The sequence below is a fragment of the Streptomyces sp. NBC_01275 genome, assembly GCF_026340655.1.
GTDB lineage: Bacteria > Actinomycetota > Actinomycetes > Streptomycetales > Streptomycetaceae > Streptomyces.
This window is the reverse complement of record NZ_JAPEOZ010000001.1, coordinates 8243245-8470474: the sequence shown is the minus strand read 5'-3', so window position 1 is coordinate 8470474 and position 227230 is coordinate 8243245. Positions and strand designations below refer to the sequence as shown.

Here is a 227230-nt window from a genome sequence, read left to right as displayed (position 1 = left end):
ACGTGCTCGTTGCCGCCGATCGCGAAGGCGTCGCGGCCGAACACCGTGAACCGCATGGCCAGGCCCGTCGCCGCCAGCACCAGGACGGCGACGATCAGCAGATACGGCACGCCGAGGACCTTGTCGTTGCCGAGGGCGAACATCCGGGTGCCGATGGAGATCGTGGAGCCGTCGTGCACCAGGAGCGCGACGCCGTCGAGCAGGGTGGCCGAGGCCAGCGTCACCACGAAGGGGGCCACGTGGGTGAAGGTCACCACCAGGCCGTTGACCAGGCCGATGGCCGTGCCGAGCAGCAGCGCGACAGCGACGGCGTACAGCGTGGGCCGGCCGTCGGCCAGGAGTTTCGCCGAGACGGCGGCGGTGACGGCGACGTTGCTGCCCATGGAGAAGTCCATGCCGCCCGCGGTCATCAACAGCGTGAGCCCCGCGGCGAGTACGGCGTTGACGCTCACCTGGCTCAGGATGTTGACGATGTTGCGGTCGGTGGCGAACGTCTCGCTCTGCGCGGCGGTGAAGACGGTCACGAGGACGAGCACGGCGATCAGGCCGGCGTGCGGGACGTCGCGCAACCTGCCCAGGGAATACCGGGACGTGGGCCGCTCGGGCGGGTCGTCGCAGACGCCGGGGGCATCGGTAAGTGTCTTGACGCTCACTGCGGTTGTCCTCCGAGGGCCGTGGCGACGAGTTCGTCGCGGGTGATGGCGGTGACGTCGTGCTCGGCGACCGTGCGGCCGGCGCTCACCACGACGACCCGGTCGGCCAGGCGCATGACCTCCTCGGCGGAGGAGGAGGCGAGCAGGACGGCCACGCCCCGGGAGGCGAGGTCGTCGAGCAGGGTGTGGATGTCGGCCATGGCCGCGATGTCCACGCCGTTGGTGGGGTCTTCCAGGAAGCAGGCGGCCGGCGAGGTCTCCAGCCACTTGCCGAGCAGCACCTTCTGCTGGTTGCCGCCTGAGAGCGCGCTCACCGGCGGGTTCCCGGCCAGCGCCTTCACGCCGTAGCTGTGGCGCAAGGGGGCGGCCCGGCGGGCGAGTCGACCGCGTCGGTGCAGTCGGCGGCGGGCGAAGCGGTCGCCGGCGAGCATCAGGTTCTCGTCCAGGGAGAGTTCGGGGACGAGGCCGAGGGCGCGGCGGTCGCCGGTGACGCAGCGCAGACCGCTGGCGAGCGAGGCGTGGACCCGGCCGAGGGGCACCGCCCGTCCCTCGACGTGGAGTTGGCCGGCGTCCGGGCGCTGCCGTCCCGACAGCAGGTCGAACAGGCGGGACTGGGCGTCGCCGGCGGGCCCGAGGACGGCGACGATCTCGCCCTTGCGCACCTCGACGGTGAAGTCCCGGATGGCCCGGCCGTGGCTCAACCCCTGGACGGAGAGGCCGACTTCCGGCTTGGGCGCGAGGCGTTCGGGGCGGGTGGAGACGACGTCCCGGCCGACCATGGCGCGCACGAGTCCGGCGTGGTCCAGGGCGGCGGCGGGCGCGCTCGTCACGACCGCACCGTCGCGCAGCACGGTGAGCCGGTCGGCGACGGCCATGACCTCGTCGATGTAGTGCGAGATGTAGACGACGGCGACGCCCTCGTCCCGCAGGGTGCGCACCAGGGCGCGGATCTGGTGGGCGGACTCCGCGCTGAGACAGGCGGTCGGCTCGTCCAGGATCAGGATCCGGCCGCCGCGACGGACCTCGCGGGCCACCTCGACCATGGTCTGCTCGGCGACGGTGAGCGAACCGGCGGTGCGCTCCACGTCGACGGCGATGCCGAGGGCGGCGAGCGCCTGGCGGGCCTCCTGTCTGACGGCCTTCCACCGCACGGCCCCGCCCCGTGTGGGCAGATCGCCGAGCAGGATGTTCTCGGCCACGGTGAGGCCCTGCGCCAGCTCCCGGCGCTGGGGCACCGACGAGACGCCGAGCCTGCGGGCCGCTCGCACGGTCAGCCCGTGCCGCTCCTGTCCGTCGACCTCGATCGTGCCGCCGTCGGCCTGGTGGACCCCGGACAGCACCTGCACGAGGGTCGACTTGCCGGCGCCGTTCATGCCCATCAGGGCGTGGATCTCCCCGGGGTACAGATCGAGGTCGACGCCTTTGAGCGCGGCCGCCCCGCCGAAGCTCTTGGTGACGCCCCGGACGCGCATGACCGGGATCGGGGCCGGGGTCGGGGCCGGGCCCGGTGCCGGAGCCGGGACCGGAGTCGGGGTCGCGGGCATGGCCGGGCTCACGGCCGGTCGCCGTCGGGGGCCACGCGTCCGTAGCCGCGGACGTCCGGGAACGGGGGCTCCCTGTCGGCCTGGAGGTCCACCTGGAAGGTGTTCAGGCACATGCCGAGCATCGTGAAGTTGCCGAGCGCGCCGATGGTGTCCACCAGGCCCCTGGAGCCGAAGTGGTCCAGGGCGGCGGCGAAGGTGGCGTCGGTGACGAAGTGCTCGTCGAGGATCTCCCGGCAGAACTGGTAGAACGCCTGGTCCGCCGCGTTGTCGAAGACCGCCTCGCGCTTCTCGGCGATGGCCTTCACGGCGGCCTCGGGGACGCCGGCCTCGACGGCCTGGCGCACATGGGCGTTCCACGAGTACTGCGCGTCCCAGTTGCGGGCGGCCATGAGCAGGGTCAGCTCGCGCAGATGCTCGGGCAGACTGCAGTCGAACCGGGCGAAGGCGCCGAGGGACTCGGCCCGCTCGCACATCTCCGGGCTGTGCAGCCAGACCCGGAAGGGACCGCGCACCGCGCCTCGGCGGCCGGCGATCCGGGCGGCCAGCTCCTGCTGCCGCGCATCCATTTCCTCTTCGCTGAGAACGGGGAGCCTCATCTGGCCGATACCTGCCTTTTCTTTCCGGCTTCTTTCCGGCGCACTACGAACACGGATCGTCAAGCCGTGCGGTGCAGGTGAAGGTACAGCCGGGTCCGAGAAGCTCACCCACCTCGGAGCGCAACGTAAAACTGCATGCCGGAGGCCCCCCATTCGCCGGGCGGCGGCCTAACGTCGTCCGACATGACCACCATCATCAAAGTCGCGTCGGTGCCGCTGCTGGACCGCGGCGGGGCCGTCGTGACGACGCCGTTGATCACCACGCCCTCGGCGCACGGGGAGAACCGCATCACCAGCGGCATGAGCGTCTACCCCGTCGGCTCCGGAGCCCCGCTGCACTCGCACAACTGCGACGAGCACGTGACGGTCCTCGACGGCGAGGCGGAGGTCTGGGTCGACGGCGAGGTGACGAAGCTGGAGCAGTTCGACACCACGTACATCCCCTCCCCGATCCCCCACCTGTTCCGCAACATCGGCGACCGCCCGCTGCGGATCCTGTGGGTGTACTCCTCGGGCCATGTCACCCGCACGTTCACCGAGACCGGCAAAACGGTGGAACACCTGTCGGCGGAGGACCAGATGGGCTCGGACGACTGAGCACGGCACAAGTGAGCACGGCACGACTGAGCACGGCAGGACTGCGCGCGGCGCGACCGAGTAGGGCGTCCAGCGGACTGCGTACGACCCTCAGCGCACCGCCGCCGTGACCGCCTCCGCCACCACGTCGGCGACCCGCGCGGGCTGCTCCACCAGGGCGAGGTGCCCCGCGTCGGGGACCGCGACCATCCGGACGTGCGGGCAGGCTTCCAGCCCGCGCCGCTCCTCGTCGGTCAGGCCGATGTCGTCGCGGTCGCCGCGCACCACCCAGGCCGGGACCCCGGCCTCGCACAGCCTCGGGACCAGGGACGGATACCGGTCCAGGTAGGCGTAGTAGCGCCGTACGATGCGGCGGCAGGTCGCCGGGTCGTTGTCGCCCAGCACCGCGGCCAGCGCCTCGGCGTGCTCCGGCGGCAGGTCGTCCTTCATCGCCCGGGGCAGCAGTCTCAGCATGCCGGCCCAGGCCGCCGTCCCGAGCCCGGGGACCCGTCCCACGGTGTTCATCACGGACAGGGGCCTCGACTCGTCCCCGCGCGAGAAGGCCGGCGACAGCAGCACCACGGGGCCCGCGAACAGGCCCGCCGCCGCCATCTCGATCGCCACGTTCGCGCCCAGGCTGTGCCCGACGACCGTGTCGCAGCCGGCGTCGGCGGCGAAGTCCGCCATCAGCCGGGCGTAGTGCTCCATGGACACGTCCTCGGGCGCCTCGGTGCGGCCGAACCCCGGCAGGGCCGCCGCGACCATCCCCAGGCCCGCCACCGCCGGCTCGGCCATGACGTCCGCGTAGAACACGGTCGTGCACAGCGCCCCCGGAATCATCAGCACCCGGTGCGAGGCGTCCACCGCGCCCGCCCGCCGCACCTCCCACCGCTCGCTCATACGTCGAGCGTGACGCCGTATCCGCTCGGGCGCACCCCGAACGGACCGCCGTGGCACGCCGGACGCCGGCCCCGCACAGGGTGTGCGGTGGCCGGCGTCCGTCCTTGCCCCCGGTGGCGGCGCGCCTGGTCAGTGCGCGCCGACGAGCTCCTGGTCGGCGCTGTCGCGAGGCGTCTGCTTGGCGCTACGCAGCGCGGCGATGCCGATGAAGACCATGGACGACAGACCGGCCAGCGCGAACGCGGTGAAGCCCCAGTCGCCGTTGCCCGCGGCGAGCAGCTGGCCGCCGAGCCACGGGCCGAAGACGGCGCCGAAGCGGCCCATGCCGGAGGTCCAGCCGACGGCGGTGGCCCGGTTGTCGGGGTCGGAGCGGATGGAGACGGTCGCGTAGATCATCGTCTGGGCGCTGTTGAGGAACACGCCGGTGAGGAAGACGACGATCATCGTCACGGTCGTCGCCATGTGGACGCTGAGCAGGAAGACGCCGACGGCGGTCAGCGCGAACCAGATCGCCGAGATGCGCGGGGCGCCGAAGCGGTCGGCGGCGCGGCCGGCCACCAGCATGCCCACGATGCCGCCGAGGTTGAAGACGACGACGAAGGTGAGGGCGGAGCCCAGTGCGTAGCCCTCGGCGCGCATCAGGGTGGGCAGCCAGGTGGCGACGCCGTAGACGAGGAGGAGACCGCCGAAGGAGGCCAGCCAGTACAGGACGGTCTGGGTCCACTCACCGCCGCGGAAGAGGTTCTGGAGCGCGTTCCAGCGGTCGGCCGCGCCCTGCTTGCCGGACTTGGCGGCGGGCAGCTCGACGTCGTAGCGGGCGGCGAGTTCGCGGGCCTCGTCGGCGCGGCCCTTGGCGACGAGGAAGCTCAGCGACTCGGGCAGGAACCTGGCCAGCACCGGGGCGAAGAGCAGCGGGAGCACGCACACCCAGAACGCGGCGCGCCAGCCGACCGGGTCGATGAGCCACTTGGCGACGTAGGCGGAGAGGATGCCGCCGGCGTGGTGGGCGGTCATCAGCAGGCCGATGACGAGGGCGCCGCGGCCGCGCGGGGCGTAGTCGGAGACCATGCTGATCGCGGTGGGCAGCAGGCCGCCGAGGCCGACGCCCGCCAGGGTCCGGCCGAGGCCGAAGACCTCGACGCTGCCGGCCACGGCGCACACGGCGGAGGCCAGCGAGAAGAGGATCACGCACGCCACCATCAGCTTCTTGCGCCCGATGCGGTCGGCGACGGTGCCCGCGGTGAGGGCGCCGACCAGCATGCCGAAGGTGGCGTAGCTGCCGAGGTCGCCGGCCGTGTCCGGGGTGAGGCCGAAGGTCCTGGTCTCCAGCAGGTGCGGCAGCACCGAGCCGTAGATGAACATGTCGAGGCCGTCGAAGAGCACGGCCAGCCAGCACAGACCGACGACCAGCAGGGCCAGTCTGCTGCCGCGAGCGGACAGCGCGGGGGCGGGGGAGGAGGACATCTTTGTTTTCCTCTCGTCCAGGAGGCGTTCCCTGGAGGGGACGATGGTGCGCAAACGCTAGGGATCCGGAACCTGGAGTGTCAACGTTTTTGTCAACAATCTCATCGACAATCGATCCCACCGGGAGTTCTGTGCACCCGGGAGGGGTCAGCCCACAGGCGGCGTGCCGTGCGTGTGGAAGGACTCGATGGTCTTCAGGCCCCAGGCCTGCCCCTTCTTGCGCTCCTCCTCGGTCCAGGTGACGAGCGGCCAGTCAGGGGCCAGGACGAGGCGTGTGAGGGGGTTGCACAGCTCGATGCGGTTGCCGCCGGGCTCGTAGACGTACAGGAAGAACGTCTGCTGGATGGCGTGCTTGTGCGGGCCCGTCTCGATGAACACCCCGCTGTCGATCGCCAGGTCGGCCGCCCGCAGGACGTCCTCCCGCGTGTCGGTCGCGAAGGCGATGTGGTGCAGCCGCCCGGCGCTGCCGGTCCAGTCCGACGTGTAGACGACGTCGTACGACTTGTTCGTGTACGTCAGCCAGCGCGCCGCGATCTTCCCCGTGTCGAGGCGGATCTGCTCGGTGGGCCGGGCCCCGAGGACGTCCTGCTGGAACTCGGCGTTGGCGAGGACGTCGGCGGCGAGGAAGTTGACGTGGTCCAGGCGCCGTACGCCCACGCCCCGGTTGGGCTTGGCCTGCGGCTGGTTCTTCAGCGCCGGCTTCAGCTCCTCGGGGGCCCGGTAGTACTCGCTCTCCCAGTACAGGGCGTGCTCGTGTCCGTCCGGGTCGGCGGTGACGTAGAGCTTGCCGAGCCCGGGTTCGTCCTCGACCCAGCGCCCGGCCCCGCCCGCCGCCTCCACCGCTTCGACACGGCGGTGCAGGGCCTCCTCGCTGGAGGTGCGCAGGGCGAGCCGGCCGAGGCCGGGCTGTGCGCGGGCGGTGAGCACCAGGCTGTGGTGCTCGTAGTCGTCGAAGGTCCGCAGACAGACCGTGTCGCCGTCCTGCCCGTTGACGGTCAGCCCGAGATAGTCGGTGAAGAAGGCGACGCTGGCGTCCAGGTCCGGGGTGAAGAGCTGGGCGTGGCCGATGTGGGCGATGTCGCCGAGCGGCGGAGTCATCGTTGACCTCCTTGGAAGGGTGCGGGGATCGGCGCCGTCCCGGCGGAGCCGGGGGAACCGGCGGAACCGGGGGAACCGGCGGAACCGGGGGAACCGGCGGAACCGGGGGAACCGGCGGAACCGGGGGAACGGAGAGAGCGGGCGGAAGGGAGAGAAGGGGCGGAACGGGGAGAACGGGGGAACACCGTGCCGTCGAAGAGCTTGCGGGCCGTGCGGACCACGGCGGTGCGGCGGGCGGCGGGCAGTCCGTCGGGGGCGGTTCCGAGGCTACTTTCGATGTCCAGGAATCCCGTGGGATGTTCTATGCGCATTCGGTCACTGTCGGGCGTGAGCCGTGCGAGCCGTGCGCCCACGCCGCCTTCGATGCGCAGGCCGGCGGCGACGCTGGCCGCACCGAGCACGCCGATGGAGGTGTGGCAGCGCACCGGGATGAAGGTGCGGGTGGTGATCGCGCCGCCTGCGCGGGGCGCGGCGAGCAGGGTGAGCTTGGGCACGGTGGCGTCCGAGACGTCGCCGAGGCCCATGAGACGGCCCGCCGCCAGCCGGATCGCGCGCAGCCGGTCGGCGAGGGCCACGTCCTCCTCCAGGTCCCGCGGCGACTCGTAGCCGGTGACCTTGAGCGAGGTCGCCTCGATGAGCACCGTCGGCATCCCGTTGTCCACGCAGGTCACCGCGATGCCGTCGATCTCGTCGCGGACATTGCCGGTGGGCAGCAGCGGGTGGGCGCTCGGCGGGAACTCGATCACCACGGGCGCCGCCGTCCCGGGCACGCCCGAGATCTCGGCGTCCCCGGTGTAGCGCACCCGGCCGCCGGGGGTCGGGAAGGTCGCCGTCGCGTGGTCGCCGGTGTTGACCATGCGGATGCGGACGGCGGTCTCCTGCTCCCCCGCCGCCACGAGTCCGCGCTCGACGGCGAACGGGCCGACGCCGGCGAGGATGTTCCCGCAGTTCTGACGGTCGCTCACCTCCGGCCTGTCGACGGCGACTTGGAGGAAGAGGTAGTCGACGTCGGCGTGCGGATCGGCGGAGGGCGACACCACGGCCACCTTGCTGGTGAGCGGGTGCGCCCCGCCGACGCCGTCGATCTGCCGCTCGTCGGGGCTGCCCATGACGCGCAGCAACAGCTCGTCGCGCAGGGCCGGTTCGGCCGGGAGGTCCTCGGCGAGGAAGTAGGCGCCCTTGGAGGTGCCGCCCCGCATCAGCAGACAGGGCACCTCCTCGGGCACGAACGTCACGACCGCTCCCCCGCACGACCCTCGGACCCTTCGCGCCCCGCGCGCCCCTCGGACCCTTCGCGCCCCGCGCGCCCCTCGTCTCCTTGGTGCTCCTCGTACGTCCGGTACTCCACGCCCAGTCGCTTGAGGGTGTCGCGCAACCCGTAGCGGTCCAGGCCGAGTTCGCCGTCGAGGAAGGCGGCGCGGGTCCTCGCCTCCTTGGCCTCGCGGGCCTCGGACGCCAGGGCGGCGGCGCGGGCGCGCTCGCGCGGGACGACCACGACGCCGTCGTCGTCGGCGAGGATCACGTCGCCGGGGCGGATCACCTGGCCGTCGATCGCGACCGGCACGTTGACCGAGCCGCCGGTCGCCTTCACCGTGCCCTGCGCGGAGACGGCCCGCGCCCAGGCGGGAAAGTCCATGTCCCGCAGTTCCTGGGTGTCGCGGACGCCGGCGTTGGTGATCAGGCCGCGCACCCCGCGCTGTTGCAGCGCTGTGGCGAACAGCTCGCCGAACATGCCGTCGGTGGACGGGGAGGTGGTGGTGACGACCAGGACGTCGCCCTCGCCGCACTGCTCCACGGCCGCGTGGATCATGAGGTTGTCGCCGGGCCAGCTGAGCACGGTGACGGCGGTGCCGACCATCCGCACGCCCTGCTGGACGGGCCGGATCTGCGGGCTCAGCAGCCCGGTTCGGCCCATCGCCTCGCTGACGGTGGCCACGCCGAAGCCGCCCAGGGCCTCGACGTCGGCCGCGTCCGCCTTCGGCGGGTTGGTGACGATCACTCCGCCCATGGCTATGCCAGCTCCTTCGCGATCTGCGGGTAGGGGCGCATGTACGCCTCGGCCATGGTCTTGTGCGCCAGGCCCAGGTTGGGGCCGGCGTTGCGCTTGAGCTGGACGCCCCGGCGGACGGCGAGGTCGGTGTAGTAGTCCCACAGGTGCTGCTGGGCGCCGAGGCACTCCATGGCCGTGCGCTTGGCGGCCCACACCTCGGTGATGTCGAGCAGGACCTCGGGCTTGAAGCCGCTCATCTCGGGCTGGTGCGGCTCGAAGTAGAAGACGGGCGGCGCGCCGATGATCTCGCCCTCGCCCGGGTAGCCGATGGCCTGGGCGAGGACACGGGCCTCCAGGGCCATCCGGCTCGCGGCCGGGTGGTCGCCGTTGTACGGGTCCTCGGCGGGGTGGGTGAGGACGACGTCCGGCTGCGTGTCGCGGTAGACGGCGACGAGCCGGTCGGTCAGCTCGGCGGTGGCCACCAGCGGGTAGTCGCCGGCGTCGAAGAAGCGGACCTCGGCGCCCAGGGTCGCGGCGGCGCGCTCGGCCTCGTCCCGGCGGATCGCCTTGATCTCCTCGAGCTTCCTGCCCTCACGCCACGCCTTGGCGGACTCGCCGCGCTCGCCGAAGGTCAGACAGGCGATGGTGACCTTCTCCCCGCGCGAGGCGGCCAGGGCGATGGCGCCGCCCGCCCGCCACACGAAGTCCCCGGCGTGCGCGGTGACGACGAGGGTCGATCGGGGTGGGACGGCGGGCGCGTTGGCCTGGGTCATGCTGAATCTCCTTGGTGACAGATGGGCGCCCGCCCGCACCGCCGCGATCGGTCGCGATCAGTCGCGCAGCGCCTCGATCACACTGGTGAGGTGGGCGCGGACGGCCGTCTCGGCCGCCTGCGGGTCCCTGGCCCTGATCGCTTCGATCATGGTCAGGTGCTCGTTCAGGGATTGCTGCGGCCGCCCCGGCCGCAGCGCCAACTGGAAGCGGTGGCGCACCAGTTGGGCGTTGAGCCGCTCCAACAGCTCCTGCGCGGTCCGCTGGTCGGAGAACTCCCGGATGCGGACGTGCAGTTCGTGGTTGAGGTCGGAGTAGGTGACCGGCTCGCCGTCGGCGACGGCCTTGCTCATCGCCGTGCCGAGGTCGGTCAGCTGGAGCAGCTGCTCGTCGCTTGCGGCGACGGCCGCCTTCGCCGCGCACAGCCCTTCGAGGACCATGCGGCACTCGGTGATGGCCACCGCTTCGTCCACGGTCACCACCCGCACCCGCGAGCCGCGGTTGCGGATCCGCTCCACGAGTCCCTGGGACTCCAGATCGATGAGCGCCGCACGGATGCTGGCCCGTGTCACACCGAACTGCTCGGCGAGCTCGTTCTCCACCAGCCGCTGCGCCGGGGCCATCTCGCCGTGCAGGATCGCCTGCCGCAGCTGCGCGAGCGCATGCTGCTTGGCCTGCTCTCCGGTGCTCGGACGGGCTTCTTTCGGCATCGTTTGCCCTCCCTGAGTGAGTGCCTGTCGAACCTAAATCTAGCCAAACAAGATTGTCAACAATTTTGTCCGCCGTATTGCCTGCGAACGTCGGCGGCGCTGCGTTCCCGTGGCGGCGCCGCTCGGTCCCTCCCCCACCTCGGCCGGCCGCGACCTCCCCGTCACCGCCCCCACCCTGCCCTGCGCCCAGCTCGCCGCCCAGGACTTCGGCCGCCTCGACGACGCAGCGACCAGCATCACCGCCACGGCCGTCGTGGCCAAGAGCGCGAGCAACGCGTAGAAGCACTGCAAGGTATCCGGCGTCATCGCCCCGCAGATCCGCTTCGAGCCGCGGCTGCCCACGCCGACGTACCGGCAGCGCTGTCTCCGGCTCGGCTGAAGATCGTGAAGGCGGCACGGGCGACCGGGACGACGCCGCGAACCACGTCGCGTACACCCCGAAGGGCAAGACCGCCGACGACGCCTGCGACTGGGCGGGCGCCCCCATCCCGTCCGGCCACCGGACCGCCGGGCCTAGCTCCGGGACGCTCTAGACCGGCTGCAGGACCAGGTCGAAGCGGGCGTGCCGAAACGGGTTCGGCACCCCGAACTGCCGGGCCAGGGCCGGGTCGTCGACCGGGGTGAAGTCCTGGACGAGGCTCTGCTTCACGGCGAACACGGCGTCGGAGTCGAGGAAGTCGCCGCCCGCCACGAAGATGTGCGTGGTCACCGGGGCGTGGCCGGCGGCGGAGGCGATGAAGTGGATATGGGCGGGACGGTACGGGTGCCGTCCCGTCGCCGTCAGCAGCGCGCCGACCGGACCGGGGGTCGTTCCACCCGCCACGGGGAGCCTCGCGCGGCGCCACGATCGCACCCGTGTCCGCCCGCCTCGTCACCCGGCGTCCGTCGTCTGTTCGACGAGCGCGTCTGTTCGACGAGCGCGTCTGTTCGACGAGCGCGTCTGTTCGACGAGCGCGTCTGACTTGATGGACGCGTCTATTTGATGAGCGCGTTCGCCACGACCACGATCACGCCGAGCAGTGCGTCCACCGCGCCGATCAGCACCGCGACCGGCCACGCGCGATGCGACCAGCGGGCCGTGACCAGGCCCAGGGTGAACAGCAGGGCGATGTTGAGGGCGAACGCCGGGTACTCCACCCCGTTCGCCGGCCACCAGCCCCAGCCCGCGCCCGCGAGGATCGCGACGGTGGGCAGGACGGCCGCGACCAGCGGCCACTCCAGGGCGAGGGTGCGCAGCGCGTCCCCGCGGCGGTGCGGGGCGCGCTCGGCGATGTAGTGGGCGTAGCCGTGCGCGAGCGCGGAGGCGAGGGCGGTCACCACCAGCCAGACGGCGTCGTAGCGGCGGCTGTCTCGGGAAGTGTGCCCGTACTGGGTGAGCGCGGCGACCATCGAGCTCGCCAGGACCGCGCCGTAGACGCCGCCGAAGAGGAGCGCCTCGCGGGTGTCGTGCGGACGCTGCGGGTGGGCCGCCGCCGTGGACTGCGCCATGCCCTCCACGATCACCCGGCCCCGCCCCGCCCGCCAGTCGCGACGAAGTGTCCTCCCGCCTGGGCCGATCCGCCACACTCTGTCGGCGGCCGGGCGGCGGACGCTGTCGCTAGGGTCGGTCCATGACCCACAGCTTCGTTCTCCACATCCCCGACGCCGACCTCGAGCCCGATCCGCTCGACCCGGGGCAGATCGTCTCCGGGACGCCCGAGGTGACCGGGAAGGTGGTGTGGGAGTCGGCGGACGGCACGCAGATCCGCGGGATCTGGCAGATCACGCCGGGCGTCGTCACCGACACCGAGGCGGACGAGCTGTTCGTGGTGATCAGCGGGTCGGCCACGATCGAGGTCGAGGGCGGCGAGACCCTACGGGTCGGCCCCGGCGACCTGGCCGTGCTGCGCGCGGGCGACCGTACGACGTGGACGGTGCACGAGACGCTGCGCAAGGCGTACGCGATCAGTCTGTGACGGCGGCCGTGGTGCCCCGGATCTCCAGCGCGGGCGCGGCGAGGTGGACGCGGCCCGGCAGGCCGGGCGTGTCGAAGCGGTCGAGGAGGCAGCGGGCCGCGCGCCGGCCGACCTCGTGACCGGCGTTGTCGACGGTGGTGAGCCAGACATGGCGCAGCCGGGAGATGCTCGTGTTGTCGTAGCCGGTGACGGACAGGTCCCGGGGGACGCGCAGCCCCAGTTCCTCGGCCGCCGAGAGCGCGCCGACCGAGGCGATGTCGTTGACGGCGAACACGGCGGTGGGGCGCGCCGGGCGGCTGAGCAGCCGGACGGTGGTGCGGTAGCCGCCCTCCTCGGTCATGTCACTGGGCTCCACCAGGGCGCCGTCGGCGAGCCCGTGCGCCCGCATCGTCGCCTCGAAGCTGCGTCGGCGCAGTTCGCCGACCGCGCCGTAGCCCGCGATGTGCGCGATCCTGCGGTGGCCGAGGCCGATGAGGTGCTCGGTGATCAGCCGCGCGCCCCGCTCGTCGTCGCCCGCGACCACGTCGACGCCGGCCGGGACCGGCTCGCGGGCGCCCGCGACGACGACCGGGATGCGGGCGGCGACCGCGCCCAGCGCGGCCGGGTCGGGCAGGGTGCCGACCACGACCAGGCCGTCGACCCGGAGGTCCAGGAGGGGGCCGGCCGGGTCCTGGCCGGTGCGGCGGTTGAGGCGGGCGTCGGCCAGCAGCATGTGCAGGCCGTGGTCGTGCAGCAGCGGGTTCAGGCCGTCGAGGAGGTCCACGAACCAGGGGTTGCGCAGGTCGTTGAGGAGGACGCCGACCGTGCGGGTGCGCTGCTCGCTGAGGCTGCGCGCGGCTGCGTTCGTCCGGTAGCCGAGTTCGCGCACGGCCCGCAGCACGGCCTCCCGCTTCTCGGCGCGCACCTGCTCGGAGCCGCGCAGCACCAGGGAGACCAGCGACTTGGACACTCCGGCGCGGTCGGCGACGTCACGGATGGTCGGCGGTCTCATGCCATGGACCGTTCCATGCGGCCCTCCGGCTTGTCAAAGGGTTGACACCAGTGGAAACCCCGCTCAGGGTGGCCTGGACAGATTATGGACCGGTCCAAAGAGGGGCTGTCATGGTGGATGTGGATGCGCATGCCGAGGGGGACGCGTTCGGTGTCGCCGTCGTCGGATTCGGCTGGATGGGCCGGGTGCACACCCAGGCGTACGCCCGCGTCCGGCACCACTATCCGCAGCTGGCCCTGCGCCCGGAGCTGGTGACGGTCGCCGAGGACGTGCCCGGCCGGGCCGAGGAGGCCGCGGCGCAGTTCGGGTTCGCGGCCACCGCCCGGGACTGGCGCGAGGTGGCCGCCGATCCGCGCGTGCGGGCCGTCAGCATCACCGCGCCGAACTTCCTGCACCGCGAGATCGGCGTCGCGATGGCCGAGGCCGGAAAGCACATCTGGATCGAGAAGCCGGTGGGCCTGACGGCGGCGGACGCGCGCGCGGTGGCCGACGCGGTCGCGCAGGCCGGCGTCCAGGGCGCGGTCGGTTTCAACTACCGCAACGCGCCCGCCGTGGAAGCCGCCCGCGCCCTGATCGCCTCCGGTGAGCTGGGCACGGTCACCCACGTGCGCGTCCGCCTGTTCAGCGACTACGCGGCCCATCCGGACGGCGCCCTGACCTGGCGCTACGAGCGGGAGCGCGGCGGCAGCGGGGTACTGGGCGACCTGGCCTCGCACGGCGTGGACCTGGCCCGTTTCCTGCTCGGCGACATCGCCTCCCTGACGGCCGACACGGCGATCTTCCTGCCCGAGCGGGCCCGGCCCACCGGCGCCACCGCGGGCCACACCCTGGCCACCGGCGGCGAGCTCGGCCCGGTCGAGAACGAGGACTACGTCAACTGTCTGCTGCGCTTCGCCTCCGGCGCGCGGGGCGTCCTGGAGGCGTGCCGGGTCTCGGTCGGCGAGCAGAACAACTACGGCTTCGAGGTGCACGGCACCCGGGGCGCGGTGTTCTGGGACTTCCGCCGGATGAACGAGCTGGGCGTCAGCCGCGGCACGACGTACCAGGACCAGCCCGTCAGCACGGTGTACGTCGGCCCGGGCGACGGCGAGTTCGCCGCCTTCCAGCCCGGCGCCGCGAACGCCATGGGCTACGACGACCTCAAGGTCGTGGAGGCGTACCGCTTTCTGCGGTCGATCGCCGAGGGCACGCCGTACGGGGCGACGCTCGCGGACGCGGTGCACAGCGCGACCGTGCTGGAGGCGATGGCGCGCTCCGCGCAGAGCGGTTCCTGGGTGGACGTGAACCCGTAGGGGCAGGGGGCTGGGACCACCCCGGTTCCGGTCCTCAGGCCCAGGGACTTCGAGCCCCCGGAACGGCAGGCTTCAGGGGTCGGCGCGAGTGCGCCGGCGCGGTATCCGCCGCACCGAGAACCCGGGGGACTCCATGTCCGAAATCCTCGCCCGCCGTCTGACCGGCCTCGCGGGCATCGCCGCCGCGGCCGCCCTCATCGTCGAAGTGCCGCTGTACTTCGTCTACTCGGGCCCGCCGCCGGACGTGAACGTGCTGTCCCGGCTGCTGGTCGGGATCGTCGCGCTGGCGTTCCTGGTGGTGTTCGTGACGGCCTTCCGGGAACTGGTCAAGCGCGTCGACCCCGCCCATGAGTGGGTCGGCTCGCTGGCCTTCGCGACGGGGCTCGTCTACGCGACGGTCACCCTGGTCTCCAGCGGTCTGGAGGCCGGCGCGGTCATCGCCGTGGACCGTCCGATCGACCCGACGATCGACGTCAGCGGCACCTACGTCCTCTACGGGTCGATCTCCCGTCTGATGCTGGCGCTCTTCCTGACCTCGTTCGGGTACGCCGTCGCCCGCACCCGCCTGCTGCCGCGCTGGACCGGCCGGTCGGCGTACGTCCTGGCGGCGGTCAACCTGGCCTTCGTGCCGTCGCTGTTCTTCGGCAACGACCCCGCGTTCTTCTACGCGGCGAACGGCTGGGGCACGACCGCGCTGATGGGGGCGATCCTCAGCTACTGGCTGCTGGCCCTGGGCGTCAGCGTCCACCGCAGCGCCGCCCGGACGGCCGCTTCGGTGTGAGGCCGGATCAGCCGGCCGTCGCCCGCGGCGGCAGGTTGTACGGGGTGACCACCTGGGTCGCCGACGGCAGGGTGGGCCCGGCGGGCGGCAGCGCGCCGTGCGCCCGCATCACCGTGTGGCAGGCCTCGCGCATGTCGTGCCGCAGGTCGTGGTGGAGGACGGCGGACAGCCGGTGCTCGCGCAGCAGCCGGGTGTTGTCGTGGTCGAGGTCGTGCGCGACGAACACCGCGCACTCGCGGCCCAGGTCGGCGAAGGCGCGCAGGGTGGCGATGTTGCCGCCGCCGATGGAGTAGACGGCGCGGATGCGCGGGTCGCGGGCGAGCGCGGCCCGCACGGCGTCGTACTGGGTGGCGTCCAGGCCCTGGCCCTCGGCGATCTCGACGAGCGTGCGCTGCGGATGCTGGGCCCGCATCACGCTGCGGAAGCCCATCTCGCGCTCCTCCTCGTTGCGGAAGAAGCCGCTGCTGAGGCTGGTGAGCACATTGCCGGGACGGTCCCCGAGCCACTGCCCCATGAGGTACGCGGCCGTGGCGCCGGCGGCCCGGTTGTCGGTGCCGACATAGGCGAGGCGGGCGCTGGCGGGCAGGTCGGTGACGAGGGTGACGACCGGGATGCCGGCGGCCACCAGGCGGCCCACGGCGGCGGTGATCTCGGGGACGTCGGGCGCCTTCAGGATCACCCCCTGCGAGCCGCGCCGCGCTATCAGGTCCAGCGTCCTGACCTGCTCCTGGACCGGCCCGGTCTCCCGGAAGTGGAAGCGGGAGCGCAGCACGGCCGGATGCAGGGCGGGCAGCTCGGCCTCCAGGGCGGCGCGGACGGCGGTGGTGAAGCGCTCCGGCGCCTGCATCACGATGTCGACCATGAAGGTGCGGCCGACGAGCCGGACCTGGGTGCGCTGCCGGTCCAGGTCGGCGATGGCCCGCTGCACCTCCTGCGCGGTGGACTCGCGCACCCCTCCCCTGCCGTTGAGGACCCGGTCCACGGTGGCCTCGCTGAGACCCGCCTGACGTGCGATCTCACGGATCGGGAAGGGGTGGCCCACGGACGGCTCCTTGAGGGGTTTTTGACGGCTGCCTGCTGGTTGTTCGAGGGGTTTGTACTGACAACAATGGCAGCACTGAGCCGCCGCTGTCACCGAAGGGACGACGATGTCCTTCACCCCCGTCCAGAGCCATGCCGCATGGCTGAGCGAACAGGACTGCGACCTCGACGCCTTCCGCCCCCTCGTCGAGCGCACCACGCACCTCGCCGACTACCCGCACGCCGCGTCGGTCGAGGGCAACGTCCTCGTCTACGACAGCGAGCGACTGCGCGCCGTCGAAGCCGCCGGAGCCGGCCGCGCGGTACGGGCCGAACTGGTGCGCGCCTTCGCCGACGGGCCCGGGATCGTGGTCCTGCGCGGCGCGTTCCCCGACCCGGCGGTCGTCGACCGGGCCACCGCCGTCTTCGACGCGCTGATCGCCGAGCAGCACGCCTCGGGCCACAGCGCCGGCGACCACTTCGCCCGCCCGGGCGCCAACGACCGCGTCTGGAACGCCCTGGAGAAGGCGGCCCTGTACGACCCGGAGGCGTTCGCCGACTACTACGCCAACGACATGCTGGCCCTGGTCTCCCGCGCCTGGCTGGGCCCCGGCTACCAGATCACCTCGCAGGTCAACGTGGTCAACCCGGGCGGTACGGCGCAGAGCGTGCACCGTGACTACCACCTCGGCTTCCTCTCCAACGAGACGGCCGCCGCCTACCCGGCGCACGTGCACCGGCTCTCCCCCGTGCTCACTCTCCAGGGCGCGGTCGCGCACTGCGACATGCCGGTGGAGTCCGGCCCCACGCTGTATCTGCCGTACTCGCAGACGTACGAGCCCGGGTATCTGGCGTGGCGGCTCCCCGAGTTCCAGGCGTACTTCGAGAAGCACCACGTCCAGCTGCCGCTGCGCAAGGGCGACGCCGCCTTCTTCAACCCGGCCGTCTTCCACGCCGCGGGCTCCAACCGCACCGCCGACGTGCGCCGTACGGCCAATCTGCTCCAGGTGTCCTCGGCGTTCGGGCGGGCCATGGAGAGCGTGGACCGGGAGGCGGTGGCGAACGCCGTCTTCCCCGTGCTGCTGGCCCGCCGGGCGCAGGGCGTGGGCGAGGAGTGGCTGGAGCACGTCGTCGCCGCGAGCGCCGAGGGCTATCCGTTCCCCACCAACCTCGACCGGGATCCGCCGGTCGAGGGTCTGGCTCCGCCCTCCCAGGCGGACGTCGTACGACAGGCGCTGCGCGAGGGCTGGACCCCGCAGGCGCTCCGCGAAGAGCTGCGGGCCGGCGCCGAACGCCGCGCCACCTGAAAGGGCAGGAACATCATGGGACTCGACGACAAGGTCGTCCTCGTCAACGGCGGCAGCCAGGGCGTCGGCGCCGCGATCGCCCGGGCCGCGGTCCGTGAGGGCGCGGTCGTCGCCGTCACCGGGCGCCGGGCGGAACCGGGCGACGCGCTGGTGGCGGAGCTGACGGCGGCGGGCGGCAAGGCGACGTTCGTCCGCGCCGACCTCGCGGACGCCGAGCAGACGAAGGCGGCGGTCGCCGAGGTCGTGGCCGCGTACGGCCGGGTCGACTGCCTGGTGAACTCGGCGGGGCTGACCTCGCGCGGCACCCTGCTGGACACCACGCCCGAGCTGTTCGACGAGCACATCGCGATCAACCTCAAGGCGCCGTTCTTCGCGATGCAGGCGGTGGTCGCGGACATGGTGGCCCGGGAGGAGCCCGGGACGGTCGTCAACATCATCACCTCCTCGGCGCACGGCGGGCAGCCCTTCCTCGCCCCTTACGTGGCCGCCAAGGCCGGGCTGATCGGGCTGACCCGCAACGCGGCGCACGCCCACCGCTTCGACCGGGTCCGGATCAACGGCCTCAACATCGGCTGGACGGCGACCGAGGGCGAGGACGCCACGCAGAAGGCGTTCCACGGCGCCGGGGACGACTGGCGGGAGCAGGCGGCCGCACGGCTGCCGATGGGCAAGCTCGGCCAGCCGGACGAGATCGCCGACTTCGTGGTCTTCCTGCTGTCCGACCGGTCGGGCGTGGTCACCGGTTCGGTGATCGACTGGGACCAGAACGTCCTCGGCGGCCTCGACTGACCTCTCTGCCCGACCTCGCAAGCCACCCGTACCCCCAAGGAGCACCTTCCCCATGCGCATCGGAATCCTCGGCCTCGGCCGCATCGGCGCCTTCCACGCCGAGACCCTCTCCGGACTCGACGTCGTCGAGTCGCTCGTCGTGGCCGACCCGTTCGCGGAGGCCGCCAAGAACGCCGCCGAGCGGTTCGGCGCCGAGGTCGCCGACTCCCCCGAGGCCGTGCTGGCGGCCGGCGTGGACGGCATCGTCGTGGCGGCCGCGACCGACGCCCACCCCGCGCTGATCCTGGCCGCGGTCGAGGCGGGCGTGCCCGTCTTCTGCGAGAAGCCCGTCGCCAAGACCATGAGCGAGGGCGTCGAGGTCCTCAAGGCCGTCCAGGGCAGCGCCGTCCCCATCCAGATCGGCTACAACCGCCGCTTCGACGCCGGCTTCGTCGCCGCGCGCGCCGCCGTGCACTCCGGCGAGCTGGGCAAGCTGCACACCGTACGGTCGACCACCCTGGACCCGGCGCCGCCGCCGGCCGCGTACATCGCCGCCTCCGGGGGCATCTTCCGGGACTGCTCCGTGCACGACTTCGACATCATCCGCTGGGTGACGGGCCGCGAGGTCACCGAGGTGTACGCGGTCGGCGGCAACCGGGGCGCGGACTTCATCAAGGAGGCGGGCGACGCCGACACCACCGGCGCGATCCTCACCCTCGACGACGGCACCATCGCGGTGGTCTCCAACTCCCGCCACAACGCCCGTGGTTACGACGTCCGCATGGAGATCCACGGCTTCACCGACTCCATCGCCGTGGGCCTGGAGGACAAGCTGCCGCTGCGCTCGGTGGAGCCCGGCGTCACCTTCCCCGCCGGCGTCCCGCACGACTTCTTCATGGACCGGTTCACGGCCGCCTACCGCGCCGAGCTCACCGCGTTCACCGAGGTCGTGTCCGGCGCCCGCCCGTCGCCCTGCACGATCGAGGACGCCCTGGAGGCGGGCTGGATCGCGGAGGCGTGCACGCTGTCGCTGCACGAGCACCGGCCGGTGACGATCGCGGAGGTGCGGGCGTCTTCCTGAGGCCCAGAAGGCCCAAGAGGCCTGGCAGGAGGGGGCGGTGGCGATGCGCCACCGCCCCTTCTCGCGTTCTGCCCTGCTGTTCTGCCCTGTCGTTCTGCCTTGCCGTTCTGCGGCTCAGAGGGCGTTGCGGACCGACACCTCGTCGGGGTCGAAGGCGTCCCGCGAGGGGTCCCTCGGCTGGGGAGGCTGCTCCTCCACCATGTCCTCCAGAAGAATCCGCTCCGGCAGCGCACCGAACCGGGCCTTGCGCAGCGCCTCGGAGCCGTCCGACGTCGCGTCCGGCTGCTTCTCGTCCTGCATCGAGCCTCCCGTCCACCCCTGCACACCTTGCAGTCCCTGCAGTCCCTGCACCTGTCTGAACGTTCTCACCGCGCCGTCGGTTCCGCCGGCAGGTTGAAGACGTGGTCCGGGGAGATGATCTTCGTGATCGCGTCGCCGAACACGGTGCTCGGTTCCTGGTTCTTGTAGTCGATGTCGGTGTTCAGCACGACGACGAGGGTCGCCCGCGCCGACGGCAGATAGATCGTCAGGGACTCGTAGCCCGGCAGGGAGCCGTTGTGGCCGATCCAGCCCTGCACGTTGAAGATGCCCAGACCGTATCCGGCGCCCGGGATCGTGGTCGGCGGTGTGATCAGCCGCTGCTTCTGGGTGTCGGGGCTGATCAGGGTGTCACCGTCGGGCAGGACGCCCGTGGCCACCGTGCGCGCCCAGATCCGCAGGTCCTGCAGCCGCGAGATCATCGCGCCGGCCGCCCAGCCCCAGGAGGGGTTCCAGTCGGCCGAGTCCTCGACCTTCCCGGTGGCGGTCTGGTTCGTGTAGCCCTGGGAGTGCGGCTCGGGGAACTCCGCGCCGGTCGGGAAGAGGGTGTGCTCCATGCCGGCCCGGTCGAGGATGTGCTGCTGGATGTACTTCCCGAGCGGCTGACCGCTGATCTTCTCGACGACCAGGCCGAGCAGGATCAGGTTGGTGTTGCAGTAGTAGAACTCCTTGCCGGGCGGGAACAGCACCGGGTGCTTGAAGGAGTAGTCGAGCAGCTGCTGCGGGGTGAAGGGCCGCGTCGGGTCGGAGGTCAGCGCCTTGAAGAAGTCCTCGTCCGCCGAGTAGTTGAACAGCCCGCTGCGCATGCCGGCCAGCTGACGCAGGGTGATCTCGTCGCCGTTCGGCACGCCGTCGATGTACGTGCCTATGGTGTCGTCGAGGCCGATCTTCCCCTGGTCGACGAGTTCCAGCAGCGCCGTGACGGTGAACGTCTTGGTCTCGCTGCCGATCCGCATGTACAGGTCCGGCGTCATCTCCCTGCCGGTCTCCTTGTCGGCGACGCCGAAGGCCTTCACGTACTGACCCTTGTCCGGCGTCCAGATGCCGACGGCGACGCCCGGGACGTTCGCCTGCTCCATGACCCGTTGCACGGCGTCGTCGACCTGCTGCTGCACGGCGGGGGTGAGTTCACGGACGCCGTCGCCCGAGGAGGACGCGGAGGGCGAGGGCGGATCGGTGGCGGCGACGGCCGAGACCGTCGCGGCGGACGAGGACGGCAGCGCCAGAGCGGCCCCGCCCGTGGCCGGCACCACCAGCGCGCCGACCGCGGCGGCGGCGACGGCCCCTCTGCTCAGTCGGATGTACGGGTGTGTCATGGGCTTGCTCCCGCATGAGGAGGTTGCGCCGCAGGCCACAGCCGCACCAGGGGCACGGGCCGCGTGCGGCCCATCAGTCTCCAGCTTAGGAGCGCCCGCACACGCCCGCCTGTCGACGCCGACACGCCCGGCCGGCGGACCTCCGGGCCTCTGTGCCTCTGTGCCTCATCGCCTCTGAGCCACCGGGCCACCGGGCCTTCTGCCTACAAAGACGCCCCGGTCCCAGGGACCGGGGCGTCCGACGCACTCGCGTACCGCTCGCACTCCACGTACGGCTCACGTCTCCGTGTACTTCCGTGTACCGCTCGCGTCCCGCTCTCGCCGTCCCTCTGCCCCTCTGTCCCTCTCGTCCCTCAAGCCCCGCAGGACCGCAGGAACTTGCGGGTCCGCACCGCGATGGGCAGCGGCGCGTCGGGCTCGCACGGGTACATGTCCTGCTCGACGATCGCGAACAACTCGACGCCGAGCCGCTGCGCCGCGACCAGGACCGGCTCCAACTCCGGTACGCCGGACGGCGGTTCGCACATCACCCCGCGCTGGACCGCCGGCCCGAACGGCACCTCGTCGGCGACCACGGCGGCGAGGATCTCCGGATCGACCTGCTTGAGGTGAAGATAGCCGATGCGTTCGCCGTAGGTCTCGATCAGCTGGACGCTGTCGCCGCCGCAGTAGGCGTAATGCCCCGTGTCCAGGCAGAGGTTGACCAGTTCGGCGTCGGTGGAGTCCAGGAACCGTTCGACATGGGCCTCGGTGTCGATGTGGGTGTCGGCGTGCGGATGGACCACGAGATCCAGGCCGTACGTCTCCTTCACCTCGTGCCCGAGCCGCTCCATGCCCTTGGTGAGATGCGCCCACTGCTCGCCGGTCAGCTCCGGCGGCTCCAGGATCTCCGCGGTCTTGTCGTCGCGCCAGAAGGACGGGATCACCACCAGGTGCCGGGCGCCCATCGCCTGGGTGAGCGCGGCCACTTGGCTCACGTGCGCCCAGGTGGACTCCCAGACCGAGGGGCCGTGGTGCAGGCCGGTGAAGACCGTGCCCGCGGACACCTTCAGACCGCGCCGGTCCACCTCGTCGGTGAGCCGGACCGGGTCGGTCGGCAGGTAGCCGTACGGTCCCAGCTCGATCCAGGAGTAGCCCGCCTCGGCGACCTCGTCCAGGAAGCGTTCCCAGGGCACCTGTCGGGGATCGTCGGCGAACCACACGCCCCAGGAGTCGGGAGCGGAGCCGACGCGGATGCGGTCGAGCAGGGGAGAGCCGGGGGCGGGAGAGCCGAGTGCGCCGGACATGTCAGGCCGTCCCCTCCCCCGAGCTCGCCACGGGAGCGGTGAGGTCCTTCTCCTCGGGGAGCTCTTCGACGTCGACGCCCCGTACCTGTGCCAGTTCGTGCTTGAGGGCGGCGAGTTCGGCTCCGCCGGCCATGTGGTTGGTGAGCTCTTCGAGGCTGACCTGGTCGCGGGAGGCGGTGAGTTCGAGGGTTCCCAGGCGCAGGACGCTGAAGTGGTCGCCGACCATGTAGGCGTGGTGGGGGTTGTGGGTGATGAAGATGACGCCGAGGCCGCGGTCGCGGGCGGCGGCGATGTACTTCAGGACCACGCCGGACTGCTTGACGCCGAGGGCGGCGGTGGGCTCGTCGAGGATGAGGACGCGGGCGCCGAAGTAGACGGCGCGGGCGATGGCCACGCACTGGCGCTGGCCGCCGGAGAGGGTGCCGATGGGCTGTTCGAGGTCGTCGAGGACGATGCCCATGTTGCGCAGTTCCTGGTCGGCGGTCTTCTTCATCTTCTCGATGTCGAGACGGCGCAGGGGCCAGGGGCCCTTGGTCATCTCGGAGCCGAGGAAGAAGTTCCGCCACACCGGCATCAGGGGGACGGTCGCCAGGTCCTGGTAGACGGTGGCGATGCCCTTGTCGAGGGCCTGACGGGGGGTGGTCAGGCGGACGGGTTCGCCGTCGACGAGGAACTCGCCCTCGGTGTGCTGGTGGAGTCCGGAGACGATCTTGATGAGGGTGGACTTGCCGGCGCCGTTGTCGCCCAGGACGCAGGTGACCTTGCCGGGGTGGACCTCGAGGTCGACGCCGTGCAGGGCACGGATGTTGCCGTAGGACTTGCCCGCGTTGCGCAGTGCGACGAGGGGACGGTCGCCGTCCTCGGCGACGGTGTCCGTCAGGATCGCGCCGTGCGTGCCGGCCGTGTTGTCGGTGTGGTCAGTGGTCATGCGGGTCTCACCTCCGGGTCGCCGTGCGCTGGACCCACAGATTGATCATGACGGCGCCCAGCAGCATGACGCCGAGGAAGGCCTTGAACCAGTCGGGGTTCCAGCCGGCGTAGACGATGCCCTGCTGGACCATGCCGAACATGAACGCGCCGAAGACCGGGCCGATCGCGGAGCCGGCGCCGCCGGTCAGCAGACAGCCGCCGATCACCGCGGCCGAGATGTAGATCAGCTCCTGGCCGACGCCCTCGCCGGACTGCACGGTGTTGAACGTGAACAGCTGGTGCATCCCGACGAACCAGGCGCCGAAGCCGACCAGCATGAACAGGGTGATCTTCGTGAACGCCACCGGCACGCCGACGGCCCGCGCCGACTCCTTGTTGCCGCCCACCGCGAAGATCCAGTTGCCGTACTTCGTGCGCAGCAGCACCCAGGTGGCGATGGCCGCGAAGACCAGCCAGTACACGATGGTGATCTTCACCTGGACGCCGCCGACGTCGAAGGACGACGCGAAGACCTTCTTGGCCTGGTCGAAGCCGTCCATGGTGCTGATGTCGTCGGTGGCCACGTTCTCGGTGACCAGCTTGGTCACCGCCAGGTTCACGCCCTGCAGGATCAGGAAGCTGCCCAGGGTGATCAGGAAGCTGGGCAGTCCGGTCCTGACCACCAGCCAGCCGTTGAGGAAGCCGATCCCCAGCGACACCAGCAGCGCGACGATCACGCCGACCCAGACGTTCATGGTCAGTTGGTAGCTGAGCATGCTCGCGGTGAGCGCCGAGGTGATGACGGCGACGCCGGCCGACAGGTCGAACTCGCCGCCGATCATCAGCAGGGCCACGGGCAGCGCCATGATCCCGATGGTCGACGACTGGTACAGGATGTTGGCCATCGAGCTGCCGTCGCGCACCGGCGGCGCCGTGATCAGGAAGAACACGTACACCGCGGCCGCGCCGAGGAAGACGCCCACCTCGGGACGGCCCAGCAACCGCAGGGCCAGGGAACGTCGAGCGGTCCGGCCGTCGGACTCCTTCGGGCCGGGGGCCGGCGGTGAGGTCACCGCCGGCTCGGCATGATGGGTCATGCTCATCACCTGGTGCCCTTCGCGGCGAAGGCGGCCACCGCGGCGACGTTGGACTTGTCGACGAAGGCGGGCCCGGTCAGCACCGGCTGCTCACCGCCGCCCATGTAGTTGCCGTTGGTCTTGTAGAGCCACAGGGAGTCGATCGCCAGGTAGCCCTGGAGCCAGGGCTGCTGGTCCACGGCGAACTCGATGGTGCCCTTGCTGATGGCGCCGGTCAGGTCCTTGTTGAGGTCGAAGGTGGCGATCTTGGCCTTGCTGCCCGCGTCGGTCACGGACTGCGTGGCGGTGAGCGCGAACGGGGCGCCCAGGGTGACGACGTAGTCGATCGCCTTGTCCTGAGTGAGCTTGGCGGTGATCGTCGACTTCACGGACGGCATGTCGGTGCCGTTGACGTTCAGGACCTCGGTGGTGCCCGTGAACGTCTTCTTCACCCCGTCACAGCGCTGGGTGAGGCCGATGTTGCCCTGCTCCTGGATGACACAGACGGCCTTCTTGGCGCCGGCTTCGTTGAGCCGCTTGCCGAGCGCCTCGCCGGCCACGGTCTCGTCCTGGCCGAAGAACTCCATCAGGCCGAGCTTCTGCCATTCGCTCACACCGGAGTTGAGGCCGACCACGGGGATCTTCGCGGTCGACGCCTTGCTGATGACGTCCTTCAGCGCGTCCGGCTTGGCGAGGGTGACGGCGATGCCGTCGACCTTCTGGTCGATCGCGTTCTGCACCAGGTTGGCCTGGTTGCCGGCGTTCGGGTCGGCGGAGTAGATCAGCTTGACGTTGTCCTTGGCGGCGGCCGCCTCGGCGCCCTTGCGGACGATGTCCCAGAAGGTGTCGCCGGGCGACTGGTGGGTCACGAGGGCCACCGTCATCTGCGGTGTGCTCGCCTTGCCCGCGGAGGCGCCGTCCGCGCTCTCCTCGGACTTCTTGCCGCCCGAGCTGCTGGAGCAGCCCGCGAGGGTCAGGGCCACCGCAGCGGCCATGGCCACTGCGGGGACGATTCTGCGGGAGCGGGCGGGAGAAGAGCTGTCCATCTTTCCTGCACCTCACTGTGCGAATGGGGAAACGACGGGGAAGGGGGAGGGCGATCGCGAGGATCCGGGACCCGGCACTGCTCGGTTCCGGGCCATACGCCGAGTCCGCGGCTGATTCAGTTTCCCGCGGACTCGGCTTCTGCGCTGCTGGGACGGGATCCAACTCCCCTGGCGCATCCGCTGTCAATACTTTGTTAAGACATCATTTCACGAGCAGGTCAGAATGTAAGAACAAAGCATTGACAGTGTCGGCCTTCAGGGCCTACACCTGGGAGACGCCAGACCCCGACCATCGTGAGGAGCGTCGCGTAGGGCCAAGTCAGCCGGGTCCGCGCATCCGATCATGATGGTGCGTTCCGGGGCCGATCGCCACCCCCCACCGACCCCAGGAGGCGCCCCGATGGCGAAGACCGGTTCCCGTGCCGTGTCCGGCTCCGCGCTCGACGCGCTGCACTTCGCGCTGGACCGCACCAGCCCGGTGCCGCTGTACTACCAGCTCGCCCAGCAGCTCGAGGCCGCGATCGAGCACGGAGCGCTGGCCCCCGGCAACCTCCTGGGCAACGAGATCGACCTGTCGACCCGCCTCGGCCTGTCCCGCCCCACGGTCCGCCAGGCGATCCAGTCCCTGGTCGACAAGGGCCTGCTGGTGCGCCGCCGCGGCGTCGGCACGCAGGTCGTGCACAGCCAGGTCAAGCGCCCCCTGGAGCTCAGCAGCCTCTACGACGACCTGGAGGCCGCCGGACAGGGGCCCACCACGCACGTCGTACGCAACGAGCGCGTCCCCGCGACCGCGGACGTCGCCGCCGCCCTGGGCATCGCGGAGGGCACCGAGGTCACGCTCCTGGAGCGGCTGCGCTCCACCCACGGGCAGCCGGTGGCGTACCTGTGCAACTATCTGCCGCCGGCCCTGCTGGACCTCGACACCGACCGGCTGGAGGCGACCGGCCTGTACCGGATGATGCGCGCGACCGGCATCACCCTGCACAGCGCGCGCCAGACCATCGGCGCCCGTTCCGCCACCGCCGAGGAGGCCGCCGTCCTCGCGGAGAAGGAGGGCGCGGCCCTGCTGACCATGCAGCGCACGGCGTACGACGACACCGGGCGGCCGGTCGAGTACGGGACGCACATCTACCGGGCGTCCCGGTACGCGTTCGACTTCCAGCTGCTGGTCAGGACCTGAACCGGGGGCGGCTCAGGTCCCGACCGTGGGGCGGCTCAGCGCGGGGCCATCCGCAGCGCGCCGTCCATCCGGATGGTCTCGCCGTTGAGGTAGTCGTGGTCGACGATCGCCAGGGCGAGCTTGGCGTACTCCTCGGGCTGGGCCAGGCGGTGCGGGAAGGGCACCCCGGCCGCGAGCGAGGCGCGGAACTCCTCGGAGACCGTGGCCAGCATCGGCGTCTCGACGATGCCCGGGGCGATGGTGCACACCCGGATGCCGTACTGCGCCAGGTCGCGGGCGGCGGGCAGGGTCAGGCCGACGACGCCGCCCTTGGAGGACGCGTAGGCGGCCTGGCCGACCTGGCCGTCGTACGCGGCGATGGAGGCGGTGTTGACGATGACGCCCCGCTGGCCGTTGCCGTCGGGCTCGGTCTCGGCGATGGCCTCCGAGGCGAGCGCGAGGACGTTGAAGGTGCCGATCAGGTTGATCTGGATCACCTTGGCGTACAGGGCCAGGTCGTGGACGCCCTTCTTGCCGAGGATCCGCATGGACGGGCCGATGCCGGCGCAGTTGACGACCGTGCGCAGCGGCACGCCCGCGCCGGCCGCGACGGCGACGGCGGCGCCCACCTGCTCGGGGTCGGTGACGTCGGCGGGCACATAGGTCACGCCCGGCGCCTCGGGCGCCCGGTCGATGCCGTCCTTGAGGTCGACGGCGAAGACCTGGGCGCCCTGCTGCGCGAGGGCCTTCGCGGTGGCCGCGCCGAGGCCGGACGCACCGCCGGTGACGAGGGCGGCGGTGTTGGCGAGCTGCATCATCACTCCTTGCCGAGGACGGTGAGCACACCGCCCTCGTCACGGTCCAGCGCACGGGAGATGATCATGCGCTGGATCTGGTTGGTTCCTTCGAAGATCTGCATGACCTTGGCCTCGCGCATATAGCGCTCGACGGGGAAGTCACGCGTGTACCCGTACCCGCCGAGGACCTGCACCGCGTCCGTGGTCACCTTCATGGCATTGTCCGTGGCCACGAGTTTGGCGATCGACGCCTCCCGTGTGAAGGGCAGCCCGAGGTCCTTCAGCCGCGCGGCGGACAGCGTGGTGGCACGGGCCGACTCGATCGCGGCGCCCATGTCGGCGAGCACGAACGCCAGACCCTGGTGCTCGATGATCGGCTTGCCGAAGGTCTCGCGCTCACGGGCGTAGCGCACCGCGTGGTCCAGGGCGCCCTGGGCGAGGCCGGTGGCGACGGCGGCGATGCCGAGGCGGCCGCAGTCGAGGGAGGCGAGCGCGATCTGCAGGCCCTGGCCCTCCGCCCCGATCCGCCGCTCGACCGGCACCCGGACGTCGTCCAGCCGCATGGTGGCGGTCGCCGACCCGGTCAGGCCCATCTTCCGCTCCGGCGGGTCGGCGCTGAGGCCCGGGGCGTCGGCCGGGACCAGGAAGCAGGAGATGCCGTGGGCGCGGTCGTCGGAGGTGCGGGCCATCACCGTGTAGAAGTCGGCGTACCCGCCGTGGGTCGTCCAGGCCTTGGCGCCGTTGAGCACGTACTGGTCGCCGTCCCGGACCGCGCGGGTGAGCATGGCCGCCGGGTCGGAGCCGGCGTGCGGCTCGGACAGGCAGTACGCGCCGAGGAGCTCGCCGCCGACCATCTCCGGCAGCCAGCGTCGCCGCTGCTCCTCGGTGCCGAAGCGGGCCAGCGGGAAGCAGGACAGGGCGTGCACGGAGATGCCCACCGCGACGCTCGACCAGATCGCGGCGACCTCCTCGATCACCTGGAGATACACCTCGTACGGCTGTCCCGCGCCGCCGTCCTCCTCGGCGAAGGGCAGCCCCAGCAGGCCGCTGCGCCCGAGGGTGCGGAAGACGTCACGGGGGAAGGCGGCTTCCGCCTCCGCGTCGGCGACCCTGGGCGCGAGTTCCTTCGTGGCCAGGGTGCGGGTGAGCTGGATGAGCTCGACGGCTTCCTCGGTCGGCAGAGCGCGGGTGGCAGGCATGGCAACCTCACGAGGTGATACTGAAAGGAGTACGACAGTATCATTCAGAGTACGCCACCAGGCGCGCGAAGGCACCCGCGAGACGCCTGCGAGGAGCCCATGAGGGCATCCGCAAGGGCGCCTACGCGGGTGCGGGGTGAAGCGCGGGGGGTGTCAGGACGAGACGGCGTGCACGATCAGCGAGGCGAGCTGCTCGTACGCCTCCGCGTCGGTCAGCCCGGTGCGCGCCTTGAGCTCGCCCTGCTGGATCTGCCGCATGGTCGCGGCGGCGACCTCGCCGACGAACGCGGTGTGCACCTCACGGAAGGCGCCGCCGGAGACGCCCTCGGCGATCAGCTGCCGGACCCGCTCCGCGGCCGCCCGCGTGTTGGCCTCGTACACCTCGCGGGCGGGCGGGAAGTCCGCGACGTCGTCGAGGAACCGGCGCGAGAGCGGGCGCAGTTGCTCCGCGACGGCGGTCAGATAGACGCGTACGCGGTCGGACGGTTCGACGGTCTGCGCCACCCGCTTCTCCACGGCCTCGGTCGCCCCGCGGAAGTAGTGCTTGAGCGCCTCCACGACCAGCCCCTGTTTGCTGCGGGCCAGTTGGTACAGCGTCGTCTTGGAGCAGCGCAGCCGCTCCGCGAGGTCGTCCAGGGTGAGGTCCGAGAACCCCTCCGCCGTGAGCAGTACGACGAGTCGCTCCAACAGGTCGGCCTGTCGGGCGGTACGGCGGGTGGGCGACATGATCCCAGCCTACCTAGGAGACGCCGTCCCGCTGGGGAATCCGGATCCGTTCCGGGCCGGTCTCCTCGCGCAACGCCTCGTGAACGGGGTCGGGGTCGTCGCTGAGGTAGAAGTGCCCGCCCGGGAAGACCTTCAGCCGGAACGCTCCGGTGGTGTGGCCGGCCCAGTCGGCGACCTCCTCCACGGGCGCCTTGGGGTCCGCGTCGCCCGTGAAGGCGACCACGGGGCAGCGCAGGAGTTCGCCCGGCTGGTGGGCGTAGAGCTCGACCGCGCGGTAGTCGGCGCGGATGGCGGGCAGGGCCATGCTGAGGATGTCGGGGTCGTCGAGGACCGCGGACACCGTGCCGCCGACCGCCTTCAGTTCGGCGACGACGCCCTGTTCGTCCAGCAGGTGGACGCGTTCGCCGCGGGCGGGTCCGGGAGCGCGCCGGCCCGAGACGATCAGCTTGTGCGGCCTGGCTCCGGGCGCGCCGGCTTCGAGACGGCGGGCCACCTCGAAGGCGACGCAGGCGCCCATGCTGTGGCCGAAGAGGACGAGCGGCAGGTCGGCGTCGGCGTCGGCGGTCTCGAGGAACGGCGAGACACGGTCGGCGAGTTCGGCGATGCTCGTCGCACACGGCTCGGACCTGCGGTCCTGCCGGCCCGGGTACTGCACCGCCACCACCTCGACGGACGGTGCGAGGGCGCGCGACAGGTGCACGTAGGCGCTGGCCGCCCCGCCCGCGTGGGGGAAGCACACCAGGCGGGCGGTGGCCTCGGGAGCGGGGGTGAACCGGCGCAGCCACAGGTCGCGGTCGGCGGCCAGAGAAGTCATGGTGCGGGCCTCCAGGTCGGATCAGTCAGGTTGGATCGGATTGGATTGGATCAGGCCGGATCGGATCGGGTCGGATCTTGGCGATGACAGGGATCACCGCCTTGCGCACACTGCCCCGCAGGCCGAGCCCACACCCCTGGAGTGATCCGGCTCACATGCTGTCACAGCGCTTCCTCACCCGGTGTCTTGAGGCCGAAGCCCTGGAAAAGAGCGGGAACCGAAGGAGACACCATGACCGGGAGCACACAGGTGGTCGTGATCGGCGGCGGATACGCCGGCGTCATGGCGGCCAATCGCCTGACGCAGCGCGACGACGTGACAGTGACCCTGATCAACCCGCGGCCGACCTTCGTCGAGCGGATCCGCCTGCACCAACTGGTGGGCGGATCCGACAAGGTCAAGGAACTCGTGTGCCGGGGCACCGTCAAGCAGCTGGCCGACGAGGCACGCAAGCCCGGTTCGCACAGCTGGACCTGGGCCCAGGACGACAAGCGCCGGCAGCTGCTGGGGGCCGGGCGCGGCGGGACGCCGGCCACCGCCGAACAGACGGCCTAGCCAGTCGCCCGAGAACCCGAAGTCACCCGCACAAGGCGGAGTCACCCGCACAAGGCAAGGAGAAGGAGAGCCTCCATGAACCTCACTCTGTGGATCGCCACCGCACTGTTGGCCGCGGTCGCCCTGGCCGGCGGCGTCAGCAAGGCGTTCGTCCCCAAGGAGCGACTGGCCGGGCAGCACGGCGGGGAGTGGACCCGAGACGTCGGCGTCGACTTCGTCAGGACCCTCGGGGTCGTCGAACTCCTGGCCGCGGTGGGCCTGATCCTGCCCGCCGTGCTCGACATCGCACCGGTCATGGTGCCGGTGACCGCCGTCTGCTGGGTCCTGCTCATGGTCGGTGCGATGATCACCCACGGTCGGCTTGGTCAGTTCGGCTTCGTGATGCTGAACCTGGTCTACTTCGCGCTTGCGGTCTTCGTCGCGTGGGGCCGTTTCGGCCCTGAGGCGTTCACCGGCTGACCAAGATGTGTGTGTCCTACGGCCGACCGGGTTCGGCCGCGAAGGAGAGGGGCCGAACCATGAGCGATCACGCCAGTGACACGGCGACCGAGATCTTCGTCGCCCACCGAAACCTGCTCTTCACCGTCGCGTACGAGATGCTCGGATCGGCGGCCGACGCCGAGGACGTCCTCCAGGAGACCTGGCTGCGGTGGGTCAAGGTCGACGTGGAGCAGGTGCGCGACCAGCGCGCCTACCTGGTCCGGATCACGACCCGGCAGTCGCTCAACCGGCTGCGCACGATGAAACGCCGCAAGGAGGCGTACGTCGGTCCCTGGCTGCCCGAGCCGCTGCTCACCGCGCCGGACGTGGCCGAGGACCTCGAACTCGCCGAGAGCGTGTCGATGGCGATCATGCTGGTCCTCGAGACGCTGTCGCCGACCGAGCGCGCCGTCTTCGTGCTGCGCGAGGCCTTCGACGTCAGCTACGACGACATCGCGGCCGCCGTCGACAAGAGCCCCGCGGCCGTCCGCCAGATCGCGCACCGCGCGCGCCGGCACGTCGACGCCCGCCGCCCTCGCACCGTGGTCTCCGCGAGCAGGACCCGGGCGGCTCTGGAGTCGTTCCAGCGCGCGCTCGAGACCAGCGACCTGCAGGGCCTCCTCGACGTCCTCGCCCCCGAGGTCGTCCTGATGAGCGACGGCGGCGGCCTCAAGCAGGCCGCGCGCCGGCCGATCATCGGCGCCGACAAGGTGATCCGCTTCATCGTCGGCGGCGCCGGCAAGGTCGAAGGCGCACTCACCAGCGACCCCACGATGGTCAACGGCAACCCCGCGCTCGTCCTGCGTCTGGACGGCGAGATCGACGGCGTCATGGCGGTCCGCGTCGAGGACGGCCGCATCACCGGCCTCTACTACGTCCGCAACCCGGAGAAGCTGACCCGCGTGGCATCCGAGACCCCGCTCACCCTGCGCTGACCTCTGACCTGCGTCATCCCCCGAAGCACCGGTCTCAGGGAACCCGGAACCTCGCGCACGTCGGCCCGCGCTGGGTGAGCGAGCCGCACTCGTCCTGGGTTCCGTCGCCCGCGTTGAGGGCCATGATGCTGATGCCCGCGGCCTGTGGTGGGAGGGACATCGGCATACTGACCCGCTGCTCGACCACGCCCTTGTCGTTGGGCCTGAGCTCACTCGAGTAGGCGTCCGGCCCGACGGCAGGCTCGGACAAGTCGGCCTTGACGGCGTTGACGAACACCTCGATGCTGGCCCCCGTCTCGACGCCGTCAGCGTGAACGTCGAAACTCAGTTTCAGACGGGACCGAGGGCCGTCGACTTTGATGTTGGTGATGGTCGGCCGCCCGTTTCCCCCGGCAGCCTTGGCCGCGCCGATAACCGCCACGCTCAGAGCCGCCATATAGAGGATCACGCCGAGAATGAGCACGACGGTCTCCCACAGGTTGCCCCGCCGCGTGGGGTGGACGAGCAGGGCCACAATGCTGCAGACGATGGCGAGGATGGCGCAGAGCGAGGCCACATAGATGGGCCACGAGTCGTTGTTGAGGGCAACGAACACGACGTCGCTGCTGAGGCCGAGCAGGGTCATGACGCCGGCGACGGCGACGAGGGCGCCGGCCAGGATCTTGGCAACGTCGTCCAGGCGCTTTCCGATCCTGGCCTGGATCTGTTCGTGCGTCAGGGCAGGTTCTTGTTCGCCGGTCCTCTTGGGGACCCCGCTCATCGCGCTCCTCCTGACCGCAGGCTCTGGGCGGTCAGCCGGTCGTCCGGCTGGCGTCCGGCCCTAGTGGAAGACCCTAGGTTCGCGCGCGAATCTCAGCGACCCGGGGTTGGGCCGGACAGAGGTATCTCAGTGGTCACTGAGCTTGAACTCGTGATGTCGTGCGAGATCAGCCCGATGTGGTTGTCCCCATGAGCGGCCACGACCGTCGTTGTAGATCCATCCCGCGCCACCGACAGCCACGGATCGTCGTGTGCCGGCCGTCCGCGCGCGGCGGCCTGCAGATCACGGCGAGCCGCCACGGCTGCGAGGAGGCACTCCGCGTGCGCCCTCAAGGATCGCGCCCGCCAGCTTCGCACCCGACAGCTTTGCCCCGGTCAAGTCTGCGTTGCTCAGGTCTGCACGGGTCAGGTCTGCGCCGCGCAGGTCGGCGCCGGCCAGGTCCGCGTCAGTCAAGTCCGCCTCGACCAGGACCACGCCGCGCAGGTCTGCGGCGCTCAGGTTCGCGCCGATCAGGGACGCGCGGGTCAAATCGGCGCTCGAGTCGGCCTCGCTGGTTTCGTTGGTCTCTTCGGCCCTGCTCAGGTGCGCGCTGTGAAGGTTCGCTCCGCCGAGATCCGCGCCGGTCATGACGGCCGCGCCCAAGAGTGCGTCGGTCAAAACGGCGCCTCCAAGAAATGCTTGCCGGAGGTCCGTGTCCTGAAGGTTCACGTCGGACATGTCCGCGTTGTCGAGGGACGCGCCGAAGAGGTCGAAATTCTCGAGGCCTGCGTGTCGGAGGTCCGCGCCGGTGAGGAACGCGAAGCGGAAGTTGCTGCGTCTGCGCATGCCGCCTTCCGTGAGCCCCACTTCGCGCTCCAGGCCGCGCAGATCGACGCTGCTCAGATCAACTCGGTACAGGGGCTTCCCGTCCTGGGTCACCTCCCGGTCGGCGGACCGGTTGCCCAGCACGGCAACCACAGCCGCCACGTCGGTAGGTGGCCTGTACTCCTCTGCCGGCTTGAAGCCGCTGTCCGGAACGGGAGCGTGCTGGCGTACGAACGCGGACAGCACCGAGACGACAGTGCGCTGATCCCGAGAGGAGTCCTGCATGATGCGTTGCAGGGCGTAGATTCCCCCCAGGCCCACATCCAACGACGCTGATCCCAGGTTGGTGATCGCTGCGTTGAACCGGGTGGTGATCTGCCCCTGCTCGGAGATCTGCAGATCTTTGTTGGTCTGCCCGACCGACAGCCATGTGAACAGCAGGGCGACGAGTGCGGCCAGTCCCGGCAGCGTGGACGCCGCGAGCGCCACCCACGTCAGTCGGCTGATACCGGTGTCGCGGCCCGGCCCGATCGGGCGGCTCCGTTGCCGTCGATGATCCCTGGCGGCCCGTCGACGTGCGGTCCGGCGGAGTTGTGCGGCGGCAGACGGCTCGATCATCCACTCATGACATCCCAGGAAACAGTGCCCGATTCTCCGCCACGCTGGCGTAGCACTCGATCAGGACTGTCCGTCGGTGAGCTGTTCGCCGCCTGGGGAGATCCCTCAGGGTGGTGACTAAATGTGACATGGCAGTCCAGAAAACGATCAAGAGCCCTGCCTCACCGAAGTGAGCCAGGGCTCTGACCTGCGACTACGAGTGCGTCTCTAGTCGGGACGACAGGATTTGAACCTGCGACCCCTTGACCCCCAGTCAAGTGCGCTACCAAGCTGCGCCACGTCCCGTCGCGCTTCTCGCGGTGTTGTGCCACGTGATCGCGCGAACAGAACATTACCCCACGCCGGACTCCACGCCGAAGGAGGTCTCGGCGCGGGACAATCGCCGTATGGAGCACAGCCGTATCGAGCGCAGCCGTAGGCAGCCCAGCCGTGGGGACGGCGTCCGGGATCGGGACGGCGACGGGCGGGCGCGCAGCGCGCGGCCGCGCGACGGGCTGGGGCGGCCCCTGCCGTACGGCGCGGTGGGGGTGGAGCGGCAGCCCGAGGGGGTGGTGCGGTCCCCGGAGGAGACCGTGGCCGAGGCGCAGGCGCTGCTGTCGGCGGGGAAGCCGTTCCATGCGCACGAGGTCTTCGAGGACGCCTGGAAGTCGGGCCCGGACGCGGAACGTCCGCTGTGGCGGGGGCTCGCCCAGCTCGCGGTGGGGCTCACCCACGAGGCCCGGGGGAACGTCACGGGCGGAGCGCGGCTGCTGCGGCGCGGGGCCGGGGCCGTGGAGCAGTGGGCGGCGGACACCGGGCGGACCCGTCCCCACGGGCTGGATCTCGCCGGGCTGGCCGGCTGGGCGCGGGAGCTCGCGGAGACGGTGGAGCGGACCGGCACGGCGGTGGACGCGCGGACACGGGCGCCGCGGCTGCGGTGACAGCGCGCCTTCCGCCCCGGGTCGGCGCCGATTCCACTCTGGGCCCGCACCCCGCACCCCGCACCGTCACTGTCAGTGGCGTACGGCAGACTCGTGGCGTGCGAAAGATTCATGTCATCGGTATCGGCGCGGGCGACCCCGACCAGCTCACCCTGCAGGCGGTCAGGGCGCTGCGGGGCACGGACGTGTTCTTCGTCCTCGACAAGGGCGAGGTGAAGGGCGATCTGACACAGCTGCGCCGGGACATGCTGGACGCGCACCTACCGCAGGGCGGGTACCGCGTGGTCGAGGCGCGGGACCCGGAGCGGGACCGTCGGGCGGGCGGCGCGGCCTACTCCCCGGCCGTCGGCGACTGGCGCAGCGCCCGCGCCGGGATCTACGAGCGGCTGATCGCCGAGGAGCTCGGCGAGGACGAGAGCGGCGCGTTCCTGGTGTGGGGCGACCCCGCGCTGTACGACAGCACGCTGGGCATCCTGGAGGAGGTGCTGGCGCGGGGCGCGGTGGCCTTCGAGTACGACGTGGTCCCGGGGATCAGCAGCGTCTCCGCGCTCGTCGCCCGGCATCGCACGGGCCTCAACCGGGTGGCGCGGCCGGTGCAGATCACCACCGGGAGACGGCTGGCCGAGGGGTTCCCGGAGGGGGTGGACGACGTGGTGGTGATGCTGGACGCCCACCAGGCCTTCCGGCAGTACGCCGAGGAGGACATCGACATCTACTGGGGCGCCTACATCGGCACCCCGGACGAGATCCTCGTCTCCGGTCCGATCGCCGAGGCCGGCCCACGGATCGAGCGGCTGCGCGCCGAGGCGCGCGAGCGCAAGGGCTGGATCATGGACACGTATCTGCTGCGCCGCAACCCCGGGGACGCGTAGGGGCCGGCGGACGCGTCCCGGCCGTAGAGCCCCTGCCGGCCGTAGGGCGCGTGACGGCCGTCGCGGGGGGCACCCGTGCGGACCGTTCCCGCATGCGGGGCCGGTCCCCCGGTGTGATCGTGACCTCGTGACAGTCACCGAGGAGTCCGCGGGAGCCGACGGACCGCCGGGCCCCGTCCCGGGATCCGCGCAGGCCGGTGCCCAGCCGCCCGTCCTGGACCCACGACGCCGCAACATCGTCTTCGCGACGATCGTGCTGGGCATGCTGCTGGCCGCCCTGGACCAGACGATCGTGGGCACCGCGCTGCCGACGATCGTGTCGGACCTCGGCGGCGCCGAGCACATGTCGTGGGTGGTCACCTCCTACCTCCTCGCGGAGACCGTCGCGACCGTGCTGGTCGGCAAGTTCGGCGACCTGTTCGGGCGCAAGGTGGTCTTCCAGGTCTCGGCGATCGTCTTCATCACGGGCTCGTTCCTGTGCGGTCTGGCGACGAACATGTCGCTGCTGATCGCCTGGCGGGCCATGCAGGGCGTCGGTGCGGGCGGGCTGATGGTGACGGCGATGGCGCTGATCGCCGATGTCATCCCGCTGCGGGAGCGCGGCAAGTACCAGGGCGCGATCGGCGCGGTGTTCGGCGTGGCCACCGTCATCGGGCCGCTGCTGGGCGGGCTGTTCACCGACCATCTGACCTGGCGGTGGGCGTTCTACGTCAACGTCCCGCTCGCGATCCTCGTCGTCGTCGCGGCCGCCCGCACCATCCCGGTGGTGAAGTCGGCGGTCCGGCCGGTCATCGACTATCTGGGCATCGCGCTGGTCGCGGTCGGCGCGAGCGCGCTGATCCTGGCGACCAGTTGGGGCGGCAACGAGTACGCGTGGGGCTCGGGCGTCGTCATCGGCCTGTTCGCGGGCGGCGCGATCGCGCTCGCCCTGTTCTGCTGGATCGAGACCCGGGCCGAGCAGCCCATGCTTCCCATGCGGCTGTTCGCCAACCCGGTCTTCACGGTCTGCTCGATCCTCAGCTTCATCGTCGGTTTCGCGATGCTGGGCGCGATGACGTATCTGCCGACCTATCTGCAGTACGTCGACGGCGACTCGGCGACCGTCTCCGGGGTGCGCACCCTGCCGATGGTGCTCGGCCTGCTCATCGCGTCGATCTTCAGCGGCAACGTGGTCAGCAAGACCGGGCAGTACCGTTTCTTCCCCATCGTCGGCTCGCTGGTGATGGGGGTCGGCCTGTATCTGATGTCCCTCATGGGGCCGTCCACGGGCGCCTGGCTGGAGTCGCTGTACATGTTCGTGCTCGGCACCGGCATCGGCCTGTGCATGCAGGTGCTGACGATCGCCGTGCAGAACACCGTCGAGTACGCCGACCTCGGCACCGCCACCTCCGGCGTCACCTTCTTCCGCACGCTCGGCAGCTCCTTCGGCACGGCCGTCTTCGGCACCATCTACACCAACTCCCTCACGCCGAACCTCAAGGACGGGATCGCGTCGGCGACCTCGGCGGGCGACGTCGACCCGGCCGTCGTCACCAAGGCGGCGACCAGCCCGGAGGGCCTGCACCAGCTGCCCTCCCCCGTCGCCGCCCCGATCATCCAGGCGTACGCGGACACCATCCAGACGGTCTTCCTGTGGACCGTGCCGGTGGCGGCCCTGGGCTTCGTCGTCTCCCTGTTCCTCAAGCAGGTCCAGCTGAGGGACAGCGCGCGGATGGGCTCCACCGACATGGGCGAGGGGTTCGCCCAGCCGTCCGGCGCGGACTCGCGGCGGGTGCTGGAGGCGTCCGTCGCCAAGATCATCGGCGGTACGGACATGGACACCGCGCGCCGGATCGTGGAGGAGTCCGACACCCGCCTCGACGCGGCGGGCGCGTGGGCGGTGATGCAGGTCGAGCTGTACACCCGGATGGTCGGACACGCCAGCCTCGGGCTGGTCTCCGGCCGCCGTCATCTGCCGCCGGAGGTGCTGCTCCCGGTGTTCGACCGCATGGTCGACGAGGGGTATCTGACCCGCCACGGCTCACTGCTGTCGCACACCCCGGCGGGCGCCCGCGAGGCCCGGGTCATCACCGAGGCCTGGGGCTCCTGGCTGGAGGACCGAGTGGCCCAGGACATCGGCCGCCCGTCGGGCGACGACCTGCGGGCCGCGGTGGACACCATCTCCAAACGGCTCCTGGTCGAGGACCTCGACGACGGTCTGCCCCGGCACCGGCCGGAACGGGAACCAGCGGTCGTCGCCCCCTGAAAACCGGATGCCCGGCGCCACGGGCCGCCCGCATACTCGACGCCATGTCCCCCGCGCCCGTCCGTTTCCGCGACCCCCGTGTCACGCAGTACGACTACGTCTCCTCGATGCTGGTCCGCTGCCCGCGCTGCGAGCGCGTCGCCCACTACGAGTGCCGCCCGGGCCGCGCGCCCGACGCGCACGGCGTGATCCGCTCCGAGCGGCGGCTGGTCTGCCGTTCCTGCGGACTGTCCCGGATCTCCTCGGGACCGTCCAAGGCGCACTCGGGCGGACAGCCCTGCCGGCCGTCGCTGTGGCTGCGGGCCGAGACCCGGCACGGCGTGGTGTGGGCGTACAACCTCGAACACCTCGACCTGCTCAGGCGGTTCGTGGCGGCCTCGCTGCGGGAGCGGGCGCCCTGGTACGACACGGGTCGGAAGATGACGCTGATCGCCCGCCTCCCCGCCTGGATCAAGAGCGCCAAGAACCGCACCGAGGTGCTCCGCGCCCTCGACCGCCTCCGCGCCTCCGTCACGGCCGTCTGAACCCCACCAGCCCTAACGCCCCGCCCCGAACGGACCCACCCGCCCCAACCACCCCAGGACGCCGGCCACATCCGCCACCGTCGTGACGTCTTCCGGCAGCGGCGGCCGTCGTACGACCACGACGGGGAGCCCGAGCTCCCGGGCGGCCGTCAGTTTCGCGGCCGTGGCGCTCGCCCCGCTGTCCTTCGTCACCAGCACGTCGATCCGGTGCTCCCGCAGCAGCGCCAGCTCGTCGGCGACGGTGAACGGGCCGCGCGCCAGGAGCAGTTCGACGTCCGTCGGCATCGGCGGCGCGGGCGGCTCCACCGACCGTACGACGAAGTGCAGCGCGTCGAGGTGGGCGAAGGCGGCGAGGCCCAGGCGGCCCGTGGTCAGCAGGACCCGTCGGCCCACGCCGGGCAGCAGGGCCGCCGCCTCGTCCAGTGACGCGACCTCGTGCCACCGGTCCCCCGGTCCCGGCCGCCAGCCCGGCCGGCGCAGCACCGCCAGCGGCAGTCCGGTGGCCGCCGCCGCGCTCGCCGCGTTCGCGGTGATGCCGACGGCGAAGGGGTGGGTGGCGTCGACCACGGCGTCCGCCCGCTCCGCGCGCAGCCAGTCGGCGAGCCCCCGCGCCCCGCCGAACCCGCCGATCCGCACGTCCCCTTCGAGCGCGCCCGGCCGGGACACCCGCCCCGCCAGTGACGAGGTCACCCGGACGCCGGGGCGGGCCGCCAGGGTCGCGGCCAGCTCGCGCGCCTCGGTGGTGCCGCCCAGCACCAGGACATGGAGGCGTCCGGGCGGTCCGGCCCCCGTCATGTCGAGTCACGCACGATGACCCGGCCGAGCGTCATGGTCAGGTCGGCGGCGTCGAGGCCGAGGGCGGTGCGGGCGGCGAGGCGGCCGCGGGACTCGGCGTCGATGTGGACGGTGGTGAGCGCGGGGGTGACCAGCTCGCCGTACTCGGTGTCGTCGTAGCCGATGACGGCGAGGTCGGCGGGGGCGGTCAGGCCCAGGTCGTGCACGGCGGTGAGGGTGCGCAGGCCCACCGGGTCGTCGAAGGCGGCGACCGCCGTGACCTCGGGATGCGCGGCGCGGAAGTCCCGTACGGCGTCCGTGCCGGCCTGTCTCGGCCGGGGGACGACGAAGGAGGTCAGCGGGGCGAGGTCCAGTCGGCGGGCGGTCTCGTGGGCGAACCGCAGCCGGGCCTGCGTCAGCGGGAACTCGTGGTCGGGCAGCGCCATCGCGAGGTGGGTGTGGCCCCGGTCGGCGAGGTGGCGGATCTGCAGTGCGGCGTGCGCGGCGAAGCCGTTCTCCCAGTCGCCCTCGTCGGGCTCCCGGCCGCCCAGGTAGGCCTCGCCGAACCGCAGCTCGGCGCGGGGCGCGATCGCGTCGAGGACCTGGCGGTTCGAGCGGGGGCCGAGGTGGCCGTGTCGGACCAGCAGGACGTGGTCGTGGGCGGCGAGTTCGTCGTCGAGACCGCGGATGTAGCTGCGGGAGAAGTTGCCCTCCAGGCCCCGGTCGACGTTGAGGACGACGATCCGCGAGGAGCCCTCGCGCAGGGCGCGGGCGATGCCGTGCGGGACGTAGCCGAGTTCGCGGGCGGCCGCCAGGACGCGCTCGCGGGTGGGCGTGGAGATCGTCTGCCGGGGGTCGTCGTTGAGGACGAAGCTCACCGTGGCGCGGGAGACCCCGCTCGCCGCGGCGACGTCGTTCAGCGTCACCCGCCGTCCAGCAGCCACTGCACGCCCCGATCGGTCCGTCACGGCGGATCGACGGCCGCCCACCCGGTTCAGTCTAGGCAGCCTCGCCTACCGCAGCAGGAGCTGCAGGCCGCCCACCACCGTCGCCGCGATCACCAGCTGTTCGAACAGCCGCTGGTTGATGCGGTGCACGGCCCACTTGCCGAGCAGCGCGCCCGGGACGACGAACGCCACGAGGGCGGCGTCCAGGAGGAGCGAGTGGCCGTCGATCAGGCCGAGGCCCGCGCTGAAGGGCACCTTCGAGACGTTGACGATCAGGAAGAAGAACGCGGAGGTGCCCAGGAAGCCGAGCTTGCGGAAGCCGGCCGAGAGCAGGTACATCGACATCACGGGGCCGCCGGCGTTGGCGACCATGGTGGTGAAGCCGCCGAGGACGCCGTAGGAGCGGGCCTTGATCCGGCCGGCCCGGGTGACCACGGCGTCGGGGTCGTCCACCGCTTCGGCCGTGCGGCGCCGCCACACCGTGACGCCCGCCATCAGCAGCAGGATCGCGCCGATCGACGTACGCACGACGTCGTCGTCGGCCCACACCAGGAACAGCGTGCCGATCACCACGCCGGCCGCGACCGCCGGGAACAGCCGCCACAGCGTGGGCCAGTGGGCGTGCCGCCGGTAGGTGATCACGGCCAGGACGTCCCCGGCGATCAGCAGCGGCAGCAGCACGCCCGTGGAGGCGCGGGCGGGCAGGACCGCGGCGAAGACCGCGAGGCTGACCGTGTTGGCCCCGCTGACGGCCGTCTTGGAGAAGCCGACCAGGAGGGCCGCGAAGCCGAGGGCGGCGAACTCCCAGCCGGTGATGTGCCACAACGTCATCGTGTTCATGCGGGGACCGATGCTACGCACAGTTAACGGGCGGCTGTAAGGACCGTCTCGCCAGGTGACCACTGGGGCCGGTGTGACCTCCGCCGAGCCCCCTGGGAAGATCCCCGAGGACCGTCGCCGACACAGCAGACACAGCCGGGGCGGACACAGCCGGGCAGGCACAGCGGCACAGCCTGCGCAGACATGGAGGAGACATGGCCGAGCACGTCCTCGCGGGCGACCGGGGCACGATCACCGCACACGAGTGGCCGCACCCACGCCCGCGCTACGTCGCTCTCGTCGTCCACGGCTACGGCGAGCACGTCGGCCGCTACCAGGAACTGGCCGACGTCCTCACCGCGCACGGCGCGGCCGTCTTCGGCCCCGACCACGTCGGCCACGGGAAGTCCGCGGGCGAGCGCGTGCTGATCGAGGACTTCGAGGACGTGGTCGCCGACGTGCACACCGTGGCGGACCTCGCCCGCACCGCGCACCCGGACGTCCCGCTGGTCGTCGTGGGGCACTCCATGGGCGGGCTCGTCGCGGCCCGCTACGCGCAGCGGTACGGCGACGAACTCGCCGCGCTCGTGCTGTCCGGTCCGGTGATCGGCGCCTGGCGGACGCCGGGACGGCTGCTCGCCCACGACGAGATCCCCGATGTCCCGATCAACCCGGCCGCGCTCTCCCGCGACCCGGCGGTCGGCGCGGCCTACGCGGCCGATCCACTGGTCTGGCACGGGCCGATGAAGCGGCCGACGCTGGAGGCCTTCGTACGGACCCTGGGGACGGTCACCGAGAGCGGCGACGTCGGTCCGCTCCCGCTGCTGTGGCTGCACGGCGACGACGACCGGCTGGTCCCGCTGCCGGACAGCCGGATCGGCGTGCAGCGGCTGAGCGGGGGCGCGCTGACCGAGCGGATCTACGCCGGCGCCCGGCACGAGGTCTTCTGCGAGACGAACCGGGCCGAGGTGTTCGCGGACCTGATCCGCTTCCTCGACGGCGTCCTCGCCGACGGGCCCACCGGTGGGCCCGCCCGGTGAGTCACCGCGGGGCGGATCATCCGCCGAGCCGGGACAGCGCCGCCGACACCAGGGTGTGCACCCCGGGCACGAGCACCGACGGGTCCGGCGCGAACAGCGGGCTGTGGTTGCCCGGCACGGCGTCGAGCTTCTCCGCCAGTTGCTCCCCCGGCGCCGCGTCCCACACTCCGGCCGGGGTCGAGGTCACGTACCAGTAGTCGTACGGCACGCCCGCGGGGGCCAGGAGGGAGAAGTCCTCGCTGCCCATGGCCCGACCGAAGTCGAACACCGTGTGCGCGCCGAACAGTTCGCGGTGCACGGCGGCGATCTCCCCGTCCAGGGCGGCGTCGTTGACGGTGTTCGGATAGCCGGGGACGACCGTGATCCCGGGCGGGACCGGGCAGCCCGCGGCGGCGCACTCCCCTTCGACGATGCGCCGGATCGCGGTCAGGACCCGCTCGCGCACCCGGGTGTCCTGGGTGCGCAGGTTCAGCGCGAACCGAGCCTCGGCGGGGATGATGTTGGGCTTGGCGCCGGCGTGGAACGTGCCCACCGTCAGCACCGCCGACTCGCTCGCCGCGACCTCGCGCGAGACGACCGTCTGCAGCCGGGTGACGATGTACGCGGCCGTCACCACCGGGTCGACGGTCGACTCGGGCCGCGAGCCGTGGCCGCCCACCCCGTGCACGACGACCTCGACGTCGTCGGCGGCCGACAGGGTCAGACCGGGGGTGTGCGGAAAGAACCCGGCGAGCCCGGGCGCGACGTGCTGGCCGAACAGGACGTCGGGGCGCGGGAAGCGGACGTGGATCCCGTCGGCGACCATCGCCGCCGCACCGCCCTCGGCCTCCTCCGCCGGCTGCCCCACCACGACGAGCGTCCCGGACCAGGTCTCACGGGCGGCGGCGAGCACCTCGGCGGCGGCCGCGAGCCAGGTGACGTGCAGATCATGGCCGCAGGCGTGCATCACCCCGTCGACCGTGGAGGCGTACGCCAGACCGGTCGCCTCCGGCACCGGCAGCGCGTCCATGTCCCCGCGCAGCCACACCACCGGCCCGTCGCCGTTGGCCAGCACCCCGACCACCCCGGTACGGGCGACGCCCTCGGTCACCTCGTACCCGGCGGCCCGCAGCCGTCCGGCGAGGCGCGCGGCGGTGCGGTGCTCCTGGAAGGCCAGTTCGGGGTGGCGGTGCAGGTCCCGGTAGAAGTCCTCGAGGTCCCCCGTCTTCAGCTCCGAGGCGATCTCCCGGGTCAGACGGGCGACGACGGCCGGCTCGCTCATACCGCTCCCTCTCCGTGGCACTGTCCGTGGCACTTCCGTGCCGATTCCGCCTCGCAGCCTAGGCCGAACAGCCGAGTAGCCCACCGGCCGAATAGCCGAACGGCCGAGGAACGCGGTCCCGGACCCCGCCTGTTCCGGCCGTTCGGCCGAGGCGGGCGCGGGGCCCGGCGGACGAGAGTGGACCCACACAGTCAGAAGGGATACGTGATGCAGTCCAGCAGGTTCGTCGTCGGCGCGATCGGGGGCGCGGCGGCCGTGGTGGCCCTCGGCGGTCTCGGCACCCATCTGCTCTCGGGCACCGAGTCCACCACCGAACTCGACGCGCGGAGCACGGTCCTGGTCGATGGCCACAAGGCGCTGGCCGGCTCCATCGTCGCGGGCCGCACCCAGAGCAGGTTCCACCCGCTGCCGTGGGTCGGCACGAAGGTCACCGTGACCTGCCCGACCGGTCTGAAGGCCGTCGTCGGCGCGACCGTCGTCTGCACCGGCAAGGAGAGCGGCGGCACAAGCGTCGACATCCCGGTCCGCGTGCTGAAGGCCACCGCCGACTCGGTCACCTGGACGTTCGAGCGCTGAGAAAGCGCCGAGAAAGCGCCGAGACAGACGAGACAGCTGAGACAGCTGAGACAGCACTGCGAAAGGCGACGCCCCGTCATGAGCACGGTTCTGGCCGGCTACGGCCTAGTGAAGAAGTACGGCGCCACCACCGCCCTGGCCGGGGTCGACGTCGAGGTCGGCGAGCGGGACTCCCTCGCCGTGATGGGCCCCTCGGGCTCCGGCAAGTCCACCCTCCTGCACACCCTCGCCGGGATCGTCCGCCCCGACGGCGGCCAGGTCCTGCTGCGCGGCGTCCGCATGGACGACCTGGGCGAGAACAAGCTCAGCGCGCTGCGCCGGAAACGGTTCGGGTTCGTCTTCCAGTCCGGCCAGCTGCTGCCCGAGCTGCCCGCCGAGGAGAACGTGGCCCTGCCGCTGATGCTGGAGGGCGCCTCGCGCAAGGCGGCCGTGCAGCGCGCCCGCCGCTGGTTCGCCCCGCTCGGTCTCGACGGCCTCGAACAGCGCCGTCCGGGACAGCTGTCGGGCGGTCAGGCGCAGCGTGTCGCCATCGCCCGTGCGCTGGTCGTCGAGCCGGACGTGGTCTTCGCCGACGAGCCGACCGGCGCCCTGGACCAGCGCACCAGCGCGGAGGTCGTCCGCCTGCTCACCTCCGTCACCCGCGCGCAGGGCGCCGCCCTGGTGATGGTCACGCACGACGCCGACGTCGCCGCCCACTGCGACCGGATCCTCCAGGTCCGCGACGGCCTGATCAGCGGCCACAGCCAGTACACGGTCGCCTGACCGCACGCCTCCAGGAGAACCCGTATGCGCTCCCCCGTCCTGCCCCTGACCTGGCATCTGGCCAGATCCTCCGGCCGCCGTGGGCTGCAGAGCCTGCTGCTCGCGGCCGCGGTCGCCGCCACCGGCGCCTTCGTGATGCTGGTGGTGCTCGCCGCCTGCCTCGGCTCCGGCGCCCGCGCCGACCGCACCGCCTGGCGCACTCCCGAGCCGGCCCGGCACGCCACCGCCGTCCAGGCCCTCGCCACGACGTACGTCCGCCACGAACCCCTCACAATCGTCTCCCTGGCGCAGCTCCCCGGGCGGGCCCGGACCCCGGCCCCGCCGGGCCTGAGCCGCTTTCCCCGGCAGGGGGAGGTGTACGTCTCCCCCGCCCTGGCCGAGCTGCTGCGCGAGCTGCCCGCCGCCCGACTGGCCGACCGGTTCCCGAAGCCGGCGTCGCCGGGGTCGTACGGCACGATCGGCGCGGCCGGTCTCGCCTCGCCGGACGAGCTGGTCGCCGTGGTGGGCCGGGCGCCGGGCGATCCGGCGCTCTCCGCGGCGGCCGCGGGCGGACAGACCTGGTTCGACCAGGGCCAGACGGCGCGGGCGGACGTCGCCGGGTTCTCCGGGACGAAGGCGAGCATGTTCACCGCCGCGGACCGGGGGACGACCCTGTTGGGCCTCGTCCTGCTCGCGATGCCGGTGATCGTCCTGTCGGCGGCCGCCGGACGGCTCGGCGCCGCCCGGCGCGAACAGCGGCTCGCCGCCCTGCGGCTGGCCGGCGCGACCCCGCGGCAGATCATCGCGATGACCGCCGCAGAGGCGGCCGCGGTCGGCGCGGCCGGCGCCCTCTGCGGCGCGCTGGCCTACGCGGCGCTGCTGCCCGCCCTCGCCGAGATCCCCTACGGGGTCGGGTCCTGGTACCGGGGCGACCTGTGGGTGGGGCTCGGTCTGATCCCCGCGGTGGGGGCGGCGGTCACCGCCCTGATCACGGTCAGCGCCGTGACGATGCTGCGTCAGGTGGCGACCGCTCCCCTGGGCGTCGCCCAGCAGGCGAACCCGCGCCGCACCCGGCTGATCCGGCTGGTGCTGTTCGTGGCGGTCCTGGGTTACGTCCTGCGGTCGACCGGCGGCGGCAGCGATCTCAAGCCCCGACAGGCGCTCGCCCTGCTGCTGCTCTTCTACGGCGCGTTCTGGCTGTTCGGCCCGTGGGTCGTGGACCGGCTGGGCCGGATCGTGAGCCGTTTCGCCCGCCGCCCGGCGACCCTGCTGGCCGGCCGCCGGCTCAGCGACGATCCGCGCGGCGCCTGGCGCACCGTCAGCGGCCTGGTGCTGGCCGGGTTCGCGGCCGGATTCTTCTCCGTCGGCCTCCTCGGCCCGGACGACTCGCAGTACCGGGACCAGATCGCGGTGCTCACCCCCGACGCCCGGCACGCGGCCGTCGAGGCCCGCGCCCTGCTGCACCGCTCCGGTGTGAACGCGACGGTGAGGGTCGGCGGCGAGGACGACTTCGACAGCCTGCTGGGCGGCGCGCCGGGCCTCCTCGTCCACGTCGGAGGCGGCAGCGGCAACGGCAGCGGCAGCGGCAGCGGCAGCGGCAGCGGCAGCGGGAATCGGCTCGACGCCGCCGTCACCGCCCTCACCCCCGTCGCGCCGGACCACCTGCCCTACACCCAGGACTACGCCGTCGCGAGCGACCGGGTGATCAGCGACCGCATCGCCGACGTCAGCACCGCCACCCTGGCCCTGAGCTTCCTGGTCGCGACCGCCTCCGCGGGCCTGACCGCCGCAGCCGACGTCCTCGACCGGCGCCGGGTGTACGGCCTGCTGCGGCTGGCGGGCACCCCGTTGAAGGTGCTGGACCGGGCCCGCACCCGGGAGACGGTCCTCCCGCTGGTGGTTCTGGCGGGCGGCACCACCGCGATGGGCGTGTACGGCTCCTACCAGGTCCACCAGTTGGCCGGCGCCTCCCTGGACGCCGACGGCGCCCTGCGGCTCGCCGCCTGTGTGGTGCTCGGGGTGCTCGCGATGTTCGCCGCGATCACCGTCAGCCGTCCGCTGCTGCGCCGGGTGACGGCGGACCCCGCGCACGCGGCCGACTGAGGCCCGGGTCCCGCCGTGCCCGCCTCTCGCCTGAGGCATGATCGAGCCATGACCATCCCGGCCCCCGACGCCCCCGCCCCCAGCGCCTCCGCCCCCATCCGGGTCCTCATCGCCGACGACCAGGACATGGTGCGCACGGGCTTCCGCTTCTTCCTGGACGCGCAGCCGGACATCACGGTGGTCGCCGAGGCCGCCGACGGGGAGGAGGCGGTGGCGCTGGCCCGGGCGGTGCGGCCGGACGTGTGCCTCCTGGACATCCGGATGCCGAAGCTGGACGGTCTGGCCGCCACCCGCATGCTGGCCGGGCCGGACGTCCCGGATCCGCTGCGGGTGGTCGTGGTCACCACCTTCGACCTGGACGAGTACGTGTACGGGGCGCTGCGCGGCGGCGCGTGCGGCTTCCTGCTGAAGGACTCCGGGCCGACGCTCCTGGCGGAGGCGGTCCGGGCGGCCGCCGCGGGCGACTCCCTGGTCTCCCCGTCGGTCACCGTCCGTCTGCTCCAGCACCTCACGGCCCCGCAGACGCCGGCCGCCGGCCCGCGCCCGGCCGCCCTCCCCGAACCTCTCACCGACCGCGAGCTGGACGTCGTACGCCTGGTCGCCCTCGGGCGGACGAACGCCGAGCTCGCCGCCGAGCTGTACGTCTCGCTGTCGACGGTGAAGACGCACCTGTCGAGCGTTCAGTCGAAGCTGGGCGCCCGCAATCGTGTGGAGATCGCGGCCTGGGCCTGGCAGCACGGGTACGCGCAGCCCAGGCCGTGAGCCTCAGAGGTCCAGCAGCCTGGTGATGGTGCGCAGCACGCCGTCGTCGTTGTTGGACGGGGCGAGGTGGCGGGCCCGGCGCACGACCTCCGGGTGGGCGTTGGCCATGGCGAACGACCAGTCGGCGGCGTCCAGCATCTCCAGGTCGTTGAGGTAGTCGCCGAACACCAGCGTCTGCGCGGGCGTGACGCCCAGCTCGGCCTGGAGCCGCCGCAGGGCGGCGCCCTTGTTGGCGGTGCGGTTCATGACGTCGACCCAGTGCTCGCCGGAGACGACGACCTTGTGGGTGTCGGCGAAGGGCGCGAGGGCGGGCGCGGTGGTCTCCTCGGCGGACCCGAAGGCGAACAGGGCGACCTTGATGACGTCGTCGTCGACGGCGGTGAGGTCCTCGACGGTCTCGCAGCGCAGGTAGTAGCTGCGCACCTCGGCGAGGAAGGCCTCGTCGGTCCGCTCGACGTAGGCGGAGCGCTTCCCGCAGACGACGGCGCCCAGGTCGACGCCGTCGCCGGCGAGTCGCCGTACGGCCTCGACGACGCGGGTCACCACCGTCGGGTCCAGCGGGTCGGAGCTCAGCTCCTGGCCGTCGCGCACCACATAGGTGCCGTTCTCCGCGATGAACACCATCCCGTCGGCGACCTCGGCGAACTCCGCCGCCAGCGTGGCGTACTGACGTCCGCTGGCCGGGCTGAACAGCACCCCGCGCTCGCGCAGCCGGGCCAGGGTGTCCCACAGGCCGTCGGGTACGCGCTTGTCGTCGTCGAGCAGGGTGCCGTCCATGTCGGTGACGATCAGCCGGATGTCGAGGGCGCCCGCCGACGGCCCGGAGACGGTCGGCCCGGAGACGGCGAGCTCGGAGACGGCGAGCTCGGAGACGGTCGAGTCGGGGGCGGTCTGCTCGGAGTCGGTCAGTTGGGGGACGTGGGAGTAGGGCATGTCCTGCTTCTTGTCCGGGGATGATCGGAATTTCACCCTACCGGGGGACCGGTGAATCCCGGGACAGCGGTGATCATCCGGCGGCAGAATGGCAGCCGGACGGTCACCGGACGGTCGGGTGCGAGAAGGAGCGAGGGACGTGGGCGGGACACGGCTGGACACGAGCGTGGCGCACAACGCGCGGGTGTGGAACTACTGGATCGGCGGCAAGGACAACTACGAGGTCGACCAGCGGGTCGGCGAGCACGTCGCCGGGATGTTCCCGCTCATCCGGGACATCGCCCGCGCGGACCGCTGGTTCCTGGGCCGGGCGACGCGGTTCCTGGCCGAGGAGCGCGGCATGCGGCAGTTCCTGGACATCGGCACCGGGCTGCCCACGGCCGACAACACCCACGAGATCGCCCAGCGCATCGCGCCCGAGTCGCGGATCGTGTACGTCGACAACGACCCCATCGTGCTGGCGCACGCCCGCACCCTGCTGACCGGCACCGACGAGGGCCGCACCGACTACATCGACGCCGACGTCCACGACCCGGCGGCGATCCTCGAACGCGCCGCGGGCACACTGGACTTCACGCGCCCGGTCGCGGTGATGATGCTGGGCATCCTGAACTTCGTCCTGGACGTCGAGGCGGCCCGGGACATCGTCCGCAGGATCATGGCCGAGGTCCCCTCCGGCAGCTGTCTGGTCCTGACCCACCCGACCCACGACGGCGAGGTGGGCGGCGAGGGCCAGATCCCGGCGATGAAGTTCTGGAACGAGAACGCGACCCCGCCGATCACCGCCCGCAGCGGCGCGGACATCGCCGCGTTCTTCGACGGCCTGGACCTGCTGGAGCCGGGTCTGGTGTCCTGCTCGCGCTGGCGCGCCGGGGCCGACTCCCCCGCGGTGGTTCCGCAGTACGGCGCGGTGGCCGTGAAACCCTGACGGGCGTACCGGGGCGTACCGAACGTACCGGCGGCAGCGCTCGTGGAGGACGTATGACGACCCTTGCCGATCCCGTCCCCGGCGGGCGCCCCGGAGACGTCGAACGGGCGGGTGCGCTGAGCGGCGAGCTCTCCGGCCGGGGCGTGCACGGGATCGTCCTGGCCTACGTCGACACCGCGGGCGTCGGCCGGGTGAAGACGATCCCGGCGGCGGGTCTGGCGTCGGCGGCGGCCTGGGGCGTGGGGATGTCCCCGGTGTTCGACACGTTCCTGGCCGACGACCGCATCGTCGCCACCGACGTCCTGGGCTCCCCGGACGGCGACCTGCGTCTGTACCCCGACCTGGACGGGCTGGTGGTGCTGGCCGGACAGCCGGGCTGGGCGTGGGCGCCGGTCGACCGGGTCACCCAGGACGGCGCACGCCACCCGGGCTGCTCCCGCACCTTCCTGCGCCGGGTCGTCGCCGACGCGGCCCGCGACCACGGTCTCGCCTTCAAGGCGGCCATCGAGATCGAGTGGGCCTTCGGCCTGGACTCCGCGCCCGCCGGGGAGTTCGTCCCGGCGACCACGGGACCGGCGTACGGCGCGACCCGTCAGGTCGAGCTGGGCGAGTGCACCGCCGATCTGCTGGCGGCGTGCGCGGCACAGGGGGTGGAGGTCGACCAGGTCCATCCCGAGTACGCGCCCGGCCAGTTCGAGATCTCGGTGGGCGCCCTCGACCCGGTGGCGGCGGCCGACCGCAGCGTCCTGGTCCGCCAGACGATCCGCGCGGTGGCCCGGCGGCACGGACTGCGGGTCTCCTTCTCGCCGGCCGTCGTCGCCGAGGGCGTCGGCAACGGCGGGCACGTCCACCTCTCCGCCTGGCGCGACGGCGTGAACCTGCACTCCGGCGGCGAGCGGCGGCACGGCCTGACGGCCGACGCGGAGGCGTTCGCGGCCGGTGTCCTCGCCCGGCTGCCCGCCCTGACGGCGGTGACCGCGCCGAGCCCCGCCAGCTATCTGCGGCTCAAGCCCTCCCAGTGGGCGGGGGTGTTCACCGCCTGGGGACTGGAGACCCGCGAGTGCGCGCTGCGGCTGGTGCGGGGCACGGCGGGCCGGCGCGCCGAGCAGGCGAACCTCGAGGTCAAGCCCGTGGACCTGGCCGCCAACCCGTATCTCGCCCTCGGCTGTCTGATCGCCGCCGGTCTCGACGGGCTCGCCTCGGCCGCCGCGCTCCCCGAGGAGACGACCGGCGACCCGGCGCGGCTCGGCCCCGAGAAGGCCGCGGCCCGGGGCGTGCGCCGGCTGCCGACCTCGCTGCCCGAGGCGGTGGCGCGGTTCCGCGCGGACGAGGTGCTGCGCACCGCGCTCGGCCCGGTCCTCGCCGACGCGGTGACCGCCGTACGGCAGGGTGAGAGCGTCGGCGTCGAGGGGCTCGACGACGAGCGGGTGGCCGCCGCGTACCGCTGGAGGTACTGACATGGGCGACAGGAACGGGACAGTTCGCGGACCGGTCCATGAGGCGCTCGCCGAGCTGGAGTTGGTGGACCACCACTGCCACGGGGTGGCCGTCGACGCCCTGGACCGGGCGGCCTTCGAGTCACTGCTCACCGAGGGCGACCGCTGGCCCGGCGTCTCCCCCTTCGACACGCCCGCGGGGGTCGCCGTACGCCGTCACTGCGCGCCCCTGCTCGACCTGGAGCGGCACGCGCCCGCCGACGTCTATCTGGCCCGGCGCGCGGAGTTGGGCCCGCGGGAGGTCGACCGGCGGTTCCTCGCGGCGGCCCGGACGGGCGTGTTCTGCGTGGACACCGGGTTCGCCCCGCACCGGATCACCACGCCCGCCGAACTGGCCGAGGCGGCCGGCGGTGTCGCGTGCGAGGTGGTACGGCTGGAGGGCGTCGCCGAGGCCGTCGCCGCGCGGGGCGTCGAGGCGGACGGGTACGCCGACGCGTTCCGGGCGGCCGCGCTGGAGGCGGTGCGGCGGCCGGGGGTGGTCGGGGTGAAGTCGGTGGCCGCCTACCGCACCGGCTTCGACCTGGACCCGGCCCGCCCCTCGGACGCCGACGTCACCCGGGCCGCCCGGCGCTGGCTGGCGGACGGCGGACGGCTGGCGGACCCGGTGCTGGTGCGGGAGCTGCTGTGGACCGCCGTCGACCTGGGGCTCCCGCTCCAGCTCCACACCGGCTTCGGCGACAGCGACCTCCGGCTGCACCGGGTGGATCCCGCCCTGCTGACGGACTGGCTGCACCTGATCTCGGGCACCATCCCGGTGATGCTTCTGCACTGCTGGCCCTATCAGCGCCACGCCGGCTACCTGGCCGCCGTGTTCGAGCATGTGTACCTGGACGTGGGGCTCACCCTGCACCACGTCGGCCCGGCGCGGGCGCGGGCGGTCCTGGAGGAGGCGCTCGAGATCACACCGTTCCGCAAACTGCTGTACAGCTCCGACGCCTACGGTGTCGCGGAGTTCTACGGGCTCGGCGCGCTGGCGTTCCGCCGGGGTCTGGGGGATCTGCTCCAGGACCGGGTGGACGCCGACGAACTGGGCCTGCCCGACGCCCTGCGCCTGGCACGCTGGGCGGGAGCGGACAACGCCCGCCGGGTCTACCGGCTTCCCGACGGACACTGAAAGTATGATCAAACAATGTCTGACTTGACCGATACCACGCCCGGCTGGCTGAGCTCCGACGAGCTCGAGATGGCGCGCGCCCGCATGCCGATCCTGTACGTCGAGGCGGTGCCCGTGCGCGTCGACGACAGCGGCGAAGTCACCAGCATCGGCCTGCTGCTGCGGATCGGACCGGACGGCAACGTCAACCGGACCCTGGTCTCCGGCCGTGTGCTGCACCACGAGCGGGTCCGCGACGCCCTGCTGCGCCACCTGGAGAAGGACCTCGGCCCGGTGGCCCTGCCCCGCGTCCCGACCTCGCTCCAGCCGTTCACGGTGGCCGAGTACTTCCCGACGCACGGCGTCACCCCGTACCACGACCCCCGCCAGCACGCGGTGTCGCTGGCCTACATCGTGCCGGTGACCGGTGACTGCCGGCCCCGGCAGGACGCGCTGGACCTGGTGTGGTTCAGCCCGCAGGAGGCCGCGTCGCCTGCGGTGCAGAGCGAGATGCCGGGCGGGCACGGGTTCCTGCTGCGGCAGGCGCTGGCCCATGTCGGCCTGTCGGCGTCCTGACCGTGACGGTTCCTCGGCAGCGTGCGCTGATCGGCGCCGCGGGCAGCCGCCCCTGCACCCTCGTGGTGTGCAGGGGCTGCTGCTGCGGAGACGCCCGCAAGCACCCCGGCTACGACCACGACTGGCAGCTGACCCGCCTGCGGACGGCCGCCGCCGATTCGGCCGGCGCCTTCCAGGTCCGTACGACGGACTGTCTCGGCCCCTGCGACCAGGCGAACGTGATCGTCGTCCAGCCCTCCGCCACCGGCCGTCGGGCGGGCGGTCGGGCCACCTGGGTCGGCTTCGCCATGGACGACGACTGCACGGACGAGATCCTGTCCTGGGCGATGGCGGGCGGCCCCGGTGTGGCCGCACCTCCGGCGACCCTGGAGCTGCAGTTCATCAAGGCGCCAACTGCCGCCCGCAAGGGCAGGATTGGGTCGCGCCGATCTTGATGCCGTAGGTTGGCCCGATGGGGGCGACGGCAGAAGAGACGCCGCGGAAGCGGGCGGGGAAACGTTCCGGCGGGGCGGCGCGGTCGTCGCTGCTGATGGCGCTGGGCACGGTGGTCTCCCGGGCCACGGGACTGATCCGTCAGGTGCTCCAGGCGGCCGCCCTCGGCACGGGCCTGCTGGCGACCACGTACAACACGGCGAACACCGTGCCGACGAGCCTGTACACGCTGCTGATCGGCGGCGCGCTCAACGCGGTGCTGGTGCCGCAGCTGGTACGGGCCCGGGCGACCCACGCGGACGGCGGCCGGGCGTACGAGCAGCGACTGTTCACACTGGTCGTGTCCGTGCTGGCCGTGGGCACCGCGCTGGCGGTGTGGGCGGCCCCGGGGATCGTCAGCGTGTACATGCGCGACACGCCGGACAACCACCAGGCCTACCGACTCACCGTGGTCTTCGCCCGGTTCCTGCTCCCGCAGATCTTCTTCTACGGCCTGTTCAACATCTACGGCCAAGTCCTCAACGCCCGTGAGCGGTTCGGCGCGATGATGTGGACCCCGGTCCTCAACAACGTCGTCCTGCTGGGCATGTTCGGGGCCTACCTCGGTCTGATGGCCGTGCCCGAGCGGGTGCAGGACATCACCGACGCCCAGGTGCGGCTGCTGGGCGTCGGCACGACGGCCGGCATCGCGGTGCAGGCCCTCGCGCTGGTCCCGTTCGCACGGGCCGCCGGGTTCCGCTTCCGGCCGCGGTTCGACTGGCGCGGCTCGGGCCTGGGCTCCGGCGTCCGCGCCGCCCAGTGGACGCTGCTGCTGGTGCTGACCAACCTGGTCGCGCTGACCGTGGTCACCAACTACGCCAACGCCGTCGACCAACGGCTGCCGGACGCCGGCGCGGGCTACACCGCGTACACGTACGCGCAGACGATCTGGATGCTGCCCCAGTCGGTGGTCACCGTGTCCCTGGTGACCGCGCTGCTGCCCCGGATGAGCCGGGCCGTGGCGGAAGGCCGGATCGCGGACGTGCGCGCGGACCTGTCGCGCGGACTGCGGGCGAGCGGGGTGATCATCGTCCCGGCCGCCTTCCTGTTCCTGGCCCTGGGCCCGCGGATCGCCACGCTGCTGTTCGCCCACGGCGCGGCCGACGCGGCCTCCGCGCAGCCGCTGGGCCAGATGCTCCAGGCGTTCGGCCTCGGCCTGATCCCGTTCTCCGCGCAGTACCTGCTGCTGCGCGGCTTCTACGCGTTCGAGGACACCCGCACCCCCTTCTTCCTGGCGGTCTGGATCGCGGCGGTGAACATCGCCCTGGCCACCGCCTGCCATCTGCTGCTGCCCGACCGCTGGTCGGTCACCGGCATGGCCGGCGCGTACACCCTGTCCTACCTGGCCGGACTCGCCGTGACCGCCCGGCTGGTGCGCAGACGGGTCGGCGGCCGCCTCGACGACGGCGCGCTGCGCCGGACCTACGGCAAGGCGATCGCCGCCGCGGGCCTGGCCGCCGCCCTGGGCTGGACGGCCGACCGGGCCTGCGCGGCCGCGCTGGGCGACGGGACCGTCCCGACGGCGATCGCCCTCGCCGCCGGGACCCTCACCCTGGCCCTGGTGTACCTCTGTCTGGCCCGGCTTATGAAGGTGTCGGAGCTGCGGCGGCCGTCGCTGCGGTGACCAGGTCCGTGAGCGTGGCGCGGGCCCGGGCGACGCGGGAGCGGACCGTGCCGACCGGACACGCGGTCAGCTCCGCCGCCTCCGCGTAGGGCAGCCCGAGCAGCTGCGTCAGCACGAACGCCTCCCGCCGGTCCCTCGGCAGCGCGGCCAGCAGGTCGAGCAACGCCACGCCGTCGTCGAACCCGGGCAGCCCGCGCGGCTGCGCGAGCTCCACGGCCAGCTGCCAGTCCGCCACGTCGCTGAGGCGGGGGCGGCCCGCGGCGTACCGGTAGCTGTCGATCACCGCCCGGCGCGCGATCGACAGCAGCCACACCCGCGCCGAGCACCGCCCCTCGAACCGGTGCAGACTGCCCAGCGCCCGCAGGAACGTGTCCTGCGCCAGATCGTCCACCGCCTGCGGATCGGCGCACAGATGGGCGACGTAGCGCAGCACGTCCCGGTGCAGGGCCCGCACGAACTGCTCGACGGCGTCGGCGTCACCGCTGCGGGCGGCCAGCGCGAGGGCGGTGGTGGTCTCGTCGGCAGCCGCGTAGGCGGAGGACCGCCGGTCCTTGGCGTGCTGGTCGACCTTCGAGCCGTGCCGGCTCTTGTGGTGCGTCTGGTGCTTCTGGCGTGCCTGGTGCTTCTCGTGCGTCTGGCGCTTCTGCTGGGTCTGCTGTATCTGCTGCATCTGCTCTGTCTGCTGTGTCTGCTGTGTCTGCTGGAGCGCAGGGGTCATCGTCAGGGGTCCTTCTCGGAGTGGGCGGGCACGTACGGTTCCGGCTGTCGTCAGGCGACAGCGGTCCGTGCGGGCGGCCCCCGGGAAGTGATCGCATGGGCGAGCAGAAGCATGTGCGGCGCCTGCTCCGAGCGCCCTCGGATCGCACCGGCACGAGGTCGAACGGGCGGCGCGGGCCGGTCGAACGGGCGGCGCAGCGGCGCGGCCAGCCACCCGGCCACGGCCCGCAACAGCCGGAACACGGCCCGTTCCCCGTACGCCAGCCAGAGCCCGCACAGCAGCGCGGCCAGCAGATGGGCGGCCAGCATGCCGGCCGACGCGGAGCCACCGCCCTCGGCGGGTCCCATGGCCTCCATGTCGTGGTCCGCGGCGGTCGGCACCAGCGAGAACACCGAGTGCAGGACCGCCTGGACGCCGACCGCGCCCCCCGTGACCAGCGGCACCCCGCGCTCACGCCCGGTCAGACACCAGCCCGCGCCCCCCGCGCCGACGGCTCCGCCGACCAGCACCTGCCAGGACGCCCCGTCGCCGGACATCATGACGTGCCCCAGGGCGGCGAGCACCACGCACACGGCCGCGAACATCGCGGCCCGCAGCATGCGTGAACAGCACCCCGGGATCATGCCGCCTCATCCTGGCAGCGGCATCGCCGACACCGGCGGGGCCTGGGCGAACCCACAGGGAGTACGGGAGGTTCACAGGTGGCGGCGGGCGGCGGGAGCCCTTCGAGGGCGTCGAGCACACGACCACACAAAAAGCCAGCGGGCCTGCCGTTTCCGGCAGACCCGCTGGTCGACATCACTGTCGGGACGACAGGATTTGAACCTGCGACCCCTTGACCCCCAGTCAAGTGCGCTACCAAGCTGCGCCACGTCCCGTTGCCCGTCTGACCTGGGCTTTCCCCTGGTTGAACGTGCAGGGAAACAATACCGCACTCGGGTCGGTGGTCGCGCACCCGTTTTCCCGCGCCGTCAGCCGGTCGACGGCGTCCCCAGGTCGGGGTACTCCTCCAGCAGGCGCGGCGGGGCCGCCTGGCGCCAGGAGTCGGCGAGGATGTCGCGCAGTTCGGCCTCGTCCTCGACGGCGGCCAGGCGGGCCCGCACCCAGGCGAACTGGGCCTCGTGGCCGGCGATCCAGAACTTGCCCGGCTCGGCGAGGACCAGTTCGTCGCGCTCCTCCTTGGGGCAGCGCACAGCGAGGGAGGTCTCGTCCTCGGGCAGGGTGGCGAACATCTTTCCGGCGACCCGGAACGTGGGCATGTTCCAGGCGATCTTCTCCGTCGTCTCCGGCAGGGAGAGAGCGATACGGCGTACGTCTTCGGCGTGCGGCATGTCTCGCACGGTAGCCGCAGCCACTGACAGTCACCCGGCATCGATCAGTCACCCGGCGCGATCCGCTTGTAGTACAGGGTGGTCGGGCGCAGCACGCCGAACGGGCTGGCCGCGTAGTCGGGGATCACCCCGGCCCGGGTCCACCCGGCGGTGCGGTAGAGGTGCTCGGCGGGGCTGTCGGTCTCGGTGTCGAGGTGGAGCAGGGTGACGCCGACTGCGACGGCGGCCTCCTCGGCGGTGGTGAGGAGGGTGCGGCCGAGCCCCTGACCTCGGGCGTCGCGGTGGACCATCAGCTTGACGAGTTCGGCGCGGTGGCGGCTGTTGGGCTTGTCGGGGAAGGCCAGGCTGACGGTGCCGACGACCCGGTCGCCGTCGTGGGCGGCCCAGACGGCGAGCTGTCCGGCGGCCACCGCCGCGGCCCGCTCCCGCCACCAGGCGAGGGCCTCGCCGCGGTCGAGGGGCGCGAGGAAGCCGACGGAGGCGCCGTCGTCCACGGTGTCGATCAGCAGGTCGGCCAACTCCTGCGCCCGGGCGAGCAGTCGGGGCGCGTCGAGGCGGGTCGCCGTCACGGCAGCACCACCGCCAGCGCATAGCGCACGCCCCGCTCGTCGGCGCACCGGAACCGGGTCGGCCCCCACACCCGCAGCCGCAGACAGTCCCCGGCGTCGAGGTGGTGCCCGACGTCTCCCGCCGTCACGTCGAGAGCGCCTTCCAGGACCCAGATGTGCTGTTCCAGACCGGGCACGGGCGGGCGGTCGTAGGAGATGTCGGAGCCCGCCGCGAGCCGTCCCTCGACCAGTTCGCCGCGCAGTCCGGGGTGCGGCGGGGACACCGAGCGCCGGACGAATCCGGAGGCGCGGTCCTCCCACACGGGCTGTTCGGCGGCCCGCAGCAGCGGCTCGGGGCCCGCCTCGCCCTCCACCTCTCCGAGCAGCCGGGACATGGTCCGGCCGTAGACATGGCACAGACGGTTGAGCTGCGCGGCGGTGGGACTGGTCTCGGCCCGCTCGGCTCGGGACAGGGTGGACCGGCTCAGCCCGCTGCGCTCCGCCAACTCCCCCAGGGACCAGCCGCGTTCGGCCCGCAGCTCGGCGAGGCGGGCACCGAGTCGGGCGTCAAGGCGAGCGTCGAGTCGGGCATCTAGCGGGGCGTCGACAGGGGCCGGGGCGCCCTCGACGTCTTCGAGTCTCATATTCGGGACAGTATCCCAGATATGAAACAGCCGCGTTACGTCCGGGCCGCCTCGCCGAGCGCGTCCAGCACCGGACGGATCAGCGGGTGCCCCTCCGCGCCCCGTCGTACGGCCGCGAAGACCCGGCGGGTCGGCGCCACCCCGTCGACGGGCCGGACCACCACGCCCGTCAGGTCCATGCCGCGCAGCGCCGAGCGCGGAACGAGGGCGACGCCCGCGTCGGCCGACGCGAGGGCCACGACCGCGCGGAAGTCGTCGGAGGAGTGCTCGAGGCGGGGCTGGAATCCGGCGTTCTCGCAGGCCAGGACGACCACTTCGTGGCAGGGGTTGCCGGGGTAGGGGCCGATCCACGGGTCCTTGGCCAGCTCCGCGAGGGGGACCTCGTCGGCGCCGGCCAGCCGGTGGGTCACCGGGACGACCGCGTCGAAGGGCTCGGCGTAGAGCGGGACATGGGTGAGTCGAGGGTCGTCGGCGGCCGGGGCCCCTCGGTACTCGACGGCGACCGCGACGTCCACCTGCCGGTCCAGCACCATCGGCAGGCTGGCGTCGCCCTCGGCGTCCTGGACGCGGATGCGGATTCCGGGCGCCAGCAGGGCGAGGCGGGCCAGGGCCGGCGCCACGACCTGCGCGATGCCGGTCGCGAAGGCGGCGACGGTGACCGTGCCGGCCGCGCCCGAACTGTACGCGGCGAGTTCCGCCTCGGCCCGCTCCAGCTGGGCCAGGACCACGTGGGTGTGGCTGAGCAGGATCTCGCCGGCCGGGGTCAGTCGTACGCCCTTGGCGCTGCGCTCGACCAGCCGGTGGCCCGTCTCCTGCTCCAGGGCGGCGAGCTGCTGGGAGACGGCGGACGGGGTGAGGTACAGCGCGGCGGCAGCCGCCGTCACCGTGCGATGGTCGGCCACCGCACGGAGGATGTGGAGCCGCCGCGCTTCGATCATGGTTCGATTATCGCAATATGTCCGAGCTGCTCAGGAACCCCGGCCGGCTCGGGCTTCCAGCCCTCTTCAGGCCTCCGGCCCCCGGGCCTCAGGCCTCCAGCCCCCGGGCCTCAGGCCTCCAGCTCCGCCCGCGCCGCGACGAACGCGTCCACCGCCCGGTTCACGTCCTCCGTCGAGTGCGCGGCGGACAGCTGGACGCGGATGCGGGCCTGGCCCTGCGGGACGACCGGGAAGGAGAAGCCGATCACGTACACCCCGCGCTCCAGCAGCAGCTCGGCCAGTCGGGCCGCCTTCGCCGCGTCGCCGATCATGACGGGCGCGATGGCGTGGTCGCCGGGCAGGACGTCGAAGCCCGCGTCCGTCATCCGGCGGCGGAACAGGGCGGTGTTCTCGCCGAGCCGTACGCGCAGGTCGTCGGCCGACTCCAGCAGGTCGAGGACCTTGAGGGAGGCGGCGGCGATGACCGGGGCGAGGGTGTTGGAGAAGAGGTACGGGCGGGAGCGCTGGCGCAGCAGGGCGACGATCTCGGCGCGGGCGGCGACGTAACCGCCGGAGGCCCCGCCGAGGGCCTTGCCGAGGGTGCCGGTGAGGATGTCGACGCGGTCCATGACACCGTGCAGCTCGGGGGTGCCGCGGCCGCCGGGGCCGACGAAGCCGACGGCGTGGGAGTCGTCGACCATGACCATGGCGTCGTAGCGGTCGGCGAGGTCGCAGATCTCGGCGAGGGGGGCCACATAGCCGTCCATGGAGAAGACGCCGTCGGTGACGATCAGCCGGCGGCGCGCGTCGGACGCGTCCTTCAACTGCCGTTCCAGGTCGGCCAGATCACGGTTGGCGTAGCGGAAGCGGCGGGCCTTGGAGAGCCGGATGCCGTCGATGATCGAGGCGTGGTTCAGGGCGTCGGAGATCACCGCGTCCTCGGGGCCCAGGAGGGTCTCGAAGACACCGCCGTTGGCGTCGAAGCAGGAGGAGTACAGGATCGTGTCCTCCTGCCCAAGGAAGGCGGACAGGCGCGCCTCGAGCTCCTTGTGCACCTCCTGCGTGCCGCAGATGAAGCGCACGGACGCCATGCCGTAGCCCCAGCGGTCCAGGGCCTCGTGGGCGGCGGCGACCACCTCGGGGTGGTCGGCGAGGCCGAGGTAGTTGTTGGCGCAGAAGTTGAGGACCTCGCCGGGCCGGCCGCCCGCGGTGACGGCGACGGCCCTGGACTGCGGGCTGCCGATGACCCGCTCGGGCTTGTGCAGACCGGCGGCGCGGATCTCGTCGAGGGTGGCGCGCAGATCGTCGCGCACGGAGTCGAACATCATCATTTCCTTTACAGAGTCCAGTCCAGGATGACCTTGCCGCCCTTGCCGCTCGCCGCGTCCGCGAAGGCCGCCTCGAAGTCGCGGTGGCCGTAGCGTCCGGTGATCACGGGGGCGAGGTCGAGGCCGCCCTCCAGCAGGACCGACATCGCGTACCAGGTCTCGAACATCTCACGGCCGTAGACGCCCTTGATGGTGATCATCGAGGTGACGACGCGGGACCAGTCGACCGGGAACTCCTCGGCGGGCAGTCCGAGCATCGCGATCCGGCCGCCGTGCGTCATGTTGGCGATCATGTCGCGCATCGCCTCGGGCCGGCCGGACATCTCCAGGCCGATGTCGAAGCCCTCGCGCAGGCCCAGCTCGCGCTGCCCGTCGGCGATGGACGTCCGCGACACGTTCAGGGCGAGGCTCGCGCCGATCTTGCGGGCCAGCTCCAGCCGCTCCTCGCTGACGTCGGTGATCACGACGTTGCGGGCGCCGGCGTGCCGGGCGACGGCGGCCGCCATGAGGCCGATCGGTCCCGCGCCGGTGATCAGGACGTCCTCGCCGACCAGCGGGAAGGACAGCGCGGTGTGCACGGCGTTGCCGAACGGGTCGAAGATCGCGGCGACGTCGAGGTCCACGGGGACCCGGTGCACCCACACGTTGGCGGCGGGCAGGGCGACGTACTCCGCGAACGCGCCGTCGCGGCCCACGCCCAACCCGACCGTGGCCCGGCACAGATGCCGGCGTCCGGCCAGACAGTTGCGGCACTTGCCGCAGACGAGGTGCCCCTCGCCGCTGACCCGGTCGCCGACGGCGATGTCGGCGACGTCCCGGCCCGTCCCGACGACCTCGCCGACGAACTCGTGCCCGAGCACGAGCGGCGTGCGGATCGCCTGCCGCGCCCAGCCGTCCCAGGCCCGGATGTGCAGATCGGTGCCGCAGATGCCGGTGCGCAGCACCTTGATCAGTACGTCGCCGGGTCCGACGGCGGGCTCCGGGACGTCCGTGAGCCACAGCCCGGGCTCCGCCTTCTCCTTGACCAGCGCCTTCAACGCAACGGCTCCTGTGGGTGCGACCCCGGGTCCGGGCACGCCGAAAGCGCCCGTATCCGGGGAGAGGGGTGGAATCGCTCAGCAATCTGCCGTACGACGCCACCCCTGGTCCATCGAGGATTTCTTAAGCCGCGCCGCAGCTCCGCTTCACGCCCGCCCCCGGCCCGGCCCCCGGCCCCCAGCCCCGGCTCTGGCTCTGGCTCTGGCTCTGGCTCTAGCCCAGGCGGGACACCTGGTAGTGGACGATGAGCCAGCCGTCCTGCGCACGCTTGGCCAGGACGGCGAGCTTGACGGCGAGCGTCGGCCGGTCGGTGAACGCGAAGTCGACGTCCAGGTAGCCGAGTACCAGGTCGTCCGCGAGCCGTCGGGTCTCCAGGATCCGGTACGCGGCTGTCATGCCCAGGGGCTGGGAGTCGTAGTACGCGGCGATGCCCGCCCGGCCGACGCTGTAGGGGTGCAGGCCCTGGAAGATCGCGTCCTCGGTGAAGCCGGACGCGACCCGCTGCGGGTCGTGCGCGTCGACGGCCGACTTCCATCGGTCGAGGACGCGGCGCAGGATCGCGTCGCCGTCCGTCGTGGCGGTGCCGTCTGTCGTGGTGTTCATCGCGGTCTCTCCCGTCGGGTGACTCAGTGTCCGGCGCTCATGCCGCCGTCGACGTGCAGGATCTCGCCGGTGACGAACGGGGCCGTCTCCAGGTAGAGCACGGCGTCGACGATGTCGCTCACTTCGCCCATCCGGCCCACCGGGTGCAGGGCGGCGAGGAACGCGTGGGTCTCCTCGGCGTGCATGGGGGTCCTGATGGTGCCGGGCGACACGGCGTTGACGCGGATGCCGCGGGTGGCGTACTCGATGGCGAGGGACTTGGTGGCGGACTGCAGACCGCCCTTGGTCAACGAGGCCAGGACGGACGGAACGTCGGCGTCCGCGTTGTCGACCAGGCTGGTGGTGACGTTGGCGATGTGACCGCCGCCCCTGGCGAGCAGATGCGGTACGACCGACTGCGTGAGGTGGAAGAAGCCGGCGACGTTGACGCCCGTCACGACGGCGTAGTCCTCGGCCGTGTACTCCGTGAACGGCTTGGCGACGAAGACGCCCGCGTTGTTGACCAGGGTGTCGATCCGGCCGAACCGCTCGACGGCGACGGCGACCACCCGCTCGGCGGTGGCCGGGTCGGCGATGTCGCCCTGGACGGTGAGGACGTCGGCGTCGTCGACCGGGGCGATGGTGCGCGAGGTGGCGACGACGGCGTAGCCGAGCTTGCGGTAGGCCTCGACGAGGGCGGCGCCGATGCCCTGCGAGGCGCCGGTGATGATCGCGACCTTCTGGTTCTGCGTGCTCATGATGACCTTCTCCGACCTTCTCCGAAAGGGTGACCGCTACTAGCCGACCGGTCGACTATTTGGAACGTAGGCCCGGTGACCGGGCAACGTCAAAGGTCGGAGGGGGTTCGCGCGGGACCTGTTTCCTCCCGGCTGGGAGGCGCGGGCTTCCAGTGGAGGTCAGCGCGGGAGTGCGTACGGATCGTCGGCGGGCAGCCAGGCGTCCGGGGCGGTGACGTGGAGGTCGCCTACGCCGTCGCACAGGGCGTCGACGACGGCGAGGACCCCGGCGCGGTCCTCGCTCTCGCGCCGGACCAGGGACCAGGTCCAGTACACCTTCGGCGCGACGATCTCGCGGCGGACCAGGTCGGGCGGGAGCGGAGTGGTCTGCCCCTTGGGCGAGTTGACGACCGGGCGACGGCTGCGGCGGACGTGGTCGAAGAAGGCGGGGCCGGTGACGCCGCCGTCGGAGATCCGTACGGCACGGGCCCCGGTGACCCGCGCCAGCTCTTCGCCGTAGACGTTCCAGGACGACCAGGAGGTGACGTCCTCGTCGATCAGGACGTCGGCGTCCCGGGCCGCCACGTCGGGTACGTCGCTGCTGTCGCCGCCCCGGGCGACGGCGTACAGCCGGTCGGCGCCGATCAGCCGGGCCCGCAGCCCGAGCCGCCCGAGGTCCTCGGCGCGTACCCAGCACACGGCCAGGTCCAGGCTGCCGTCGGCGACCCGCGCGGCCTGGGTGTGCGAGGGCGCGACCCACGCGTCCACATGCACCTGGGCCACCGCGGCCGTACGCGATGTCAGGTCCGGCGGCAGCCAGTTGACGTAGCCGAGCCGCACCGACTCCGAGCCCGACAGCCGGCCCGCCCGGCGCTTGAGGTCGTCGGCCCGTTCCAGCAGGGCGCGGGTGTGCGGGAGGAGGGCGGCGCCGGCCGGGGTGAGGGAGACCGAGCGGCGGTCCCGGTCGAACAGCCGCACGCCCAGGTCCCGTTCGAGTGCCTTGATCTGCTGGGAGAGCGAGGGGCCCGCGATGAGCAGCCGCTCGGCGGCCCGGCCGAAGTTCAGCTCCTCGGCGACCGCGACGAAATACCGCAGCTGGCGCAGTTCCACGCGCGCCATGCTACGCGGGCTGGGAGGCTGCGCCTATCAGCAGCGAGTAGGTCGGTCGTGGCATCGGCGCTGGTGACGGGCGCACGATGGGGGTCACGGCGGACTTCCCAACGCCACCGACCGACCAGCTCGGAGCAACGGAACAGCAGAGCGACGAAGCAGCAGAGCAGCGGAGCAACGGAGAGAGATCATGCGAGAGTTTCTGGTCGAGATCACCACCACCGTCCCCGAGGGCGCCGGTCAGGAGGAGGTCGACCGGCGGCGGGCCGCCGAGGCCGTCCGCGCCGCGGAGCTGGCCGCCACCGGCCGTCTGGCCCGACTGTGGCGTCCCGTGGGCGAGTTGCGCAGCATCGGCGTGTGGCGGGCCGCCGACGAGGAGGAACTGCACGAGAAGGTGCTCGGCACGCTGCCGCTGCGCCCGTGGATGACCCTCGCCGTCACCCCGCTCGAGTCCCACCCGAACGACCCGGGCCGGGCCGACGCGACGCGATGAGCGGACCCGGCAGCCGCCGTGCTGCGGGTCGCCTTTCCGCACGACATGGTCGTAGTACGACCCACAGCCCCGCGACGGCGGCGAGAATCGACGCGGGACGCCCGGCCGCGCAGGCCGGCCCCCGACGCTCTCGCCCCGCACTCGGCCAACTGACGTGGAGCCGCTCATGAACACCGCACGGGACCTTGCGATCGCCGCCCTGACCGTGCTGCCCGACCGTCTGGTGGAGCAGGGCAATCTGTCGCTCGCACTCGCGGGAGCCGAGGTGGTGGACCTCATCGAGGCCCGGGCGGTCGCCCTGGACGGCGACCGCATCGTGCCCGGCGCCCCCGCGCCCACGGGCGACCGCCTGTTGGACGAGGCCGCCGCTTCGCTCGTACGACAGGAGCCGTACGAGTCGGTCGAGTACTGGCTGTGGCGCCGGGGCCAGGGTCTGTCCGCGACCTACGTCGACGACCTGGAGCGGTCGGGGCTGACGACCCGGTCGCGGGGGCGCCGGATTCCGCTGCGCACGGGCCGGACCGAGCTGGTCGACTCGCCGGACCGACGCCGTGCCGAGGACCGCCGGGCGTCGGGCGAGCCGGTCTTCGCCGCCCTGGCCACCGCCGCCGGGCTCCGCGACGAGCCGACCGAGCAGCACGAGGACAACGACGGCCCTGGGAACGGTGTCGGCCTTGAGAACAGTGTCGGCCTTGAGAGCAGTGAGGGCCCTGAGAACAGCGAGGGCCGTGAGGACGGCGAGGACCTCGCCGGTGAGGCGGTCACGACCGTGCTGGCCGTCGTCGCGGGCGCGGTGCAGGAGCTGGAGGCCGTACGGCAGCGGAAGACCATCGAGGACGCCGCGTTCGACAACGTCTGGCGCGGTCTGTAGGGCCGCCTGCGGTCAGCGGGCGCCCAGCAGGGCCCGGCAACTGTCCCACAGGGGGCTCAGCCGCCGGGTGTCGTTGTAGAGCTTGGCGAACATCACCTGGCCCTCGAGCTGGGCCACCACCGCCCGCGCCGCCCCCCGCGGGTCGGTCACGTCGACGTCACCGCGCTCCCGGGCCTCGGCGATCACCGCTTCGACCAGGGCGACCTGCGCGTCGAAGATCTCCTGCAGTCGCCCGCGGACGGCCTCGGTCTGGTTGCTGAGCTCCAGGGCGAGATTCCCGAACAGACAGCCCGACACGGTGCCGCAGCCCTGCTGACCGGCACGCTGACCGGCCTCCTGCTCCTCCAGCAGCTGCCGCAGCCGCTGCAGGGGCTGCGCGTCGCCGCCCAGGACGCGCGCCCAGTCGCGCTGTTGGGCCGCCCAGTGCTCGTCGACGACGGTGAGCACGAGGGCCTCCTTCGACTCGAAGAAGTAGTAGAAACTGCCCTTCGGCACCCCGGCGGCCTTGCAGATCTCGGCCACGCCCAGAGCCGTGTAGCCGCGCCCCTCGACGAGCGAGCGCGCGGCGTCGAGGATCTTCTGCCTGGCGTCACTGGTGCGTCCCACGCGACCAGTGTACGTAAGTACTAGACCGGTCGGCTAGAAGACGGCCGTCCCCCGTCAGAGCAGCGGGAGCCCGTCGGCCTCCCGTCGCTCGATACGGGCCACGAGATCCGCCGCCGTCGCCTTGATGGTCTCCAGGCCCGCCTTCCCCCAGGGCCGGGGGGCGAGGTCGGCGACGCACACCGTGCCCAGGACCATGCCGGTGGTGTCGATGAGCGGGGCGCCCAGGTAGGAGCGGACGCCGTACTCGTCGACCATCGGGTTGCCCGCGAAGCGCGGGTAGTCGCCCACGTCCTCCAGGACCAGCGCCTTGCGCCGCACGACGACGTGCGGGCAGTAGCCGTAGTCCCGGGGCAGTCGGCGCCCCACCTCGGGCTTGCCGCCCCGGGCGGGTGGCCCGCCCCGCGGGGTGTGCAGTCCGGCGAAGAACTGCCGTTCCTCGTCGAGGAAGTTGACCATGGCGTACGGCGCCCCGGTCACCTCGGCGAGGCGGCCTGCGAAGGCGTCGAGGGCGGGCTCCTGCTGTTCCCCGAGGCCGAGTCGGCGCAGCCTCAGGGTGCGGGCGGGGGCTTCCCTGTCCTCCGGGGTGAGCAGCAGACGACCGGCCGGGCGCGGCGGGTCGTAGGTCATGGCCGGTCTCCGTCGCTGGGGACGTACGTCATACGCGGCTCCGGTGCGTGGTGTGCGGGAATCACATGTGGGCGCCGCGGCTCGGCTGGGGTGCTGCCGGTGCGTGGGCGATGAGATGCCGGACGAGGGTGAGCAGGGTCTGAACGCCGGACGCGGAGATCCGGGCGTCGCAGCGCACCACGGGGACGTCCGGGTCCAGGTCGATGGCGGCGCGGATCTCCTCGGGGTCGTAGCGGTGGGCTCCGTCGAACTCGTTGACGGCGACGATGAAGCCGAGGCCGCGTTCCTCGAAGAAGTCGACCGCCGCGAAGCACTCCTCCAGGCGGCGGGTGTCGGCGAGGATGACCGCGCCGAGGGCGCCCTCGGACAGCTCGTCCCACATGAACCAGAACCGCTCCTGCCCAGGCGTGCCGAACAGGTAGAGCACGTGATCCTGATCGAGGGTGATGCGGCCGAAGTCCATGGCGACGGTCGTCTCGACCTTGTTCTCGATGCCGTCGAGGTTGTCGGTGGCGGCGCCGACCGTGGTGAGCAGCTCCTCCGTGCTGAGCGGCGCGATCTCGCTGACGGCGCCGACGAAGGTGGTCTTGCCGACCCCGAAGCCGCCCGCGACCAGGATCTTCAGCGCGGTGGGGAAGGGGTCGGGTCCCTCGTCGTACTCCTCGCTCTCACCGCGGTCCTCGCTCTCGCCGTAGTCCGTGCGCTCGCCGTACTCGCTGTACTCGCTGTACTCGCCGTACTCAGAGCTGTCGTCGTAGTCCATCGAGCACTGCCTCCAGTAGGGCCCGGTCGGTGGGGTTGTGGTGGAACTCGGGGGGCTTGGTGGTCAGGGCCCCGCAGTCGACTAGGTCGGACAGCAGCACCTTGGTGACCGCCGCCGGCAGTTTCAGATGGGCGGCGACCTCGGCGACCGGGACGGGAGAGCGGCACAGGTCCAGGGCCTGCGCGTGCTCGGGACCGAGATAGCCGAGGGGGGTCGCCCCGGTGGCCATCACCTGTGACATCAGATCGAGGGCGACGCTGGGCCTGGTCCGGCCGTTGCTGACGGTGAACGGGCGCACCAGCCGTCCGGCCGCGTCGTCGAGCCAGGGCCCGTCGCCGGCCGCCGCCACGCTCAAGGCCCCATCACCGACGGTTCGACGGCGTGCTGCCGGGGCGCGGTCATCAGATACGGGCGGACGCTCTTGACGAGCATCGACATCTCGTAGCCGAGCACGGCGGCGTCGGCCTCCCGGCCGGCGAGCACCGCGAGACACGTGCCGGAGCCGGCGGTGGTGACGAACAGCAGGGTCGAGTCGAGTTCGACGACGACCTGCCGTACGTCCCCGCCGTCCCCGAAGCGGACGCCGGCGCTGCGGCCGAGGGAGTACAGGCCGGAGGCCAGGGCGGCCATGTGGTCGGCGCTGTCGGCGTCGAGGCCGTGGACGGACTTCACGAGTCCGTCGCAGGAGAGCAGCACCGCGCTCGTGGTGTGCGGTACGCGCTGCACGAGGCCGCTCATCAGCCAGTCGAGATCGGATACCTGGCCGGTCGGCGCATCGCTCGCCATGGTGGATCGACTCCTTGGGGTACGAAGGTCTGCGGGAGCGCTGTGGGTGGGGGCGCGGGTGGGGGCGGGGGCGGCGTTCCTCATGAGCGTGCTCATCCGGCTGACGCGCTCCCGTCGTCGCGGGCGGTGAGGGGGTCGGGGCCGAACGCGTGCGCCGGGGCGGACGCGTGCGCGGGCCACGCCTCGGATATGGGCGCCGCCTCCGAAGCTCCGGCCGGCGCGTCGCCGTGCGGGGGTTCGTCGGCGGCGGGAGCGGGGTGCGGGAGGAGGGGCAGGGGCTCCGGCGCCGGGTACGGGTGGGCGCTCCTGTCCGGGGAGGCGAACACCGGGTACGCGCCCGAGTCATGGAGGTCCGGCAGGGCGCGGGCGGTCGTCCCCGGGACGCCCGGCTCCCGGTACGACGTCTGGTCCAGCGAGGCGGGCAGGGGGTCGGACAAAGGGTCCGACAGGGGATCGGGTGCGGAACCGAGGGCGGGCTCCGCAGGGCCCGAGGAGTCCGGAAGACCCGAGTGGTCCGGCGTCGGGTACGACGTCTCGTTCAGGACGTCCGCCTCCAGGCTCTGCTGCGCCTCGGCGAGGCCGATGCCCCGCTGGAAGGCCGCCATCAGACCGGGGTCGTGGCCGGCGGTCTCCTCGCCGTCCTGGCGTGGGGCGGGGCCGCCGCGCAGCTGGGGTGCGATGTGCTCCTGGGCGCGCCGGCGGGGCAGTTGGGGCTTGCCCATGGTGCCGCGTACGGCTCCCGCGCGCGGGAGGGGCGCGCGGCCCGCGTGCTCCTCGACGAGGGGCCGGTCGGCCTGCCGGATGCCCGGCACGGCCTCGGCCGGGTTGGGCCGCTCCTCACGGGCCCCGCGAACGGGCAGCGGGGCCGGTCCCCGCTCGTCCGCCCCCGGTGCGTCCGGCCGCTGCCGGGCGTCGTACCGCCCCGGCTCGCGGGCGGCCTGGAGCTGCGGGGAACGGGCCGACGAATCGGCCTCGGGGGCGTTGCGCGTGTGCGAGGGGGCCTGCGGGATGCCTGCGGCGGGCGTGTCCTGCGCCGGGAACCGGCCCGTGGTGGTCTGCGCCTGCTGCGCCTGCGGAGGGAGCGGCGGTCGGCCTGCGCCGGCGGTGCGCTGCACAAATGTGGCTGCGGGCGCGGGCACAGACGCGGATGTGGGTGCGGGAACAGACGCGGATGTGGGTGCGGATGTGGGTGCGGGCGCCGGTGTCGGGCCGGGGGTCCTGCCGACGTCGGTCGTCGTCATCGGCTGTCGCCTGGGGCGGGTCGGCTCGGTCCGGGGACGGGGCGGCCGGGGCGACCGTTGCGCGCCGGTCGGGTTCTGCGGCGCGGGGGGCGGGGCCGTGGGGGGCGCGGGGGCGGGCAGGGGCGGCAGGGCCGTGCCCAGGGCGGCCTGGTTCTGCGGTACGGCCTCGGGGAGGGCCCGCGCCGATCCCAGGAGGGCCTGCGGGACGACGAGTACGGCCTGGACGCCGCCGTAGATGTTGCTCTGCAGACGGACCCGGATGCCGTGGCGGCGGGCCAGTTGGGAGACGACGAACAGGCCGATGCGGCCGTCGGCGAGGAGGCGGCCGACGTTGACCTGGTCGGGGTCGGCGAGCAGGGCGTTCATCCGGCTCTGCTCCTCGACGGGCATGCCGAGGCCGCGGTCCTCGACCTCGACGGCGAGCCCGGAGGTGACGAGGTTGGCGCGCAGCAGCACCTGGGTGTGCGGGGCGGAGAACACCGTGGCGTTCTCGACGAGTTCGGCGAGCAGATGGATGACGTCGGCGACGGCGTGCCCGCGCAGGTCGCCGTCGATCGGGGGCACCAGCTTGACCCGGGAGTACTGCTCGACCTCGGCGATGGCGGAGCGCAGCACCTCGGTCATGGAGACGGGGTTGCTCCACTGCCGACGGGACACGGCCCCGCCGAGGACGGCGAGGTTCTCGGCGTGCCGGCGGATGCGGGTGGCGAGGTGGTCGACGTGGAAGAGGCCCTTGAGCAGGTCGGGATCCTCGATCTCGTTCTCCAGCTCGTCGAGGATCGAGATCTCGCGGTGCACCAGGGACTGAAGCCGCCGCGCGAGGTTGACGAAGACCTCCAGCTTCTGTTCGCTGCCGGCCTGGCTGGACAGCTGCGCGGCCTGCACGACGACGGCGGCGGCCCCTTCATGGGCGCGGGCCAGATCGGCGGCGAGCAGCTCGAAGTCGTCGGCGTCGCCGGGCGGAGCGCCGCGCGACCTGCGCTGCTGCGGGACCTCGCCGCGGCGCAGCGCCTCGAGGAGGGTGCGCAGGTCGGCCTCGCCGCGGGCGCTTCCCCGACGCAGCGCGGCGAGCCGGTCGCTGACGGAGCGGGCGGCGCGGTCGGCGGCCACCGCGGCGACGACGATGCCCACGCCGGTCACCGCGACCGCGCCGGCCAGCACGGCCCACAGGGTCGGACCGGGACGCGCGCCGGTGGAGCGCACGGTGAACAGGACGGCCGCACAGGCGCTGAGGGCCACCGCGGTCGGCGGGAGCACGGCGAGCCGCAGCAGTTGAGACCGTATGTGCGTCTCGGCCTGCGCGGGGGCGGTGCGGGCGACAGGCCGTCCGTGCCGTCCGCCCTCACGGCGGTCTGCGCGTGCGGCCGGTGCGCGGAGGTGAGACATCGGTGTCCTCGTACTGGTCCGTCTGGTCCGTCGTACTGGTCCGTCGGGCCTGGTTGCTCGCGCGGGGTGCGCGACTCGGGCGTGCGACTGGCGGTGTCGGTCGAGGGAGCCGAAGAATTCGGCCCCACGTCGCCCGACGGACACTCACAGTAGTCGCCAACCCATCATGTGCGGTGGGCAGTTGACAAAGTCCCCCAGCGAGCGTCCCGCTCTGGTATGAGGCTTCGCACGACAGACCGATTAACCCGCGAGGTCGGGGACACAACGAGGAAAGAAGTCGATCAGGGCTGGTCAGAGCCGGTCGAAAACAAACGGCGAGGGTCGGGGAGCTCTCCGCTCCCCGACCCTCGCCGTCGCTCGTGTGAACGCCGTGGATCAGCCCGCCGGCACCGCCTCCGGCGCTTCGCCGCCCTCGGCGGCACCTTGCGGAATGTCACTCTCGGTATCAGCCTTGGCCTTGGCCGCCGTCTCGTCCAGGGGCCGCCAGCCGCCCGCCGGGGCGAGGGCGACGCCACGCCACCACGGCTCGGACGGGACGGTCTCGGCGACGGGCTCGAAGGGCTCGCCGGGACGGGGCAGGGCGACGCGCGCCCCGACCGCCTCCGCCGCGGCCAGCGTGCCCTCGCCCGGGTCGCTCCACGCGTGCGTGGCGAGGTTGAAGGTGCCCCAGTGGATCGGCAGCAGCACTCCGCCCGGACCGCTCTGGAGGTCGAGGTGGGCGCGCACGCCCTCCTCGGGCGTCATATGGATGTCGGGCCAGAAGTCGGAGTACGCGCCGATCTGGATCATCGTCGCGTCGAACGGGCCGTGCGCGGCGCCGATGTCCTGGAAGCCGTCGAAGTAGCCGGTGTCGCCGCTGTGGTAGATCCGGTGCTCCTCCCCGGCGACGACCCAGGAGGCCCACAGGGTGTGCTGTGTGTTGCGCAGGCCCCGGCCGCAGAAGTGGCGGGCCGGAGTGGCGGTCAGGGTGAGTCCGCCGACCTTCGTCGCCTCGTGCCAGTCCAGCTCGCGCAGCCGGTCGGCGGACACGCCCCAGTGCTCGAGGTGGGCGCCGACGCCGAGCGGCACCGCGAACAGGGTGTCCGTGCCGGCCAGCGCCTTGATGGTGGGGAGGTCCAGGTGGTCGTAGTGGTCGTGCGAGATGACCACGACGTCGACCGGACCCAGCGCGGTCAGCGGCAGCGGGGCCGGGTGCAGCCGCTTGGGGCCCGCGAAGGAGAACGGGGAGCAGCGCTCGCCCCAGACCGGGTCGAACAGCACCCGGTGTCCGTCGATCTCCGCCAGCACGCTGGAGTGGCCCATCCAGGTCAGGCGCAGCCCCGTGGCCGGCGGCTTGGCGAGGTCGGCGAGGGTGGTGGCGTGCACCGGGACCGTGCCCGTGGGGGCGCGGCGGGGCCGTTGGTCCTTGTCGAAGAAGACCTTGGCGAAGTCGAGCGTCGAACCCGAGGGGCGGGTCCGCGCCGTACCGCCGGGGTTCTGGAAGACGCCGTCCTTGAAGTGGGGCGATCTGCGGATGCGCGCCATGCGCTCACCGCTCGGGTCCGCGCCGAAGGCCTCGGGCTGCAAGGCGCGGAGCCCGGAGCGCAGGGAACGGAAACCGGCCACTGTACCTCCAGGTGGATTCGCTGAGGCATTCCATTATGGTCGCCCCCTCCGACAACACGGGGTCGCCCCTGTCCCCGGGGCCGCCGGCGTCGCGTTGACACGGCGGCTCACGGCTCCAGATACTGACCCACTGTTCAGTAATGGTTCCGGTCGAGGAGTCCGCATGACCACCCCCCTGGCCACCCCCATGGCCACCCCTCTGCTGTCCCTCACCTGGACCGACGACGTGACCGGCCGCCAGGGCTTCCTGGTCGTCGACCGGCTCGTGCGCGGCGTCTGCAGCGGCGGCCTGCGGATGCGGGAGGGATGCACCCTCGACGAGGTCACCGGACTCGCCCGCGGCATGAGCCTCAAGGAGGCGCTGCACTACGACCCCGAGGCGCGCTACGTCCCGCTGGGCGGCGCCAAGGGCGGCATCGACTGCGATCCCCGGGACCCGGAGGCGTACGGGCTGCTGGTGCGGTATCTGCGGGCGGTGCGGCCGTATCTGGAGAGCTGTTGGACCACCGGTGAGGACCTGGGCCTGACCCAGGACCTGGTGGACCGGGCGGCCGCCGAGGCGGGGCTGGTGTCGTCCGTCCAGGCCGTGTATCCGCTGCTCGACGACGAGACCCAGGCCCGTGGGCGGCTCGCGGACGCCTTCGCCGTCGAGGTGGACGGCATCGGCCTGGACGAGCTGGTCGGCGGCTGCGGGGTCGCCGAGTCGGTGCTGACGGCCCTGGACCGGGCCGGAGTGCCGCACGCCGGGACGCGGGTGGCCCTCCAGGGCCTGGGCACCATGGGCGGGGCCACGGCCCGCTTCCTCGCGCGCGCGGGCCTGACGGTCGTGGCCGTCGCCGACGTCAAGGGCACGATCGTCAACCCCGCGGGCCTCGACGTGGAGGCGCTGCTCGCCGCGCGGGACGCCCACGGCACCGTGGACCGGGCCGTCCTGCGCCCCGACGACCGGGAGCTGCCGGGCGACGCCTGGCTGTCCACTGAGGCGGAGGTGCTGATCCCGGCGGCCGTGTCCTACGCCATCGGGCCCGAGGAGCAGGAACGGATCGGCGCCCGGTGGATCGCCGAGGCGGCCAACATGCCCGTCCTGCCGGAGGCGGAGGCGTCGCTGCACGCGCGCGGGGTGAGCGTGCTGCCGGACGTGGTGGTCAACTCCGGGACGAACGCCTGGTGGTGGTGGACGCTCTTCGGCGACGTCGGCCCGGACGCGGACGAGGCCTTCGCGTACACCCGCCGGTCGATGCGCGCGCTGGTGGAGCTGGTGCTGGCCCGGGCGGAGGCGGACGGCACGACACCCCGGGCGGCCGCGCACGCGATCGGCGCGGGGCGGCTGCCGGTGATCGCGGAGCGGTTCGGCAGATACCGCCAGGACAGGCAGTCGGACAGGCAGTAGGACAGGCCGTCGGGCAGGCAGCAGGGCAGGTAGCAGGGCGGATGGGGCCAGGACCGACGGGACGGGCTGGTCCGACGGGGCGTTCGACCACCGACTAGGGTGACCTGGTGGCAAGGGTGCGGTTGAGTGTGGCCGAGCGGCGCGAGGAGCTGCTGCGGGCCGCCATCGGGCAGATCGAGGCGCGGGGCGTGGCGGCGGTAAGGATCGCCGACGTGGCCGCGGCCCTCGGCGTGAGCAACGCGCTGGTGCTCTACCACTTCTCGACGAAGGAGAAGCTGGTCGCCGCCGCCTTCGCGTTCGCGGCCGAGGACGACCTGGCCCATCTGCGCAAGCTGCTCGGCCGCCGCACGACGGCGCTGCGCCGGCTGCGGTCGGCGGTGCGCTGGTACGCGCCCACGGGCCAGGCCAAGGGCTGGCGCCTGTGGATCGAGGGCTGGGCGGTGTCACTGCGCGAGCCCGCGCTGCGGGACGTCGCCAGGGACCTCGACCGGGAGTGGAAGGCGGCGCTCGCCGAGGTGATCGCCGAGGGCGTGGCCGCGGACGAGTTCCACTGCCCGGACCCGCCCGCCACGGCCCTGCGCCTGACGGCCCTCCTGGACGGACTCGCCGTACAACTGACGTCCTACGCGGGCACGGTGTCCAGGGCGAGGGCGCAGGAGTGGGTCGACGAGGCACTGGCCCGGGAGCTGGGACTTGGCGTTCCAGCCCGTGGGGGTCCCCCTCTGGGGGAGCTTGAGGACGAGGCCCTTGAGGGGCCGAAGCGGGGGTGTCGGTAGGCGGCAGCCCCCCGGAGGACGGGAAGGGGAAGGGGCGGCGGGGGCGAAAGACCCACCGCCCCACCCCGGTTCAGGCCACTGCCGCGATCCGCATCCGGATGTCGTCCGGCGACAACGCGCCCTTGGCCGTCACATGGTCCCCCGACGACTCGCCGCGCAGCCGGCGCCCGATCCACGGCACCAGATACTCCCGCGCCCAGTGGACGTCGTCCTTGCGCACCTCGAGCGTGCCGCGAGGCGGAAGCGCCGGCCAGGGCTGCTCGGGATCGGCCGGCACGTCGAGCCCCAGGCTCAGCCCGGCGCGCAGCGCCACGCGCGTGTGCCCTTCCGGGGAGAGATGGAGCCGGTCGTCGTCCCAGGCCCGACGGTCCTGCACGGACCGCAGCGACCACAGGTCGAGCACCGGACAGCCGTACTTGTCGGCGACGGCGCGGACATGCCCGTTGTAGGTGGCGATCTTGCCGCGCAGGTGCTTGAGGAGGGGAACGCCGCGGAGGTCGAAGCCGGTGGTCACCATGACCGTGCCGGCGACGGCGGTCAGGGACGAGATCGCGCGCTCGAAGCGCTCCGCGACCTCGTCCGGATCGGTTCCGGGTCGGATGATGTCGTTGCCGCCCGCGCAGAAGGAGACCAGGTCGGGGGCGAGCTCCACGGCCTTGGGGAGCTGGTCCTCCATGATCTGGTCGAGGAGCTTTCCGCGCACCGCGAGGTTGGTGTACTCGAAGTCGCCTTCGGGCCGCCGGTCCGCGAGCAGTACCGCGAACCGGTCGGCCCAGCCGACGAACGCCCCGTCGGGGCCGGGGTCGCCGACGCCCTCGGTGAAGCTGTCCCCCACCGCCACGTACGACCCGATCACTGATCTGTTGTCATTCTTCGAATCGTCTGCCACAGCAGTTCATGATTCACCTTCGAATGTGACTTACGCGACCGTAGGAAGGGGTTGACGGACGGTGAGATAAGACACTCTTAAAGAATTTGCCAACGCGGGAATAAGGCTCCCCGTCAGGCGTGTCGATGCAGTGACCACACCCGGAAGTCGTTGATCCGGAAATGGCTCCAGGTGGTCCGGAAGGCGAAGTGCCCGCCCGTGTACGGCTCCGGGTCGGTGTAGTCGAAGACGAGCCGTCCGTTGTTCCACCAGCGCACGGTCGAGCCGTCGGAGACGATCCGGACGCGGTTCGGCGCGTTCGCCACGAGCAGCGGCTCGGTGTAGTCGTAGATCAGCGGGCGCACCCCCGCCTCGCCGACGTAGCGGCGCAGCCGGGTGGTGGTGTTGGTGTTGGCGCCGTAGCCGACGTAGTACGTCTTCAGGTAGTCGTACTCCGCGAGGGCGCCGCCGCGCTGCGTGGCGAAGAGGTCGTCCGGGGAGCGGACGTCGACGGCGTTCCAGAAGTTGTTGAGGTCGGACACCCGGTCGTTGACGCCGCCGGCGGAGACCGGGGTGGCGGTGTACTCGATGGCGTACGGCCCTTCGAGCCTTTGCCTGAACCAGAGCGTCGCGCCCGCGGGCACGTCGACCTCCAGAGTCCCGCGGGAGGCGGTGACGGCTCCCGGCCGCTCGAGTTCCACGGCCCACCGGCCGAGGCCGTGGCGGAAGTCGTCGTGGGCGATGAGGCGACGGCGGCGGGGCGCGGCGCCGGCGGACGCGGCGTTCGCCGACGCGGCGGGGGCGAGCGCGGCCAGGGCGGCGCCGGCGGCGAGGGCTCCGAACGCTCTGCGCGTGGTCGTCACGGGAGACGGCTCCTTCGGTGAGTCAAGGGTGCTCGGGAATAAGGGGTGTTCGGGAGTGAGAGGTGTTCGGGAAGTCGGAAGTGATCGGGACGTCACGCGTGTTCGGCGAGCCCGGGAACGGTGATCGAGGGCTTCGGGATGCGGCGGGTCTCGGCGCCGAGGTAGTAGTCGGTGTAGGTGGGATTGAGATAGCCCCGCACGGTCCAGCCGAGGCGGTACTCGGGGTTCTGGGCGAGCGTGTAGACGCGGGTGCCGGTCGGCTCGGTCGTGGTGTAGAGGCGCAGCGCGGTGTGGTCGGCGGTCTCGGCCAGGATCTCCTCGCGCCAGTCGCCCACCAGATCGCCGTAGAAGGGCGTGGCGTTGCGGGCGCCGGAGACCACGCCGGCCGGGACGAAGACCGTCGCGCTGGTCGCGGCGGCCGGGTCCCACTTCTCGACGCGGGTGAAGTCGAGCAGTTCTGACGCCTTGTCACCGTCCCACCAGATACGGAAGTTGACGCTGGGCGTGGTGGTGGAGACCTTGCCGTCCTGGACGTTGAAGACGCCGGCGCCGGGCCGGGTCACGTCGGCGGTGGACGTCCAGTACTCGTAGCCGCGGTGGTCCGGGTCGATGTCGGCGGCGGTGCCGCGGCCCACGTCGAGGTCGGCGTCGCTCACCGGGTCCGTCGGATGCGCGCCGGTCACGAGTCGCTCGCCGGTGTCGGCGTCGTAGTACTACCAGGGGAAGTTCGACACGATGCCCAGCTCGGACTGCTGGATGGCGAAGCCCTCCAGGCCGGGTCGGTCGGGGTCGAGGTCGGCGATGTCGAAGCGGTCTCCGTGGATGGCTCCGTCGACGACGTAGCGCAGGGTGCCGTCGCTGTTCACGACGTAGTTGCCGTCGGCGATCTCGTCGTGGCCGTCCCCGTCGACGTCGACGGTGCGGATCTGGTGGAAGCTGGTCGCGCCGCTCGCCGGGTCCACCACGTACCTCCAACGGCGGGTCAGGTCCGCGCCGTTGAAGTCCCAGGTCTGGAACAGGACCCGGAACGCGCCGCGCTTCGCGCCGACGCGGGTGACCGACTTCGTGACCAGGCTGGGGTGTTCGCCGTCCAGGTAGGCGATGCCGAAGTGGCCGCCGGAGGGGCCGTCGGCGACGAAGTCGTCGGGCACCGGCTGCCGGGTGCGCTCGACGCCGGTCGCGCCGTCGATCACCGAGACGAACTGGCGGGCGGGCGAGTCGGCGGCGACCTGCGCGCCGTCCGCGAAGGCGGTGCCGGCGGCGGTGTGCGCCAGCACCTCGGCACGGCCGTCGCCGTCGAGGTCGTAGACGGTGACGTTGTCGTCGTTGCGGTAGCCGCCGATCGCCGTGGAGCCGCTGATCGCGGCGGGCGCCGGGTCGTTGGCGCCGTTCCCGCCGACCTGGGTGTAGGAGCCGGGTCCGAAGTCGACCCGCCAGAGCCGCTCGCCGGTGAGCGTGTACGCCTCCAGCAGGTCGGGCCGGTCCCGGGTCCCCGACAGCCGGCTGACGACCAGTTCGTACCGTCCGTCGCCGTCGAGGTCGCCGGGCCAGGCGTGCTGGACGGTGTAGCCGTCGGCGGCGGCGAGGGGGATCTCGGCGTAACCGTCGGCGAAGTCGAGCGCGGCCGAACTCGGCTGCTGTCGATGCCCGTCGACGACCGCACGCACGGTGTACGTGCCCGCGCCCGGGGTGTCGTCCCGGTAGGTCGTCGACCTGCGGATCGGCTCGCGGTTCAGCCGTCGGCCGTTCTTGTAGACGTCGAAGGCGAGGGAGTCGCCGTATCGGGCGTACTCGGTGCCGAGGAGACGCCAGCTGAGGAAGGTCGCCGTGCCGGACGGCACGGCGACCAGGCCGCGGTCGAGGTTCTCCACGATCCGGCGCGGGGTGTCGACGGCGTGCCCGGCGGCGGGCGCGGAGCCGAGTCCCGCCAACAGGACGGCGGCGGTGACAGTGAAGGAAAGCGCTTGCCCTCTCATGGAGATCACTGTGCCGCCACTCTGTCCCGGCTGTCGACGGCCCGGACGGGCCTGCCACACGACCGCAATGAAACGATCATGAACGAGCAAAGTCGAACGGCCCCAGCGGACCCGACGGATCGAACGGACCTAACAGACTGACCGGACCGACCGGACCGACCGGACCGACCGGACCGAACGCCAAAGGCCGGACCCGGGGATCAGGGTCCGGCCTCGGCAGCGTGTCAGGCAGGCAGGCGGTCGGGGGAGGTCAGCCGACGCTGACGCCGTGCGAGCGGAGGTAGGCGACCGGGTCGACGTCCGAGCCGTAGTCCGGCGTGGTGCGGATCTCGAAGTGGAGGTGCGGTCCGGTCACGTTGCCGGTCGCGCCGGAGAGACCGATCTGCTGCCCCTCGGTCACGGTCTGCCCGGCCGAGACGGAGAGCTGCGAGAGATGGGCGTACTGGGCGTAGTAGCCGTCGCCGAGCTTGATGACGACCTGGTTGCCGTACGCGCCGCCCCAGCCGGCGGAGACGACCGTGCCCGCGGCGACGGCCTTGAGGGACGTACCGGTCGGGACGACGAAGTCGACGCCGGTGTGGTAGCCGCTGGACCACATGCTGCCGGCCGTGTGGTAGGCGGTGCCGATGGTGGCGCCCGCCACGGGGAGGGTGTAACCGCTGGAGGTGCTCGTGCTCGCGGCGGCCTCGGTGGTCGCCTTCGACGAGGACGAAGAAGACGAAGAGGACGAAGAGTCCGACGACGAAGACGACGAGGACGCCTTGGAGCCGGAGGACGTGGACGTCGACGACTTGGCGGACGAACCGGATATACCGGGCGACGACTTGGCGCCGGCCGCGGCCTTCCCGCCGATCGACAGCTTGAGGCCGGGGTGGATCAACGACGGGTTGTCGCCGACGGCCGCGCGGTTGTCCTGGTACAGCTTCTGCCAGCCGCCGCTGACGTCCTGCTCGTCCGCGATCTTCGAGAGATAGTCGCCGGACCGCACGGTGTAGGACTTCGTGCTCGTGGCGGCGGTCTTCGTCTCGGCGGCCGTCTGGCGCGCCGACTGAACGGACTGCGCGGCCTTTTCCGAGACCGTCTGCGAAATCGCCTGGGAAGCCGACGCGGAAGCCGACTGGGCGACGGACTGAGAGGGCGCCGCGTGGGCGCCGGCGGCTCCCATGAGCGGAAGAGCGAGAGCCGCGCCGCCGGTTCCGGCGACGGCTATGGAGCGGGTGAAGCGCTGGGTCTTCGGGCGGCGGTGCTTACCCTTCGCGGGCATGACGAAATCCTCTCCGGCGCCTGCGAGGTGAGCTGTCGGGTGCGGGCTGGAGATGCCCGGCCGCACCGAGGCGCGGCTTTACCCCTAGCCGTTCCGGAGACCGGAACAGGCGGTTCTACCTGTGGGTCCCCCGCTCCTGCCTGGTACGGGTGAGTGAGTGCGGGATCCGGGCGGCGGCAGGATTGGGCGTCCGTCCGGATTGGTCTGGAACGTAAGGGACCAAGACGCACAGGGACAAGCAGCGGTTGCCCTGCGCGAACGTTCCTCTTGATCCCCTGTGGGAATTCCCAGTCACCCTCTGTTAATTCAAGGGCGTTTTTTCATCGAACGCCCTTGAAAAGCCCGTAAATTACGTGAACATGACGGACGACTTACGGTCACGGATATGACGCTGCTCACGTGACGCGTTTCCAGGACCCTTTATTCCAGAGCGAGTTGGACTAAGGCTTCAATTCGGACAGAAACCTCAGATGCGACGCAGGCGGATAACCGTCGCATCAAGGTCGCCGCGCAGCCCGGTGGCCAGCCCGTGGTGCAACAGCACCGCCCCCCGGTGGACTTCGCCCGTTTCGCGGCATTCATACGACGCTGTCGGGTCGAGGCCGCGCAACCGGAGCGCGGGGGCGGGCTCGCCGTAGCGCTGCGCCTGGAGCCAGGCGAGGACGACGGTCTCGTCGCCGCGCACGTACTGCACGGCGCTGAGTCCGCCCGTCGGGGGCCGCAGCCGGTGGAGGTCGCCGTGCTGCACCAGGGGCCGGATCTCCTTGTAGAGGTCGACCCACCGCCGGGCCTCGGCGAGCTCCTCCTCGCTCCACTCGGAGAGGTCCCCGCCGACCCCGAGGACGCCGGCCATGGCGCTGACGAACCGGAAGCGCAGGGTGGAGGACCGGCCGTTGAGCTGGGCGTTGGGGCTGTCGGTGACCCAGGCGGCCATGACCCGGGCGGGGTGGATCTGGCTGAAGCCGTGCTGGATGTCGAGCCGGTCGAGGGGGTCAGTGTTGTCGGAGGTCCACACCTGGTCGGTGCGGCTCATGATCCCGAGGTCGATGCGCCCGCCGCCGCCCGAGCAGGACTCGAAGGCGACGCCCGGGTGGGCCGCCCGCAGCCGGTCCAGGAGGGCGTACAAGGCCCGTACATGGTCGACCCAGAGGCGCTGCGGATAGGGGTCGTCCGGCCAGCCGGCGTCGGTGAAGCAGCGGTTGAAGTCCCACTTCACGTAGTCGATGGGCGCGCTGGACAGGAGCCCGTCGAGCTGCTCCCAGAGGTACTCCTGGACGTCCTCGCGCGCGAGGTTCAGTACGAGTTGATTGCGGAACTCCGTCCGCTTTCGTCCCGGTTGGAACTGCACCCAGTCGGGGTGCGCCCGGTACAGCTCGCTGTCGGGGTTGACCATCTCGGGCTCGACCCAGATGCCGAACTGCATGCCGAGGGCGTGCACGTAGTCCGCGAGGGGCGTCAGGCCCTTGGGGAAGCGGTCCGGGTTGGGCCGCCAGTCGCCGAGCCCGGCGTGATCGCCGGTGCGCGCCCCGAACCAGCCGTCGTCGACGACGAACAGCTCGACGCCGATCGCCGCGGCGCGCCGGGCGAGGGTCGCCTGCTGCTCCTCGGAGATGTCGAAGTAGGTGGCCTCCCAGGAGTTGAACAGCACCGGCCGGTCCTGCTCCGCGTCCGGGATGACGTACGCCCGCTGGTAGGCGTGCCAGGCGCGGCTCGCGCCGCCGAAGCCGCCGTCGCTGTACAGCCCGGCGAAGACGGGCGTGGTGAAGGACTCCCCCGCGGCCAGCCGCAGCAGCCCCGAGTCGTCGTACCCGGCGCCGCCGGTGATCTGCACGCGCGCGTCGGGCAGTTGGGCGACGGCGATGCGCCAGGAGCCCGACCAGCCGAGGGCGCAGCCGTAGACCTCGCCGAGCTCCTCGGTCGCGTCCGTGTCCAGGGCGACCCAGGGCAGGTGCTGGTGGCCGGTGTGGCCGCGGCGGCTGCCGATGACCTTCTCACCGTAGGTGAGGGGGGCGCGCGTGAGCCGGGACTCGGCCGCCCAGCGCCCGTGCAGCTGGGACAGACGCCAGCCGTCGCGGTCGGGCAGGGTCCAGACGGCGGAGTCGGCACGCAGCAGCTCCAGCGGCTCCTCCCCCTCGTTGCCCACGGTCGTCCAGCGCTCTACGACGTCGCCGTGCATCCGGTAGTGCAGGGTCACGGCGAGGCCGGCGTCGCGGAAACGCAGCCGCAGCTCGTCGCCGCCGGTGCCTTCGTCGCGGTCGGCGGCGCCGGTCTCGTAGGCCTCGAAGGCCCATTCGGTGCCGCGCCGCTCGTCGGTGCGCACGGACAGGGCCGGTCGGACGAAGCGGGGGCCGCCCTCGACCGGGTACTCCTCCCGGCCGTCGAGCGGGGACTCGAACGAGGCCCCGCGGCTCGGCAGCGGGCGGGCGGCCAGGGCCTCGGCGTCCGCGAGCGCGATGCCCGGGCCCCAGTGCAGATGGATCAGCTCGTCGGCCTCGGTGAGATGGAGGGCGTAGCTGCTCGTGGGCCCCGAAAGGAGCCAGGTGCGGCCGTTGTCGGCGATTTCGGGCATCAAACCCCCACTGATTCGAACAGGTGCGATCAAGCCCCAACATCATCAGGTGCATATGCCTCGCTGAGCAAACGTCTGTGGACAACGCTGCACCCCGTGTCGGCGACCTCGCCGACGACCGAGCCGACGACCGCCGCGTGCGCCTGTGGACAACCCGTTGCCCCGGGAATCCATGTCGTATCGTCGAGACGTGTCCCGCCGGCCTCCGAGCCGCGTCGGCCGGGACCGACCGGGAGGGAGCCCCCGTTGACGCAGCAGATCCCGTCCACCGAGCCCGAGCTGGCCGGAGTGCGCAACTTCCGCGACGTGGGCGGCCTGCCGACCGTCGACGGACGACGGGTGCGTCACGGCGTGCTGTTCCGCAGCGGCCATCTCGCGCACGCCACCGACGAGGACGCCGCGTTCCTGGCGTCCCTGGGTCTGCACACGATCTTCGACTTCCGCAACGCGGCGGACCAGAAGCTGGAGGGCCCGGACGTCGAGCTGCCGGGCGTGCGCAATGTGAACCTGCCGCTGTCGGATCCGGCGGACGGCTCCGAGTTCTGGAAGATGGTCCGCGACGGCGACATCGAGGAGTTGCGCGAGATACTAGGCGACGGTCGGGCCGCGGGCCGGATGATCGCCTCCTACCGCTCGATGGTCAGGCAGCGCACGGCCGAGCACGCGCGGGTGCTGCACGCGCTCGCCGAGGACAGCGTGCCCGCCCTGATGCACTGCGCGGCCGGCAAGGACCGCGCGGGCCTGTCCGTGGCGGTGACCCTGCTCGCCGTGGGCGTGGAACGCGAGGCGATCCTGGCGGACTACCTGGAGTCCAACGCCAAGCACCGCCGCTACAAGGTGCGCCGGGGCGGCAGCGCCGCCTCGGCCTACACCCCCGAGGTCATGGAGTTGCTCAACCCCCTGTTCGACGCCCGCGCGGAGTATCTCGCCGCGGCGTTCGAGACCATGGAGAAGACCTGGGGCGGCGTCGACGTCTACCTGGAACAGGGCCTCGGGATCACCCCGCAGACCCGGGAGCTCCTGCGGGAGCGCCTGCTCGACTGAGGCCTGCTCGACTTGGGCCTGCTCGGCTCACCGGGACTCAGGACCAGGAGAGCTCTACTGCTTGGCGCCCACCTCGAACAGCAGCCAGAGGAACGCGGCGAAGAGATGTCCCACCGCGATGTAGATGATCAGTCGGATCCAGAGGCTCCGGGGGAACCTCTCCTCGATGTCGCTCATGGCGTCTCTCCGGGGGTGGGGCCCAGGCACAGGGTGGCCGTGGGGCTCTGCAGCAGGGTGTGGACGAAGAGGAGCTCGACCCCGTCGGGGTCCTGCGCGGCGAGGCGGTGCGGCGTCAGCGAGTCGAAGTGCGCGCTGTCGCCGGGACCGAGCAGATGGCCGGCGTCCCCGAGGCGCAGCCGCAGCCGTCCCCGCAGGACGTGCAGCCACTCCTCCCCGGGGTGCACGCGCACGATGTCGCCCTGCGAGCCGTGCGGGACGTGCACGCGCAGCGCCTGCATCCCGCGCCCGGACGCTCCGGCCTGCCAGTACGTCCAGCCGCCCGCCCGGGTCGGCTCCATGTCGGCGGCGCGCACGACGGCGTCCCGGTCGGCGACCGTCTCGCCGAGCAGCTCCGAGACCGTCGTGCCGTAGATCCGGGCGAGGGCGAGCAGCATCGGCAGCGAGGGCTGTCGCTGTCCGGTCTCCAGACGGGAGAGGTGGGCGGGCGACAGACCGGCGGTGCGGGCCGCGGCCTCGAGGGTGAGGGCGGACCGGCGACGCAGGGCGCGCAGCTGCGGTGCCACAATGGGGAGGGCCTCGGGCTGTTCCTCCGAGGGCTCCGGCGGCGGTGCCGCCGAGGGGTGGGACTCGGGCGAACTCATACGTCCATTCAGCCGCAGCCTTGCCTCTGAGACAAGTTTGTTGCCTCAGAGGCAAAATCCGCACGCGCCCGCCTGCTGGAGCTCGGCGGAACCGTCTACCGGTTGGCCACCGCCTGCTTGATCAGCGTCTTGCCGAAGTCCCACATCAGCCCGCCCCCGCTGTGGGCGTCGTCCATCACCTCCGTGAACGCGTCGACGAACCGGTCCACGTCCCGCTCGTCGACGACCAGCGGCGGGATCAGCTTGATCACCTCCAGATGGTCGCCGGAGACCTGGGTGAGGATCCGGTGGCGCTGGAGCAGCGGCACGACCACCATCTGCGCGAACAGGCCCTTGCGCGCGGCCTGCAGCATGGTCCACCGGCTGCGCAGCTTCAGCGACTTCGGCCTGCCGAACTCGATGCCGATCATCAGGCCCCGGCCGCGGACGTCGGCGAGCAGCTCGTACTTGTCGCTCAGTGCGGCCAGCCGTGACTTCAGCTGCTCCCCGGTGGCACGGGCGTTCGCCACGATCTGCTCGTTCTCCATGACCGACAGCACGGCGAGGCCGGCGGCCATGGCCTGGGCGTTGGCGCCGAAGCTCGCCGAGTGCACCAGCACGCGGTCGATCGACGAGTAGACCTTCTTGAAGATCCAGTCCTTGCCTAGGGTGGCGCCCACCGGGACGTATCCGCCGGACAGCGCCTTGGCCACGCACACCAGGTCCGGCTCCACACCGTCCTCGTGCTGGTAGGCGTAGAAGTCGCCGGTCCTGCCGAGGCCCGTCTGCACCTCGTCCGCGATGAGCAGCGCCTTGTGCCGGTGCAGCAGGTCCTGCGCGGCGCGCAGATAGCCGGGCGGGGCCTCGTGCACGCCCTTGCCCTGGATCGGCTCGACGATCAGGGCGGCGACGTCTCCCTTCATCAACTCCTTTGCCAGAGCGTCGAGATCGCCGAGCGGTACGGCCGTGTCGGGCAGCAGCGGGGCGAAGCCGTCGCGGAAGCCGTCCTCGCCGTTGACCGAGAGGGAGCCGGCGGTGAGCCCGTGGAAGGCGTGGTCGCAGTACAGGATCCGGGGCTTGCCGGTGGCCCGCCGGGCGAACTTCAGCGCGGTCTCGACCGCTTCGGTCCCGCTGTTGCCGAAGAACGCCCGGTCCAGGTGCGGGCTGTGGGCGAGCAGCCGCTCGGCCAGCAGTCCGGGCAGGGGCTGGCAGTCGAACCGGGTGAGGTCGGCCAGCTGGGCGTCGAGGACGTCGTGCAGCGCCTTGCGGACGACGGGGTGGTGGCGGCCCAGGCCCATCACCCCGAACCCGGCGAGCATGTCCAGGTAGTCGTGGCCGTCCGCGTCCCAGAAGTGCGCGCCCTCGGCCCGCTCGTAGACCTTGTCGAAGCCGATGGTGTGCAGCATCCGCGGAAGCTGGTGGTTCAGGTACTTGGTGTGCAGCTCGTAGCGCTCGGCGCCGCGTTCGGCCAGCAGCGCCGCGAGGTCGAACTCCTTGGTCATTCGGCTTTCTCCTTCGGGGGGCCGTCGGCTTCCTTGACGGCCAGGCTCGCGCTGATCCGTCCGGCGATCTCGACGGGCGTGAGGCCGATGTCGGCGAGCACCTCGCCGCGCTTGGCGTGCGCGAGGAACTGCTCCGGGATGCCGAACCGCCGTACGGGCACGTCGACTTCGGCGTCGCTCAGGGCCAGGGCCACGGCCGAGCCGACGCCGGCGGCGCGGCTGTTGTCCTCGACGACGGCCACCAGCCGGTGCTCGGCGGCGAGGCCGGGCAGGGCCGGGTCGACGGGCTTGACCCAACGAGGGTCCACCACCGTGCAGTGGATCCCGCGCGCCTGAAGCAGCTCGGCGGCCTGCAGACACACCGGCGCCATCACGCCGACGGCCACCAGCAGCACCTGCGCCCGCTCGGCCCGGTGCAGCACGTCCACGCCGCCCACCCGGTCGATCGCCGGGATCTCCGGCCCGACCGACTCCTTGGGGAAGCGCACCAGGGTCGGCGCGTCGTCCACCGCGACGGCCTCCCGCAGCTGGGCGCGCAGTTGCTCGGCGTCGCGCGGGGCCGCGATGCGCAGTCCGGGGACGACCTGGAGGACGGACAGGTCCCACATGCCGTTGTGGGACGCGCCGTCGACGCCGGTGACCCCGGCCCGGTCCAGTACGAAGGTCACCCCGCAGCGGTGCAGGGCGACGTCCATCAGCAGCTGGTCGAAGGCGCGGTTGAGGAAGGTGGCGTAGACGGCGACGACCGGGTGCAGGCCCCCGGTCGCCAGGCCGGCCGCGCTGACGGCCGCGTGCTGCTCGGCGATGCCGACGTCCCAGACCCGGTCGGGGAAGCGTTCGGCGAACTTGCCCAGGCCCACCGGATGCAGCATGGCGGCCGTGATCGCCACGACGTCGTCGCGCTCCTCGCCGATCCGGGTGATCTCGTCGCCGAACACCGACGTCCAGGACGGCCCGTCGGCCGGCACGAGCGGCGCGCAGGTCAGCGGGTCCATCACGCCGACGGTGTGGAAGTGGTCCTCCTCGTGCGCGAGGGCGGGCTCGTAGCCGCGCCCCTTCTCGGTGAGGCAGTGCACCAGCACCGGCCCGTGGAAGCGCTTGGCGCGCCGCAGCGCCGACTCGACGGCCTTGACGTCGTGCCCGTCGATCGGGCCGACGTACTTCAGGCCGAGGTCCTCGAACATGCCCTGCGGGGCGAAGGCGTCCTTGAAGCCCTTCTTCGCGCCGTGCAGGGACTCGTAGACGGTGGGCCCGACGACCGGGGTCCGCAGCAGTACGTCCTTCCCCCAGGCCAGGACCTTCTCGTAGCCGTCGGTCGTGCGCAGGGTCGCCAGATGGTTGGCGAGGCCCCCGATGGTGGGCGCGTAGGAGCGTTCGTTGTCGTTGACGACGATGATCAGCGGCCGGTCCTTGGCGGCCGCGATGTTGTTCAGCGCCTCCCAGGCCATGCCGCCGGTGAGCGCGCCGTCGCCGATGACCGCGACCACATGCCCCTTCCCGCCCTGCACCTGTCGGGCCTTGGCGAGGCCGTCGGCCCAGCCCAGCGCGGTGGAGGCGTGGCTGTTCTCGACGACGTCGTGCTCGGACTCCTCGCGGGAGGGATAGCCCGAGAGCCCGCCCTTGCCGCGCAGTTTGGAGAAGTCCTGACGCCCCGTCAGCAGCTTGTGCACATAGCTCTGGTGGCCGGTGTCCCACACGATGCGGTCCACCGGCGACTCGAAGACCCGGTGGAGCGCGACGGTCAGTTCCACCACCCCCAGATTGGGTCCGAGGTGTCCACCGGTCCTGGCGACCGCGTGGACGAGGAACTCCCTGATCTCTTCGGACAGTTGACCGAGATCCGCCTCGGACAGCGCCTTCAGGTCGCGTGGTTGCCGGATGCTCTCCAGGATCGTCACGTCGGGCCCCCTTCGGTCCGTGCCGTTCAGCTCACGGTGACGGCCGGCTCCCCCGCCGCGACACCGTCCTGCTCCATCTGCTCGGCGATCTTCATCGCCTCCTCGATGAGGGTCTCCACGATCTTCGACTCGGGGACGGTCTTGATGACCTCGCCCTTCACGAAGATCTGCCCCTTGCCGTTGCCGGAGGCGACGCCGAGGTCCGCCTCCCGGGCCTCGCCGGGACCGTTGACCACACACCCCATGACCGCGACGCGCAGCGGGACCTCCATGCCGGTCAGGCCCGCCGTCACCTCGTCGGCCAGCTTGTAGACGTCGACCTGGGCCCGCCCGCACGACGGGCAGGAGACGATCTCCAGCCGCCGTTGCTTGAGGTTCAGCGACTCCAGGATCTGCAGGCCGACCTTGACCTCCTCGACCGGCGGGGCGCTCAGCGAGACCCGGATCGTGTCGCCGATGCCCTGCGACAGCAGTGCCCCGAAGGCCACCGCCGACTTGATCGTGCCCTGGAAGGCCGGACCCGCCTCGGTCACGCCGAGGTGCAGCGGGTAGTCGCTCTGGGCGGCGAGCTGCCGGTACGCCTCGATCATGATGACCGGGTCGTTGTGCTTGACGGAGATCTTGATGTCCCGGAAGCCGTGCTCCTCGAAGAGGGACGCCTCCCAGAGGGCGGACTCGACCAGTGCCTCCGGGGTCGCCTTGCCGTACTTCTGCAGGAGCCGACGGTCCAGCGACCCCGCGTTCACCCCGATCCGGATCGGGGTGGCGTGGTCGTTCGCCGCCCGCGCGATCTCCCGCACCTTGTCGTCGAACTGCTTGATGTTGCCGGGATTGACGCGGACGGCGGCACAGCCCGCCTCGATCGCGGCGAAGACGTACTTCGGCTGGAAGTGGATGTCCGCGATCACCGGGATCTGCGACTTGCGGGCGATGGTCGCGAGGGCGTCCGCGTCGTCCTGCGTCGGACAGGCGACGCGGACGATCTGGCAGCCGGACGCGGTGAGCTCGGCGATCTGCTGGAGGGTGGCGCCGATGTCCGACGTACGGGTCGTCGTCATCGACTGCACCGACACCGGGGCCCCGCCCCCGACCGCCACCGGACCGACCTGGATCTGCCGCGACACGCGTCGCGACGCCACCGGCCGGACCGGCATCTCGGGGACGCCCAGGGAGACGGCGGTCATGCCCTACTCCCGGTTGCCGTTGACGGTCTCGCGCAGGGCCCGCAGGGACTCCTTCAGGGAGCCCATCGTGGCCAGGACGGCGGTGGGCTCGTAGCCGCAGTGCGCCATGCAGTTGGCGCAGCGCGGGTCCTTGCCGCGGCCGTACTTGTCCCAGTCGGTGTCCTCGATCAGCTCCCGGTACGTGGGCACGTACCCGTCGCTCATCAGATAGCAGGGGCGCTGCCAGCCGAAGAGCGAGTAGTTCGGGATCGCCCAGGCGGTGCACGGGAAGTCGACCTTGCCCTCCAGGAAGTCCAGGAAGAGCGGGGAGTGGTTGAGCCGCCACTTCCTGCGGTTGCCGCCCGCGAAGGCCTTCTTGAACAGCTCGCGGGTCTGCTCCACGCCCAGGAAGTGCTCCTGGTCGGGCGCCTTCTCGTAGGCGTAGGCGGGCGAGATCATCATCTCGTCGACCTTGAGGTCGTCGTTGAGGAAGTTGAGGACCTCGATGATGGTCTGCGGGGTGTCGGTGTTGAAGAAGGTCGAGTTGGTGGTGACCCGGAAGCCGCGCCGCTTGGCCTCCTTGATGGCCGCCACGGCCTCGTCGAACACGCCCTCCTTCGCCACCGACTCGTCGTGCCGCTCCCGCAGCCCGTCGATGTGCACGGCGAAGGCGAAGTAGGGGGAGGGCGTGAACTTGTCCATCTTCTTGCGCAGCAGCATGGCGTTGGTGCAGAGGAAGACGTACTTCTTCTTCGCCACCAACTGCCGGGCGATCTCGTCGATCTGAGGGTGCATCAGGGGTTCGCCGCCCGCGATGGACACCATCGGCGCACCGGACTCCAGCACCGCGCCCACGGCCTGGGCGACCGGCATGCGCTGCTTGAGCACGCCCGCCGGATGCTGGATCTTGCCGCAGCCCTCGCACTTCAGGTTGCAGGCGAAGAGGGGTTCCAGCTCCACGATCAGGGGGAACTTGTCCCGCTTGCGGAGCTTCTGTTCAGCCAAATATGTAGCGACCTTGATGGACTGGCGCAGCGGCATGGCCATCTGGCTCACCTCCGGGGGAGCAACACGTTGCGGTGCCATTCGAAGAAAGCAGGCAGGACGGAACGAAGGACGCGGAAAGCCGATATTCCACCGCGTACCGTGCCGATCCGGACGAGTTCATGTTCTGGAGCGTCCACGACCACCCGGACGGCCGCAACCGGGCGCATGGACACGCGCACGGCGCTCAGGAGCGTGGCCGCGGACTCCATGTCGACCGCGATCGCGCCGGTCGCGAGCAGGTCGGACCGCTCATGGCCGCGCACGACGTGGTCGGAGCCGGTGAGCGGGCCGGTGTGGACGGTGCGCCCGGGCAGGGTGCGCACGAGTTCCTTGACGAGCAGATCGATGCCGACGCACGGCACCGCGCCGCGCGGGTCGCGGGTCTCCTCGGCGACGACCAGGTCGCCGGGGTGCATGCCGGGGGCGAGCCCGGCGCAGAAGCCCGTGGCCAGCACGGCCGCGTCGGCGAGCACCGGGTCGGCCAGGACCCGGGTGACGGAGCGCTCGGCCGCCTTGGGGCCCATGCCCGTGCGCAGGACGGTGACGGGCCCGCCGGCCCCGCTGCGGTCGCCCATGCGCAGCGCGAGGTGCTCGATGCCGAGCGCGCAGGCGATCAGCAGCGGGGCCGGGGCGGGCTGCGTGCTCATCAGCCCCCCTTGACCTCTGCGGACGCCACCGCGCCGGAAGCCGTCGGGGACTTCTTGCTGAACGGCTCCCCGTGGACGTACCGGCCGAGGGCCGTCAGCGGGAAGACCTGCCGGTAGAGGTGGTAGTTGATCGAGAAGTCCCACGGGAAGCCGGTGCCGGTGAAGTGGGGCTCGTCCCAGGAGCCGTCCTCCCGCTGGGTCGCGGCCAGCCACGCGACCCCCCGCTCGACGGCCTTGGAGTCCTTCTCCCCCGCGGCCAGCAACGCCATCAGCGCCCACGCGGTCTGCGAGGCCGTCGAGGCGCCCCGGCCGCTCCAGCGGGCCGCGTCCTCGTAGGAGCGCAGGTCCTCGCCCCAGCCGCCGTCGTCGTTCTGCACGCGCTCCAGCCAGGCGACCGCCCGTCGGATCGCGGGGTGCTGGGCGGGCAGACCCGCCGCGGCGAGCGCGGGGACCACCGAGCCGGTGCCGTAGACGTAGTTGACGCCCCACCGTCCGAACCACGAGCCCTCCAACTCCTGTTCGGCCAGCAGCCACTCGATGCCGCGCCGGGTGCGCGGGTCGTGGGAGAGTCCCTCCACGGCGAGCATCTCGACCACGTGCGCGGTGACGTCCGCGGACGGCGGGTCGATCACCTCGCCGAAGTCGCAGAACGGCATCCGGTTGGGGAACCGGCTGGTGTTGTCGACGTCGAACGCCCCCCAGCCCCCGTTGCGCGACTGCATCCCGAGGTTCCAGCGCACGCCCCGCGCGACGGCCCTCTCGAGCCGCTCCGGGTCGTGGTGGGCGACCCGGCGCAGCGCCAGGACGACCTCGGCGGTGTCGTCGATGTCCGGGTAGTTGTCGTTGTGGAATTCGAACGCCCAGCCCCCGGGCGGGAGTTGGGGCCTGCGCACCGACCAGTCGCCGGGGCGCACGATCTGTTCGCCGAGCATCCAGTCGGCGGCCTTGACCAGTTGGGGGTGATCGGCGGGCAGCCCCGCGTCGGCGAGCGCGATGGTCGCCAGGCAGGTGTCCCACACCGGCGACTGACAGGCCTCGATCATCCGGGCCCCGTCCTCGCGCCACACGGCGTAACGATCCAGCGACTCAAGACCCGCGCGCATCACGGGGTGTTCGAGGTCGTAGCCGAGCAGGTGCAGGGCGATGACCGAGTACACGGCCGGGGGCTGGATGCCTCCCCAGCAGCCGTCGTTCTCCTGGCGTTGGATGATCCAGAGGGCGGCGGAGTTCAGGGCCGCCTTGCGCAGCCTGCGCACCGCGACCGAGCGGTAGCCGCGCACGACCTTGTCGAGCCGCTGGAAGAGTCCGTCCCAACTGGCGACCGGCGCAAGGGGCTTGCCGGGGTTGGGCCGGGCCGGGTCGGTGTGCAGCTCGTCGAGCGGGAACGGCGCCGGACGCACCGGACGCTTCGCCGACACGACGGTGAGGGGCACGATCGTCTGCCGGGCCCAGCAGCCGAAGTTGTAGATGCTCAGCGGAAACCATTTAGGGAAGTACAAGAGTTCCGGCGGGAGTTCGGGCAGGTCCTCCCACCTCCACCAGCCGAACAGGGCCAGCCAGATCCGGGTGAAGACCCGGGCGGCGGCGATGCCTCCCTGGTCGCGGACCCAGGCGGAGGCCCTCGCCATGTGGGGCGCCTCGGGAGCATCGCCGGCCAGCCGCAGGGCGACGTACGCCTCGATCGTCGCGGAGAGGTCGGACGGGCCGCCGTAGAAGGTCGCCCAGGTGCCGTCGTCGCGCTGTTCGCCGCGGATGAAGAGGGCGGAGGCGTGGGTCGTCGGTTCGTCGCGGATGCCCAGGAACTGACGGAGCAGCAGATCCTCGGCGTCCATCGTGACGTTGGTCTCGAGGTCGCCCTTCCACCAGCCCTCGGCGTCCTGCTGGGCGAGCAGGAGGTCGGTGGCGCGTTGCACCGCGCGTACGGCGGCTTCTTGTACCCCGGCCGCCACGGGGATGGTGATGTCGGTTTCGCTGGCCGCGGCAGCGCGGGGCGGCAGAGCCCCGGTGCTTCCGTCGGTCGTCGCTGTCATGGCTTCCCCTTCGTGCAGTGTGCATGTCGTTGCGTCTGCTGTGGGTCCGCCGTCGGCCGGTGCGCCTCTCGCCTCGCTGCACCGGCCGGCGACTACGCGAGGACTATTCGACCGATAGTGATCATCTCTTTCGTACGACGACGAAGTCCGCGAGCGCCGTGAACCGGGCCCGCACCTGCTCGGGCATGTCGACGGCGTCCAGGGCCTCGATGGCGATGGTGTGCTGACGGCGCGCCTCCTCGGCCGTCCACTCCCGGCCGCCCGCCTCCTCGATGAGGGCGGCGCGGGCCGCGAACTCCTCCTCGGAGAAGGTCGCGAAGTCGCTGCTCTTGGCGTCGGCGGCGAGGATCTCGCCGAGCCGCTCGGAGGCGGGGCCGCCGGCCGCGAGCGCGGCCACGACCGGTAGGGACTTCTTGCGCTGGCGCAGATCGCTCCAGGTCTGCTTGCCGGTGGAGACGGGGTCGCCCCAGATGCCGAGGAGGTCGTCGACGGCCTGGAAGGCGAGGCCGAGGTGGTAGCCGTACTTCTCCAGGGTGTCGGCCGTGCGCTCGTCCGCGCCGCCGAGCACGGCGCCGATGGAGCTGGCGCAGGCCAGCAGGGCGCCGGTCTTGTTGCCCTCCATCTCCAGACACTCCTCGACGCTGACGCGGTCGCGGTGCTCGTAGGAGATGTCCTGGGCCTGGCCGTCGATCAGGGCGCGGCTGGCGGTGGTCAGCCGGCGGGTGGCGCGGCCTGCCTCGACCGTGCCGAGTTCGAGGAGAATCTCGTTGGCGAGGGCGAACAGGGCGTCGCCGACCAGGATGGCCTGGGCGGGCCCGTGCACCTTCCAGACGGTGTCGCGGTGCCGGCGCTGTTCGTCGCCGTCCATCAGGTCGTCGTGCAGGAGCGAGAAGTTGTGGACCAGCTCGACGGCGACCGCGCCGGGCACGCCGGTCTCCGGCGCGGCCCCGGTGACCTCGGCGGAGAGCACCGCCAGGGCGGGGCGTACGGCCTTGCCCCCGTCGCCGTCGGTAGGGTTGCCCTGGGCGTCGATCCAGCCGAAGTGGTACGCGGCGACCGTGTCCATGGGCGGGGCCAGGCGGTCCACGGCCGCCCGCAGCACCGGTGTGGCCAGGGTGCGGCCGCGCTCCAGAAGCGCGGTCACGTCCACCGCGGTCCTCCGAGCGGCCGACGAGGCCGGGGGCACAGTGGGCACAGATTCTCCTCTTGTTGCAGTACCGGAGGGGGTGCGGGGGTGTGCCGAGCCGTGCTGATCGAGCTTCACCGGATCTCACCTCGCGGTGAAACGCCGGTTCCCTCCGGTGTTCGGCCGGGGGTCCGGGGGTTGGCCCCCGGGACGATGCAGTAGGCCGTCTCCTCGAAGGACGCGAGGAGACGGTGGGGTCGGGGTCGGCCGAGGGCGCCGAGGGCGGCGTCGGCCGCGCTCACACCGCTGCGGACCGCACTCTCCATGGTCGCGGGCCACCCTGTGGCGGTCCACGCTCCGGCCAGGTACAGGCCGGGGGCTTGGGTGCGGGCGCCGGGCCGCAGACGGTCGACGCCGGGGTCGGGGGCGAACGTCGCCGTGCGCTCCCGGGTGACGAAGAAGTCCCTCACCTCGGCGCCGCGCGTGCCCGGCAGCAGCCGCTCCAGCTCGGGCAGATAGCGCTCCCGCAGGGCGGCGACGGGCGCGTCGATCTCGTCCTGCGCGGCCGACTGCGACAGCGCCAGGTACTGACCGTCCTTCAGCCCGGAGGCGTCGGTGCGGTCGAAGACCCACTGCACGGGCGAGCCGAGCGCCGCGAGGAAGGGCACGTCGAGGACCTTGCGGTCGTAGACGACGTGCACGTTGAGGATGGGCGCGGTGCCGATCTGCAGCAGCCGCTCGGGCGCGTCGAGCGCCCCGTCGGGCAGCAGGTCGTGGGTCTCGCGCTGCGGTACGGCGAGCACGACGGCGTCCGCGCGCAGCGTCTCGCCGGGAACCTGAACGCTCCAGGTCCCGTTTTCGTCAAGGGAGAGGGAGGTGACGCGTGTACGGACCTCGGTACGCACGCCGGCGGAGTCGAGCGCCTTGCGGGCGAGCCGGTCGTGCAGTTCGCCCAGCGGGACGTGCGCCCAGCCGATGTCGGCCGCGCCGGGGTCGGAGAGCAGACCGGTCTTGAACACCATCGCGGCGAGCGCCAGCGAGCAGTCGCCCGCGACCGCGTTGAGGGTGGCGACGCCGACCAGGTCCCAGAGGGCCTCGACGGCGCGTGCCGACTGCCCGTGGGAGGTCAGCCAGCTGCCGAAGTCCTGCGCGTCCAGGGCCGGATCGGCGAGGTCGAGCCCCTTGAGCGCGAGCGCGGCCCGTCCCACGCGCGCGCGTTCGGCGAGCGAGAGATGCGGGTACGTGGCGAGGCTGCGCCCCAGGTGGAGAGGGACCGGCAGCGCGTCGCGCCGCAGCCTGCCCAGCCGTCGCCCCACGGGCTTGGCGACGTCGACGACGGGCACGTCGAGACGTTCCTGCAAGGGCGCCAGCGCGCTGCCCTCGATGCGGTCGAGGAACCACCGGTAGGCGGTGCAGCAGCGCAGATACACGTGCTGTCCGTTGTCGACGGTCAGTTCGCCGCGCTGGAAGGAGAAGGCCAGGCCGCCGAGCCGGGGCCGGCCTTCGAGCAACGTCACGCGCACGCCCGCGTCGGCGAGCGCGAGCGCGGCGGTGATGCCGGCGAGCCCGCCGCCCACGACGACGGCGGTGCGCCCCGAAGGACCGGCCGCCGGTGAGGCGTCCGCGGCCTGCTCGTCGTTCATCGTGCACCCTCCCCTGCGTACCCGCCGTGCTGCTTGAACTCTGCACGGCGGGCCGTCGCAGTCAGGGACGCCGCGCCGCACCGGAGGGTTGCGTGCCGCTTTTCGTCGGTGGAATCACCTTGGTCCAGTTTGTCGCCCGCGCTGTCCATCAGGGGTGCCTCCTGACGGTCTGCCGCGACACGTGCCGGGCGTCCAGGCCCGACAGTCCGCGCACGGCGACGTACGCCTTCTCCCGTCCGGGCAGGGAGACCCGGCCGCGCAGCACGGCCTCGGGGTCGCGCTCGATGCGGTCGAGGAGGCGCCGGTAGATGCCGGCCATGGCGGCGACACAGGCGCCGCTGCGCCGGTCGAGCATGGGCAGCAGCCGGTAGCCCTCGGCGAACAGGGCGCGGGCCCGGCGCACCTCGAAGTGCACGAGACCCGCGAAGTCGGAGCCCTCCGGCGGCTTCGGCCCGTCGAACCCGGCCGAGCAGCCGAACTTGGCGAGGTCGTCGGCGGGCAGATAGGTACGGCCGCCCGCCGCGTCCTCCCGGACGTCCCGGAGGATGTTCGTGAGCTGGAGCGCGAGCCCGAGCGTGTCGGCGTACTCCGCCGCGCGCTCAGCCCCGCGCGCCCCCGGTTCCGTGCCGAAGACGCCGAGCGAGAGCCGCCCGATGGCGCCCGCCACACAACGGCAGTACGTCTTCAGGTCGTCCCAGGTCTCGTACGTCTCGCCGCGTACGTCCATGAGCACGCCGTCGATCAGCTCGTCCAGGCCGCCCAGCGGGACCGGGAAGGCCCGGGCCGTGTGTGCGAGGGCGACCGCGACGGGGTCGGTGTCGTCCTCCTCGACCTCGCCCGCGCGGACCCGGCCGAGCAGCGCCCGGGTGTCCTCGAGCCGGGCGCTCTTGACGCCGACGTCCAGCTCGCCGTCGCCGATGTCGTCGACGCGGCGCGAGAACGCGTACAGCGCCGACATCGCGCGACGCTTGGCCGCGGGCAACAGCCGGATGCCGTACGCGAAGTTGCGCGCCTGCTGTCCGGTGACGGCCTCGCAGTAGCTGTAGGCGGCGAGTACCGGTGCGGACACGTGCGGTGACGACTCCACGGTCCGGATCACCCCTCTCCTCGCAGGGTCACGCCCACCTCGCGCAGCAAAAGGAGCTTGCCGGGCTTGGGCGGGCCGGGAAGTACGTCGTATTCGGCGGCGGCGATCGCACGGATCGCCGCCCTTCCCCCCGCCACGAACCCTGCGAGCAGCAGCCTCAGCCTGCCGTGGACGCTACCCACCAGGGGGGCTCCTTCATTCAGCAGATCGCGGGCGCGTTGCGCTTCGCATGCGACCAGCGCGCGCACCGATGCGCCGGCGCTGGGCACGGCGAGATCGGATTCCTGCACGTGGAAGCGTTTCATGTCCGCGGCCGGCAGGTAGATGCGGTCGCGGCCGAGGTCCTCGGCCACGTCCTGCAGATGTTCGACGATCTGCAGTGCGGTGCAGATCGCGTCGGAGCGGCGGATCCGCTCGGGGGTCGAGGCGCCGGTGACGGCGAGGACGAGCCGGCCGACGGGGTTGGCCGACAGCTCGCAGTAGGCGAGGAGATCGTCGTAGGTCTCGTAGCGGGTGACGAGCTGGTCCTGGCGGTTGGCGGCGATCAGGCCGAGGAAGGGCTCGGGGGTGAGGGCGCGACGGCGGACCGTGGGCCGCAGGCGGCGCAGCAGGGGGTGGCGCGGCTCGCCGTCGAAGACCCGCCGCAGGTCGGCCTCGAAGGCGTCCAGCAGGACCAGCCGGTCCTCGGCGTCGGTGGCCGACACCCCGAGGAGACGGGCGTCGGCGCCGCCCGGGGCGAGGTCGCCGTCGCCGATGTCGTCGACGAGGCGGGCGAATCCGTACACCGCCATGAGGTCGTCGCGCCAGGCCTTGGGCAGGAAGAACGGCGCCACCGGGAAGTTCTCGTCGGCGGCCTTGTCGAGGGTGCCGCGCTCCGGGTCGCCGGTGCGTGGCGCGGCCGGCGCGCTCACCGTCGACAGTCCTGGGCAGGGACGGCACACGCTCCGTTGAGCTGGGGAGTTTCCGTAGCCATCGCCGTCACATCTCCCGTTCTACACCGCTGACCCAAGACACACTATTTCGGACACGCCGCCCAGCCGCCCGCGCGGCGGCCCGGGCCATGGGTGTCGCGCAATATCGCCCCACTTGACGCGATTCGAGACCCGTACAGCTTACGTTGTACAACGCAGCGAGGTTCGCGGGGGTGTCCTGCACATCACAACAACACACCGATTGGTGTCAAGATTCCTGAACGCGCCCTGAGTTGGCGTTTCCTTTGCAGACGCGGGGCCCCGCCGGTCAGTTCCGGCGGGGCCCCGCGTCCGTCGGACTACTTGCCCGTGAACTTCTCGTACTCCTTGAGGACCTCGTCGGTCGGACCGTCCAGGCGGAGTTCGCCGCGCTCCAGCCAGAGCACCCGGTCGCAGGTGTCGCGGATCGACTTGTTGCTGTGGCTGACCAGGAACACCGTGCCGGCCTGCTTGCGCAACTCCCGGATGCGTTCCTCGGAGCGCTTCTGGAACTTGCGGTCGCCGGTGGCCAGGGCCTCGTCGATCATCAGGACGTCGTGGTCCTTGGCGGCGGCGATGGAGAACCGCAGCCGGGCCTGCATGCCGGAGGAGTAGGTGCGCATCGGCAGGGTGATGAAGTCGCCCTTCTCGTTGATGCCGGAGAACTCGACGATCTCCTGGTAGCGCTCCTTGACCTGCTCGCGGGACATGCCCATGGCGAGTCCGCCGAGGATGACGTTGCGCTCGCCGGTGAGGTCGTTCATCAGGGCCGCGTTGACGCCGAGCAGCGAGGGCTGGCCGTCGGTGTAGACCTTGCCGCTCTCCGGGGGCAGCAGGCCGGCGATGGCCCGCAGCAGGGTGGACTTGCCGGAGCCGTTGGAGCCGATCAGGCCGATGGCCTCGCCCCGGTAGGCGACGAAGGAGACCCCGCGCACCGCGTGCACCTTGCGCACGCCCCGCGCCGAGTCGTCGGAGCCGCGCCTGACGATGCGGCTGAGGGCGGCGGTGGCGCTGCCCTTGCCGGTCTTGGCGCCGTTGACGCGGTAGACGATGTGCACGTCGTCGGCGACGACGGTGGGGACGCGCTGCCCCGGTAGCTGATCAGCCACGGCCGTACCTCTCCTCCGCCTTCCAGAAGTACACGAACCCGCCGACGGCGAAGAGCAGGGCCCAGCCGCCCGCGACCGCCCAGACGTGGTCGGGCAGGTTCTCGGCGCCGTACTCCTCGATGAGCGCGAAGCGCATCAGGTCCATGTAGATGGCGGCCGGGTTCCACTGCAGGACGTTCGCCACCCACTGCGGCTTGTCCGCGAGGAAGACCGGGATGGAGAACATCACGCCGGACGCGTACATCCAGGTCCGCATCACGAACGGCATCAGCTGGGCCAGGTCCGGGGTCTTGGCGCCGGCCCGGGCGAAGATCAGCGCCAGGCCGGTGTTGAAGCAGAACTGCAGGACCAGCACGGGGACGATCAGCGCCCAGGACGCGTCCGGGTAGCTGCCGAAGCCGATCGCCACCACGAACAGCACCAGCATCGAGTACAGCAGCTGCTGGAGCTGCTGCAGGGCGAAGGAGATCGGCAGCGAGGCGCGCGGGAAGTGCAGGGCGCGGACCAGGCCGAGGTTGCCGGAGATCGCGCGGACGCCGCTCATCACCGAGCTCTGCGTGAAGGTGAACACGAAGACGCCCGTGACCAGGAAGGGGATGTACACCTCCTTGGGCATGCCCTTGCTGGCGTTGAGGAGCACGCCGAAGATCATGAAGTACACGGCCGCGTTCAGCAGCGGCGTGGCCACCTGCCACAGCTGGCCGAGTTTGGCCTGGCTGTACTGGGCGGTCAGCTTGGCCCGGGAGAAGGCCATGATGAAGTGCCGACGGCCCCAGAGCTGGCGTACGTACTCCCGCAGCGGGGGCCGTGCGCCGCTCACGGCCAGCCCGTACCGGACGGCCAACTGGGCGGCGCTCAGGCCCTCGTCGGGCGACGGAGGCGCGCTCACCACGACTCCGACGTCATGCGTTGTCTCACTCACAGGTAGGAAACTTTCGTCTTCGGGATGCGCAGCCTGGAGGGGGCTGGCATGAGCCGGGGGGCCCGCGGTAGTGCCCGGGGTGCCCTCAGGGACGAGCTTGTCAGACGACCGGGGGCCGGCCCAGTCTGGTCAGCCGCCACACCGTACGCCACTTCATGGGCCTGCGCGGTCCGCACGGTGTGCTCCAGCCTTCCCGGAATCCGCCCAGCCACGCCTTCAGCGCGGGCCGCGAGGGGCGGCGCGCCAGCGTGAGCAGCAGCCAGACCCCGAGGTAGACCGGGACCAGCGGGGCGGGCAGGTTGCGGCGGGCCAGCCAGACGCGGTTGCGGGCGACCATGCGGTGGTAGACCGCGTGCCGCGAGGGCGCGGTCGTGGGGTGGTACAGCACCATGTCGGACCGGTAGTCGATCATCCAGCCCGCGTCGAGGGCCCGCCAGGCCAGGTCGGTCTCCTCATGGGCGTAGAAGAACGCGTCCGGCAGTCCGCCGACCTCCGCGAACACCTTCGTACGGACGGCGTTGGCGCCGCCGAGGAAGGTGGTGACCCGGGAGGAGCGCATCGGGTCCGCGGCGCGCAGCCGGGGAACGTGGCGGCGCTGGGTGACGCCGGTGTCCGGGTCGGCGATGCGGAAACTGACGATGCCGAGCCTCGGGTCGGCCGTGAAGGCCTGCCGGCACAGCTCGGCGGTGTCGTGGCGGGCGAGCAGTCCGTCGTCGTCGAGGAACATCAACAGGTCGACGTCGCGGCCGCCCGGCCCGAAGGCCTCGATGCCCGTGTTGCGGCCGCCGGGGATGCCGAGGTTCTCGGGCAGCTCGATCGTCCGCACGCCCTCGGGGACGTCCGGGACGGGCGAGCCGTTGCCGACGACGACCACCTCGACCCGGTCGCCGTCCTGCTTGGCGATCGAGTCGATCAGGGCCCGCAGTTCGTCGGGGCGGTTGCCCATGGTGATGACGACCGCGCCGACCTTGGCGGCCGCGCTCACTTCAGCCTGCTGGACGCGAGGATGGACACCAGGTGCAGCAGGGTCTGCAGCAGGGCGATGCCGGCCAGTACCGCGACGCCGAGCCGTGTGTAGAACAGGTCGCCCCGCAGCTGGTCCAGCACGGCCAGGACCAGGATCAGCAGGGACGCCTCGATGCCGAGGACGAGCCGGTGGAACTTCAGCGCGGAGGCCGCCCGGCGGGCCAGCGCCATGCCGGACGAGCGCGGCTCCGAGGCCGACTCCTTGACCGGCGGCAGCCCGCCCTGGTGCCGGGCGACGCCGACCAGGTCGGTCTCGGCCTTGATCAGGATCGCGCCGAGCGCGGCCAGCGTGCCGAGGAACGCCCAGAGCCAGTCGATACGGCCGCTGCCCCACAGGTCGGCGGCGCGCAGACCGAAGCCGACCAGCACGGCCGCGTCGGTCAGATAGGCGCCGACCCGGTCGAGGTAGACCCCGCCGAGCGAGAACTGCTGCTTCCAGCGGGCGACTTCGCCGTCGACGCAGTCCAGCAGCAGATACATCTGGACGCACACCACGCCGAGCACCGCGCCCGCGATCCCCGGCACCAGCAGGGCCGGGGCCGCGAGCACGCCGAAGACGGTCATCAGGTACGTGAGCTGGTTGGGCGTGACCCTGGTGTTCACCAGGTAGCGGTCCACCCGCAGGGACACCTCACGCATGTAGAGGCGTCCCATCCAGTGCTCACCGCTGCGCCGGTCCTTCACCCCCGCGGGATGGACGACCGGTCTGAGTTCAGCTACCGATGGCCTTGACATAGTCGGCGTAGATGTCCTTGATCTGTTCGGTCTTGAGGTCGAGGTGTTCGAGGATCGTGTAGCGGCCGGGCCGGGTCTCGGGGGCGAACTCCACGGCCCGGACGAACTCGTCCACCGTGAAGCCGATCTCCTCCGGCAGGACCGGCAGTCCGTGGCGTCGCAGGACCTGCGCCATGTAGGCCGACTCCTCGTGGGCTCCGCGCAGGTACATCGCGAAGGCCGCGCCCAGGCCGCACTGTTCGCCGTGGGCGGCCGCCCGTTTGGGGAACAGCAGGTCGAAGGCGTGGTTGATCTCGTGGCAGGCGCCGGAGGACGGGCGGGAGTCGCCCGACACCGACATGGCGACGCCGCTGAGCACCAGCGCCTCGGCCAGCACCTGGAGGAAGTCGGTGTCCCCGATGCCGCCGGGGTGGCGCAGCACCGCCTCGCCGGCCTGGCGGGCGATCGCGGCGGCGAGGCCGTCGATCTTCTCGCCCTTGACGCGGTTGGCGAGTTCCCAGTCCGCGATGGCGGAGATGTTGGAGATCGCGTCGCCAATGCCGGCGCGCACGAAGCGGACCGGGGCCTCGCGGATGATGTCGAGGTCGATGACGACCGCGATCGGGTTCGGCACGCCGTAGGAGCCGCGGCCCGCGTCGTTGTCGAGGGTGGCGACCGGCGAGCACAGACCGTCGTGGGCGAGGTTCGTGGGGACGGCGACCAGGGACAGGCCGACGCGTGCCGCGGCGAACTTCGCACAGTCGATGATCTTGCCGCCGCCGAGGCCCACGACCGCGTCGTAGTGGCCGGCCCTTATGTCGCTCGCCAGCCGCACGGCGTCGTCGAGGGTGCCGCCGCCCACCTCGTACCAGGTGGCGCCGGGCAGGGCGGGGGTCAGGCGCTCGCGCAGCCGGGCGCCCGAGCCGCCGCTGACCGCGATCGCGAGCTTGCCGGAGTGCGAGATGCGCTCGTCGGCGAGGACTCCGACCAGGTCGTCGAGGGCGCCCGGGCGGATGTCGACGACGACCGGCGAGGGAATCAGCCGGGTCAGTACTGGCATGCGATCTCCCGTCCACGGGCGAGATCGTCGTGGTTGTCGATCTCGACCCACTTGACGTCGCCGATCGGCGCCACGTCGATGCGGAAGCCGCGGTTCACGAGCTCCTGGTAGCCGTGCTCGTAGAACTGCTGCGGGTCGGTCTCCCACACGGTCTTCAGCGCGTCGGCCAGCTCGGGGGCGGCGTCGCCCTCGATGAGGGTGACGCCGATGTACTCGCCGGTGGCCTCGGCGGGATCCATCAGCTTGGTGATCTTCGTCATGCCCTTCTCGGGGTCGACGACGACCTTCATCTCCTCGTCGGCGAGGGACTTCACCGTGTCGAGGGCCAGGATGATCTTCTTGCCCTCGCCGCGGGCGGCGAGCAGCGTCTTCTCCACGGAGACCGGGTGGACGGTGTCGCCGTTGGCGAGGATCACGCCGTCCTTGAGGGCGTCACGTCCGCACCACAGGGAGTAGGCGTTGTTCCACTCCTCGGCCTTGTCGTTGTCGATGAGGGTGATCTTGAGGCCGTACTTCTGCTCCAGGGCCGCCTTGCGCTCGTAGACGGCCTCCTTGCGGTAGCCGACGATGACCGCGACCTCGGTCAGACCGATCTCGGCGAAGTTGCCGAGCGTCAGGTCCAGGACCGTCGGTTCGCCCTCTATGCCCGCGGGCCCCACCGGCACCAGCGCCTTGGGCAGGCTGTCGGTGTAGGGGCGCAGACGCCGTCCGGCGCCGGCCGCCAGCACGAGGCCGATCATGCGGGTTCTCCTTCATCGTGTACGGCGGGCGCCCCTGCGGACACCCAGAAGCGGATGCTCTCGACGAGCACCAGCAGGGCCACGGCCACGGCGAGGGCCGTGAGCGCGACCGTGAACTGCGAAGCGGTGAGCAGCGCGGCCAGCAGCGTGACGAGCAGCGTCCGCCCTTCCTGCCCCCCGATGGCGCGCACCAGCCAGGCCGGCGGCGCTCCGGCGTTGCCGCGGATGCGGTACACCGTGTCGTAGTGATGGTAGGCGACGGCGGCCACCAGGCCGAAAGCCGCAGGAAGGGCTCCGTTTACCTCCGCTTTAGCGGCGAGGATGAGGACGGTGCAGTATTCGGCCGCCCGGAAGAACGGGGGGATCAGCCAGTCGAGGGCGCCCTTGAGGGGGCGCTCTACGGCTTCGGCCGACAGCCCGACGTAGACGGCGGCCATCAGCACGACCCACCAGCTCGGTCCCCACAGCCAGGCCGCGAGCATCATCAGGAACATCCCGAAGGCCGCGCTGAGAGGGGCCGTCGAACGGGGCGGCCCGGGCAGAACGCGGGCCAGCAGCTCGGCCAGCGGCCCGCTGTCGGTCAGGTCGGCCAGCGCCTGCGCCGCCCGGTCCGTGCGCTCGGCCTTGCGGGTCAGCGAGCGCAGCACCCGGCCCGCCGTCGTGTAGGTCGCCGCGAAGGCACAGCCGACGAGCAGGGCGTAGAAGGTGATGCGGGGGGTGGTCAGGGCCGTCAGGACGGCGATCATCGCCCATCGTTCGCCGATGGGCAGGACTATCATCCGCCGCACCCAGACCGTCCAGCCGACGCTGTCCAGCTTGTCGGAGAGGGCGGCGGTGGGGCTGGTGTTGGCGGTGGCGTCGTGGTTGGCCTCGTTGAAGGAGAAGTCCACGACGTGCCGGCAGGTCTGGAGCACCATCGCGCCGAGCGCCAGCGCCCATACGTCGTCGCCGCCGCGGGCCGCCCCCAGCGCGAGGCCGGCGTAGTAGGCGTACTCCTTGGCCCGGTCGAAGGTGGCGTCGAGCCAGGCGCCGAGCGTGGAGTACTGCAGGGAGTAGCGGGCGAGCTGGCCGTCGGTGCAGTCCAGGACGAAGGACGCGATCAGCAGGACGCCGGCCGCGACGAAGCCCGCGCGGGTGCCGGTGGCCGCGCAGCCGGCCGCGATCAGCGCGGTGAGCAGCGAGGCGGTGGTGACCTGGTTCGGGGTCAGGCCGCGGCGGGCGCACCAGCGGGCGATGTAGCGGGAGTACGGGCTGATGCAGTAGGTGGTGAAGAAGCCGTCGCGGGCCTTCACGGCCGACTTCAGACGTACGGCCTCGTCGTCGACGGCGGCGACGGCCTGCCGTGCCTCGTTGCGGGCCTGCGGGTCGGCGGGGACGACGGCGACCAGGCTGCCGAGCTCGGGGCGGTGCACGTCGGCGTCGTCGGCGTCGAGGGCGGTGACCACGTGGTCGGGAAGGCTGTCGACGTCCCCCACGCTCGACTTCGCTCGAGCGGGGGCGCCCCCATGGGCGGCGCCGCCGCTCCCGGAGGTCTCGCGGGCCAGCGCGCGGGTCAGGGCCTGGCGGCCGCCGGGCTGAGCGGTGAGCGCGCCCGGGATCGCGGCGAGCGGGAAGCGGGGGTCGGTGAGGCCCAGGCGCAGCGCGTGGGGGTGGCCCACGAAGCGGGCGTCGACGACGGCGACGCGCTGGTCGCCCGGTACGGCGGCGAGGAGCGTCTCGGCGTCGGCGGCGTCGGCGGCGGCCCGGACGTCGAAGCCGAGGGACCGCAGGTCGCCCTCGATCGACGAACCGGGGACCGGCGAGCCGGTGAGGATGGCGGTCGGCAAACCGAACTCACTCCCTGGGTACCGACGCGTCCGCGTCGGTCGTGTGCACGATGGGGGCGCCCTTTGGCTGCGCCGGGCGGGGCCGGGCGGGCGGCATGTCGGCAGAGGCTATCGGATGCCGGGAAGGCCGCGTTCACCGGCCGTTCAGCTCCGATCGACAAGGTCGGACGGCTCGGCTCACGCCTCACTCGCACGTCGCTTGCACCGGCGCTTGAACCGGCCTTTGCCGAGATCATCATCGGTGATCGACGGCCCCGCCCACAAACCGCGCCCCCCAGAGGGGACATCCGGGACATTGCACACCGGGCCGGGGTGTCGACATAGGGTGGACGGCCATGACCTGGCTGATCACCGGCGGAGCCGGATACATAGGGGCCCACGTGGCGCGGGCGATGACCGGGGCCGGGGAGCGCGTCGTCGTGCTGGACGACCTCTCGACCGGGGCCGCGGAGCGCCTCCCGGCGGACGTGCCGCTCGTGGCGGGCTCGTCCCTGGACGCGGCGCTGCTCGGGCGCGTCCTCGCCGAGCACGCGGTGACGGGCGTGGTGCACCTGGCCGCCCACAAGCAGGTCGCCCAGTCCGTGGCGCAGCCCACCCGTTACTACCGGGAGAACGTGGGCGGCCTGGCCACGCTCCTGGAGACGGTCGCCGAGGCAGGCGTCCGGCGGTTCCTGTTCTCCTCGTCCGCGGCCGTCTACGGCAACCCGGACGTGGACCTCATCACGGAGGACACCCCGTGCGCCCCGGTGAACCCGTACGGCGAGACCAAGCTGGCCGGAGAGTGGCTGGTGCGGGCGGCGGGACGGGCGCACGGCATCGCGACGACCTGTCTGCGCTACTTCAACGTGGCGGGGGCGGCCGCGCCCGAGCTGGCCGACACCGGCGTCTTCAACATCGTCCCGATGGTCTTCGACCGGCTCACCCGTGACGAGGCCCCGCGGATCTTCGGCGACGACTATCCGACGCCGGACGGCACCTGCGTGCGCGACTACATCCATGTGGCGGACCTGGCCGAGGCGCATCTCGCGGCGGCCCGGCGGCTGGGCGACCAGGACGCCTCGGGCGCCGGCGGCGACCTCACGGTGAACATCGGCCGGGGCGAGGGAGTCTCGGTGCGCGAGCTGGTCACGCTCATCGGCGAGGTCACCGGCGACGCCCGGCCGGCGCTCGTCGAGGGCCGCCGCCCCGGGGACGCCCCGCGCGCGGTGGCCTCGGCCGCGCTGGCCGCCCGGGAGCTGGGGTGGACCGCCCGGCGCGGGACGCGGGAGATGGTCGAGTCGGCGTGGCAGGGCTGGCTGCTCCACCACGGCACGTGACGTCTCGCCAGTGAAGTGAGGGGGCCCTGACCTGCGCTTCGTTTCCGCAGGTCAGGGCACATGACAACGGTGTTCAGTGCCGCGTTGCCGGATACCCCCCACCCGTAGTTCACTGTGGTTCCAGGGCAGAACGGTCCCCGGGCGGAAGCACCGCGGACACGGCGGACACGGAAGGGCTGTTTCCATGGGGGCTGGGCACGACCACGGCCACACGCACGCGCACGCGCCGACCACCGGCACGGCCGCGGCGGCGTACCGCGGCAGGCTGCGCGTCGCGCTGTCGATCACGCTCGCCGTCATGGTGGTCGAGATCGTCGGCGGGCTGCTCGCGGACTCCCTCGCGCTGATCGCCGACGCGGCCCACATGGCGACGGACGCGCTGGGCCTGGGCATGGCGCTGCTCGCCATCCACTTCGCCAACCGCCCGCCGAGCGCGAACCGCACCTTCGGGCTGGCCCGCGCCGAGATCCTGGCCGCCCTCGCCAACTGTCTGCTGCTGCTCGGGGTGGGCGGCTACGTCCTGTACGAGGCGGTCCAGCGGTTCTTCACGCCCGCCGCCACCGAGGGCGGGCTGATGATCGTGTTCGGCGCGATCGGTCTGGTCGCGAACATGATCTCGCTCACGCTGCTGATGCGCGGCCAGGCGGAGAGCCTGAACGTGCGCGGGGCGTTCCTGGAGGTGGCCGCGGACGCGCTGGGCTCGGTCGCGGTGATCCTCTCGGCGGTGGTGATCCTGACCACCGGCTGGCAGGCCGCGGACCCGGTCGCCTCGCTCGTCATCGGTCTGATGATCGTCCCGCGGACGGTGAAGCTGCTGCGCGAGACGCTCGACGTGCTGCTGGAGTCGGCCCCCAAGGACGTCGACATGGCGGAGGTGCGGGCGCACGTCCTCGCCCTGGACGGGGTGGAGGACATGCACGACCTGCACGCCTGGACCATCACCTCGGGGATGCCGGTGCTGTCGGCGCATGTGGTGGTGCGCTCGGACGTGCTGAACGCCATCGGCCACGAGAAGATGCTGCACGAGCTCCAGGGTTGTCTGGGCGACCACTTCGACGTGGAGCACTGCACCTTCCAGCTGGAGCCGGTCGGACACGCGCAGCACGAGGCACGGCTCTGCCACTGAGCGGCCCGCCGAGCCGGCACCGAGCGGCCCGCCGAGCGGCGCCGACCGGCCGCCGGGCGACCGCCGAGGGGGAATCCGCACAAGCGTTCCGTACGGTTCCCCGCCCATCGCCCGGGCAAGATCACATACCGGGCCCCGTTGCCGCGCGCAGGACATGCGCGCGTTTGCGCGAAGTGCCGGGAGTGCCGGGCGCGTGCGGCAGACTGGGGGGCGCGAGGACCGATGTTAAGGATGGGTATGCCGATCACACCTGCCGCCACGACACACAGCTCGTCGAACGGCACCGCGGACGCGATCTTGCTGGAACTGGTCGACGAGAACGGCGTCACGACCGGCACCGCGGAGAAGCTCGCCGCCCATCAGCCGCCGGGGCAGTTGCACCGCGCGTTCTCCGTGTTCCTCTTCGACGAGCGCGGCCGGCTGCTGCTGCAGCAGCGGGCGCTCGGCAAGTACCACTCCCCCGGTGTGTGGTCCAACACCTGCTGCGGCCACCCCTACCCCGGCGAGGCGCCGTTCGCGGCGGCCGCGCGGCGCACGTTCGAGGAGCTGGGCGTGTCCCCGTCGCTGCTGGCCGAGGCGGGCACGGTCCGCTACAACCACCCCGACCCAGCCTCGGGCCTGGTGGAGCAGGAGTACAACCACCTCTTCGTCGGACTGGTGCAGTCCGCGGTGCGGCCGGATCCCGAGGAGGTCGGCGACGCGGCCTTCGTGACGTCTGCCGAGCTGGCCGAGCGGCACGCGAAGGACACGTTCTCCTCCTGGTTCATGACCGTCCTGGACGCGGCCCGTCCGGCGGTCAGGGAGCTGACGGGGCCGTCGGCCGGCTGGTGACCTGACTGCAGGCGATCGAACGGCCGGTGATCGAACGGCCGACGATCGAACGGCCGACGATCGAAGGACCGGCGGTCAGACGACTTCCACGGGTTTGAGCGGCAGGGCGGCCCAGATCACCTTGCCGCCGCCCGCCGTGTGCTCGACGTCGCACACCCCGCCCGCCTCCCTGGCGATCTCCCGTACCAGGAGCAGTCCCCGGCCGCCCGTCCGGCCGTGGTCGGCCTCCAGGGCGGTCGGGCGGTAGGGGTGGTTGTCCTCCACGGACACCCGCACCCACTCGGCCCCGACGGCCACCTCCACCGCGAGCACGGGCGACAGCAGCGCCGCGTGCCGTACGGCGTTGGTCACCAGCTCGGAGACGATCAGCAGGAGTCCTTGGGCCAGGTCGTCCGAGACGGGCACTCCCTGGCGGTACAGCAGGTCCCGTACCGCGTGTCGCGCCTGCGGGACCGAGGCGTCCACGGCCGCCGCGGTGAACCTCCAGACGCCTTCGTAGGGTAGCGGTCGCGCCGCCGCGTCCTCGCCGGGTCCGAGAGGCGCGTCCGCGCCCCCTTCTCGGCCGCCTTCTGGGCGTGGGTCGGGCCCGCGCCCGTGGTTGTCCATCGTCCGGTCGCCACCCTTGCGCTCGATTGTCACCACACGTCGAGTGTTGGCAACGAAGCACGCCACTCCGGAAGGCTGAACAGAAGTCAGCAGTTATCGAGCGTTTCCGACCGCCTGCGCACGACCCCATCGACTACGAGACCGATCTCGTCGCGTTCATGCCGCCTTCGCGCACTTTTCGGGTTGTACGGGTTTGCCGGCGACCGACCGCCGTGATCATGCAGGCAGGCGGAGGCTAGGCTCCCTGGCATGGAGCCCGAACTGTTGCACGGCGTCACCGACGGGGTCGCCACCGTCGTCCTGCACCATCCGGCGAAGCGCAACGCCATGACCGCCGCGATGTGGCGGGCGCTGCCGCCGCTGCTGGACGCGCTGGCCGCCGATCCCGGCGTACGGACGCTGGTGCTGACCGGCGCCGGCGGCACCTTCTGCGCGGGGGCCGACATCTCCACGCTCCAGGATTCGCCGGACGAGGCGCAGACGCTGGCGGTACGGGCCGAGGAGGCGCTGGCCGCGTTCCCCAAGCCGACGCTGGCGGCGGTGAAGGGGCACTGCGTGGGCGGGGGCGCGCAGTTGGCGGCGGCCTGCGATCTGCGGTTCGCCGAGGAGGGCGCGCTGTTCGGGGTGACCCCGGCGAAGCTCGGGATCGTGTACCCGTCCTCCGCCACCCGGCGGTTGGTGGCGCTGGTGGGTCCGGCGACCGCCAAGTACCTGCTGTTCTCGGGCGAGTTGATCGACACGGAGCGGGCGCTGCGCACGGGACTGGTCGACGAGGTGCTGCCCGCGGACGAACTCGACAAGCGGGTCGCGGAGTTCACCCGCGTGCTGACCTCACGCTCGCAGCTGACGCAGGCCGCCGCGAAGGAGTTCGCCGACGGGCGCACGGACCGGGACGCCCACTGGGCCGCGCAGGCCCGCGGCAGCGGCGACACCGCGGCGGGCGTCACCGCGTTCCTGGAGCGCAGGGAGCCGCGTTTCACCTGGACTACGTCAGGCTGAAGCGGCTGTCCGTGCGGAACTCCTCGACGAGGTGCGCGGGCGCCTTCTGCGGGGACCCGGCGTCGTAGGGCGGCTGTGGGTCGTACTCGGTCAACAGCTGGACCGCCTGGGCGTGTTCGTCGCCCGCGATCCGGCCGACCAGGGTGAGCCCCATGTCGATGCCGGCGGAGACGCCGGCCGCGGTGACGTACTTGCCGTCGGTCACGACCCGCTCCCCCGTCGGCTCCACGCCGTAGCCCTCCAGCAGGTCCAGGGCGACCCAGTGGCTGGTGGCGCGCCGGCCCTTCAGCAGGCCCGCGGCGGCCAGCAGCAGGGAGCCCGAGCAGACCGAGGTCGTCCAGGCGCTGGTGGCGTCGGCGGTGCGCAGCCACTCCAGCAGGGCCGGGTTCTCCACCTGGTCGAAGGTGCCGGGGCCGCCGGACACCACGACGATGTCGGGGCTCGTCAGCTCGTGCAGGGCCCGGTCCGCGGTGAGGGCGAGGAACCCGGTGTCGCTGCGGACGGCGCCCGCCTGTTCGGCGACGAAGGTCACGCGCGCGTCGGGGAGGCGGCTGAGGATCTCGTAGGGGCCCACGACGTCCAGGGCGGTGAAGCGGTCGTAGACGACCATGGCGATCTGCATCGGTGTCCCTTTCTGGCGGTCTTCTGAAAGCGGTTGTCTGTTGTGAGAGCGGTTGTCTCTTGTGAAAGCAGTTGCCGTTCCTGAAAGCAGTTGCCGTTCCTGAAAGCAGTTGCCGTTCCTGAAAGCAGTTGCCGTTCCTGAAAGCAGTTGCCGTTCCTGAAGGCGGTTGCCCGATCCGAAAGCGGTTGCCGATCAGTGGGCGGCTGTCGGGCGGAACCGGCGGCGGTACTCCGCCGGCGGTGTCCCGAGCGACTTGACGAAGGCGCGCCGCATGGCCTCGGGGGTGCCGTAGCCGCTGGCGCGGGAGATCTCCTCGACGCCGTCGGAGGTGTCCTCCAGGAGGCGGCGGGCGTGTTCGAGGCGGACCCGGTCGACGTAGCGGCCGGGGGTCATGCCGGTCTCGTCGCGGAAGGCGCGGGCGAAGTGGCGGGGCGAGAGCCGGGCGTGTCCGGCGAGCGACTCGACGGACAGGTCGCCGTCCGGATGCTCGGCGATCCACCGCTGGACCTCCCGCAACGGTTCGCGCTGTGCGGTCTGGGCGGCGAGCTGGGCGCTGAACTGGGCCTGGTTGCCGGGCCGGCGCAGGAAGACGACCAGGTGACGGGCGATGGCCAGCGCCGCGTCCCGGCCGAGGTCCTCCTCGACCAGGGCGAGGGCCAGGTCGATGCCGCAGGTGACGCCGGCCGAGGTGTAGACGGTCCCGTCGCGGACGTAGATCGGGTCGGGGTCGACCTCGACGGCCGGGTGGTCGCGCGCCAGCGCGTCGCAGTACGCCCAGTGCGTGGTCGCCCGCCGGCCGTCCAGCAGGCCCGCGGCGGCCAGCAGGACCGCGCCCGTGCAGACCGAGACCAGCCGTCCCGCGCGCGGGCCGTGCGCCCGCAGCCACTCGGTGACCCGCGGATCGGGGCTGCTCGTGCCCTGCCCGCCCGGCACGAGCAGAATGTCCGGCCCGGCCGCCTCGGCCGCCTCGGCCCCCTCGGACATCTGCGCGAGGGACTCGTCCGGAACGAGGGTCAGCCCGCTGGAGGTCCGCACGGCAGCGCCGTCCACGGCGGCCGTACGGATGCGGTAGCTGCCCGGAGTGTGCTGCTCGGCTCCCGCGAACACCTCCACGGGGCCGGTCACGTCGAGGCTCTGGACCCCGTCGAAGAGGACCACGAGAACGGTGCGCTGCGCCATGGGGACGATTCTTCGCGAGCCCTGTCAGGGCGGCAATGACGAGTTCCCCACCTTTGCTGCCATTCCTGTGTCGTCCCTGATCCCCGGGTGTCGGCGCCACCTGCCACAATTGCCGCGCAACCTCAGGGAAGAAGGCGGTACGGGATCGTGACGACACCCGGGTCCATCGAAGCAAGGTCCATCGAAGGCAGGATCGCCGAGGAACTCGGCGTACGGGAGCGGCAGGTGAAGTCCGCCGTGGAGCTGCTCGACGGCGGCTCGACGGTGCCTTTCATCGCCCGCTACCGCAAGGAAGCGACCGAGATGCTCGACGACGCGCAGCTGCGCACGATCGAGGAGCGGCTGCGCTATCTGCGGGAGCTGGAGGAGCGCCGGACGGCGATCCTGGAGTCGGTTCGCGAGCAGGGCAAGCTCACCGACGCCCTGGAGGCGCAGATCCGGGGCGCGGAGACGAAGGCGCGGCTGGAGGACATCTACCTGCCGTTCAAGCCCAAGCGGCGGACGAAGGCGCAGATCGCGCGCGAGGCCGGTCTCGAGCCGCTCGCCGAGGGCCTCCTCGCCGACCCGACCGTCGCGCCGCTGGCCGCGGCCGGCGCGTTCGTCGACGCCGACAAGGGCGTCGCCGATCCGCAGGCCGCGCTGGACGGCGCCCGGGCGATCCTCACCGAGCGGTTCTCCGAGGACGCCGACCTGATCGGCGAGCTGCGCGAGCGCATGTGGGTGCGCGGGCGGCTCGCCGCCAAGGTCCGCGACGGCAAGGAGGAGACGGGCGCGAAGTTCGCCGACTACTTCGACTTCGCCGAGCCCTTCACCGACCTGCCCTCGCACCGGATCCTCGCGATGCTGCGCGGCGAGAAGGAGGACGTCCTCGACCTCGTCCTGGAGCCGGAGGAGCCCTCCGAGCAGCCCGGTCCCTCGTCGTACGAGGGGATCGTGGCGAACCGGTTCGAGATCGCCGACCGCGGGCGGCCGGGCGACAAGTGGCTGACGGACACGGTCCGCTGGGCCTGGCGGACCAGGATCCTCGTGCACCTCGGCATCGACCTGCGGCTGCGGCTGCGCACGGCCGCCGAGGACGAGGCGGTGAACGTCTTCGCGGCGAACCTGCGCGACCTGCTGCTGGCCGCCCCGGCCGGCACGCGCGCGACCCTGGGCCTGGACCCCGGCTTCCGTACGGGCGTGAAGGTCGCCGTCGTCGACGCGACCGGCAAGGTCGTCGGCACCGACGTGATCTACCCGCACGTCCCGGCCAACAAGTGGGACGAGGCCATCGCCAAGCTGGCGCGGCTGGCGAAGGAGCACGCGGTCGAGCTGGTCGCCATCGGCAACGGCACGGCGTCCCGTGAGACCGACAAGCTCGCCGGCGAGCTGATCTCCAGGCACCCGGAGCTGTCGCTCACCAAGGTGATGGTGTCCGAGGCCGGCGCGTCCGTGTACTCGGCCTCCGCCTTCGCCTCGCAGGAGCTGCCCGACATGGACGTGTCGCTGCGCGGCGCCGTCTCCATCGCGCGCCGGCTCCAGGATCCGCTGGCCGAGCTGGTGAAGATCGACCCGAAGTCGATCGGCGTCGGCCAGTACCAGCACGACCTGTCCGAGGTGAAGCTGTCGCGTTCGCTCGACGCGGTGGTGGAGGACTGTGTGAACGGCGTCGGCGTGGACGTGAACACGGCCTCGGCGCCGCTGCTCGCCCGCGTCTCCGGCATCACCTCCGGCCTCGCCGAGAACATCGTGGCGCACCGCGACGCCAACGGCCCGTTCTCCTCCCGTACGGCGCTGAAGAAGGTGCCGCGGCTCGGCCCGAAGGCGTACGAGCAGTGCGCGGGCTTCCTGCGGATCCGCGGCGGCGACGACCCGCTGGACTCCTCCAGCGTGCACCCGGAGGCGTACCCGGTGGTGCGGCGCATGGTGAAGACCTCCGGCCAGGAGGTCGCCTCCCTGGTGGGCAACACGGCGGTGCTGCGCTCGCTGCGGCCGACCGACTTCGTGGACGAGACGTTCGGTCTGCCCACCGTCAGCGACATCCTGAAGGAGCTGGAGAAGCCGGGGCGCGACCCGCGGCCCGCCTTCAAGACGGCCACCTTCAAGGAGGGCGTGGAGAAGATCTCCGACCTGGCGTCCGGGATGGTCCTGGAGGGCGTCGTGACGAACGTGGCGGCCTTCGGGGCGTTCATCGACGTCGGCGTCCACCAGGACGGTCTGGCGCATGTCTCCGCGCTGTCGAAGACGTTCGTCAAGGACCCGCGGGACGTCGTGAAGCCCGGTGACATCGTCAAGGTGAAGGTCCTCGACGTCGACATCCCGCGCAAGCGGATCTCGCTGACGCTCCGGCTGGACGACGAGGCGGCCCCGCAGGAGCGCCAGCAGCGCGGCGGGGGCGAGCGAGGCGGGGGCCGCCCCCCGCAGCAGCGCCAGCAGCGTCAAGGCCAGGGGCAGGGTCAGGGGCAGGGCCAGCAGCGTCAAGGCCAGGGGCAGGGGCGCGGCGGTGACCGGGGCGGTCGCCAGGCGCCGGCTCCGGCCAACAGCGCGATGGCGGACGCGCTGCGGCGCGCGGGCTTGGCCGACCCCAAGAAGGGCCGGAGCTGAGACCCGGCGGGGGCCCGCCGCCCGGTGCGGGCCCCCGCCGGTCCTAGCGTTCCGACACCTTGCCGTCCGCGACCTCGAACCGCCGCGTGACATGGACCGCGTCCAGCATCCGCCGGTCATGGGTGACCAGCAGCAACGTGCCCTCGTAGGCGTCGAGGGCCGACTCCAGCTGCTCGATGGCGGGCAGGTCGAGATGGTTCGTCGGCTCGTCGAGGACGAGGAGGTTGACGCCGCGGCCCTGGAGCAGTGCCAGGCCCGCGCGGGTGCGCTCACCCGGTGACAGGGTGACCGCCGGGCGGTTGACGTGGTCCGACTTGAGGCCGAACTTGGCCAGCAGGGTGCGTACCTCGGCCGGCTCGGTGTCGGGGACGGCCGCGCGGAACGCCTCCAGCAGCGACTCGGAGCCGTGGAACAGCTTGCGGGCCTGGTCGACCTCGCCGACCAGGACGCCGGAGCCGAGGACGGCGTGCCCCTCGTCCAGCGGGATCCGGCCGAGGAGCGCGCCGAGCAGCGTCGACTTGCCCGCGCCGTTCGCGCCGGTCACCGCGACCCGGTCCGCCCAGTCGATCTGCAGGGTCACCGGTCCGAAGGCGAAGTCGCCGCGCCGTACCTCGGCGTCGCGCAGGGTGGCGACCACCGCGCCGGAGCGCGGGGCGGACGCGATCTCCATGCGCAGCTCCCACTCCTTGCGCGGCTCGTCGACCACCTCCAGGCGTTCGATCATGCGCTGGGTCTGCCGGGCCTTCGCGGCCTGCTTCTCGCTGGCCTCGCTGCGGAACTTGCGGCCGATCTTGTCGTTGTCGTTGTTCGCCTTGCGGCGCGCGTTCTTCACGCCCTTGTCCATCCAGGACCGCTGCATCTGCGCCCGGTCCTGGAGCGCGCCCTTCTTGTCGGCGTACTCCTCGTAGTCCTCGCGCGCGTGCCGGCGCGCCACGTCCCGCTCCTCCAGATAGGCGTCGTAGCCGCCGCCGTAGAGGTTGATCTGCTGCTGGGCGAGGTCGAGTTCGAGGACCTTGGTGACGGTGCGGGTGAGGAACTCGCGGTCGTGGCTGACGACGACGGTGCCGGCGCGCAGGCCGGTCACGAAGCGTTCGAGGCGCTCCAGGCCGTCGAGGTCGAGGTCGTTGGTGGGCTCGTCGAGGAGGAAGACGTCGTAGCGGGAGAGGAGGAGAGAGGCGAGGCCCGCGCGGGCGGCCTGGCCGCCGGACAGCGACGTCATCGGCTGGTCCAGGTCCACGGCGAGACCGAGGGAGTCGGCGACCTCCTCGGCGCGCTCGTCGAGGTCGGCGCCGCCGAGGTCGAGCCAGCGTTCCAGGCTCGTCGAATAGGCGTCGTCGGCGCCCGGCGCGCCGTCGACCAGCGCCTGGGTCGCCTCGTCCATCGTGCGCTGGGCCTCGGCGACGCCGGTGCGACGGGCGAGGAACTCCCGCACGGACTCGCCGGGGCGGCGCTCGGGTTCCTGGGGCAGATGGCCGACGGTCGCGGTCGGCGGGGAGAGCCTGAGCTCGCCCTGCTCGGGCGCGGTGAGCCCGGCGAGCAGCTTCAGCAGGGTGGACTTGCCCGCGCCGTTGGCTCCGACCAGCCCGATCACGTCTCCGGGGGCGACGACGAGGTCGAGCCCGGAGAAGAGGGAGCGGTCGCCGTGCCCGGCGGCGAGGTTCTTGGCGACGAGGGTGGCAGTCATCAGGTCGTAGATCCTAGTGGTCGTCGGGGGCGGGCGGCGCAGCGGTTCCCGGGGCCGTCGCCCGCCGTCGCTGTCGGCGTCGCCCTCGTCACAGTGCGGGGTGGTCGGGCAGTCGACTACCGTCCGGGCGTGAACACCTTTTCGAGCGACGAAGTGATCGTGGTCGGCGGCGGGGTCATCGGGCTGACGACGGCCGTCGTCCTGGCCGAGCGGGGTCTGCGGGTCCGGGTCTGGACGCGGGACCCGGCGGAGCGGACCACCTCCGCCGTCGCGGGCGCGCTGTGGTGGCCGTACCACATCGAGCCGATGGCGTCGGCGCGGGCGTGGGCGCTGCGCTCGCTGGAGGTCTACGAGAAGCTGGCCGAGCGGCCCGAGGCGACCGGGGTGCGTCTGGTCGAGGGGGTGCAGGGCGAGACGGACCTCGCCGAGATCGAGGGCTGGACGGGCGGCCGGCTCGCCGGGCTGCGCCGGGCCACGGCAGGGGAGTACGGCGCCGGGACCGGGATCTGGGCGCGGGTGCCGCTGATCGACATGGCGGTGCAGCTGCCGTGGCTGCGGGAGCGGCTGCTGCGGGCGGGCGGCTCGGTCGAGGAGCGCACGGTGACCGATCTGGCGGAGGCCGACGCGCCGGTCGTCGTCAACTGCACCGGGCTCGGCGCGCGGGAGCTGGTGCCGGACGCCTCGGTACGGCCCGTGCGCGGGCAGTTGGTGGTCGTCGAGAACCCGGGGATCGACACCTGGCTCGTCTCCACCGGCACGGGCGGCGAGCCGGCCTACCTCTTCCCGCAGCCGGGGCGGCTGCTGCTGGGCGGCACGGCGCAGGACGACGACTGGTCCCTGGAGCCGGACCCGGCGGTGGCCGAGGGGATCGTCCGGCGGTGCGCGGCGCTGCGGCCCGAGGTCGCCGGGGCGCGGATCCTGGAGCACCGGGTCGGTCTGCGGCCCGCACGGCCCGCGGTGCGCCTGGAGCGGGAGCGGCTGCCGGACGGACGGACGGTGGTGCACCACTACGGCCACGGCGGGGCGGGCGTGACGGTGGCGTGGGGGTGCGCGGAGGAGGCGGCCGGGCTGGTGATCCCGGCCGCCTCCTCCTGAGCCGACCGGTTCCCCTACGGGATCCGGTACGGGGTGTGCGCCGCCTGTACGCCGTCCAGGGGCGCGGCGTCGGAGCCGGAGGCGGAACCGGGCGTGGAGCCGGGAGTGGAGCTCACCGCGGAACCGGACGTGGCCGCGGTGAACGCCTTGGCGCCGCCGACGAGCGGGACGCGGGCCGAGGTGCGGGACAGGTCCAGGGTGAGGGTCGGGGTGTCGGCGGGCGGGTCGATGAGGTCCTTGTCGGTGCCCGCGACGATCAGGGCGAGCCGGTGGCCCTTCGGTACGACGTGGTCGGTGGCGGCCAGGTCGAGGGTGATCGTGTACGCCTTGCCCGGGGTCAGCGGAACGCCCTTGCCCGGGTCGGCGTACGTGCCGAGGTCGGCCCAGCCGCGGCTGACGACGGTGGCGGTGACGTCGGCGGTCCTGGCCTTCGTCTCCTTGAAGCAGGCGCTGTCGCCGGCCGTGCTCGCGCCCCAGCAGGTGCGGTCGGTGAGGGTGGCGATGCCCTCGCCGCTCGCGCCGTAGTCGCGGACGGTGTCGGGGCCGAGGTCGACGAGGACGGCGGTCAGGTGGGCGGTGGCGGTGGTGGGCGTCGCGGTGACGGTGACCTTGGAGGAGCCGGAGACGCGCAGGTCACGGGTGAGGGGCCCGGTGACGAAGCCGGCCTTGGCGGGGGTCGGCGTGTCGATCTGGGCGGCCCAGTCGGTCTCGTCGAGCCCCGGGTCGTCGGTGAAGGCCGCGGTGCCCTCGCCCTTGCGCAGACCGAGAGCGCCGACTCCGGGCTGGACGCCGGTCGACGGACGCAGGGTGGTGGTCTGTGTGCCGCGCGGCGGCCAGACGGTCGAGGTGACCCACTGGTCGGGGTGGCGTTCGACGTCGGCCATGGGTTCGCGGTCGATGCCGTTGTCGTAGCCGAGGAGTTCGTGGTCGAACCAGCGGTGCAGGGTGTCCACCCAGGCGGTGCGGCGGAAGTCGAAGGGGTCGACGTGGCCGGTCTGGGAGAGCCAGATCTTGCGCTCGACGCCGTTCTTCGCGAGGGCGTCCCACCACTGGCCGAGGTGCTTGGTGCGTACGTTGAGGTCCTGCATGCCGTGCACGAGGAAGACGCTGGCCTTCACCTTGGACGCGTCCTTGACGTAGTCCCGCTCGGTCCACAGGCCGGTCCGGTCGCCGGTGCGCGGGGCCTCGTCGACGAGCCTGCGCTGCACGGCGGCGCACTTGGCGCGGGCCGCGGGGCTGTCGACGTAGTCGGAGAGCCAGTCGGGGCCGGAGTCGTAGAGGGGTGCGCCCTGGGCGAAGTAGTAGTCGTACCAGGAGGAGATGGCGCTGATCGGGACGATGGTCTTCAGGCCCTTCACGCCGGTGGCGGCGACGCCGTTGGCTATGGTGCCGTCCCAGCTCTTGCCGATCATGCCGGTTCTGCCGTTGGTCCAGGTCGCCTTGGCGGTGGTGGCGCCGGTACGGGTGGTGTAGGCCTTGGCGCGGCCGTTGAGCCAGTCGACGACGGCCTTCGCGGACTGGACGTCGGAGCGGCCGCCGACGTCGACGCAGCCGTCGGAGCGGTTGGTTCCGGCGAGGTCGACGCCGACGAAGGCGTAGCCGCGGGGCACGAAGTAGTTGTCGTAGAACAGCGGCATCTGGACGACGTCGCCGTTCGCGTCGTACGTCTTGCGCTGGCTCTCGTTGCCGCGGCCGCAGCAGGAGTAGTAGGGGCTGGCGTCCATGATGACGGGCACCTTGCGGCCCTGTGCGGCGGGTTCGCCGGGGCGGACGATGTCGACGGCGACGCGGTCCGGCTTTCCGTCGTCGTCGCCGTCGAGTCCGGTGTCGACCCAGACGGCTTCGCGGACGGCGTTGTCGTAGGAGTAGACGGGTCGGCTCTCGCGAGGTGTGGCCTGGGCCGCTGCCGGGGTGAGGAGGGCGGCTGCCAGCAGTGTGACGACGGCGGTCGCGAGCGGTCTCCAGATCGTGAAGCGCATGCGTGTCGGCATGCGGCGGACGGTACCCCCGTCAACTCCCGTGCAGAAGAGGGCAGCTGCGCCCCGCAGGGGGACATCTGGACATCCGTGGCGGCTGTGGCCGGAACACGCCCATGAGGGTGGTTCGGTCATGGCGGCCGAATGGCGATCGTGTGACAGGTGGGGCGGTGGACAGGTTCCGGGGCACAGCGACTGAATAGGCTCCGAACAGACTTCGGGCCCCTACGACTTGGAGCTTTCGTGCACCGCAGAATCATCGCGCCGGGCGCACTCGCGGCCGCGTCCCTGCTGCTGGCGATCCCGGCATCGGCCGCGCCCCTCTCCCCCGGCGCGCCGGGCATCGGCGACCCCTACTACCCGGCCTACGGCAACGGCGGCTACGACGTCTCCCACTACGACCTGCGGCTGACCTACCAGCCGGCCACGGACGAGTTGGCGGGGACGGCGACGATCCTGGCGAAGACCACCCAGGACCTGTCGAGCTTCGACCTGGACTTCCTGCTGGACGTCAGCGAGGTGCGGGTCAACGGCGCCACGGCCTCGTTCACCACGTCCGGCGAGCACGAGCTGGTGGTCACTCCGAAGAACCCGCTGCCGAAGGGCACGTCCGTCACGGTCGTCGTCCGCTACAGCGGGGTGCCGTCGACGAAGAGCGCGTACGGCTTCTCCACCTGGCACCGCACGCCCGACGGCGCGGTCGCGGCGGACGAGCCCGAGGCGGCCTGGTGGTGGTTCCCGAGCAACGACCACCCGCTCGACAAGGCGACCTACGACGTGTCCGTGGCCGTGCCGGACGGCACCCAGGCCCTCTCCAACGGCACGCTCCAGTCGACGACTTCGCGCCTCGGCTGGACCCGCTACAACTGGCGGTCCGACAAGCCGCAGGCCACCTACCTGGCCACGCTGGCGATCGGGAAGTTCGACGTCACGACGGGCACGTCGGAGGGCGGTGTGCCCGTCGTCAACGCCTACAGCAAGGACCTCGGCGCGAACGACGGGGCCGCGCGGGCGAGCGTGGAGCGGACCGGGGAGATCGTCGACTGGCTGAGCGGCTACTTCGGGCCGTATCCGTTCAGCTCCGCCGGCGGATACGTGCCGAACACCACCACCGGGTTCGCCCTGGAGACGCAGACCCGCGTCTACTACAGCCCGCGCCAGTTCGCGAGCGGCTCCAACACCTCCGTGGTGGTGCACGAGTTGGCGCACCAGTGGTACGGCGACTCCGTGTCCCTCAAGGGCTGGAAGGACATCTGGCTCAACGAGGGCTTCGCCCGGTACGCGCAGTGGCTGTGGTCGGAGCACGAGGACGAGGGCACGGCGCAGGAGCTCGCGGACTACGTGTACGCCTCGCACCCGGCCGACGACGCCTTCTGGACGGTGAAGCCGGGCGACCCGGGCCCGGACAACCAGTTCGACCTCGCCGTCTACGACCGGGGCGCGCTCGCGGTGCAGGCGCTGCGGGGCGAGGTCGGCGACGACGCGTTCTTCGCCGTCCTGAAGGGCTGGCCGCAGAGTCACGCGTACGGCAACGCGTCCGTCGCCGACTTCCAGCGGTACGCCGAGCAGGTCTCCGGCAAGCAGTTGGGCGCACTGTTCGACACCTGGCTGTTCCAGCCGACGAAGCCGGCGGCGCCGGCCGCGCGGACCGCGTCGATCGCCCGGACGTCGGCCGCGCCCGCGCAGCCGAGGTCATGGAAGAAGATCGCGGCGACGAACGACGTCCACCACGGCGTCGATCACGGCGTCCCCGAGGAGTGAGCCCGGCCTCGCTGCGAAAACCTCCCGGAACATCCCGAACTCCTGTCTGATTCGCGGCGGTTCTGGGTAGCAAGGTGGCCAGGGATCGCGGAGACAGTGGGGAGAGGGCCATGGCCGGTGCGGGGAACAGCAACGAGGGTCTGGGACTGTGGAGAGTGCTCACGCTCGTCGGGGCGGTGGGGCTGGGCATCGGGCTGATCGGCCAGGTGCCCGTCCTGACCCTGCTGGGCTCGCTGGTCGCCCTCGTCGGCGTGATCGGACTGACGGCCGCAAGGCGCAGACAGAACTGACCCATGTCGACCCGGATGGGGATCGGCACCAAGTATCGCGGCTACAGCTACCCGAACCGCGACGGAAGCCACCATGCCACCCAGTGGGCCGTGGTGTTCGACCTGCCCGTGTTTCCGCTGCGCCGCCATCGCCTGACCGTCGACGGCACGACGCACACGGTGCACGAGGAGACCCCGCTCAAGGGCGGCGAGATACTGCGCACCTTTCTGAACTGGTGGCTGCTCGGTCCCCTGGCCGCCCTGGGACCACCGGCCCTCGTGCTGTGGTGGCTGAGCAACGACGAGGAGAACTCGGGCTTCATGCCGTGGTTCCTCGTCCTGGGCAGCTGCGCCGCCTGGGCCGGCTGGGCGGCGGCGGCCCTGGGCGACCGCAGAAGGCTCAGGCGCGGGCTGCCGAAGTGAGCACCGGCGACCAGCGGGTGACCAGCGGACCGACCGGGCGCGGCTATCGCCCGGGCGCCGCCTCCGAGTCGGCCGCTCGGGCCAGGAGGTCGGCTCGGGCCAGGAGGTCGGCTCGGGAGAGGGCCGCGCTCTCGGTGGACGGCACCGTGCACGCGTACGCCCCGGCCACCGCGCCGAGCAGTGCGCACCGGCGCGGCGGCTCGCCGTCGAGACGGCCGAAGAGGTAGGCGGCGGCGAAGGCGTCGCCCGCGCCGTTGGAGTCGACGACCGGACCGGGCGGCGGGACGGCCGGTATACGGGTCAGCTCGCCCCCGGCCAGCAGATACGCGCCCTCGGCGCCGGCCGTCGCGACGACCGCTTCGGCGCGGCCCTGCTCGGCGATCCGGCGCATCGTCGCCTCGGGGTCGGTCAGGGCGGCGGCGGAGACGAACACGACGTCCGCCTCCCGCGCGAAGGCCCGGTGGTAGGGGTTCTCGCCGTCCCAGTCGTGCAGGTCGGTGGAGAGGCTGACGCCGGTCTCCCGGAGCACGGGCAGGGCCTCGGCGCAGGGGTGGGTGATGGACACGTGCGCGTGACGGCTCGCCCCGGCCAGGGTGCGCAGGGTGTCCTCGGGGAACCGGTCGTCCGGGCGCCCGCGGCTCGTGTCGTACAGGGAGAGCCGGCGGCCGTCCGGGCCGACGAGGTTGACCGCCCGCTTGGTGCCGGCGGGCTGCGGGACGGCGGTGAGGCCGATGCCCCGGTCCCGGTGCAGGGCGCGGACCAGGTCGCCCTCGGGGTCGTCGCCGAGGAAGTCCAGATGGTGGGTGCGCAGGCCGAGGGCGGCGAGGCCCAGGGCGACGAAGTCGCCGGTCTGTCCGGCGCGGGTGCGGATCCCGCTGTCGATCAGATAGCTGTCGGCGTACGGAAGCGGCAGCTCCGGTACGTACACGATCGTGTCCACGCCTGCCCCGCCCAGGACCAGGACGTCGATGTCCCGCCGGTCGATGTCCCGCCGGTCGTTCTCCCCCTGCATGTGCGCTACCCCTCCCCGTGGTCGTACACCGTCACCGCCACGCCCCGCCTCACCAGCCGCTCGGTGACGAGCGGTTCGACGCGGGACCACTTGCCGCCGGCCAGTCCGCAGCCTATGCGGGGCATGTGCACCGACGCTCCGAGTTCGAGCACCCGGTCGGCCAGGCGGGCCAGGGCCGCGTCGATCGCCTCGTAGCGCACGGGGACGCCCTTGCTGCCCGTCCGGGTGCCGTGCTGGCCGATCATGTTGGCGACCCACACGTCGGGCTTCACCTGGACGAGCTGGAGCGCGCCCAGGCCGAAGTCGTTGGAGGCGCGCTCGCGGTGCCAGGCGCGGTAGGCCGCCTCCGGCTCCGGCCAGCGGCGCGACAGCGCCAGGACGAAGCCCTTTCCCCAACCCCCCAGGTCGTTGCAGACATGGGCGATCACCTTGACGCCCTTCACCGAGGGAACGGTGGCGTCACCCCGGACGTATGTGATCTCCGACATGACGCCACCGTAGGCGATGCCACTGACAGTGGCCCTGACCTGCTACTTCTGGCCTGGCACGGCTGGCCTGCCACCTCTGGCCTGCTACTTCGTCTTCTGAGTGAGCTGCGAGAGCTCCTGGTCCGCGGTCCTGGAGACCCGGCTGCGGACCGCGAACCAGCCGCCGACCAGGGCGGCCGCGATCACCGGGATGAGCAGGAGGGTCTTGCGGCCGACCTCGGGGTCGTTCCACATCAGGCCGAGGACGGCGATCAGGAAGACGATCGTGACGATCTCCGTGACCGGGCTGAAGGGCAGCCGGAAGTCGGGGCGGGCGAGCAGGCCCGCCTCGGCGCGGCGGACGAAGACCAGGTGACAGACCATGATGATCACCCAGGTGCTGATGATGCCGAGGGAGGCGATGTTCAGCACGATCTCGAAGGCCTGGTCGGGCATGAGGAAGTTCAGGCCGACGCCGAGGACGCAGACTCCGCAGGTCAGCAGGATGCCGCCGTAGGGGACCTGGCTGCGGTTCATGCGGGCGGTGAACTTCGGGGCCGAGCCCGCCATGGCCATGGAGCGCAGGATGCGGCCGGTGGAGTACAGGCCGGAGTTCAGCGAGGACATGGCGGCGGTCAGGACGACAAGGTTCATGACGTCGCCGGCGCCGGAGACGCCGATCTTCGACAGGACCGTGACGAAGGGGCTCTCGCCGGCCGAGTAGACCGAGCCGGGCAGCAGCAGGGCGAGCAGGACGACGGAGCCGACGTAGAACAGGCCCACGCGCCACATGATCGAGTTCACCGCGCGCGGGACGACCTTCTCCGGCTCGGCGGTCTCGCCCGCGGCGACGCCGACCAGCTCCAGGGCGGCGTACGCGAAGATCACGCCCTGCATGACGAGGACGACGGGCATCAGGCCGTGCGGGAGAACGCCGCCGTGGTCCGTGATCACGCCGAGCCCCGGCTTCTGGCCGCCCACCTCGTGCTGGGTGGCGAGCAGGAAGATGCCGACGCACATGAAGGCCACGAGGGTGGCGACCTTGACGATCGCGAACCAGAACTCCATCTCGCCGAAGATCTTCACCGAGATCAGGTTCACCGCCAGCACCACGGCGAGCGCGATCAGGGCGAGCACCCACTGGGGGATGCTCGTGAACATGCTCCAGTAGTGCGTGTAGAGGGCGATCGCGGTGATGTCGGCGATGCCGGTCGTCGACCAGTTCAGGAAGTACATCCAGCCGGCGACATAGGCGCCCTTCTCGCCGAGGAACTCGCGCGCGTAGGACACGAAGGAGCCGGAAGAGGGCCGGTAGAGCACCAGCTCACCGAGGGCGCGGACGACGAAGAACGCGAAGACGCCGCAGATCAGATAGGCGACGGCGAGCGCGGGGCCCGCGTTGTGGAGGCGTCCTCCGGCGCCCAGGAAGAGGCCGGTGCCGATGGCGCCGCCGATGGCGATCATGTTGACGTGGCGGTGCTTGAGGGCCTTGCTGTAGCCGGCGTCGCCCGCGTCCGCGGGGGTCGCGGTCGCCTGGGGGTGGGCGGCGACTTCGGCCGTGCGCACGGTGTCCTTGCTCACGGGTGGTACCACTCTCTGGTGCGCCCGGGCGTGGTGCGCCCGGGTGTCCGTACGGTCGTGGCCCGCGGCTCCCGGGTAGGGGCACAGACCAAGGCAGCAGCTTCCCAGAGCCGTCGGCGATCATGCGGTGGCCCATGTCACAGAGCGTCACTTCTCACAGGGTGGGGTGCTCTCTCCCACGGTCGGGTGCTCTGGGGGCGCAGTGGGTGTCACAGCACTGGTGCGACAGCGATACTGCTGCACATGACGATCGAGAGCGAGGAGCCGGCCCTCACGGTCGACGAGCTGGCCGCGCGGGCCGGGGTCACGGTGCGGACCGTGCGGTTCTACAGCACCCGGGGTCTGCTGCCGCCGCCGGTGATCGGTCCGCGCCGGGTGGGGCGCTATGGCCCGGAGCACCTCGCCCGGCTCGAGCTGATCGAGGAGCTGCAACGGCAGGGCATGACCCTGGCGGCGATCGAGCGCTATCTGGGGCAGCTGCCGCCGGGTCTCGACGCACAGGACCTCGCCATCCACCGGGCCGTGGTGGCCTCCTGGGCGCCGGACCCGCCGGAGGCCCTCTCCCAGGAGGAGCTGTACCGGCTGGCCGGCCGGGAGCTGACCGACGAGGACGTACGGCGGCTGACCGCCATGGGCGTGGTCGCGCCCGAGGACGACGCCTACCGGGTCGACGCGGGCCTCCTGCGGCTCGGCGTCGAGCTGCTCGACGTACCGCTGTCGCCGGAGGTGGTCCTCGCGGCGCGGGAGGTGCTGCTGGAGCACTCGCGCGCGGCGGCGCACGAGCTGTCGCGGCTGCTGCGGGAGGCGGTGGCGGAGCGCGCGGCTCAGGACGTGAAGTCACTGAGCGCGCACATGCGGCCGCTGGTGGTGCAGGCCCTGCTGACGACGTTCCAGCGGTCGCTGCGGGAGGAGCTGCGGCAGTGGCTCACGGAGTCGTAGGCGGAGTCGTAGGCGGAGTCGTAGGCGGAGTCGTAGGCGGACCGGCAGCGGAGTCGTGGTCGGAGCGGAGTCGGGGGCGGAGCGGGGCGCGGTCACAGTCCGGGGGTTCGACGGATCCGGCGGGTCCAACGGATCCGGCGGGTCCGGCGGGTCCGCCGGGTCCGCCGGGTCCGCCGGGTCCGCCGGGTCCGCCGGACGGTGACCGCGCGGGCCGTCAGCGACCGTCCGTGAAGGGCTCCCCCTTCTCCGCCTTCTCCACCAGCAGGGCGGGCGGGGTGAAGCGGTCGCCGTAACGGTCGGCGAGTTCACGCGCGCGTGCCACGAATCCGGGGAGGCCGCCGTCGTAGCCGTTGATGTACTGCAGGACGCCGCCGGTCCAGCCGGGGAAGCCGATGCCGAAGAGGGAGCCGATGTTGGCGTCGGCGACGGAGGTCAGCACGCCCTCTTCGAGGAGCTTGACGGTGTCGAGGGCCTCGGAGAAGAGCATGCGTTCCTGCATGTCCTCGAAGGGGATCTCCGCGCCCTGACGGGTGAAGTGCTCGCGCAGGCCCGGCCACAGGCCCGCACGCTTGCCGTCCACGTAGTCGTAGAAGCCGGCGCCGCCGCTGCGGCCGGTGCGGCCGAACTCGTCGACCATGCGGTCGACGACGGCCTCGGCGGGGTGCCCGGGCCAGACGCCGCCCGCCTCCTCCACGGCCCGCTTGGACTCGGCCCGGATCTTGCGCGGGAGGGTGAGCGTCAGCTCGTCCATCAGGGACAGCACCTTGGCCGGATAGCCCGCTTGGGCCGCCGCCTGCTCCACGGAGGCGGGCTCGACGCCCTCGCCGACCATGGCGACGCCCTCGTTGAGGAAGTGGCCGATCACCCGGGAGGTGAAGAAGCCGCGCGAGTCGTTGACTACGATCGGCGTCTTCTTGATCTGCCGGACCAGGTCGAAGGCGCGCGCGAGCGCCTCGTCGCCGGTCCGCTCGCCCTTGATGATCTCGACGAGGGGCATCTTGTCGACGGGCGAGAAGAAGTGCAGCCCGATGAAGTCGTCCTGGCGCTCCACGCCTTCGGCGAGGGCGGTGATGGGCAGGGTGGAGGTGTTGGAGCACAGCAGGGCGTCGGGGTCGACGACGTGCTCGATCTCCTGGAACACCTTGTGCTTGAGGGAGGTGTCCTCGAACACGGCCTCGATGACGGCGTCGCAGCCGGCCAGGTCCTGGGGGTCGGCGGTGGGCGTGATGCGGGCGAGCAGCGCGTCCGCCTTCTCCTGGGTCGTACGGCCCCGGGAGACGGCCTTGGCGCACAGCTGCTCGGAGTAGGCCTTGCCCTTGAGAGCGGCTTCCAGGGAGACGTCCTTCAGGACGACGTCGATGCCCGCGCGGGCGCACGAGTAGGCGATGCCGGCGCCCATCATCCCGGCGCCCAGGACAGCGGCCTTGCGCACCTGGCGGGGGGCGACGCCCTTGGGGCGGTTGACGCCGGAGTTGACGGCCTGGAGGTCGAAGAAGAACGCCTGGATCATGTTCTTCGAGGTCTGGCCCGCGGCCAGTTCGACGAAGTAGCGGCCCTCGATGACCTGCGCGGTCTCGAAGTCGACCTGGGCGCCCTCGACGGCCGCGGCGAGGACGGCCCGCGGGGCCGGGTAGGGGGCGCCGTTGGTCTGCTTGCGCAGGGTGGCGGGGAAGGCGGGCAGGTTGGCGGCGAACTTGGGGTTGGCGGGCGTGCCGCCGGGGATGCGGTAGCCCGGCCTGTCCCAGGGCTGCTGCGACTCGGGGTTGGCGTCGATGAACGCGCGGGCCTTGGCGAGGAGTTCGTCGGGCGTGGCGGCGACCTCGTGGATCAGGCCGTTCTCCAGGGCGCGCCGGGGGCTGTACTGGGTGCCCTGGAGGAGGACCTTGAGGAGGGCGTCGGCGATGCCCAGCAGGCGGACGGTGCGGGCGACGCCGCCGCCTCCGGGGAGCAGGCCGAGGGTGACCTCGGGGCAGCCGATCTTGGAGCCGGGGGTGTCGAGGGCGACGCGGTGGTGGCAGGCGAGGGCGAGTTCGTAGCCGCCGCCCAGGGCCGCGCCGTTGAGGGCGGCGACGACGGGCTTGCCGAGGGTCTCGATGCGGCGGAGATTGCGCTTGATCTCCAGGCCGCCGTCGAACAGCTCCTGGGCGGTCTCGGGGGTGACGCGGATGAGGTCGCGCAGGTCGCCGCCGGCGAAGAAGGTCTTCTTGGCGGAGGTGAGGATGACGCCCCGGACGGTGTCCTTCTCGGCCTCCAGACGGTCGGCGACCGCGGCGAGGGAGGCGCGGAACGCCGCGTTCATGGTGTTGGCGGACTGGTCGGGGTCGTCCAGGACGAGGGTGACGAGGCCGGTGCGGTCCTGTTCCCAGCGGATGGCAGTGCTCTGTGTCATGACAGGTTCTCCGAGAAGTCTCTTGGTGCCGCGAAGTCTCTTGGTTCCGCCGGGGTGTTCAGACGCGCTCGACGACGGTGGCGATGCCCATGCCGCCGCCCACGCAGAGGGTCGCGAGGCCGTAGCGCTTGTCCTGGCGCTCCAGTTCGTCGACGAGCGAGCCGAGGATCATCGCGCCGGTGGCGCCGAGCGGGTGGCCCAGCGCGATGGCGCCGCCGTTGACGTTGATCTTGTCCAGGGACAGGCCCATGTCCCGCGCGAAGCGCAGGACGACGGCCGCGAACGCCTCGTTGATCTCGACGAGGTCGATGTCGTCGATGGTCAGACCGGCCTTGGCGAGGGCCTTGCGGGTGGCGGGCGCGGGGCCGGTGAGCATGATGGTCGGCTCGGATCCGGAGACGGCGGCGGAGACGATCCGCGCGCGCGGGGTGAGCCCGTAGCGCTCGCCGACCTCCTTCGACCCGATCGCGACCAGGGAGGCCCCGTCGACGATGCCGGAGGAGTTGCCCGCGTGGTGGACGTGGTCGATCTTCTCCACCCAGTGGTACTTCTGCAGGGCCACGGCGTCGAAGCCGCCCAGCTCGCCGATGTCGGCGAAGGACGGCTTCAGCTTGCCGAGGGAGTCGGCGGTGGTGCCGGGGCGCGGGTGCTCGTCGTGGTCGAGGACGACGAGGCCGCTGCGGTCCCTGACCGGCACGACGGAGCGCGCGAAGCGGCCGTCCTTGAAGGCCGTGGCCGCCCGCTCCTGCGAGAGGGCCGCGTACTCGTCGACGTCGCGCCGCGAGAATCCCTCGATCGTGGCGATGAGGTCGGCGCCGATGCCCTGCGGCACGAAGTTGACGGCCAGGTTGGTCATCGGGTCGTTGAACCAGGCGCCGCCGTCCGAGGCCATGGGCACCCGGGACATCGACTCCACGCCGCCCGCGAGGACCAGGTCCTCCCAGCCCGCCCGGACCTTGGCGGCGGCCAGGTTGACGGCCTCCAGGCCCGAGGCGCAGAAGCGGTTCTCCTGCACGCCCGCCACGGTGTCCGGCAGGCCGGCCGCGATCGCGGCGATGCGCGCGATGTCGGAGCCCTGGTCGCCGACGGGGCCGACGACGCCGAGCACGATGTCGTCGATCGCGGCCGGGTCCAGGCCGGGGAAGCGGCTCTGGAGTTCGTGGATGAGGCCGACGACGAGGTCGATGGGCTTCGTTCCGTGCAGGGCGCCGTTCGCCTTGCCGCGGCCGCGCGGGGTGCGGATCGCGTCGTACACGTACGCTTCGGTGCTCACTGGTGAACCTTTCGGGGAGGGTGGGCCGGGCCGGCGCGGAGTCAGTCGCCGTGCTGCGGGGAGTCCTGCGCGAGCCGGGGTATGTCCCAGTCGCGCGCCACGTCCGCCGTGTCCGCGCCGGGCAGCGCGGGCCCGCTGCGGATCGCCGTGGGGGTCGCGGAGAAGCGGGGCGCGGGGGCGGGCTGGGTGATGCCGCCGTGGTCGGTGAAGGTGGCGCGGGCGGCGAGGTGGGGGTGGTGCGGGGCCTCGCGCAGCGACAGCACGGGCGCGACGCACGCGTCCGTGTCCTCGAAGAGGGCCGTCCACTCGTCCCTGGTACGGGACTTGAAGCGGGCGGCGACGGCCTCGCGCAGCTCTCCCCAGCGGGTCCAGTCCTTGCGGGCCTCACGGAAGTCCTCGAGGCCGAGGAGGCCCACGAACGCGTCGTAGAACTGCGGCTCCAGCGCGCCGACCGCCATGTACCTGCCGTCGGCGGTCTCGTAGGTGCCGTAGTAGGGGCAGCCGCCGTCGAGGAGGTTGGCGCCGCGCCGGTCCTGCCAGCCGCCCGCGGCGAGCATGCCGTGGATCATCGTGGAGAGGTGGGCGGCGCCGTCGACGATGGCCGCGTCGACGACCTGGCCGGCGCCGCTCACACGCGCGTGGTGCAGTGCCGCGAGGACGCCGACGACGAGGTAGAGGGAGCCGCCCGCGTAGTCGCCGAGCAGGTTGGCGGGGGCGGGCGGGGGCGTGTCCGGGGCGCCGATCATGCCGAGGGCGCCGGTGAGGGCGAGGTAGGCGACGTCGTGGCCGGCGCGGTGGGCGAGCGGGCCCTCCTGGCCCCAGCCGGTCATCCGGCCGTAGACGAGCCGCGGGTTGCGGGCGTGGCAGTCCTCGGGGCCCACGCCGAGGCGCTCGGCGACGCCGGGCCGGTTGCCCTCGATCAGCACGTCGGCGCGGGCGGCGAGGTCGAGGACGCGCGCGGGGCCGTCCGGCGCCTTGAGGTCGACGACCACCGAGCGCTTGTTGCGGTTGGTGACGTCGTGGGCGGGGTCGACCGCGAGGGAGGGGCCGCCGGGGCGGTCCACGCGGACGACGTCGGCGCCGAGGTCCGCGAGGAGCATCGCGGCGAAGGGGCCCGGCCCGATCCCGGCCAGCTCGACCACCCGCACCCCGGCGAGCGGGCCGTGCCCCGGCGTGGCGTGCGCCGGCGTGCCGCGTCCTGGCGTGCCTGTCGTCGTCATCCAGCCCCCTTGCTGTGACACAACTGATGTAACACCAATGATGCTAAGAACACGTCCCAGTGGGCACAAGACGTGGACCGACGTGAACCCGACCGGAGCGAGCAAGCGCTTGGCCACTCTAGGATGCGGGCATCCCGGCAGGCCCGGGGCCGACACGCGCACTCCTCACGCTAGCCTCAGCCACCGACGGCGGCGCGGGCTGTACCGGCCAAGGGGTGTCACGAGCAGAGGCGTGTCATGAGCAGAGGGGTGTCATGAGCAGGCTGAAGAGGACGGACCGTCCGTACGACATCGTGCTCTTCGGGGCCACGGGCTTCGTCGGGACGCTCACCGCGGAGTACCTCGCCGCCCATGCGCCCGAGGGACTGCGCTGGGCGATCGCCGGCCGCGACGAGGAGAAGCTGCGGCGGCTGCGCGAACGGCTCGGCGTCGCGGACCTGGGCCTGCTGCGGGCCGACGTCGCGGACCCGGCGTCGCTGCGCGCCCTCGCGGAGCACGCGCGCGTGGTGGCCACGACGGTCGGCCCGTATGTGCGCCACGGCGAGGAACTGGTGGCCGCCTGCGCGGACACCGGCGCCGACTACGTCGACCTCACCGGCGAGCCGGAGTTCGTGGACCTGATGTACGTGCGGCACGACGCACGCGCGCGGGAGACGGGCGCCCGCCTGGTGCACGCCTGCGGCTTCGACTCGGCCCCGCACGACCTGGGCGTGTACTTCACCGTCCGACAGCTTCCTCAGGGCGTACCGCTGACCGTGGACGGCTTCGTGACCGCCGACGCCGCCTTCTCGGGCGGCACGTTCGCCTCCGCGCTGGGCCAGTTCGCGCGCGGCCGGCAGATGGCGGCGGCCGCGCGGGAGCGGGGACGGCACGAACCGCGGCTGGTGGGCCGCCGCGCCACGGCGCCGGTGGGCGCGCCCCGGTTCGCCCCGGAGGTCGGCGCCTGGGCGCTGCCGCTGCCGACCATCGACCCGCAGATCGTGCGCCGTTCGGCGAAGGCGCTGGAGCGCTACGGCCCCGACTTCCGCTACCGCCACTACGCGGCCGTACGGCGGCTGCCGGTCGCCGTGGGCGGGGTCGCGGCCGTCGGGACGCTCGTCGCGGCCGCCCAGTTGCCGCCCGCCCGGCGCTGGCTGTCGGAGCGGCTCAAGCCCGGCGAGGGGCCGAGCGCGCAGAAGCGGGCGCGGAGCTGGTTCTCGCTGCGGTTCGTCGGCGAGGGCGGCGGCCGACGGGTGTACACGGAGGTCGCGGGCGGGGACCCGGGCTACGACGAGACGGCGAAGATGTTCGCCGAGGGGGCGCTGTCCCTCGCCTGCGACGACCTCCCGCCGACGGCGGGTCAGGTCACCACGGTCGAGGCGATGGGCGACGCGCTGACCGAGCGGCTGATCCGGGCCGGCATCCGCTTCCGGGTGGCGGCGATCCGCTGACGCCGGCCTGAAGGGCCACCGCGAAAAGCCACTGCACAGGCCACCGCAGAGGCGACCACCGCAGAAGCCACTCCATAGGCCACTACATAGGCCACTGCACCAGCGTGTAGACCATCCCGACGATCCAGCCCAGCCCCGCCAGGACGGCGAGGACGAGCGCGGCGTTCACGGCGCGCTCGACAGGGCGGTTCGGGTCGGCGAGGGGCTTCGGGGCGCGGTGCGTCGTCATGCGGCCCAGCCTGCCGGGGCGAGGGCCGGGCGCACATCCGTACGGATACTCAGACGACGTACTCAGTCGACGTACTCAGGACGTACGCCTGCGCCCCGCCCCCCATTTGAGACTTGACGCCCCACTCCCCCGGCTTCCCGCTTGTCCTTCGCCGCAAAGTGCCAACAAGGACTTCAATGAAACGATTGAAGCAATGGTCAGCGGCGTTGAAGCGCTGCAGCGAAGGGAGTTGAGCGGCATGAAGTTCGTTCTCGAGGTCACCGTGGACGACGGGGCGTCGGCCCAGGACACGGTGGGCGAACTGGGGCGGATCCTGCGGTACTGGGGCGGGAACCTCGGGCACTACGCCATGGAGCCCGGAGACGGTTCGCCCGTCTACGACTCGGAGTACCGCGAGGTGGGTCAGTGGCGGATCGTCGCCTCCTGAAGCGCCTGCCGGCACAGCGCGTCGGCCCTGCGGGTCGTCTCCGGGAGACGGAACCGCGGGGTCAGGGCGAGGGTGTGGGCGCAGGCGGCGTCCAGGGTCACGCGGTGGCCGACGGACACGAAGACCGGCTTGACGCCCTCCCGGGTGCGCAGGGCACGGCCGACCTCGTCGCCGCCGTCCAGCAGCGGTGAGGCGGATCCGCGGCGGGCGTCCGGGTCGTCGTAGGCGAAGGCGAAGGGGTTCTTGGCGACGCCGATCGTGGGCAGGCCGGTGAGGACGCCGAGGTGGCTGGCGAGGCCGAAGCGGCGGGGGTGGGCGAGGCCGTAGCCGTCGCACACGACCAGGCCGGGCGGGCAGGGCAGGGCCTCGAGGGCGGCGAGCACGGTGGGGATCTCGCGGAAGGCGAGCAGTCCGGGCACGTAGGGGAAGGAGATCCGCCCGACGGCGGTGGCCTCGGCGACGACGTCCAGGCTCGCGGCGTCCAGCACCACGGCCGCGGCCGCGACGACGTCCCGCTCGTCGTCGTAGGCGACGTCGACGCCGGTCACCCGTCCCGTCCCGGGCGGCGGCCCCGGCTCGTCGAGCACCACCCGGGCCCGCAGCTCGTCCTGGACGGCGCGGGCCTCCTCCTCGGTCGCGGGCCAGCCCGCGGGAACGCTTACGGTCGTCATAGTGGGGCTGAGCGTACGGCTCCCGGGGGCGGGCCCGCGATCTTGTTCTCGGGCCCCGCGCGTCAGCCCTCCGCGGTGTCGAGGACGCGCCGCAACCGGCTCTTGTCCATGCCCGAGCGCCCCCGGACGCCCCGTCGCCCGGCCTTCTCGCGGAGTCGGTCGCAGGTCGGCTCAGTTCTCCAGGCGGGCCACGCGGCCCTGTTCGCCGGCGGCCCAGCAGCCGAGGTCGGGCGTGCAGTCCACGGTGTCGTACGAGCCCGTGTCGAGCGTGCGCCAGGTGCGGCCCGCGTCGGTGGTGAGGTCCGTGCCGGTGGGGCCGACCGCGAGGGCGGCGGTACGGCTGTGCGGGAGCCAGGTCACCCCGGAGCGGTAGGCGGGCGGGGGCGTGGCGGCGGGCCGCCAGGTGCGGCCGGCGTCCCCGGTGGTCGCGGCGGCCTGCGGGGAGGGCTGGTCGGCGCGGTAGTCGCCGCCGACGGCGAGGCCGTGGGCGCGGTCGCGGAAGGCGAGGGCGAAGACCCCGCGCGCGGGGTCGCCCGCCGCGATCGGGGTGTCGGCGGCCGTCCAGGTCAGCCCGCGGTCGGCGGAGTGCAGCACACGCGCGCGTGCGGCTCCGCCGGTGGCCAGCCAGACGTCCCGGGACCCGGCGGAGACCAGACACTGGCCACTGGCCGCGAAGCCCGCCTCGCCGTCCAGGGCGGCCGGCATGCCGTCGTTCGGCAGCACCTTCCAGGAGCGGCCGCCGTCGCTGGTCGACAGGATGCGGAACTTCCCGTCCACCGGGTCGCTCATGGCGAGGCCGTGGCGACGGTCGAAGAAGGTCAGGCAGTCGTAGAAGGCCTTGGCGTCGGTGTTGCGGAAGGACTCCGTCCAGGTCGCCCCGCCGTCCTCGGTGCGATATACGCGCGACGCCTCGCCCTCGCCGATGGCCAGCACCACCGCGCGGCGCGCGTCGAACGCCTCGACGTCCCGGAACTGCAGGTCGGCGGCGCCCGGCGGCGAGACGTTTCGCCAGCTCGCGCCGCCGTCGACGGTGCGCAGCACGGTGCCCTGGGCGCCGGCCGCCCACGCGGTGTCCCGGTCCACCGCGGACAGGCCCCGGAACCGTACGGCGGGAGCGCCGGTGTCCTTGAGCGCCCAGTGCGGCGCCCCGTGGGAACCCTGCGCCTCGGCCGCTGTCTCCTGCGCCTCGGCCGGTGCGGCGGTCAGGAGAGCCAGCACCGCCGCGCAGGCGACCCCCGCGACCGCAGCCCTGCTGCTCGGCCGTACCGTCCGAATCGTGCGTCGCGTCTTCCCCAAGCGCCTCATGGCGGGGGAAGCTAGCCCACGGCCTCGGCGGCGTCCAGAGGCCCTCGGTCGTCTCAACCGCCTTACCGGGCACGGGAAGAGAGCTGTGTCACTCCCGCGCATGAAAGGCGGTGACGGAGGTCACTCGGAATTCGTGTGCACGTACCGGCCGGTTCCGACGTCTCATCCAGTGTCCGGCCCCACCCGCCCGGAAGTCCGTCCCGTCGTCAGCAAGGGAGCAAGGCGTTGTCCACCGTCATCGAGCAGCCCGTAGAGGCCCGCCTGGTCGCCGCCGCGCCCCGGATGCCGAGCATCCCCGCCATGCTGCACTACGACCGCAGTGATCCCTTCGCCGTCCGCATGACCTTCCCGGCCCCGGCCACCCTGGAAGGCGTGGACGTCTGCTGGACCTTCGCCCGTGAGCTGCTCGCCGCGGGCCTCGAGGACGCCGTGGGCCACGGCGACGTACGCGTGCGTCCGTACGGGTACGACCGCACGGTGCTGGAGTTCCACGCCCCCGAGGGCACCGCCGTCGTGCACATCCACTCGGCGGACGTCCGCCGCTTCCTGGCTGCCGCGAACGAGCTGGTGCCCGCCGGCCTGGAGCACCTCCAGCTCGACCTCGACCACGACCTGGCGGAGCTGATGCGGGACGCCTGTTAATCCGTTGACAGCCCTCACGGCCCTTCCTACCGTGTAGATCGGTTCTGTTGCCGCCGATAGGAGAAGGACGTTGCTCGTCTGAGGTTCTGAGACACCACGCCACACGTACGACGTGTGAGCGCTGCGTGCGACCTCGGCGTTCGAGCCGTCCCTGCGCGACAGGGCCTTCTGTGTGCCCTCGCGCTCCCCGCTTCCGCGGTGGTCGCCGCCTTCCGGTGTCTCGACACGCGTTGCCCTGACCGCACACGCAACCGTGAGGCCCGTTGTGACTCATTCCATCACCTGTTCCTCCCTCGCCTTCTCCTGGCCCGACGGCACCCCCGTCTTCGAAGGGCTCGACGTCGCCTTCGGCCCCGGCCGGACCGGGCTCGTCGGGGCCAACGGCTCCGGGAAGTCGACCCTGCTGAAACTGATCGCCGGGCGACTCGCCCCTGTCGACGGCGTGGTGCGCGTCGCCGGCGAGATCGGCCACCTCCCGCAGAACGTCACGCTGGACACGGGCCTGAGGGTCGACGAGGCCCTCGGCATCGCCGCCCCGCGGGCCGCCCTGCACGCCATCGAGGCCGGAGACGCGTCCGAGGCCCACTTCGAGGCCCTCGGCGACGACTGGGACGTCGAGGAGCGCGCCCTGGCCACCCTCGGCGAGCTCGGACTCGGCCACATCGGCCTCGACCGCACCATCGGCGAGGTGTCCGGCGGCGAGTCCGTCCTGCTGCGGCTGGCCGCGCTGCTGCTGCGCCGCCCCGACGTCCTCCTGCTCGACGAACCGACCAACAACCTCGACCTGTACGCCCGGCGGCGGCTGTACGCGGCCGTCGCCTCCTGGCCGGGCGTGCTGGTCGTGGTCAGCCACGACCGCGAGCTGCTGGACCTCGTCGACCAGATCGCCGACCTGCGCGCCGGGGAGATCACCTGGTACGGCGGCAACTTCTCGGCGTACGAGGCGGCTCTGGCCGGCGAACAGGAGGCCGCCGCCCGTATGGTGCGGGTGGCGGAGTCCGACCTGCGCAAGCAGAAGCGCGAACTGGCCGACGCGCAGGTCAAACTGGCCCGCCGCAAGCGGTACGGGCAGAAGATGCAGGACCAGAAGCGCGAGCCGAAGATCGTCATGGGGGCGCGCAAGCGGGCGGCCCAGGAGTCCGCGGGCAAGCACCGCATCCTGCACGAGGAGCGGCTCGCCGACGCCAAGGAACGACTCGACGAGGCGGTCGAAGCGGTCCGGGACGACGACGAGATCCGCGTCGACCTGCCGTACACCGCCGTCCCGCCGGGACGTGACGTCCTCACCCTGCGGGATCTGGAACTCGCGTACGGCGCGCGCGTGAAGGGCGGTTTCGAGCTGCGCGGGCCCGAGCGGGTGGCCCTGGTCGGGCGCAACGGCGCGGGCAAGACGACGCTGCTGCGGACGATCGCCGGGGAGCTGCCCGCGGTGGCGGGCGAGGCGCACGCGCACGTGCCGCTGCGTTTCCTGCCCCAGCGGCTCGACGTGCTCGACGCCGAGCTGACCGTCGCCGAGAACGTGGCCCGGTTCGCGCCGGGCGCCACCCGCAACCGGGTCCGGGCCCGGCTCGCCCGCTTCCTGTTCCGGGGCGCCCGCGCGGACCAGAAGGCGGGCACGCTCTCCGGAGGCGAACGGTTCCGGGCGGCCCTGGCGGCGCTGATGCTGGCCGAGCCGGCGCCGCAGCTGCTGATGCTGGACGAGCCGACGAACAACCTCGACATGGGAAGCGTCCGCCAGCTCGCCACGGCCCTGGAGTCCTACGAGGGCGCCCTGATCGTGGCCGGCCACGACCTGCCGTTCCTGGAGTCGATCGGCATCACACGCTGGCTGCTGCTGGACGGGGAGCTACGGGAGACGACGGCACGGGAGATGAGGGAGCTGGCGGGGGACTGATTGGCGGGAGCTCGGGGGCGGCGCGGGACAGAGAAGCCGGAGCCGGGGCCCGCGGGACCGGCGCGGGACAGAGAAGCCGGAGCCGGGGCCCGCGGGACCGGCGCGGGGATCAGAGGCCGGCGTGGGGGCCCGCGGCCGGGTTGGGAGATGAGGGACCTGGGGCCGGACTGAGAGGCCGGCTCGGGAGATGAGGTGCCGGCACAGGACCAAGAGGCCTGCACGGGGACCAAGGGGCCACTGCGGGACCCAGGGGGCCGGCGGAGGACCGAGGGGCCGCTGCGGGACCCACGGGCGGGGATCGAGGGTCTCAGGAGGGGCACAGCCCGGCGGCAGGGGTTTTGCCCCGGCCGCCGGGCGCTGCATGATGGCGGACCGGCGCCCGTCAGGGCGTCGCTCCGCCATCGCCGATTCGGAGACCTGGACGTGCCCAGCAAGAAGGCCCTCATCCGCCGCCCCGGCCCGCGCCTCGCCGAGGGGCTGGTGACGCACGTCGAGCGGGAGAAGGTCGACGTGGAGCTCGCCCTGGAGCAGTGGGAGGCGTACGCCGAGGCGCTGCGCGCGCACGGCTGGGAGACCGTCGAGGTCGACCCGGCCGACGACTGCCCGGACTCCGTGTTCGTGGAGGACACGGTGGTCATGTTCCGCAACGTCGCCCTGATCGCGCGCTCGGGCGCGCAGTCGCGGCGCGAGGAGACCGTCGGCGTCGAGGAGGCCGTGGCCCGCCTCGGCTGCTCGGTGAACTGGATCTGGGAGCCGGGCACGCTGGACGGCGGCGACGTGCTGAAGATCGGCGACACGATCTACGTCGGCCGGGGCGGGCGGACCAACGCAGCCGGCGTGCAGCAGCTGCGCGCCGCCTTCGAGCCGCTGGGCGCGCGGGTGGTGGCCGTGCCGGTGACCAAGGTGCTGCATCTGAAGTCGGCGGTCACGGCGTTGCCCGACGGCACGGTGATCGGCCACATCCCGAAGGTGGACAGGCCCTCGCTGTTCCCGCGCTTCCTGTCGGTGCCCGAGGAGGCCGGGTCCCATGTGGTGCTCCTAGGCGGCCCCGAGGTGCTGATCGCGGCGAGCGCGCCGAAGACCGCGGAGCTGCTCGCCGACCTCGGGCACGAGCCCGTCGTGGTGGACATCAGCGAGTTCGAGAAACTCGAAGGCTGTGTGACGTGCCTCTCGGTGCGGCTGCGGGAGCTGTACGCCTGACCGGGTGATCGAATCACCCCTTCGGCTCTGGGACCTGCACACCCCCGGATTGTTTGTCATGCCCCGAATCACCTGACACAACCCGGCTGATCAGCGATCTTTACGCCCTGCTTAACCTACGGCTTCGTAACCTACGGGTTCGTAGCCTACGATCCCGTAAGTTCCGGCTTCGCCCGCCGGACTGATCCGCTCCGCTTCACGTCCCCTCTGGAGTACCCGTGACGATCACTTCCCCTCACCTCGGCAGCCCCGCAGTCTGGACCGACGCCAAGCTGCTGTACGCGCTGGAGGAAGTCGTCGAGCAGGAACTCAACCGGCACCTCAAGGTCACCAAGGACTGGATGCCCCACGAGTACGTGCCGTGGAGCGACGGCCGTAACTTCCCCGGCTTCTTCGAGGACGGCGAGGCCTGGGAGAAGGGGCAGTCCAAGGTCACCGAGATCGGGCGGATCGCGCTGGTCGTGAACCTGCTCACCGAGGACAACCTGCCCAGCTACCACCACGAGATCGCCTCGCTCTTCGGCCGGGACGGCGCCTGGGGCACCTGGGTGCACCGCTGGACGGCGGAGGAGGGCCGGCACGGCATCGTGATGCGCGACTACCTGCTCGCCTCGCGCGCGGTGGACCCGGACAAGCTCGAAGCGTTCCGCATGCAGCACATGAGCGAGGGCTTCGAGTCGGACAACCGGCACTCGATGCTGCACTCGGTCGCGTACGTCGCCTTCCAGGAGCTGGCCACCCGCGTCTCGCACCGCAACACCGGCCACCAGTCGGGCGACCCGGTCTGCGACCGCATGCTGGCCCGCATCGCGACCGACGAGAACCTCCACATGGTCTTCTACCGCAACCTCCTGAAGGCCGCGTTCGAGCTGGCCCCCGACCTGACCATGCAGGCCGTGCGCGACGTCCTCGTCAACTTCCGGATGCCCGGTCACGGCATGCCCGGCTTCGAGCGGTTCGCCGCGCAGATGGCGATCGGCGAGGTCTACAACCTGCGCATCCACCACGACGACGTCATCCAGCCCGTGCTGCGCTTCCTGAAGGTCATGGACGTCGACGGTCTGGGCCCCGAGGGACAGAAGGCGCAGGAGGAGATCGGCCTGTACATGGGCGGTCTCGACTCGGAGGCCTCCAAGTTCGACGAGAAGCTGGCGACGCGCAAGGCGCGGATGGCGGCGCGCGCGGCCGGCTGACCGCCCCACCGATCACGTCCACGGCTCGCACAGGGAACCGATTTCCCGGTGCGAGCCGTTCGCGACCTGCGGCATCATGCCGCCATGCGCTACAGCGACACGGTCCGGCAGGCGGTCGACTTCCTGCTCGGGCTGACCGACGAGGACGCCGCCGCCCGGATCCGGACACGGATCGGCCTGCCCGCGCCCGACGGCCCCGAGGCGGCCCGCCGCAGAATCGACCGGGTGTGGAACTGGCCCCCCGTGCCGGCTTCCGTGGTCCTGTGGGTCCTGGAGCAGGACGATCCCGACCTGAACGCCGTCGTGTGGCGCTTCGTCGGCGCCGACATCGGCCTGCGACGCGCCATGGCCCGGGGCGTGCCCTTCGGCCCCGGCCGCACGAAGCCCCTGCGGGTGCCTTCCGCGCTGCGGGGCCAGGAACCCGAGATCCCCGAGAGCTACGTCCGTCACGGCCTCGTCGGCGCCCTGCGCGAGGCGGGCTCCATGCCCACGGCGCGGGCGGCTGGGTCGATGGTGCTGACCCGGGACGACTGGTCCGCGGTCAGCGAGGCGGACGGCGAGCGTCCACTGCCCGGATACACGCGCTGGGTGCTGTCCGTACGCCCGGACTGTCCGCCCGCGCTGCGCGCGCGGTTCGGCTCGCACCCCAAGTTCACGCACCGGGTGCGCCAGGCCGGCGTCCTCGACGGAGCGGCCGCGTACGCGACGGCCTACGGCCCGGCCGTCCGCGTCCTGGAGGTCCTTTCCATGGGCCACGCGATGTTCCCGGCCCGCGTCCGCGACGCCGAACACGCCCTGCGCCCGCTCGTCCGGGACCACTTGGGCGAGCGCGAGGAGGCCTGGGCGGTGCTGGCCCAGCTCATCGAGACGTTCCACGGGACGACGCCGGAGCTGGTGACGACCGCGGGCGCCATCGCCTGAACGAGCGCAGGGGCCGAGGGGCTGAGCGGGTCGAGGGGGCGGGGCTGAGGGGGGGGCGGGGCGGCTGGATTCGAACCAGCGTGATCCGGTTCTGGAGACCGATGCGGCTGCCTCTGCGCTACGGCCCCGCCCTTGCCGCAGAGCGTAATGCCTTGGCCCGTTGTCAGTGCGGCCTGCTACCAATGAGGCACTGGGGGAAGCACCGCACGGGGGACACACGGGGGCTGGACATGGCGTACGGGGAGCGGGAGCCGGGGCGGCGACGCCCTCTGGTGGTCGACCTCGCCGACCGCCGGGCGCTCGAGGCGTACCGGCCGGCGGACCCGGAGGTCGTCGAGGAGGCGCGGCGGCTGAAGGAGGCCGCCCTGCTGGACTTCGGGCTGACCGAGTCGGCGGTCGCGTCCTGGCTGTACGCCAAGTGCCGCCACCAGATCCCTACGACAGCCGTGGACACGGCCGCTGTGGTCGCCTCCGGCGACGGCGTCTGTCTGCTGCTCTACAACCCCGGCTTCTTCGTCGGACTGGGCCTGGAAGGCGTCAAGTTCGTCCTGTTCCACGAGGCCCGGCATCTGGTGCACCGGCATCTGCTCGCCGAGCCGGAGCTGCGCGAGGACCCGGTGTTCACCCTGGCCGCCGAGGTGTCCATCAACCATGTGGCCCTGGTCCGGCTCGACCGCGCGGACCTGCCGCTGCTGGACGGCCGCCCCACCGGCGTCGACCCGCGCCGGGTGTACGACGCCTACGTCGAGGACCTCACGGCGCACGGCCTGGAGCCGGTGGAGTACCCGACGTTCACCGAGACCGACATGAGGGTGTACGGCGAGCTGAAGCGCATGCACCGCCCTCCGGTTCCCGAACGGCGGCTGTGCGTGCACCTGGTGGACGGCCTGGTCCCCGCCGACCAGGAGACCGTCGACGCGGTGACGTCCTCGGCGCTGCTCAACTCCCTGCTGGCGGCCCGGCGCGGGCACGCGGGCGCGGAACGCGAGCTGCTGGACCTCATGGGCCGCACGGAGGGCGACTCGGCGCGGGCCGCCCGGCTCTGGGGCAGCCTGGGGGCCGGCGCGCTGCGCGGGGAGACGGCGCGGACGCGGACGGTCGACTGGTGGCAGCGCTGGCTGGTCGACGTGCTCGGTTCGCGCCTGCGCGAAGGCGAGCGGCTGGTGTACCCGAAGAAGCGCGGCGCGCTGCTGGCCGCCCTCGGCCAGGACCCGATGCTGGCGCGACGCGGCCCGGTCCGCGAGAAGGTGCTGGTCATCGCGTACGACACCTCGGGGTCGATGCCGGACCACGTGATCGGCTGGCTCACCGACCTGGTCGGCCGGATCGACGGCGTGCAGGCGCACTGGCTGTCCTTCGACGCCGTGGTGACGCCCTTCAAACCGGGCGAGCGGGTGTACGGCGGCGGCGGCACGAGCTTCCAGGCCGTCGCGGACTACGTCGAGGGGCGTACGGAGGTCGACGGCCGTCGATTCGACGTGACTCCGGACGCGGTGGTCGTCCTCACCGACGGCTACGCGCCGCCGATCACCCCGGCCGAGCCGGACAGCTGGATCTGGCTGATCACCGAGCACGGCGACGAGTGGCCCGAGACGCACACCCCGGCGATGGCCTGCCATCGCGTGACCACGGGATCCCGGTAGACGAGCACGGAGACATACGGAGACATGGGGACATGGGGACATGAGCACGCAGACACGGCACCCGAGCGACGCCGGGCAGCCGCCCGCGCCCGTCGAGGTCTCGCGCCTCGAGGCCTTCGTCGACGCGATGATCGACCTGGGCCAGACCGGCCAGGTCTTCGGCGAGCACGGCATCGGCAAGACGTCGACGTTCTTCTCGTACCTCGCCCGGACCCGTCCGGACACCGAGCTGGTGTACGTGCCGGCGGCGAACCTTACGCCGGACGACCTGCTCGTCAACGCGCCGGTGCGCGACCCGCGCACGGGTGAACTCGTGCTGCGGCAGCTGGTGATGAGCCAGTTGAAGCCGGGCCGGCCGTTCGTGCTGCTCATCGACGACTCGCTGCAGGCGGGCGACACCATCCAGTCGCAGCTGATGCAGATCGCCTGCGACTGGACGCTCGGCGAGCACGACCTGCGCGCCCTGGGCTGCGTCGGCGTCTTCCTCACGGACAACGAGTCGCTGGCGGAGACCTCGGCCCGGCGCAGCGACCTCGCGCTCCTGGACCGTATGGTCACGATGCGGATCACCGCCAACGACACCTCCTGGCGGCGGCATCTGACGGCCAAGTACCGCCCCTGGGACCTGCGTCCGGTGTTCGCCCTGTGGGCTTCGCTCTCCCCCGCCCTGCGCGAGCTGCTGTCCCCGCGCACCCTCGACCACGTCCTGGCCAACGCCCGGGAGGGCTTCCCGCTGCGCTGGGGTCTGCCCCTGGTGGACGGCGAGCGGCTGCGACTGGCCGAGCGCGGGCCCGACGGCCGGCCCGGCCAGAACCGCACGGCCGAGATCCTCGACCGCCTCGCCCAGGCGCTGGGCGTCCCGAACCCGGCCACGATCCCCGACCCGGTACGGCAGGTGGTGCGGGCGGCGCTGCGCAACCGCTGGACGGTGCTGTTGCAGGGGCCGCCCGGGTGCGGCAAGACGGAACTGGTGCGGGAGACGGTCCGCGACGGGCTGGGCCGGGACGCCCTGTACTTCTCGCTGCCGGTGACCAACGTCGAGGACCTGTGCGCGCCGGTGCCCTCCTCCGACGGCACGCTGGACAACCTCCTGGCGGCGAGGTTCACCGGGGCCGAGCCCAAGGCGATCGTGTGGGACGAGTACAACCGGCCCAAGGACAAGGCCGCGTTCGCCAAGCTCATGGAGATCACCCAGGAGTGGTCGCTGGCCGGGCGGCGGATCGAGAACCTGCGGGCGCAGATAGCCGTGCAGAACCCGCCGTACCACCTGGGCCGCAAGCTGCTGGTGTCACGGAACAACATCGCGCAGGCGACCCGGTTCACGGCCTCGCTGGAGGTGGCGCCGCAGGACATCCCGGCCAACGAGTGGCTGCTGGCGCGGTACGGCGCGGACGCGGAGACGGTCCTGGAGTGGTGGAAGCACGACATCGACGAGGAGGGTCGCGCCTGGATCACCAAACGCACCCTGGAGCGGCTGATCAAGCTGCACCGGCGCGGGCTGCCTTTGGAGATGGCGACGGTCTACCTCGGCGACGGGGAGTACGCGCCCGTGCCGCTGACCGCCCTGCTGGACCGCTTCCGGGGCCGCCCGGTCACGGGCCTGCGCGAGCTCGCCCGGGACGTGGACGCGTGGGAGTCCCGGCTGCGCCGCGCCGCCGCCCTCTCCGACGAGGGCGGCGACGACAGCGACGTCGTCCACCAGATCCTCGCCAACGCGGAGCTGTCCCAGCTGCGCAAGCACCGCTCGGCGGTGACCCGGCTGGTGGCCTGTCTGCCGCCGAAGCTGCGGGCGACCTACCTGGTGGGTGCGTCGGAGCAGCAACAGCGGTTCTGGATGGAGGTGTTCACGGGCATACGGCGCTGAGCACGGCGCCGGGGATACGGCTCGCGTCCCGTTTCCGGTGTCCGCGTCACCACTCGGCCTCCCGGTAGTCCTTCAGGAACACGCCCGACACCGGGTCCCCGGCCTCGCCGCGCACGATCGGGTCGTACACGCGGGCCGCGCCGTCCACGATGTCGAGCGGGGTGCGGAAGCCCGCGCCGGCCATCCGGGCCTTTTTCGGCGCCGGGTTCTCGTCGGTGATCCAGCCGGTGTCGACGGCGCACATGTGGACGCCCTGCTCGGCGAGTTCGGCGGCACTGGTGCGGGTGAGCATGTTGAGGGCGGCCTTGGCCATGTTGGTGTGCGGGTGCCCCGGCATCTTGTTGCGCACGGCGAACCGGCCCTCGACGGCGGTCACGTTGACGACGTACCGGCGCGGCCGCGGGGAGGCGAGCAGCAGCGGCAGCAGCCGGTCGCACAGCAGTGCGGGGGCGAGGGCGTTGACGAGCTGGGTCTCCAGGACCTCGGCCGGGTCGAGCGCGCCGAGCCGGGCCGACCAGGAGTTCTCCGGGGCGGGGTCGGGCAGCAGTCCGGCCTCGTCGGCCTCGCGGAGGGCGGCCGGCAGGGCGGAGACGGAGCCGCCCAGCCCCTCCAGCATCCGGATCGGCGTGAACCCGGGCGCCGGGCGGGCTCCCTCGGGCAGCGCGTCGTACTCTCCGGCGGCCAGCAGGGCGTACGACTGCGGAGGGCGGCGTACGGTCTGGGCCGCGTTGTTGACGAGGATGTCGAGCGGCTCGCCCTCGGCGCGCAGTTCCTCGCACAGGCCCAGCACCTGGCGCGGGTCGCGCAGGTCGACGGCGAGGACGGTGAGCCGCTCCAGCCATTTCGCGCTGCCCGGCTCGGCGTGGAAGCGGCGCACGGTGTCGTGCGGGAACCGGGAGGTGAGCAGCACCTCCGCGCCGTCCCGCAGCAGCATCAACGCCAGCTGGAAGCCGATCTTCACCCGTCCGCCGGTCAGCAGGGCCCGCCGCCCGCTCAGATCGGTGCTCAGGGCGCGGCGGGCGGTGTTGTCCGCGGCGCAGTCGGGACAGAGCCGGTGGTAGAAGGCGTCGACCTGCCGATAGGGCGACTTGCAGACGTAGCAGGTGCGGGGCCGTTGGAAGACGCCTCCCCCGTCCCCGCCGTCGGTGTCGGGGCCGGCCAGCGGCGCGTCCTCGCGCCGGTCCAGGGCGCCGGTCGCGGTCGCGGCCATCGTCGCGGCGTCGGCCGCCGACACCTCCGCGCCGCGCGCCTTGCGCCTCCGCAGCCGCCCGTCCCGCGCGAACGACGCGGCGACCTGCTCGGCCTCCAGCCGGACGGGGTCATGAGGGGCCAGGGCGCGCAGCTTGCCCACGGTCCGGTGGAAGGCGGCCAGCTCCGCGGGGTCGAGGGGTCCGGGAGCCGGGGCGGTCGGGGATCCGGGGGCCGCGTCGACCGCCGGTGCGGGGGTCGGCGCGGGGGCCACGTCGACGGCCGATGCCGGGGTCGGCGCGGGGGGCGCGCCGGGGGCCGAACCAGAAGCCGAACCGACGGCCGGTGCGGGGAGCGGCTCGCCGGCCGACCCGGTCGCCGAGCCGTCGGCCGTTTCGGCGCCGGACCCGTCGAACGGCTCGTCGCCGGGTCCGGGGACCGGCTGGATACCCGATCCGGACGTTGATCCGGGAACCGGCCCGGTGCCGGGTCCGGCGATCGGCTGGACGTCGGATCCGGGGACTGCCGTAGTGCCCGGTCGCGGGACTGGCGTCGTGCCCGGTCGCGGGACCGGCGTCGTGCCCGGTCGCGGGACCGGCGTCGTGCCCGGTCGCGGGACCGGCGTCGTGCCCGGTCGCGGGACCGGCGTCGTGCCCGGTCCGGTGATCGTGCCGGTGTTCTCCTCGCCCATCCGTCCCGCCCTGCCCCGCCCGTGCTCGCCGTGCCGCCCGTGCTCGCCGTGTCGTGGTCCCGGCCGGATTCGAACCGGCGTCTCCGCCCTGACAAGGCGGTGAGCCTGCCTCTGCTCTACGGGACCTCGCACGCGTCCGGGGACCGGATTCGAACCGGCGTGATCCGCCTTTGCAAGGCGTGCGGCTACCTCTGCGCTACACCCGGACGCGTCTGAGGATCCTAGCCGCCGCCGACCCCGCGATCGCGCGAATTATGGGCGAGAACGGGCGAGTACGAACGAGAGGGCGCGGGTCAGCGGGCCCGCCTGATCTGCAGCCGCTCCTTCTCGGACAGGCCGCCCCAGACGCCGAAGCGTTCGTCGTTGGCCAGGGCGTACTCGAGGCACGCGGGGCGCATCTCGCACATGCCGCAGATGCGCTTCGCCTCACGCACCGAGCTGCCGGGCTCGGGGAAGAAGAAGTCCGCCCCGGTCTGCGCGCACAGCGCCTCCCGCTGCCAGGCGAGGTCGGGTGTGCGGATCGTGTCGGTGTACATGGCGAGGATCGTGCCTCGCGGCGAAAAACGTTCGATCAACGTCCGATATACGCCGCGCACGAGGGCATTCAACCGCCCCGATGATGGCCCCGGAGCAGGCCCTGACACACGGCGGCGCGCGGAACACACGGGAAATCCGGGAGCCTCGCATCCGTCCGTCGTCCATCCCCTGTCCGTCCGTCGGCCGTCCGTCCGTCGCCGCACTCCGGCAGCGATTGTCAGTGGGCGGTGCAAGACTCGGCAGTGGCAGACAACGGGACCCCTGTGAGGAGGGCGAAGATGCTCACCACCCGTTTCGTCAACGGCGCTCCGAACTGGATCGACGTCGGCACGTCCGACATCGACGGCGCCACCACCTTCTACGGCGCCCTCTTCGGCTGGCGGTTCCAGTCGGCGGGGCCCGACGCCGGCGGCTACGGCTTCTTCCAGCTCGACGGGAAGACCGCGGCGGGCGGCATGCAGACCACGCCCGAGCAGGGCCCGCCGGCTTGGACGGTGTACTTCCGCACGACGGACGCGGAGGCCACGGCGAAGGCCGCCCAGGCTGCGCACGGCAGCGTGATGTTCGCGCCCATGGACGTCATGGGCAAGGGCACGATGGCGATCCTCGCCGACCAGGCGGGCGTGCCGTTCGGCCTCTGGCAGCCCGGACAGACCAAGGGGGTGGACGTGGCGGGTGAGCCCGGCTCGCTGTGCTGGGTCGAGCTGTACACGCCTGACATCGCCGCGGCCGCCGCTTTCTACCACGCGACGCTGGGCCTGGAGACGTCGGCGGTCCCCTTCCCCGGCGGCACGTACACCTGCGTCAACCCCGCCGAGGGCGGGCCGGAGACCATGTTCGGCGGTGTCGTTCCGCTGGCCGAGGATCCGACGGAGGCGGAGTCGGGACCGTACTGGCTGCCGTACTTCGAGGTCGTCGACGCGGACGCGGCCGTCGCCCTGACGAAGGAGCTCGGCGGCACGGTCCGGGCGCCCGCCACGGATGTCGAGGGCGTCGGCCGCATCGCCAGACTCGCCGATCCGTACGGGGCACGGTTCGCGGTGATCAAGAGCGTGCCGCAACCGATGTAGGCGCGCCTCGGTCCCCCGGCCAGTCCGGTCCCACCGGTCAGGCCGGTCCCACCGGTCCCACCGGTCGGCCAGGCCCCGCCGGTCAGGCGGAGTCGCGGCGCACCAGGGTGGTCGGCAGAACCACGCCGGCCTGGGCGTCGTCGGCGCTGCGTGGGTCGAGGCGGCGGAGCAGCAGGCGGGCCATGATCCGGCCCATCTCCTCGATGTCCTGACGGACCGTGGTCAGCGGCGGGTCGGTGCCTTCGGCGACGGGCAGCATGTCGTCGAATCCGACGACCGCGACGTCCTCGGGCACCCGCCTCCCCTGTTCGCGCAGCACGCGCAGGACTCCCGAGGCGGTGAGGTCGTTGGCGGCGAACACCGCGTCCACGTCAGGGCGCCGGTCGAGAAGTCGACGCATGGCCCGCTCACCGCCGCCGGGGGTGAAGTCGCTCTCCACGACGAGCAGCGGGTCGGCGTCGCCCATCACGTCCCGGTACCCGTCGAGCCGGTCCACCGCCGAGGTCTGGTCGAGGGCGCCGGTGATGTGCGCGATGCGGGTGCGGCCGAGGCCGACCAGATGGCGTACGGCCGTTCGGGCGCCGCCCCGGTTGTCGCTGTCGACGTACGCCACGCCGTCGTCGCCCTCGCCGTTGCCGGCGCCGTTGCTCCAGCCGGGGCGGCCGCCGAACACGGTCGGGATCCCGGCGCCCTGGATCAGGCCGGGCAGCGGGTCGTCGAGGTGGAGGGAGAAGACCAGGGCGCCGTCGACATGGCCGCCGGCGAGATAGCGGGCGACGCGGGCGTGGTCGTCGCGGCCTTCGGTGAGCAGCAGGACGAGCTGGTTGTCGTGGGCGGTCAGCTCCTTGCTGATGCCGCGGAGCTGGAGGGCGAAGAAGGGGTCGGCGAAGACCCGGGTCTCCGGTTCGGCGATGACGACGGCGACGGCGTCGTGCCGCTTCGTCACCAGACTGCGCGCGGCCTGGTTGGGCACGTACCCGAGTTCCTCCACGGCCCGTCGGACCCGTTCGACGAGCGGCTCCCTGACCCCGTCCCCGCCGTTGACCACTCGCGACACGGTGGCCCTGGAGACCCCGGCCCGCGCGGCCACGGCCTCCAGAGTGGGACGCGGCGCAGGCTCGGTCACGTAGGGGCTCCTCATCGGTGGTGCCGATCAGGATAGCTCCGAGGAGTCGGGGAGGTGAGAGCGCTCTCGTGGCCGGGAGGGCCACCGACAAGACCGGCGAGGCCGACCGCGGACCAGCCGACCTCGGACCGCGGACCACCGACCGCCGACCGCCGACCGCCGAGCTCAGTGCGCGTGCGACGAGGACGACTCATGCGACTCATGCCCCGGAATCGTCCCGTCCGGCTTCTTCACCAGGAACAGGCCGACCATCCCCATGTCGGAATGGCTCTGGACATGGCAGTGGTACATCCACGCGCCGGCGCCCACCCCCTCCCCCGCGATCACCTGGAAGCCGAAGGAGTCGGCGGGGCCCACGATCTTGTTGTCGACGACCCGGCTGGGGTCGTCGGGGCCGGTGAGGAGACCGGTGCGGTTGTCGGCCCAGCGATGACCGTGCAGATGGAAGGTGTGGTAGTACTCGCCGTGCGTGATCATCACGAACTCGACCCGGTCGCCCACGGTCGCCTCGAAGTCGGGGCCCTGGTGGCCCGCGTGGGCGGGTCTGTTGTTGATGGTCATGTCGTTGAAGACGATCGTGTGGGTCGCGTCGGGCAGGACGTCGCCCTTGCGGCGCACGATCACCGGTCCGTAGAGGCCCTTGCGGATGCCGCCGGTGCCGTGTTCCGTCCCGACCACGTGGTCGTGGTAGTGCCAGTAGCCGGCACTGCCCGCCCGCCAGGTGCCGTCGGCGCGTCGGCTGGGGAGATGGGTGCGCCAGGTGTAGGTGCGGGTGCCGCCGGATTCGACGTCGCTCCGGTTCAACTTCGTTCCGTCGCTGGAGACTTCGTAGTCCAGGCCGTGGACGTGCAGGCTCGCCGCGACGTCCAGGGTGTTCTCGAACTCGATGTGCAGCGTGTCGCCTTCGGTGAGCTCGATCAGTGGTCCGGGGACGGTCGCCCGCCCCTTCTCGAAGCCGTAGCCCAGCTGCCCGTCGGCGAGCCTCTCGGCGTACAGCTTGAGGTACCTGACCTCGCCTCCGGCGGGGGCCGTCCGGGCCGGCTCGGCGGCGCTCACGGCCTCGGGGGCCAGGGACAACGATGTCGCGACCGCCGCGCCCCCCAGCAGCACCCGTCGGTTGAACCCGCGTCGGTCCATGCGTAACTCCCCACCCTGATACGGAGTTTGCTCAGACGTTTCTGTGGTGAACCTGTGAGACGGTAGCGGCCGTTCCGCCGTTTATCCACACCCAGGACAAAGTTCGCGCCAGTGCGGTCATAGGTATTGGCGGACCGTGCAAAGACGTCTAGCTTCCTTGGCGCTGCTGCTGTGACCGAGGAGGCGCCCATGCACTTACGAGGGTCGAGCGCGAGAAGCACGCCAGACTCGAGAGATGCGAGAGCCGCGAGAGCCGCGACAAGTACGGCCGTCATCACAGGCACGAGAAGCAGAAGACGCGGGAGAAGGCGGGCCTGGCTGGCCACGGTGGCGGCCGGCGTCGTCGCCGCCGGGCTGCTGTCGGGACCGGCGGCGCGTGCGCGTCCGGCTCCCGAGCCGTCCCTGACAACGATGTCGATCACCTCCCCGCCGGGCGGGGCGAACGTACGGGTGCTGGTCTTCTACGGGTCGGCCGCCGCCGGGGAGGAGTCGCCGGTCGTCAACGCCGGCATCGAGGCGATCGAGCGGATCGGCCGGTCGGGTCCGACGGACCAGCGCTTCGCGGTCGAGGCCACCGACGACGCCTCGGTCTTCACCAGCGAGACACGGCTGGGCACTTACCACGCCGTGGTCTTCCTGACCGGCGGCGGCGATGTCCTGGATCCGGAGCAGGAGGCGGGTCTGGAGGCCTACATGGAGGCGGGCGGCGGATTCCTCGGCGTCCATGACGCGGCCCGCGCGGAGCCGTACTCGGACTGGTTCACCGGCCTGATCGGCGCCCGTCCGGCCGCGTCCAGCCCAACTGCCGTACAGAGGGCGACCGTCGAGGTCGGCGACCGGCTCCACCCGGCCACCAGGGATCTGCCGCTGGAGTGGAAGCGCCCGGACCTGTGGCCGAACTGGGTGAAGAACCCGTCCGGCGAGGTGCACACGGTCGCCCGGGTACGCGAGTCGACCTACCGGCCGGGGACCAGCGGCAACGGCTGGGATCATCCGGTGAGCTGGTGCCGCGACTACGACGGCGGACGCTCCTTCTACACCGGGATGGGCGGCACGGTGTCGTCGTACGACGAGACGGACTTCCGTGCGCATCTGCGCGGCGCCCTGCTGTGGACGACGCGGCTGACGCGGGCCGACTGCAAGGCCACGATCACGGCCAACTACAAGGCCGAGCGGCTGACCCAGCCCAACCAGCCAGGCCGCAACGATCAGATCGGCGAGCCGCACGGTCTGGTCACCGCGCCGGACGGACGCGTCCTGTACATCGGCCGGGGCGGCGCGGACGCCTCGCAACCGGTGATCACCGACTGGAGCAGTCCCGACGTCGGCAAGGGCAAGGGTCAGATCCACGTCTACGATCCGGCCACCAAGAAGGTGACTCTCGCGGGGGAGTTGACGGTCTTCGGCAACAAGGGCGGCGGCGACGAGCTCACCAAGGTCGAGGAGGGACTCCTCGGCATCGAGCTCGACCCGCGCTTCGAGCAGAACGGCTGGGTGTACCTGCACTACACGCCCCACTCGGGGGTCGACCGCGAGAAACGGATGGCCGAGCGGCGCGTGTCCCGCTTCACCCTCGACCTCGCGACCGACAAGCTGGACCTGGGCAGCGAGAAGGTGCTGCTCAAGTGGCCGGTGCAGGTGCACAGTTGCTGTCATGCGGGCGGCGGGATGGCCTGGGACTCCAAGGGCAACCTGTACATCGCGACGGGCGACAACAACTCCAGTGGATTCAGCGACGGTTACTCGGGCAACAACCCGCAGCCGAACTACCGGGGCGTCTCCTTCGCGGACGCGCGCCGTACCGCCGGGAACACCCACAACCTCAACGGCAAGATCCTGCGCATCCATCCGGAGCCCGACGGCACGTACACCCTGCCGACGGGAAACCTCTTCACCGGCCGGGAGAGTGACGAGGGCGGCGGGAAGACGCGCGGCGAGATCTATGTGATGGGCGTGCGCAACCCCGCCCGCATCTTCGTCGACCGTACGACCGACGTCCTGTACGCCGGCTGGGTGGGTCCGGACGCGAGCGAGCCGTCGCCGGTCTGGGGTCCTGCGAAGTACGACACGTTCGCCGTCATCACCGAGGCGGGGAACCGGGGTTGGCCGTACTGCATGGGCAATGAGCAGCCCTACCGGGACCGCAACCTGCCGGATCCCTCGCAGCCGCTCGGCTGGTACGACTGCGACCACCCGAGGAACGAGTCCCCGAACAACGACGGCCTGGTCGATCTGCCGCCGGTCACCGGGAACAACATCTGGTACTCGCCCCAGGGCGGCGGACCGGACTACCCGCGTGACGCGAACGGGATCCCTTCGTACCAGAAGGACCAGGCGACCTACCGGCTCCCGTGGCTCAAGGGCGGCGGGCAGGCCGCGATGAACGGGCCGGTGTACCGCTACGACGCCACGAGCGCGAGCGCCGCCAAGTGGCCCGCGTACTGGGACGGCAAGTGGTTCGTCGGCGACTTCTACGACGCCGACCAGCCGCGCAACGCGGTGGTCATGGACCCGAGGACGCAGGGCGCCGGCGGACTGCCGGTCCACTCGGAGTCCCTGAAGAAGATCGTGCCGGTGGGCGCCGACGGCATCAGGAACCTCATGGACTGGAAGTTCGGTCCTGACGGCGCCCTGTACGTCCTCGACTACGGCCGCGGCTTCTTCACCTCGGACGCCAAGTCGGCTCTGTGGAGGGTCACTTACACGGGCGGCGGTCCGACGCCGGCCGTCGGCCAACTGGCGGGGGGAGCCCGGTGACACGCCGACGAGGAACATGCGCGGTCCTGTTGGCCGCGGTGTCCGCGCTGCTTCTGCTGCTCGGCCCGCAGTCGGTTCCGGCCGCCGGGCAGACCGACGCGCCCGCGCGGGCCGCCGCCGCCCAGGTCCTCACCTGGACCGCGGGCGACGACATCACGAAGTACGTCTCGACGCCCACGACCGCCGTGGCGGGAACGGCCACGATCGTCTTCGAGAACAGCGCGGCGACCGGCAACACCACCGGAATGCCGCACACGTTGACGTTCGTGACCTCCGACCCCGAGTACAACAGCGACGTCACCCTCAACATCCTCGCCAACCCGGGCGACGACCGGGGCGGCCGCCACACCGCCGAGGTCACGCTCACTCCGGGCCGCTACTTCTACCACTGCACGATCCCCGGGCACGGGCAGATGCAGGGCACCCTGGTGGTGACCGAGGGCGGCGGCGAGGACACGACTGCGCCCTCGACGACGGCGCAGGTGACCGGCGCCCAGAACGCGCAGGGCGCCTACGTCGGCTCGGCGAGTGTCGGGATCAGCGCGACGGACGCCGACGGGTCCGGCGTCGACGCCATCCAGTATGCGATCGGCGACACGGGCGGCTGGCTGCCGTATACCGCGCCCGTCGTCGTCGACCAGGTCGGCAGCCACAAGATCCGCTACCGCGCGCTCGACAGGGCGGGCAACGTGTCGGCGGAGAAGAGCGTCGAGTTCACGGTCGTCGCGCCGCCCTCGGACGACACGACCCCGCCGGACACCTCGGCGACGGTGAGCGGTGAGCAGAACGCCGACGGGAGCTACGTCGACATGGCGACGGTCACCGTGAGCGCCTCCGACGCCGGTTCCGGCGTCAACACCGTCGAGTACGCGGTCGACTCCGGGGCCTGGCAGCCGTACACCGCCCCCGTGATGGTGCACCAGCTCGGCGTCCACACCGTGCGCTACCGGGCCACCGACAAGGCCGGCAACACCGCCGCCGAGAGGAGCGTGCGGTTCACGGTCGTCGCGGCGGCTCCGCAGGACACCACCGCGCCGGTGACGGGGGTGACCGTCGACGGCACGCGGAACTCGGACGGGGCGTATGTCGGCAACGCCGAGGTGACCGTGAGCGCCACCGACGAACACGGCGGTTCGGGCGTGGACCGGATCGAGTACTCACTCGACGCTGGACCGTACCTCGCCTACACCTCTCCCGTGGTGGTCGGCCGGGTCGGTACGCACAGCGTGGCGTACCGGGCGGTGGACAGGGCGGGCAACACCTCCGCCGCCCGCACGGTCGGCTTCACGGTGGTGGCGGGCGGCGGGGTGCCCGCACCCGACTGCCCGGAGTACGACGAGCGGTTGACGGTGATCGTCGGCACGGTCGACTCGGGCGTGCGCAACCGGGTGACCGACAACCGGTGCCGGATCGGCGAGTTGATCGAGGACGAGAAGGAGTGGACGTCCCAGGCGCTGTTCCTCAAGCACGTCCGAACCGTCCTGGACAGGCTGTTCAAGGAAGGGGTGCTCGACGAACGGGAGCGCGACGCCGTGCAGTCGGCGGCCCAGCGGTCCGGGATCGGGACGCCGGGGCAGACCGAGGGCTATCGCACGATCCTCGACGCGACCGCGGAGTCCTTCGCGCGGTGGGAGCAGGTGGGCGGGGGTTCGTTCGGGCGCAACGCCGACGGGTCGATCACGTCCGGCACGACGAGGGCCGGGCTCGGCATGCTGTGGTTCCCGCAGCGCAAGTACGGCGACTTCTCGCTGCGGCTCCAGTGGCGCGACGACGCTCCGGGCGCCGGGAACGCCAACTCCGGTGTGTTCGTGCGCTTCCCCTGGGTCCACGACCATCCCGAGGAGTCGCGTCCGGAGTGGGTCGCCATCAAGTACGGGCACGAGGTGCAGGTCCTGGACCGGCCCGACGGAGACCTGTACAAGACCGGGTCGGTGTACGGCTTCGACCGGGTGGGGCTGGCCGGGGCCGGCGTCACCCAGAAGGGCGCCTGGAACGACTACGAGATCCGGGTGGTCGACCAGCACTACTCGGTCTTCCGCAACGGCGTGCTGATCAACGAGTTCGACAACACCGGCGGCCAGGAGTTCTCCCCGCCGCGTTCGGACGACCCGGGCACGGACGGGCGACGCTTCGCCTCCGGCTATATCGGACTCCAGGTGCACGGCACGACGGACGTGGTCTCGTACCGGGACGTCCGGATCAGGGAGTTGTAGTCCCCGAGGGAGGCGCCTGCGACGACGGGGGCGCCTCCTTCCTGGCCCGGCTGGGCTGCACCCGCTTGGGCTCCCCCGGCATCTTCGGGTACTCGGGCGGGTACGGCAGGTCGCCGAGCCCGTGCTCGTGCTCGTCCCTGCGCGCCAGTTCGAGGAGCGCGTCGAGGGAGAAGGCGTGGTCGTCCATGTCCGCGTGCACGTCGCCGAGTTCGGCGAAGCGGGCCGGCATCGTCGCGAGGTCGAAGTCCTGGGGATGCGCCTCGCCCACCTCCTCCCAGCGCAGGGGTGCGGAGACCGGGGCGTGCGGACGCGGCCGTACCGAGTAGGCGGAGGCGATCGTGCGGTCGCGGGCGGTCTGGTTGTAGTCGACGAAGATGCGTTCGCCCCGCTCCTCCTTCCACCACTTGATGGTCACGTGGTCCGGCATCCGGCGCTCCATCTCCCGGCCGACGGCGATGGCGGCGCGCCGGACCTGGGTGAAGGTCCAGCGGGGCTCGATCGGCACGAACACATGCAGGCCACGCCCGCCGGAGGTCTTGGGCCAGCCGCGCAGACCGCCGAACTCGTCGAGGACGGCGCGCAGTTCATGGGCGGCGCGGACGGCGTCGTCGTAGTCGGTGCCGGGCTGCGGGTCGAGGTCGATGCGCAGTTCGTCGGGACGGTCGACGTCGTCGCGGCGCACCGGCCAGGGGTGGAAGGTGAGCGTGCCGTACTGGGCGGCCCACAGCACCGCCGCCTCCTCGGTGGGGCACATCTCGTCGGCGCTGCGCCCGCTGGGAAAGGTGATGTGGGCGGTCGGGATCCAGTCCGGCATGTTCTTCGGCGCGCGCTTCTGGAAGAAGGACTCCCCGCTCACGCCGTCCGGGTAGCGCTCCAGGGTCGTGGGGCGGTTGCGCAGGGCGCGCAGGATGCCGGGGCCGACGGCGACGTAGTACCGGGCCAGGTCCAGCTTGGTGAAGCCGCGCTCCGGAAAGAAGACCTTGTCCGGGCTGGACAGCCGCACGGTCCGGCCGCCCGCCTCCAGTTCCACCGCATCGCCCATGCGAGCCACGGTAGGCGCACCTCCGAAAGCTCGCATACCGGGCGGGTGCGGCGATCGGCGCGCAGAATCGGAGCATGGATCTGCCGGTGATGCCGCCCGTGAAGCCGATGCTCGCCAAGTCGGTGGCGGCGATTCCGCCGGGCATGCAGTACGAGGCGAAGTGGGACGGCTTCCGGGCGATCGTGTTCCGTGACGGGGACGAGGTCGAGCTGGGCAGCCGGACCGGGAAACCGCTTACCAGGTACTTCCCGGAGCTGGTGGCGGCGCTGCGGGAGCGGGTGCCCGAGCGGTGTGTGCTGGACGGGGAGATCGTGATCGCGCGCGAGGGGCGGCTCGACTTCGACGCGCTCACCGAGCGCATCCACCCGGCGGACTCCCGGGTGCGCACGCTCGCCGAGCGGACCCCGGCGTCGTTCGTCGCCTTCGATCTGCTGGCGCTGGCCGACGAGTCGCTGCTCGACGTGGAGCTGAGCGACCGGCGGGAGTTGCTGACCAGGGCGCTGGACGGGGTGAGCGCGCCGGTGCATGTCGCGCCGGCGACGCGGGACGTCGAGGTGGCGCGGCGGTGGTTCGAGGAGTACGAGGGCGCGGGGCTGGACGGCGTGATCGCGAAACCGCTTACGCTGCGTTACCGCCAGGACGAGCGCGCCATGTTCAAGATCAAGCACGAGCGCACCGCGGACGTGGTCGTCGCGGGATACCGCTTGCACAAGAGCGGGCCGGTGGTCGGCTCGCTGCTGCTGGGTCTGCACGACGACCGGGGCGTCCTCCAGCACGTCGGCGTGTCCGCCGCCTTCCCCATGAAGCGCCGGGCCGAGCTGATCGAGGAGCTGGAGCCGCTGCGGATGGCGGACGCCGCCGGGCATCCGTGGGCGGCCTGGTCGGACGAGGCCGCGCACGAGACGGCACGGCTGCCCGGTGCGCCGAGCCGCTGGTCGGGCAAGAAGGACCTGTCCTGGGTGCCGCTGCGGCCCGAGCGGGTGGCCGAGGTCGCGTACGACCACATGGAGAACGGGGCGCGGTTTCGGCACACGGCCCGCTTCCGGCGCTGGCGGCCGGACCGGACCCCGCAGAGCTGCACGTACGCGCAGTTGGAGGAGCCGGTGGGCTACGACCTCGCGGAGATCCTGGGGACACCGCCCGCGAACCCGTAGCCGTAGCCGTAGCCGTAGCACGCACGCCGCATGACCTGATCGGCGCATTCCAGCGAGCCCGATCAGAAACAACCCTGTATGGGCAGTCGCGAACAAACAGGCGCACAATCGAACCATCGGGGCCGGCTGGCGACGGCGGACGGGGTGGCAACGATGGGCGTGACCACGGCGGACGGGACTTCGGCGGACGGGACCTCGGCGGACGGAGCGACGGCAGGGGCTACGACGGGCAGGAGACGCACCGCCGTCACCGCGGCGGCCCTGCTGGCCGCCACGATGGCGGTGTCCCTGGCCGCGGGCTGCACGGGCGCGCCCGGCTCCGGCGACGACGGACGGAGTCACGGGCCGAAGCCGACCCCCACCGGTGCGAGCCCCACCGCCGCCGTCGGCTCGGTGCTCGCCGTGAAGATCGACAACGCGGTGGCGGCCCGGCCGCAGACCGGCGTCGACTCCGCGGACGTCGTGTACGTCGAGCAGGTCGAGGGCGGACTGAGCCGGCTGATGGCCGTGTACGCGAGCAAGCTGCCGAAGGCGGTCGGGCCGGTGCGCAGCGCCCGTGAGTCCGATCTGGAGCTGTTGCGCCAGTTCGACCAGCCGGTGCTGGCGTTCTCCGGGGCGCAGAGCAAGCTGCTGCCGCTGATAGACAAGGCCCCGCTGAAGGCCGTGACGCCCGAGGACGCGTCCGGCGCCTATGTCCGCGGCAGTGACAGGCCCGTACCGCACAACCTCTACCTGCGCCCCGGCCCGCTGCTGCCCTCCGCGCCGGGCCCGGCCGCGCTGACCACCGGCTTCCGCTACGGCCCCGCGCCTGCCGACGGACGACCGGTCGCTTCGCGCACCGTGCGCTACCCGGGGGCCCGCTTCACCTTCTCCTGGTCCGCGAGCCGGACGCGCTGGCTGGTGTCGATGGACGGCACGCCGGCCGTCACGGCCGACGGGCAGCGGATGGCCCCGGCGACGGTGGTGGTGCAGTACGTGAAGGTGCACGCGTCGGCCTTCCACGACTTCCTCGGCAACAACACGCCGTACACCGAGACGGTCGGGTCGGGGACGGCGGAGGTGCTGCGCGACGGGCGCGCCTACGACGTGCGCTGGAAGCGTCCGACGGCCACGGACGGCACGGACTTCACCGCCAACGACGGCCGGCAGGTCGACTTCGCCGCAGGCCAGGTGTGGGTCGTGTTCGCGGAGGCGCCCTGAATCAGGCCGTGACTCCCTGACTCAGGCCGTGACTCCCTGACTCAGGCGGTGACTCCCTGGTCGAGCGGCTCACCCGGGTTGCGCAGGTCCTCCGCCGCGTCCGAGACGCGCTGGATGAGCTCGAGGAACAGGGTCTGTTCCTGGGCCGAGAGCGGGGAGAGGAAGACCTGGTTCATCCGGGCCGTGCGCACGGTCAGCTTGCGGTGGGTGCGCAGGCCGTCGTCCGTGAGCCGCAGCAGGAAGCGGCGTCCGTCCTGCGGGTCGCGGACCTTGCCGAGCAGGCCTCGGCGGTCGAGCCGGCTGATCACCTCGGCGACGGTGGAGCGGTCGAGCCCCACCCGCTCCCCCACCGTGCGCTGGTCGAGGCCCGGCTCGGCGACGAGCGCGTTGAGGACCGCGAACTGCGGCGAGGTGATCTCCTCGGAGACCATCGTGTTCCAGAGCAGATAGTGCGCCTGCTGCAGCCGCCGGGCCAGGTGCCCGGGGTGACTGCCGAGGTCCACCGCGGCCATGTGTGCTCCCGAGATCGTCATCATATTCGTATGTGTACTGAACGATACTCGTCCTTGACGCCATCACCGTCCAGTGGCAGCGTGAGGGAAACATCGCTGAAATGCTCAGTGCCCTGACTAATCGGCTCGGACGAGAGGGAGCTTCCCTGATGGACAAAGTGGTCCGCACGGCCGCCGAGGCGGTGGCCGATGTGCCCGACGGCGCCACGCTCGCCGTCGGCGGCTTCGGGCTGAGCGGCGTGCCGAACGTCCTCATCCAGGCCCTGTACGAGCGGGGCGTCACCGGCCTGTCGGTCGTCTCCAACAACTGCGGGGCGATGGAGTCGGGCCTCGCGGTCCTGCTCGCCGCCGGGCGGATCGCCCGGGTGACCGGTTCCTACATCGGGGGGAACAAGGAGTTCGCGCGCCAGTACCTGGCCGGCGAGCTCGAGGTCGAGATGATCCCCCAGGGCACGCTGGCCGAGCGGCTGCGGGCCGGCGGCGCGGGCATCCCCGCCTTCTACACCCCCGCCGGCGTGGGCACCCAGGTCGCCGAGGGCGGACTGCCGTGGCGCTACGACGGCGAGGGCGGGGTCGCACTGGCCTCGCCGCCGAAGGAGGTACGGGAGTTCGACGGCGTGGAGCATGTGCTGGAGCACGGTATCCGCACCGACTTCGCGCTGGTCAGGGCCGCGAAGGGCGACCGGCACGGCAACCTCGTGTTCAACAGGTCGTCCCGGAACTTCAACCCGCTCTCCGCGATGGCCGGGCGGATCACGATCGCCGAGGTCGAGGAGCTCGTCGAGCCCGGCGCGATCGACCCGGACGCGGTGCATCTGCCCGGCGTCTTCGTGCAGCGGGTGATCGCGCTGACCCCCGAGCAGGCGGCCGACAAGAAGATCGAGCAGCGGACGGTGAGCGAGTGATGGCCTGGACACGCGAGGAGATGGCGGCCCGCGCCGCGCGCGAGCTGAAGGACGGCCAGTACGTCAATCTCGGCATCGGACTGCCGACCCTGATCCCCAACTACCTCCCCGCCGACGTCGAGGTGGTGCTGGAGAGCGAGAACGGCATCCTCGGCACCGGCCCCTACCCCACCGAGGACCAGGTCGACCCGGACCTGATCAACGCCGGCAAGGAGACCGTGACGGTCCTGCCGGGCGCGTCCTTCTTCGACTCGGCGCTCTCCTTCGGCATGATCCGCGGCGGGCACATCGACGTGGCCGTGCTGGGCGCGATGCAGGTCTCCGAGCGGGGCGACCTGGCGAACTGGGCGATCCCCGGCAAGATGATCACCGGGATCGGCGGTGCGATGGACCTGGTGCACGGGGCCCGCACGGTCATCGTCGTGATGACCCACACCGCCAAGGACGGCAGCCCCAAGATCCTCGCCGACTGCGCGCTGCCGCTGACCGGGAAGGCGTGCGTGAACCGGATCATCACCGATCTCGGCGTCCTCGACGTCACCGACGACGGACTGGTGCTGCTGGAGACCGCGCCGGGCGTCACATCCGAGGAGATCGCGGCGAAGACCGCCGCGAAGGTCCACGTCAGCCCGCAGATCCGTACCGCCGAGGAGGTCCGGTCATGAAGGACGTGTACATCGTCGACGCGGTCCGCACCCCGATCGGCCGCTACAACGGCGGCCTGGCGTCGGTGCGCCCCGACGACCTCGCCGCCCACGCCATCCGTGAACTCCTCGCCCGCACCCCGGACCTGGACCCGGCCCTGATCGAGGACGTCTACTTCGGCAACGCCAACGGCGCGGGCGAGGAGAACCGCAACGTCGGCCGGATGGCCGCGCTCCTCGCGGGCCTGCCCACCTCCGTGCCGGGCGTCACGGTCAACCGGCTGTGCGCCTCCGGGCTGGAGGCGGTCATCCAGGCGGCCCGCGCCATCGCGGTCGGGGACGCCTCCGTCGCCCTGGCCGGGGGCGTGGAGTCGATGACCCGCGCGCCCTACGTTCTGCCGAAGTCGGACCGGGCGTTCCCGGCCGGGCACGCCGAGCTGTACTCGACCACGCTGGGCTGGCGGATGGTCAACCCGGGGATGGACCCCCAGTGGACGATCCCGCTGGGCGAGTCGGCGGAACGCATCGCCGACAAGCACAAGATCAGCCGCGAGCAGCAGGACGAGTTCGCCCTGCACAGCCACCGCAAGGCCGCCGCCGCCCAGCAGGCGGGCCTGTTCGACGCCGAGCTCGCGCCTCTCTCCCTCCCCCGCCGCAAGGGCGACCCGGTGGTCTTCGCCGCCGACGAGTGCGTACGGCCGGACGCGTCCCTGGAGGCGATGGCGAAGCTCAAGCCGTCCTTCCGGACGGAGGCCGAGGGAGGGACGGTCACGGCGGGCAACGCCTCGCCGCTGAACGACGGCGCCGCCGCGCTGCTCCTCGTGGACGAGGAGGGGCTGAGGGCCACCGGTCGCGAGCCCCTCGCCCGGATCTCCGCCACCGGCGTCTCGGCCATCGACCCGGACTACTTCGGGCTCGCCCCCGTCGAGGCGGTCCATCGGGCACTCGCCAAGGCGGGCAGGGGATTTGACGACCTGTCCGTGCTGGAGCTGAACGAGGCCTTCGCCGCCCAGGTGCTCGGCTGCGTCGCCGAGTGGCCCGAGTTCGACCCGGCGGTCCTCAATCCGCAGGGCGGCGCCATCGCCCTCGGCCATCCGCTCGGCGCGTCCGGCGCCCGGCTCGCCGGCACGGTCGCCCACCAGCTCGCCCGCCGCGGCTCCGGGACCGGGGTCGCCACCCTCTGCATCGGCGTCGGCCAGGGCCTCGCCCTCGTACTGGAACGCTAGGCGCTCCGCCGGCGGCGCCGCTCGGGAATGCCGGCCGTCCGTGGCCGGTCGCGCAGTTCCCCGCGCCCCTCAAGGGCGCGCCACAGCCCCTGACTTTCACGAGACCGTCCGGAACCTCCAGGAAACCCCATGACACTCACGCAGCACGACATCGACCGGGAGATCGCGGCCGAGCACGCCGCGTACGAGAAGCGGATCGCCGACGGCGCCCCGCTCGAGCACCAGCCGCGCCGCGACTACGCGCCGTACCGTTCCTCCGTCCTGCGCCACCCGAAGCAGCCGCCGGTCACCATCGACGTGACGAAGGACCCGGAGCTGGTGGAGCTGCACTCCCCCGCCTTCGGGGAGCGGGACGTCACCGAGATCGACAACGACCTGACCCGGCAGCACGACGGCGAGCCGATCGGTGAGCGGATCACCGTCTCCGGGCGGCTGCTGGACCGCGACGGCCGTCCGATCCGGGGCCAGCTGGTCGAGATCTGGCAGGCGAACTCGGCGGGCCGCTACGCGCACCAGCGTGAGCAGCACGACGCCCCGCTCGACCCGAACTTCACCGGTGTCGGCCGCACCCTGACCGACGGCGACGGCCACTACCGCTTCACCACCGTCCAGCCGGGCCCGTACCCGTGGCGTCAGCACGTCAACGCCTGGCGGCCGGCCCACATCCACTTCTCGCTGTTCGGCACGGCGTTCACCCAGCGGCTCGTGACGCAGATGTACTTCCCGAGCGACCCGCTGTTCCCCTACGACCCGATCATCCAGTCGGTGACGGACGACGCGGCCCGGCAGCGGCTGGTCGCGACCTACGACCACAGCCTGTCCGTGCCGGAGTTCTCGATGGGCTACCACTGGGACATCGTGCTCGACGGGCCGCACGCCACCTGGATCGAAGAAGGACGCTGACCAGCCATGACGAAGATCGACACGAGCCGTCCGGAGACCGTGCTCCCCACCCCGTCGCACACGGTCGGCCCCTTCTACGGCCACGCTCTGCCGTTTCCCGGCGGCGGGGACATCGCTCCGCTCGGCCACCCGGACGCCATCGCCCTTCAGGGGTACGTGTACGACGGCGAGGGCGACCCGCTGCCGGACGCGTTCGTGGAGCTGTGGGGCGCCGACCCGGACGGCAACGTGCCCCGGGTCGACGGCTCGATGCGGCGCGACCCGGCGTCCGGCGGCTTCCTGGGCCGCAACGGCGTGGAGTTCACGGGGTGGGGCCGGATCCAGACCGATGCCAACGGGCACTGGTCGGCACGGACCCTGCGGCCCGGAGCGCGCGGCAACAGCGCTCCCCACCTCAGTGTCTGCGTGTTCGCGCGCGGGCTGCTGGTGCACCTGTACACCCGGATCTATCTGCCCGGCGACGACGCGGCGCTCGCCGCCGACCCGCTGCTGAAGCGGGTCGACCCGGCGCGGCGCGACACGCTGATCGCCCAGGACGGCCCGCTGGGCGCCTACCGTTTCGACATCCGCCTTCAGGGCGAAGGCGAGACGGTCTTCCTGGAGTTCCAGTGACAGCTGCTCAGCCTCAGGCCGGTCTGCTCTCCCCGGGGTGGACCGGCTCCCCCGCCGCCTCCGCGACCGCCGACGACGCCTGCCTGCGGGCGCTGCTCGACGCGGAGGCCGCGCTGACCCGCGCGCAGGAGACGCTGGGGCTGGCCCCGGAGGGGGCCGGGGCGGCGGTGACCGCGGCGGCCTCCCGCCCGTTCGACGTCCGCTCCCTGGCCGAGCGCGCCCGCTCCGGCGGCAACCCGGTGATCCCGCTGGTCGCCGATCTGACGAAGGCGGTCGGCGCGGAGTACGGCCCCTACGTCCACCGGGGCGCCACCAGCCAGGACATCCTGGACACGGCGACGATGCTGGTCGCCCGGCGCACGCTGGACGTGATCCTCGCCGACCTCGACCGCGTCCAGCGGGCCCTGGCCCGGACGGCCGCCGAGCACCGCGACTCCGCGATGCCGGGACGGACGCTCACCCAGCACGCCGTACCGACGACATTCGGGCTGAAGGCGGCCGGCTGGCGCTCTCTCGTGCTCGACGCGCGCGACCGAGCGTCGGCCGTACGGGACTTGCTGCCCGCTCAACTCGGCGGTGCGGCAGGGACGTTGGCCGCCTTCACGGCGTACGGCGCCGAGGACGCGACCCGGCTGCCCGAGGCGTACGCGCGTGAACTCGGGCTGCGTGAGCCGCTGTTGCCGTGGCACGCCCTGCGCACGCCGATCGCCGACCTCGCCGGATGCCTGGCCTTCACGGCAGGGGCCCTGGGGAAGCTCGCGGAGGACGTCCTCACCCTGGCCCGCACCGAGATCGCGGAGCTGGCGGAGGGCAGCGGGGGCGGCTCCTCGGCGATGCCGCACAAGGCCAATCCCGTGCGGTCCACGCTGATCGCCGCCGCGGCCCGGCGCGCGCCCCAGCTGGCGGCCACGCTGTACGGGTCGTTGACGGCGCAGGACGAACGGCCGGCCGGGGCCTGGCACGCCGAGTGGGAGCCGCTGCGGGACCTGCTGCGGCTGACCGGCGGGGCCGCCCGGGACGCGGCCGAGCTGACGGAGGGGCTGCGGGTGCACCCCGACGCGATGCGCGCGAACCTGGGGCTCACCCATGGGCTCATCGTCTCCGAGCGGCTGTCCGCCGAGCTGTCGGCCGTGCTGGGCCGGGCCCGCGCGAAGGAGCTGCTCACCCGGCTCGCCCCGCGCACCTACACCGAGGGCCGCACCCTGGCCGAACTCCTCGCCGAGGAGCCCGACCTGAAGGACCTCGACCTCGACGACCTGACCGACCCCGCCCGCTACACCGGCTCCGCCGGGGCCCTCACCGACCGTGCGCTGGAGCGACGTTGACCGAGAAGCTGCTCAACCACCGTGCCGAGGGGCCGACTTCCGCTCCCGCGCTGCTGCTCGGCCCCTCGCTGGGCACGTCGTACGCGCTGTGGGACAAGGTCGCGCCCGAGCTTTCCGTGACGCATCGCGTGGTCCGCTGGGATCTGCCGGGGCACGGGGGCTCCGCCGCCGACCTGATCGGTCCCGGGGCCACCGTCGGCGATCTCGCCGCCCTGGTGCTGGCGCTCGCCGACTCCCTCGGCCTGGAGCGGTTCGCGTACGCGGGCGTGTCCCTGGGCGGCGCGGTCGGCCTGCATCTGGCGCTGCACCACCCGGAGCGCGTCTCGTCCCTCGCCATGATCTGCTCCTCGGCCCACTTCAACGGCGCGAAGCCGTGGGAGGAACGGGCGGCGCTGGTGCGGCGCGAGGGGCTGGCCGGGCTGGCGGAGGGCGCCGACGCCCGTTGGTTCACGCCCGGGTTCACCGTGCCGGAGCTGATCGCCGACCATCGCGACGCCGACCCGGACGCGTACGCCGCCTGCTGCGACGCGCTGGGCGCGTTCGACCTGCGGGACCGGCTGGCGGAGGTCGCCGTACGGACGCTGCTGGTCGCGGGGCGGCAGGATCCGGCGACGCCGCCCGCGCATCTGCGGGAGATCGCGGACGCCGTGCCGGACGCCACGCTCGTCGAGCTTCCCGGCGCCTCGCACCTCGCGCCCGCCGAGCGCCCCGAGGCCGTGCTGACCGCGCTGCGCACGCACCTCGACGGCGGAGCCACGCGGGGCATGGAGGTACGGCGGGAGGTGCTCGGCGATGCGCATGTGGACCGGGCGCAGGCCCGGCAGACGCCGTTCACGGCCCGCTTCCAGGACTTCATCTCGCGCTACGCCTGGGGCGAGATCTGGACCGACCCGACGCTCAGCCGCCGTGAGCGCAGCATGATCACACTGACCGCGCTGGTCGCGCACGGCCACTACGACGAGCTGGCCATGCATGTGCGGGCGGCCCGCCGCAACGGGCTCACCCCGGAGGAGATCGGCGCCGTGCTCCTCCAGACGGCCGTGTACTGCGGGGTGCCCGCGGCGAACTCGGCGTTCGCGACGGCCCAGCGGGTGCTGGCCGAGGAGGACGACGGCAGCCGCGGCTGAAGCTGAGGCTGAGGCTGCCTGGGGCGGCTCGGGCTGGACCGGTGCGCGCCGAGGAGCCGGGTGGCTCCTCGGCGGGCTTCGGGTGCTGCCCCTGTGGTCCCGGCGCCCGGCGGGCGCTACCCCCGTGGTCCCGGCACCAGGCCCACCCGGGGTGTCACCAGGCCGTCCAGGGCGCGCTGTGCCTGGGCGACGAGGCCGTCCGCGCCGCAGGTGCGGGCCAGGGCGAGGCCGCGGTTGAGCTCGGACACCGAGCGGGACAGGATGCCGTACTCGACGCGGGCGGCCGCGTGTTCGAACTGGCAGGGCGAGGCCTCCAGGTAGGCGGCCGCCTGGGCGGCCAGCCGGACCGCGCGCTGGCCGGTCTCCAGGGCGGCGGCGCAGCGCAGGGCCTCGCCGATCGCGGCGTCGGTGCCGAACCGCTCGGCGTGGCGGCGGGCTTCGGCGGCGAGCCGGGCCGCACGCGCCGGGTCCTGCACGGCCAGGGCCCGGGCGAGGTCGACGGCCCAGGGGACCGTCACCGGGTTGAGGTGACCGCGGGCGGCGGCCGCCTTCTCGGCCGCCTCCAGTTCGTTGATCCCGTCCTGGGTGCGGCCGACGGCGAGCAGCAGCCGGCCGCGCACCGAACGCGGGTCGGGCAGCACGATCGTGGAGGGGTACGGCGGGGCGAAGCCCCACTCGTCGGCGACCTTCCACGCCTCGTCGACATGACCGCGGGCGAGCAGCACGTCGACGAGGTTGCAGATGGCCGACCAGTACAGGGGCAGTCCGCGGCCGACGCGTTCGGCGAGGCGCAGCGATTCCCGCAGGGACTCCTCCGCCTCCTTCAGCCGGCCCCGGCGGCGCAGGCCGAGACCGAGGTAGGCGTGTGCGAGGGCGAGGTGGCCGCCGCTCCAGCCGGCGGACTCGTAGGTGCGCAGGGCTTCGTTGAAGAGGGCCTCGGCGCGGTCGAGGCGGTCGGTGTAGGCGTAGGAGGTGGCGAGCATCATCAGCAGTTCGATGCCCCACTCGGTGTCGGTCCAGCCGAGCCCGGGCGCGAGACGGCCGTTGACGAGGGCGCGGTCGCACGTCTCGACGACCTCCTCCGCGTTCTCGCCGTGGGTCATGGCGTCGAAGCCGCGCAGGACGAGCAGGGCGCGCTCGGCGTTGTCACGGCCGGTGCAGGTCGCGGCGAGCGCGGCGAGGCGCTCGGAGCGTCCCGGTGTGATCGCCTCGCCGACGTGCAGGCCCTCCCACATGAACTGGGCCGCCTGCAGCCGCATCCTCGCCGGTCCCGGACCGAGCCGGGCGACCTCCGTCTCGATCGTGCGGACGGCCTCCTCCAGCTGGTCGTTGTGGAGCAGGGCCTGGGAGAGGCGGTAGACGGCGTCGATCCGTTCGTCGCCGTCGAGGCCGGGCATGGCGAGCGCGGTGCGCAGGTGGTCGATGGTCTTGGCGGGGGCGGTGAGGAGGGTGGCGCAGCCCAGGTCGAAGAGCACGCGCGCGTGGACGTCGGCCGCGGGCGGCTCCTGCAGGGCGCGTTCCAGGCAGCGGCGCGCCGCGTCGGGGGCGCCGACGGCGAGGTGTTCGCCGGCCGCCCCGCGCAGTTGCTCGACGAGTTCCTGGTCGCCCTCCGGATGGACCTGGATGAGATGGCGGGAGGCGGCCGCGAGGCCCTTGCCTGCGTCGGTGACGACCTGGGCGGCGATGCCGTGCATCGCGGTGCGCAGGCTCGGCGGGATGTTGTCGTAGACGGCGGTGGCGATCAGCGGGTGGACGAACTCCAGGTCGCCGCCGGGAACGGGGACGGCCGTCGGGTCGGGTTCGGTCAGGATGCGGGCGGTGCGCAGCAGTTCCGCGCAGCGCACCGCCGTGCCGCGGCCCATCACGGCGAGCCGGGCCGCCTCGTCGATGGAGATGTCCGCGCCGAGGATGGCGGCCGCCATGGCGAACCGGGTGGCTTCGACGCCCAGCTCCTCCAGGCGGTCGACGAGTCCGCCGCCGCGGGCCGCGCGGTTCAGGGAGCGCAGTTCGGTGGCCGAGGACTCGCTCGGGTCCAGGCCGTTGTCCTGGACCTTGGCGAGGAGTTCGACGGTGTCGTAGGGGTTGCCGTCGGTGACGGCCCACACCTCGCGGCAGAACGCGGCGTCGGCGTGCGCGCCGAGGACGGCCCGGGTGAGGCCGGCGACGGCGGCCGGGGTGAGGACGCTGAGGCTGGTGACGGAGCGGCCCGCGGCCTCGCCGATCGCCTCGAGGAGGCGGCCCCGCTCGCCGGTGACCTCGTCGGGCCTGCGGGCCACGACGACCAGGACGGGGAGGTGGTCGAGGCGCTCGGCGAAGGCGGCGAGCCAGCGCAGGGTCTCCTGGTCGGCCCAGTGCGCGTCGTCGATCAGCAGGACCAGCGGGTAGTACCGGCTGGCCAGTCGGCTGACGGCGGCGACCAGGCCGTCGCACACGCCCTGCGGGTCGGCCAGGACCTCGCCGGGTTCCGCTATGCCGAGGGCGGGGCCGGCGATGTCGAACCAGTCGCCGAGGTATTCGCGGGCCTCCTCCGGAAGCAGGGAGAGGAGCGCGGGCTGCAGCAGTTGCCGTACCACGTTGAAGGGGACGGACCTGAGGGTCTCGCCCCCGCGTGCCGACCACACCGCGCAGTTGCGGGCCTCGGCGATCCGGCGTGTCTCGGCCAATAGCGCGGTCTTGCCGATTCCCGCCTCGCCCCGGAGCACCAGCAGGTGGCCCGAGGAGGACCGGTCGGCGCACAGGGTGTCCACCGCCCGCTCAAGGACGGCGACTTCCTCGTCGCGCTCCCAGAGAGAAGCCGAGGCGGCCGCCGCCGGCCGTACCTCCGTCATCCCGCTACCTCCCCAAGTCGCCCGAATGACGTACAGACCTTGAGCGTAGCGGCCCGGAGGCCCGTGCGGAGGCCGGTCCGCGCAGGTCCTGCCTCGACGGGTGACAAGGGGAACCCCAGGACGCCCCGGCGGGCCTGCGCGGGAGGCCCCGGAACGTCAACGTAGGGCGACGCGCGCCGAATTGACGTCGATTTCACGCCAATCGGGGCCGAGGTGCAACCGGAGCGGTCTGCAACGAGTGCCCTCCCTCTCATCCGACTTTCACCGATGCCTCATACGGTGGGGGCATGACGCAGGTGACTCCTCCCGGGTGGTACCCCGACCCGGGGCAGACAAGTGACGGTCCCGCCGCCGAGCGCTGGTGGGACGGCAAGGCATGGACGGACCAGACCCGCCCCGCGGGCCAGGCCGCCGTATGGGGTCCGCCGGCGCAGACCCCGGCCGACGGCATGTATCCGGCCTATCCGGCATATCCCCAGCCCCCGGCGGGTGCGGGCGGGCGGCGCGGGCTGCGGACGGGCATAGCCGTCGCGGCGGCGGTCGCCGTCCTCGCCAGCATCGGGGTCGGCGTGTACGCGCTGGCCAAGGACGACGGCGGCAGCGGCGGCACGGCCCAGGGGCCCGGCGGCCAGGGCGGACCCGGCGCCGCGGGCGGCCAGGACGGCTCCTCGGGCGGTCAGGGCGGGCCGTTCGGCGGCTCCGGCGGCTCGTCCGGCGGCACGGGCGGCTCCGGCGGCACGGGCGGCTCCGGCGGCACGGGCGGTTCGGGCGGGGCCTCTCCCTCGCCCGAGGCGTCCGAGGCGCCGAAGATCAAGAGCGGTTCGGTGACGGACGCGCTCAACGGGATCAGCATCCCCATCCCGGACGGCTGGACCGGGCAGGAGCTGAGCGTGGGCGCGCAGATCACGTCCGACTCCTCCTACAAGTGCCCCGGCGACACCTCCAAGACCTGCACCAAGGGCGGCGTGTACTCCGCGCCGGTCGAGGCGCTGGAGACCAAGGGCGACACCGCCGAGGAGGTCGCCAAGGCGGACATCTCGGCGAACGCCGAGGAGTCCTACGGCGGCGTCACCTACGGCGCGATCACCTCGCACACGGTGCTCGCCTCGAAGGCGGTGACCGTGGCCGGGCAGAAGGGCTACCTGGTGCGCTGGAAGGCGGTCACCAGCAAGGGCGCCGACGGCTACGTCGAGTCGCTGGCGTTCCCGGCGCCCGCGGACACCAAGCGGCTGGTGGTGCTGCGCTTCGGCGTGGACGCCGACCAGAAGGTGTCCGTCATCGACACGATCACGAAGGGGATCAAGGTGTCGACGGGCGGCGGCAGCGGACAGGACGTCTGAGCCGCACCCGACGCCCGGCCCGTACGCCCGGCCCGTACGTCTGAGCCGTACACCCGATCGGCCGGGTGGGGTCCCCTCCGCTCAAGGGGGACCCCACCCGGCCGGGGGGTGCGCGCCGCCCCCGTCCCCACGGTGCGGCGCGCTTCAGGTCACCGTCCAGTCATCCCGTGGACGGCGGCCTGAGCCTGTGTCGAGTTCTGCTTCTGTCGTGGTCCTCTGTCGTCGTTCCTACGCGAGGCCGAGCGCCGGCAGTACGGCGGCCTCCACGAACCGGACGAGGTAGTCCGGGTCTGCGTACTCCCCGTCGACGACGGGACGGGCCCGGATCACGCCGAACATCTGCGCCGGGACGTACTCCAGCGCCGGGTGGTCCACGGCGACCTCGCCCCGCTCGACCCCGCGGCGCAGAATCTCCCGCAGTGCCGCGATCTCGGGATCGACGAGCGCCTCGCGCAGCGCCCGCGCCAGCTCCTCGTCGCCGGTGACGGCGTGCCCGAGCGCCTGCAGCAGCTTGGTGTCGTTCGTCGACCAGCGGCCCGTGGCCCGAGCGGCCTCGCGCAGGTCGTCGGCGAGGGATCCGGTGTCGATCCCCGCCAGTCGCGCCTGCCGACGGGAGCGCAGGGCGGCCACCACGAACTGGGGCTTGGTCTTCCACTGCCGGTAGAGCGTGGACTTGCTGCAGCGGGTGCTGGCGGCGACGCCCTCCATGGTGACGGCTTCGTATCCGCATTCGCGCAGCTGGTCGAGGACGGCGTCGAAGAACTCCTGCTCACGCTCGGGCGTGAGTTTGGAGCGGCGCGTCGCGGCGACCGACTCGGGTCCGTCCGCGTCCTGCGACGTCATGGGCTCTTCTCCTCGCTTCTCTCCAGTGTGGCGTACATCAATCGATACGCCAGTGTACCGGTACCCGCGCGTATCGGTACACTGGCGTATCGGTACGAACTCGTATCGATGGTGTATGCACGAGTCATGAGCCCGGCAAGCACCACCTCACACGCACCACCGTCAGTGAAGGGGCCGGGGGATGAATGCCCGCACCGAGCCTGCAGAAGCGGAGCCGGCCACGCCGGCGCGGCCGCCCATAGTCCGCGAGCTCCTGCTCGTCGCAGGACTCTTCCTCGTCTACAAGTTCGGACGGCAGCTGGCCACCGGCCACACCGCCGAGGCCCTCCACAACGCGCGGCGCGTGTGGGACGTCGAACGCTGGGCCCACCTGCCCGGCGAGGGCGGCGTGCAGTCCCTGCTGCTGCACGGCGACGCCCTGGTCCGGATCGCCAACACCTACTACGCGACCGTGCACTTCCCGGCCACCCTGGCCTTCCTGGTCTGGCTGTACCTGCGCCGCCCGGCGCACTACGTGTGGGCCCGCCGGGTGCTGGCCGCGGTCACCGCCGCAGCCCTGGTGCTGCATCTGGCGTTCCCGCTCGCCCCGCCGCGGATGCTCGCGGCGACCGGACTGGTCGACACCGCGCGCGTGTACGGCCCCTCGGTCTACGGGCCGCCGCGGACCGACCACCTCTCCAACCAGTTCGCGGCGATGCCCTCCCTGCACTTCGGCTGGGCGCTGATGGTCGCCGTCGGCCTGATCGTCGCGACACGCTCGCGGTGGCGCTGGCTGTGGCTGCTGCATCCGCTGCTGACCCTTGTGGTGATCGTGGGGACGGCGAACCACTACTGGCTCGACGCGGCCGTGGCGGGCGCCCTGCTCGGGATCGCCCTCGCGGTGATCCACGCGCCCCGACGCACGACGACTACCACTGCAGCTGCGGCTCCGGCTCCGGCTCCGGCTGGACCCGGCGCGCAGCAGCTCGACCCGGCTCAGTCGGGGCCGGGGAAGTCGGGGCCGGGGTCGGCAGAGCCGGCCGAGGAGCCGGTCCTGGCGGGGGCTGGCCGATGAACGCCACGCTCGTCGCCGTCGTCCTGTCCCTGTTCTCCGCCGTCGCCTACGCGGCCGCGGCCGTCGCCCAGGAGCGGCTGGCCTCCCGGTCCCCCGGCGCGGGTCTGCTGCGGATGCTGGGCAGCGGCGCCTGGTGGTCCACGGTGGGGCTGAACGCCTCGGCCGCGCTGCTGCACGTCGTGGCGCTGAAGTACGGTCCGCTGACCGTGGTGCAGCCGCTGGGCGCGCTCACCCTGGTCGCCGCGGTGCCGATGGGCGCGCGGGTCGCGGGGCGGCGGGTCAGCTGGGCCGAGTGGCGGGGCACCGCCTTCACCCTGGCCGGTCTGGCGGCGATCCTCGTCACGGCGTCGGGGCCGGCTCCCGAGAAGGTGCTGAGCGTGCCCGAGGCGGTCGCGGTGGCGGGCGCCACGGCAGCGGCGATCGGTCTGCTGGCCCGGCCCGGCGCCAAGCCCGGGCTGCGGCACGCGACCGCGTCCGGCTTCGCCTCCGGGGTGGCCTCGGCGCTCACCCAGACCGTGACGGTGGCGGCGACGGACCGCTCGGGCCCGCTGCTCAGCGTGCAGGTGATCGGGGTGGCACTGCTGGTCGCGGCGTTCGCCACGGGCGGGCTGCTGCTGTCGCAGACCGCCTATCGGGGCGGCCTGGGCGCGCCGCTGGCGATGGTGACGCTGGCGAATCCGGTGGCCGCCGCCGCCATCGGCCTGGTGCTGCTGGGCGAACGGCTCCAGGGCGGCGCGGCGGGCATGCTGCTCGCCCTGGCGGGAGCGGGGTTCGCGGGGTGGGGTGTGGTGCTGCTGTCCCGGGCCACGCCGGAGCCCGCCGCCGTACCCGAGTTGGACGGGCTCCGGGAACTTCATGAACTCCACGGCGAGAGGCACCCGGTGGCGGCGGTGCTGGCCCTTCAGCCGGAGACGGCGTCGGCCGAACCGGCGCTGCTGCCCCGGCCGAAGTCCGAGCCGGGGCACCTCACGCCTCTGTAGCCGAACCCAGTGGTGCAGCCGAAACCAGTTTGCATCACAAACCAGTTTGCAGTCCGAACCAGCCTGCAGCCCGGACCAGTGTGCAGGCGCGGGCCTCAGCCGAGACCGCGGGCGTCCTGCTTCAGCGCCGTGTCCACCGTCAGGGCCGTGGCGACGACCAGGCTCAGCAGCGGTTCGGGCAGCTGGTAGTGGATCTGCAGGACGTAGTTGTCCGCGGTGGTGAACATCGTCTTGGCGAGGCCCTCCCAGGTCTTGGTGATCCGGGCGACCTCGTTCTCCGCGTGGTCGACGATCGCGAAGTTCCAGGCGCGCCAGTTCTCCGCCTTGATCGCGCCGACCTGCTGACCGCCCGCGTTGATCGCGAAGTTGATCTTCCCGAAGACGTTCTGCTGGACGATCTCGCCGACCTGCTGACCGTCGGGGCGCGTCACGATCACCCGCGACTTGAAGATCTTCGCAGGCCGGGTGAGCAGCAGCACCGGCTGCCCGTAGGCGTCGCGGATCTCCAGCCGGTGGGTGAGGTACTGGTCGATGCTGGCGACGAAGCGCAGCACCTTGCGCAGCACGCTCTGGCCGACCTGGACGACCGAGCCGAGCTGGTTGCCCTGCTGGTCCATGACCTTGTACTCGTTGGTCAGCTCGATGAGCTTGGCCTTCTGGTTCACCACCAGCACCGGCTCGCTGAACAGGGTGCCGCCGCCGGGGCCGCTCGGCGCGACCCCGGCCTGCTGCTGCACCTGCTGCTGGACCCGCTGGTCGGGGCCGGCCGACTGCTGCGGCACCGGCGGCCCGCCCGGGGTCTTCCCCTGCTGGTCGGCGTGGGTGTGCTCGGTCCACTGGGCGCCGTCCCAGTAGCGCTGCGTCTGGGCCGCCCCGTGCGGATCCGGGTACCAGCCTGCAGGTGTGTTCGAATGCGTGGTCACCGGGGCACACTATCCCGAGCCCACCGGGACCTGACCAGACCCCACGATGCGGTGTTCATCGTGCATTTACCCGCGCGACCGCTCCAGGGCGATCGCCGGGTCGCTGACTCCCGGCCGCCCGTTCTCCACATGTCCGGCGAACTGCCGCACGAAGGAGGGGTCGGCGGCGGAGGTGACGGTGAGGTCGTACCAGCGTCGGCTCGCGCTCAGGTCGACGGTCCGCTTGAGGACCGCGCCCGGGCGCACCCTGACCGTCGTGGTCCGGCCGCGGTAGCCGTCGGCCACCTTCAGTACGGCCGTGCCGGATCCGTGGTGGGTGAAGGTCAGTTCGACGGCGTCGCCGACGTACCGCGCGGCCACCTCGGGCCCGGCCGTCTTCCCCGGTCCCTTGAAGACGCGCAGGAAGCCGTTGGGGCCGTGCACGGTCAGGTCGTACGAGCCGCTGGAGTACGCCGAGTTCCAGGTGTCCGAGACGGTCTTGCCGGCCTCGGTGGTGTAACTCCAGGGACCGTCCGCGCGATTGCCGGAGGTGACCAGGAAGGCGGCGCCGGCGTGCGCGCCGGAGGCGAAGGTCAGCGTGAACCTCCCGGCCGCCGGGTCCGCCGAACCGTCCACCGAGGGCGCGTACTTGAGGGGACGGGCCGGGCGCACTCCGTGCTCCTGCCGGGGCAGGACGGGGTGGGCCGGCGGGGTCGGCACGTAGTCGGGATGGCGGTCGCCGTCCGGCGGCCGGTAGCCGTCGGTGTCCGGGAGCGCGACCGGCTTGACGTCCCTGCGGGAGAAGTCGAACGCGGAGGTCAGGTCGCCGCAGATCGCGCGCCGCCAGGGTGAGATGTTGGGCTCGTGGACGCCGAAGCGGCTCTCCATGAACCGGATGACCGAGGTGTGGTCGAAGGTCTCCGAGCACACGTAACCGCCCTTGCTCCAGGGCGAGACGACGAGCATCGGCACCCGCTGGCCCAGACCGTAGGGGCCCGCGACATGACCGGCGTCGCCCTTGAAGAGGTCGGGGCCGACGTCGACGGTGGACTTGCCCTGGGCGGCGGAGCCCGGCGCGAACGGCGGGACCAGGTGGTCGAAGAATCCGTCGTTCTCGTCGTAGGTGATGAACAGCGCGGTCTTCGCCCACACGGCCGGGTCGGCGGTGAGCGCGTCGAGGACCTGGGAGACGTACCAAGCACCGTAGTTCGCGGGCCAGTTGGGGTGCTCGGTGAAGGCCTCGGGGGCGACGATCCAGGAGATCTGCGGCAGCTTGCCGCCCTGGACGTCCGCCTTCAGCTGGTCGAAGAAGCCCTCGCCCTTGCGGGCGTCGGTGCCGGTGCGGGCCTTGTCGTACAGCGGGTCGCCGGGCCGGGCGTTCTGGTACTGCTTGAAGTAGAGAAGCGAGTTGTCGCCGTAGTTGCCGCGGTAGGCGTCCTGGATCCAGCCCCAACTGCCGTTCGCGTCCAGGCCGTCGCCCACGTCCTGGTAGATCTTCCAGGAGACCCCGGCCTCCTCGAGGCGCTCGGGGTACGTCGTCCAGCTGTAGCCGGCCTCGTCGTTGCCGAGGACCGGGCCGCCGCCCTTTCCGTCGTTGCCGGTGTACCCCGTCCACAGGTAGTAGCGGTTGGGGTCGGTGGAGCCGATGAACGAGCAGTGGTAGGCGTCGCAGATGGTGAAGGAGTCGGCGAGCGCGTAGTGGAACGGGATGTCCTCGCGGGTCAGGTACGCCATCGTCGTGGCGCCCTTGGACGGCACCCACTTGTCGTACCTGCCGCCGTCGAAGGCGGCGTGCCCGTCGTTCCAGCCGTGCGGGAGGTCCTGGACGAACGCCAGCCCCAGGTCGTCGGCCTCGGGGTGGAAGGGCAGCAGGTCCCTGGTCCCGTCCGACTGGTACCAGACCGGCTTGCCGTCCTGCCGGGTGACGACCGGACGCGGGTCGCCGAAGCCCCGGACGCCTCTGAGCGAGCCGAAGTAGTGGTCGAACGACCGGTTCTCCTGCATCAGGACGACGATGTGCTCGACGTCCTCGATGCTCCCCGAGCGGTGGTTGGCCGGGAGCGCGGCGGCGCGTTCGATGCTGTTCGACAACGCGGTGAACGCGGTGGTGGCTCCCGCGAGTTGGAGGAAGCGGCGCCGGTTGACTTCGGGCATGGGTGAGGGACCTCTCGTACAGAAGGGGTTCTGCCGGCCGGGTCGGGACGAACTGCGCGCGCAAGGAGTGTTCCAAGGGCACCGAACGTCAGGGAAGGGGTGGATGACGCGGATGTGAAAGTCACCGGTACGCCAGATGTGCGGCAGGCCAAGGGATCGCCAAGCCGCCCCAACTGCCCTACGAGGGCCGGAAATCGGCGGATGGCCGAGAACCCGCGCTATGCGCGGCCGCCCCGACCGGCACACGCCCGTGCCGCCCCGCAGCGCCGGTCCTCCGTCCCGTACCGCCCACCCCGCCGATCCGTTGCGTCACACCGTCGCTACCATGCGCTGGTACGACACCCTCGGCGCCACCACACGTCCAGGCGGCCTTCCACGTGGAGTACGCGGAGCCGACGAGCAGCTTCTGCGCCGGGTCCCGGAAACGGAAGCTGTCGTCGATGCAGAAGAAACTGGAGCTGGGGGTGTGGCGCAAGCCTTGCTGAAGCGGGCGCTCCTAGGACACTCGGAGGGCGGGGCCCGCAATGCCCCGGTCCCGACACGACGGAGAGCCATGACCGCCGACGGCAAGACCCCTGACACACCCGACACACCCGACACTCCCGACAGCAAGACCGCGACCCCCGCCGCCGGCCCGCAGGCACGCGCCGCCACCCTGCTGCGCCGCCCCAAACTGTGGCTGCTGCCCACCGTCCTCACCGGCCTGCTCGCCCTGTTGCTGTCCCTGCTCTACATGGGCGGCATCGTCAACCCCCAGGGCGACCTGCACGACCTGCCCATCGCCCTCGTCAACGCCGACCGCGGAAAGCCGTTGCCGAACCAGGAGCAGAACCTCGGCACGCAGATCACCCGGGCCATCACCTCCGACAGCACCAGCGACAAGGCCCAGTGGCGCACCCTGAGCCTCGGACAGGCCCAGGACCAGCTCGACTCCGGCAAGGTCTACGGCGCTCTCGTCATCCCGGCCGACTTCACCGACTCGGTCGCCGCGCTCACCACCGCGGACGCCACCGCCCGGCCGACGATGACCGTGCTGACCAACCCCGGCAAGGGCAGCCTCGGTTCCTCCCTGGCGAGCCAGATCACCACGGCCGCCGCCCACCAGGCGTCCCAGACCATCGGCAAGCAGCTCACCGCGGCCGCCACGGCCGTCGGCTCCACGCAGAAGCTGCTGCTCGCCGACCCGGTGAACGTCGCGACCAAGGTCGGTCACCCGCTCGGCGTCCACAGCGGCCTGGGGCTCACCGCTTTCTACTACACGCTGCTGCTCGTGCTCGCCGGGTTCCTCGGCGGCAACGTCATCAGCAACGGCGTCGACACCTCCCTCGGCTACGCCGACAACGAGATCGGCCCCTGGCACACCCGGCTGCCCACGGTGCCCGTCGACCGCACCCAGACGCTGCTGCTGAAGATGGGGATGACGGCGGGCATCACGCTGATCAGCGTCTCCCTGATCATGCTCGCCACCGTCGGCGTCCTCGGCATGGACGCCACCCATCTGCCGCTGCTGTGGATCTACTCCTACTGCGCGGCCCTCGCCGTCGGCCTGGGCGTGCAGGCCATCAACGCCGCGTTCGGCGGGATCGGGCAGCTCGTGTCGATGTTCGTGTTCATCGTCCTGGGCCTGCCGTCCTCCGGCGCGACCGTCCCGCTCCAGGCGGTCCCCGGCTTCTACGAGTTCCTGTCCCACTTCGAGCCCATGCGCCAGCTCAGCGACGGGGTGCGCGCGATCCTCTACTTCGACGCCCGCGGCGACGCCGGACTCACCCGCGCCTGGACCATGATCGGCGTCGGCGCCGCCGTAGGACTGCTCTTCGGCTTCGCGATGACCCGGTACTACGACCGCAGGGGCCTCAAGCGCCTGACTCCGCAGCCCGCTTGAGCGGGGCGACGGGCGCGTGACGAGGGTGCGACGCGTCGGGCTCGCTCAGCGTGCGGCGGTGGGGGGCGGCAGGCGCATCCGGGCGAGGTCCGGCGGGATCGGGGTGTCCGGGCGGAAGAACGGCGCCGAGGGGCCGTCGACGGCGGTCGCGGGGGCGGCGGCGAGCCGGAACCTCTCGCGCAGCCGCCCGTAGAAGTCGGTGGGGCGCAGCCGGACGAGGCGTACGCGGTGCGGGGCGCGGAAGACGCCGATCCCGTCGCCGGGGTCCAGGACCCCGCGCCGCCGGCCGTCGACGCTGACGGCGGCCTGTCCGCAGTGGGGCAGCACGCGCAGGGCGACCGGTTCGTCGGGGGCGGCCACGACGACGCCGCCTGACGCCCCGCCCTCTCTCCTGGTCGTGGGCGCCGGCCCCGGCATCGGACCGCGCACCAGGGCCCTGAGCAGGCACTTCACCGAATCGCTTCCGCGAGGCGGAAGGACCGTTGCGGCCCTGTGACGCCCTCCTCGACGATGTCGCCACCACCCAACGACGGGAGCCGCAGCCATGCCGCACACGACCGCGTTCGCACGTAACCAGTGGTACGTCGCCGCCTACAGTCACGAGGTCGGGCGGGAGGAGCTGCTGGGGCGGACGATTCTCGGCGAGCCGCTCGTCTTCTACCGGACCGAGGCGGAGGGGACGCCGATCGCGCTGCACGACCGATGTGTGCACCGGCGGTTCCCGTTGTCGGAGAGCCGGCTCGACGGCGACCGCATCGTCTGCGGTTACCACGGTTTCACGTACGACTCGACCGGCGCGTGCGTGTACGTGCCGGGGCAGAAACGCGTCCCGCGCACCGCCCGGGTCACCGCCTACCCGGTCGTCGAGCAGGACGCCCTGGTGTGGGTGTGGATAGGCGACCCGGCGCTCGCCGACCCGCTGGCCATTCCGCGCGCCCGCCACCTGGACTCCCCCGGCTGGACCACCGTCCGCGGCATGGAGCCCATCGACGCCGACTACGGACTCCTCGTGGACAACCTCCTGGACCTGTCCCACGAGACGTATCTGCACGGCGGTTACATCGGCACCCCCGAGGTCGCGGAGACGCCGATCACCACCGAGGTGGACGAGGGCGCGGGCGTCGTACGGGTGAGCCGGCACATGGCGGACGCCGAGTGCCCGCCGTTCTACGCCCGTTCGACCGGCATCGAGGGCCGGATCACCCGCTGGCAGGACATCGAGTACCACGCGCCCTGTCTGTATCTGCTGCACAGCCGGATCGCGCCGGTGGGTGTGCTGCCCGAGGCGGACGGCAGCGACCCGAACGGGTTCCACACCGAGATCACCTACGCGATCACGCCGTCGTCCGACGGCAAGGTGTACGACTTCTGGATGGTCTCGCGCGACTGGGCGACGGACGACGACGAGGTCACCGAGTTCCTGCGGGGCAACAACCACACCGTCGTCATGCAGGACGTCGACGCGCTCAACCTCCTTCAGAAGACGCTGGGTTCGGAGCGTTCGGGGTATCAGGAGCTGAGCATCAACATCGACACCGGCGGTCTGGCCGCCCGTCGTATCCTCGCCCGGCTGGTGGAGGAGGGCGACAAGCCCGTGGAGAAGGTCCTGTGAGCGCCGGCCCCACCGGGGAGGTCTACCGCATCGACTGGCTGCCGGGCACCGACGTCCTGCACGGCACCTGTCACTGCGGCGCCGAGCACTCCGCCCAGGACCCCGTCGAGATGTGGGAGTGGATGCTCGGCCACCCCGAAGGGCACCGGCCGCAGGGAAGCGACTCATGACCACTCACGAACTGACCACTCACGAACTGACCACCCACGATCCGACCACCCAGGATCCGACCACCCAGGATCCGACCGCGTACGAAGCCGAACTCGTCGTCGAGAGAAGGGAGTTCGCGGCCGACGGGGTGCTCGCGCTGACCCTGCGGCATCCGCTCGGCGAACCGCTGCCGGTCTGGGAGCCGGGCGCCCATGTCGACCTCGTCCTCGCTCCGGGGCTGGAGCGCCAGTACTCGCTGTGCGGCGACCCGGCGGACCCTGCGGCGTGGCGGGTGGCGGTGTTGCGGGAGCCGGACGGGCGGGGCGGATCCGCCCATGTGCACGAGCAGTTGGGGCAGGGCGACAAGGTGCGGGTGCGCGGCCCGCGCAATCACTTCCGGCTGCGGCCGGCGCCCCGGTACCGCTTCATCGCGGGCGGGATCGGCATCACCCCCGTCCTGCCGATGCTGGCTGCGGCCGAGGCGGCGGGCGCCGAGTGGACGCTCCTGTACGGGGGGCGCTCGCGCAACTCCATGGCGTTCACAGAGGAGTTGGCCCGCTACGGCGACCGGGTCACCGTCGCCCCGCAGGACGAGTCGGGTCTGCTGGACCTCGGCCCGGTGCTGGACGCGCTGCCCGAGGACGCCCTGGTCTACTGCTGCGGTCCCGGCCCGCTGCTCGACGCGGTGGAGGGGCGCTGCCCGTCCGGTGCCCTGCACGTCGAGCGGTTCCAGGCGAAGGAGCAACCGGCGGGCGAGGACGCCGAGTTCGAGGTCGAGCTCGCGCAGAGCGGCCGTACGGTGACCGTGCCCGTGGGGGTGTCGGTGCTGGACGCCGTGCGCGGCGCCGGGGTCGAGGTGCTGTTCTCCTGCACCGAGGGCACCTGCGGCACCTGTGAGACCGATGTCCTGGAGGGCGCCCCGGAGCACCGGGACTCCGTCCTCACCGCCGAGGAGCGGGAGGCCGGGGAGACGATGATGATCTGTGTGTCCCGGTGCCGGGGGAGGAAGCTGGTCCTGGATCTGTGAGCAGCGGTCCCCGGCGGGCGCTGGTCGCGCCTTCGGGGACCCGCGCGCGACGCACAGACTGTCAACAATTTCGTCAGCCAAAACCATTGACCGCGTCGGACGACCCGATCTACGTTCCCTGCACGCCAGTTGAGCACTACTGTGCGGTGTGCGCACAGCCTGTCGGAACACCGTTGTCTGCACAGGAGGAGCCATGCGTCGTCTGCTCGCCGGTCTCACGGCCGGCGCATTCCTGTTCGCCGCGGCGGCCTGCGGCTCGTCCGGGGACTCGGGCACGTCCACCGCGGGTTCGTCGCCGGGAGGCGTCACCACCGTCAGACTCGGGCTCATCCCCATCGTCGACGTCGCGCCCGTCTACCTCGGCGTGAAGCAGGGCTTCTACGCGAAGCACGGGCTGAAGCTGTCGATCACGACCGCGCAGGGCGGCGCGGCGATCGTGCCGGGAGTCGTCAGCGGGCAGTTCCAGTTCGGCTTCAGCAACGTCACGTCGCTGATGGTCGCCCAGTCCAACAGCGTTCCCGTGCAGGCCGTTTCGAACGGCATCGCGTCGACGGGCGTGCAGGGCAAGGACTTCGGGGCGATCGCGGTGAAGAAGGACAGCCCGATCGAGTCCGCGAAGGACCTGGAGGGCAAGAAGGTCGCCATCAACACGCTGAAGAACATCAACGAGACCGCGGTGCGCGAGTCGGTGCGCAGGGCCGGCGGCGACCCGGACGAGGTGAAGTTCGTGGAGCTGGCCTTCGACCAGATGCCCGCCGCCCTCGACAGCGGGCAGATCGACGCCGCGATGGCGGTCGAGCCCGCGCTGGCCACCCTCAAGAGCCAGGGCGCCCGGGAGCTCACCTCGCCGTTCGTCGACATCGCGCCGAACCTCACCATCGCGATGTACTTCACCTCCACGCAGTACGCGCAGAAGAACCCGGAGGTGGTGAAGGAGTTCCAGGAGGCGACAGCGGAGTCCCTGGCGTACGCGGACGCCCACCCCGACGAGGTCCGGCAGATCGTCACCACGTACACCAAGATCCCCCAGGCGGTGCTGGCGCAGGTGACGCTGCCCAAGTGGCCCGCCGAGGCGAACCGTTCGTCCATCGAGGCGCTGGAGAAGCTGGGCGAGCAGGACAAGCTCTTCAAGACGACCCCGGACCTGGACAAGCTGCTGCCGTGAAGGGGGAGAACACCGCACTCGGTGCGGCCGGGCTCGCGGCCTTCCTCGCCCTGGGCGAGGCGGTGCCGCGGCTCGGCCTGGTCAAGGAGGCCTACTTCCCGCCGACCAGCCGCATCGCCGGCGCGCTCGGCGACGAACTCGCCGACTCCGCCTTCTGGACGGCGCTCGGCGACACCCTCACCGGCTGGGCGCTGGGCCTGGCGATCGCGGTCGGCGCCGGGATCGTGGCCGGCGTCGTCCTCTCGGTCGTCCCGTATCTGCGCGAGGCGACGGCCTCGACGATCGAGTTCCTGCGCCCGATCCCCTCGGTCGCCCTGATCCCGCTGGCGGTCCTCCTCTACGGCACCGAACTGCGCTCGGTCCTCCTGCTCGTCGTCTACGCCTCCTTCTGGCAGGTCCTCATCCAGGTCCTGTACGGCGTCCAGGACGTCGACCCGGTCGCCGAGGAGACCGCCCGCTCCTACGGGCTCGGCGCCTGGGCCCGCGTGCGGCACGTGCTGTGGCCGAGCGCGCTGCCGTACGTCATGACCGGCGTCCGGCTGGCCGCGGCCGTCGCGCTGATCCTGACGATCACCGCCGAACTGGTCATCGGGGCACCGGGGTTGGGCGCGCGCATCGGGATCGCGCAGACCTCGCAGGCGGTGCCGGAGATGTACGCGCTGATCGTGGTGACCGGCGTGCTCGGGCTGTTCGTCAACGTGGGCGCCCGCACGGTGGAGCGGCGGGCGCTGGCCTGGCACCAGTCGGTGCGCGGGGAGGTGGCGCTGTGAGGCGCGCCCTGCTGCGGCTGCTGTTCGCGCTCGCCCTGCCGGCCGTGCTGGTCGCCGTGTGGTGGCTGGCGTCCGACGGCAGCGCCAATCCGTTCTGGCCGCCCCTGCGCACGATCCTGAAGGCCTTCCCGGACGTGTGGACGGGCGAGCGGCTGCGCACCGACGTACGGCCGAGCGTGCTGCGGCTCGCGGGCGGCTATACGACGGCGACCGTGGTCGGGATCGCGCTGGGCACGGTGATCGGCTCCTACCGGCGGGTGCGGGCGCTGTGCGAGCCGGTGCTGGAGTTCCTGCGGGCCGTGCCGCCGCCCGTGCTGGTGCCGGTGATCATGCTGTTCGCGGGCATCGGCGACACCATGAAGGTCGTCGTCATCGCGAGCGGCTGCGTGTGGCCGGTCCTGCTCAACACCGTGGAGGGCGTCCGGGCGGTGGACCCGGTGATGGCGGAGACGGCCCGCTCCTACGGCATCACGGGCGTCGCCCGTCTTCGCACGGTGGTGCTGCCGTCGGCGAGCCCGCAGATCTTCGCGGGGCTGCGCCAGGCGCTGTCCGTCGGGATCATCCTGATGGTCATCAGCGAGATGTTCGCCGCGAGCAACGGGCTGGGCTTCACCATCGTGCAGTTCCAACGGGGCTTCGCCATCCCCGACATGTGGACCGGGATCCTGGTCCTCGGTCTGCTCGGCTTCGCCCTGTCGGTCCTCTTCCAGATCGTCGAGCGGCGCGTGCTCGCCTGGTACCACGGTCTGCGCGCATCCACCCGGCGGTCCCCTTGACCCTCGTGAAAGGGCGGCCCATGCCCGTGCTGCTTGACGTGTCCGGCCTGCGCAAGATCTACGAGGGCGCCGGGCGCCGGGTCGAGGCGGTGCGGGACCTGACCTTCACCGTCGAGGAGGGCGAACTCGTCTGTCTCGTAGGCCCGTCGGGCTGCGGCAAGACGACCCTGCTGAAGTGCATGGGCGGGCTGCTGGCGCCGACCTCCGGCGACGTGCTGCTGGAGGGGCGGAGGGTGAGCGGGCCGCCGCCGGGGACGGCGTTCGTGTTCCAGGAGTACGGGCGCAGCCTCTTCCCCTGGATGCGGGTCGGCGAGAACGTCGAACTGCCGTTGAAGCAGAAGGGGTTGAGCAAGCAGCGGCGACGGGAGCTGGTCGCCGACGCCCTGGAGTCGGTCGGGCTCGCGGACGCCGCCTCCGCGTATCCCTGGCAGCTGTCGGGCGGCATGCAGCAGCGGGTGGCCATCGCGCGGGCCCTCGCCTACGAGCCGCGCGTGCTGCTGATGGACGAACCGTTCGCGGCGGTGGACGCGCAGACCCGGGCCGATCTGGAGGACCTCGTCCGGGGCCTGTGGCGGGAGCGCGGGATCACCATCCTGTTCGTCACGCACGACATCGACGAGGCCGTCTACCTGGGCGAGCGGGTGGTCGTCCTGTCGGCCTCGCCGACCGTCGTGCAGGAGCAGTTGAAGGTCGATCTGCCGCGGGAGCGCGACCAGTTGCACACCCGGGTGGACCCGCGCTTCGCGGAGCTGCGCACCCATGTCTACGAGCAGATCCAGGCGGCGAAGCGCAAAACGCCCCGGGACACGGTCGAGAAGGGCCCGCCGACCCTGCTGAAGGACTGACTGCTGAAGACCGACCGTTGAAGGACCGACCGTTGAAGGACCAGCCGCTGAAGACCGACCGCTGAAGTGACCGACCAGGGCGCCGTCGGCGACCTGAACGCCGACGGTGCCCGGTCAGGCCTCGGGGGCCGGCACCACGCTGAGGTGGCTCGCGGTGCGGCGCGGCCGACGTGCTCTGCGGGCGAGCGCGGGAGGGGTCCGGCGCAGCACCATCGTCAGCCGCGTGTACCCCATGTCCTGGAGGGTCCTGGGGGTCTCGCCGACGATACGGCACTCGGTGGCGCCCCAGCGCGGGTCGGGGTGCAGAAGGGGGCGGACGGCCCCGTCGTGCTCGACGGCGTCCTCGCCGACCGCGCGGATCCAGTGCGGCAGACCCTGCCGGTAGGCGGCCTCCATGATCGGGTCCTGCGCGATGTCACGGCGGATCGCCTGCAGCCCGGGGTCGTGACCGTGGCGCTCCACGGCCGCCGCGAACCGGGCGAGCATCGGCAGGCACCAGCTGGACTCGTGGTCGCCGAGAACGGAGGCGGCGTCGGGATGGAACAGGACGAACCGGAGGAAGTTGTCGCCCGGCTGGGCCGTCGCATGCGGGCCCACGTCCCGGAAAAGTGACGCGAAACCGGTGTTGGCCAGGACCACGTCCCAGCGGTGGTCGAGGACGACGGAAGGGAAGGCCACGGCCTCCAGGTAGGTGGCGTAGTCCTGGAGATACGCCTGGGCCTCGGGACTCGCGGGGGCGGGCCGCGGTGCGGACCGCTGCCCTCCTGCCTGGTATGCCATCGGGAGGTCACCCCTCTTGCCTCTGCGGCCTTCACGTCGGCGTCCCGATCCTGCTGCCCGGACGCGCAGCGTGTCAACTATCGTGGCATTCCATGGTCGTTGACGGCTGAAATTGGCCACAGTTGTGGCGAGACCTGGATGTGAGTTCGATATACCCGCTACTCTCCACGCAGTTCACGGCGACCGTCTGTGCCTGTGAGAGGGACGTGAGAGACCTAGGAGACCTGTCGGTGTCGGATGACTTCGAGGTTCCGGGCGCCACGGCGACGGTGCTGCCGTCGGCCGTCGTCGCCCGTGTCGCCGCACTGGCCGACCGGCTCGGCGTGCCGCACGCGGAGGTCTTCGAGACCAGACGGCTGTCCGTCGCCTCCGGCGTCCCGGAGTCCGTGGTCAAGGCCCTGCTGAGCGGCCGGCCCGCCGGCGAGCCGGATGTGCAGGCCCGTTTCCTGCAACGGCTGGACCTGCTGCGCCGCACCCGGCTGAAGCCGAACGGACGCAAGTACACCCAGCAGGAGATCGCCGACGGCGCCGGCATGTCGCGCCAGCAGGCCGGCGCCCTCATCAACGGCGACCGGCGCCCCACGATGGAGCACTGCGACGCCCTCCAGCGGTTCTTCCGCGTGCACGCCGGCTTCCTCACGGCGGAGGACCCCGAGGCACTGGCGGGCGCCCTCCAGCACACCGAGCAGGAGCTGCTGCAGAAGCTCGCCGCGCGGGAGGCGGCCGCGGCCGCCGAGGACCCGCTGGAGCGGCTGCTGCAGGACCACGGCGTACGCGGGATCGCCTGGCGGGCCGCGCAGCTGCCCACCGACCAGCACCGCGACAAGGTCGCCGAGTGGCTGGACATGCTCCTGGAGAGCGTGAAGCGGCCCGAGTCGTGATCCGGGGGAGAACTGTGGGCATCGGCAAGGAAATGCGCCGCCTCTGCGGCGAACTGGTCTCGGAACTGACCCTCCCGGCCCCCGCCGCGCCGGCCGACCTGTACACCGCCCTGTGCGACGGGATGAGCAGACGGCGCGGCCGCCCCGTGCACTTCCGGATGGCCCCCTTCCCGGCCGACACGGCCAGCGGACTCTGGCTCGACATGGCCGACCAGGACCTCGTCGTCATCGAGGAACGCACCGCGCCCGACCACCAGTTGGTGATCCTCGGGCACGAGCTGTGGCACATGAACGCCGGGCACTGCAGCCACCACGTCCAGGGCGCGGCGGTCGCGGCGCGTTTACTCACCGACGGAGCGGACCTCCAGGCCACCGTCCACCGGGTCGCCGCCCGCACCCGGTTCGACCTGGCCGACGAGCGGCAGGCCGAGAGCTTCGGGCTGCTCCTGGCCAGCAAGTGCCGTGCCTGGCTGGCCGGTTCGTCGCCGCGCGGGCGCGGACAGGGTGACCATCTGGCGGGTCGGATCGAGACGTCGCTGGGGTACCTGGGCCCGCAGGGCTGAACGCGGGACCAGGGAACAGGGACCACGGAACAGGGACCACGCCCGGGATCTCGGCGGGGACGGGGACGCAGACCTCGTCAGGTGGCGCTGCGTTCGCTCGCCTCGCGCAGGTCGCGTCCGGTGTCCCCCGCCGGTCCCGCCGCCGGCCCGGGTCGCCCCTCGCGCAGCAGCTCGCGCCAGTGGTCGCGGCTCCAGTCGGCCGGGGCGGTGGTGCTGGTGAACTCCTCGACCAGGGCGCGGAAGCGGGCGGGGTCGCTGTGGAAGGGGAAGTGGCCCGCGCCCTCGAAGATCTCCAGCCGGCTGCCGGGCATGGCCTCCTGTGCGCCGTACGCGTGCCGTACGGGCACCACGCAGTCCCGGTCGCCCCACAGCAGCATGGTCGGCATGCCCGCCGTCAGATAGCAGCGGTCGAGCATGGTCACCACCTGGCCGCGCCAGTCGACGACCGCGCGCAGGGTGCGGATGAAGGCGTCGCACGAGGTGTGGTCCGGCAGCGCGTCCACCAGGTTGAGCAAGTCGGGTGCGTCCAGTGCGAGATCGACGTCCAGCAGCTTCATCAGCCGTATGGCGAGGCCTACTTGGAGTCGCATGCCGGGCAACCGCAGTGCGGACAGAGCGAGATGAGCGCCGGGCAGGGAGACCAACCGCAGGGCCGGGGTCACCTCGCGGCCGACTCCGCCGGCGCTGACGAGGATGAGCCGCTCGGTGCGCTCGGGGAACTGGTAGGCGAACTGCATCGCCACTCCCCCGCCGAGCGAGTGCCCGACCAGGGTCGCCGACTCGACGCCGAGCGTGGTGAGCAGATCGCGCACGCCGTTGGCGTAGGCGGCCACCGAGTAGTCGGCGCGGGGCTTGTCGGAGGCGCCGTGGCCGAGGAGGTCGGGGGCGATGACGGTGTGGGTGCGGGCGAGGTCGGGGATCAGCTCGGCCCAGGTCGCCGAGGAGTCCCCGATGCCGTGGATGAGGACCAGCGCCGGGCCCTGGCCGGCCATCCGGAAGGCCCGGCGGTAGCCGTGCACGACGCGGTACTGCAGTTCCAGCTCCCCGTCGCCCACCGAGCGCAGTCGTGGGGCGCGTGACATCGTGCGCCGCTGCGGGACGTCGACCACCGGCTCGCCTCCCGTTCCTCCTGCCTCCGGCGACCGGCCGAAAGCGCTTCACTCCAGCGTAGATCTCCTTTCCCACAGGGTGTTTCGGCGCGGTTTCGCCTCGGCTAAGCGGGCGAACCGACGTGGAGCGCGGCCGGATTGTCAGTGGTGGGCGGCAAGCTGGGGGGTGCGCCGTCGGGTGGCGGCGTACGCGCCGTCCGGGCGCGTGGGAGACGACGCCGACGCGGGGAGAGCCGACCGATGCCCACTGCTGTACTGACCGACCGCGAGCGCACCGCCGTACAGGCCTACCTGCGGCTGCTGCACACCGTGCGGGCCGCCTTCGGCGACGAGCGCGGCGAGCGCGACGACGGGGACCGGCGGCCTGCCGTGGTCCCGCCCGCGGTGCTCGCCGAGGCGGAGCAGGCCCTGGCGGACGCGGGCCTGACGGGCAACGAGGAGGAGTTCTTCAGACTGCTGCGCCACTGGTGCCCACCGTCGTGACCGGCGTGGGGTCTCGGCCGTCATGCGGCGGGGGCTCCCCCGCGGGGTGCCTCAGCCGTCGTTCGGGACCGTGACGGCGGTGGCCACCAGGCCTCGGCGGACGATCCAGCGGCCGTCGAAGCACTCGACCCGCCGGCCGCCGACCATCGGTCCGGGGACGAGCAGCCGGGCGCGGAAGACGCCGTGCGCGCCCCCGGCGGGGTCGGCGGACACGTCGATGTCGGCCTCGGCGAAGTCCAGCCACTTCCGGGTGAGGGGGAACCACGCCTTGTAGACGGACTCCTTGGCGCTGAACAGCAGCCGGTCCCCGTGCACCTCGGGCCGCTCCTCGGCCAGCCGGCGCAGCCGCTCCGCCTCCGCGGGCAGCGACACGGCGGACAGGACGCCCTCGGGGAGCGGCTGGTGGGGTTCGGCGTCGATGCCGAGGGAGGCCAGGTCGACGGCGCGGACCAGGGCGGCGCCGGCGTAGCCCTCGCAGTGCGTCATGCTGCCGTTCACCCCGGCCGGCCACTGCGGGGCCCCGCGCTCGCCGGACAGCACGGGCTGCGGGGGCACGCCGAGCTTCTCCATGGCGCGCCGGGCGCAGCCGCGTACGACGGTGAACTCGCGACGGCGCTTGGCGACCGCCCGGGCGACGAGGGCCTCCTCCTGCGGGTACAGCGGCGCGTCCCCGAACTCGCGGACGCCCTCCTCGCCGAAGGCCTCGACGGCCACCACGGAGTCCGGCAGCAGCTCCTCGATCACCAGGCCTCCTCCTGCCCCGCCGCTTCCACGACCACGATCCCGCCGCTCACGACGCCGTCGCCTCCGCCGGCAGGATGCGGCGCAGCTGCCCCGGCGGCCGGGTCCGCTTGCGCCACTCCCGCGGATAGCCCACCGAGACCTCCTCGAAGCGGACGCCCTCGTGCCAGGTGGTCCGGGGGATGTGCAGATGGCCGTAGACCATGGCTGAGACGCGGAAGCGGCGGTGCCAGTCCGCGGTCAGCTCGGTGCCGCACCACATGGCGAACTCGGGGTGCCACAGGACGTCCATCGGGTGCCGGTCCAGCGGATAGTGGTTGACCAGGACCGTCGGCAGGTCGGCGGGCAGCTCGGCGAGCCGGCGCTCGGTCTCCGCGACCCGGGCCCGGCACCAGGCCTCGCGGGTCGGGTAGGGGTCGGGGTGCAGCAGGTACTCGTCGTTGCAGACGATGCCGGTCCCGTGCGCGTAGGTCAGCCCCTCGTCCTTGGTGGCGCAGCCGGCCGGCAGGAACGAGTAGTCGTACAACAGGAAGAGCGGCGCGACGGCGACCGGGCCGCCGGGGCCCTCCCACACCGGGTACGGGTCCTCGGGCGTCGTCACGCCCAGGTCGCGGCAGACCTCGACGAGGTGTTCGTAGCGGGCGACGCCGCGCAGGGTGACGGAGTCCTGGGGGTGGGTCCACAGCTCGTGGTTGCCGGGGGCCCAGACGACCTTGCGGAAGCGGCTCGCGAGGGTCTTCAGCGCCCAGCGGATGTCGGCCACGTTCTCCGAGACGTCGCCGGCGACCAGGAGCCAGTCGTCGTCGGTCTCCGGGGCCATGGCCTCGACCAGGGCGCGGTTCTCGGGATAGCCGATGTGCAGATCGCTGATCGCCAGCAGCTGTCCGGCTCCACCGGCCCTCGACGTCACGTCCTGCCCCCCGCTCACGAACCCGATGAGATCAGTGACACCACGAGAACACATTCGCGCGCGCCGGACAAGGCCGACTCCGGCCGGTCGGCCGGGACCGTCCGCCCGCTGCGTCCCAGGTCGGGGACCTACTCGGCGGTCACCTCCTTACCGGACCCCGCCCGATTCGTGAACAAGATCAGAAAATCCGTAACACGCGTGTTGCACGCCGCACCCCTCGGAACCCGTATGATCGCCCCAACACCACCGCCATGAACGTCCCTTCAGCAGGGCGGTTTGGTGATCCTCCATTCCCCCTGCCCGGGCACGGGCCAGCTCCGCCCTGCCCGCGAACCGTGAAAGGCGGCCTGCATGGTCTCTCGCGTACGCGTCTGGCTCAACCGCACGTACGCGGAGAACGTGTTCTTCACGGATCAGCTGCGACGAAATCCCAGCGACCGAGCCGTCGAGATCCACGCCACGCACGGCGACGCGGACTCCCCCGTACTGGCCGCCGCCGACACCGCCGAGCTGGAGCCGGAAGGCCTCTCCCCCGCCGCCTACGTCGAGTACGCCCTCGACCAGTGCCAGCGCCGCGGCATCGACGTGTTCGTGCCCCGGCTGCAGCAGGCGGAGATCGTCGCGCACCGCGCCGACTTCGAGGCGGTCGGCACCGCGCTGCTCGCGCCGCCGCCGGAGGCCGTGGCCGTCTTCCACGACAAGGTGATCGCCTACGAGGCGGTCCAGGCGATCGGCGTGCCGGTTCCGCCGTGGTGGCGGGTGCGCACGGCCGAGGAACTCGTCGCCGCCGTCGAGGAGTTGGAGGACGCCGGTCACAAGGCGTGCTTCAAGCCGGCGTCCGGCGCGGGCGGGGTGGGCTTCCGGGTGATCACGCGCGCCCCCTTCTCCCTCATGCACCTCAACGGCTTCCCGAGCTCCTACGTCCAGCTCGACATGGTCGTCGAGGCGCTCCAGCAGGCCGCCGAGCAGGGTGAGCAGGTGGACTGGCTGGTCATGCCGCGACTGGAGCAGCCGGAGGTGTCGGTGGACTGCCTCACCGGCCCGGACAACCTGCTGCGGATGGCCATCGGCCGCACCAAGAACGGCCGCCGCCGGGGCTTCACGCTGCACGAGCAGTGGCTGGAGCCGGCCCGTCGGATCGCCGAGGGCTTCGGGCTGCACTACCTGTCCAACATCCAGTTCCGGATGTTCGGCGACCATCCGGTCCTGATGGACGTCAACACCCGCCCCGCGGGCGGACTGCACCAGCTGTCCCTGTGCGGCGTCAACGCGCCCTGGGCGGCTGTGCAGTTGGCGCTCGGCGAGGACCCGGGCGAGATCCGGCCGCCGTTCCTGGGGCAGGACTACACGGTGGTGTCGGGACCGCGGCCGCTGCGCGCGGTGTCGCTGCCGCACCAGCGGGTGGAGGAGAACGAGCCGCTGCTGCCGGCCGTGCCGACGCCTGCCGACTCCGTCGAGGTCGCGCCTGCGGGCGCGGCGCAGGTGCTGCCGCTTTAGGCGGTCGGCCGGGTGCGGGACGTCTGCGGCTCGTCGCGCCACGCGGCGCAGCCGCACATCGACACAGCCCCGCGCCCCTGGGTAACTCATCTCACCGGTATGGACCAATCCTGCCCGTCATCTTGACAGCGTGATTGGTCCATACCAACTTTGTTGCGCACCCCTTGTACGTCTCCGTACATCCCTGCACTCCCGAACGTCCCCACCTCTTCAGGGAGATCGCGTGCGCACCACACCCCTCGGACGCCCATGGCGTCGATTCCTCGCCCTGCTCGGCACCGCCGGTCTGGCGCTCGCCGGGGCCGTGGCCCTGCCGGGTACCGCTCAGGCCGCCAACGTCCTCACCAACCCCGGTTTCGAGTCGGGCGCCCTCTCGCCCTGGTCCTGTACCGGCAACCTCGGCGCCGTCGTCTCCTCACCCGTGCACGGCGGCTCCAAGGCCCTTACCGGCGCGGTGAGTTCGAGTGACAACGCCAAGTGCAGCCAGACCGTCGCCGTCCAGCCCGGCACGACGTACGCGCTCACCGGTTGGGTGCGCGGCAGCTACGTCTATCTCGGCGTCGACGGCGGGGCCTCGACGTGGACGTCGTCGCCGTCGGCGTACAGCCGGCTGTCCGTGTCCTTCACCACGGGCGCCTCGCAGACCAGCGCCACCATCTACGTCCACGGCTGGTACGCCCAAGGCGCCTACTACGCCGACGACATCAGCCTGGACGGTCCCGGCGGCGGGGGCGGCGGCTCGGACACGCAGGCGCCGAGCGCGCCCGGCGGGCTGACCTCGACCGGGAAGACCTCCTCCAGCGTGTCGCTGTCGTGGAACGCCTCGACGGACAACGTGGGCGTCACAGCGTACGACGTCTACAGCGGGTCCGCCCAGGTGCTCACCGTGTCCGGGACGTCGGCGACCGTCAGCGGGCTGTCCGCGAGCACGGGATACACCTTCAGCGTGAAGGCGCGCGACGCCGCCGGGAACGTCTCCGCGGCCTCCAACTCCCTGTCCGTGACGACGAACGCGGGCAGCGGAGGCGGGACCGGTTTCAAGCAGGCCGCGCCCTATCTGTTCGAAGGCTGGGGCGATCCGCCGAGCGTGAGCACGGTGATGAACGCGACCGGCGTCAAGTGGTTCACGATGGCGTTCGTGCTGGACGGCGGCGGCTGCAACCCGATGTGGGACAGCACCCGGCCGCTCACCGGCGGGGTCGACCAGAGCGTGATCAACCAGGTCCGCTCGGCCGGCGGTGACATCGTGCCGTCGTTCGGCGGCTGGCAGGGCAGCAAGCTGGGCGCCAACTGCTCCTCGGCGAGCGCGCTTTCGGCCGCGCTGCAGAAGGTGATCGACGCCTACTCGCTCAAGGCGATCGACATGGACATCGAGAACTCGGACGAGTTCGAGAACGAGGCCGTGCAGGCGAGGATCCTCACGGCCCTGAAGACGGTCAAGGCCAACAACCCCGGTCTGAAGACCATCGTGACCTTCGGGACGTCGACGACCGGGCCGACCTACTACGGCAACCGGCTCATCGAGCAGGCCAAGTCGCTGAACGCCGACATCGACGTGTTCACCATCATGCCGTTCGACTTCGGCGGCGGCTCCGACATGTACGGCAACACCGTGAACGCGACGGAGGGGTTGAAGACCAAGCTGAAGTCCACCTTCGGCTGGGACGACGCCACCGCCTACGCCCACATCGGCATCTCCGGCATGAACGGCCTGTCCGACCAGCAGGAGAACACCACCCCGGCCATCTGGACCTCGATCCGCGACTGGGCCAACTCCCACCACATCGCCCGCCTCGCCTACTGGGCCGTCAACCGCGACCGGCCGTGCCCGGGCGGCGGCGTGGTGAGCAACTGCTCCGGCATCAGCCAGAACACCTGGCAGTTCACCTCCATCACGGCCGGCTTCACCGGCTGAGCCGGCCCCGCGCGAGCGGTCAGGTCCCCCGGATTCCGGTCCGGGGGACTTTTTTTCGCGAGGGGTGTATCAGGGCCCGGGGCGGGTGCTCCTAAAGGTGTAACGCTGAAGGCCCACGGGGGAGCGACGGGATCGGGGGATTCCGGAGCACCGGGCCGACGGGGGAAAGAACGGGAATCGACGGGGGATTCCCGGGGGAACGGGGGATCGGGTCGGTCGGCCGCTGTCACGGGGAGCGACCGACCGGCCCGAGCGGTTTCTCCCGACTTCCGTTTCCGTCACGGACCCCGGCCGGGCTTCAGTCCTCGTGTCCCGACTGCCGTCTCAGTCCGCGCAGTAGCCCCACGCCCGCGCGATCTCGGCCAGACGCGGCGGCAGTTCGAGGGACGGGTCGGCGGGGCCGGCGGGCGGGCTGGACGCGGCCGGACCTGATGGTCCCGGACGTCAATTCTTCGTCAGAAACGCCTCGAAATCCCTCATCAGAACCGTCCCGACCCCCGGTACAGCTCCAGTTCGCCGTCCAGTTCCACGGCGAGCACCGTGGCGTGCGGGTCGAGGTCGGACTCGGCGGGCGGATCGATCCACAGCACGCCGACGGCCTCGTGCAGCCCGCCGACGACCCGGTGGGCGAGTTCGGCTCCGGTGCCGAGGACGGTGACCTTGCGGACCGGGGTGACCAGACCGCGGACGCCGATCTCGGCGCGCGGGACGTCGAACAGGGTGAGGTAGAGGGTGCGGCCGTCGGCGGAGAGGGTGCTGGGCCCGTAGTGGTGCCCCGCCGGAAGCCCGCGCACCGTCCCGTACACCGCGTCGGCGTGCCGACGGATCCACTCCCCCAGCCCTTCGAGGCGCTCGACCTGCGGCTGCGGGATGGCGCCGTCCTCCATCGGGCCCACGTCGAGCAGCAGGTTGCCGCCCCCGCCGATGGTCTCGGTGAAGTAGCGGATCAGCTGGGAGAGAGACTTGTGGTTGTGGTCGTGGTGCTGGTAGCCCCACGAGTCGTTGATGGTGAGGCACAACTCCCAGGGCCCGGGCGGGGGTTCGATGGGAGCGCCCTGTTCGGGGGTGGCGTAGTCGCCCTCGCTGAGCATGCGGGCGTTGAAGACGACGTCCGGGGAGTACGAGCGGATCAGCGCGGCGAGTTCCCCGATGCGCCACTGTTCCTCGCTGCGGTCCCACTCGCCGTCGAACCACATCAGGTCGGGGCGGTAGCGGGAGGCCAGCTCGCGGATCTGGCCGTCGCGGTAGACGATGAACCGCTCCCAGGCGGCCAGGTCCTCGTCCTCGGCCGAGCACTCGGAGTACCGGTTGTCCTCCTGCTCCGGCGGGCGGCCCGGCTTGCGGGTGGAGGCGTAGTCGGGGTGGTTCCAGTCGGAGTGCGAGTAGTAGAGGCCGACCTTGAGGCCCTTCTCGCGCAGGGCGTCGGCGTAGCCGGCGAGGTAGTCGCGGCCCAGGTTGAGGTCACCGTAGGCCGTGTCCCACAGGGCGACGCCGTCGTGGTGGCGGCTGGTGAGCACGGCGTAGCGGGCGCCGGCGCGGGCGAAGAGGTCGGCCCAGGCCTTCGGGTCGTAGTGGGCGCCGGTGAAGCGGTCGAGCTGGGACATGTACCGGTCGTGGGGGACGATGTCGTCGTAGAACGACCAGGACTCCTGGACGCCGTCGACGGCGTAGATGCCCCAGTGGACGAAGATCCCCAACTTGGCGTCGGTGAACCAGGGTTGCATGGGCATGGCGGAACTCCTCACAGAACTCCTGGGCGGAACAAGGCACTTGAGGGAGGGGGCGGGCGCGGACCGGGCGAACCCGGCTGCGCCCGCCCCCGGTGGGGCCGGTCTACTGGCCGGCGGCGGCGCGTCGCAGACGGAGCGTCAGCACCTGGAAGGGGCGCAGCGCGACGGGGACGCCGCCGTCGCCGTCGACCTCGGCGTCCTCCAGCGGGCGCTCCAGCAGGTCGGTGACCTGGGCGCCGGCCAGCGGGAAGCCGGTGTGCAGCACGCCCTGGGCGCGGCCGCCGCGCGACTCGTAGAGCCGGACGACGACGTCGCCGGACGCGTCGTCGGCGAGCTTCACGGCCTCGACGGTGACCCCGTCGCCGGTCACGGACACCACCGGCTCCGGCGCGCCCGCCGACTCAGCGACCCGCAGCGGGAGGTTGAGGGAGTAGCCCTCGGCGACCGCGTCGCCGATCGTGGCGCCCGGCAGCAGGGAGTACGTGAAGCGGTGCCGGCCCTGGTCGGCCTCGGGGTCCGGGATCCGCGGGGCGCGGACCAGGCTCAGGGCGACCGTGGTCGTCGTACCGCCGTCCTCGCGGACCGTGCGGGAGACGTCGTGGCCGTAGGTGGAGTCGTTGAGGACCGCGACGCCGTAGCCGGGCTCCCCGATGTGCACCCAGCGGTGGCCGGAGACCTCGAACCGGGCCGCCTCCCAGCTGGTGTTGGTGTGCGTGGGGCGCTGGACGTGGCCGAACTGGATCTCCGCGGAGGAGTGCGCGGCGCGGACGTCCACCGGGAAGCAGGCCTTGAGGATCTTCTCGGCCTCGTGCCAGTCGATGTCGGTCTCGACGTCGATCCGGGCGCTTCCCGCGCGGACCGTGACGGTCTGGGTGAGCGTCGAGCCCTTGCCGAACGAGCGCGTGACGCGGATCGCGCCGAGCAGCGGATCGTCCTCGACGACGGTCACCGAGTCCGGCTCCAGCAGGTCCGTGAAACGGTTCTTGTAGTGCTTGTCGATGTCCCAGGCGTCCCAGTAGTTGGGCAGGTCGGTGTGCAGACGGAGCAGGTTGCCCTGGCCGGCCAGGACCTCGCGGTTCGCCCGCAGATCGTAGACGGACGACAGGGTGCCGTCCTCGGCGACCTCCACCCGGACCAGTCCGTTGTCGAGGACCCGGCCGGAGACCGTCACCGGCTGCGGGGCCTCGGCCTCGGCAAGGAGCGCGCTGCCGTTCGCGGGCACCTCGACGTAGGCCGGCGCGCCCGCGGAGGTGCGGACCACCTCGGCGCGGTCGTAGGGGCTGGTGTTGAACGCCCGGGTCCCGCCGCCGCCGAGCGCCGCGACGGCCTCGGCCGTCAGCGCCTCCAACTCCTGGGCGACGCGGGCGTATTCGGCCTCCGCCTCGCGGTGCACCCAGGCGATCGAGGAGCCCGGCAGGATGTCGTGGAACTGGTGCAGCAGCACCGTCTTCCACAGCCGGTCGAGCTTCTCGTGGGGGTAGGCGTAGCCCGGGGCGTGCAGGGCGGCGGTGGTCGCCCACAACTCGGCCTCGCGCAGCTTGTGTTCGCTGCGCCGGTTGCCCTGCTTGGTGCGCGCCTGGGAGGTGTAGGTGGCGCGGTGCAGCTCCAGGTAGAGCTCGCCGACCCAGACCGGGGCGTCCGGGTACTCCTCGCGGGCCTTGGCGAAGAACTGGTCGGGGTGCTCGACGACGACCTTCGGAGAGCCCTCGAGGTCGGCCAGTCGGCGGGCCCGTTCCATGATCTCGCGGGTGGGGCCGCCGCCGCCGTCGCCCCAGCCGAAGGGGGCGAGCGAGCGCGAACCGCCGCCCTTCTCCGAGTAGTTGCGTACGGCGCGGTCCATCTCCTCGCCGCTGAAGCGGGCGTTGTAGGTGTCGATGGGCGGGAAGTGGGTGAAGATGCGGGTGCCGTCGATGCCCTCCCACCAGAAGGTGTGGTGGGGGAACTTGTTGGTCTGGTTCCAGGAGATCTTCTGGGTCAGGAACCAGTCGTTGCCGGCCAGCTTGGCGAGCTGCGGGTAGGCGGCGGTGTAGCCGAAGGAGTCCGGCAGCCAGACGCCCTTGGTCTCGACGCCGAAGTGCTCGATGAAGAACCGCTTGCCGTGCACGAGCTGGCGGGCGATGGCCTCGCCGCCGGGCAGGTTGCCGTCGGCCTCGACCCACATGCCGCCGACCGGCGCCCACTGCCCCTTCTTCACCGAGTCCTGGATGCGGGCCCACACGTGGGGGTAGTTGTCGCGCACCCACTCGTACTGCTGGGCCTGGGAGCAGGCGAAGATGAAGTCGTCGTACTCGTCGGCGAGCGAGGTGACGTTGGAGAAGGTGCGGGAGGTCTTGCGCTTGGTCTCGCGGATCGGCCACAGCCAGGCGGAGTCGATGTGCGCGTGGCCGACGCCGGAGACGGTGTGGGCGCTGGCGTGGGCCGGCCGGGCCAGGACGGGGGCGAGCACCTCGCGGACGGCGGCGGCGCTGCCGGCGATGTCGTCCAGGTCGAGGGCGTCCATCGCGCGGTCCAGGGCGTGCATGATCTCGTGGCGGCGCGGTTCGTGCTCGCCGAGGTGGACCATGAGCTCGCGCAGCACCTGGAGGTCCAGGTCGAGGTGCCAGACCTGCTCGTCGAGGACGGCGATGTCGGCGCGCTGGAAGGTGTACAGCGGCTTGTCGCCAGCCGTCAGCACATCGCCCAGCAGGGTGGGCGCCGCGAAGTCGTTCGCGAGGATGTCGGGGTTGGAGGCGGCCTCGACCAGGTAGTCGACGCTCTCGCCGCCGACGGCCGGGTTGCCGATCGGCACGTACTGGTTGAGCGGGTTGACCGCCTTCAGCGGCGTCCCGTCGGTGAGGTGGACCAGCGCCTCGGCCTGGTTGCCCGGCCAGTCGCCGACGAAGCCGAGGTCGATGACGGCCTCGACGCGCCGGCCCGCCCACTCGGCCGGCACCTGGCCGCGCATCCGGAACCAGGTGGTGCCCCAGGGCGGGCCCCAGGGGGTGTCCATGGCGAAGGGCGTGTAGGGCGCGGCGGCGGCCTCCGCGAACGGAACCGGCTCGCCCGGCGCCTGCCAGGCCTCGACCTCGAAGGGAACCGTGGCCGCGTAGATCGCGGGCTTGATGCGCTGGGTGTGGACGCGCTCGACGCGCTCCTCGATCCGGCGGCGTTCGTCGTGCATGTGAATCTCCAGAGAGGGACCAGAGAGGGGCGGTGCGGGTCAGGGCCGGGGGAAAGCCGGAGAAAGCGCTTTCTCCCCGGTGCTCACTTAAGGTACGCCAGCCCGGGGTGGACGTCTGAGTAGCCCTCCACCAGCCTGCGGGCCACGTTCACCGAGTCGACCAGCGGGTGCAGCGCGAACGCCTTCACGGCCGTCATGCGGGAGCCGGACTCGGCGGCGGCCAGGACCTCGCGCTCGACCGCCTTCACCGCGCACACCAGGCCGGTGGCATGGTCGGGCAGCGGGGCCACGGCGACCGGGTGGGCGCCGTTGGCGTCGACCAGGCAGGGGACCTCGATGACGGCCTCGGCGTCGAGCGCCGACAGGGTGGAGCGGTTGCGGACGTTGAGGATGAGGGTGGTGCGCTCGTCGCGGGCGATGGCCCGCATCAGGGCGAGGGCGACCTTCTCGTAGCCGCCGGAGAGGTCGTCTGCGTCGCGTTCGCCGGCGCCGGCCGTCTCGCGGTTCTCGGCCATGTAGGTGGCCTCGCGCTCGGCGCGGGTGCGGTCCCAGGCGGTCAGGGCCGCCGCGTCCGGGCGCTTCATCTCGGCGTAGAAGCGGGCCTGCTGGTCGGCGAGGAAGGCGCCGCGGGTCTTCTCGGCCTGCTGGTAGGAGCGGACGGCCTCGCGGTTGAAGTAGTAGTAGTGCAGATACTCGTTGGGGATCGCGCCGAGGGACTGCAGCCAGTCGACGCCGAAGAGCTTGCCCTCCTCGAAGGAGCCGAGCAGGTCGGGGTCGGCGAGCAGCCGCGGCAGCTCGTCGCGGCCCGCCACGCGCAGGCCGCGCACCCAGCCGAGGTGGTTGAGGCCGACGTAGTCGATCCACGCCTCCTGCGGGTTCGCGCCGAGCACCCGGGCGATCCGGCGGCCGAGGCCGACCGGGGAGTCGCAGATGCCGATGACGCGGTTCCCGAGGTGGCGGGACATGGCCTCGGTGACCAGGCCCGCCGGGTTGGTGAAGTTGATGACCCAGGCGTCGGGGGCGAGGCGGGCGACGCGCCGGGCGATGTCGACGGCGACGGGCACGGTCCGCAGTCCGTAGGCGATGCCTCCCGCGCCGACCGTCTCCTGGCCCAGGACGCCCTCGGCCAGGGCCACCCGCTCGTCGTTCGCCCGGCCCTCCAGGCCGCCGACGCGGATGGCGGAGAAGATGAAGTCGGCGCCGCGCAGCGCCTCGTCGAGGTCGGTGGTGGCGGTCACCCTGGGCGCGTCGGGCACGGCGGCCGCCTGCTCGTCCAGCACCCGGGCGACCGCATACAGTCGACTGGCGTCCAGGTCGTGCAGAACGACCTCCGTGACCCGGCCCTCGCCGCGGTCCGTCAGCAGCGCCCCGTACACGAGCGGCACCCGGAACCCGCCGCCGCCCAGAATCGTCAGCTTCACGCTGCTCCTGCCTTTCCTGCCGTGATCACCTCGACGCCCGCCTCCTCCAGGGAGGCGCGCGTCTCGGCGTGCACCGGCGCGTTGGTCACCACCGCGTCCAGGTCCTCGGGACCGCAGACCTTCGCCATGCCCGTACCCGGGAACTTCGCCGTGTCGGCGAGCAGGACGACCTTGTCACTGGCCTTGATCATGGCCCGTTTGACGGGCACCTCGACGACCGTCGTGTCCATCACCTGCCCGCCCGGCCGCACTCCGCTGGTGCCGAGGAAGAGCCAGTCGGCGTGCAGCTGGCGCAGATTGTCCTCGGTGAGGAAGCCGACCAGGGAGCGGTACTCGCGGCGGACCATGCCGCCGAGCAGGACCAGCTCGATGCCCTCGTCGTCGGCGAGCTCCTCGTAGACCACCAGGTTGCTGGTGATCACGGTGAGCCGGCGGCCGTGCAGCTGCCGGGCCAGGCGGTAGGCGGTGGTGCCGATGTCCAGGAGGACCGACTGGCCGTCGGCGACCAGGCCCGCGGCGCGGGCCGCTATGGCGTCCTTCTCGGCCACGCGCACCTCGGCGACCTCCGCGAAGGGCTGGTCGCCCTCCTCGGCGACGGCGCCGCCGTGCACCCGGGTGAGCAGGCCGTCCTCCTCGAGTTTGACCAGGTCGCGCCTGATCGTGGCCGGGCTCACACCCAGCTGTTCGGAGAGATCGGTCACGGCGGCGGGACCACCGGAGCGCAGGGCGCGCAGGATGAGTTGATGTCGTCGTTCTGCCAGCACGACGTGAACACTACTCGTCATCTTCAATCAAATCTATGCTCACTTCTGCTGAGGTATTGACCAATGTCGTCGGGGGGCGCACGATTCCGGTCACCGAATTGAAGAGTTTTGACGAACTCTCCCGGTGCCGACGAAAGGATGCGCGCGTGGACGACGACCGGCCCGATGTACTGCTGACCGGGCTGCTCTTCTACGACCTCGTCCTGACCGGCCTCGACCGGCCGCCGACGCCGGGCGAGGAGATCTGGACGGCCGGCATGGGCTGCGGCCCGGGCGGCATCGCCAACCTCGCGGTGGCCGCCTCCCGCTTCGGCCTGCGCACCTCGCTCGCCACGGTCTTCGGCGACGACTTCTACGGCGTCCACTGCCACGAGGTCCTCGCCGGCCAGGAGGGCGTCGACCTCGCGCTCTCCCGTGTCGCGGACGGCTGGCACACCCCGGTCACCGTCGCCCTCGCGCACGGGCACGACCGGGCGCTCGTCACCCACGGCCAGGAGCCGCCGTACTCGCAGGACGTGCTGATGGGCGACCCGCCCGAGGCGCGCACCGCGCTGGTGCACCTGGAGGCCGAACCGCGCGCCTGGCTCGGCAAGGCGGCCGCGAACGGCACGCAGATCTACGCGGACGTCGGCTGGGACCCCACCGAGCAGTGGTCCCGCGACCTCCTGGACCAGCTAGCGCTGTGCCACGCCTTCCTGCCCAACGAGACCGAGGCGATGGCCTACACCCGCACCGACAGCGCGCTCGCCGCGCTCGGCACCCTCGCGGAACTGGTGCCGGTGGCCGTGGTCACCCGGGGCGGCGACGGCGCGCTCGCGGTCGACCAGGCGACCGGGGAGTTCGCGGAGGTCCCGGCCCTTGACATCGATGTCCTGGACGCGACGGGCGCCGGGGACGTGTTCGGCGCGAGCTTCGTCGCGGCCTCCCTGGGCGGCTGGCCGCTGGTGGAGCGGCTGCGCTTCGCCGTGCTGGCCGCCGGGCTCTCCGTACAGCACCACGGCGGCGCCCTCGCGGCCCCCGGGTGGTACGGCGTCGACCGCTGGTGGCGCTCGCTCACCGACCCCGAGCTGAAGCGGACGTACGGCTTCCTGGCCGATCGCATCCCGGCGGACGTCGGGCCGCCCGTGCGGTACGCCCCGGTCACCCCGCCCGCCCGGCAGGACTGACCGCCCCCGAAGACCCACCCCACGCATGCCCCTCGAATGGCACCTCGTCTGCGAAGACGCGAACAGACCCGAAAGGCGGTGGGAGCGTTGCGGCTCTCACGAAGAGGCCTGCTGCGCGCCGGACTGGCGGGCACGGCCGCCACGGCGCTCGGCGGCCTGGCGACCGGCTGCGCCGTTCCGACCGGTTCCACCGGCCGGAACATGGTCCTGTGGTACTGGAGCGGCGGCCTGAGCGACACCGTCGTGAAGAACGCCCAGGCCCGCTACGACAGCACGGTGAACCTCCAGGCGATCCAGATCGGCGGCTACTACCGGTCCAAGCTGATCACCACCATGGCCGGTCGCGCCCACCTCCCCGACATCGCCGGGCTCAAGGGCGAGGACATGGCGTCCTACCTGCCCAACGCCGACCAGTTCATCGACCTGCGCACGCTCGGCGCGGAGAAGTACAAGAGCCGGTACCTGTCCTGGAAGTGGGACCAGGGCATCGCCGACGACGGCACGATGATCGGCTTCCCGATCGACTGCGGGCCGGTCGGGCACTTCTACATGCCGGCCGTGTTCGAGAAGGCCGGACTGCCCTACGAGCCGGACGACGTCTCCAGCGGGCTGGACACCTGGGAGAAGTTCCTCGACGCCGGGGTCCAGCTGAAGAAGCGGCTCCCGGGCACCTACCTGCTCACCGACATCACCAGCGTCTTCTCCATGTCGGTCAACCAGGGCACCGAGAACTACGTCGACAAGGACCGCCACTTCATCGGCGACCAGGAGCACATCAAGACCGCCTGGGACCGGGCGGTGGACGCCAAGCGGCGCGGGATCGTCTCGAACCTCGTCAGCGGCACCCCGGACCAGCTGTCGGCCGTGGAGAGCGGCAAGCTGCCCAGTCAGCTCAACGCGTCCTGGGCCACCAGCGACATCAAGCTCGGCGTGCCGAAGACCAAGGGGAAGTGGCGGGTGGCGAGCTGTCCCGGCGGGCCGTCCAACATCGGCGGCTCGTTCCTGGCGATCACCAAGGCGTGCCGGGAGCCCGAGCGGGCCTTCGAGATCATCACCTGGGTGCTGGACGCGGCCAACCAGGCGCAGGGCTTCGTCGACGCGGGTCTCTTCCCGTCGACGCCCGCCTCGTACGGCATGAAGAAGCTCCAGGAGCCCGACCCGTTCTTCGGCGGGCAGGTGACGATGGACGTCTTCGGGCCGGCCGCGCAGAAGATCCCGGTCGCCTACAACAGCCCGTACGACATCGCGCTCGGGCAGCCCGTCAAGGACGAGATCAAGAACGTCGGCGTCCTCGGCAAGAATCCTGACCAGGCCTGGAAGGACGCCATGAGCAAGTGCCGGCGCATCGCCAAGCACCTGGGGGTGAGTTACTGATGGCCACCGCCCCCACGCTGGACAAGCCCCCCGCGCCCGTGGAGCGCGCGGTCGCCGCGCGGCCCCGTACGGGTGTGCGCCGGTACTGGCACCTCTACGCCGCGATCTCCCCCTTCTACCTTCTCTTCCTCTGCTTCGGTCTGGTCCCCGTCGGGTTCTCGCTCTACCTCTCCTTCCACCGCTGGGACGGCCTCGGCTCGATGGAGTGGGCGGGTCTCTCCCAGTACCAGTACCTGATCAGCGACAGCGACTTCTGGAACGCGATCGGCAACACGATCGTCATCTGGGCGCTGGCCACCTTCCCGATGATCTTCCTGTCGATGGTCACGGCCGTGATGCTCAACTCGGCGGTCCGCCTCAAGAGCGTCTACCGCTTCGCCTACTTCCTGCCGAACGTCACCTCCGTCGTCGCGATCGCCATCGTCTTCGGCTCGATCTTCTCCACCAACTTCGGCCTGGTGAACGCCGTGTTGCAGGGCGTCGGCCTGGACAACATCGCCTGGCTGAACACCCCGTGGGGCATCAAGATCGCCATCGCGACGCTGATGACCTGGCAGTGGACCGGCTACAACGCGATCATCTTCCTGGCCGGTCTGCAGACCATCCCCAGCGAGCTGTACGAGGCGGCGCGCATGGACGGCGCCAACCCCTTCCAGACCTTCTTCCGGATCACGCTGCCGATGATGCGCCCGGTGCTGCTGTTCGTGCTCGTCGTCTCGACGGTCACCGGTCTGCAGAGCTTCTCCGAGTCGCAGGTGCTGCTGCAGACCACCGCCAACGACTCGACGTTCGCGGGCGGTCCCGGGCACGCGGGCCAGACGATGGTCCTCTACTTCTTCCAGCAGACCTTCGACAACAACGACTTCGGCTACGGCGCCGCCGTGGCGTGGGGCATCTTCCTCGTCGTCGTCCTCTTCTCGATCATCAACTGGCGCCTGGTTCAGCGCCGGGGCGAAGACTAGGGAGGCCTGAACACCATGGCATCCATCAAGGGTTCACGGCGTCGGGGCATCGCCCTGCACGCGGTCCTGATCGCCGGACTGCTGCTCTCGGCCTTCCCGTTCTACTGGGCCGTGATCATGTCGACGCACACCTCGTCGGAGATCTTCTCCTATCCCCCGAAGCTGCTGCCGGGCACGCACTTCCTGGAGAACCTGCGCAGCCTCCTCGACACGATCGACTTCTTCGGGTCGATGGGGAACTCGCTGCTGGTCGCGGGGACGGTGACGTTCCTCGTCCTGTTCTTCGACTCGCTGGCGGCCTTCGTCTTCGCCAAGTTCGACTTCCCGGGCAAGCGGCTGATGTTCGTGCTGCTCATGTTCATCTTCATGGTCCCGGCGCAGCTGGCGGCCATCCCGCAGTTCGTGATCATGGCGAAGCTCGGCTGGATCGGCTCGATGACCGCGCTGATCGTGCCGGCGGCGGCCAACGCGTTCGGCATCTTCTGGATGCGCCAGTACATGCAGGGCGCCATCCACGACGAACTCCTGGACGCCTCGCGCATCGACGGCGCGAGCTTCCTGCGCCAGTACTGGCACGTGGCCCTCCCGGTCGTCCGGCCGGGCCTGGCCTTCCTGGGCATCTTCACCTTCATGGGCCAGTGGAACGACTACGCCTGGCCCCTGATCGCCCTCACCAACCCGGACAACGTCACCCTCCAGGTAGCGTTGTCGCAGCTCAACGGAACTCACGGAACGACGGATTACGGAATGGTCATGACCGGCGCCCTGCTCGCGCTCGTCCCTCTGCTGATCGTGTTCGCGCTCGGCGCCCGCCAGATCATCGGCGATCTCGCCAAGGGAGCCATCAAGTGACGGACCCCCTGCTCGCCCTCCGCCCCTGGGAGTCGCCGGAGGTGACCTCCTGGGGGCGGCTGCCCATGAACGCCGTCGACCGGCGCGCCGGAGCACACTCCCTGGACGGCGACTGGCGCTTCCAGCTGCTGTCCGCTCCGCACGCGCCGGTCGGCGGTGCCTGGTCGACGGCGGCCGTGCCCGGCGTCTGGACCATGCAGGGCACGGACGACCTTCCGCAGTATCTGAACATCCGCATGCCGTTCGCGGACGTCCCGCCGCTGTCGCCCGCCGACAATCCGACGGGGGTCTACGAGCGTGAGGTGGACGTCCCCGCCGAGTGGACCGGCCGCCGGATCGTGCTCCAGGTCGGGGCCGCCGAGAGCGTCCTGCTGGTGCACGTGGACGGGCGGCCCGTGGGCCTGTCCAAGGACTCCCATCTGGCCGCCGAGTTCGACCTGACGGAGGTCGTGCGCCCCGGCGAGCGGTCCGTCCTGCGGCTCACGGTCGTCAAGTGGTCGGACGCCTCGCACATCGAGGACCAGGACCACTGGTGGCACGGCGGGCTCACCCGCTCGGTGCTGCTCTACGCCACGGACCCGCTGCGCCTGGCCGACGTGACCGTGCGGGCGCGGCAGGACGGGGAACTGCGGGTCGACTGCCTGGTCCGGGACACGGGCGGGGCGCTGCCCGAGGGGTGGTACGTCAGCGGAGAGCTGGAGGGCCTTGGGCCGGTCGGTCTCGAGCTGACGCAGGACGCGGCCTTCGACCTGGCCAACGCCGAGGACGAGCGGGTCTCCGCCTTCCTCGGCGAGGCCCGTATGCAGGCTCGCGTGCCCGAGGTGCGCACCTGGACGGCCGAGACGCCCGAGCTGTACGACCTCACCGTCCGCCTGCACCGCGCCGACGGCCGCGTCGCCGACGTCTCCCGCCACCGCATCGGCTTCCGGGACGTGGAGATCGTCGGCCGGGACCTCCTGGTCAACGGCGAGCGGATCTTCATCCGGGGCGTGAACCGGCACGACTTCCATCCGCTGACCGGGCGGACGGTGTCGTACGACGACATGCGCGCCGATCTGGTGCTGCTGAAGCGGTTCGGCTTCAACGCGATCCGCACCGCGCACTACCCCAACGACCCGACGCTGTACGACCTCGCCGACGAGCTGGGCTTCTACGTCGTCGACGAGGCGGACATCGAGTCCCACGACCACGCCCATGAGATCGCCGACGACCCGCGCTATCTCAACGCCTTCGTGGACCGGGTCTCGCGGATGGTGCTGCGGGACAAGAACCACCCCTCGGTGATCATCTGGTCGCTGGGCAACGAGTCCGACTACGGCGCGAACCACGACGCGGCGGCCGGCTGGGTGCGCCGGCACGACCCGACCCGGCCGGTGCAGTACGAGGGGGCCGCCAAGCTCGGCTGGGCGGATCCGAAGCTGGCCTCCGACATCGCCTGCCCTATGTACGCGCCCCTGGAGGACTGCGTGGCGCACGCGCTGTCCGGGGAGCAGACCAAGCCGCTCATCCAGTGCGAGTACTCCCACGCGATGGGCAACAGCAACGGCACGCTGGCCGACCACTGGGCCGCCATCGAGGCCACCCCGGGTCTTCAGGGCGGGTTCATCTGGGAGTTCTGGGACCACGGCATCCTTCAGACCGTGAACGACGGAAGACCGGTCGGGCGTGGGGGCGCCGGACTCTACGACAACGGTGTCACCGCGCCCGGGTACCGCTGGGCGTACGGCGGCGACTTCGGCGAGAAGGACCACGACGGCGCGTTCATCGCGGACGGCGTCGTCTTCCCCGACCGCACCCCGAAGCCCGTGATGTTCGAGCACCGGGAGATCTCCGCGCCGGTCAGGCTGGAAGGCTTCCGGCACGAGGGTCTGGTCGTCTCCAACCACCAGCACTTCCGGGGGCTGGAGTGGCTCGCGGGCCGGTGGGAGCTGTCGCTGGCCGACGGCCGCACACTGACCGCGCCCGCCGAACTCCCCGCGCTGCTGCCGGGCGAGACGGCCGTGGTCCCGCTGCCCCTCGAACTGCCGGCGGACGGCGGCGAGGCGTGGCTGACACTGCGGGTGACCACGGCCGAGGAACTCCCTTGGGCCCCGCAGGGCACCGACGTGTGCGCGCCGCAGGTTCGGTTGCGGGCGGCCGAGCCCGTGACCGAGCAGACGGTGGCGAGCCGGGTGGAGGTGGACGCGGAGGGCCTGCTCGTGCACCCGCTGCTGACCGCCGCGCCCACGCTGTCGCTGTGGCGGGCGCCCACCGACAACGACGAGCTGGGCGGCATGGCGCTGCGCTGGCGGACCTGGGGGCTCGACTCGCTGGTGCGCAAGCTGGTCTCCGTGCACCGGGACGGCGTGTCGGTGACCGTCGACGCGGAGTACGCCGGCGCCACCGGGGTCGTGCGGCACCGGCAGGTGTTCACGCCGGTCGACGGCGGGCTGCGGGTCGAGGAACGGGCCGAGCTGCCCGAGGAGTTCGACGACGTGGCACGGGTCGGGTCGGTCTTCGAGACGGTCGCCGGGCTCGACCTGCTGGAGTGGTTCGGGCAGGGCCCCTGGGAGTCCTACCCCGACCGCAGCGGGGGCGCGCCGGTGGGCCATCACTCGCTCCCCGTCGACGCGTTGTTCACCCCCTATCTGCGTCCGCAGGAGAGCGGCGGCCGGCACGGCGTGCGACGCTTCACGCTCTCCGCGCCGGACGCCACCGGCCTCGCGGTCACGCTGGACGAGCCGCGCCAGGTCTCCGTCACCCGCTTCACCGCCGAGGACCTGACCGCCGCCGCCCATCACGACGAACTGACCCCGCGCGCCGGGTGCGTGGTGCACCTCGACGCGGCGCACCGCGGGCTCGGCACGGCGTCGTGCGGCCCCGACACCTTCCCCTCCTATCTCGTCGCACCGGGCGTCCACCACTGGAGCTGGACCCTGCGCGTCCTGTAAGCACCGCCGAACTCCCTTTCCCCGTCACGGATTTCCCCACGGAGCACATGTGTGTACTTCGCATGCCCAGGAACAGGATCAGGAACAGGGTGAGGCCGCGCAGGCCGGCGCCGGACGGCGTGGTTTCCTTCGGGCGACCGCGCTGCTCGGCGCCGCCGGCGCGACCGGCGCGGCCGGCCTCGCACTGCCGACCGCCGCCGAGGCGACGCCGTCGCGGTGGCGTCCCGACCCCGACAGCCGCCGCTTCACGCTCGCCGTGATGCCCGACACGCAGTACCTCTTCGACGGGCCGAGCATCGACAAGGCCCCGGTCGAGGCGTCCCTGCGGTACCTCCTGGAGCACGGCGAGGAGGAGAACATCGTCTTCCTGTCCCACCTCGGGGACCTCACCCAGAACGGCACGAAGGACGAAGTCGCCGCGATCGGCGAGGCGTTCGGGCTCCTCGACCGGCGCGGGGTCGGCTACAGCGTGCTGGCCGGCAACCACGACGTGAAGTCGTCCACGACCGACCAGCGGGGCGCGAGCCCGTACCTGGACGTCTTCGGTCCGCAGCGCTTCCAGGGAAAGTCCGCCTTCGGCGGGGCCTCCGCGGACGGCTACAACACCTTCCACCTGTTCAAGGCGGCCGGCCGTGAGTGGCTGGTGCTGGCGCTGGACTGGCGGCTGTCGGACCAGGGGTACGCCTGGGCCGCGGACGTCCTGGCCCGGCACCCGAGGACGCCCGTCATCCTCACCACGCACGAGCTGGTCGTCGAGGACGACTCCCTGTCGGCGTACGGGCAGCAGCTGTGGGACCGGCTGATCGCGGACCACGACCAGATCTTCCTCACTCTCAACGGGCACTACTGGCCCGCCGGTCGGGCAACGCGCAAGAACACGGCGGGACATGACGTCCATCTACATCTGACGAACTATCAGAACCGTTACTTCGGCGGCGCGGCGATGATTCGCCTGTACCGCTTCGACCTGGACCGGGACGTCGTCGACGTCGAGACGGTCTCCCCCTGGATCCTGGGCCGGGCCGCGAAGGGCCTGAACGACCTGGAGCGGCAGGAGATCGAACTCAGCGGGGACGCCGACCGGTTCTCCGTCGACATCGACTTCGCCGAGCGCTTCGCCGGTTTCGCCCCGCAGCCCGCGCGTCCCGCACGGCCGGTCTCGAAGGTCGTCGTCCCCGGCACGGTGGCGTACTGGCGCTTCGACGGACACGCCGACGGTACGGCCGTGTCCGGCACCGTCCGCGACCTGTCCGGACGCGGCAACGACCTCACCGTCGTCTCCGTCGGGGGCGGCTCGCTGGACTGGTCCGCGGACCACCACCCCGACCAGCCCGGGCACGGCAGCCTGGAGTTCCAGGGCTTCAAGTCCCCGCTGAAGGGGGCGTATCTGCGCACGGTCGACGGCGCTCCCCTCAACTCGGCCACCTTCAAGGCCGGTTACACCATCGAGGCGTTCTACCGCCTGCCCGCCGACTGGGACCCGGCGCACCACGCCTGGTCGGGGCTGGTCGGCAGTTCGGGAACGGGCGGGGCCGCGGGCAAGACCGGCGACGACCCCGACGAGCCGCTCGCCACGCTCTCCCTCTCCAACGACCGGGAGCCGCAGTGGGCGATGCGCCCGCTCAACCAGGAGGGCATCGCCACCAACTGGGGTCAGGAGACCCCGCTGGAGACCTGGTGGCACCTCGCCGTCGTCAACGACGGCCGCCACACCACCCTGTACGTGGAGGGCTGCCCGGTCGTGCGCAACCCGAAGGCCGCGGCCGTCGGCATCGCCTCGGCCGGACTGCCGTGGCTGCTCGGCGGCTACACGTACGCCGGAAAGATCGACCAGATCCTGCACGGCCGCCTCGGCGATGTCCGCATCGTCGAACGGGCGCTGCCCGTGTCCTCCTTCATGAACCACTGAGAACCAGCGAGAGTTCTGAGAGACCTCCATGACCGAGCAGCAGCTGCCCGCCTGGGCGGACCCCGACGTCTCCCCCGCCACCCTCGACGCCCAGGGCGTGTCACGACGCCGACTCCTGCGCGGCGCCGGGCTGTTCGGCGCCGCGTTCGCCCTCGGATCCACGGCCGCCCCCGCCGTCGCCGCCCCCGCCGCCGAGAAGGGCAGGGGCTACGGCGGCGAGGACCCCCGGCTCGCCTACCTCGTCGGCGACCACCACATCCACTCCGTGTACAGCCACGACGCGAAGTACACGTTCTCCCAACTCGCCGCCGCGGGCGCGAAGTACGGCCTGGACTGGATGGTGTTCAACGAGCACTCCAACTTCGGGCACGCCGACTTCGGGGCGCAGCTGGAGCACCAGGAGATCCTCAGGGCCCGGGCCGCCAACCCCCGTCAGCTGATCTTCCAGGGCCTGGAGTGGTACATCCCGGCCGCCGAGCACTGCACGGTGTTCGCCGCGCCCGGCCCGCACGAGGTCGACCTGCTCACCCGGTTCGAGCGCGCCTACGACGGCAAGCTGCTCGGCTACACGGAGGGCTCCGCCGGCGCCGCCGACACCGCCCGCAACGAGGCGCACGCCGTCAAGGCCGTGAAGTGGCTGGCCGAGCAGCGCCGCACCGGGTACGTCGACGACGTCCTCGTCCTCGCCAACCACCCGATGCGCCTGGGCATCGACTCCCCGCACGAGATCCGCAACTGGCGGGACGCGGCCCCCGAGATCATGATCGGCATGGAGGGCGCGCCGGGCGCCCAGGGCGCGGCCCTCCCCGGCTGGCGCGGGGCGACCTCCATCCGCGGCGAGTACGAGAACAAGCCGTCCGCGCAGTCGTGGTCCGGCTATCCGACGGACGCGTACCTCACGTACGGCGGCTTCGACTGGGCGACCGCCACGGTCGGCGGTCTGTGGGACGCGATGCTCGCCGAGGGCAGGCTGTTCTCGATCACCACCAACTCCGACGCGCACCGCATCGTCTTCGACACCTGGAAGAACGGCGACTGGCCCGCCGGACAGAACTTCGACACCACCGGCAGGCTGCCGGACCCGGTGAACACCGACACCCCGCAGCCGGGCAGCGACTTCTGGCCGGGCCAGTTCAGCCGCACCCACGTGGGCGTGACCCGCTACGGCTACCGCGCGGTGATGACGGGCCTGCGCGAGGGCCGCGTCTGGGTCGACCACGGGCACCTCCTCGACGGGCTGGAGGTCCGGCTGCGGCGGGAGCACAGCGACGGGCGGGGCGTCACGCTCGGCGGCCGGCTGCGGGTGCGCAAGGGCGAGAAGCTCACCCTGAACATCACCGTCACGACCGCCTCCCGCCCCAACACCCAGGGGATCCTCCCCGAGTTGGCGCACGTGGACGTCGTCCGGGGCGCGGTGCGCGGCGCGGTCTCCGACCGGGACGCCTGGCAGGCGCCGGACACCAAGGTCGTCCGGACGACGGACGTGAGCGGCCGCAAGGGGACGTACACCCTGCGCGTCCCGATCACGGTCGGCAGCGAGTCCTTCTACGTCCGTCTGCGCGGCAGCGACGGCAAGCGCCACGGAACCGGTTACCTGGGCGCGTCCGTCGACCCGCACGGCCCGATCCCCCACACGCCGGGGGACGGGGACCCGTGGGCGGACACCTGGTTCTACTCGAACCCGATCTTCGTCGACGTCGTCGACTGAGGGGTTTTCAGGCCCTTCGGGGCGCGAGGCCGGGTCACTGGTAGAACCGCGACAGGCTCTGCAGCACCGCCGCCGGCTTCGCGCCCCCTTCGATCTCGATCGCACCGTCGACGGTGATCTGCACCCCGCCCGCCACGTCCTCGACCTCGGTCAGCTTGGCGACCAGCCGGATGCGGGAACCGACCTTCACCGGCGAGGGGAACCGCACCTTGTTCAGCCCGTAGTTGACCTTCGTCGTGACGCCCTGGACGTCCAGCAGCTCGGTGAACAGCGGGATGAAGAGGGAGAGTGTCAGGTAACCGTGGGCGATGGGCGCGCCGAAGGGACCGGCGGCGGCCCGCTCGGGGTCGACGTGGATCCACTGGTGGTCCCCCGTCGCGTCGGCGAACGTGTCGATGCGCTCCTGGGTGACCTCGATCCACTCGCTGACGCCCAGGTCGCTGCCCGAGAGCTTCTTGAGTTCGTCGAGTCCGTTCACGGTGATGCTCATGAGTAGCCTGTTCCTTAAGGGAGTCAGAGAGTCGGGGAGTCGGGGAGTCGGGGAGCTGGAAAGTCAGGGAGTCACTGGGCGCCGAAGCGCTTGCGCACCCGGGACTTGAGGAGCTTTCCTGAGGCGGTGCGCGGCAGGGCGTCCGCGACCACCACCGACTTGGGGATCTTGTACTTGGCGAGCCGGCCGGCGAGGGACGCCAGCACCTCGTCGGGATCCAGCGACGCGCCCTCGCGGGGCACGACCACCGCGCGCGGCACCTCGCCCCACTTGTCGTCGGCGACGCCGATGACCGCGCACTCGACGATGTCGGGATGGGCGAGGAGCAGGTCCTCGATCTCGGCCGGGTAGATGTTCTCCCCACCCGAGATGATCATGTCCTTGATGCGGTCGACGATGTACACGTACCCGTCCTCGTCGACCCGGGCTGCGTCCCCGCTGCGGAACCAGCCGTCGGCGAAGGAGGCGGCCGTCTCCTCGGGCAGCCCCCAGTAGCCGGGCATGACGTGCGGTCCGCGCACGACCACCTCGCCGGTCTCGCCGACCTCGACCGGCGCGAGGTCGGGGCGCAGGACCCGTACGTCGCTGAAGAAGTGCGGGACGCCGGCCGAGCCCGCCTTGGCGATCGCGTGCTCGGCGTCCAGGAACAGCGTGCCGGGGGCGGCCTCGGTCATGCCGTAGCCCTGGAGGAAGGTGAGCCCGCGTTCCTGGTAGGCGGCGATGAGCGGGGTGGGGACCGGGGAGCCGCCGCAGGTCAGGATGCGCAGGGAGGACAGGTCGGCGTCGGCCCAGCGCGGATGCCGGGCCACCTGGTCGAACATCGTCGGCACCCCGAACATGAAGGTGATCCGGTGCCGTTCGATCAGGTCGAAGGTGGCCGCGGGGTCGAAGGCCTCGACCAGGACGCAGGCGCCGCCCTTCAGGAGCACCGGGAGCGTCAGCATGTTCAGGCCGGCCGTGTGGAACAGCGGCGCGGAGACCAGGGCGCGTTCGTCGGCGATCAGGTCGGTGTCGACGAGGACGTTGAGCGCGTTCCAGGTGAGGTTGCCATGGGTGAGCATGGCCCCCTTGGGGCGTCCGGTCGTGCCCGAGGTATACATGATGATGCAGGTGTCGTCGGCGGCGACCGGCTCGTCGATCGGCTCCGGGGAGGCGGACGCCAGCGCCTGCTCGTACTCGGCGCCGACCTCGACGTACGTACGGATGTCGGTGCTGCCCGGGAGGCCGGCGACCAGGCCGGTGTGCGCGGGGCCGTAGACGAGGGCCTTGGCGCCGGAGTCGGCGAGCTGGTAGGCGATCTCGGGGCCGGCGAGGCGGGTGTTGAGCGGGACGAACACCGCGCCGAGGGTGCCCGCGGCGAACAGGGTCTCCAGGTAGGAGGGGTGGTTCGGGCCGAGGTAGGCGATGCGGTCACCGCGGCGCACGCCCCGGGCGCGCAGGGCGTGGGCCAGCCGGGTGACGCGTGCATACAGTGTGCGATAGTCCGTGGACTGTTCGTCGTGGACCAGGGCGGTGCGGTGCGGGGTCTTGCGGGCCCGGCGTGCGGGCCATGACCCCAGTCCCTCGTTGCGCATCTTCTCGCCCCTTACGGTGTGGTCAGCCCGAGCAGACGAGCGGCGTTCTCCTTGAGGATCTTCGGCTTCACCTCGTCCTTGATCGTCAGCTTGTCGAAGTCGGCGAGCCAGCGGTCGGGGGTGAGGACGGGGAAGTCGGAGCCGAAGAGGACCTTGTCCTTCAGCAGGGTGTTGGCGTACTGCACGAGCTGCGGCGGGAAGTACTTCGGCGACCAGCCGGACAGATCGATGTGCACGCCCGGCTTGTGGGTGGCGACGGCCAGGGCCTCGTCCTGCCAGGGGAAGGACGGATGCGCCAGGATGATCTTGAGGTGGGGGAAGTCGGCGGCGACGTCGTCCACGTGCAGCGGGTTGGAGTACTTCAGCCGGATCCCGCCCCCGCCCGGCACGCCCGCGCCGATGCCGGTCTGGCCGGTGTGGAACAGGGCGATGGTCCCGGTCTCCTCGATCACCTCGTAGAGGGCGTATGCGACCGAGCGGTCGTTGGGGAAGAAGCCCTGGATGCTGGGGTGGAACTTGAAGCCCTTCACCCCGTACTCCTCCACCAGGCGGCGGGCCTGCTTCACGCCCGCCTTCCCCCGGAAGGGGTCGATGGAGGCGAACGGGATGAGGACGTCGGCGTTGGCGGCGGCGGCCTCGGCGACCTCCTCGTTGGGGACGGGGGCCGTGCCGGTCGCGGACTCGGCGTCCACCGTGAAGATCACCGCGGCCATCTTCCGCTCGCGGTAGTACGCGGCCGTCTCCTGAAGGGTCGGCTTCCGCTTGCCCTCGACCTTGAAGTAGGCGGAGGACGCGTCGTGCAGGTCGTCGTCGAGCGAGGAGTGGCCCTTGGAGGACACCTCCGCGTGCGTGTGGACGTCGATCGCGACGAGTTCCTCGACATTGAGGGTCGCCATGGTCACGCCTCCGGGAACTTGGGGGCCGGGATGCCGACCGTCTGGAGCTCGGCGCCGACCGAGGTGGGGAAGGCGTCGGCCAGGCGCTCGGGGGTCCAGCCGCCGTCGGCGTAGGCCGCGCGGATCTCCTGCGGATGCGACCAGAGTGCCACCTTGTCGCCGCCGATGCCGATGGCCTGGCCGGTGATGGAGCGGGCGGCCTCGGAGGCGAGGAAGGGCACGAGGGCCGCGCAGTCCTCGGGGGTGCCGAAGCCCTCGCCCTTGCGCAGGAAGTCCGGGAACGCCTCGCCGTTCTTCAGCGCCTCGATGTACGGGGCGAAGGCCGGGATGGTCTCGGTCATCGCGGTCGCGGCCACGGGGACGATCGCGTTGACGGTGATGCCCGCGCGACCCAGCTCCATGGACCAGGTCCGGGCGAAGGCGGCGATGCCGGCCTTGGCGGCGGCGTAGTTCGTCTGGCCGAAGTTGCCGCGCTGGCCGGCCGGGGAGCCGACCAGGATCAGCGTGCCGCCCTCGCCCTGCTCGCGCATCCGTACGGCGGCGGCGCGGGCGCAGGTGAAGGTGCCCTTGAGGTGGGTGGCGATCACCGCGTCGAAGTCGTCGTCGGTCATCTTCCACAGCACCTTGTCGCGCAGGATGCCGGCGTTGGTGACCAGGATGTCGAGCCGCCCGAACTCCTGGACCGCGCGGGCCACGAGCCGGTCGGCGGCCTCGGTCGTGCCGACTGGGACCACCTCGGCGACGGCCGCGCCGCCCGCCTCGACGATGGACTTCACGGCCTGCTCGGCGACCGTCTCGTCGACGTCGTTGACGACCACGGACGCGCCGTGGGCGGCCAGGGCGTGCGCATAGGCGAGGCCGAGGCCCCGGCCGCTGCCGGTGACGACGGCGACCTTGCCGGTGAGATCGATGCTGGGCACGAGAGGGTCCCTTCACAAGGCGATGCGGCTGCGAGCGACACTGGGTGCAGCTCCGAGATCGAAGCTAAGAGCAATAATTGTTGACGTCAATAGTTGTTGCCGACCGACCATGTGCGTCAGACTGGGAGCAGTACCGGGAGCAGTACGCAGCACCGCCCCGCCCGGGGCCTCGACCAGGGAGCCCGCCATCGCCGCCTTGAACCCCGCCTCGATCGACGCGCAGGAGCCGTGGATGCGCGGGCTGCACGCGGACACGGGCTACCTCCTGTACCGGCTGGGCCTGCGCTCCGGGCAGTTGTTCAACACCTTCCTCCAGGAGTCGGGCCTCAGGCTCCGCCACTACGCCCTGTTGCGCTTCCTCGCCACGTCCGAGGGCGTCCTGCAGCGCGAACTGAGCACCCGCCTCGGCTACGACCCGAGCGCGATCGTCGGCCTGGTCGACGACCTGGAGAAGCTGGGCTTCGCCGAGCGTCGCCCCTCCCCCGACGACCGCCGCAGCCGCATCGTCGTCCTGACCGAGGACGGTCGCGGCTTCCTGCGCGACACCGACGAGGCGGGCCTGCGGGTCACCAACGAACTGCTGGGCTCGCTCGCCCCGGCCGAGCGGGAGTCGCTGCACACGCTGCTCCTGCGGGTCGCCGAGGACGGGCTCGCCTGACGCCGGAAGGAAGCCCGGCCATGACCGCCCGTTCCGCGCCCGACCGGCTGCTGGCCGTGCTCGCCGCGTTCGACCACACGCACCCCGCGCTGTCCCTGACGGACATCAGCCGCCGGGCCGGGCTGACCCTCACCACCGCGCACCGGCTCGTGGGGGCGCTGACCGAGTGGGGCGCCCTGGAGCGGGACCCGGACGGCGTGTACCACGTGGGGCTGCGGCTCTGGGAGGTCGCCGCGCTCGCGCCGCGCGGGCTGGCGCTGCGGCAGATCGCGCTGCCGTATCTGGAGGACCTGTACGAAGCCACCCACGAGAACGTGCAGTTGGCGGTACGGGACGGGTCCGAGGTCGTCTACACCGAGTGGATCTCCGGGCGTTCGGCGGTCGGCGTGCACATCCGCGTCGGCGCGCGCTGGCCGCTGCATGTCACCGGGGTGGGGCTCGTCCTGCTGGCGTACGGCGGCTCCGAGCTCCAAGAGGCGTACTGCGCAGGTCCGTTGGAGTCCTACACGGCCCATACGATCACCGATCCCGCACGACTGCGCCGAATGCTGGCCGAAGTACGCCGTACGGGCGTGGCGGTGAGCAGCCGTCAGGTCACGGCGGACGCCCTGTCGGTGGCGGCGCCGGTGCGCGGACCGGGCGGCGCGGTGGCCGCCGCGGTGTCGGTCGTCGTCCCGCACGCCGACGCCCAGGTCCCGGTGCTGGTCCCGGCGGTACGGCTGGCCGCGCGCGGCATCTCACGGGCCCTGGGCTGGCAGCCGGAAGGCCGGCAGCACTGAGAGTCCCCTCCTGCGCGACCCCGCGCCGCGGGTGCGGCGCGGGGGTCTCCGTCGTCCGGCTCGTCAGTCGTCCAGTTCCTCGAAGAGCGTCAACTGCAGGGCGCCCGGGGCCTGGAGGCGGGAGTTCAGCGAGTTCCACGGGGTGCGTGTCGGCTCGGCGATCACCTCGGCGCCGGCCGCGGCGAGCTTCGCCGTGACGGCGGTGGAGTCGTCGACCTGGAAGGCGACCCGGATGTGCCCGGCCACCCGCCGCCCGACCTCGACGTCGTCGATGAAGGCGGCGTGGCTCGGGTCGGTCAGCTCCAGTGTGGCGCGGCCCGCGTCGAGGATGGTGACCCGTCCGCCGGGCGAGCTGAACGCGGCCTGTTCGGGCAGTCCGAGGACGTCGCGGTAGAAGCGCAGGGCCTCGTCGTAGTCGTCGGCGGTGACCACCAGACGAAGTTCGCGGACGGAGGGCGGCGCGTCGGTCATGGGGGCTCCTCGTGGATCGCGGGCGGTTGAGTCGCACGTATCTGAGCTTGATCAACCTCGCTCGGAGTCCCTTTGTTTCCTCCCCCCGTACACCGGAGCCCGCTCTCCGCCCCGCTCCCCGCCCCGCGCGACGTCGCTCACCCCGTCCTCACCGGAATCTCAGACTGCGGCCCGGGGATTCAAAGGATCGCCCCAGGTAGGGGGCGCAGGATGCATGCGCAAAGGTGGACATCTCAGGAAGGCGTGCCGTGGGCGTGTCGCACATACCGAACCGGTCCGAGCAGCAGTCGTCGAACCGGTCCGAGCCGCAGTCGCAGTCGCAGTCGCAGTCGCAGTCGCCGAAGTGGTCCCGGCGCGGGATCCTGGCCGTGCTCGGCGCGGTCCCGGCCGTGGCGCTGACCGGGTGCAGCTCCGGGGCGGCGGACGCGTCGGAGGGGACGGCGGCGCAGGCGTCCGCGTCCACGAAGGCCAAGGCGGCCGCGAAACGGCCCGTGATCTCGGTCACCCCGGCCGACGGAACCAAGAAGGCCTCCTTCGGCAGCCCGGTCGAGGTCCAGGTCACCGACGGCACCCTCGCCTCCGTGAAGGTCACCGGCAACGACGGCTCCACGCTGGCGGGCTCGCTCGACGACGCCAGGACGACCTGGACGTCGAAGGCCAACCCGTACTCCGGCACCAAGTACACGGTGACCGCCCAGGCGGAGGGCGCGGACGCGACGACCGCCGTCTTCACCACCAAGTCCCCCGGCGAGACCTTCGTCGGCTACTTCACCCCGGAGGCGAACTCCACCTCGGGCGTCGGCATGCCCGTCTCGATCAACTTCACGCACGCCGTGTCCGACCGGGCCGCCGTGCAGAAGGCGATCACGGTGACCGCCGAGCCGGCCGTGGAGATCGTCGGCCACTGGTTCAGCGACACCCGGCTGGACTTCCGGCCCGAGACGTACTGGGCGGCCGGCACCACGATCACGCTCGGTCTGCGGCTGAAGGACGTCGAAGGCACGGACGGCGTCTACGGTACGCAGTCCAAGGACGTCACCTTCCACATCGGCCGCGAGCAGATCAGCACGGTCGACCTGTCCGCCGAGCAGATGACGGTGAAGCGGGACGGCGCGACCCTGGCCACCTATCCCGTCTCCGGCGGCGACTCCGACCACACCACCTGGTCCGGGATCATGGTGATCAGCGAGCGGTTCAAGCAGACGCGGATGGAGTCCTCCACGGTCGGGCTCGGCGACGAGTACGACATCTCCGACGTCCCGCACGCCCAGCGTCTGACCACCTCCGGCACGTTCGTCCACGGCAACTACTGGGCGTCGACCTCGGTGTTCGGCAGCCAGAACACCAGCCACGGCTGCATCGGCCTGCACGACGCCAAGGGCGCGAGCGACAGCTCCGTGGCGGGCTACAAGTTCTACGCGAGCTCGATGCTCGGCGACGTGGTGATCGTGAAGAACTCGGGCGAGAAGACCGTCGAACCCTCCAACGGCCTCAACGGCTGGAACCTGTCGTGGGCGGACTGGAAGGCGGGCAGCGCCGTCTAGGTCAGGTCCTTAGGACGAGGAGGTCGCCCACTAGCACAATCTTGTGTTCATCGGGTGAACTCGCCTGCCCCAAAAGGAATTTCTCGGTTACACCTCTTGACGACCGGAGCGCCTGAGAGCACATTGGGCCCACTTTGAGAGCGCTCTCAGAGTGGGCTCGAAGCCACCCGCGCACCTCACTCCGTACCCGAGAGGCCCCCCATGAGCGAAACCTCCGGCATCCCCAGACGGCGTCCCCTGCGGCGCGCGCTCGTCGCCGTGATCGGCACACTCGGCCTGGCGGCCGCCGCCGCGGCGGCCGTCACCCTGCCCGCGAACGCCTCCGCCCCCACGCCCCCGACGGGCTGGACCCAGGTCTTCCTCGACGACTTCAACGGCACCGCGGGCACCGGCGTCAACACGACCAACTGGCTTTACAGCACCGGGACTTCGTATCCGGGCGGCCCCGCCAACTGGGGCACCGGCGAGGTCGAGACGATGACGAACAGCACCAACAACGTCTCGCTGGACGGCAACGGCAACCTGCGCATCACCCCGCTGCGCGACGCGGCCGGCAACTGGACCTCGGGCCGTATCGAGACCACGCGCACCGATTTCCAGCCGCCGGCCGGCGGCAAGCTCAAGGTCGAGGCCCGGCTGCAGATGCCCAACGTCACGGGCACCGCCGCCGAGGGCTACTGGCCCGCGTTCTGGGCGCTGGGCGCGCCCTACCGCGGCAACTACCAGAACTGGCCGGGCGTCGGCGAGCTGGACATCATGGAGAACGTCCAGGGCCTGAACAAGGTCTGGGCGACGATGCACTGCGGCACCAACCCGGGCGGCCCGTGCAACGAGACCACCGGCATCGGCAACTCGGTCGCGTGTCCGGGCACGACCTGTCAGTCCGGCTTCCACACCTACACGATGGAGTGGGACCGCTCGGTGAGCCCCGAGGCGATCCGCTTCTCCGTCGACGGCGTCAACTACCACACCGTGACGGCGAACCAGGTCGACGCGACGACCTGGACCAACGCCACCAACCACGGCTACTTCGTCATCCTGAACGTGGCCATGGGCGGCGCCTTCCCGGACGCCTTCGGCGGCGGACTCGACAGCGCCACCGAGTCGGGCCACCCGATGGTCGTGGACTACGTACAGGTGCTCCAGGCCGCGGGCAGCGGGAGCGGCACCACCACTCCCCCGCCGACCGGCAGCCGCGACGCCTACTCCACGCTCCAGGCCGAGTCCTACGACAGCCAGTCGGGCACGGCCACCGAGACGACGACCGACACCGGCGGCGGCCAGAACATCGGCTCCCTCGCCAACGGCGACTGGGCGCTGTACAAGGGCGTGAACTTCGGCTCCACCGCGGCCACCCAGTTCAGCGGCCGGGTCGCCAGCGGTGTGGCCGGCGGGGCCAGCGGACTGGTCGAGGTGCGCCTGGACAGCCGTACGAGCACGCCCGTCGGCACCTTCGCGCTGGCCAACACCGGGGGCTGGCAGTCCTGGCGGACGGTCCCGACGAACATCAGCGCCGTCACCGGCACCCACGACGTGTATCTGACCTTCACCAGCGGTCAGTCCTCGGACTTCGTGAACGTCAACTGGTTCACCTTCGGTCACTGACAGACACTGCCTGACACTGGCAGACGTCGACGGACGCCGAGGTAACTGATGGACCGTCACGCGACGCCGGGCGGCCCGGCCTTCACTCTCGAAGGCCGGGCCGTCCGGCGTCGCCGTCGTGAACAGACCCTTGCGTCAGCGCAGTTCAGCCCGGAACGCCACCGGCGTGTGTCCGGTGTGCAGATGGAAGAACTTGGAGAAGTTCGCCGGGTCGGGGAAGCCCACCGCCGCGCCCACCCGGCCGATCGGCAGGTCCGTGTGGGCCAGGAGCCGCTTCGCCTCCAGGACGACCCGCTTGTCGATGAAGCCCTTGGGCGTCTCGCCGGTCGCGGCGCGCACCGCGCGCACCAGCGTGCGGCGGGAGTAGCCGAGGGAGTCGGCGTAGGCGCTGACGCTGTGGTTGGCGGCGAAGCCCTGTTCCACGGCGTCCCTGAAGAGGGTGAAGGTGGTGTCGCCCTGCCGGCGGACCGCCTCCGCGGAGCTGGCCGCGAGATGCGCCAGCCGCAGCAGGAACGCGGTCAGGGAGTGCCGTAGCACCGCCGTGTGCAGACTCGGGGGCAGGGTCCCCTCGGCGCCGTCGTCGTACTCCTGTTGCAGATACGTCAGAGCCGCGCGCAGGCCCGCGAGCTGGGGCGCGTCCGGGCGCAGCAGGGGCGGCAGGTCGTAGCGGTACAGGCCGGCGGCCTCGACCGTGGCGCGGGGCAGGAATCCGGGCTGCATGGTCAGGACGGTTCCGCGGTACTCGCTCGACCGGGAGAAGCGGTGGACCTGCCCCGGGCGGATCCACAGCACGTCGCCGGCCGTCGCCTCGTACTCGGCGAAGTCGATCATGTGGCGCACGGGGCCGCCGTCGAAGAGCAGCACCACATGGAAGTCGATGCGGTGGACGCGCTCCAGCGGCGCGTCGTCGGCGTGCCAGGTGCGGCCGGCGCCCATGGGGCCCACCTGCATGCCGACGCCGCCGACGCTCAGCTCGACCGGGAAGGGAAACGTTCTGATCCCGTCAACGCCGCCGTCACCGTCTCCGCCTTGGATGGTTCTGTCCGCCATGTCCCTCTCACGCCGTCTCGATCACACCGCCCATGTCCCACTTTCACCACAGGCTGACACACGGCGACCTTCCCCCGTAAAAGTCAGACTTTTAAGTTTGAACGCGTCGGAACGATTTCCCGCTTCTATCGAGGACTTCTTGAAGATGAGCACGCAGACACCGGACAGCTTCGACGGCCGATTCGAATGGACCGAACTCGACCGGCGTGCCGTCGACACCGCCCGTGTACTGGCGGCGGACGCCGTGCAGCGGGTGGGCAACGGCCACCCCGGCACCGCGATGAGCCTCGCCCCGGTCGCGTACACGATCTTTCAGAAGGTGATGCGACACGACCCGGCCGACCCCGAGTGGACCGGCCGTGACCGCTTCGTACTGTCCCCCGGGCACACCTCGCTCACCCTCTACACCCAGCTCTTCCTCGCCGGCTACGAGCTGGAGCTGGACGACCTCAAGAGCTTCCGCACGCACGGCTCGAAGACGCCGGGCCACCCCGAGTACGGGCACACCGCCGGTGTGGAGACCACCACCGGACCGCTCGGCCAGGGCGTCGCCAACGCCGTCGGCATGGCGATGGCCGCCCGTTACGAACGCGGTCTGTTCGACCCCGAGGCCCCGCAGGGCGAGTCCCCCTTCGACCACACGATCTGGGCGATCGTCTCCGACGGCGACCTCCAGGAAGGCGTCTCCGCCGAGGCCTCCTCCCTGGCCGGGCACCAGAAGCTCGGCAACCTGGTCTTCGTCTACGACGACAACCACATCTCCATCGAGGGCGACACCGCGACCGCCTTCTCCGAGGACGTCCTGGGGCGCTACGAGGCCTACGGCTGGCACGTCCAGCGCGTCGCGCCCACCGCCGACGGCGACGTCGACGCCCCCGCGCTGCACACGGCGCTGAAGGCGGCGCAGGCCGAGACCGGGCGCCCCTCGATCATCGCGCTGCGCACGATCATCGCCTGGCCCGCCCCGAACGCCCAGAACACCGAGGCCTCCCACGGCTCGGCGCTGGGCGCGGACGAGGTCGCCGCCACCAAGCGCGTCCTCGGCTTCGACCCGGAGCGGTCCTTCGAGGTCGCGGGCGAGGTCCTCGCCCACACCCGGGCCGCCCTCGACCGGGGCGCCGAGGCGCACGCCGCCTGGGACAAGCGGCTCGACGAGTGGCGCGGCGCGCAGCCCGAGCGCGCCCAGCTCTTCGACCGGATCGTGGCCGGGCAGCTCCCCGAGGGCTGGCAGGACGCCCTGCCCGTGTTCGAGGAGGGTTCCTCCGTCGCCACCCGCGCGGCCTCCGGCAAGGTGCTCCAGTCGCTGGGCGCGGTCCTGCCCGAGCTGTGGGGCGGCTCCGCCGACCTGGCCGGCTCCAACAACACCACCATCGACAGCACGTCCTCCTTCCTGCCGGCCGGCAATCCGCTGCCCGAGGCCGACCCGTACGGCCGTACGATCCACTTCGGCATCCGCGAGTTCTCGATGGCCGCGGAGATGAACGGCATCGCCCTGCACGGCAACACCCGCGTCTACGGCGGCACCTTCCTGGTGTTCTCCGACTACATGCGCAACGCCGTGCGCATGTCGGCGCTGATGCAGCTGCCCGTGACCTACGTCTGGACGCACGACTCCGTGGGCCTCGGCGAGGACGGACCCACCCACCAGCCCGTCGAGCACCTGGCCTCGCTGCGCGCCGTCCCCGGCCTGAACGTCGTCCGCCCCGCCGACGCCAACGAGACCGCGATCGCCTGGGCCGAGATCCTCAAGCGGCACGCGGAGCGCCCGGCCCCGCACGGCCTGGCCCTCACCCGTCAGGGCGTGCCCGCCTACGCGCCGAACCCGGACACGGCGAAGGGCGGCTACGTCCTGAAGGAGTCCTCGACCCAGGCCCCGGACGTCGTCCTGATCGCCACCGGTTCCGAGGTGCAGCTGGCCGTCGCCGCGCGGGAGGAGCTGGAGGCCGAGGGGATCGGCACGCGGGTGGTGTCGATGCCGTCCGTGGAGTGGTTCGAGGAGCAGCCGCGGGAGTACCGCGACGCCGTTCTTCCGCCGGCGGTGAAGGCCCGGGTCGCGGTCGAGGCGGGCATCGGCCTCACGTGGCACCGCTTCGTGGGGGACGCGGGACGCATCGTCTCCCTGGAGCACTTCGGCGCCTCCGCCGACGCCAAGACCCTGTTCGCCGCGTACGGCTTCACCGCCGAGAACGTCGCCGCCGCAGCCCGGGAATCTCTCGCCGCCGCCCGCGGTTGATCCGATCGCCAGAAAGAAGATGATCACAGTGACCGAAGCAACCGCGTCCGCGGGAGCGCTCAAGCGCCTGTCCGACGAGGGCGTCTCCCTCTGGCTGGACGACCTGTCGCGGGGGCGCATCACGTCCGGCAACCTCGCCGAGCTCGTCGAGACCACCCATGTGGTGGGCGTGACCACCAACCCGTCCATCTTCCAGGCCGCCATCGGCTCCGGTGAAGGCTACGAGGAGCAGCTGGCCGATCTGGCCGCGCGGGGCGTGACGGTCGACGAGGCCGTCCGGATGATGACGACCGCCGACGTGCGCGCCGCCGCCGACATCCTGCATCCCGTGTACACCGCCTCGCAGGGGGTCGACGGCCGGGTCTCCATCGAGGTCGACCCCCGGCTCGCCCACGACACCCGGGCGACCGTCGCCGAGGCCAAGCAGCTCGCCTGGCTCGTCGACCGCCCAGGCGTCATGATCAAGATTCCGGCGACGAAGGCCGGCCTCCCGGCGATCACCGAGGTCATCGGCCTCGGCATCAGCGTCAACGTCACGCTGATCTTCTCCCTGGAGCGCTACCGCGAGGTCATGGACGCCTACCTGGCCGGTCTGGAGAAGGCCGCCGCCCGGGGCCTGGACCTCTCCGTCATCCACTCCGTGGCCTCCTTCTTCGTCTCCCGCGTCGACTCCGAGATCGACAAGCGGCTGACCGTCCTCGGCACGGAGGCGGCCCTCGCGCTCAAGGGCAAGGCCGCGCTCGCCAACGCACGGCTGGCCTACGAGGCGTACGAAGAGGTGTTCGGCTCTGCCGACGACCGGACCCGGCCGAGCGAGCGCTGGACCGCGCTCGCCGGGGCCACCAAGCAGCGTCCGCTGTGGGCGTCCACCGGGGTGAAGGATCCCGCGTACAAGGACACGCTGTACGTGGACGACCTGGTGGCCCCCGGCACCGTCAACACCATGCCCGAGGCCACCCTGAACGCCGTCGCCGACCACGGCGACATCACCGGCGACACGGTGACCGGCGGCTATGCGCAGGCCCACGCCGACCTCGCCGCCATAGAGGCGCTCGGCATCTCCTACGAGGAGGTCGTCACCCGGCTGGAGGACGAAGGAGTCGCCAAGTTCGAGGCGGCGTGGCAGGACTTGTCAGACACGGTCACGAAGTCGCTGACGAGCAAGGGAGTCGACGCGGAATGAGCACCGAAACGCTCGGCACGGCCTGGGACAACCCCCTGCGGGACCCTCGGGACCGGCGCCTGCCCAACGTCGCGGGCCCCTCCGGCCTCGTCATCTTCGGGGTGACCGGCGACCTGTCCCGCAAGAAGCTGATGCCGGCCGTCTACGACCTCGCCAACCGCGGTCTGCTCCCGCCGGGCTTCTCGCTCGTCGGCTTCGCCCGCCGCGACTGGGAGGACGAGGACTTCGCGCAGATCGTCCACGACGCGGTGCGCGAGCACGCGCGCACGCCGTTCCGCGAGGAGGTCTGGCAGCAGCTCGCCGAGGGCATGCGGTTCATCCCGGGCGACTTCGACGACGACACGGCGTTCAAGCAGCTGCGCGACGCCGTGGAGGAGCTGGACGCCTCGCGCGGCACCGGCGGCAACTTCGCCTTCTACCTCTCCGTGCCGCCGAAGTTCTTCCCGAAGGTCGTCGAGCAGCTCAAGAAGCACGGGCTGGCGAACGCCCCCGACGGATCCTGGCGGCGGGCCGTCATCGAGAAGCCGTTCGGGCGCGACCTGGCCAGCGCCCAGGACCTGAACGCGGTCGTCCACGACGTGTTCGACCCGGAGCAGGTGTTCCGCATCGACCACTACCTGGGCAAGGAGACCGTCCAGAACATCCTGGCGCTGCGCTTCGCCAACACCATGTTCGAGCCGATCTGGAACCGGTCGTACGTCGACCATGTGCAGATCACGATGGCCGAGGACATCGGCATCGGCGGCCGCGCGGGCTACTACGACGGCATCGGCTCGGCCCGTGACGTCATCCAGAACCACCTCCTCCAGCTGATGGCGCTCACCGCGATGGAGGAGCCCGCCTCCTTCGACGCGGCCTCGCTGCTCACCGAGAAGCTGAAGGTGCTCAGGGCGGTGAAGCTGCCGCAGGACCTGGGCAAGCACACCGTGCGGGCGCAGTACGCGGGCGCCTGGCAGGGCGGCGAGAAGGTGCCCGGCTACCTCGAGGAGGACGGCATCGACCCGGCCTCCACGACCGACACCTACGCCGCCGTGAAGCTGAACGTCGACAACCGCCGCTGGGCGGGCGTGCCGTTCTATCTGCGCACCGGCAAGCGGCTCGGGCGGCGGGTGACGGAGATCGCGGTCGTCTTCCAGCGGGCCCCGCACTCCCCCTTCGACTCCACGGCCACCGAGGAGCTCGGCGCCAACGCGATCGTCATCCGCGTCCAGCCCGACGAGGGCATCACCGTCCGCTTCGGCTCCAAGGTGCCGGGCACCTCGATGGAGATCCGGGACGTCACGATGGACTTCGCGTACGGCGAGTCCTTCACGGAGTCCAGCCCGGAGGCGTACGAACGCCTCATCCTGGACGTGCTGCTCGGCGACGCCAACCTGTTCCCACGCCACCAGGAAGTGGAAGAGTCCTGGAAGATCCTCGACCCGATCGAGGAGTACTGGGCACGGCACGGCAGGCCCGCGCAGTACGACTCGGGCAGCTGGGGTCCCGAGGAAGCCGACGAGATGCTCGCACGAGACGGACGGAGCTGGCGCAGGCCATGAAGATCGACCTGACCGACACCACGGCAAGCAAGATCAACAAGGCGCTGGTGGAGGGTCGCCGCGCCATCGGAACGCCCGCTGTGGGCATGGTCCTGACGATGGTCATCGTCACGGACGAGGAGAACGCCTACGACTCGATCAAGGCCGCCGAGGAGGCCTCGCACGAGCACCCCTCGCGCACCCTGGTCGTCATCAAGCGGCACGCCCGCAGCCCGCGCGACCGCACCAACTCCCACCTCGACGCCGAGGTGCGGGTGGGCGCCGACGCCGGCACCGGCGAGACGGTCGTGCTGCGGACGTACGGCGAGGTCTCCGACCACGCCGACTCCGTGGTCCTGCCGCTGCTGCTGCCGGACGCGCCGGTCGTCGTGTGGTGGCCGGTGGACGCGCCGGACAACCCGTCCAAGGACCCGCTGGGCGCCCTGGCGCAGCGCCGGATCACCGACATGTACGCCGTCGAGCGGCCGTTGGCGGCCCTGGCGACCCGGGTGAAGTCGTACGCGCCCGGCGACACCGACCTCGCCTGGACCCGGCTCACCCCGTGGCGTTCGATGCTGGCGGCGGCCCTCGACCAGTCCCGGGTGCCGATCACCTCGGCGGCCGTGGAGAGCGAGGCGGACAACCCCAGCGCCGAGCTGCTCGCGCGCTGGCTGGAGGCCCGGCTGAACGTCACGGTCGAGCGCGTCGTCACCGCGGGACCGGTCGTCACGGCCGTCCGCCTGGGCACCACGAGCGGCGAGATCGTCATCGACCGTCCCGAGGGCCCGCTGGCCACGCTCACCCTGCCCGGCCAGCCCTCGCGCACCCTGGCGCTGAAGGTCCGCGCCACCTCCGAACTCATCGCCGAGGAGCTACGGCGCCTCGACGCGGACGAGATGTACGCCGTAGCCCTCCGCGGTGAGGGCACCAAGGAGAACGCTTCCCATGTCTGACTCACCCCAGCTCTCCCGGCGGCCCGAGTGGGCCGCGCTGGAGGACCATCGCGCGCACCGGCAGGCACACCTGCGGGAGCTGTTCGCGGCGGACCCCGGGCGCGCGGAGCGGTATGTGGTGCGCGTCGGCGATCTGCGGCTCGACTACTCGAAGAACCTGATCACCGACGAGACGCTGGCGCTCCTGCGTGAACTGGCCGTCGCCACCGATGTGTTCGGGCTGCGCGACGCCATGTTCCGCGGCGAGAAGATCAACGTCACCGAGCGGCGCGCGGTGCTGCACACCGCGCTGCGCGCCCCGGCGGACGCCGTCGTCGAGGTCGACGGCGAGAACGTCGTGCCGCAGGTCCACGCGGTGCTCGACCGGATGAGCGACTTCGCCGGGCGGGTCCGCTCCGGCGAGTGGACCGGCCACACCGGCCGACGGATCCGCAACGTCGTCAACATCGGCATCGGCGGCTCCGACCTCGGCCCGGCGATGGCCTACGAGGCGCTGCGGGCGTTCACCGACCGTTCGCTGACCTTCCGGTTCGTGTCCAACGTGGACGGCGCCGACCTGCACGAGGCGACCCGGGACCTGGACCCGGCCGAGACGCTGTTCGTCGTCGCGTCCAAGACCTTCACCACGATCGAGACGATCACCAACGCCACCGCCGCCCGCTCCTGGCTGCTGGGCGGCCTGGACGGCGAGGAGAAGGCGGTCGCCAAGCACTTCGTGGCCCTGTCGACGAACGCCGAGAAGGTCGCCGGCTTCGGCATCGACACGGCCAACATGTTCGAGTTCTGGGACTGGGTCGGCGGCCGCTACTCCTACGACTCGGCGATCGGCCTGTCGCTGATGATCGCGATCGGCCCGGAGCGGTTCCGGGAGATGCTCGACGGGTTCAGGATCGTCGACGACCACTTCCGCACCGCGCCCGCCGAGTCCAACGCCCCGCTGATCCTGGGCCTGTTGGGCGTCTGGTACGGCAACTTCCTCGGCGCGCAGTCGCACGCCGTACTGCCCTACAGCCACTACCTGTCGAAGTTCACCGCCTATCTCCAGCAGCTCGACATGGAGTCCAACGGCAAGTCGGTGGACCGCGACGGCCGGCCCGTGCAGTGGCAGACCGGTCCGGTGGTGTGGGGCACGCCCGGCACCAACGGGCAGCACGCCTACTACCAGTTGATCCACCAGGGCACGAAGCTGATCCCGGCCGACCTGATCGGCTTCGCCCGTCCCGTCGGCGAGCTGAGCGACGAACTCAAGGCGCAGCACGACCTGTTGATGGCCAACCTGTTCGCGCAGGGGCAGGCGCTCGCCTTCGGCAAGACGGCCGACGAGGTCCGCGCGGAGGGCGTGCCCGAGGAGCAGGTCGCGCACCGCACCTTCCAGGGCGACCACCCGACCACCACGATCCTGGCGCCCGAGCTGACCCCGTCGGTCCTCGGCCAGCTGATCGCCCTCTACGAGCACAAGGTGTTCGTCCAGGGCGCGGTCTGGGACGTCGACTCCTTCGACCAGTGGGGCGTGGAGCTCGGCAAGGTCCTCGCCAAGCGCGTCGAACCCGCCCTGACCGAAGGCGCGGACGTGCCCGGCCTGGACGCCTCCACCGCCGCCCTCGTGGCCGCCTACCGCTCTCTTCGCACCACTCAGGAAGTGAACTGACATGACATCCATG

The 227230-nt window shown here is 71.8% G+C and carries 205 protein-coding genes, 5 tRNA genes, 5 pseudogenes and 1 riboswitch (2 of these 216 running past the window's edge); of the genes and pseudogenes, 97 read left to right on the top strand and 118 right to left on the bottom strand.

Annotated elements, in window-relative coordinates; translation table 11 throughout:
* The 3 genes in view from OG562_RS37220 to OG562_RS37210 are tightly spaced (at most 8 nt apart) and all read right to left on the bottom strand, a layout consistent with a single transcriptional unit that may run on beyond the window.
* Positions 1–653 carry the 5' portion of an ABC transporter permease gene (locus OG562_RS37220; RefSeq protein ID WP_266405927.1) on the bottom strand. It extends 373 nt beyond the left edge of the window, so 653 of the gene's 1026 nt are visible here — the first part of the coding sequence; the start codon lies at positions 651–653; its stop codon lies off the left edge, out of view.
* Positions 650–2197, bottom strand: coding sequence for a sugar ABC transporter ATP-binding protein (locus OG562_RS37215; protein ID WP_266405925.1), 1548 nt, complete (start codon positions 2195–2197; stop codon positions 650–652). The genes OG562_RS37220 and OG562_RS37215 overlap by 4 nt, the downstream gene beginning before the upstream one ends.
* Positions 2198–2205: 8 nt before the next feature.
* The gene (locus tag OG562_RS37210) at positions 2206–2763 is read right to left on the bottom strand and encodes a carboxymuconolactone decarboxylase family protein (protein ID WP_266405923.1); all 558 of its coding nucleotides are present in this window, start codon (positions 2761–2763) and stop codon (positions 2206–2208) included.
* Between the two features lie 213 nt (positions 2764–2976).
* On the opposite strand from OG562_RS37210, the gene OG562_RS37205 reads away from it, so the two are divergent.
* Positions 2977–3390 carry a cupin domain-containing protein gene (locus tag OG562_RS37205; protein WP_266405922.1) on the top strand — a complete coding sequence of 138 codons (414 nt, stop codon included), beginning with the start codon at positions 2977–2979 and terminating at the stop codon, positions 3388–3390.
* 90 nt (positions 3391–3480) lie between these two features.
* On the opposite strand, the gene OG562_RS37200 is transcribed toward OG562_RS37205, so the two are convergent.
* The 7 genes from OG562_RS37200 to OG562_RS37170 form a co-directional block, all read right to left on the bottom strand.
* Positions 3481–4269 carry an alpha/beta fold hydrolase gene (locus OG562_RS37200; RefSeq protein WP_266405921.1) on the bottom strand — a complete coding sequence of 263 codons (789 nt, stop codon included), beginning with the start codon at positions 4267–4269 and terminating at the stop codon, positions 3481–3483.
* Between the two features lie 129 nt (positions 4270–4398).
* Positions 4399–5733 carry an aromatic acid/H+ symport family MFS transporter gene (locus OG562_RS37195; protein ID WP_266405920.1) on the bottom strand — a complete coding sequence of 445 codons (1335 nt, stop codon included), beginning with the start codon at positions 5731–5733 and terminating at the stop codon, positions 4399–4401.
* A 147-nt stretch (positions 5734–5880) separates the two neighbouring features.
* Positions 5881–6831: a catechol 2,3-dioxygenase gene (locus tag OG562_RS37190; RefSeq protein ID WP_266405919.1), complete on the bottom strand. Its 951-nt coding sequence runs from the start codon at positions 6829–6831 to the stop codon at positions 5881–5883.
* Entirely contained in the window at positions 6828–8066 is a 1239-nt protein-coding gene (locus tag OG562_RS37185) for a 4-oxalomesaconate tautomerase (protein ID WP_266405918.1), read from the bottom strand. Before OG562_RS37185 ends, OG562_RS37190 begins: the two co-directional genes overlap by 4 nt.
* Positions 8063–8839, bottom strand: coding sequence for a 4-carboxy-4-hydroxy-2-oxoadipate aldolase/oxaloacetate decarboxylase (locus OG562_RS37180; protein WP_266405917.1), 777 nt, complete (start codon positions 8837–8839; stop codon positions 8063–8065). Before OG562_RS37180 ends, OG562_RS37185 begins: the two co-directional genes overlap by 4 nt.
* 2 nt (positions 8840–8841) lie before the next feature.
* Positions 8842–9594 (bottom strand): PIG-L deacetylase family protein, encoded by a 753-nt coding sequence (locus OG562_RS37175; protein ID WP_266405915.1) that lies wholly within the window; start codon positions 9592–9594, stop codon positions 8842–8844.
* A 57-nt stretch (positions 9595–9651) separates the two neighbouring features.
* Positions 9652–10302: a GntR family transcriptional regulator gene (locus OG562_RS37170; RefSeq protein ID WP_266405914.1), complete on the bottom strand. Its 651-nt coding sequence runs from the start codon at positions 10300–10302 to the stop codon at positions 9652–9654.
* A 109-nt stretch (positions 10303–10411) separates the two neighbouring features.
* On the opposite strand from OG562_RS37170, the gene OG562_RS37165 reads away from it, so the two are divergent.
* The gene (locus OG562_RS37165) at positions 10412–10582 is read left to right on the top strand and encodes a hypothetical protein (RefSeq protein WP_266405912.1); all 171 of its coding nucleotides are present in this window, start codon (positions 10412–10414) and stop codon (positions 10580–10582) included.
* Between the two features lie 249 nt (positions 10583–10831).
* On the opposite strand, the pseudogene OG562_RS37160 reads toward OG562_RS37165, so the two are convergent.
* Both OG562_RS37160 and OG562_RS37155 read right to left on the bottom strand, forming a co-directional pair.
* A pseudogene (locus OG562_RS37160) lies at positions 10832–11104 on the bottom strand (6-chlorohydroxyquinol-1,2-dioxygenase); the annotation flags it as partial.
* Positions 11105–11277: 173 nt separating this feature from the next.
* Positions 11278–11790, bottom strand: a complete 513-nt coding sequence (locus OG562_RS37155) for a hypothetical protein (RefSeq protein WP_266405910.1) — start codon at positions 11788–11790, stop codon at positions 11278–11280.
* Between the two features lie 122 nt (positions 11791–11912).
* Between OG562_RS37155 and OG562_RS37150 the strand changes: the two genes are divergently transcribed.
* Positions 11913–12257, top strand: coding sequence for a cupin domain-containing protein (locus OG562_RS37150; protein WP_266405908.1), 345 nt, complete (start codon positions 11913–11915; stop codon positions 12255–12257).
* On the opposite strand, the gene OG562_RS37145 is transcribed toward OG562_RS37150, so the two are convergent.
* The gene (locus tag OG562_RS37145; protein ID WP_266405906.1) at positions 12247–13248 is read right to left on the bottom strand and encodes a LacI family DNA-binding transcriptional regulator; all 1002 of its coding nucleotides are present in this window, start codon (positions 13246–13248) and stop codon (positions 12247–12249) included. The genes OG562_RS37150 and OG562_RS37145 overlap by 11 nt on opposite strands.
* Positions 13249–13358: 110 nt before the next feature.
* Here OG562_RS37145 and OG562_RS37140 point away from each other — a divergent pair, with 110 nt between their 5' ends.
* Both OG562_RS37140 and OG562_RS37135 read left to right on the top strand, forming a co-directional pair.
* A complete protein-coding gene (locus tag OG562_RS37140; RefSeq protein WP_266405904.1) occupies positions 13359–14540 on the top strand; it encodes a Gfo/Idh/MocA family protein in 1182 nt (393 codons plus the stop codon).
* Positions 14541–14673: 133 nt separating this feature from the next.
* Positions 14674–15321 (top strand): hypothetical protein, encoded by a 648-nt coding sequence (locus OG562_RS37135; protein WP_266405902.1) that lies wholly within the window; start codon positions 14674–14676, stop codon positions 15319–15321.
* Between the two features lie 7 nt (positions 15322–15328).
* Here the strand turns inward: OG562_RS37135 and OG562_RS37130 are convergent, their stop codons facing one another.
* Positions 15329–16363, bottom strand: a complete 1035-nt coding sequence (locus OG562_RS37130) for a LacI family DNA-binding transcriptional regulator (protein WP_266405901.1) — start codon at positions 16361–16363, stop codon at positions 15329–15331.
* 106 nt (positions 16364–16469) lie between these two features.
* On the opposite strand from OG562_RS37130, the gene OG562_RS37125 reads away from it, so the two are divergent.
* The 3 genes from OG562_RS37125 to OG562_RS37115 are packed head-to-tail and all read left to right on the top strand — an operon-like array spanning position 16470 to position 19497.
* Complete coding sequence (locus OG562_RS37125; protein ID WP_266405900.1) at positions 16470–17648, top strand: phytanoyl-CoA dioxygenase family protein; 1179 nt, start codon at positions 16470–16472, stop codon at positions 17646–17648.
* A gap of 15 nt (positions 17649–17663) precedes the next feature.
* Positions 17664–18437 carry an SDR family oxidoreductase gene (locus tag OG562_RS37120; protein ID WP_266405898.1) on the top strand — a complete coding sequence of 258 codons (774 nt, stop codon included), beginning with the start codon at positions 17664–17666 and terminating at the stop codon, positions 18435–18437.
* Positions 18438–18489: 52 nt separating this feature from the next.
* Positions 18490–19497, top strand: coding sequence for a Gfo/Idh/MocA family oxidoreductase (locus tag OG562_RS37115; RefSeq protein ID WP_266405897.1), 1008 nt, complete (start codon positions 18490–18492; stop codon positions 19495–19497).
* A 114-nt stretch (positions 19498–19611) separates the two neighbouring features.
* Here OG562_RS37115 and OG562_RS37110 read toward each other — a convergent pair whose 3' ends face one another.
* The 6 genes from OG562_RS37110 to OG562_RS37085 form a co-directional block, all read right to left on the bottom strand.
* Positions 19612–19797 carry a hypothetical protein gene (locus OG562_RS37110; RefSeq protein WP_266405895.1) on the bottom strand — a complete coding sequence of 62 codons (186 nt, stop codon included), beginning with the start codon at positions 19795–19797 and terminating at the stop codon, positions 19612–19614.
* A gap of 65 nt (positions 19798–19862) precedes the next feature.
* Positions 19863–21131, bottom strand: a complete 1269-nt coding sequence (locus OG562_RS37105; protein ID WP_266405893.1) for a serine hydrolase — start codon at positions 21129–21131, stop codon at positions 19863–19865.
* A 353-nt stretch (positions 21132–21484) separates the two neighbouring features.
* Positions 21485–22417, bottom strand: coding sequence for a sugar phosphate isomerase/epimerase (locus OG562_RS37100; protein WP_266405892.1), 933 nt, complete (start codon positions 22415–22417; stop codon positions 21485–21487).
* 1 nt (position 22418) lies between these two features.
* Complete coding sequence (locus OG562_RS37095) at positions 22419–23345, bottom strand: ATP-binding cassette domain-containing protein (protein WP_266405890.1); 927 nt, start codon at positions 23343–23345, stop codon at positions 22419–22421.
* A gap of 7 nt (positions 23346–23352) precedes the next feature.
* On the bottom strand, positions 23353–24429 hold the full coding sequence (locus tag OG562_RS37090) for an ABC transporter permease (RefSeq protein WP_266405889.1): 1077 nt from the start codon (positions 24427–24429) through the stop codon (positions 23353–23355).
* Positions 24429–25448, bottom strand: coding sequence for a sugar ABC transporter substrate-binding protein (locus OG562_RS37085; RefSeq protein WP_266405887.1), 1020 nt, complete (start codon positions 25446–25448; stop codon positions 24429–24431). The genes OG562_RS37090 and OG562_RS37085 overlap by 1 nt, the downstream gene beginning before the upstream one ends.
* A gap of 400 nt (positions 25449–25848) precedes the next feature.
* Between OG562_RS37085 and OG562_RS37080 the strand changes: the two genes are divergently transcribed.
* The gene (locus OG562_RS37080) at positions 25849–26628 is read left to right on the top strand and encodes a GntR family transcriptional regulator (protein ID WP_266405885.1); all 780 of its coding nucleotides are present in this window, start codon (positions 25849–25851) and stop codon (positions 26626–26628) included.
* Positions 26629–26663: 35 nt separating this feature from the next.
* Here the strand turns inward: OG562_RS37080 and OG562_RS37075 are convergent, their stop codons facing one another.
* From OG562_RS37075 to OG562_RS37060, 4 genes are all read right to left on the bottom strand, one after another.
* Complete coding sequence (locus tag OG562_RS37075) at positions 26664–27422, bottom strand: SDR family NAD(P)-dependent oxidoreductase (protein WP_266405884.1); 759 nt, start codon at positions 27420–27422, stop codon at positions 26664–26666.
* Between the two features lie 2 nt (positions 27423–27424).
* Positions 27425–28603 carry an acyl-CoA dehydrogenase family protein gene (locus tag OG562_RS37070; protein WP_266405883.1) on the bottom strand — a complete coding sequence of 393 codons (1179 nt, stop codon included), beginning with the start codon at positions 28601–28603 and terminating at the stop codon, positions 27425–27427.
* 153 nt (positions 28604–28756) lie between these two features.
* Positions 28757–29329, bottom strand: coding sequence for a TetR/AcrR family transcriptional regulator (locus tag OG562_RS37065; protein WP_266405881.1), 573 nt, complete (start codon positions 29327–29329; stop codon positions 28757–28759).
* 13 nt (positions 29330–29342) lie between these two features.
* Complete coding sequence (locus tag OG562_RS37060; protein WP_266405879.1) at positions 29343–30143, bottom strand: thioesterase II family protein; 801 nt, start codon at positions 30141–30143, stop codon at positions 29343–29345.
* A 231-nt stretch (positions 30144–30374) separates the two neighbouring features.
* Here OG562_RS37060 and OG562_RS37055 point away from each other — a divergent pair.
* From OG562_RS37055 to OG562_RS37045, 3 genes and pseudogenes are all read left to right on the top strand, one after another.
* Positions 30375–30536 (top strand): annotated as a pseudogene (locus tag OG562_RS37055) (FAD-dependent oxidoreductase); the annotation flags it as partial.
* A 237-nt stretch (positions 30537–30773) separates the two neighbouring features.
* Positions 30774–31157 (top strand): DoxX family protein, encoded by a 384-nt coding sequence (locus OG562_RS37050; RefSeq protein WP_266405878.1) that lies wholly within the window; start codon positions 30774–30776, stop codon positions 31155–31157.
* A 59-nt stretch (positions 31158–31216) separates the two neighbouring features.
* Positions 31217–32113: an RNA polymerase sigma-70 factor gene (locus tag OG562_RS37045; protein ID WP_266405877.1), complete on the top strand. Its 897-nt coding sequence runs from the start codon at positions 31217–31219 to the stop codon at positions 32111–32113.
* Positions 32114–32147: 34 nt separating this feature from the next.
* On the opposite strand, the gene OG562_RS37040 is transcribed toward OG562_RS37045, so the two are convergent.
* The 3 genes from OG562_RS37040 to OG562_RS37030 all read right to left on the bottom strand — a co-directional run bounded on the left by OG562_RS37040 (position 32148) and on the right by OG562_RS37030 (position 34580).
* Entirely contained in the window at positions 32148–32873 is a 726-nt protein-coding gene (locus tag OG562_RS37040) for a hypothetical protein (protein ID WP_266405876.1), read from the bottom strand.
* A gap of 282 nt (positions 32874–33155) precedes the next feature.
* The gene (locus OG562_RS37035; protein ID WP_266405875.1) at positions 33156–34295 is read right to left on the bottom strand and encodes a pentapeptide repeat-containing protein; all 1140 of its coding nucleotides are present in this window, start codon (positions 34293–34295) and stop codon (positions 33156–33158) included.
* A gap of 211 nt (positions 34296–34506) precedes the next feature.
* Positions 34507–34580: transfer RNA gene (locus tag OG562_RS37030), tRNA-Pro, on the bottom strand.
* A 101-nt stretch (positions 34581–34681) separates the two neighbouring features.
* Between OG562_RS37030 and OG562_RS37025 the strand changes: the two genes are divergently transcribed.
* The 4 genes from OG562_RS37025 (at position 34682) to OG562_RS37010 (ending at position 38856) form a co-directional block, all read left to right on the top strand.
* Positions 34682–35215 carry a DUF309 domain-containing protein gene (locus OG562_RS37025; RefSeq protein WP_266405873.1) on the top strand — a complete coding sequence of 178 codons (534 nt, stop codon included), beginning with the start codon at positions 34682–34684 and terminating at the stop codon, positions 35213–35215.
* Between the two features lie 98 nt (positions 35216–35313).
* Positions 35314–36087 carry a precorrin-6A synthase (deacetylating) gene (gene cobF / locus OG562_RS37020; RefSeq protein WP_266405871.1) on the top strand — a complete coding sequence of 258 codons (774 nt, stop codon included), beginning with the start codon at positions 35314–35316 and terminating at the stop codon, positions 36085–36087.
* Between the two features lie 214 nt (positions 36088–36301).
* On the top strand, positions 36302–38332 hold the full coding sequence (locus OG562_RS37015; RefSeq protein WP_266409722.1) for an MDR family MFS transporter: 2031 nt from the start codon (positions 36302–36304) through the stop codon (positions 38330–38332).
* A gap of 44 nt (positions 38333–38376) precedes the next feature.
* Positions 38377–38856 carry a hypothetical protein gene (locus OG562_RS37010; RefSeq protein WP_266405869.1) on the top strand — a complete coding sequence of 160 codons (480 nt, stop codon included), beginning with the start codon at positions 38377–38379 and terminating at the stop codon, positions 38854–38856.
* A gap of 12 nt (positions 38857–38868) precedes the next feature.
* Here OG562_RS37010 and OG562_RS37005 read toward each other — a convergent pair whose 3' ends face one another.
* The 3 genes from OG562_RS37005 to OG562_RS36995 all read right to left on the bottom strand — a co-directional run bounded on the left by OG562_RS37005 (position 38869) and on the right by OG562_RS36995 (position 41417).
* Entirely contained in the window at positions 38869–39651 is a 783-nt protein-coding gene (locus tag OG562_RS37005; RefSeq protein WP_266405868.1) for a cobalt-precorrin-6A reductase, read from the bottom strand.
* Complete coding sequence (locus OG562_RS37000; RefSeq protein WP_323187594.1) at positions 39648–40556, bottom strand: LacI family DNA-binding transcriptional regulator; 909 nt, start codon at positions 40554–40556, stop codon at positions 39648–39650. The genes OG562_RS37005 and OG562_RS37000 overlap by 4 nt, the downstream gene beginning before the upstream one ends.
* 87 nt (positions 40557–40643) lie before the next feature.
* Complete coding sequence (locus OG562_RS36995) at positions 40644–41417, bottom strand: sulfite exporter TauE/SafE family protein (protein ID WP_266405865.1); 774 nt, start codon at positions 41415–41417, stop codon at positions 40644–40646.
* Between the two features lie 194 nt (positions 41418–41611).
* Here OG562_RS36995 and OG562_RS36990 point away from each other — a divergent pair, with 194 nt between their 5' ends.
* Positions 41612–42436, top strand: a complete 825-nt coding sequence (locus OG562_RS36990; RefSeq protein WP_266405864.1) for an alpha/beta hydrolase — start codon at positions 41612–41614, stop codon at positions 42434–42436.
* A 16-nt stretch (positions 42437–42452) separates the two neighbouring features.
* Here the strand turns inward: OG562_RS36990 and OG562_RS36985 are convergent, their stop codons facing one another.
* Complete coding sequence (locus tag OG562_RS36985; protein WP_266405863.1) at positions 42453–43697, bottom strand: amidohydrolase; 1245 nt, start codon at positions 43695–43697, stop codon at positions 42453–42455.
* A 207-nt stretch (positions 43698–43904) separates the two neighbouring features.
* Here OG562_RS36985 and OG562_RS36980 point away from each other — a divergent pair, with 207 nt between their 5' ends.
* From OG562_RS36980 to OG562_RS36965, 4 genes are all read left to right on the top strand, one after another.
* A complete protein-coding gene (locus tag OG562_RS36980; protein ID WP_266405861.1) occupies positions 43905–44273 on the top strand; it encodes a hypothetical protein in 369 nt (122 codons plus the stop codon).
* A gap of 78 nt (positions 44274–44351) precedes the next feature.
* Positions 44352–45035: an ABC transporter ATP-binding protein gene (locus OG562_RS36975; protein WP_266405860.1), complete on the top strand. Its 684-nt coding sequence runs from the start codon at positions 44352–44354 to the stop codon at positions 45033–45035.
* Positions 45036–45059: 24 nt separating this feature from the next.
* A complete protein-coding gene (locus tag OG562_RS36970) occupies positions 45060–47117 on the top strand; it encodes an FtsX-like permease family protein (protein WP_266405859.1) in 2058 nt (685 codons plus the stop codon).
* Positions 47118–47165: 48 nt separating this feature from the next.
* On the top strand, positions 47166–47879 hold the full coding sequence (locus tag OG562_RS36965) for a response regulator transcription factor (protein ID WP_266405858.1): 714 nt from the start codon (positions 47166–47168) through the stop codon (positions 47877–47879).
* A 3-nt stretch (positions 47880–47882) separates the two neighbouring features.
* On the opposite strand, the gene OG562_RS36960 is transcribed toward OG562_RS36965, so the two are convergent.
* The gene (locus OG562_RS36960; protein ID WP_266405856.1) at positions 47883–48812 is read right to left on the bottom strand and encodes a Cof-type HAD-IIB family hydrolase; all 930 of its coding nucleotides are present in this window, start codon (positions 48810–48812) and stop codon (positions 47883–47885) included.
* Positions 48813–48900: 88 nt separating this feature from the next.
* Here OG562_RS36960 and OG562_RS36955 point away from each other — a divergent pair, with 88 nt between their 5' ends.
* From OG562_RS36955 to murJ, 6 genes are all read left to right on the top strand, one after another.
* Positions 48901–49740 carry an SAM-dependent methyltransferase gene (locus OG562_RS36955; RefSeq protein WP_266405855.1) on the top strand — a complete coding sequence of 280 codons (840 nt, stop codon included), beginning with the start codon at positions 48901–48903 and terminating at the stop codon, positions 49738–49740.
* A 53-nt stretch (positions 49741–49793) separates the two neighbouring features.
* Positions 49794–51197: a glutamine synthetase family protein gene (locus OG562_RS36950; RefSeq protein WP_266405854.1), complete on the top strand. Its 1404-nt coding sequence runs from the start codon at positions 49794–49796 to the stop codon at positions 51195–51197.
* A 1-nt stretch (position 51198) separates the two neighbouring features.
* Positions 51199–52350 (top strand): amidohydrolase family protein, encoded by a 1152-nt coding sequence (locus OG562_RS36945; protein ID WP_266405853.1) that lies wholly within the window; start codon positions 51199–51201, stop codon positions 52348–52350.
* A 15-nt stretch (positions 52351–52365) separates the two neighbouring features.
* Positions 52366–52905 carry an NUDIX hydrolase family protein gene (locus OG562_RS36940; protein WP_266405851.1) on the top strand — a complete coding sequence of 180 codons (540 nt, stop codon included), beginning with the start codon at positions 52366–52368 and terminating at the stop codon, positions 52903–52905.
* 2 nt (positions 52906–52907) lie between these two features.
* A complete protein-coding gene (locus OG562_RS36935; RefSeq protein ID WP_266405849.1) occupies positions 52908–53339 on the top strand; it encodes a (2Fe-2S) ferredoxin domain-containing protein in 432 nt (143 codons plus the stop codon).
* Between the two features lie 95 nt (positions 53340–53434).
* Positions 53435–55000, top strand: a complete 1566-nt coding sequence (gene murJ, locus OG562_RS36930; protein WP_266409720.1) for a murein biosynthesis integral membrane protein MurJ — start codon at positions 53435–53437, stop codon at positions 54998–55000.
* Here the strand turns inward: murJ and OG562_RS36925 are convergent.
* From OG562_RS36925 to OG562_RS36870, 12 genes are all read right to left on the bottom strand, one after another.
* Positions 54960–55718: a sigma-70 family RNA polymerase sigma factor gene (locus OG562_RS36925; RefSeq protein WP_266405847.1), complete on the bottom strand. Its 759-nt coding sequence runs from the start codon at positions 55716–55718 to the stop codon at positions 54960–54962. The two genes, murJ and OG562_RS36925, sit on opposite strands and share 41 nt — an antisense overlap.
* A gap of 50 nt (positions 55719–55768) precedes the next feature.
* Positions 55769–56341 carry a hypothetical protein gene (locus tag OG562_RS36920; RefSeq protein WP_266405846.1) on the bottom strand — a complete coding sequence of 191 codons (573 nt, stop codon included), beginning with the start codon at positions 56339–56341 and terminating at the stop codon, positions 55769–55771.
* Between the two features lie 181 nt (positions 56342–56522).
* Positions 56523–56596, bottom strand: a tRNA-Pro gene (locus tag OG562_RS36915).
* Between the two features lie 93 nt (positions 56597–56689).
* A complete protein-coding gene (locus tag OG562_RS36910; protein WP_266405844.1) occupies positions 56690–57049 on the bottom strand; it encodes an MmcQ/YjbR family DNA-binding protein in 360 nt (119 codons plus the stop codon).
* A gap of 44 nt (positions 57050–57093) precedes the next feature.
* Positions 57094–57618 (bottom strand): GNAT family N-acetyltransferase, encoded by a 525-nt coding sequence (locus OG562_RS36905; RefSeq protein ID WP_266405842.1) that lies wholly within the window; start codon positions 57616–57618, stop codon positions 57094–57096.
* The gene (locus OG562_RS36900) at positions 57615–58241 is read right to left on the bottom strand and encodes a helix-turn-helix domain-containing protein (RefSeq protein WP_266405840.1); all 627 of its coding nucleotides are present in this window, start codon (positions 58239–58241) and stop codon (positions 57615–57617) included. The genes OG562_RS36905 and OG562_RS36900 overlap by 4 nt, the downstream gene beginning before the upstream one ends.
* A 35-nt stretch (positions 58242–58276) precedes the next feature.
* On the bottom strand, positions 58277–59179 hold the full coding sequence (locus OG562_RS36895) for a LysR family transcriptional regulator (protein ID WP_266405839.1): 903 nt from the start codon (positions 59177–59179) through the stop codon (positions 58277–58279).
* Positions 59180–59289: 110 nt separating this feature from the next.
* Positions 59290–60483 (bottom strand): glycine C-acetyltransferase, encoded by a 1194-nt coding sequence (locus tag OG562_RS36890; protein WP_266405837.1) that lies wholly within the window; start codon positions 60481–60483, stop codon positions 59290–59292.
* A gap of 11 nt (positions 60484–60494) precedes the next feature.
* Positions 60495–61523, bottom strand: coding sequence for an L-threonine 3-dehydrogenase (gene tdh, locus OG562_RS36885; protein WP_266405835.1), 1029 nt, complete (start codon positions 61521–61523; stop codon positions 60495–60497).
* 214 nt (positions 61524–61737) lie between these two features.
* On the bottom strand, positions 61738–62127 hold the full coding sequence (locus tag OG562_RS36880; RefSeq protein ID WP_266405833.1) for an SgcJ/EcaC family oxidoreductase: 390 nt from the start codon (positions 62125–62127) through the stop codon (positions 61738–61740).
* Between the two features lie 23 nt (positions 62128–62150).
* A complete protein-coding gene (locus OG562_RS36875; protein WP_266405831.1) occupies positions 62151–62864 on the bottom strand; it encodes an SDR family NAD(P)-dependent oxidoreductase in 714 nt (237 codons plus the stop codon).
* 159 nt (positions 62865–63023) lie between these two features.
* Positions 63024–63962, bottom strand: a complete 939-nt coding sequence (locus OG562_RS36870) for a LysR family transcriptional regulator (protein WP_266405829.1) — start codon at positions 63960–63962, stop codon at positions 63024–63026.
* A 181-nt stretch (positions 63963–64143) separates the two neighbouring features.
* On the opposite strand from OG562_RS36870, the gene OG562_RS36865 reads away from it, so the two are divergent.
* Together OG562_RS36865 and OG562_RS36860 are read left to right on the top strand one after the other, a co-directional pair.
* Entirely contained in the window at positions 64144–64446 is a 303-nt protein-coding gene (locus tag OG562_RS36865; protein WP_266405827.1) for a muconolactone Delta-isomerase family protein, read from the top strand.
* 166 nt (positions 64447–64612) lie between these two features.
* The gene (locus OG562_RS36860) at positions 64613–65317 is read left to right on the top strand and encodes a GPP34 family phosphoprotein (RefSeq protein WP_266405825.1); all 705 of its coding nucleotides are present in this window, start codon (positions 64613–64615) and stop codon (positions 65315–65317) included.
* A gap of 12 nt (positions 65318–65329) precedes the next feature.
* Here the strand turns inward: OG562_RS36860 and OG562_RS36855 are convergent, their stop codons facing one another.
* The 7 genes from OG562_RS36855 to OG562_RS36825 form a co-directional block, all read right to left on the bottom strand.
* Entirely contained in the window at positions 65330–65923 is a 594-nt protein-coding gene (locus tag OG562_RS36855) for a TetR/AcrR family transcriptional regulator (protein WP_266405823.1), read from the bottom strand.
* A gap of 54 nt (positions 65924–65977) precedes the next feature.
* Complete coding sequence (locus OG562_RS36850; RefSeq protein WP_266405821.1) at positions 65978–66550, bottom strand: GAF domain-containing protein; 573 nt, start codon at positions 66548–66550, stop codon at positions 65978–65980.
* Positions 66551–66611: 61 nt separating this feature from the next.
* On the bottom strand, positions 66612–67313 hold the full coding sequence (locus tag OG562_RS36845) for an ATP/GTP-binding protein (protein ID WP_266405820.1): 702 nt from the start codon (positions 67311–67313) through the stop codon (positions 66612–66614).
* Entirely contained in the window at positions 67291–67662 is a 372-nt protein-coding gene (locus OG562_RS36840; protein ID WP_266409718.1) for a DUF742 domain-containing protein, read from the bottom strand. Before OG562_RS36840 ends, OG562_RS36845 begins: the two co-directional genes overlap by 23 nt.
* 2 nt (positions 67663–67664) lie before the next feature.
* Complete coding sequence (locus OG562_RS36835) at positions 67665–68099, bottom strand: roadblock/LC7 domain-containing protein (protein ID WP_266405819.1); 435 nt, start codon at positions 68097–68099, stop codon at positions 67665–67667.
* Positions 68100–68191: 92 nt separating this feature from the next.
* The gene (locus OG562_RS36830) at positions 68192–70726 is read right to left on the bottom strand and encodes an ATP-binding protein (RefSeq protein ID WP_266405818.1); all 2535 of its coding nucleotides are present in this window, start codon (positions 70724–70726) and stop codon (positions 68192–68194) included.
* A gap of 375 nt (positions 70727–71101) precedes the next feature.
* Positions 71102–72331 carry an MBL fold metallo-hydrolase gene (locus tag OG562_RS36825; RefSeq protein ID WP_266405816.1) on the bottom strand — a complete coding sequence of 410 codons (1230 nt, stop codon included), beginning with the start codon at positions 72329–72331 and terminating at the stop codon, positions 71102–71104.
* 187 nt (positions 72332–72518) lie between these two features.
* Here OG562_RS36825 and OG562_RS36820 point away from each other — a divergent pair, with 187 nt between their 5' ends.
* Both OG562_RS36820 and OG562_RS36815 read left to right on the top strand, forming a co-directional pair.
* Positions 72519–73721: a Glu/Leu/Phe/Val dehydrogenase dimerization domain-containing protein gene (locus OG562_RS36820; protein ID WP_266409717.1), complete on the top strand. Its 1203-nt coding sequence runs from the start codon at positions 72519–72521 to the stop codon at positions 73719–73721.
* 107 nt (positions 73722–73828) lie between these two features.
* Positions 73829–74497 carry a TetR/AcrR family transcriptional regulator gene (locus OG562_RS36815; protein WP_266405814.1) on the top strand — a complete coding sequence of 223 codons (669 nt, stop codon included), beginning with the start codon at positions 73829–73831 and terminating at the stop codon, positions 74495–74497.
* 70 nt (positions 74498–74567) lie between these two features.
* Here the strand turns inward: OG562_RS36815 and OG562_RS36810 are convergent, their stop codons facing one another.
* The 5 genes and pseudogenes from OG562_RS36810 to OG562_RS36785 form a co-directional block, all read right to left on the bottom strand.
* Positions 74568–75353 (bottom strand): SGNH/GDSL hydrolase family protein, encoded by a 786-nt coding sequence (locus OG562_RS36810; protein ID WP_266405812.1) that lies wholly within the window; start codon positions 75351–75353, stop codon positions 74568–74570.
* A 146-nt stretch (positions 75354–75499) separates the two neighbouring features.
* Positions 75500–76228, bottom strand: a complete 729-nt coding sequence (locus OG562_RS36805; protein WP_266405810.1) for a DUF6250 domain-containing protein — start codon at positions 76226–76228, stop codon at positions 75500–75502.
* Between the two features lie 92 nt (positions 76229–76320).
* Positions 76321–78204: pseudogene (locus OG562_RS36795) on the bottom strand (hypothetical protein).
* A 250-nt stretch (positions 78205–78454) separates the two neighbouring features.
* On the bottom strand, positions 78455–79468 hold the full coding sequence (locus OG562_RS36790) for a M23 family metallopeptidase (protein ID WP_266405805.1): 1014 nt from the start codon (positions 79466–79468) through the stop codon (positions 78455–78457).
* A 4-nt stretch (positions 79469–79472) separates the two neighbouring features.
* Positions 79473–79630: riboswitch (cyclic di-AMP (ydaO/yuaA leader) on the bottom strand.
* A gap of 304 nt (positions 79631–79934) precedes the next feature.
* Complete coding sequence (locus tag OG562_RS36785; protein WP_266405804.1) at positions 79935–82037, bottom strand: alpha-galactosidase; 2103 nt, start codon at positions 82035–82037, stop codon at positions 79935–79937.
* 246 nt (positions 82038–82283) lie between these two features.
* On the opposite strand from OG562_RS36785, the gene OG562_RS36780 reads away from it, so the two are divergent.
* A complete protein-coding gene (locus OG562_RS36780) occupies positions 82284–83081 on the top strand; it encodes a tyrosine-protein phosphatase (RefSeq protein WP_266405802.1) in 798 nt (265 codons plus the stop codon).
* 54 nt (positions 83082–83135) lie between these two features.
* Here the strand turns inward: OG562_RS36780 and OG562_RS36775 are convergent, their stop codons facing one another.
* From OG562_RS36775 to OG562_RS36685, 20 genes are all read right to left on the bottom strand, one after another.
* Entirely contained in the window at positions 83136–83258 is a 123-nt protein-coding gene (locus tag OG562_RS36775; protein ID WP_266405801.1) for a DUF6126 family protein, read from the bottom strand.
* Positions 83255–83902 carry a helix-turn-helix domain-containing protein gene (locus tag OG562_RS36770; protein ID WP_266405799.1) on the bottom strand — a complete coding sequence of 216 codons (648 nt, stop codon included), beginning with the start codon at positions 83900–83902 and terminating at the stop codon, positions 83255–83257. The genes OG562_RS36775 and OG562_RS36770 overlap by 4 nt, the downstream gene beginning before the upstream one ends.
* Before the next feature lie 95 nt (positions 83903–83997).
* Positions 83998–85383, bottom strand: a complete 1386-nt coding sequence (locus OG562_RS36765; RefSeq protein ID WP_266405798.1) for an aspartate aminotransferase family protein — start codon at positions 85381–85383, stop codon at positions 83998–84000.
* Positions 85380–87281 (bottom strand): 1-deoxy-D-xylulose-5-phosphate synthase, encoded by a 1902-nt coding sequence (gene dxs / locus OG562_RS36760; RefSeq protein WP_266405796.1) that lies wholly within the window; start codon positions 87279–87281, stop codon positions 85380–85382. The genes OG562_RS36765 and dxs overlap by 4 nt, the downstream gene beginning before the upstream one ends.
* 26 nt (positions 87282–87307) lie before the next feature.
* Entirely contained in the window at positions 87308–88465 is a 1158-nt protein-coding gene (ispG, locus tag OG562_RS36755; protein WP_266405794.1) for a flavodoxin-dependent (E)-4-hydroxy-3-methylbut-2-enyl-diphosphate synthase, read from the bottom strand.
* A 3-nt stretch (positions 88466–88468) separates the two neighbouring features.
* Complete coding sequence (hpnH, locus tag OG562_RS36750) at positions 88469–89491, bottom strand: adenosyl-hopene transferase HpnH (RefSeq protein ID WP_266405792.1); 1023 nt, start codon at positions 89489–89491, stop codon at positions 88469–88471.
* Between the two features lie 5 nt (positions 89492–89496).
* Positions 89497–90138, bottom strand: a complete 642-nt coding sequence (locus OG562_RS36745) for a 1-hydroxy-2-methyl-2-butenyl 4-diphosphate reductase (RefSeq protein WP_266405790.1) — start codon at positions 90136–90138, stop codon at positions 89497–89499.
* Positions 90138–92168: a squalene--hopene cyclase gene (gene shc, locus OG562_RS36740; protein ID WP_266405788.1), complete on the bottom strand. Its 2031-nt coding sequence runs from the start codon at positions 92166–92168 to the stop codon at positions 90138–90140. Before shc ends, OG562_RS36745 begins: the two co-directional genes overlap by 1 nt.
* Before the next feature lie 121 nt (positions 92169–92289).
* A complete protein-coding gene (locus OG562_RS36735) occupies positions 92290–93354 on the bottom strand; it encodes a polyprenyl synthetase family protein (RefSeq protein WP_266409715.1) in 1065 nt (354 codons plus the stop codon).
* Positions 93355–93428: 74 nt separating this feature from the next.
* Positions 93429–94937 (bottom strand): hydroxysqualene dehydroxylase HpnE, encoded by a 1509-nt coding sequence (gene hpnE / locus OG562_RS36730; protein ID WP_266405786.1) that lies wholly within the window; start codon positions 94935–94937, stop codon positions 93429–93431.
* Complete coding sequence (locus tag OG562_RS46275) at positions 94934–95086, bottom strand: DUF6380 family protein (RefSeq protein WP_353962840.1); 153 nt, start codon at positions 95084–95086, stop codon at positions 94934–94936. The genes hpnE and OG562_RS46275 overlap by 4 nt, the downstream gene beginning before the upstream one ends.
* Positions 95086–96036: a presqualene diphosphate synthase HpnD gene (gene hpnD, locus OG562_RS36725; protein ID WP_266405785.1), complete on the bottom strand. Its 951-nt coding sequence runs from the start codon at positions 96034–96036 to the stop codon at positions 95086–95088. Before hpnD ends, OG562_RS46275 begins: the two co-directional genes overlap by 1 nt.
* Positions 96033–96935: a squalene synthase HpnC gene (gene hpnC / locus OG562_RS36720; RefSeq protein WP_266405783.1), complete on the bottom strand. Its 903-nt coding sequence runs from the start codon at positions 96933–96935 to the stop codon at positions 96033–96035. Before hpnC ends, hpnD begins: the two co-directional genes overlap by 4 nt.
* Before the next feature lie 359 nt (positions 96936–97294).
* Positions 97295–98083, bottom strand: coding sequence for an ABC transporter ATP-binding protein (locus tag OG562_RS36715; RefSeq protein ID WP_266405782.1), 789 nt, complete (start codon positions 98081–98083; stop codon positions 97295–97297).
* Complete coding sequence (locus tag OG562_RS36710) at positions 98076–99005, bottom strand: ABC transporter permease (protein WP_266405780.1); 930 nt, start codon at positions 99003–99005, stop codon at positions 98076–98078. The genes OG562_RS36715 and OG562_RS36710 overlap by 8 nt, the downstream gene beginning before the upstream one ends.
* A 100-nt stretch (positions 99006–99105) precedes the next feature.
* The gene (locus OG562_RS36705) at positions 99106–99990 is read right to left on the bottom strand and encodes a glycosyltransferase family 2 protein (protein WP_266405778.1); all 885 of its coding nucleotides are present in this window, start codon (positions 99988–99990) and stop codon (positions 99106–99108) included.
* Complete coding sequence (locus tag OG562_RS36700; RefSeq protein ID WP_266405776.1) at positions 99987–100766, bottom strand: CDP-alcohol phosphatidyltransferase family protein; 780 nt, start codon at positions 100764–100766, stop codon at positions 99987–99989. Before OG562_RS36700 ends, OG562_RS36705 begins: the two co-directional genes overlap by 4 nt.
* Positions 100744–101805, bottom strand: coding sequence for an iron-containing alcohol dehydrogenase family protein (locus OG562_RS36695; RefSeq protein ID WP_266405774.1), 1062 nt, complete (start codon positions 101803–101805; stop codon positions 100744–100746). The genes OG562_RS36700 and OG562_RS36695 overlap by 23 nt, the downstream gene beginning before the upstream one ends.
* On the bottom strand, positions 101793–102545 hold the full coding sequence (locus OG562_RS36690; protein ID WP_266405772.1) for a phosphocholine cytidylyltransferase family protein: 753 nt from the start codon (positions 102543–102545) through the stop codon (positions 101793–101795). The genes OG562_RS36695 and OG562_RS36690 overlap by 13 nt, the downstream gene beginning before the upstream one ends.
* Entirely contained in the window at positions 102542–104371 is a 1830-nt protein-coding gene (locus tag OG562_RS36685) for a DUF5941 domain-containing protein (protein ID WP_266405771.1), read from the bottom strand. Before OG562_RS36685 ends, OG562_RS36690 begins: the two co-directional genes overlap by 4 nt.
* A gap of 335 nt (positions 104372–104706) precedes the next feature.
* On the opposite strand from OG562_RS36685, the gene galE reads away from it, so the two are divergent.
* The 3 genes from galE (at position 104707) to idi (ending at position 107644) form a co-directional block, all read left to right on the top strand.
* A complete protein-coding gene (galE, locus tag OG562_RS36680; protein WP_266405769.1) occupies positions 104707–105687 on the top strand; it encodes a UDP-glucose 4-epimerase GalE in 981 nt (326 codons plus the stop codon).
* A gap of 184 nt (positions 105688–105871) precedes the next feature.
* Entirely contained in the window at positions 105872–106813 is a 942-nt protein-coding gene (locus OG562_RS36675) for a cation diffusion facilitator family transporter (protein ID WP_266405767.1), read from the top strand.
* 237 nt (positions 106814–107050) lie between these two features.
* Positions 107051–107644, top strand: a complete 594-nt coding sequence (gene idi, locus OG562_RS36670) for an isopentenyl-diphosphate Delta-isomerase (protein WP_266405766.1) — start codon at positions 107051–107053, stop codon at positions 107642–107644.
* Positions 107645–107719: 75 nt separating this feature from the next.
* Here idi and OG562_RS36665 read toward each other — a convergent pair whose 3' ends face one another.
* Positions 107720–108250, bottom strand: a complete 531-nt coding sequence (locus OG562_RS36665; RefSeq protein WP_266409714.1) for an ATP-binding protein — start codon at positions 108248–108250, stop codon at positions 107720–107722.
* Positions 108251–108499: 249 nt separating this feature from the next.
* Between OG562_RS36665 and OG562_RS36660 the strand changes: the two genes are divergently transcribed.
* Entirely contained in the window at positions 108500–109249 is a 750-nt protein-coding gene (locus OG562_RS36660; protein WP_266405764.1) for an enoyl-CoA hydratase/isomerase family protein, read from the top strand.
* Here the strand turns inward: OG562_RS36660 and OG562_RS36655 are convergent.
* Together OG562_RS36655 and OG562_RS36650 are read right to left on the bottom strand one after the other, a co-directional pair.
* A complete protein-coding gene (locus OG562_RS36655) occupies positions 109236–109871 on the bottom strand; it encodes a DJ-1/PfpI family protein (RefSeq protein WP_266405763.1) in 636 nt (211 codons plus the stop codon). The two genes, OG562_RS36660 and OG562_RS36655, sit on opposite strands and share 14 nt — an antisense overlap.
* Before the next feature lie 192 nt (positions 109872–110063).
* Positions 110064–111050 (bottom strand): GlxA family transcriptional regulator, encoded by a 987-nt coding sequence (locus tag OG562_RS36650; protein ID WP_266405761.1) that lies wholly within the window; start codon positions 111048–111050, stop codon positions 110064–110066.
* A 147-nt stretch (positions 111051–111197) separates the two neighbouring features.
* On the opposite strand from OG562_RS36650, the gene OG562_RS36645 reads away from it, so the two are divergent.
* Positions 111198–113633 carry a Tex family protein gene (locus tag OG562_RS36645; protein WP_266405760.1) on the top strand — a complete coding sequence of 812 codons (2436 nt, stop codon included), beginning with the start codon at positions 111198–111200 and terminating at the stop codon, positions 113631–113633.
* Between the two features lie 43 nt (positions 113634–113676).
* On the opposite strand, the gene OG562_RS36640 is transcribed toward OG562_RS36645, so the two are convergent.
* On the bottom strand, positions 113677–115317 hold the full coding sequence (locus tag OG562_RS36640; protein WP_266405759.1) for an ABC-F family ATP-binding cassette domain-containing protein: 1641 nt from the start codon (positions 115315–115317) through the stop codon (positions 113677–113679).
* 129 nt (positions 115318–115446) lie between these two features.
* Between OG562_RS36640 and OG562_RS36635 the strand changes: the two genes are divergently transcribed.
* Positions 115447–116412 (top strand): FAD-binding oxidoreductase, encoded by a 966-nt coding sequence (locus OG562_RS36635; protein ID WP_266405757.1) that lies wholly within the window; start codon positions 115447–115449, stop codon positions 116410–116412.
* A 14-nt stretch (positions 116413–116426) separates the two neighbouring features.
* Here the strand turns inward: OG562_RS36635 and OG562_RS36630 are convergent, their stop codons facing one another.
* The gene (locus OG562_RS36630; protein ID WP_266405755.1) at positions 116427–118403 is read right to left on the bottom strand and encodes a Xaa-Pro dipeptidyl-peptidase; all 1977 of its coding nucleotides are present in this window, start codon (positions 118401–118403) and stop codon (positions 116427–116429) included.
* A gap of 228 nt (positions 118404–118631) precedes the next feature.
* On the opposite strand from OG562_RS36630, the gene OG562_RS36625 reads away from it, so the two are divergent.
* From OG562_RS36625 to OG562_RS36615, 3 genes are all read left to right on the top strand, one after another.
* Positions 118632–120149, top strand: coding sequence for a M1 family metallopeptidase (locus tag OG562_RS36625; protein WP_266405753.1), 1518 nt, complete (start codon positions 118632–118634; stop codon positions 120147–120149).
* 110 nt (positions 120150–120259) lie between these two features.
* Positions 120260–120439, top strand: coding sequence for a hypothetical protein (locus OG562_RS36620; protein WP_266405752.1), 180 nt, complete (start codon positions 120260–120262; stop codon positions 120437–120439).
* 3 nt (positions 120440–120442) lie between these two features.
* Positions 120443–120841 carry a hypothetical protein gene (locus OG562_RS36615; protein ID WP_266405750.1) on the top strand — a complete coding sequence of 133 codons (399 nt, stop codon included), beginning with the start codon at positions 120443–120445 and terminating at the stop codon, positions 120839–120841.
* A 43-nt stretch (positions 120842–120884) separates the two neighbouring features.
* On the opposite strand, the gene OG562_RS36610 is transcribed toward OG562_RS36615, so the two are convergent.
* The 3 genes from OG562_RS36610 to OG562_RS36600 all read right to left on the bottom strand — a co-directional run bounded on the left by OG562_RS36610 (position 120885) and on the right by OG562_RS36600 (position 123901).
* Complete coding sequence (locus OG562_RS36610; RefSeq protein WP_266405748.1) at positions 120885–121853, bottom strand: adenosine kinase; 969 nt, start codon at positions 121851–121853, stop codon at positions 120885–120887.
* A gap of 5 nt (positions 121854–121858) precedes the next feature.
* Positions 121859–122341, bottom strand: a complete 483-nt coding sequence (locus OG562_RS36605) for a macro domain-containing protein (RefSeq protein WP_266405747.1) — start codon at positions 122339–122341, stop codon at positions 121859–121861.
* A gap of 84 nt (positions 122342–122425) precedes the next feature.
* Complete coding sequence (locus tag OG562_RS36600) at positions 122426–123901, bottom strand: amino acid permease (protein WP_266405746.1); 1476 nt, start codon at positions 123899–123901, stop codon at positions 122426–122428.
* 243 nt (positions 123902–124144) lie between these two features.
* Between OG562_RS36600 and OG562_RS36595 the strand changes: the two genes are divergently transcribed.
* Complete coding sequence (locus OG562_RS36595) at positions 124145–124840, top strand: MerR family transcriptional regulator (RefSeq protein ID WP_266405745.1); 696 nt, start codon at positions 124145–124147, stop codon at positions 124838–124840.
* Positions 124841–125054: 214 nt separating this feature from the next.
* On the opposite strand, the gene OG562_RS36590 is transcribed toward OG562_RS36595, so the two are convergent.
* From OG562_RS36590 to OG562_RS36580, 3 genes are read right to left on the bottom strand one after another with little or no spacing between them, the layout of a single operon-like run.
* The gene (locus tag OG562_RS36590; protein WP_266405743.1) at positions 125055–127229 is read right to left on the bottom strand and encodes a 3-hydroxyacyl-CoA dehydrogenase NAD-binding domain-containing protein; all 2175 of its coding nucleotides are present in this window, start codon (positions 127227–127229) and stop codon (positions 125055–125057) included.
* A gap of 58 nt (positions 127230–127287) precedes the next feature.
* Positions 127288–128502, bottom strand: a complete 1215-nt coding sequence (locus tag OG562_RS36585) for an acetyl-CoA C-acetyltransferase (protein WP_266405741.1) — start codon at positions 128500–128502, stop codon at positions 127288–127290.
* A gap of 41 nt (positions 128503–128543) precedes the next feature.
* Positions 128544–129722, bottom strand: a complete 1179-nt coding sequence (locus tag OG562_RS36580; protein ID WP_266405739.1) for a CaiB/BaiF CoA-transferase family protein — start codon at positions 129720–129722, stop codon at positions 128544–128546.
* 254 nt (positions 129723–129976) lie between these two features.
* Here OG562_RS36580 and OG562_RS36575 point away from each other — a divergent pair, with 254 nt between their 5' ends.
* Positions 129977–131152, top strand: coding sequence for a trans-acting enoyl reductase family protein (locus tag OG562_RS36575; protein ID WP_266405737.1), 1176 nt, complete (start codon positions 129977–129979; stop codon positions 131150–131152).
* Between the two features lie 82 nt (positions 131153–131234).
* Here OG562_RS36575 and mmpA read toward each other — a convergent pair whose 3' ends face one another.
* Positions 131235–131381 carry a morphogenic membrane protein MmpA gene (gene mmpA / locus OG562_RS36570; protein ID WP_266405735.1) on the bottom strand — a complete coding sequence of 49 codons (147 nt, stop codon included), beginning with the start codon at positions 131379–131381 and terminating at the stop codon, positions 131235–131237.
* Between the two features lie 238 nt (positions 131382–131619).
* Between mmpA and OG562_RS36565 the strand changes: the two genes are divergently transcribed.
* Complete coding sequence (locus OG562_RS36565) at positions 131620–131808, top strand: hypothetical protein (protein WP_266405733.1); 189 nt, start codon at positions 131620–131622, stop codon at positions 131806–131808.
* On the opposite strand, the gene OG562_RS36560 is transcribed toward OG562_RS36565, so the two are convergent.
* Positions 131784–132479 carry an endonuclease V gene (locus OG562_RS36560; RefSeq protein ID WP_266405731.1) on the bottom strand — a complete coding sequence of 232 codons (696 nt, stop codon included), beginning with the start codon at positions 132477–132479 and terminating at the stop codon, positions 131784–131786. The genes OG562_RS36565 and OG562_RS36560 overlap by 25 nt on opposite strands.
* Before the next feature lie 171 nt (positions 132480–132650).
* Positions 132651–133784 carry an oxidoreductase gene (locus OG562_RS36555; protein WP_266405729.1) on the bottom strand — a complete coding sequence of 378 codons (1134 nt, stop codon included), beginning with the start codon at positions 133782–133784 and terminating at the stop codon, positions 132651–132653.
* Positions 133785–134009: 225 nt separating this feature from the next.
* Between OG562_RS36555 and OG562_RS36550 the strand changes: the two genes are divergently transcribed.
* From OG562_RS36550 to OG562_RS36530, 5 genes are all read left to right on the top strand, one after another.
* Positions 134010–134426 carry an SsgA family sporulation/cell division regulator gene (locus OG562_RS36550; protein ID WP_266405727.1) on the top strand — a complete coding sequence of 139 codons (417 nt, stop codon included), beginning with the start codon at positions 134010–134012 and terminating at the stop codon, positions 134424–134426.
* 265 nt (positions 134427–134691) lie between these two features.
* Entirely contained in the window at positions 134692–136320 is a 1629-nt protein-coding gene (locus OG562_RS36545; protein WP_266405726.1) for an ABC-F family ATP-binding cassette domain-containing protein, read from the top strand.
* Positions 136321–136743: 423 nt separating this feature from the next.
* Entirely contained in the window at positions 136744–137520 is a 777-nt protein-coding gene (ddaH, locus tag OG562_RS36540; RefSeq protein WP_266405724.1) for a dimethylargininase, read from the top strand.
* A gap of 218 nt (positions 137521–137738) precedes the next feature.
* Positions 137739–138713 carry an acyl-ACP desaturase gene (locus tag OG562_RS36535; RefSeq protein WP_266405723.1) on the top strand — a complete coding sequence of 325 codons (975 nt, stop codon included), beginning with the start codon at positions 137739–137741 and terminating at the stop codon, positions 138711–138713.
* 84 nt (positions 138714–138797) lie between these two features.
* Positions 138798–139634, top strand: coding sequence for a hypothetical protein (locus tag OG562_RS36530; RefSeq protein WP_266405722.1), 837 nt, complete (start codon positions 138798–138800; stop codon positions 139632–139634).
* A gap of 54 nt (positions 139635–139688) precedes the next feature.
* Here OG562_RS36530 and OG562_RS36525 read toward each other — a convergent pair.
* A tRNA-Trp gene (locus tag OG562_RS36525) sits at positions 139689–139764 on the bottom strand.
* A gap of 100 nt (positions 139765–139864) precedes the next feature.
* Between OG562_RS36525 and OG562_RS36520 the strand changes: the two genes are divergently transcribed.
* Complete coding sequence (locus tag OG562_RS36520; protein WP_266405720.1) at positions 139865–141277, top strand: hypothetical protein; 1413 nt, start codon at positions 139865–139867, stop codon at positions 141275–141277.
* A gap of 40 nt (positions 141278–141317) precedes the next feature.
* Positions 141318–143141 carry an AAA family ATPase gene (locus OG562_RS36515; protein ID WP_266405719.1) on the top strand — a complete coding sequence of 608 codons (1824 nt, stop codon included), beginning with the start codon at positions 141318–141320 and terminating at the stop codon, positions 143139–143141.
* A 46-nt stretch (positions 143142–143187) separates the two neighbouring features.
* Here OG562_RS36515 and OG562_RS36510 read toward each other — a convergent pair whose 3' ends face one another.
* The 4 genes from OG562_RS36510 to OG562_RS36495 form a co-directional block, all read right to left on the bottom strand.
* Positions 143188–144513: an SDR family oxidoreductase gene (locus OG562_RS36510; RefSeq protein WP_266409713.1), complete on the bottom strand. Its 1326-nt coding sequence runs from the start codon at positions 144511–144513 to the stop codon at positions 143188–143190.
* A 561-nt stretch (positions 144514–145074) separates the two neighbouring features.
* Positions 145075–145146, bottom strand: a tRNA-Asp gene (locus OG562_RS36505).
* A gap of 7 nt (positions 145147–145153) precedes the next feature.
* Positions 145154–145228: transfer RNA gene (locus OG562_RS36500), tRNA-Cys, on the bottom strand.
* 85 nt (positions 145229–145313) lie between these two features.
* Positions 145314–145556, bottom strand: a complete 243-nt coding sequence (locus tag OG562_RS36495) for a WhiB family transcriptional regulator (RefSeq protein ID WP_266405718.1) — start codon at positions 145554–145556, stop codon at positions 145314–145316.
* Between the two features lie 279 nt (positions 145557–145835).
* Between OG562_RS36495 and OG562_RS36490 the strand changes: the two genes are divergently transcribed.
* Positions 145836–146627, top strand: a complete 792-nt coding sequence (locus tag OG562_RS36490; protein WP_266405717.1) for a VOC family protein — start codon at positions 145836–145838, stop codon at positions 146625–146627.
* Between the two features lie 82 nt (positions 146628–146709).
* Here OG562_RS36490 and OG562_RS36485 read toward each other — a convergent pair whose 3' ends face one another.
* Both OG562_RS36485 and OG562_RS36480 read right to left on the bottom strand, forming a co-directional pair.
* Complete coding sequence (locus OG562_RS36485; protein WP_266405716.1) at positions 146710–147753, bottom strand: LacI family DNA-binding transcriptional regulator; 1044 nt, start codon at positions 147751–147753, stop codon at positions 146710–146712.
* Positions 147754–147918: 165 nt separating this feature from the next.
* Positions 147919–148890 (bottom strand): multicopper oxidase domain-containing protein, encoded by a 972-nt coding sequence (locus OG562_RS36480; protein WP_266405715.1) that lies wholly within the window; start codon positions 148888–148890, stop codon positions 147919–147921.
* A 327-nt stretch (positions 148891–149217) separates the two neighbouring features.
* Here OG562_RS36480 and OG562_RS36475 point away from each other — a divergent pair, with 327 nt between their 5' ends.
* Positions 149218–151647, top strand: coding sequence for a ThuA domain-containing protein (locus OG562_RS36475; protein ID WP_266405714.1), 2430 nt, complete (start codon positions 149218–149220; stop codon positions 151645–151647).
* Positions 151648–151685: 38 nt separating this feature from the next.
* Complete coding sequence (locus tag OG562_RS36470; protein WP_266405713.1) at positions 151686–153860, top strand: family 16 glycoside hydrolase; 2175 nt, start codon at positions 151686–151688, stop codon at positions 153858–153860.
* On the opposite strand, the gene ligD is transcribed toward OG562_RS36470, so the two are convergent.
* Positions 153847–154902, bottom strand: a complete 1056-nt coding sequence (ligD, locus tag OG562_RS36465; RefSeq protein WP_266405712.1) for a non-homologous end-joining DNA ligase — start codon at positions 154900–154902, stop codon at positions 153847–153849. The two genes, OG562_RS36470 and ligD, sit on opposite strands and share 14 nt — an antisense overlap.
* Before the next feature lie 74 nt (positions 154903–154976).
* On the opposite strand from ligD, the gene OG562_RS36460 reads away from it, so the two are divergent.
* Together OG562_RS36460 and OG562_RS36455 are read left to right on the top strand one after the other, a co-directional pair.
* Positions 154977–156056 (top strand): ATP-dependent DNA ligase, encoded by a 1080-nt coding sequence (locus OG562_RS36460; protein WP_266405711.1) that lies wholly within the window; start codon positions 154977–154979, stop codon positions 156054–156056.
* Between the two features lie 276 nt (positions 156057–156332).
* Positions 156333–157256 carry a DUF3048 domain-containing protein gene (locus OG562_RS36455; RefSeq protein ID WP_266409712.1) on the top strand — a complete coding sequence of 308 codons (924 nt, stop codon included), beginning with the start codon at positions 156333–156335 and terminating at the stop codon, positions 157254–157256.
* A 41-nt stretch (positions 157257–157297) separates the two neighbouring features.
* On the opposite strand, the gene OG562_RS36450 is transcribed toward OG562_RS36455, so the two are convergent.
* On the bottom strand, positions 157298–157768 hold the full coding sequence (locus tag OG562_RS36450) for a MarR family winged helix-turn-helix transcriptional regulator (RefSeq protein WP_266405710.1): 471 nt from the start codon (positions 157766–157768) through the stop codon (positions 157298–157300).
* 149 nt (positions 157769–157917) lie between these two features.
* Between OG562_RS36450 and OG562_RS36445 the strand changes: the two genes are divergently transcribed.
* The 7 genes from OG562_RS36445 to pcaD all read left to right on the top strand — a co-directional run bounded on the left by OG562_RS36445 (position 157918) and on the right by pcaD (position 164510).
* A complete protein-coding gene (locus tag OG562_RS36445; RefSeq protein ID WP_266405709.1) occupies positions 157918–158673 on the top strand; it encodes a CoA transferase subunit A in 756 nt (251 codons plus the stop codon).
* On the top strand, positions 158673–159338 hold the full coding sequence (locus OG562_RS36440) for a CoA transferase subunit B (protein ID WP_266405708.1): 666 nt from the start codon (positions 158673–158675) through the stop codon (positions 159336–159338). Before OG562_RS36445 ends, OG562_RS36440 begins: the two co-directional genes overlap by 1 nt.
* A complete protein-coding gene (locus OG562_RS36435) occupies positions 159335–160543 on the top strand; it encodes a thiolase family protein (RefSeq protein WP_266405707.1) in 1209 nt (402 codons plus the stop codon). Before OG562_RS36440 ends, OG562_RS36435 begins: the two co-directional genes overlap by 4 nt.
* Positions 160544–160672: 129 nt before the next feature.
* Positions 160673–161446: a protocatechuate 3,4-dioxygenase subunit beta gene (gene pcaH, locus OG562_RS36430; protein WP_266405706.1), complete on the top strand. Its 774-nt coding sequence runs from the start codon at positions 160673–160675 to the stop codon at positions 161444–161446.
* Between the two features lie 6 nt (positions 161447–161452).
* The gene (pcaG, locus tag OG562_RS36425; RefSeq protein ID WP_266405704.1) at positions 161453–162058 is read left to right on the top strand and encodes a protocatechuate 3,4-dioxygenase subunit alpha; all 606 of its coding nucleotides are present in this window, start codon (positions 161453–161455) and stop codon (positions 162056–162058) included.
* Complete coding sequence (gene pcaB, locus OG562_RS36420; RefSeq protein WP_266405702.1) at positions 162055–163383, top strand: 3-carboxy-cis,cis-muconate cycloisomerase; 1329 nt, start codon at positions 162055–162057, stop codon at positions 163381–163383. The genes pcaG and pcaB overlap by 4 nt, the downstream gene beginning before the upstream one ends.
* Entirely contained in the window at positions 163380–164510 is a 1131-nt protein-coding gene (pcaD, locus tag OG562_RS36415; RefSeq protein ID WP_266405701.1) for a 3-oxoadipate enol-lactonase, read from the top strand. Before pcaB ends, pcaD begins: the two co-directional genes overlap by 4 nt.
* A 116-nt stretch (positions 164511–164626) precedes the next feature.
* Here pcaD and OG562_RS36410 read toward each other — a convergent pair whose 3' ends face one another.
* Positions 164627–167338, bottom strand: a complete 2712-nt coding sequence (locus OG562_RS36410; RefSeq protein WP_266405699.1) for an AAA family ATPase — start codon at positions 167336–167338, stop codon at positions 164627–164629.
* Between the two features lie 287 nt (positions 167339–167625).
* Between OG562_RS36410 and OG562_RS36405 the strand changes: the two genes are divergently transcribed.
* Positions 167626–168678 (top strand): DUF2510 domain-containing protein, encoded by a 1053-nt coding sequence (locus tag OG562_RS36405; protein WP_266405698.1) that lies wholly within the window; start codon positions 167626–167628, stop codon positions 168676–168678.
* A 228-nt stretch (positions 168679–168906) separates the two neighbouring features.
* On the opposite strand, the gene OG562_RS36400 is transcribed toward OG562_RS36405, so the two are convergent.
* Complete coding sequence (locus OG562_RS36400; protein ID WP_266405697.1) at positions 168907–169521, bottom strand: TetR/AcrR family transcriptional regulator; 615 nt, start codon at positions 169519–169521, stop codon at positions 168907–168909.
* 181 nt (positions 169522–169702) lie between these two features.
* Between OG562_RS36400 and OG562_RS36395 the strand changes: the two genes are divergently transcribed.
* Together OG562_RS36395 and OG562_RS36390 are read left to right on the top strand one after the other, a co-directional pair.
* Positions 169703–170575 (top strand): phosphatase PAP2 family protein, encoded by an 873-nt coding sequence (locus OG562_RS36395; RefSeq protein ID WP_266405695.1) that lies wholly within the window; start codon positions 169703–169705, stop codon positions 170573–170575.
* The gene (locus OG562_RS36390; RefSeq protein WP_266405693.1) at positions 170572–171555 is read left to right on the top strand and encodes a hypothetical protein; all 984 of its coding nucleotides are present in this window, start codon (positions 170572–170574) and stop codon (positions 171553–171555) included. The genes OG562_RS36395 and OG562_RS36390 overlap by 4 nt, the downstream gene beginning before the upstream one ends.
* A gap of 95 nt (positions 171556–171650) precedes the next feature.
* Here OG562_RS36390 and OG562_RS36385 read toward each other — a convergent pair whose 3' ends face one another.
* Both OG562_RS36385 and OG562_RS36380 read right to left on the bottom strand, forming a co-directional pair.
* Positions 171651–172478, bottom strand: coding sequence for a phospholipid scramblase-related protein (locus tag OG562_RS36385; protein ID WP_266405691.1), 828 nt, complete (start codon positions 172476–172478; stop codon positions 171651–171653).
* Between the two features lie 66 nt (positions 172479–172544).
* Positions 172545–174611, bottom strand: coding sequence for a phosphocholine-specific phospholipase C (locus OG562_RS36380; RefSeq protein ID WP_266405689.1), 2067 nt, complete (start codon positions 174609–174611; stop codon positions 172545–172547).
* A 362-nt stretch (positions 174612–174973) separates the two neighbouring features.
* Here OG562_RS36380 and OG562_RS36375 point away from each other — a divergent pair.
* Positions 174974–175096, top strand: a pseudogene (locus OG562_RS36375) (endo alpha-1,4 polygalactosaminidase); the annotation flags it as partial.
* A 68-nt stretch (positions 175097–175164) separates the two neighbouring features.
* Positions 175165–176493, top strand: a complete 1329-nt coding sequence (locus OG562_RS36370; RefSeq protein ID WP_266405688.1) for a YhgE/Pip domain-containing protein — start codon at positions 175165–175167, stop codon at positions 176491–176493.
* Between the two features lie 45 nt (positions 176494–176538).
* On the opposite strand, the pseudogene OG562_RS36365 reads toward OG562_RS36370, so the two are convergent.
* A pseudogene (locus OG562_RS36365) lies at positions 176539–176856 on the bottom strand (NAD(+) kinase); the annotation flags it as partial.
* A 181-nt stretch (positions 176857–177037) separates the two neighbouring features.
* Here OG562_RS36365 and OG562_RS36360 point away from each other — a divergent pair.
* From OG562_RS36360 to OG562_RS36330, 7 genes are all read left to right on the top strand, one after another.
* Positions 177038–178105, top strand: a complete 1068-nt coding sequence (locus tag OG562_RS36360) for an aromatic ring-hydroxylating dioxygenase subunit alpha (protein ID WP_266405686.1) — start codon at positions 177038–177040, stop codon at positions 178103–178105.
* The gene (locus tag OG562_RS36355) at positions 178102–178275 is read left to right on the top strand and encodes a hypothetical protein (RefSeq protein WP_266405684.1); all 174 of its coding nucleotides are present in this window, start codon (positions 178102–178104) and stop codon (positions 178273–178275) included. The genes OG562_RS36360 and OG562_RS36355 overlap by 4 nt, the downstream gene beginning before the upstream one ends.
* Positions 178272–179282 carry a PDR/VanB family oxidoreductase gene (locus tag OG562_RS36350; protein ID WP_266405682.1) on the top strand — a complete coding sequence of 337 codons (1011 nt, stop codon included), beginning with the start codon at positions 178272–178274 and terminating at the stop codon, positions 179280–179282. The genes OG562_RS36355 and OG562_RS36350 overlap by 4 nt, the downstream gene beginning before the upstream one ends.
* 193 nt (positions 179283–179475) lie before the next feature.
* A complete protein-coding gene (locus tag OG562_RS36345) occupies positions 179476–180447 on the top strand; it encodes an ABC transporter substrate-binding protein (protein ID WP_266405680.1) in 972 nt (323 codons plus the stop codon).
* Entirely contained in the window at positions 180444–181217 is a 774-nt protein-coding gene (locus OG562_RS36340) for an ABC transporter permease (RefSeq protein ID WP_266405678.1), read from the top strand. The genes OG562_RS36345 and OG562_RS36340 overlap by 4 nt, the downstream gene beginning before the upstream one ends.
* A complete protein-coding gene (locus OG562_RS36335; protein WP_266405676.1) occupies positions 181214–181993 on the top strand; it encodes an ABC transporter permease in 780 nt (259 codons plus the stop codon). Before OG562_RS36340 ends, OG562_RS36335 begins: the two co-directional genes overlap by 4 nt.
* A 20-nt stretch (positions 181994–182013) precedes the next feature.
* Positions 182014–182838 (top strand): ABC transporter ATP-binding protein, encoded by an 825-nt coding sequence (locus OG562_RS36330; RefSeq protein WP_266405674.1) that lies wholly within the window; start codon positions 182014–182016, stop codon positions 182836–182838.
* Positions 182839–182952: 114 nt separating this feature from the next.
* Here the strand turns inward: OG562_RS36330 and OG562_RS36325 are convergent, their stop codons facing one another.
* Positions 182953–183618: a hypothetical protein gene (locus OG562_RS36325; RefSeq protein ID WP_266405673.1), complete on the bottom strand. Its 666-nt coding sequence runs from the start codon at positions 183616–183618 to the stop codon at positions 182953–182955.
* A 230-nt stretch (positions 183619–183848) separates the two neighbouring features.
* On the opposite strand from OG562_RS36325, the gene OG562_RS36320 reads away from it, so the two are divergent.
* Positions 183849–184499, top strand: a complete 651-nt coding sequence (locus OG562_RS36320) for a helix-turn-helix transcriptional regulator (protein WP_266405671.1) — start codon at positions 183849–183851, stop codon at positions 184497–184499.
* 32 nt (positions 184500–184531) lie between these two features.
* Entirely contained in the window at positions 184532–185062 is a 531-nt protein-coding gene (locus OG562_RS36315; RefSeq protein ID WP_266409710.1) for a toxin-antitoxin system, toxin component, read from the top strand.
* Positions 185063–185139: 77 nt separating this feature from the next.
* Here the strand turns inward: OG562_RS36315 and OG562_RS36310 are convergent, their stop codons facing one another.
* Positions 185140–186171 (bottom strand): alpha/beta fold hydrolase, encoded by a 1032-nt coding sequence (locus tag OG562_RS36310; RefSeq protein ID WP_266405669.1) that lies wholly within the window; start codon positions 186169–186171, stop codon positions 185140–185142.
* 240 nt (positions 186172–186411) lie between these two features.
* Between OG562_RS36310 and OG562_RS36305 the strand changes: the two genes are divergently transcribed.
* Positions 186412–186654, top strand: a complete 243-nt coding sequence (locus OG562_RS36305; protein ID WP_266405668.1) for a hypothetical protein — start codon at positions 186412–186414, stop codon at positions 186652–186654.
* A gap of 51 nt (positions 186655–186705) precedes the next feature.
* Here OG562_RS36305 and OG562_RS36300 read toward each other — a convergent pair whose 3' ends face one another.
* Positions 186706–187398 carry a 4'-phosphopantetheinyl transferase gene (locus OG562_RS36300; RefSeq protein WP_266405667.1) on the bottom strand — a complete coding sequence of 231 codons (693 nt, stop codon included), beginning with the start codon at positions 187396–187398 and terminating at the stop codon, positions 186706–186708.
* A 46-nt stretch (positions 187399–187444) separates the two neighbouring features.
* On the bottom strand, positions 187445–188305 hold the full coding sequence (locus OG562_RS36295; RefSeq protein WP_266409709.1) for a metallophosphoesterase: 861 nt from the start codon (positions 188303–188305) through the stop codon (positions 187445–187447).
* Between the two features lie 351 nt (positions 188306–188656).
* On the opposite strand from OG562_RS36295, the gene OG562_RS36290 reads away from it, so the two are divergent.
* On the top strand, positions 188657–189802 hold the full coding sequence (locus tag OG562_RS36290) for an ATP-grasp domain-containing protein (protein WP_266405665.1): 1146 nt from the start codon (positions 188657–188659) through the stop codon (positions 189800–189802).
* A 223-nt stretch (positions 189803–190025) separates the two neighbouring features.
* The gene (locus OG562_RS36285; protein ID WP_266405663.1) at positions 190026–191717 is read left to right on the top strand and encodes a carbohydrate binding domain-containing protein; all 1692 of its coding nucleotides are present in this window, start codon (positions 190026–190028) and stop codon (positions 191715–191717) included.
* 479 nt (positions 191718–192196) lie between these two features.
* Here OG562_RS36285 and OG562_RS36280 read toward each other — a convergent pair whose 3' ends face one another.
* The 4 genes from OG562_RS36280 to OG562_RS36265 form a co-directional block, all read right to left on the bottom strand.
* Complete coding sequence (locus OG562_RS36280; RefSeq protein ID WP_266405662.1) at positions 192197–193447, bottom strand: alpha-L-fucosidase; 1251 nt, start codon at positions 193445–193447, stop codon at positions 192197–192199.
* Positions 193448–193550: 103 nt separating this feature from the next.
* Positions 193551–196607 carry a glycoside hydrolase family 38 C-terminal domain-containing protein gene (locus OG562_RS36275; RefSeq protein ID WP_266405660.1) on the bottom strand — a complete coding sequence of 1019 codons (3057 nt, stop codon included), beginning with the start codon at positions 196605–196607 and terminating at the stop codon, positions 193551–193553.
* Positions 196608–196690: 83 nt separating this feature from the next.
* Positions 196691–198028, bottom strand: coding sequence for a 6-phospho-beta-glucosidase (locus tag OG562_RS36270; RefSeq protein WP_266405659.1), 1338 nt, complete (start codon positions 198026–198028; stop codon positions 196691–196693).
* On the bottom strand, positions 198025–198792 hold the full coding sequence (locus OG562_RS36265; RefSeq protein ID WP_266409708.1) for a DeoR/GlpR family DNA-binding transcription regulator: 768 nt from the start codon (positions 198790–198792) through the stop codon (positions 198025–198027). Before OG562_RS36265 ends, OG562_RS36270 begins: the two co-directional genes overlap by 4 nt.
* A gap of 146 nt (positions 198793–198938) precedes the next feature.
* Between OG562_RS36265 and OG562_RS36260 the strand changes: the two genes are divergently transcribed.
* The 7 genes from OG562_RS36260 (at position 198939) to OG562_RS36230 (ending at position 209693) form a co-directional block, all read left to right on the top strand.
* Complete coding sequence (locus tag OG562_RS36260) at positions 198939–199958, top strand: carbohydrate kinase family protein (RefSeq protein ID WP_266405657.1); 1020 nt, start codon at positions 198939–198941, stop codon at positions 199956–199958.
* An 87-nt stretch (positions 199959–200045) separates the two neighbouring features.
* Complete coding sequence (locus tag OG562_RS36255) at positions 200046–201332, top strand: extracellular solute-binding protein (protein WP_266405655.1); 1287 nt, start codon at positions 200046–200048, stop codon at positions 201330–201332.
* The gene (locus OG562_RS36250) at positions 201332–202294 is read left to right on the top strand and encodes a carbohydrate ABC transporter permease (protein WP_266405654.1); all 963 of its coding nucleotides are present in this window, start codon (positions 201332–201334) and stop codon (positions 202292–202294) included. Before OG562_RS36255 ends, OG562_RS36250 begins: the two co-directional genes overlap by 1 nt.
* A gap of 15 nt (positions 202295–202309) precedes the next feature.
* On the top strand, positions 202310–203146 hold the full coding sequence (locus tag OG562_RS36245) for a carbohydrate ABC transporter permease (RefSeq protein ID WP_266405652.1): 837 nt from the start codon (positions 202310–202312) through the stop codon (positions 203144–203146).
* Positions 203143–206076 carry a glycoside hydrolase family 2 TIM barrel-domain containing protein gene (locus OG562_RS36240; protein ID WP_266405650.1) on the top strand — a complete coding sequence of 978 codons (2934 nt, stop codon included), beginning with the start codon at positions 203143–203145 and terminating at the stop codon, positions 206074–206076. Before OG562_RS36245 ends, OG562_RS36240 begins: the two co-directional genes overlap by 4 nt.
* A gap of 49 nt (positions 206077–206125) precedes the next feature.
* Positions 206126–207985, top strand: a complete 1860-nt coding sequence (locus OG562_RS36235) for a LamG-like jellyroll fold domain-containing protein (RefSeq protein ID WP_266405648.1) — start codon at positions 206126–206128, stop codon at positions 207983–207985.
* A gap of 28 nt (positions 207986–208013) precedes the next feature.
* Positions 208014–209693, top strand: coding sequence for a histidinol-phosphatase (locus tag OG562_RS36230; RefSeq protein WP_266405646.1), 1680 nt, complete (start codon positions 208014–208016; stop codon positions 209691–209693).
* Between the two features lie 34 nt (positions 209694–209727).
* Here OG562_RS36230 and OG562_RS36225 read toward each other — a convergent pair whose 3' ends face one another.
* The 4 genes from OG562_RS36225 to OG562_RS36210 all read right to left on the bottom strand — a co-directional run bounded on the left by OG562_RS36225 (position 209728) and on the right by OG562_RS36210 (position 213573).
* The gene (locus OG562_RS36225) at positions 209728–210183 is read right to left on the bottom strand and encodes a MaoC family dehydratase (RefSeq protein ID WP_266405644.1); all 456 of its coding nucleotides are present in this window, start codon (positions 210181–210183) and stop codon (positions 209728–209730) included.
* A 71-nt stretch (positions 210184–210254) separates the two neighbouring features.
* On the bottom strand, positions 210255–211757 hold the full coding sequence (locus OG562_RS36220) for a long-chain fatty acid--CoA ligase (RefSeq protein WP_266405642.1): 1503 nt from the start codon (positions 211755–211757) through the stop codon (positions 210255–210257).
* Positions 211758–211768: 11 nt separating this feature from the next.
* On the bottom strand, positions 211769–212653 hold the full coding sequence (locus OG562_RS36215) for an amidohydrolase family protein (RefSeq protein ID WP_266405640.1): 885 nt from the start codon (positions 212651–212653) through the stop codon (positions 211769–211771).
* 2 nt (positions 212654–212655) lie between these two features.
* The gene (locus OG562_RS36210) at positions 212656–213573 is read right to left on the bottom strand and encodes an SDR family oxidoreductase (RefSeq protein WP_323187593.1); all 918 of its coding nucleotides are present in this window, start codon (positions 213571–213573) and stop codon (positions 212656–212658) included.
* Positions 213574–213805: 232 nt separating this feature from the next.
* Between OG562_RS36210 and OG562_RS36205 the strand changes: the two genes are divergently transcribed.
* Positions 213806–214231 carry a MarR family winged helix-turn-helix transcriptional regulator gene (locus tag OG562_RS36205; protein ID WP_266409706.1) on the top strand — a complete coding sequence of 142 codons (426 nt, stop codon included), beginning with the start codon at positions 213806–213808 and terminating at the stop codon, positions 214229–214231.
* Positions 214232–214251: 20 nt separating this feature from the next.
* Complete coding sequence (locus tag OG562_RS36200) at positions 214252–215010, top strand: IclR family transcriptional regulator (RefSeq protein WP_266405638.1); 759 nt, start codon at positions 214252–214254, stop codon at positions 215008–215010.
* Between the two features lie 63 nt (positions 215011–215073).
* Here the strand turns inward: OG562_RS36200 and OG562_RS36195 are convergent, their stop codons facing one another.
* Complete coding sequence (locus OG562_RS36195; RefSeq protein ID WP_266405636.1) at positions 215074–215481, bottom strand: VOC family protein; 408 nt, start codon at positions 215479–215481, stop codon at positions 215074–215076.
* Between the two features lie 248 nt (positions 215482–215729).
* Here OG562_RS36195 and OG562_RS36190 point away from each other — a divergent pair, with 248 nt between their 5' ends.
* Positions 215730–217025, top strand: a complete 1296-nt coding sequence (locus OG562_RS36190; protein ID WP_266405634.1) for an Ig-like domain-containing protein — start codon at positions 215730–215732, stop codon at positions 217023–217025.
* A 201-nt stretch (positions 217026–217226) separates the two neighbouring features.
* A complete protein-coding gene (locus OG562_RS36185) occupies positions 217227–218630 on the top strand; it encodes a glycoside hydrolase family 16 protein (RefSeq protein WP_266405632.1) in 1404 nt (467 codons plus the stop codon).
* A 135-nt stretch (positions 218631–218765) separates the two neighbouring features.
* Here the strand turns inward: OG562_RS36185 and OG562_RS36180 are convergent, their stop codons facing one another.
* On the bottom strand, positions 218766–219680 hold the full coding sequence (locus tag OG562_RS36180; RefSeq protein WP_266405630.1) for an AraC family transcriptional regulator: 915 nt from the start codon (positions 219678–219680) through the stop codon (positions 218766–218768).
* A gap of 145 nt (positions 219681–219825) precedes the next feature.
* Here OG562_RS36180 and tkt point away from each other — a divergent pair, with 145 nt between their 5' ends.
* The 6 genes in view from tkt to gnd are tightly spaced (at most 19 nt apart) and all read left to right on the top strand, a layout consistent with a single transcriptional unit that may run on beyond the window.
* On the top strand, positions 219826–221913 hold the full coding sequence (gene tkt, locus OG562_RS36175; protein WP_266405629.1) for a transketolase: 2088 nt from the start codon (positions 219826–219828) through the stop codon (positions 221911–221913).
* Positions 221914–221932: 19 nt separating this feature from the next.
* Positions 221933–223096, top strand: coding sequence for a transaldolase (gene tal, locus OG562_RS36170; RefSeq protein WP_266405628.1), 1164 nt, complete (start codon positions 221933–221935; stop codon positions 223094–223096).
* Positions 223093–224637 carry a glucose-6-phosphate dehydrogenase gene (gene zwf / locus OG562_RS36165; protein ID WP_266405626.1) on the top strand — a complete coding sequence of 515 codons (1545 nt, stop codon included), beginning with the start codon at positions 223093–223095 and terminating at the stop codon, positions 224635–224637. Before tal ends, zwf begins: the two co-directional genes overlap by 4 nt.
* Positions 224634–225569 carry a glucose-6-phosphate dehydrogenase assembly protein OpcA gene (gene opcA, locus OG562_RS36160; RefSeq protein WP_266405624.1) on the top strand — a complete coding sequence of 312 codons (936 nt, stop codon included), beginning with the start codon at positions 224634–224636 and terminating at the stop codon, positions 225567–225569. Before zwf ends, opcA begins: the two co-directional genes overlap by 4 nt.
* Positions 225562–227217 (top strand): glucose-6-phosphate isomerase, encoded by a 1656-nt coding sequence (gene pgi / locus OG562_RS36155; protein WP_266405622.1) that lies wholly within the window; start codon positions 225562–225564, stop codon positions 227215–227217. The genes opcA and pgi overlap by 8 nt, the downstream gene beginning before the upstream one ends.
* Before the next feature lie 10 nt (positions 227218–227227).
* Positions 227228–227230, top strand: the start of a protein-coding gene (gnd, locus tag OG562_RS36150; protein WP_266409705.1) for a phosphogluconate dehydrogenase (NAD(+)-dependent, decarboxylating). 885 nt of this gene lie beyond the right edge of the window; 3 of the gene's 888 nt are visible here — the first part of the coding sequence; it begins with the start codon at positions 227228–227230; the stop codon falls past the right edge of the window.

Excerpts from the sequence above, each read along its gene's own strand:
- OG562_RS37215 (WP_266405925.1), bottom strand. The coding sequence starts at position 2,197 with ATGCCCGCGACCCCGACTCCGGTCCCGGCTCCGGCACCGGGCCCGGCC.
- OG562_RS37210 (WP_266405923.1), bottom strand. The coding sequence starts at position 2,763 with ATGGATGCGCGGCAGCAGGAGCTGGCCGCCCGGATCGCCGGCCGCCGA.
- OG562_RS37205 (WP_266405922.1), top strand. The coding sequence starts at position 2,977 with ATGACCACCATCATCAAAGTCGCGTCGGTGCCGCTGCTGGACCGCGGC.
- OG562_RS37200 (WP_266405921.1), bottom strand. The coding sequence starts at position 4,269 with ATGAGCGAGCGGTGGGAGGTGCGGCGGGCGGGCGCGGTGGACGCCTCG.
- OG562_RS37195 (WP_266405920.1), bottom strand. The coding sequence starts at position 5,733 with ATGTCCTCCTCCCCCGCCCCCGCGCTGTCCGCTCGCGGCAGCAGACTG.
- OG562_RS37190 (WP_266405919.1), bottom strand. The coding sequence starts at position 6,831 with ATGACTCCGCCGCTCGGCGACATCGCCCACATCGGCCACGCCCAGCTC.
- OG562_RS37180 (WP_266405917.1), bottom strand. The coding sequence starts at position 8,839 with ATGGGCGGAGTGATCGTCACCAACCCGCCGAAGGCGGACGCGGCCGAC.
- OG562_RS37175 (WP_266405915.1), bottom strand. The coding sequence starts at position 9,594 with ATGACCCAGGCCAACGCGCCCGCCGTCCCACCCCGATCGACCCTCGTC.
- OG562_RS37170 (WP_266405914.1), bottom strand. The coding sequence starts at position 10,302 with ATGCCGAAAGAAGCCCGTCCGAGCACCGGAGAGCAGGCCAAGCAGCAT.
- OG562_RS37155 (WP_266405910.1), bottom strand. The coding sequence starts at position 11,790 with ATGGCGCAGTCCACGGCGGCGGCCCACCCGCAGCGTCCGCACGACACC.
- OG562_RS37150 (WP_266405908.1), top strand. The coding sequence starts at position 11,913 with ATGACCCACAGCTTCGTTCTCCACATCCCCGACGCCGACCTCGAGCCC.
- OG562_RS37145 (WP_266405906.1), bottom strand. The coding sequence starts at position 13,248 with ATGAGACCGCCGACCATCCGTGACGTCGCCGACCGCGCCGGAGTGTCC.
- OG562_RS37140 (WP_266405904.1), top strand. The coding sequence starts at position 13,359 with ATGGTGGATGTGGATGCGCATGCCGAGGGGGACGCGTTCGGTGTCGCC.
- OG562_RS37135 (WP_266405902.1), top strand. The coding sequence starts at position 14,674 with ATGTCCGAAATCCTCGCCCGCCGTCTGACCGGCCTCGCGGGCATCGCC.
- OG562_RS37125 (WP_266405900.1), top strand. The coding sequence starts at position 16,470 with ATGTCCTTCACCCCCGTCCAGAGCCATGCCGCATGGCTGAGCGAACAG.
- OG562_RS37120 (WP_266405898.1), top strand. The coding sequence starts at position 17,664 with ATGGGACTCGACGACAAGGTCGTCCTCGTCAACGGCGGCAGCCAGGGC.
- OG562_RS37115 (WP_266405897.1), top strand. The coding sequence starts at position 18,490 with ATGCGCATCGGAATCCTCGGCCTCGGCCGCATCGGCGCCTTCCACGCC.
- OG562_RS37110 (WP_266405895.1), bottom strand. The coding sequence starts at position 19,797 with ATGCAGGACGAGAAGCAGCCGGACGCGACGTCGGACGGCTCCGAGGCG.
- OG562_RS37105 (WP_266405893.1), bottom strand. The coding sequence starts at position 21,131 with ATGACACACCCGTACATCCGACTGAGCAGAGGGGCCGTCGCCGCCGCC.
- OG562_RS37100 (WP_266405892.1), bottom strand. The coding sequence starts at position 22,417 with ATGTCCGGCGCACTCGGCTCTCCCGCCCCCGGCTCTCCCCTGCTCGAC.
- OG562_RS37095 (WP_266405890.1), bottom strand. The coding sequence starts at position 23,345 with ATGACCACTGACCACACCGACAACACGGCCGGCACGCACGGCGCGATC.
- OG562_RS37090 (WP_266405889.1), bottom strand. The coding sequence starts at position 24,429 with ATGAGCATGACCCATCATGCCGAGCCGGCGGTGACCTCACCGCCGGCC.
- OG562_RS37085 (WP_266405887.1), bottom strand. The coding sequence starts at position 25,448 with ATGGACAGCTCTTCTCCCGCCCGCTCCCGCAGAATCGTCCCCGCAGTG.
- OG562_RS37080 (WP_266405885.1), top strand. The coding sequence starts at position 25,849 with ATGGCGAAGACCGGTTCCCGTGCCGTGTCCGGCTCCGCGCTCGACGCG.
- OG562_RS37075 (WP_266405884.1), bottom strand. The coding sequence starts at position 27,422 with ATGCAGCTCGCCAACACCGCCGCCCTCGTCACCGGCGGTGCGTCCGGC.
- OG562_RS37070 (WP_266405883.1), bottom strand. The coding sequence starts at position 28,603 with ATGCCTGCCACCCGCGCTCTGCCGACCGAGGAAGCCGTCGAGCTCATC.
- OG562_RS37065 (WP_266405881.1), bottom strand. The coding sequence starts at position 29,329 with ATGTCGCCCACCCGCCGTACCGCCCGACAGGCCGACCTGTTGGAGCGA.
- OG562_RS37060 (WP_266405879.1), bottom strand. The coding sequence starts at position 30,143 with ATGACTTCTCTGGCCGCCGACCGCGACCTGTGGCTGCGCCGGTTCACC.
- OG562_RS37050 (WP_266405878.1), top strand. The coding sequence starts at position 30,774 with ATGAACCTCACTCTGTGGATCGCCACCGCACTGTTGGCCGCGGTCGCC.
- OG562_RS37045 (WP_266405877.1), top strand. The coding sequence starts at position 31,217 with ATGAGCGATCACGCCAGTGACACGGCGACCGAGATCTTCGTCGCCCAC.
- OG562_RS37040 (WP_266405876.1), bottom strand. The coding sequence starts at position 32,873 with ATGAGCGGGGTCCCCAAGAGGACCGGCGAACAAGAACCTGCCCTGACG.
- OG562_RS37035 (WP_266405875.1), bottom strand. The coding sequence starts at position 34,295 with ATGATCGAGCCGTCTGCCGCCGCACAACTCCGCCGGACCGCACGTCGA.
- OG562_RS37025 (WP_266405873.1), top strand. The coding sequence starts at position 34,682 with ATGGAGCACAGCCGTATCGAGCGCAGCCGTAGGCAGCCCAGCCGTGGG.
- OG562_RS37010 (WP_266405869.1), top strand. The coding sequence starts at position 38,377 with ATGTCCCCCGCGCCCGTCCGTTTCCGCGACCCCCGTGTCACGCAGTAC.
- OG562_RS37005 (WP_266405868.1), bottom strand. The coding sequence starts at position 39,651 with ATGACGGGGGCCGGACCGCCCGGACGCCTCCATGTCCTGGTGCTGGGC.
- OG562_RS36995 (WP_266405865.1), bottom strand. The coding sequence starts at position 41,417 with ATGAACACGATGACGTTGTGGCACATCACCGGCTGGGAGTTCGCCGCC.
- OG562_RS36990 (WP_266405864.1), top strand. The coding sequence starts at position 41,612 with ATGGCCGAGCACGTCCTCGCGGGCGACCGGGGCACGATCACCGCACAC.
- OG562_RS36985 (WP_266405863.1), bottom strand. The coding sequence starts at position 43,697 with ATGAGCGAGCCGGCCGTCGTCGCCCGTCTGACCCGGGAGATCGCCTCG.
- OG562_RS36980 (WP_266405861.1), top strand. The coding sequence starts at position 43,905 with ATGCAGTCCAGCAGGTTCGTCGTCGGCGCGATCGGGGGCGCGGCGGCC.
- OG562_RS36975 (WP_266405860.1), top strand. The coding sequence starts at position 44,352 with ATGAGCACGGTTCTGGCCGGCTACGGCCTAGTGAAGAAGTACGGCGCC.
- OG562_RS36970 (WP_266405859.1), top strand. The coding sequence starts at position 45,060 with ATGCGCTCCCCCGTCCTGCCCCTGACCTGGCATCTGGCCAGATCCTCC.
- OG562_RS36965 (WP_266405858.1), top strand. The coding sequence starts at position 47,166 with ATGACCATCCCGGCCCCCGACGCCCCCGCCCCCAGCGCCTCCGCCCCC.
- OG562_RS36960 (WP_266405856.1), bottom strand. The coding sequence starts at position 48,812 with ATGCCCTACTCCCACGTCCCCCAACTGACCGACTCCGAGCAGACCGCC.
- OG562_RS36955 (WP_266405855.1), top strand. The coding sequence starts at position 48,901 with ATGGCAGCCGGACGGTCACCGGACGGTCGGGTGCGAGAAGGAGCGAGG.
- OG562_RS36950 (WP_266405854.1), top strand. The coding sequence starts at position 49,794 with ATGACGACCCTTGCCGATCCCGTCCCCGGCGGGCGCCCCGGAGACGTC.
- OG562_RS36945 (WP_266405853.1), top strand. The coding sequence starts at position 51,199 with ATGGGCGACAGGAACGGGACAGTTCGCGGACCGGTCCATGAGGCGCTC.
- OG562_RS36940 (WP_266405851.1), top strand. The coding sequence starts at position 52,366 with ATGTCTGACTTGACCGATACCACGCCCGGCTGGCTGAGCTCCGACGAG.
- murJ (WP_266409720.1), top strand. The coding sequence starts at position 53,435 with ATGGCGCTGGGCACGGTGGTCTCCCGGGCCACGGGACTGATCCGTCAG.
- OG562_RS36925 (WP_266405847.1), bottom strand. The coding sequence starts at position 55,718 with ATGACCCCTGCGCTCCAGCAGACACAGCAGACACAGCAGACAGAGCAG.
- OG562_RS36920 (WP_266405846.1), bottom strand. The coding sequence starts at position 56,341 with ATGATCCCGGGGTGCTGTTCACGCATGCTGCGGGCCGCGATGTTCGCG.
- OG562_RS36910 (WP_266405844.1), bottom strand. The coding sequence starts at position 57,049 with ATGCCGCACGCCGAAGACGTACGCCGTATCGCTCTCTCCCTGCCGGAG.
- OG562_RS36900 (WP_266405840.1), bottom strand. The coding sequence starts at position 58,241 with ATGAGACTCGAAGACGTCGAGGGCGCCCCGGCCCCTGTCGACGCCCCG.
- OG562_RS36895 (WP_266405839.1), bottom strand. The coding sequence starts at position 59,179 with ATGATCGAAGCGCGGCGGCTCCACATCCTCCGTGCGGTGGCCGACCAT.
- OG562_RS36890 (WP_266405837.1), bottom strand. The coding sequence starts at position 60,483 with ATGTTCGACTCCGTGCGCGACGATCTGCGCGCCACCCTCGACGAGATC.
- OG562_RS36880 (WP_266405833.1), bottom strand. The coding sequence starts at position 62,127 with ATGAACACCACGACAGACGGCACCGCCACGACGGACGGCGACGCGATC.
- OG562_RS36875 (WP_266405831.1), bottom strand. The coding sequence starts at position 62,864 with ATGAGCACGCAGAACCAGAAGGTCGCGATCATCACCGGCGCCTCGCAG.
- OG562_RS36870 (WP_266405829.1), bottom strand. The coding sequence starts at position 63,962 with ATGGCGCGCGTGGAACTGCGCCAGCTGCGGTATTTCGTCGCGGTCGCC.
- OG562_RS36865 (WP_266405827.1), top strand. The coding sequence starts at position 64,144 with ATGCGAGAGTTTCTGGTCGAGATCACCACCACCGTCCCCGAGGGCGCC.
- OG562_RS36860 (WP_266405825.1), top strand. The coding sequence starts at position 64,613 with ATGAACACCGCACGGGACCTTGCGATCGCCGCCCTGACCGTGCTGCCC.
- OG562_RS36850 (WP_266405821.1), bottom strand. The coding sequence starts at position 66,550 with ATGACCTACGACCCGCCGCGCCCGGCCGGTCGTCTGCTGCTCACCCCG.
- OG562_RS36845 (WP_266405820.1), bottom strand. The coding sequence starts at position 67,313 with ATGGACTACGACGACAGCTCTGAGTACGGCGAGTACAGCGAGTACAGC.
- OG562_RS36835 (WP_266405819.1), bottom strand. The coding sequence starts at position 68,099 with ATGGCGAGCGATGCGCCGACCGGCCAGGTATCCGATCTCGACTGGCTG.
- OG562_RS36830 (WP_266405818.1), bottom strand. The coding sequence starts at position 70,726 with ATGTCTCACCTCCGCGCACCGGCCGCACGCGCAGACCGCCGTGAGGGC.
- OG562_RS36820 (WP_266409717.1), top strand. The coding sequence starts at position 72,519 with ATGGCCACCCCTCTGCTGTCCCTCACCTGGACCGACGACGTGACCGGC.
- OG562_RS36790 (WP_266405805.1), bottom strand. The coding sequence starts at position 79,468 with ATGCCCGCGAAGGGTAAGCACCGCCGCCCGAAGACCCAGCGCTTCACC.
- OG562_RS36785 (WP_266405804.1), bottom strand. The coding sequence starts at position 82,037 with ATGCCCGAAATCGCCGACAACGGCCGCACCTGGCTCCTTTCGGGGCCC.
- OG562_RS36775 (WP_266405801.1), bottom strand. The coding sequence starts at position 83,258 with ATGAGCGACATCGAGGAGAGGTTCCCCCGGAGCCTCTGGATCCGACTG.
- OG562_RS36770 (WP_266405799.1), bottom strand. The coding sequence starts at position 83,902 with ATGAGTTCGCCCGAGTCCCACCCCTCGGCGGCACCGCCGCCGGAGCCC.
- OG562_RS36765 (WP_266405798.1), bottom strand. The coding sequence starts at position 85,383 with ATGACCAAGGAGTTCGACCTCGCGGCGCTGCTGGCCGAACGCGGCGCC.
- ispG (WP_266405794.1), bottom strand. The coding sequence starts at position 88,465 with ATGACCGCCGTCTCCCTGGGCGTCCCCGAGATGCCGGTCCGGCCGGTG.
- hpnH (WP_266405792.1), bottom strand. The coding sequence starts at position 89,491 with ATGGCCATGCCGCTGCGCCAGTCCATCAAGGTCGCTACATATTTGGCT.
- OG562_RS36745 (WP_266405790.1), bottom strand. The coding sequence starts at position 90,138 with ATGAGCACGCAGCCCGCCCCGGCCCCGCTGCTGATCGCCTGCGCGCTC.
- shc (WP_266405788.1), bottom strand. The coding sequence starts at position 92,168 with ATGACAGCGACGACCGACGGAAGCACCGGGGCTCTGCCGCCCCGCGCT.
- hpnE (WP_266405786.1), bottom strand. The coding sequence starts at position 94,937 with ATGAACGACGAGCAGGCCGCGGACGCCTCACCGGCGGCCGGTCCTTCG.
- OG562_RS46275 (WP_353962840.1), bottom strand. The coding sequence starts at position 95,086 with ATGGACAGCGCGGGCGACAAACTGGACCAAGGTGATTCCACCGACGAA.
- OG562_RS36700 (WP_266405776.1), bottom strand. The coding sequence starts at position 100,766 with ATGTCAAGGCCATCGGTAGCTGAACTCAGACCGGTCGTCCATCCCGCG.
- OG562_RS36695 (WP_266405774.1), bottom strand. The coding sequence starts at position 101,805 with ATGCCAGTACTGACCCGGCTGATTCCCTCGCCGGTCGTCGTCGACATC.
- OG562_RS36690 (WP_266405772.1), bottom strand. The coding sequence starts at position 102,545 with ATGATCGGCCTCGTGCTGGCGGCCGGCGCCGGACGGCGTCTGCGCCCC.
- galE (WP_266405769.1), top strand. The coding sequence starts at position 104,707 with ATGACCTGGCTGATCACCGGCGGAGCCGGATACATAGGGGCCCACGTG.
- OG562_RS36675 (WP_266405767.1), top strand. The coding sequence starts at position 105,872 with ATGGGGGCTGGGCACGACCACGGCCACACGCACGCGCACGCGCCGACC.
- idi (WP_266405766.1), top strand. The coding sequence starts at position 107,051 with ATGCCGATCACACCTGCCGCCACGACACACAGCTCGTCGAACGGCACC.
- OG562_RS36665 (WP_266409714.1), bottom strand. The coding sequence starts at position 108,250 with ATGGACAACCACGGGCGCGGGCCCGACCCACGCCCAGAAGGCGGCCGA.
- OG562_RS36660 (WP_266405764.1), top strand. The coding sequence starts at position 108,500 with ATGGAGCCCGAACTGTTGCACGGCGTCACCGACGGGGTCGCCACCGTC.
- OG562_RS36655 (WP_266405763.1), bottom strand. The coding sequence starts at position 109,871 with ATGCAGATCGCCATGGTCGTCTACGACCGCTTCACCGCCCTGGACGTC.
- OG562_RS36650 (WP_266405761.1), bottom strand. The coding sequence starts at position 111,050 with ATGGCGCAGCGCACCGTTCTCGTGGTCCTCTTCGACGGGGTCCAGAGC.
- OG562_RS36640 (WP_266405759.1), bottom strand. The coding sequence starts at position 115,317 with ATGACTGCCACCCTCGTCGCCAAGAACCTCGCCGCCGGGCACGGCGAC.
- OG562_RS36630 (WP_266405755.1), bottom strand. The coding sequence starts at position 118,403 with ATGCCGACACGCATGCGCTTCACGATCTGGAGACCGCTCGCGACCGCC.
- OG562_RS36620 (WP_266405752.1), top strand. The coding sequence starts at position 120,260 with ATGGCCGGTGCGGGGAACAGCAACGAGGGTCTGGGACTGTGGAGAGTG.
- OG562_RS36615 (WP_266405750.1), top strand. The coding sequence starts at position 120,443 with ATGTCGACCCGGATGGGGATCGGCACCAAGTATCGCGGCTACAGCTAC.
- OG562_RS36610 (WP_266405748.1), bottom strand. The coding sequence starts at position 121,853 with ATGCAGGGGGAGAACGACCGGCGGGACATCGACCGGCGGGACATCGAC.
- OG562_RS36605 (WP_266405747.1), bottom strand. The coding sequence starts at position 122,341 with ATGTCGGAGATCACATACGTCCGGGGTGACGCCACCGTTCCCTCGGTG.
- OG562_RS36595 (WP_266405745.1), top strand. The coding sequence starts at position 124,145 with ATGACGATCGAGAGCGAGGAGCCGGCCCTCACGGTCGACGAGCTGGCC.
- OG562_RS36590 (WP_266405743.1), bottom strand. The coding sequence starts at position 127,229 with ATGACACAGAGCACTGCCATCCGCTGGGAACAGGACCGCACCGGCCTC.
- OG562_RS36580 (WP_266405739.1), bottom strand. The coding sequence starts at position 129,722 with ATGACGACGACAGGCACGCCAGGACGCGGCACGCCGGCGCACGCCACG.
- OG562_RS36575 (WP_266405737.1), top strand. The coding sequence starts at position 129,977 with ATGAGCAGGCTGAAGAGGACGGACCGTCCGTACGACATCGTGCTCTTC.
- mmpA (WP_266405735.1), bottom strand. The coding sequence starts at position 131,381 with ATGACGACGCACCGCGCCCCGAAGCCCCTCGCCGACCCGAACCGCCCT.
- OG562_RS36565 (WP_266405733.1), top strand. The coding sequence starts at position 131,620 with ATGAAGTTCGTTCTCGAGGTCACCGTGGACGACGGGGCGTCGGCCCAG.
- OG562_RS36560 (WP_266405731.1), bottom strand. The coding sequence starts at position 132,479 with ATGACGACCGTAAGCGTTCCCGCGGGCTGGCCCGCGACCGAGGAGGAG.
- OG562_RS36555 (WP_266405729.1), bottom strand. The coding sequence starts at position 133,784 with ATGAGGCGCTTGGGGAAGACGCGACGCACGATTCGGACGGTACGGCCG.
- OG562_RS36530 (WP_266405722.1), top strand. The coding sequence starts at position 138,798 with ATGCGCTACAGCGACACGGTCCGGCAGGCGGTCGACTTCCTGCTCGGG.
- OG562_RS36520 (WP_266405720.1), top strand. The coding sequence starts at position 139,865 with ATGGCGTACGGGGAGCGGGAGCCGGGGCGGCGACGCCCTCTGGTGGTC.
- OG562_RS36515 (WP_266405719.1), top strand. The coding sequence starts at position 141,318 with ATGAGCACGCAGACACGGCACCCGAGCGACGCCGGGCAGCCGCCCGCG.
- OG562_RS36495 (WP_266405718.1), bottom strand. The coding sequence starts at position 145,556 with ATGTACACCGACACGATCCGCACACCCGACCTCGCCTGGCAGCGGGAG.
- OG562_RS36490 (WP_266405717.1), top strand. The coding sequence starts at position 145,836 with ATGCTCACCACCCGTTTCGTCAACGGCGCTCCGAACTGGATCGACGTC.
- OG562_RS36480 (WP_266405715.1), bottom strand. The coding sequence starts at position 148,890 with ATGGACCGACGCGGGTTCAACCGACGGGTGCTGCTGGGGGGCGCGGCG.
- ligD (WP_266405712.1), bottom strand. The coding sequence starts at position 154,902 with ATGGGCGATGCGGTGGAACTGGAGGCGGGCGGCCGGACCGTGCGGCTG.
- OG562_RS36460 (WP_266405711.1), top strand. The coding sequence starts at position 154,977 with ATGGATCTGCCGGTGATGCCGCCCGTGAAGCCGATGCTCGCCAAGTCG.
- OG562_RS36455 (WP_266409712.1), top strand. The coding sequence starts at position 156,333 with ATGGCGGTGTCCCTGGCCGCGGGCTGCACGGGCGCGCCCGGCTCCGGC.
- OG562_RS36450 (WP_266405710.1), bottom strand. The coding sequence starts at position 157,768 with ATGGCCGCGGTGGACCTCGGCAGTCACCCCGGGCACCTGGCCCGGCGG.
- OG562_RS36445 (WP_266405709.1), top strand. The coding sequence starts at position 157,918 with ATGGACAAAGTGGTCCGCACGGCCGCCGAGGCGGTGGCCGATGTGCCC.
- OG562_RS36440 (WP_266405708.1), top strand. The coding sequence starts at position 158,673 with ATGGCCTGGACACGCGAGGAGATGGCGGCCCGCGCCGCGCGCGAGCTG.
- OG562_RS36435 (WP_266405707.1), top strand. The coding sequence starts at position 159,335 with ATGAAGGACGTGTACATCGTCGACGCGGTCCGCACCCCGATCGGCCGC.
- pcaH (WP_266405706.1), top strand. The coding sequence starts at position 160,673 with ATGACACTCACGCAGCACGACATCGACCGGGAGATCGCGGCCGAGCAC.
- pcaG (WP_266405704.1), top strand. The coding sequence starts at position 161,453 with ATGACGAAGATCGACACGAGCCGTCCGGAGACCGTGCTCCCCACCCCG.
- OG562_RS36410 (WP_266405699.1), bottom strand. The coding sequence starts at position 167,338 with ATGACGGAGGTACGGCCGGCGGCGGCCGCCTCGGCTTCTCTCTGGGAG.
- OG562_RS36405 (WP_266405698.1), top strand. The coding sequence starts at position 167,626 with ATGACGCAGGTGACTCCTCCCGGGTGGTACCCCGACCCGGGGCAGACA.
- OG562_RS36400 (WP_266405697.1), bottom strand. The coding sequence starts at position 169,521 with ATGACGTCGCAGGACGCGGACGGACCCGAGTCGGTCGCCGCGACGCGC.
- OG562_RS36395 (WP_266405695.1), top strand. The coding sequence starts at position 169,703 with ATGAATGCCCGCACCGAGCCTGCAGAAGCGGAGCCGGCCACGCCGGCG.
- OG562_RS36390 (WP_266405693.1), top strand. The coding sequence starts at position 170,572 with ATGAACGCCACGCTCGTCGCCGTCGTCCTGTCCCTGTTCTCCGCCGTC.
- OG562_RS36380 (WP_266405689.1), bottom strand. The coding sequence starts at position 174,611 with ATGCCCGAAGTCAACCGGCGCCGCTTCCTCCAACTCGCGGGAGCCACC.
- OG562_RS36370 (WP_266405688.1), top strand. The coding sequence starts at position 175,165 with ATGACCGCCGACGGCAAGACCCCTGACACACCCGACACACCCGACACT.
- OG562_RS36360 (WP_266405686.1), top strand. The coding sequence starts at position 177,038 with ATGCCGCACACGACCGCGTTCGCACGTAACCAGTGGTACGTCGCCGCC.
- OG562_RS36350 (WP_266405682.1), top strand. The coding sequence starts at position 178,272 with ATGACCACTCACGAACTGACCACTCACGAACTGACCACCCACGATCCG.
- OG562_RS36345 (WP_266405680.1), top strand. The coding sequence starts at position 179,476 with ATGCGTCGTCTGCTCGCCGGTCTCACGGCCGGCGCATTCCTGTTCGCC.
- OG562_RS36330 (WP_266405674.1), top strand. The coding sequence starts at position 182,014 with ATGCCCGTGCTGCTTGACGTGTCCGGCCTGCGCAAGATCTACGAGGGC.
- OG562_RS36325 (WP_266405673.1), bottom strand. The coding sequence starts at position 183,618 with ATGGCATACCAGGCAGGAGGGCAGCGGTCCGCACCGCGGCCCGCCCCC.
- OG562_RS36315 (WP_266409710.1), top strand. The coding sequence starts at position 184,532 with ATGCGCCGCCTCTGCGGCGAACTGGTCTCGGAACTGACCCTCCCGGCC.
- OG562_RS36305 (WP_266405668.1), top strand. The coding sequence starts at position 186,412 with ATGCCCACTGCTGTACTGACCGACCGCGAGCGCACCGCCGTACAGGCC.
- OG562_RS36290 (WP_266405665.1), top strand. The coding sequence starts at position 188,657 with ATGGTCTCTCGCGTACGCGTCTGGCTCAACCGCACGTACGCGGAGAAC.
- OG562_RS36280 (WP_266405662.1), bottom strand. The coding sequence starts at position 193,447 with ATGCCCATGCAACCCTGGTTCACCGACGCCAAGTTGGGGATCTTCGTC.
- OG562_RS36275 (WP_266405660.1), bottom strand. The coding sequence starts at position 196,607 with ATGCACGACGAACGCCGCCGGATCGAGGAGCGCGTCGAGCGCGTCCAC.
- OG562_RS36250 (WP_266405654.1), top strand. The coding sequence starts at position 201,332 with ATGGCCACCGCCCCCACGCTGGACAAGCCCCCCGCGCCCGTGGAGCGC.
- OG562_RS36245 (WP_266405652.1), top strand. The coding sequence starts at position 202,310 with ATGGCATCCATCAAGGGTTCACGGCGTCGGGGCATCGCCCTGCACGCG.
- OG562_RS36230 (WP_266405646.1), top strand. The coding sequence starts at position 208,014 with ATGACCGAGCAGCAGCTGCCCGCCTGGGCGGACCCCGACGTCTCCCCC.
- OG562_RS36225 (WP_266405644.1), bottom strand. The coding sequence starts at position 210,183 with ATGAGCATCACCGTGAACGGACTCGACGAACTCAAGAAGCTCTCGGGC.
- OG562_RS36220 (WP_266405642.1), bottom strand. The coding sequence starts at position 211,757 with ATGCGCAACGAGGGACTGGGGTCATGGCCCGCACGCCGGGCCCGCAAG.
- OG562_RS36215 (WP_266405640.1), bottom strand. The coding sequence starts at position 212,653 with ATGGCGACCCTCAATGTCGAGGAACTCGTCGCGATCGACGTCCACACG.
- OG562_RS36205 (WP_266409706.1), top strand. The coding sequence starts at position 213,806 with ATGCGCGGGCTGCACGCGGACACGGGCTACCTCCTGTACCGGCTGGGC.
- OG562_RS36200 (WP_266405638.1), top strand. The coding sequence starts at position 214,252 with ATGACCGCCCGTTCCGCGCCCGACCGGCTGCTGGCCGTGCTCGCCGCG.
- OG562_RS36195 (WP_266405636.1), bottom strand. The coding sequence starts at position 215,481 with ATGACCGACGCGCCGCCCTCCGTCCGCGAACTTCGTCTGGTGGTCACC.
- OG562_RS36185 (WP_266405632.1), top strand. The coding sequence starts at position 217,227 with ATGAGCGAAACCTCCGGCATCCCCAGACGGCGTCCCCTGCGGCGCGCG.
- OG562_RS36180 (WP_266405630.1), bottom strand. The coding sequence starts at position 219,680 with ATGGCGGACAGAACCATCCAAGGCGGAGACGGTGACGGCGGCGTTGAC.
- tkt (WP_266405629.1), top strand. The coding sequence starts at position 219,826 with ATGAGCACGCAGACACCGGACAGCTTCGACGGCCGATTCGAATGGACC.
- tal (WP_266405628.1), top strand. The coding sequence starts at position 221,933 with ATGATCACAGTGACCGAAGCAACCGCGTCCGCGGGAGCGCTCAAGCGC.
- zwf (WP_266405626.1), top strand. The coding sequence starts at position 223,093 with ATGAGCACCGAAACGCTCGGCACGGCCTGGGACAACCCCCTGCGGGAC.
- opcA (WP_266405624.1), top strand. The coding sequence starts at position 224,634 with ATGAAGATCGACCTGACCGACACCACGGCAAGCAAGATCAACAAGGCG.
- pgi (WP_266405622.1), top strand. The coding sequence starts at position 225,562 with ATGTCTGACTCACCCCAGCTCTCCCGGCGGCCCGAGTGGGCCGCGCTG.